Below are 221,887 nucleotides of genomic sequence, written 5' to 3' on the forward strand. Positions count from 1 at the left end.
TGCTGGCCGGGTCGTCCACCGACCTGGCGGCGGCGATCAGCGCCGACCCGGTCGGTGCGCTGGCCGCCCTGCTGCCCACCTGGTTCCTGGTGCCCTTCGCCCTGGTCGCCGTCCTGGGGCTGGTCGGCGGCGCGCTGCTGGACATCTACTCCTCCGGCCTGTCCCTGCTCGCCGCCGGCGTGCGGGTCCCCCGCCCGGTCGCCGCCTCGATCGACGGCCTGCTCATGGTGCTCGGCGCCATCTGGGTCGTCTTCCTCGCCGAGGGGGACTTCTTCGTCCAGTTCCAGGGCTTCCTGATCACCCTCGGCGTCCCGGTCGCGGCCTGGTGCGGGATCGTGCTGGCCGACCTGCTGCTGCGCCGACGCGACTACGCCGAGGCCGACCTCTACGACCCGCGGGGCCGCTACGGATCGGTGCCCCCCGTCCCGCTGGCCCTCCTCGGGCTGGGCACGGTGCTCGGCTGGGGGCTGGTCACCAACACCTACGCCACCTGGCTGACCTGGCAGGGCTACCTGCTCGGCCCGGTGGGCCTGGGTGGCAAGGACGGCGACTGGGCCTTCGCCAACCTCGGTGTCCTGGTCGCGCTGGTGATCGGGTTCGCCGGCACGCTGCTGCTGCGCCGCGGTGCCGTGCGGGACGAGGAGGCCGGGTGAGCGCCCTGCTCGCCGGCCGATGAGCCTGCCCGCGCCGCCCCCGGACCGGCTGCCCGACGGCTTCACCGTCCTCCTCGGACCCGGCGTCGAGCGACGGGAGCGCGGGACGGCGCTGCTCGGCGGCTCCCCGGCCCGGCTGCTCCGCCTCGCCCCCGCCGCGCAGGCGCTGCTGACCGGCGACCGGCTGGCGGTCACCGACGCCCGTAGCGCGGCGCTGGCGGCCCGGCTGCTCGAGGCGGGCGTCGCGGTCCCGGAGGCCGTGGCGGTGCCGCAGCCCGACGTCACGATCGTCGTCCCGGTCAAGGACCGGACCGACGGGCTGGCCCGGCTGCTGACCGCTCTGCGCGCCGACCCCGGCACGGCCGGGTGCCCGGTGGTGGTCGTGGACGACGGCTCGGCCGACCCCGCCGCGGTGGCCGCGGTGGCCGCCGGGGCGCGGCTGATCCGGCACGAGCGCCCCCGCGGCCCGGCCGCCGCCCGCAACGCCGGCCTGCGGGTGGCCGGCACCGAGGCGGTGGCCTTCGTCGACTCCGACTGCGTGCCCGAGGCCGGCTGGCTGGGCACGCTCGCCGGGCACCTGGCCGATCCACGGCTGGCCCTGGTCGCGCCGCGGATCACCGCCCTCGACCCCGCGCAGCCCGGCTGGGTGGCCCGGTACGAGGAGCTGGCCAGCGCCCTGGACATGGGCCCGGCCGCAGCGCCGGTCGCTCCCGGCACCGGCGTCTCCTACGTGCCCAGCGCGGCGCTGCTGGCCCGGCGGACGGCGCTGGGTGGCGGCTTCGACGAGACGATGCCGGTCGCCGAGGACGTCGACCTGGTCTGGCGGCTGACCGGCGCGGGCTGGCGGGTGCGCTACGAGCCGGCCGCCCGGGTCGCCCACGACCACCGGGTGGAGCTGCGTGACTGGCTCCGACGCCGGGCCTTCTACGGCACCGGCGCTGCGCTGCTCGCCCAGCGGCACGGCGCGGCGGTCGCCCCGCTGGTGATCTCCCCCTGGTCGCTGGCGGCCTGGGCGCTCCCGGTGCTCGGCGGCCGGCTGGGGCTGCTGGGCAGCGTCGGCGTGCTGGGCCGGGCGAGCGTGCTGCTCGCCCGGCGGGTGGCCGCACCCGGCCAACCGCCGCCGATCGGCTGGGCGGCCGGCCTGGTGCTGCGCGGGACGGCGTCGTCCGGTCGGGCGCTGGGCCGCACGGTGACCCGCCACCACTGGCCGCTGACCGTGGCCGCGGCGGTCGTCTCCCGCCGGGCCCGGCGGGCGGCCGGTGCGATCGCCGTCGCCGACGCGGTGGCCGGCTGGTGGCCCCGCCGCCGGGAGATCGACCTGCCCGCCTTCGCGGCCGGCCGCCGGCTGGAGGACCTGGCCTACGGGGCCGGGCTCTGGTGGGGGGTCCTGCGGGCCCGCGACGTCCGCGCGCTGCTGCCGGCCGCGCCGGCGCCGGTCGCCCCGCGGGGGTGACGTCGGGGTGACGTGCGACTGAACACTGCCTCCGGCAGGAATGCAGTTGCATCGTGCAGCCTTGTCGCCGAGGAACTGCGAACGTGGCCAGCGTCGGTCCCGCGGGAGCACAGCACCGACCAGGGGGACCCGATGACCGCCACACAGCACTCCGCACGAGCGGACCAGGCCGCGCCCGACCTGACCGTGCCCGACCGGGCCGCCGGCGCCCCGGTCGACGTCTCCGGGCTGCCCGACCCGCAGGTGGAGAAGCCGAAGACCGCCCGGCTCGCGCTGACCCTTGGCGCGTTCGTGGCCCTCGGGCCGCTGACCATCGACATGTACCTGCCGGCCCTGCCGACGATCGCCACCGAGCTGGAGACGACCTCCGCGGCCGTGCAGCTCACGCTCACCGGCACGCTGATCGGCCTCGCGCTCGGCCAGCTCGTGCTCGGCCCGCTGTCCGACCGGTTCGGCCGTCGCCGTCCGCTGCTGGCCGGCACCGCGGTGCACGTGATCGCGTCGCTGCTGGTCCTGCTCGCGCCGAACATCGCCGTCCTGGGTGCCTTGCGGGTGCTGCAGGGCATGGGCACCGCCGCCGGTGCGGTGATCGCGATCGCCGTCGTCCGCGACCTGTTCGTCGGCCGGGCGGCGGCGACCATGCTGTCCCGGCTCTTCCTGGTGCTCGGGGCCGCGCCGGTGCTGGCGCCCACCATCGGTGGTGAGGTGCTCCGCTTCACCTCATGGCGCGGGGTCTTCCTGATCCTCGCCCTCTACGGGGTGGCGCTGCTGGCCATCGGCTTCTTCCTGATCCGGGAGACCCTGCCGCCCGAGCGGCGCAGCACCGAGGGCGTCGGCGGCACGCTGCGCGGCTACCGGTCGCTGTTCGGTGACCGCACCTACGTCGGCCTGGTGCTGGTCGCCGGCCTGACGATGGCGGGTCTGTTCGCCTACGTCTCCGGCTCCTCCTTCGTCTACCAGCGCCAGTTCGGCCTGGACGAGCAGCAGTTCGGGCTGCTCTTCGGCGCCGGCGCGTTCTGGCTGATCGCCGCCACCCAGCTCAACCCGCTGCTGCTGCGCTGGTTCTCCCCCGCGCAGGTGCTGGTCGCCGGCACCATCGCCGGCGCGCTCTCCGGACTGACCCTCACGGTGCTCGCGGCCACCGAGACCGGCGGGTTGTTCGCGGTCGCGATCCCGCTGTGGGCGGTGCTGTTCGCCTGCGGGCTGGCGCTGCCCAACGCCCCGGCGCTCGCGCTGTCCCGGCACGGCGAGGCGGCGGGCACCGCAGCCGCGTTGCTCGGCGCCGTGCAGTTCGGCGTGGGGGCCGCGGTCTCCCCGCTGGTCGGCCTGCTGGGCAACGACGCGGTGGCGATGGGTGCGGTGATCGTGGGCTCGCTGTCGCTGGCGATCGTCGTCCTGGTGGTCGTCGTCCGGCCGTGGGAGCTCGAGGAGCCCGACGCCGAGGTGGCTGCCGTCGTCGCGCACTGAGCGGCGACCCCGGTCAGCCGATGACGACGGCGCCGGTCGTGCCCACCTGCACCAGCCGGGTCACCCCGGTGCTGGCGCTGGTCACCTGCTCCTCGAACCAGAAGACGTAGGGCTCGCCGGGGGTGAGCCCGTCGACGGTGACGGTCATCGGCTGGCAGCCCTCGACCTGGGCGACGGCCCGCACCACCGGCGGGGGCTGCTCCCCACCGACCAGGCGCTGGCTGACCGCCTGCACCCGGTACCCGACCACCTCGGGCCGGTTGTCCGACATCCAGTCCAGGGTCGCCGACCCAGGCCCGGGGACGACGCCGGGGACGATCCGGCGGGGCGTGGTGCCGGCGCCACCGCAGCCGTCGGGCCGCAGTTCGTACACCGGCGCTCTGCCGATCGACGCGTTCGGCATGATCGAGATCCGTCCTGGCCGCGGTGGCTGGGGCACCACCAGCCCGCCGTCGGTTGCGACGTCGGCGCGGGTGGCGGCGACGTCGGCGAGGGTGCCCACGCCCTGCGCCTCCGCGAGGACGGGCGCTGGGGCAGGGGCGGCGGGCACCTGCACCACTCGTGAGTCCGTCGCGGTCAGGTCGACCAGCACCGGGGTGAGCTGCGGGGCGAGCACGACCGCGCCGACGGTCACGGCCAGCAGCGGGACCAGCCAGCGGGTGTGGTCCCGGCGCCGCCGGACGGGGGCGCGCCGCCGGGCCACGGGGCGGCTGCCCGCGGTGCGTCGTCTCTGCTCGGCCATGACAGCTCCCTCCCGGTGCTCAGGTGAGCATCGGCACCGAGGCGCCCCGGCTCGCGCCGAACCACCCGAACGGGTCGCGGTGACGGGAATGGGTGCGCCGGGCGACGTCTTGGGCCAGCTGTGAGCGCTCCCCCCGCCGTCTCGACGACGTCGGCCCCCACCGCACCCTCCACCCGCACCGCGGTGCTGGCGATCGTCGCCCTCGCGCTCGGTGGGTTCGCCATCGGCACCACCGAGTTCGTGACCATGGGGCTGCTCCCCGACATCGCCCGCGGGGTCGACGCGAGCATCCCCGAGGCCGGGCACGTCATCTCCGCCTACGCCCTCGGCGTCGTCGTCGGCGCCCCGGTGCTCGCTGCGCTCGGCGCCCGGCTGCCCCGCCGGCGCCTGGCGATGGGGCTGATGGTGGCGTTCGTCGTCGGCAACACCCTCAGCGCGCTGGCCCCCGGCTACGGCTCCCTGGTGCTCTCCCGCTTCGTCGCCGGCCTGCCGCACGGCGCCTACTTCGGCGTCGCCTCGCTGATCGCCGCGTCCCTGGTGCCGGCCCACCTGCGTGGCCGCGCGGTCAGCTCGGTGATGCTCGGGTTGGCGGCGGCCAACGTCGCCGGGGTGCCCGCCGCAACCTGGCTGGGCCAGCAGCTGGGCTGGCGGTCGGCCTACTGGGCGGTCGTGGTCATCGGCGCGCTGACGTTGCTGGCCGTGCTCACCGTCGTCCCCTCGGTGCCCGGGCGGTCGGAGGCGACCATCCGCACGGAGCTGGGCGCCCTGCGCCGTCCCCAGGTGATCCTGACCCTGCTGGTCGCCACCGTCGGGTTCGGCGGCATGTTCGCCATGTACAGCTACATCGCGCCGATCGTCACCGACGTGGCCGGCCGGTCGGCCGGCTTCGTGCCGGTCGTGCTGCTGGCCTTCGGGGTGGGGGGCGTGCTCGGGACGGTGCTGGGCGGGCGGCTCGCCGACCGGGCGCTGTTCCGCTCGCTGGTCGGCGCCACGGTCGCCACCGGCGTGCTGCTCGGCATCATGGCCGTGGCCGCCGGCAACGCGCTGGCGCTGATCGTCACGGTGTTCACCATCGCCGCGGCCGCCTCCACGATGGTCGTGCTGCTCCAGCTGCGGCTGATGGAGGTCGCCGGTGAGGCGCAGATGCTCGGCGCTGCGCTGAACCACTCCGCGCTCAACGCCGCCAACGCCCTGGGCGCCTGGCTCGGTGGTCTGGTCATCGCCGCGGGCCTGGGCTACCGGGCGCCGAGCGTGGTCGGCGCCGGGCTCGCCGTCCTCGGGTTGGGCTTCCTGCTGGCCTCGGCCGTGCTGCGGCGCCGGGAGCTGCGCGCTCCCTGATCCAGCTGAGCCGTGGCCGACCTGCTGGCGCCATCCGGTGACAGCGGTCACGATGGGGCCACCATGAGCCTCAGCCCCGGGGATCCCGCGTCGTGCCGGCCCTGAACCCGTGGCTGGCGCTCCCCGACGGGGGGCCGAGCCCGGTGCTGGCCCGGCGGCTGCGGGCCGCGCACGAGTCGCTGGTCACCCAGGTCCCCGGCGATGCGCCGGCCGTCGGCCACGTGCGCTCGGTGGTGTGGGACTCCTGGCGACGGTCGCAGGACAGCGGCGTCGACCCCGACGGGACGGCACCGCCGGTCGACCTGCTGGACGACGACCTGCTCTCCTACCGGGCCGCCCACCCGCTGGCGGCGGTGATGCCGGTGATCCGCCGGCTGCTGGTGGCCGACGCCGAGGTCGACCGGATGATCGTGGCGGTCACCGACGCCGCCGGCCGGATGCTGTGGGTCGAGGGCGACGCGCGGCTGCGGGACCGGGCCGCCGGGATGCACTTCGTCGAGGGCGCCTCGTGGGGTGAGGACGTCGCCGGCACCAACGCCCCGGGCACGGCGCTGGCGCTGGACCACGCCGTCCAGATCTACGGCGGCGAGCACTTCCGGCGGCCGGTCCAGCCCTGGAGCTGCTCGGCGGCGCCGGTGCACGACCCGAACACCGGCGCCCTGCTCGGGGCCATCGACGTCACCGGCGGCGACCACGTGGCGAGCCCGCACGTCCTCACCCTCGTCCGGGCCACCGCGGCGGCGGCGGAGGCCGAGCTGCGGTGGCTGTCCCGGCACCACCCCGCGCCGGTCGGCCCCCGGCCCGCGGCCGTACGGCTGGAGGTGCTGGGCCGGGACCGGGCCCGGCTGACCACGTCGACGACCGTGCAGGAGCTGTCGCTGCGGCACTCGGAGCTCCTGGTGCTGCTCGCCGAGGCGGCCGCCCGGGGCGAGGGGCGGACGGCCGAGCAGCTGGCCGCGGAGTGCCACGACGGTGCCGCGGCGACGGTCACCGTGCGCGCCGAGCTCTCCCGGCTCCGCCGGCTGGTGGGCGGTGACGTGGTCGGGTCCCGGCCGTACCGGCTGCTCGGACCGGTGCGCACCGACGTCGAGGAGGTGCGCGCCCAGCTCACCCGGGGCGCCCCGGCTGCCGCGCTGGACCGGTACCGCGGCCCGCTGCTGCCGGGGTCCCGGGCTCCGGGCGTGCGCGTCGCCCGCGCCCGGCTGGCCGACGACCTGCGGGGGGCCGTGCTGGCCGCCGGCCGACCGGACCTCCTCCTCCGCTACAGCGAACGGCCCGAGGCGGCCGAGGACCTGGCGGTCTGGCAGGCCTGCCTGGCGCTCCTGCCGCCCGGGGGACGGCGGAACGCTGCCGCCGCCCAGGTCCAGCGGCTGCGGGCGGGCGTGCGCGCCGCCGCCCGCCGCTGAGCTCCGCCCCGGACTGCAACGCGGTGCAACGTTGCCGACGGGGGTGCGCAGCCCCGGAGATCCGCGTGTCGAGGGCCTGCTGCGTCGTCGTCCCAGGTCCCGGCGGGTCCGGTGCCAGGAAGTGAGTGTGGCCTAACTCACGTGTCGGTTGTCACACTGCCGACGGACCCGCGGGACGACCGCGGTGCACAGCCGAAGCAACGATGCGGAGGACACGTGACCCAGATCAACGTGCGGGTCGACGGGGCGTCCTACACGGACGACGTCGAGCCACGGACCCTGTTGGTCCACTACCTGAGGGAACAGCTCGGCAAGGTCGGCACGGTCGTCGGGTGCGACACCAGCAACTGCGGCGCCTGCACCGTGCACCTGGACGGGCAGGCGGTGAAGTCCTGCACCGTGTTCGCCGTGCAGGCCGACGGCTGCCAGGTCACCACGATCGAGGGCGTCGCGACCGGTGAGGGCGAGAGCGCGACCCTGCACCCGGTGCAGCGGGCCTTCCACGAGATGCACGGCCTCCAGTGCGGCTTCTGCACGCCGGGGATGATCATGGCCTCGATCGACCTGCTGAAGGAGAACCCCGACCCCAGCGACGAGGAGGTCCGGGAGGGCATCGAGGGCAACCTCTGCCGCTGCACCGGCTACCAGAACATCGTCCGGGCGGTACGCCAGGCCGCGGCGGAGATGTCGGGCAAGGCCGCCGACGACCCGCAGGCCGAGCCGGCCGCTGTCGACACGGCCGCTGCCGACCACGTGGCGGCCCAGGCATGACCGCCGTCGAGGACCCGACCTCCGCGGTCGACCTGCCGCCGGCGAAGGAGGTCGGCCAGGCGCGTCGCCGCAAGGAGGACGCCCGGCTGATCACCGGCAAGACCACCTGGACCGACAACATGGTGCTTCCCGGCATGCTGCACCTGGCGGTGCTGCGCAGCCCGGTGGCGCACGGTCGGATCACCCACCTGGACGTCAGCGCCGCCAAGGAGCGGCCGAACGTCGTCGCCGTCTACACCGGGCGCGACCTCGCCGAGGAGCAGGGCTCGCTGCCCTGTGCCTGGCCGGTCACCCCCGACATGGTCAACCCGGGGCACCCCTCGATCGCGGTCGAGCAGATCAACCACGTGGGCGAGGCGGTCGCGATCGTCGTGGCCCGCAGCCGCACCGCTGCCGCCGACGCTCTCGAGGCGATCGACGTCGACTACGAGCCGCTGCCGGTCGTGCTGGACATGGAGCAGGCGGTGCAGGAGGGCTCGCCCCTGGTGCACGACTCCACCACGTCGAACACCAGCTACCACTTCGTCTTCGACGCCGGGGAGGCCGGCACGGGCGGGGACACCGAGCAGGCGTTCGCCGACGCCGAGGTCACGGTCAGCCGCCGGTTCGTCCAGCAGCGGCTGATCCCGGCGTTCATGGAGCCCCGCTCGGTCGTCGTCCAGCCCTCCGGGGACAGCTACACGATGTGGTCGGCCACCCAGATCCCGCACATCCTGCGGGTGATGGCCGCGATGGTCACCGGCATCCCGGAGCACAAGCTGCGGGTGATCGCCCCCGACGTCGGTGGCGGGTTCGGCGGGAAGCTGCAGGTCAACCCGGAGGAGATCCTCTGCCTGCTCATCGCCCGGCGGCTGGGCAAGCCGGTGAAGTGGACCGAGACCCGCGGTGAGTCGCTGATGACCGCCCACCACGGCCGCGACCAGGTGCAGTTCATCGACGTCGCCGCCGACCGGGACGGCACCGTGCGCGGCCTGCGGGTGCGGCTGCTGGCCGACATGGGTGCCTACCTGCGGCTGATCACCCCCGGCGTCCCGGCCCTGGGCGCGTTCATGTTCCCGGGGATCTACAAGTTCCCGGCCTACCGGTTCGAGTGCGACGGCGTCTTCACCAACAAGGTGCCCACCGACGCCTACCGCGGCGCCGGCCGGCCCGAGGCGACGTTCGCGATCGAGCGGATCATGGACGAGCTCGCCGTCGAGCTGGACATGGACCCGCTGGAGCTGCGCCGGAAGAACTGGATCAACACCGAGGAGTTCCCGTTCACCACGGTCGCCGGCCTGGAGTACGACTCAGGTGACTACCACCAGGCGACCGAGCAGGCGCTGGAGCTGCTCGGCTACGACGAGCTGCGGGCCGAGCAGAAGCGCCGCCGCGACTCGAACGACCCGGTCCAGCTGGGCATCGGCTTCTCCACCTTCACCGAGATGTGCGGGCTGGCCCCCTCCCGGGTGCTCGGCTCGCTCGCCTTCGGCGCGGGTGGCTGGGAGCAGGCGTCGATCCGGATGCTCCCCACCGGCAAGGTCGAGGTGGTCACCGGCTCCACGCCGCACGGCCAGGGCCACGAGACGGCGTGGAGCCAGATCGTCGCCGACGAGCTGGGTGTGCCGTTCGAGGACGTCGAGGTGCTGCACGGCGACACCGCGATCTCCTCCCGCGGGCTGGACACCTACGGTTCCCGTTCGCTGGTCGTCGGGGGCACGGCGGTGGTGAAGGCCGCGGAGAAGGTGGTGGAGAAGGCCCGGGTGATCGCCGCCCACCTGCTGGAGGCCAACGCCGACGACCTGGAGTTCACCGGCGGGAAGTTCACCGTGCGGGGGACGCCGGGCGCCGGGGTCGGCATCCAGGAGGTCGCCCTGGCGATCTTCGCCGCGCACGACTACCCGGAGGGCGTCGAACCGACCATCGACGCCGAGGCCACCTTCGACCCGGAGAACTTCTCCTTCCCGCACGGCACGCACATCTGCGCGATGGAGATCGACACCGAGACCGGGTTCGCCAAGATCCGCAAGTACGCCTGCGTCGACGACGTCGGCACGATCGTCAACCCGCTCATCGTCGAGGGACAGGTGCACGGCGGCCTGGCCCAGGGCATCGCCCAGGCGATGTACGAGGAGGCGATCTACGACGCCGAGGGCAACCTGACCACCGGCAGCTTCGTCGACTACCTGGTCCCGGCCGCCTCGGACCTGCCGCACTTCGACACCGGCAACACCGTGCACGTGGCGACCAGCAACCCGCTGGGCGCCAAGGGCGTCGGGGAGGCCGGCTGCATCGCCAGCACCCCGGCGGTGGTCAACGCCGCGCTGGACGCCGTCCGGCACCTCGGCGTCACCGACATCCGGATGCCGCTCACCCCGGAACGGGTGTGGCGGGCGATCCACGCCGGCGGGGACGGCGGCGACCGCGCCGCCCAGGGCAGCAACGCCTACGGCGGTGCCCGCACGACCGAGTCCGGCATCCAGGAGGCAGCGCAGTGATCCGCCGAAGCGACTCTGGAGCGAAGCCATGATCCCCGCACCCTTCGCCTACGCCCGCCCGAGCACGATCGAGGAGGCCCTGCAGGCGATCGCCGACGGCGGTGAGGACGTCAAGGTCCTCGCCGGTGGGCAGTCGCTGATCCCGGTCATGCGGCTGCGGCTCGCCGCACCCGAGACGCTCGTCGACCTGACCCGGGTGGCCGAGCTCCGCGGCGTGCGCGAGGACGGCGACATGCTGGTCATCGGGGCGATGACCACGCACGCCGACGTCCTCACCGACCCGTTGCTGGCGCAGTACGGCCAGCTGATCGTGCAGGCCACCGAGACCGTGGCCGATCGGCAGGTGCGCCGGCGCGGCACGTTCGGCGGCGCGCTGGCGCACGCCGACCCGGCCGGGGACCTCCCGGCGGTGGCGCTCGCCCTGGACGCGGAGTTCGTGCTCGCCGGGCCGGGCGGGCGGCGCACCGTGCCCGCTGCGGAGTTCTTCGTCGACTACCTCACCACCGCCCTCGAGGAGGGGGAGCTGCTGGTCGAGATCCGGGTGCCGAAGCTCGGCGAGGGCTGGGGCGTGCGGTACGAGAAGTTCAACCGGGTGGTCCAGGCCTGGTCGATCGTCGCGGTCGCCGCTGCCGTCCGGCGGGAGGGCGGCCGGATCGCCGAGGCGCGGATCGGGCTGACCAACATGGGGCCGACCCCGCTGCGGGCGTCGGCCACCGAGGCGGCGCTGGTCGGGGTGGACGTCAGTCTGGAGACGGTGACCGCGGCGGCGGCGCAGGCCGCTGAGGGCACGAGCCCGAGCAACGACCTCAACGCCCAGGCCGACTACCGCCAGCACCTGGCCCAGGTCCTGACCCGGCGGGCGGTGGCCGCCGCAGCCGGCCTCTGACGGCGAGGCCGGACCGGTCCGTCACGCCAGTGACGTGACCGGTCCGGCGCGCCGTCGGCGTCCCACCTGCGGGGACGCCGCGGTCGTGATCGGATGTCAGGGGGCAGCGGGGGCGCGGTAACGTCGCCGTCTCGCCTCGATCACCGCACGACCCGGACGGGCTGTCGCCGACTCGTCGCCTCCCGCCCGGGCTGCCCACACCCGGAGGTCCTGCAGTGCAGCTCGAGAACGCGTTCACCGTGCCGGTGCCGATCGACGAAGCGTGGCGGGTGCTGCTGGACATCGAGCGCATCGCCCCCTGCATGCCGGGTGCCGCCCTGGACTCGGTGACCGGCGACGACTTCACCGGCCGGGTCAAGGTCAAGCTCGGTCCGATCAACCTGACCTACCAGGGCAAGGCGTCCTTCGTGGAGAAGGACGACGAGACCCATCGTGCGGTCATCGACGCCCGCGGGAAGGACCAGCGCGGCAACGGCACCGCGGCGGCCGTCATCACCGCCACGCTCGCGGCCGAGGGCGACACCACCCGCGTCGACGTCCTGACCGACCTGAACATCACCGGCCGGCCCGCCCAGTTCGGCCGCGGCGTCATGACCGACGTCGGCAACAAGCTGCTCGGCCAGTTCGCCGACAAGCTCTCCGCCCAGCTGGCCAGCGGCGACGCCGAGGGCGACGCCACCCGGGCCGCGGCCGCTGCGGGCTCGCAGGAGCCGACCGTCGCAGGGAAGGCCACCGCCGCTGCGGCCAAGGGCGCCGCGACCACCGCGGGCGTGGTGGAGGAGGCCGCGGCCAGCGTCGAGGGCGTCGCCGGCGACCCCCCGGCGGCCGGCGCGGCCAAGAAGGCCGGCGCCGCGGCGAAGAAGACCGCCGCCGCAGCGGCGGACAAGGCAGCAGCAGCGGAGGAGGCGGCGGCACCGGCGAAGCCGACCAAGAAGGCCGCTCCCGCCGCGAGCGCGCCGGCCGGGAGCGCGCCGGCCGAGGCGCCGGTGCCCGACCCGCTGGCCCCGCCGACGAAGAGCACGCCGGCCGCTGCCGCCACTGCGGCCGGCGACACGGCCCCGGCTGCCGGTGACACGGCCCCGGCCGCGGGAGACGCAGCGCCGTTCTCCGGCACCGGGACGGTGGAGGACCAGGCGCCCGACGCCGAGCCCGCCTCCACCACGGCGCCCGACGCCGCCGTCGGTACCCCCCGCAAGGCGCCGAGCAAGCCGCCGGCCGGCACCACCGCCCCGCCGAACCGCCCGGCCGGTGGGGGCCCCGCGCGCAGCACCCCGAGCTCGCCGCCGCGGCAGCTGACCCCGGCCGAGCCGGAGCCGATCGACCTGCTCGAGGTGGCCGGTGGTGCGGCGGTCATCCGGTACGCCGCCCCGGCGGCCGGGGTCACGGTCCTGGCCCTGCTCATCGCCCTGCTCGTGCGCCGCCGCCGGCGCTGACCGCACCCCGGGCGTGAGCCCGGACGGGGAGCACGCTGCGGCCGCTTGTGCTCTGCTCACTCCTGGTGAGCAGAGCACAAGCGCTCGGGGTCCTTCCTGGCTGGCCCGGCAGGCGTCAGTGGGCTGGGTCCGAGCTCACGGGGCTGTTCGGAGAGGGCACCTGGCGGGAGTGGTCCCACGGCTGCCCGGTCAGCCAGTCCGCGACGGCGGCAGCGACCAGGTCGGGGTCCTTGCTCAGCCCGTGGTCGCCCGGAACGGCCCGGACCTCCCCCGGGTGGCCGGCCAGCGCGGTGACCACCTCCGCGGGGCGCCCGAACGCGTCGGTGGCGCCCTGCACCACCAGCAGCGGGACGGCGACCTGGTGCAGCTCCGCCGCGCGGCTCTTCTCCGGCCGGCCCGGTGGGTGCAGCGGAAAGGCCAGGGCCAGCACGGCGGCGGCCCCCTGTGCCGTCGCGGTCCGGCAGGCCACCCGGGCGCCGGCGCTGCGCCCGCCCAGCACCAGTGGGCCGGTCAGCAGGCCGTCGGCGCGCAGCACGGCGAGCGCCGCCGTCCAGCCCTCGTCCAGCCGGGCCGGGGCGGGGGCGATCCGCTTCCCGGCGACCACCCACGGCTGGTCGACGCGGAGCACCCGCCAGCCGGCCGCGCCGGCGGCGGCGGTGACGGCCAGCAGGTCCGCGGAGCCGGACCCGCCGCCGGCGCCGTGGCCCAGCACCAGGGTGCCGCGGACGTCGCCTGCGGGCTCCGTGCGGTGCACCCGGGCCGGGCCGAGCGGGGTGGGGACCTCCCCGGTGGTCACACCGGCGGCAGGGCGAGCAGACCCTCGACCACCTCGACCAGCGACCCGCCCTGCACGTGCGGCGGCGCGTAGACGCCGGCGAACACCTTCTCCGACCGGCCGGAGGTGAAGCCGGTGGTGAGCCCGGCCCGCCCGGCACCCAGCACGTCCCAGGAGTGCGCCGCGACGAGCGCCATCCGCTCCGGTGCCACGTCGCAGACGCCGGCCGCCCACAGGTAGGCCTCCCGGTTCGGCTTCCACGCGCGGATCGACTCCGAGGTCAGCGTCCGTTCCACCAGCGCGGCCACCCCGCCGCGGGTCAGGCCCGCCTCGGCGACTCCGGGCGACCCGTGGCTCAGCGTCACCACCCGGACCCCGGCCGCGGTGAGCAGGCGGAGGGCGGGTTCGACGTCCGGGTGGGGGGACAGCTCCATGAAGGAGTCGGCCACCGTGGAGCAGGCGGTCGGCGGCAACCCGGTCACCTGCGCGACCGAGGTCTCGAACGCGGCCCGGAAGGGGAACCAGGTGCCGGCCGTCGTGGCGGCGAACCCGGTCAGCAGGGCGCGGGAGAAGACGGCGGGCAGCAGGTCGGCCGACTGGCCCTGCTCGGCCAGGGCCGCCCCGAGGGGGCTGATGTCGAGCAGGGTCTCGTTGACGTCGAAGGCGACGACGTCCGGCCGGGTGCGCGGGGTGCTCATGCCTGGTCCCGCTCGTCGACGGGCAGGTCGGCACCGGCCGTGGGCGGGCGCCGGAACTGCCCGGTCGCCTTCTTGTAGACGAACCAGGCCACCGCGGCGACCGCCACGACCACCACCACGTAGTCCAGGTACTGGAGGTTGGCCTGCACGAAGTCGCCCGCGGCGACGCCCAGGCCGATGAGCAGGCTGTTCCAGAGCAGGCTGCCGGCGGCGGTGAAGAGCAGGAACTGCGGCATCGGCATCTTCACGACGCCGGCCGGGACCGAGACGAAGCTGCGCACGATCGGCACCATCCGGCCGAAGAAGACGGCGGCGCGACCGTGCCGGGCGAACCACTCGAAGGACCGGTCCACGTCGGCGGTCTCGACCAGCGGCAGCCGGTCGAGGAACGCGTGCGACCGGCGGGGACCGAACAGCCGGCCCACCCAGTAGAGGACCAGCGCCCCGAGCACCGAGCCGACGGTGGCCCAGATGATGACCGGCACGAGGGACATCCGCCCGTCGTTGATCAGCACCCCGGCGGCCCCGAGCACGACCTCGCTGGGGATCGGCGGGATGACCGTCTCGATCAGGATGGTCAGGCCGACGCCCACCGCCCCGAGCCGGTCGATGAGGTCGAGCAGGAAGCCGGTGATACCGCCTTCGTCGGATGCGGCGGCGGCGAGGACGGACATGAGCCCCACGGTATCGGCGGCGCCTGTGCGCCGCCCTGCTGCCGGGGTGGACCGGCCGTAGGGTCTGCGCTCATGGCGCACCGCTTCACCGCTCGCGCCGTCGTGGTCGGGGACCGCGCCGGCACCGTCGTCCCCGATGCCGTGCTGGACGTCGAGGACGGTCTGATCAGCTGGGTCGGGCCGGCTGCCGAGGCCCCGCCGGCCGGGGACGCCGAGGTCACCGCGCTGCCCGGGGTGCTCACCCCCGGCATGGTGAACACCCACTCGCACGCGCCGATGGTGCTGTTCCGCGGCCAGGGCGAGGGGCTGCCGCTGGACCGGTGGCTGAACGAGGTGATGTGGCCGCGAGAGGCTCGGCTCACCCCCGAGGAGGTCGAGGTGGCGATGACCGCCGCGTCGGCGGAGATGCTGCGGCACGGCGTGACCACCAGCGTGGAGATGTACTTCCACCCCGACCGGATGGCCGCGGCGGTGCGGCGCACCGGCGCCCGCGGGGTCATCACCCACCCGCTGATCGGCCTCCCCGGCTTCGGCACCTTCGACGAGCAGCTCGCCCGCGCCACGGAGTCCGCCGGCACCGGTGACGAGCAGGTCGAGTGGGGCATCGGCCCGCACTCGGCCTACACCGTGCCGCTGCCGGTGCTCACCCAGGCGGCCGAGATGGCGCGCGAGCACGGCCTGCTGCTGACCACCCACGTCGCCGAGACCAGCACCGAGGGCGCGGGGCTGCTGGCCCAGCACGGCCAGAGCGTGCCGCAGCTGCTCGCCGCGCACGACGTGCTCGGTGGGCGGGTGCTGGCCGCCCACTGCGTGCACATGGACGACGGCGACCTGGAGCTGTGGCGGGAGTACGACGTCGCCGTCGCGCACTGCCCGAGCAGCAACACCAAGCTGGCCAGCGGCACCGCCCGGCTGCGGGACATGCTCGACCTCGGCATCCGGGTGGGCATGGGCACCGACGGGCCGGCGTCGAACGACAACCTCGACCTGTTCGCGGACCTCCGGCTCGCCGCGCAGCTGGCCCGGCTGCGCGAGCGGGACGCCACCGCGCTCACCGCCCCGGAGGCGTTCTGGCTGGCCACCGGCGGGGCGGCCGCAGCGATCGGCCGGGACGACCTCGGCCAGCTGACCGCCGGACGGCGCGCGGACCTGGTGCACGTGGACACCGAGGACATCGCCTTCGTGCCGGTCGGCGAGATCACCGACCTGCTGACCCACCTGGTCTGGTCGGTCGGCTCCCGGCACGTGCGCGACACCTGGGTCGCCGGCCGGCAGGTGCTGGCCGACGGGGTCTCCACCACGGTCGACGAAGCGGAACTGCGCGCCGACGTCCAGACCCGGGCGATGCGCCTGGCCGGCCGCTGAGCGGAGGGCCGTGCGCCTGGCCGGGCGCTGAGCAGGGGCCCTCACTCCTCCGCGGAGAAGCGGTAGTGCACGTCCTCGAAGGAGTCGGTCGGGAAGGCGTAGACACACCGCAGCGGGCCCGTGCCGGTGTTGCGGATGCCGTGCTCGGTGTCGCCGGGGGTGAAGACCGCCGACCCGGCGGCCACCGGGTGCTCCTGGCCGTCGAGGACGACGACGCCGCTGCCCTCGATGAGGTGGTAGACCTCCGTCGCGGTGTGCCGGTGCAGGCCGAGCCAGCCGTCGACGGGCAGTTCGGCCAGGCCGGTGTAGAGCCGGGCCGTCGGCGTCCGGTCCTGGCTGAACACCACCTGGAAGGAGACCTTCCCCCGCACCGGGTCATCCCAGGTCTCTGTCTCGATCTCCGCGCTGTCGCGGACCACGGGAGGCATGACCGCTGAGTTCCCCCGACGCGGCGTGCGTACGCAGGGACCGCCGGATCAGCCGCGCGTCTGGTCGTCGGTCCAGGCGTAGAGCTGGTCGCCGAGCACGACGGTGACCCAGCCGTCGCACAGGTGCGCCTCGTCGCCGAGGTCGGGCCATCGGCCCCCGCCGTCGAACGGCATCCCCACCTGGTCCAGCGGGGTGCAGTGCGCGGGGAGCGTCGTCCCGCTGGTCAGCGTCATGTGCACCCGGACGCTGCCGGCGTCGTCACCAGCGGCCTCCCCCGGCCGGACGACCGTCACATCGGAGCCGACGGCCCGGGTCCAGGCCGGCACGTCCTCGCGGGGTGCGACGTCGGCGGTGGCGTGGTCGGCGGTCTGGGTGTGGCCCTGCAGCTCGGCGAACGCGGCGCCGGGGCCGTCCACGCCGGACGGCATGGTGAGCGCGATCGCCGCGGCTCCCGAGCCGACCACGCCGACCAGCGCCGTCACGGCGCCGAGGACGACCTTCTTCGTGCTGACCACCGGGTGCCTCCACTCGTTCTCCGCCACCGGTCGGTGGCGGGACCAGCATCGGTCGCGACGTCGTCCTCGGGCGTCGGTCGTGCGGCTGATCTGTCCAGGTCAGCGGGTCATCCCGGGGGCTGAGCGCAGCCGGTGGACCGGTCGTGCCGCAGCTACCGTGGGTGGGCGTGCCGAAGGCGCGCGTGAGGGGAGACTGCGATGACGCTGCTCGGACGACTGCGGGACCTCGCCGCCCGCACCCGCCCGGTGCACCCGGAGACGGCGCGAGCGCTCGCCGAGCGGTGGGCGGCGCTGCCGGCGCACGTGCAGACCCCCGCGCAGAGCCTGGGCCGGCACGCGGTCGGCTGCGAGGGCACGCACGGCGTGTTCCCGAAGTGCAACCTCACCTGCACGCCCTGCTACCACTCCGCCGACGCCAACAAGGTGCGCATCGACGGGCAGCACACCGTCGACCAGGTCGAGCAGCAGATGGCCTACCTGGAGCAGCGGCGCGGCCCCTACGCCCACGCCCAGTTGATCGGCGGTGAGGTGAGCCTGCTGCCGCCGGACGACCACGCCGCGGCGCTGCTCGCGATGCGGGCGCACGGGCGGTCGCCGATGTCGATGACCCACGGTGACTTCGACCCCGAGTACCTGCGCGCGCTGGTGACCGACGGCGAGGGGCGGCTGCGGTTCGACCGGGTGAGCTTCGCGGCGCACTTCGACATGCTGATGCGGGGCCGCCGTGGCGCGGTCAAGCCCCGGTCGGAGGCCGAGCTGGATCCGTTCCGCGAGCGGTTCGTGCAGATGTTCCGCGACCTGCGCGCCGAGACGGGCCTGCGGTACTACCTGGCGCACAACATGACGGTCACCCCGGCCAACCTCGACCAGGTGGCCGAGACGGTGCGCGCGGTGCTGCCGATGGGCTTCTCGATGATGAGCTTCCAGCCGGCCGCGCACGTCGGGGACGACCGCCGGTGGAAGGAGTCCTACACCGCAGTGGACGTCGATGCGGTCTGGGCGCAGCTGGAGCAGGCGCTGGGGCACCGGGTGCCGCACGAGGGGATCGAGTTCGGCGACCCGCGGTGCAACCGGGTCGCCTTCGGCTTCCTGGTCGCCGGCCGCTGGCGCGGGCTGATCGACCCGGACGACGCCCGTGACCGCGCGGCCCGCGACCGGTTCTTCGCGCACTTCGGCGGGGTGGCCTTCAGCGGGACGCCGCCGCTGCTGCTGGTCGGCAAGGTGCTCCGGGTGCTGCGCCGGCACCCCGGCGACCTGCCGGTCGCGCTCGGTTGGGCGCGGCGCACGGTGCGCCGGGCCGGCGGCGCCCGGGCGCTGGTGCGGGCCGCCCGCACCGGTGCGCTGGGGCTGATGACCTTCGAGGTGCACAGCTTCATGGACGCCGAGCAGGTCGGCCCGGCCTGGGAGCTGATGCAGCGCGGGGAGCAGGCCACCGACCCGCAGCTGCGCGCCACCCAGGAACGGCTCGCCGCCTGCACCTACTCGATGGCCCACCCCGAGACCGGCCAGCTGGTGCCGGCCTGCGCGCAGCACTCCGTACTCGACCTGGCGGAGAACGCGCAGCTGCGGAGGCTGCTACCGCTGACGGTCGTGGGCTGAGGCGCCCTCCCGCGCGTCCGCCAGGCCGGCCGGGGGGACGACGCACCGGGCGGTGACCGGGATGCGCAGCCCGACCTCGGCGCCGACCGCGACCTCCTCGCCGGGCGACAGCTCGGCGGCCACGGCAGCCGGCTCGGTCCCGCGGCCGGCCACCTCGACGGTGACCAGCGCCCGCAGCCCGCGCCGGCGGACCTGCACCACGGTGCCGCGGGCGTCGGCGTCCGCCGCGGCGACGAGGGTGACCGCCTCCGGGCGGACGACGAGCACCCCGGGGCCCTCCGGGGCCGGGGCCGGGAGCTCGAGCTCGCCGAGTGCGGAGCGGTGCCGCCCGCCGGTGACGGTCCCGGGCACCTCGGTGCGCCCGCCGAGCAGCCGGCTGACCGCCAGGGACCGGGGCCGCGCGTACAGCTCCCGCATCGGCCCCAGCTGCTGCAGCCGGCCGGCGGCCAGCACCGCGACGGTGTCGGCCAGCGCGTCGGCCTCCGCCGGGTCGTGGGTGACCAGCAGCACCGTCGGGGCCAGCCGCAGCCGGAGGTCGGCCAGCAGCTCGTGCATCTCCTGACGCAGCCCGGTGTCCAGCGCGCTGAACGGCTCGTCCAGCAGCAGCACCCGGGGCTCGGCGGCGAGCGCCCGGGCCAGCGCCACCCGCTGCGCCTGGCCGCCGGACAGCGCCCGCGCCGGCCGGCTGCCGAACCCGCCCAGCTGGACCAGCTCGAGGTGGTGCTCGGCGCGCTCGCGCGCCTGCCGCCGGGGCAGGCCGCGCACCCGGTCGGCGAAGCCGACGTTGTCCCGCACCGACAGGTGGGGGAACAGCAGCGGGCGCTGGAAGACCATCGCCATCCCGCGTCGCTCCGGGACGACGCCGGCCAGGTCCCGGCCGTCGAGGTGCACGCTGCCCCGGGTCGGGGTGTCCAGCCCGGCGGTCAGCCGGAGCACCGTGCTCTTCCCCGAGCCGGACGGGCCGAGCACCGCCACGCACGACCCGGCCGGGACGGCGAGGGTCAGGTCGTCCAGGGCCGGCGGGGCCCCGGCGGCGTGCACGCGGGTGAGCCCGGTCAGCTGCAGGGAGCCGCTCACCGCCGGGCCCGCCGGCCGATCGAGCCGATCACGACGAGCAGCGCGACCGGCGGCAGCACCGCCGACAGCGCCAGCACCGCCACCTGGGCGTCGTTGCCGGTGGCCGAGGCGGCGGCGCCGACCAGCAGCGGCAGGGTGACCAGCCGGCCACCGCCGACGAGCAGGGTCACGACGTAGTCGCTCCACCCCACCAGGAACGCCAGGAACGCCGCGCCCGCGACCGCCGGGGCCAGCAGCGGCAGGTGCACCGAGCGCACCACCCGCCAGGCGGAGGCGCCGAGCAGCCGGGCCTCCTCGTCGTGGTGCCGGTCGTGCGCGGCGTACGCGGCCCGCATCACCACGGTCGTGTACGGGATCGCCGCCACGGTCAGCAGCAGCACCAGACCGACCTCCGCCGGCACCCGCAGCCGCAGCAGCAGCACGTCCAGCCCGAGCGCGACGGCGAAGGGCGGGAGCACCAGCGGGGAGAGCAGCACCGCGAACACCAGCCCGGGCGCGCGCAGCGCCCCCGAGGTCAGCGCCCGGCCGGCCAGCGCGCCCAGCGGGGTGGCCAGCACGGCCACCGCCGTCCCGAGCACCGCCGACCGGACGGCGGCGGCACCGGCGCCGGCGGCGCGGGCCTCGGCCAGCCCGGTCGTCCCCCAGGCCTGGGGCAGCAGGGCCGGCGCCGACCAGCGGTCGGCGGCGGCCCACAGCAGCAGCGGCACGAGCGGGAGCACCAGCCAGAAGGCGAGCGCGCCGCGCCCCAGTCGGGAGCCGAGGCGGGAGACGAGCAGCGGTGCGCTCACTGCTCGGCCGCCAGCCGGCGCAGCGACCGCAGCGAGACCAGCACGGCCACCAGCCCCAGCGCCGACGTGGTGACCGCGACCGCGGCGGCCTGGGGCCGTGCGGCGAGGTCGATGGAGGTGAACAGCCGGACGGCGAGCACCGGCAGCGGCTCCGGTGACGGGCGGCCCAGCAGGGCGGCGACCTCGTAGGAGCCCAGCGTGTAGACGAAGCTCACCGCCGCGGAGGCGCCCAGCGCCGGGGCGGCCAGCGGGAGGGTGACGTGCCGGAACCGGGCCCACCGGCCGGCGCCCAGCAGCGCGGCGGTCTCGGTGTAGGAGGCCACCCGGCTGCTCAGCACACCGGCGACCACCAGGGCGATGAACGCCGACTCCTTCCAGGCGTACTCGGCACCGACCGCGATCCACCAGCGGCCGCCCACCAGCGCCGGCCAGTCCGCGGGGGCGATGCCCAGCAGCCGGGGCAGGAACCCGGCGTCGGCCAGCAGCAGCCCCATCGCCGCCGCGCCCACCAGGTGCGGGACGGGGATGGTCAGCGAGCTGAGCGTGGCCAGCAGCCGGCTCCGCCGCGCCCCGGCGGTCACCGCCAGCGCCAGGCAGAGCCCGACCACCGTGGCCACCGCCGTCGCCCCGGCCGCGATCGCCAGCGACAGCCGGATCGAGGTGCCGAGCTCGGTGGCCCGCCAGGCGTCCAGGGACAGCTCCGGCCGGCCGACCAGCGGGGTCAGGCCCAGGCTCAGCAGGACGGCGGAGGTCAGGGCGGCACCGACGACGACCACCACCGGCACCACCGCGGGCAGCACCAGCAGGGTCGCGCGGCGGGACCCGGCGCCGGCCCGGCCGGCTGCGGTCACCCGGCCGCGACCTCGCGCCGCCACCCGTCGTCCAACGGCGTCACCCAGCCGGCCGAGAGCTCCGGGTCCGCGCCGGCGGAGAGCTCCTCGTAGCTGGGCACCACCGCGGAGTCGGGCAGCGCCTCGAACCCGGCGCGCGCGTCGTCGCCGAGCCGGTCCAGGTCCAGCACGGTGAACTGCCCCCAGACCTCAGGGCGTGCCTTGGCCAGCTGCTGCTCCGGCGAGAGCGCCAGGTCGGCCACCACCATCGCGCCGGCCTGGTCATCGGAGGTCGAGGGGATGGCCAGGAAGCTGGCGTTGCCGAGCGTGCCCTCGTCCAGGGTGAGCACCCGGGTGGTCTCGGGGAAGGTGCCGTCGGCGACCAGGTCGTCGACGGTCGCCGGGCCGTAGGTCATGGTCATGTCCACCTGGCCGTCGGCGAACAGCTGGTCGAGCTCCTGCTGGCTCTGCGGGTAGGTGTCACCCTCCCGCCACAGCGCGGGCGCCAGCTCGGCGAGCCGGTCGTAGAGCGCTGGGCTCAGCTCCTCGTAGGCCTCGTCCGAGTGCTCCAGCGGCACCTCGTCGACGCCGCCGGACACGCTGTAGAGCACCTGGCGCAGGAACGCCGAGCCGGTGAAGTCCGGCGGGGCCGGGTAGGTGAACCGGCCCGGGTTCACCTCCGCCCAGTCGAGCACCCCGGCCAGCGTCGTCGGCGGGTCGGGCACCCGGGCGGCGTCGTAGACCAGGCTGAACTGGGCCTTGTGCCAGGGCGCCTCGCAGCCGTCGACCGGGGTGCCGAAGTCGCTGGTCAGCAGCGGGTCGTCGGGGTCGGTGCCGGCGATGTTCGGCAGCATCGACGTCCAGTCGCACAACCAGGCGCCGGCCTGGCGACCGGTGGCGAAGTTGTCGCCGTTCACCCAGACCAGGTCCACCTCGCCCTCGGTGACGCCGGCCTGCCGCTCGGAGAGGACGCGGTTGACCGCGTCCCCGGTGTCGGCGATCGGCACCCGGCGCAGGGTCACCCCGAGCTCGGCCGCCGCGCGAGCAAGCACGTCGTCGACGTAGGCGTTGCCCTGCACGTCGCCGCCGTACATCCACAGGTCGACCGTCTGCCCCTCGGCCTCGGCGAGCACGTCGTCCCACGAGCGGTCCTCCGCCACCGGCGCCGCCGCGTCCGGCGCGGCACACCCGGTGAGGACGGCGACCGAGGCGCACGCCGCGACGAGCACGCCGCCGTGCCAGCGGTGGAGCACGGTCACGTGTGGCGCCTCCCTGACGTCGGTCCGCCCCTGCCGGCGGGTGGCCGCGGCCCAGGGGCTGCGCCAAGATCGTGCCCCACCCGATGGTGCCCCGCCACCGGGTCGACGTGCTGCCGAGGATCGGAGACCCGGGTGCTCGACGCTGCCGCGCGGCGGGTGCTCGACCGGCCGCTCGCCCGGGTGGCCGGTGTGCTGGACCGCCCGTGGATGAGCCCGGACCGGCTGACCGCCGCCGGGCTGGTGCTCGGCCTGGGCAGCGCCGCCGCCGCGGCGGCGACGCTGTGGTGGCCGGCGCTGGTGCTCTGGCTGTTCTCCCGGCTCGCCGACGGGCTGGACGGCCCGCTGGCCCGGCGGCGTCGCGCGGCCGGCGCGCCCGGGGACGCCGGCGCCGGCGGGTTCTTCGACATCACCGCGGACTTCCTGGTCTACGGCGCCGGCGTGCTCGGCGTCGCCCTCGGGGTGACCGCCGAGCGGGGCGACCCGTGGGAGCCGTTCGCCGCCGTCCTGCTCGCCTACTACGTCAACGGCGCTGCGTTCCTGGCCTTCTCCTCGCTCGCCGAGCGGGCCGGTCGGCAGCTGGACGACGGCCGGTCGCTGTCCTCCCTCGGCGGGCTGGCGGAGGGCACCGAGACGATCGTGGTGCACGCGCTGTGGCTGCTGCTGCCGGCGTTCGCCTGGCAACTGGCCTGGGTCTGGGCGGTGGTGGTCGGCATCAGCGCCGTCCACCGGATGTGGGCGGGTCACCGCGCGCTGCGCTGAGCCTCCCGGCGGTCGGTGAGCACGGCACGGAGCCGGACGAAGAGCCGCAGCGCGATCCGGACCACCGGGGCGCGGAGCCGGGCGCGCACGTCGGCGATGGCGGCGTTCCACGCCGCGTCGTTGTAGGTCGGGTAGGGGTGCGTGGTGCCGGCGACGTCCTGCACCCGCAGCCCCTGCCGGACGGCGAGGGTCAGCTCGCCGAGGCTCTCCCCGGCCCGGGGGCCGATCACGGTCGCTCCGCGCAGCCGCCCGCGCCGGTCGTGCACCAGCGTCGCGGAGCCGGCGGTGAGGTCCTCGGCGATGGCCCGGTCGATCTCGGTGTGCGGGAGGCGCCGGACGGTCAGCCCGGCGGCCGCTCCCTCGGCGGGGCTCATGCCGACCGAGGCCACCTCCGGGGAGGTGTAGGTGACCCGGGGGACGACGGGGTCGACCCGGCGACGCAGCCCGAGCACCGCGTTGCTCGCGGCCAGGCTGCCGCGCACGCCGGCGACGTGGGTGAACCGCGGGCCGCCGGTGACGTCGCCGGCCGCCCGGATCCGCGGGTTGCCGGTGCGCAGGGCGTCGTCGACGACCACGCTGCCGTCCTCGGCCAGCTCCACCCCGGCCGCGGCGCAGCCCAGGCCCTCGGTGCGGGCCCGGCGCCCCACGGCGACCAGCAGCCGGTCGAAGGGCACGGTGCCGCCGTCGGCCAGCTGGAGCTCACCGCCGTCCCGGTCGCCGGTGACCTCGACCGCCCGAGCGCCGTTCCGCACGTCGACGCCGTCGCGGACCAGCGCGGCGGTGACCAGCTCGGATGCCTCCTCGCTCTCCACGGCCAGCAACCGGTCGGCGGAGTTGACCACCGTGACCTGCGCGCCGAACCGGGCGAACGCCTGTCCGAGCTCGCAGCCGATCGGTCCGCCACCGAGGACCGCCAGCCGGGGAGGCAGCGTCGTCAGGCCCCACACGGTCTCGTTGGTGAGCGGGTCGACGCCGGCCAGGCCAGGGACGGGCGGGAGCGCCGGACCCGAGCCGGTGGCGATGACCGCGGCCCGGAACCTCATCTCCCGACCGTCGACGGTGGCCCGGTCGGGCCCGGTGAACACGGCATCGCCGGTCAGCACGGTCACGCCCTTGCTGCGCAGCGTCTCCGGGGAGTCGACCGGCTCGATCGTGGCGATGGCCTGTTTCACGTGGATCATGACCCGGGCGAAGTCCACCTCGACGCCGGCGACGTCCACCCCGAGCCGGGCGGCCGCGCGAGCGTCGGCCGCCGCTGTGGCCGAGGCCAGCAGCGCCTTCGACGGCACGCACCCGGTCCACAGGCAGTCACCGCCGGTGCGTTCCCGCTCGGTCAGCAGAACCCGGGCGCCCAGGGCGGCGGCGGTCGTCGCCGCCACGATCCCGGCGGTGCCACCGCCGATGACGAGCAGGTCCCACGTCCGTCCTCGGGTCACCGCGCCCACGCTAGGCGGGCACCCGGCGCGGCGCCGTCCGGTCGGGGGAGGATCGACGGCGTGGCAGACCGGGTGCACGACGTGCTGGTGGTCGGTGCGGGCCAGGCCGGCCTGGGCACGGCCTGGTGGCTGGCCCGAAAGGGCGTTCGCGATGTGGTGGTGGTCGACGCCGCCGAGGTCGGGGGCAGCTGGCTGCGCCGCTGGGAGAGCCTGCAGCTGTTCACGCCCCGCCGGTTCAGCAGCCTGCCCGGGATGGCCTTCCCGGCCGGGCCGACACCGACGCCGGACCGGGTCGAGATGGCGGACCACCTGCACCGCTACGCCCGCCGGCTCGACGTCCCGGTGCGCCCCTGGACCCCGGTCACCCGGCTGACGCCGGACCCGGTGGGCTTCCGCGCCGAGACGCGGGAGGGGCCGGTGCTGGCCCGGCAGGTGGTGCTGGCCACCGGCCCGTTCACCCGGCCGCGGGTGCCGGCCGCGGCCCAGGAGCTGGACCCGGCGGTCGCCCAGTTGCACTCCGCGGACTACTGCCGACCCGCCGACCTCCCCGCGGGGCCGGTGCTGGTCGTCGGCGGCGGCAACTCGGCGGCGCAGCTGGCCGTGGAGCTGTCGGCCACCCACGAGGTCACCGTGGTCAGCCCGCGGGAACCCCGGTTCTTGCCGGAGCGGGTGCTCGGCGTGAGCGTCTACTGGTGGCTGCTGCTGTCCGGGGTGCTCAACGCCGGCAGCGACAGCTGGGTGGCCCGGGGCATCCGCCGGCGCGGCGACGCGATCATCGGCCGGGAACTGCGCCGACTCCGGGACGACGGCGTCATCGGCTGGCGCACCGGGCGGGTGGTCGGCGCGGAGGGCGACCGGGTGCACCTGGAGGACGGGCGGACCGAGCAGGTGTCCGCCGTGCTGTGGTGCACCGGCTTCCTGCCCGAGACCGGCTGGATCGACGTCCCGGGCGCGCTGGGCGCCGACGGCCTGCCGGTCCACCGCTGCGGGGCCTCGCCGGTGGCCGGGCTGCACTGGATGGGGCTGCCGTGGCAGACCCGGGTCAACTCCTCGATCATCGACGGCGTCGACCGGGACGCCCGGCGCACCGCCCGGCGGATCAGGCGTCAGGCCCGCAGCGAGACCGTCTGACCCCGGCCGACGGTGCGGATCTCGCCCGGGGCCCGGCGGGCGGCCACCTCGGCGACGAAGTTCCCCAGCGGGTCCTTGAACAGGCCGTAGTCGTCGTAGTGCACCGGCACGGTCACCGGGGGCGTGAGCAGCTCGACCAGGTCGGCGCCCTGCCGGGCGTCCATCGTCACCGTGATGCCGGCGACCTTGGTGCCACCCAGGTGCGGGATCATCGCGTCCAGCGGACCGCAGCGCTGCAGCACCTCGCCGAGCGCCGGCCGGAACAGCGTGTCGCCGCTGACGTACCCCCGCCAGGTGACGGCGCCGTCGCGGACCAGCTCGAGCACGCTGCCCATCACCTGCGGCAGCAAGCGGGCGAGCGGTCCGGGGCCGTGGACCCCGGGGACGCTGGTGATCCGCAGGGTGTCGCCGCCCCGGCTGAGCTCGTGGGTCTGCCAGGGCCGCAGGTCGGAGGTCTGGGTGAAGCCCCGCTTCGCCAGGCAGCCGGCGGCCTCCGGGGTGGTCACCACCGGGGTCTCCTTGGGCAGCGACCGGGTGGCCACCCGGTCCCAGTGGTCGCCGTGCATGTGGCTGAGCAGGACGGCGTCCAGCGCCGGCAGCTGGGCGGGCACGAGCGCCGGGTCGGTCAGCCGCCGGCTGCGCAGCCCGTAGCCCAGGTGCGCCCACTGGCCCCGGTGCAGGAAGTTCGGGTCGGTCAGCAGGGCGAAGGGCCCGATCCGCAGCAGGGTGGTCGCGGTGCCGCCGAAGGTGAGCGTGACGTCGTCCCCAGGAGCGGTCATGCGGGGCCGGTACCCGGACCCCCCGCCGGGGATGCGCCGTTGGTCACCGGATGCGCTCTCCCGCGCCCGGAAGGTGCAGTGGGTGACCGACGGCGTCGGCCGGATCGGTAGCGGGGCTCACCAACTCCCTCCCCGGCTGGTAGACACGGGACGTGGCACAGCCCCGTTCCGTCGACGAGTCCTTCCTCGCCCTCCCGTTGTCCGCACTGGCCGATGCAGCGCTGACCCGAGCGGTCGACCTGGGGTGCGAGCACGCCGACCTGCGGGTCGAGCGGATCCGCACCCAGGCCGTCCGGCTGCGCGACGCCCGGCTGGAGGCGCTGGCCGACGGCGAGGACCTCGGCCTGGCCGTGCGGGTCGTGCACGAGGGCACCTGGGGGTTCGCCGCCGGTGTGGTGCTCACCGCCGCCGAGGCGGTCCGGCTGGCCGAGGAGGCCGTCGCGGTCGCCCAGGTGTCCGCGGCGATGAACACCGACCGGGTCGAGCTGGCGGCCGAGCCGGTGTACGCCGACGGGGAGTGGGTGTCGGCCTACGACGTCGACCCGTTCGCCGTCCCGGACGCGGAGAAGACCGCCCTGCTGGTCGAGCTCTCCGAGGGGCTGCTGGCCGCCGACGGCGTCGAGCACGTGCAGAGCAGCGTCTCGCAGGTCAAGGAGCAGAAGTTCTACGCCGACACGGCCGGCACCCGCACCCACCAGCAGCGGGTCCGGGTGAACCCGGAGTTCACCGCGCTCACCGTCGACCGCGCGACCGGCACCTTCGAGTCGATGCGCACGCTGGCCCCGCCGGTGGGGCGCGGCTGGGAGTACCTCACCGGCACCGGCTGGGACTGGCGCGGTGAGCTGGCCGAGCTCCCCGAGCTGCTGCGGGAGAAGGTCAAGGCCCCCTCGGTCGACCCGGGCCGCTACGACCTGGTCGTCGACCCGTCGAACCTGTGGCTGACCATCCACGAGTCGATCGGGCACGCCACCGAGCTGGACCGCGCCCTCGGCTACGAGGCCGCCTACGCCGGCACCTCCTTCGCGACCGTCGACAAGCTGGGCACCCTGCAGTACGGCTCGCCGCTGATGCACGTCACCGGCGACCGCACCACCGAGCACGGCCTGTCCACCGTCGGGTGGGACGACGAGGGCGTCGCCGGCCAGCAGTGGGACCTGGTCCGCGACGGCGTGCTCGTCGGCTACCAGGTCGACCGCAACATGGCCCGGCTGCGCGGGATGGGGCGTTCCAACGGCTGCGCCTTCGCCGACTCCGCCGCCCACGTGCCGGTGCAGCGGATGGCGAACGTGTCGCTGCAGCCGGCCCCCGACGGCCCCTCCACCGAGGAGATCATCGGCGGGGTCGAGCGCGGCGTCTACGTCGTCGGGGACAACAGCTGGTCGATCGACATGCAGCGGTACAACTTCCAGTTCACCGGGCAGCGGTTCTACAAGATCGAGGGCGGCCGGCTGGCCGGCCAGCTCCGGGACGTCGCCTACCAGGCGACGACGACGGACTTCTGGGGCTCGATGACGGCGGTCGGCGGACCGCAGACCCACGTGCTCGGCGGCGCCTTCAACTGCGGCAAGGCCCAGCCCGGCCAGGTCGCCCCGGTCAGCCACGGCTGCCCGACCGCGCTGTTCGAGAACACGGCCATCCTCAACACGAAGCAGGAGGGTGGGCGATGAGCTCCCAGACCCCGCAGCAGCTCGTCGAGGCCGCGCTGGCGGCGTCCACGGTGGACGGGCAGATCACCTACGTCACCGACAGCTCGGAGGCCAACCTCCGCTGGGCGAGCAACAGCCTGACCACCAACGGCGCGATGCGCTCCCGGCAGGTCGTCGTCATCTCCTTCGTCGACGGCGGCGCCGGCATGGCGACCGGCACGGTGGCCCGCACCGGCACCCCGGACGTCGCCGAGCTGGTGCGGATGAGCGAGCAGGCCGCGCGGGACGCCGGGCCGGCCGAGGACGCCATGCCGCTGATCAGCGAGGCGCCCCCGGGCGCCGGCGACTGGGACGCCGAGCCGGCCGAGACCTCGATCAACGTCTTCGCCGAGTTCGCCCCGGCGCTGGGCGAGGCCTTCGCCGCTGCGCGCAGCCGCGAGGAGCTGCTCTTCGGGTTCGCCGAGCACCAGCTGTCCACCACCTACCTGGGCACCTCCACCGGACTGCGGCTGCGGCTCGACCAGCCCACCGGGCGGGTCGAGCTGAACGGGAAGAGCACCGACTTCGGCCGGTCCGTCTGGGCGGGCGTCGGCACCCGCGACTTCACCGACGTCTCGGTGGCCGACCTCGCCGCCGAGGTGCAGCAGAAGATGGCCTGGTCGCAGCGGCGGGTCGAGCTGCCGGCCGGGCGGTACGAGACGCTGCTGCCGCCGTCCACGGTCAGCGACCTGATGATCCCCACCTACTGGGCGATGGAGGCCCGGGACGCCGACGAGGGCCGCAGCGTGTACGCCCGAGCCGGGGGCGGCAACCGGATCGGGGACCGGCTGGCGCAGCTCCCGCTGACCCTGCGCAGCGACCCGTACGCGCCGGGGCTGGAGACCGCGCCGTTCCAGGTGGTCGGCGGCTCCTCGGGGTCGGCCTCGGTCTTCGACAACGGCATGGCGACGCCGGCCGTCGACTGGATCCGCGACGGCGTGCTGACCAACCTGATCCGGCCCCGGGCCTGGGCGCTGAAGACGACGGCACCGGCGACCGCGGCGGTGGACAACCTCGTCCTGGAGGACCCGAACGCCACCGCGACCCAGGCGGAGATGATCGGCCGCACCGAGCGCGGGCTGCTGCTGACCACGCTCTGGTACATCCGGGAGGTCGACCCGCAGACACTGCTGGTCACCGGCCTCACCCGCGACGGCGTCTTCCTCGTGGAGGACGGCGAGGTGACCGGCGCGGTGAACAACTTCCGGTTCAACGAGTCGCCGGTCGACCTGCTGGGCCGGGCCACCGAGGCCAGCCGTAGCGTGCGGACCCTGCCGCGGGAGTGGAACGACTGGTTCACCCGGGCCTCGATGCCGATGCTCCGGGTCCCCGACTTCAACATGAGCTCGGTCAGCCCGGCCAGCTGACGGGCGACCCGTCCGGGCGGCCGGTGTGCCGCCCGGACGGGCTCAGTCCTCGCGGCGGTCGCGGCCGGTCTGGCCGGGGTCCGGGCTCGAGGTGGCGACCGCCGGGTCGACGGGTTCACCGGTCGGTTCGGGGCCCTGCACGGCGGCGTCCGTGGAGGTGGGTTCGGTGGCCGGGTCGGAGCCGGCGGGTTCGGTCATGCCGGCCGGGTACCCCCGCGCGGCTCGGCCGAACGGTCAGGGCGTGACGGGTCCGCGGCCGACGTCGTCCGGGTCGGGGGTCTGGAAGGCCGTCTCGGTGGGCGGCGCGGCCTCGGCGTCGTCCGAGCCCTGCTCGGGGGCAGCCGGCTCCTCTCCCTCGACGCCGAAGCCGTCAGCAGTCTGCGGCGCCCCCGCACCGGGGTCGGCGGCGGGGATCCCGTCGTCCGGGTTCGACGGGAAGGGGTCCAGCGGTGCGTTCATCGACATGGCCGGGCCCTACCCCGCTCCTCGTCGGCGGATGCACCGGCGCGTACGGCGGGCGATCGCTGGGACGGTCGGGATGCGCGTGACAGGTGGGTGCAGTGCGTCGTCCAAACCGCGTTTCATGCCCCGCTGTCACGGACCTGAAACGCAACTCGTGTCTACTTCCCCACGAACGCCGACGACTACCCCCTGCCTCCCGGCAGGACGGCGAGGGGAGCACCACATGACGTACCGCCAGAAGCCCTCGATCTTCCAGGTGGGCAAGGTCCACGACAACGGCCCGGCCGTGATCGTCTCCGGCTGGGGCCTGGGCATGTGCGCCTCGCTGTGCCGGTGCCACCGCAACCCGGAGGACGGTCAGCTCTCCCTCGCCGAGGACCAGGCCGGCGGCAGCCTCGGCCTGCGCAGCTTCAGCGACACCGGCGACTGCGACTGCTGTGAGGCATGGACGTCGACGGAGCTCTCTGCGATCCTGCGCGACATCGCTGCGGTGGAGGCCCTGGACGCCTCGGAGCCGGCCGCCGGCTGAGCTCCACCAGATCCGACCGAGCCGCCCACCGGGGAACCGGTGGGCGGCTCGTCGTCTTTGCCCGGCCTGCGGCCCGGGTAGCCCGTGGCCCATGTGGGCGAGAGCAGCGGTACGCGGAGCGGTGGCCGGGCTGGCCGGGGTGGCGGTCATGACGGCGGGGGAGAAGCTGGAACAGCAGCTGACGGGGCGGCCGAACAGCTACGTCCCCGCCCGGACGCTGACCGCGCTGGCGACCGGACGACGGCTGCCCGGGTCGGCGCGCCCGCCGGTGCGCAACCACCTCATGCACTGGGGCACCGGGGCCGCCGTCGGTGCGCTGCGCGGGGTCTGGGCTGCGGCCGGGCTGCGCGGCGTGCGCGCGTCCGCCTGGCACACCTCCGTGCGGCTGGCGGTCGACCAGACCCTGGAGAACGTCACCGGGGTGGGCGCTCCGCCGTGGACCTGGTCACGCCGTGACCAGGTCGTCGACGTCGCGCACAAGGCCGTCTACTCCTTCGCCACCGGCGCCGTCGCCGACCGCATCGTGCCGTCCGCGCGGGACGGGAGGGGCGCACGAGGCCTGTGGGACTGAGGTCCACTGTGGACCGATCGGTCCCGGCGCGCCGCGCCTCTTGACAAGAGCGCGATCTCCCTACCGTCCGTCGAGACGTGCACGGAGTCCCTCGCCCCTCCCCGGGCGGAACGTGCGCAGACGGAGGCCCAGTGAACCGATCGACCAACCGGCGGTGGACGCGCGCTGCCGCCCTCGCGCTGACCGTCGGCGCGGCCGTCGTCCTGACCCCGTCGATCGGCGCCGCCGCCCCGACCACCGCGGCCGAGGCCCGGAAGGCCGTCACCGACGCCGGGCTGGAGATCACCGCCCTGGACGAGCAGGTCCACGAGGCGGAGGCCGCCGCGGAGGAGCACCAGGCCGCCGCGGACGCCGCCGCTGCCACCGCCGCCCAGGCGCAGGCGCAGCTCGCCGCGCTGGAGCCGCAGCTGCGGGCGATCGCCCAGACCGGGTACGTCGGCACCACCCGCGGCCGGCTCGCCGCCTTCCTGACCAGCGGCTCGGCCGACGCGCTGATCCAGCAGATGAACACCCTGGACCAGCTGGCCACGCACGCGGACGCCATCGTCGCCACGGCCGCCACCGCACGGTCCGCCGCCGAGCAGGCGCACCAGGACGCCGCCGCTGCCGCAGCGGCCGCAACGGCGGCGCAGGCCGAGCTGCGGGCGCAGAAGGACCAGCTGGAGGGCGAGCTCGCCGGCTACCAGGCCGACCTCGCCCGGCTGTCGGCCGCCGACCAGGTGCGGGTGCACAACGTCATCTCCGGGCCCGAGGTCGCCGCCCCCGCCCCCGCACCGGCCCCCACCGCGGCCGCCGGGGTCGCCGTGCAGACCGCGCTCGCCCAGATCGGCGACATGTACGGCATCGGTGCCGAGGGCCCGGACTCCTTCGACTGCTCCGGCCTGACCCAGTACGCCTACGCCGCGGCCGGGATCTCGCTGCCGCACTCCAGCCGCGCGCAGTCGGGGATGGGCGTCGCCGTGTCACGCGCCGACCTGCAGCCCGGCGACCTGGTCTTCTTCTACTCGCCGATCAGCCACGTGGGCATGTACATCGGCAACGGCCAGATGGTGCACGCCAGCGTCTCCGGCCGGCCTGTCGCGGTCACCAGCGTGGACAAGGGCGGCTACGTCAGCGCCCGCCGCGTCACCGGCTGACCCCAGCTCCAGCCCCGGCCCTCAACGGTGATCAGGTGGCCTGATCACCGAGTGTCCCCCCGCACCAACGTTGGTGCGGGGGGAGTGTTTTCGATCAGGGCACCTGATCACCGCTGGGCTCAGTAGGCGCTGGGCTCAGTCGTGGATGCGGCGCCCGTCAGCGAGCAGCTGGACGCAGGCCGCGATCCGCTTGGCCCGGGTCTGCGGGGTCGCGGCGGTGTGCACCCGCCACAGCACGGCGTACCGGTTCGCCCCGTCGAGCCCGGCGAACGCCTCGGCGGCCCCCGGGACGGCGGCCAGCGCGGCGGTCAGGTCCTCGGGCACGGTGATGGTGGCCGGGCCGGCGTAGGCCCGGTCCCAGCGGCCGTCGGCCTGTGCGGCCTCGACCGCGGCCAGCCCCGCCGGGCGCATCCGGCCCTCGGCGGTCAGCCGGGCCACCGACTGCACGTTCTTCTGCGACCAGACGCTCTTGGGTCGCCGCGGCGTGTACCGGACGGTGAACCAGTCGTCGTCCACCCGGTTGGCCCGGCCGTCGATCCAGCCGTGGCACAACGCCACCTCGACCGCCTCGGCCGCGGTCAGCGACGGGATGCCCGCCGACTTCTTGGCCACCTTGAGGAACAGCCCCGGCGCCCGGTCGTGCTCGGCGGCCAGCCAGGCGTCGAAGTCGGCGGCGGTGGCGAACGCCCGCGTCTGGAACGTGCTCTCGTCGGCCACGCCGGTCATCGTCCGCAGCCGCGCCCGCGCCGTCCAGGGGGACCGGCGTGCGGTTTGTCCGGGCGGCCGGTCGGCTACCGCAGGGCGGACGGCGCTCAGCAGGGGCGCCGCGACGACGACGGGACGACCGATGGCACGGGCACCTGGTCCCACCGCCCTGTGGCTGGTGCGGCACGGCGAGAGCGTGGGCAACCTGGCCGATGCGCACGCGCACGAGACCGGGTCGGGCCGACTCGAGCTCGACGTCCGTGACCCCGACGTCCCGCTGTCGGACACCGGCGAACGCCAGGCCGACGCCCTCGGGGCGTGGCTGGCGGCGCTGCCGGCGGACGAGCGCCCCACCACGGTGCTGAGCTCGCCGTTCAGCCGCGCGGCCGAGACCGCCCGGCGGGCGGTGGCGGCCAGCGGACTGGACCTGACCATCCGCTACGACGAGCGGCTGCGAGAGCGGGACTTCGGCGTCTTCGACGGGATGACCCGGCACGGGATCCGCGAGGAGCACCCGGACGAGGCGGGGCGGCGCGAGCTGCTGGGCAAGTTCTACTACCGGCCTCCGGGCGGGGAGAGCTGGGCCGACGTCGCCCTGCGGGTCCGCAGCCTGCTGGCCACCGAGGCGCTGCGGCACGACGGCGAGCGGCTGCTCTGCGTCTCGCACCAGGCCGTGATCATGGTCTTCCGGTACGTGCTGGAGGAGCTCTCCGAGCAGCAGCTGCTGGACATCGACCGGGCCGAGCAGGTCGCCAACACCTCCGTGACCCGCTACGAGTCGGCCCACGGCGGGCAGTTCCGGCTGGCCCGGTTCAACGACGTCGACCACCTGGACGACGCCGACCCGGCGGGCGGCGCGCCCGTGACCGAGGAGACCGATGTCCCGACCCCGGCCTGACCACACCCTGGTCAGCCCCCAGGTGCTCCGCGACTGGCGGCTGCCCGAGCCGACCGGCGGCAAGGAGGCCCGCGGCTCGATCCTGGTGGTCGGGGGCAGCACCGAGACCGTGGGTGCGGTGCTGCTGGCCGCCGAGGCCGCGCTGCGGTCGGGCGCCGGCAAGCTCCAGGTCGTCGTGCCCTCGAAGGTCGCCCCGCACGTGTCGATCTCGCTCCCCGAGGCGCTGGTCCGTGGCGTGCCGTCGACCGAGGCCGGCGCCATCCGGGGCTCCTCGGCCGAGCTGCTCCTCGACCTGGCCCAGCAGGCCTCCGCAGTGCTGATCGGGCCGGGCATGGCCGACGAGCCGGAGACCCGGCGCCTGGTGGAGGAGCTGCTGCCCGAGCTGCAGGGGCCGGTCGCCCTGGACGCGCTGGGGCTGGCCGCCGTCACCGCCGACCCGGCCTGCCTGCACCACCTGGGCGGCAACGTGGTGCTCACCCCGAACCCCACGGAGCTGGCGATCGCGTTGCACGCGGGACAACAGGAGCTGGACGACGACCTGGCGGGTGCCGCGCAGCGACTGGCCGAGCAGGCCCACGCCGTCGTCGCACTGGGCGGGGCGACCAGCTGGATCGCGGTGCCCGACGGTCGGCTCTGGGCGGACGAGAGCGGCGGTGCCGGGCTCGGCGTCTCCGGCTCCGGTGACGTGCGGGCCGGGATCGTCGCCGGGCTGCTGGCCCGCGGTGCGGAGCCCGCCCAGGCCGCCGTCTGGGCCGCGCACGTGCACGGCCGGGCCGGTGAGCGGCTGGCCGCGACGGTCGGGCGGTTGGGCTTCCTGGCCCGGGAGCTGCCGCCGGAGATCCCCCGGGTGATGGCCGAGGTGGACCTCTGACCGTCGTGTGAAGCACGCTTGACACCCGACCGCAGGACTGGTCGACTGCACATGTCAAGCGAGCTTGTCACCGAGGAGTCGTCCATGGTCCGCCGTCACGTCGCCGCCGCGCTCACCGGACTGCTGATCGCCGGCGGGATCGGTGTTCTCGCAGGCGCCTTCGAACCCGACGAGTTCTGGTTGCGCGCCGTCGTCTTCGCCTCCTGCACGGTCGGACCGGCCTACGGCGTGGGCTGGCTGGTGTTCCTCGCCGGCGTGACGGGAGAGGACCCGCCGGCGCACGTCGAGGAGACGATCGAGCACCAGTGGTTGCAGCAGAGCACCTCCGCTGCCTTCCTCGACCTGGTGATCGTCGCCGGATTCGGCGCGTTCGCGCTGGCGGTCACGGACCTGGACCTGCCGGCCTCCTCGGTGCTCATGTGGCTGCTCCTCTTCGGCTTCGCCGACGTCGCTGTGCGGCTGACCGTGCTGCGCCGCCGCGCCGCCTGAGTGCGCAACGACCTGGCCGACCGGCGGCAGGCCCGCGGCTGGTCGCAGGGGCGGCTGGCGGAGGAGCTGGGCGTCTCCCGGCAGACGGTGATCTCCCTGGAGAAGGGGCGGTTCGACCCCAGCTTGCCGCTCGCCTTCCGGATCGCCGCGCTCTTCGGCTGCCGGATCGAGGACGTGTTCGACCCGGACGGCGAGTGACGCCGCGCCCCGGTGTGATCTGCTGCGCCCAGCAGCGGGAACCGCCCGCGACCTCGGTGAGGAGTGCAGCAACGTGGCTGACAGCTACATCGGAGCCCTCGACTTCGGTGCCCCGGAGATCGACGAACAGGCGTTCATCGCCCCCACGGCCGTCGTCGTCGGCAAGGTGGTCATGGGCCCGCGCGCCAGCATCTGGTACGGCGCCATCGCCCGGGCCGACTCGGAGGTCATCGAGATCGGTGCGGACTCCAACGTCCAGGACGGTTCCACCCTGCACAGCGACCCCGGGCACCCGCTGGTGATCGGCCGCGGCGTGACCGTCGGCCACAACGTCGTGCTGCACGGCGCCCGGGTCGACGACGACGTGCTGGTCGGCATGGGCAGCACCGTGCTCAACGGCGCGCACATCGGCTCCGGTTCGATCGTCGCCGCCGGCGCGGTGGTCATGCAGGGTGCGCAGATCCCGCCGAACTCCTTGGTGGCCGGGGTGCCGGCCAAGGTGCGGCGGGAGACCACCGAGGACGACCGGACGGCGATCGCGCTGAACGCGAAGAGCTACACCGACCGGCTCGACCAGCACCGCGCCGTCCGGCGGGTGCAGGGGGCGGGCTGAGCCGGTGAGCGCCGAGGAGCTGCGCCGTCAGGTCTCCTGGACCGTCGATGACACCTCAGCGGCCCTTCGGGCCGGCCGGTTCCTCGGCGGGGTCGTCCACCTGGTCTCCGCGCTGGCGACCCTGGGCGCGGACGCCGGGATCGGCGCTCGTCGACCCGGGTGGACCGTGCCGGCCGACCCGGACGACTACCTGGACCTCGGCCCGCTGACCCTGCGGCTGCCCGACTCCGGCCCGTCCGAGCCGGTGCAGGCGACCCGGACCGGGGTCTGGGCGACCCCGGCAGGGAGGCCGGCGCGACGGCTCCCGGTGGAGGCGTGGCGGGTGGTGGAGGCGGTGCCGGGCACCGGCTCGCGCTCGCCCCGCCACCCGGAGGCGGAGTGGCGACTGGTCGTGAGTGACGGGTCGGACCGGGGTTCGCTGACCGGTGCCTGGCTGGCCCTTGCGTGGATCGGGCACCTGGCCGGCTGGTCCGAGCCGGTGGCGTCGCCCGGGCACGGATGAGCGCCGGGTCGTTCGAGGAGTTCGTCGCCGCGGTGTCGGTGGCGTCCTTCCGCACGGCCCATCTGCTCACCGGTGACCGCCGGGCCGCCGAGGACCTGCAGCAGGAGGCGTTGATCGCCGTCCACCGCCGCTGGGACCGGTTCGCCGACCGGACGGAGGCGCTGGCCGCCGTCCGGCGGGAGCTGGTGGCCGCCCACCTGGGCCGGCGGTGGAGCCGGGTGGGCGAGTCGTTCGCCCACTCCCCGCTGTTCGCCGGTGCCGCCGGCGTCCCCGGCTTCGCTCCGGCGAGACCAGACCCTGTCCCGCCGGACGAGACCGCCGCCGCGCTGGCGCAGCTGGCCCCGGTGGAGCGGGTGGCCGTGGTGCTCCGGCACGGCACGCGGCTCACGGAGGAGCAGGCAGCCGACGCGCTCGGTGCCTCGGCGGACGACGTCCGGGCGCTGGTCGAGCGGGCGTCGACCTCGCTCGGCGAGGTCCTCGAGGTGGACGGCGCGCAGGCCGGGGTGCGGGTGCGGGAGCTGGCCGCGCGGACCCCCGCCGAGCCCGACGGCGTCCACACCCGGGTGCTGGACGGCGAGCGGTCGCAGCGGCGTCACCGGGCCGGGCTGATCGCCCTGGCGGGGTTCCTCGTCCTCGTCGTCCTGCTGGTGCTGGTGCTGGTCACCGGGTGACTGAGGAACCCCGCGAGAGCGTCAGTTCCGGGTCGACGCCGTCAGCGGGCAGACGAACGGGTCGCGCTCGCCGAGCCCGACGCGGTTGAGGTACTGGACGACGATCCGGTAGGAGCCCACCAGCGACGTCTCGGTGTAGCTGATCCCGTGCTCGGCGCAGTGCGCGCGCACCATCGGCTGGACCTTCTTCAGGTTCGGCCGCGGCATGCTCGGGAAGAGGTGGTGCTCGATCTGGTAGTTCAGGCCGCCCATCATGAAGTCGGTGACCCGGCCGCCCTTGATGTTGCGCGACATGAGCACCTGACGGCGCAGGAAGTCGACCTTGGCGTTCTTCGGGACGATCGGCATGCCCTTGTGGTTGGGCGCGAACGAGCCCCCGAGCAGCAGACCGAACACGGCCTGCTGGACCAGGATGAAGGCCACGGCCAGCAGCGGCGGCATGATCAGGAAGACGGCGGCGACGAACAGCCCGAGCCGGACCGCGATGATCGCGATCTCCAGCCGGCGGTGCGGCATCGTCTTCTCCCGGGCCAGCGTCGCGACGCTGTTGGCGTGCAGGGCCGCGCCCTCGAAGCACAGCAGCGGGAAGAACGCCCAGCCCTGGTGCCGGGTCCACCAGCCGCGCAGGCCGGTCATCCGCTCCTCGGCGTCGTCCGGCGTGAAGGCCAGGACCGCGGACTCGATGTCAGGGTCCTTGCCCATCTGGTTCGGGGCGTTGTGGTGCCGGTTGTGCTTCTGCATCCACCAGCCGTAGCCGATGCCGGCGAAGCCGCAGGAGAGCACCCGGGAGCTCCACTCGTTGGCCCGGTGCGAACCGAAGGCCTGCCGGTGCGCGGTGTCGTGGCCCAGGAAGCCGAACTGCGTGCACACCAGCGAGAGGACGACGGCCAGGCCCAGCTGCCACCAGGAGTCGCCCAGCGCCACGATCGCGACCCAGACCCCGGCGAAGGCGGCCACGGTCAGCGCGATCGAGACCACGTAGTACGGGCGGCGGCGGTTCAGCAGCCCGGCGTCCTTCACCTGCTGGGAGAGCGCGGCGTAGACGCTGACCTGGCGGTCGCGGGGGCGCTCGGAGCGGGGCTGCCGAGCGGGCGGAGGCGTGGAGCCCTCCAGGGTGGTTGCGGTCATCTGCTCTCTCAGGCTGGTCCCGGGCTGTTCCGGGTGCGCCGGGGTGGCCGGCGAGGACAGGAGGCCGCGCTACGTCTGGATGGAGCACCGCGTGCCGCCGACGGTAGGCGACAGAGCACACCTGTGCCACGCGGGTCCTGCGGGGTGGTACGCGGGAGGAGCCGGACACACCGGCCCAGAGGGGCCGGTGCGGTGGCCCCGGCCCCACGGGGGAGGCTGTCGGGGTGCGTGCTCTGGTGTTCGAGGAGTTCGGTGGTCCGCTGACGGTCCGGTCGGTTCCCGACCCCGCGCCCGGCCGGGACGGCGTGGTCGTCCGGGTGGGCGCCAGCGGCATCTGCCGCAGCGACTGGCACGGCTGGTCCGGCCACGACCCCGACGTCGTCCTGCCGCACGTCCCCGGCCACGAGCTGGCCGGCACGGTGGCCGCGGTCGGCGACCGGGTGCGGACGTGGTCGGTGGGCGATCGGGTGACCGTGCCGTTCGTCTGCGCGTGCGGGCACTGCGGGCCGTGCCGGGACGGCGACGGGCAGGTCTGCGTGGACCAGACCCAGCCCGGGTTCACGCACTGGGGCTCACTCGCCGAGTTCGTCGCCCTGGACGCCGCCGACGTCAACCTGGTCCCGCTGCCTGCGGACATGCCCTTCGCCACCGCGGCCGGGCTGGGCTGCCGGTTCGCCACCGCCTTCCGGGCCGTCACCGGTGTCGGCCGGGTGCGCCCCGGGGAGTGGGTGGCGGTGCACGGCTGCGGCGGTGTCGGGCTGTCCGCGGTGCAGGTGGCGGTGGCCGCGGGTGCCCGGGTGGTGGCCGTCGACGTGGCGCCCGGAGCGCTGGAGCTGGCCCGGGCCTGCGGCGCCGAGCACACGGTGGACGGCGCCGGTGACGTCCCCGCCGCGGTCGCCGAACTGACCGGTGGCGGTGCGCACGTCTCGCTGGACGCCCTCGGCGCCGCGGTGACCTGCCTGAACTCGATCCGCAGCCTGCGCCCGCGCGGCCGGCACGTGCAGGTGGGCCTGCTGCCGCCCGCGCTCGGCCGCCCGGAGATCCCGATGGACCGGGTGATCGCCGGTGAGCTGGCCCTGCTGGGCAGCCACGGCATGGCCGCGGCCGACTACCCGGCGATGCTCTCGCTGATCACGGCCGGCCGGCTGCGCCCGGAGCTGCTGGTCACCCGCCAGCTCGGCCTGGACGACGCCGGGGCGGCGCTGGTCGCCGTGGGCCGGGACCCGGGGATCGCCGTCGTCACCTCGTTCTGAGCTCAGTCGGTCGGGTCGGCCGTCGTCTCGTCCGCGGTGGTGGGGGTCGGCTCGGACTCCGTCGTCTCGTCGTCGGTCGGCTCCTCCTCGGTCGTCGCGGTGGTCGGCGACGGCGCCCGGGTCGGCGTCGGGGTCGACGCCGGTGCGCGGGTGGTGGGGCGGGACGGCGTGGTCACCGGCTCCTCGTCTTCCGTCGGCACCTCGCTGCTCGGCGCCGTCGGGGTGCTCGTCGGCGTCGGGGTCGTCGTGGTGCGGGCGTCGCTCGGCAGCAGCGAGTTGGGCACGGCGATCGTCTCCCCGCTGGGCAGGACCACCGGCGACGTTCCGCTGTCCGGCTGGGGCAGGAGGAGGTTCAGCACGAACAGCACCACGAACAGGACCCCGAGGACCACGCTCGAGGTCCGGAACCGCCCGATGTGCGCGGGCACCGAGCTCGGCCAGCCCGGTGTGCGCCGGGTGGCCGGGGCGGCGTGCGCCGGTGGCTCGGCGGTGGTCTGCGGCAGCACCTTGGTGGGCTGGTCGTCCGATGACGTGCTCATGCCGCGCCTCCGCTCCGTGCCCGGTCCTCGGCCAGTGCCTCGTCCTGGATGCTCACGCCGTCCTGCACGGTGGTGGCGCGCACCGACACGCCCTCGCGGGACAGCGCCAGCGCCACCCGGGCCCGGAGGTCGCGGCCCACGTCGAACTGCTTGCCCGGCAGCGTACGGGCGACGACCCGCAGGTTGACCTCGTCCAGGGAGAGGCTCTCCACGCCCATCACGCTGGGCTCGTCGAGCAGCAGCTTGTGCAGCCGCGGGTCGGCGAAGGCCTGCTGCCCGACCTCCCGCAGCACCTCCTGCACCCGCGTGACGTCCGCGGTCGCGGGCACCGGCACGTCGACGACGGCCCGGGCCCAGTCGCGCGAGAGGTTGGTGACCTTCACGATCTGGCCGTTGGGCACGATCACCACCTCCCCGTCCACCGAGCGCACCCGGGTGATCCGCAGGGTGACGTCCTCGACCGTGCCCTCGGCGGGCTCCATGCCGCCGACCACCTGGATGGAGACGACGTCGCCGAAGCCGTACTGCCGCTCGGTGATCAGGAAGAAGCCGGCCAGCACGTCCCCGACGACCCGCTGGGCCCCGAAGCCGAGCCCGACGCCGAGCACGGTGGCGGGGGCGACCAGACCGGTGACCGGCAGCCCCAGCCGGTCGAGGGCGAAGATGACCGCGATCGACCAGATCAGCACGATCGCCGCCCAGGTCAGCACCTGCGTCAGCGAGTGCCGGTGCTTGGCCGCCTCGGAGCGCACGAGGGCGTCGGAGTCGGTCGCGGCGGCGTCGATGCGGTCGGTGATCAGGTTGCCGGCCCAGCTGATCAGCCGGGCCAGCAGCAGGGCGCCCAGCACGATCAGGAGGGCGTCGAGGGCGGGTCCGCGGATCCAGTAGAAGAAGTCGGTGACCGGTCCGGCGGCGAGCAGGTTCATCGACGTCCAGTGTGGCCCGTCGGGCTGTGTACCGGTCGCCTGGGTGGTGTGCGGGAGCTGGGTGGGACAGCTGGGCTCGGGGGGTCAGGATTTGCATCCTGGCCCGTCTGCCCCGACCGTGGATCTCTGCAACCAGCTGTCCACGCAGCGACCATCGCGCTGGACCTGCGCACCGACCTGGAGGGGAGGGGCGCCGAGCAGGCGCCGCACCACGTGACGAAGCCATCGAACGACCCGCCCGGTCAGCCGCTGCCCGGCTCGACCAGCGCCGCCGTGACCCCAGGTCACGACGAGACCGCGGCCCCTGACGCCACGCCGTCAGAGCAGACGATCGACGACGTGCTCGACCCCGACGTCCCCAGCGAGACCCACCCGGCGATCGCCCAGCCGCCGACCCAGGAGCACGACCGCCGCCCGCGGTTGGACCGGACGGTCTTCGGGGTCGCGGCCGTCATCTCCCTGGCCTTCCTCGCCTGGGGCTTCCTCAGCCCCACCGGCCTCGGCTCGGCCAGCGGCAGCGCCCTGGGCTGGATCGAGGGGAACCTCGGCTGGTTCTTCGTGCTGCTCGCCTCCGCCGTGGTGATCTTCGTGCTGTGGATCGCCGCCAGCGCCTACGGCCGCATCCCGCTCGGCGCGGACGGCGAACGGCCGGAGTTCCGGACGATCAGCTGGATCGCGATGATGTTCAGCGCCGGGATGGGCATCGGGTTGATGTTCTTCGGCGTCGCCGAGCCGCTGTCGCACTACGTGTCGCCCCCGCCGGGCACCGTTCCCGGCGAGACCGACGAGGCCGTCACCACGGCCCTGGCCACCACGCTGTTCCACTGGACGCTGCACCCGTGGGCGCTGTACGCGCTGGTCGGGCTGGCGGTCGCCTACGGCACCTACCGCCGGGGCCGGGGCCAGCTGCTGTCCTCCGCGTTCACCTCGCTGTTCGGCCGTGGCGTGGCCGAGGGTCCGGCCGGCAAGGTGATCGACGTCCTGGCCATCTTCGCCACGCTCTTCGGCACGGCCGCCTCCCTCGGGCTCGGGGCCCTGCAGATCGGCAGTGGGCTGGAGATCCTCGGCTGGCTCGGCCCGGTCGGCAACGCGGCCACCGTCGGCATCATCGCGGTGCTGACCGCGGCGTTCGTCGCCTCCGCCTTCTCCGGCATCGCCCGCGGCATCCAGTGGCTGTCCAACATCAACGTCGTCCTGGCGTTCGTGCTGGCGCTGTTCGTCTTCGTGGTGGGCCCCACGGTCTTCATCCTCAACCTGGTGCCGACCGCGCTGGGCTCCTACCTGGCCGACCTCCCGGAGCTGGCCGCCCGCACGAACGCCTCGGGCGGGGACGCCGTCGCCGAGTGGCTGTCGGGCTGGACGGTCTTCTACTGGGCCTGGTGGATCTCCTGGACGCCGTTCGTCGGCGTCTTCCTCGCCCGGATCAGCCGGGGCCGGACGATCCGGGAGTTCATCACCGGTGTGCTCCTGGTGCCCAGCGTCGTGACGCTGTTCTGGTTCGCGGTCTTCGGCGGTGCCGGGATCGCCGCCCAGCGGTCGGGCCAGGACCTCGCCGGGCAGGCGACGCCCGAGGGTCAGCTGTTCGGGCTGCTCCAGGAGCTGCCGGTCCCCACGATCACCAGCGTGATCGTGATGCTGCTGGTCGGGATCTTCTTCGTCACCGGCGCGGACTCCGCCTCGATCGTGATGGCCTCGCTGTCCGAGCGTGGCACCCGCGAGCCGACCTCGAAGATGGTCGTCTTCTGGGGGCTGCTGACCGGTGGTGTCGCCGCGGTGATGCTGCTGGTCGGCGGGGACGAGGCGCTGCAGGGACTGCGGAACCTGACGATCATCGCCGCGCTGCCGTTCGCGGTCGTGATGATCGGGCTGGCGGTCGCGTTGACCAAGGACCTGCGGTCGGACCCGATGGTGCTGCGCCGCACGTACGCCAGCGAGGCCGTCGAGCAGGCGGTCGTCGACGGGATCACCCGGCACGGTGACGACTTCGAGCTGGTCGTCCGGCAGAGCCCGGACGGCCACACCGAGGCGCACCCCGAGCCCACCCGGCCCACCGAGCCCACTCCGCCCACCCAGCCCACTCAGCGGTGATCATGGAGCTGGCGTGGCGACCCGCCGGTGCACTCCGGCGGGTCGCCACCGCAGCTCCATGATCGTCTGCTCATCCACCGGCTGAGGGGCTGTCCACAGATCCTGTGTGTGGTGGGAGTGGTGGGCTCCTGGCTCGGACGCTGCCGGGATGGACTTCGCGCTCTATCGCACGATCGCCGCGCAGCAGGGCGTCTTCACCACCGCCCAGGCCCGGGAGAGCCACTCCGAGTGGGAGATCCGGGTGCTGGTGGCCGCGGGGCGGTGGCGGCGGTCGCCGTGGCGGGGCGTGCTGGTGGACGGCGACCTGCCCGACTCCCCGGCGCTCCACGTCCGGGCTGCGGCGCTGGCGGTCGGACCCGACCTGGTCGCCTGCCACAGCACCGCGGCCGCACTCTGGGGCTTCGACGTCCTCGGTCCGGCGGCACTGCACTTCCTCGGCCCGCCGCAGCTGGCCAACCGCAGCCGGCCGGGCATCCGGGTCCACCCCTCCAGCCTCGGCACGGACGACGCGGTCCTCGTGGACGGCGTCTGGGCGACCCCGGCGGCGCGCACGGCCTGCGACGTCGTCCGGTTGACCGCGCCGGTGCACGGGCTGGCGACCCTCGACGCAGCGCTGCGCGCCGGAGCCTGCACCCGAGAGGAGCTGCTCGCCGCCAGCGCCGCACAGGCCGGGCTCCGTGGGGTGGCGCGGCTGCGTGACCTCGTACCGCTGGCCGACTCCCGGGCCGCTTCGCCGATGGAGTCCCGGATGCGGTGGCGCTTCATCGACGGTGGGTTGCCCGCCCCGGACCTGCAGATCGAGGTGCCGGTCGACGGGATGCGCCGCTTCCTGGACACCGGGTGGCGGCAGTGGCGGGTGGGCGCCGAGTACGACGGCCTCATCGCCCACGGCAGCCGGGAGCAGCTCCGCTCCGACCGCTACCGCGCCAATCAGCTCACCGGGACCCGGTGGACCCTGCTGCACTTCACCGACCACGACGTCTACCGCCGTCCAGCCGAGATGGTCACCACCGTGGCCCGGGCCTTCGGGATGGGCCGCCGGTGACGATCATGGGGTCAGCGTGCCGACACGCCGATCGCCGAGGGCCTGTCGCCCCGCCAGCTCCATGATCGTTCCCGCCTGGGGCGGGCGGGGCGGGGCGGGGGGGAGGTGGGGGTGCTAGCGGAGGCGGCGGATCGGGACCACCATCGGGGTGCCGGTCACCGGGTCGGGGACCACCCGGGCCTCCAGCTCGAAGACGTCGGCCAGCAGCTGCTCGGTGAGCACCTCCTGCGGGGTGCCCGAGGCGACCAGGACGCCGTCCTTCATCGCGACCAGCCGCTCGGCGTACCGGGCGGCCAGGTTCAGGTCGTGCAGGACGACGACGACCGTCCGGCCCTTCTCCGCGTGCAGCCGGCTCACCAGCTCCAGCACGTCGACCTGGTGGGCGAGGTCGAGGTAGGTCGTCGGCTCGTCGAGCAGCAGCAGGTCGGTGCCCTGGGCCAGCGCCATGGAGATCCAGGCCCGCTGCCGCTGCCCCCCGGACAGCGCGTCGACCGGGGAGTCGGCGTGGTCGGCCATGTCGGTCCAGCTCAGCGCCTCGGTGACCACGGCCTCGTCGTCGGAGGACCACTGCCGCAGCCAGCTCTGGTGCGGGTGCCGCCCCCGGGCGACCAGGTCGGCGACGGTGAGCCCCTCGGGCGCCAGCGGCGTCTGCGGCAGCAGGCCCAGCACCTTGGCGACCTCGCGGGTCGGGGTGCTGGTGATCGCCCGGCCGTCGAGCAGCACGGTGCCCGAGGTGGGGCGCAGCAGCCTCCCCAGCGCCTTCAGCAGCGTGGACTTGCCGCAGCCGTTGGGGCCGATGATCGCGGTGAACGACCCGTCGAGGAGCTGGAGGTCCAGGTCGTCGACGACCACGTTGTCGCCGTAGGCCAGCCGGACGCCCTCGGCGGCCAGCCGGACGGCCGGGGGCTGGCCGAGGCCGGCGGGGGAGTCGGTGCGGGAGTCGGTCACGGTCACAGGGTCGATCGCCGCCTTCCGCGGACGAGGAGCCAGAGCAGGTACGGGGCGCCGACGATCGCGGTGATCACGCCGACGGGGAAGGACTCGGGCAGCACGGTCCGGGCGACCAGGTCGCTGCTGACCAGCAACAGTGCGCCCAGCAGGGCGGAGGTGATCAGCGGGGGGCGTGAGCCGGCGGTCAGCCGGACGGCGATCTGCGGGACGACGAGGGCGACGAACTGGATCGGCCCGGCCGCCGAGACGGCGAAGGCGGCCAGGCAGACCGCGACCACCACGACGACGCCCTGGGCCAGCGGGACGCGCACGCCGAGCGCCCGCGCCGTCTCGTCCCCGTACTGCAGGACGCCGAGCACCCGGCTGAGCGCGAGGGCTGCCGGGAGGAGCACCAGGAGCGCCACGGCCAGGGGCAGCGCCTGGTCCCAGCCACGGCCGTTCAGCGACCCGGTGATCCACACGTTGGCGGCGGCGGCGTCCCAGATGGCGCTGCGGGTGAGCAGGTAGTTGACGATCGCGTGGGCCATCGCGGACAGCGCGATGCCGATGAGCACCAGCCGGTAGCCATCGACCCCCTGCCGCCAGGCGAGCCCGAAGACCAGGAAGGCCACCACCATGCCGCCGAGCAGGGCCGCGGCGGGGACGCCGATCCCGCCCAGCACGCCGGCGGCGGTGGTGCCGGTGCCGCCCAGCACGATCACGCTCACCGCGCCGATCGCGGCCCCGCCGGTGACGCCCAGGATGTCGGGGCTGGCGAGCGGGTTGCGGGCGAAGGTCTGGATGAGCGCGCCGGACAGGCCGAGGGCCACGCCGACGAGCACGGCCACCGCGATCCGGGGCGCGCGCAGCTCCAGCACGACCAGCCGCTGGGTCTCGTCGCCCAGCCCGACCAGGGTGCCGAGCACGTCGGGCACGCCGATCGGGTAGTCGCCGCGACCGAGACTGACCGCGGCGGCCAGCACCAGGACCAGCAGGACCGCGATCGGCACCAGCACGTCGCGCACCCGGTAGGTGGTGGAGACGCGACCGAGCCGCAACGGCCGGCGGGGCCGGGAGCGGGGGGTGGTGGCCCGGACGGGCGCCGTGGCGCTCACAGCTGTACCAGCCGGCGGCGGCGGATCAGCGCGATGAAGAACGGCGCGCCGACGACGGCCAGCACGATGCCGACCTGCAGCTCACCCGGCCGGGCCAGGACCCGGCCCAGCACGTCGGCCAGCAGCAGGAGAACCACGCCGAGCAGCGTGGAGTACGGGACCAGCCAGCGGTGGTCGGGGCCGGTGATCGCCCGGGCGACGTGCGGCACCACCAGCCCGACGAAGGCGATCGGGCCGCAGGCGGCGGTGGCGGCCCCGGTGAGCAGGGTGATCGCGCCCAGCCCCACCACGCGGGCCAGCCAGATCCGCTGGCCCAGGCCCCGGGCGACGTCCTCCCCGAGGCCCAGCAGGTTCAGCGCCGGGGCGTTGACCATGGCGAGCACCAGGCCCACCACGATGAAGGGGGCGACCTGGGTGAGGACCTCGGCGTCCCGCCCGGCCAGCGCGCCCACCACCCAGAAGCGGTAGGCGTCCAGCGCGGTCGTCTCGCGGATCGTGACCGCCTGCACCAGGGCGTAGAGCAGGTAGCTGATGGCCGCCCCCGCGAGCGCGAGGCTCACCGGGCTGGGCGCCCCCCGGCCCGCGGAGCCGATCAGGAAGACCGCGACGCTGCCCAGCAGTGCGCCGGCGAAGGCGAACCAGACGTACCCGCCGGCGGTGGTGATGCCGAGCAGCCAGATCGAGAGGACGACGGCGAACGACGCACCCGCGGTGACGCCGAGGAGGCCGGGATCGCCCAGCGGGTTGCGGGTGTGGCCCTGCATCAGCGCCCCGGAGACGGCCAGTGCCGAGCCGGCCAGGACGCCCAGCAGGGTCCGGGGCACCCGCAGTTCGCGGATGATGACCGTCTCGTCCCCGGGGGTGCTCGGGTCGATCAGGGCCTGCCACACGGTGCCGAGGCCGATCGGCCTCGTCCCGACGGCGATGCTGAGCACGCAGACCGCCACGACGACGGCCAGCAGCAGCCACAGCCCCAGCACCCGCGGGGCGATGCCGCGCAGCAGTCCCTGGCGTGGCGCCGGGGGTGGCGCCTCCTGGGGTGGCCGGGTGGCCGTGCGGTGCACCACGAGCGGCTCCTGGGACGGCGGTGGGGCCGGGTCCCCCGGCCGGCAGGTGAGGCTCACCTTACTCAGCTCCCAGGATCCCGCCACGGCCCGTCCTGAGGGAGGGCGGGTCCTCCCTCAGCGGGGGGCGATGCCGGTGACGACGAGGTCGGCGAGCTCCCGGTAGGCGGCGGCGTCGTCCAGCCCGGTGGTGGCCGTGACCTCACCGCGGTGGATCGCGCTCATCACCGAGGCCACCGCGACGCCCACGAACGAGGCGTGCACCGGGCGGACGGTGCCGGCGGTGACGCCCTCGCTGACCAGCTGCTGGACGCGGGCCGCGGCGGAGGAGGTGTTGCGCTGGTAGATCTCCCGGGCCGGGGCGAAGGCGGCCAGGTCGGCGAAGAACGCGGGGGAGGCCGGCTGCAGCTGCTCGGCGACCGCGAGCAGGTAGGCGGTGATCCGCTCGCGGTGGTCGTGCGGCTCGGCGGCCCGCTGCTCCACCGCGGTCGTCGCGCGCCGGAAGAACCGCTTCACCACGGCGACGACCAGCTGTTCCTTGCTCGCGGCCAGCCCGTAGAGGGTGCTCTTGGAGCAGCGCAGCCGGCGGGCCAGCTCGTCGAGGGTGAAGGTGGCGAAGCCCTCGGCCAGGAAGACCGCGACCAGCTCGTCCAGCAGCTCCTCGCGGCGTCCCGGGGCGCGGGCGCTGCGGTTCTCCAGTGACGTCATCGACCCTCCTCACCGAGCACCGGACCGTAGCAACGAACAGCGGTTGAGTACGGGCGGCAGTACTGCGTACCGTCAAGGAGTACCGCAACCCCGGTCGGGACGGCGTCGTCCCGATCCTCCTGGAGGTGCCCCGTGCCCGTCCGTCGTCTGGTCCCCACGCAGGAGGCCGCCGACCTGCTCGACCTCACGCGGCAGCTGGCCCGCGACGAGCTCGCACCCCGGGCCGCGGCGGCGGAGGCGGCCGAGGAGTTCCCCCGCGACGTCTTCCGCACCCTGGGCCGGGCCGGGCTGCTGGGCCTCCCCTACGCCGAGGAGCTGGGCGGCGGCGGGCAGCCCTACGAGGTGTACCTGCAGGTGCTCGAGGAGATCGCCGCGGCGTGGGCCAGCGTCGGTGTCGGCGTGAGCGTGCACGGGCTGTCGTGCTTCGGGCTCGCCACCCGGGGCACGCCCGAGCAGCAGCAGTGGCTGCCGGAGATGCTCGGCGGTGAGCTGCTGGGCGCCTACTGCCTCTCCGAGCCGCACGCCGGCTCCGACCCGGCGGCGATGCGCACCCGGGCCGTGCGGGACGGCGACTCGTACGTCCTCACCGGGGAGAAGGCCTGGACCACCCACGGCGGGCACGCCGACTTCTACAAGGTCATGGCCCGCACCTCCGACGACGGCGCGCGCGGCATCTCCTGCTTCCTCGTGCCCGCCGACAGCGCGGGGCTCACCGCCGACACCGCCGAGCGCAAGATGGGGCTGACCGGCTCGACCACCGCGACCATGCGGTTCGACGGCGTGCGGATCGACGCCGACCGGCGGCTGGGCGAGGAGGGCGAGGGGCTCTCGATCGCCCTCGCCGGGCTGGACGCCGGCCGGCTCGGGATCGCCGCCGTCGCCACCGGCCTGGCCCAGGGCGCGCTGGACGACGCGGTCGCCTACGCGCAGGAGCGGGAGACGTTCGGCAAGCCGATCATCGAGCACCAGGGGCTGGGCTTCCTGCTCGCCGACATGGCCGCCGCCGTCGAGAGCGCGCGGGCGACCTACCTGTCCGCGGCCCGGCTGCGCGACGCCGGCCAGCCCTACGGCCAGCAGGCCTCGATCGCCAAGCTGGTGGCCACGGACAACGCGATGAAGGTGACCACCGACGCCGTCCAGGTGCTGGGCGGGTTCGGCTACACCCGGGACGCACCCGTAGAGCGGTACATGCGCGAGGCCAAGGTGATGCAGATCTTCGAGGGCACCAACCAGATCCAGCGCCTGGTGATCAGCCGCGCCCTGGCCCGCGGCGGCGCCCCCACCACCACCGTCGTCCCCTAGGGGCTCCGCCTCGTCGAGTGACAGTCCAGCGGGGCATCGGCCCGCCGGGAACCCCGCTCAGCTGTCACTCGCCGTCGAGCGGGCCCCAGCCGACCACCGAGATGGCCATTTTGGTGGTCGGGGGGCGGGCCTACGCTGCCGGGCATGTGTCGGAACATCCACGTCCTGCACAACCTGGAGCCCGCCACCACCTCCGACGAGGTCCGGGCGGCGGCGCTGCAGTACGTGCGCAAGGTGAGCGGGTCGACCAAGCCGTCGCAGGCGAACCAGGCGGCGTTCGACCGGGCGGTCGAGGAGATCGCGCACGCCACGGAGCACCTGCTCGCCGACCTGGTCACCACCGCGCCGCCCAAGGACCGCGAGGTGCTCGCCGCTCAGGCCCGCGCCCGCGCCGCCGTCCGCTACTCCCGCTGAGACGCGCGACCACTCCCGCTGACGTACGACGGCCCCGGCCGACCCGGGTGGGTCGGCCGGGGCGGTCGTGGACGTGCGGGCCTACGCGGGCTGCAGCGAACCGAGCACGGCCAGGACGTCGGCCGGACTCTGGGCCGCCTCGAGGCGAGCGACCTGCGCGGGGTCGACGAAGACCTCCGCGATCCGGCCGAGCAGCTTGAGGTGGTCGTCCCCCGCGCCGGCGACGCCGATCACGAACGACACCTCCTTGCCGTTCCAGTCGACGCCCGCGGGGTGCCGCACGAAGGAGATCGCGGTGCGCCGGATGGCCGGCTTGGCCTCGTTCGTGCCGTGCGGCAGCGCCAGGCGGTTGCCCATGTAGGTCGACACCGAGGTCTCCCGGTCGTGCATGGCCTGCACGTAGGAGGGGTCGACGGCGCCGGCCGCGACCAGCAGCTCGCCGGCCTCGGTGATCGCCTCGTCCCGGGTGGTGGCGGAGCCGTCCAGGACGATGCTCTCGAGGGCGAGCACGTCGGTGCCGTCGTCGTCGCCGTCCTCGGCCAGCCGGGAGAGGCCGCCGGCCGCGGCGGGGGCGGTGGCCTCGCGCCCGGGGACGGCGGCACCGTCGGGTGCGGCGGCCGCGGTGGCCTCCTCGGCCGAGGGCGCGGCGTTGGTCTGCTTCAGCATCTCGACGATCTCGTCGTAGCGCGGGCTGGACATGAAGTCCGACACCGACACGTGCACCGCCGACCCGGTCTTCTTCTCGGCCCGGTCCGTCAGGTCCTCGTGGGTGACGACGAGGTCGTAGTCGTCGGTCAGGTTGGAGATGGCCTTGTTGACCACGGTCACGTCGTCGAAGCCGGCGCCGTGCACCTTCTTGCGGAGCACCGAGGCCCCCATGGCCGACGAGCCCATGCCCGCGTCGCAGGCGAACACGATGGAGCGGATCGGGCCCTCGCTGCGGCCGGTGCGCGCACCGGTCAGGGCCGAGGAGACCGACGACTTCTTGCCCTTGTTCACCTCCATCGCCGCGGTGGCCGCGGTCAGGTCGCCGTCGTCGTCCTTGTCCAGCTTCAGCAGGAAGGCAGCGACCACGAAGGTGACACCCGCGGCGATCAGCACGGAGGCGGTGACGCCGAGCAGGCTGCTCGGCGGGGCGGTCGCCCACACGGCGATGATCGAGCCGGGGGACGCCGGCGAGCGCAGACCCGAGCCGAAGAGCACGTTGGTGGCCACGCCGGCCATGCCGCCGAGGATGACCGCGAGGATCAGCTTCGGCTTGGCCAGCACGTACGGGAAGTAGATCTCGTGGATGCCGCCGACGAACTGGATGAGGATCGCGCCGGGTGCCGAGGCCTTGGCCACGCCGCGGCCGAACAGGGCGAAGGCGAGCAGCAGGCCCAGGCCCGGGCCGGGGTTGGCCTCGAGCAGGAACAGGATGGACTGGCCGACCTCGGCCGCCTCGGTGGTGCCCAGCGGGGTGAGGATGCCCTGGTTGATCGCGTTGTTGAGGAACAGGACCTTGGCCGGCTCGATGAAGATCGAGGTCAGCGGCAGCAGACCGTTCTCCACCAGGACGTCGACGAGGTTGGAGGCCAGGTCGCTGAAGGCCTGCACGAACGGGCCGGCGACCACGAAGCCGACGATGGCCAGGAAGCCGCCCCAGATGCCGGCGGAGAAGTTGTTGATCAGCATCTCGAAGCCGGGGCGGATCTTGTGCGCCCACAGCGCGTCGAGCTTCTTCATCGACCAGCCGCCGAGCGGGCCCATCACCATGGCGCCCAGGAACATCGGCACCGTGGAGCCGGTGATGGCGCCCATGGTGGCGATGGCGCCGACGACGCCGCCACGCAGGTTGTCGTCGTACATCATCCGGCCGCCGGTGTAGCCGATGAGCAGTGGCAGGAGGTACGTGATCATCGGGCCGACGATCCCGGTGCCCTCGGCGCCGGAGCCCCAGGCGCCGAGGTCCTCGACGAAGCCGTAGCCGCCGGTGTACCCGACCGCGTCGCCGATCAGGGTGATCCAGCCGGTCTCGATGAACAGGGCGGTGATCAGCCCCCACGCGATGAACGCGCCGATGTTGGGCAGCACCATGTTCGACAGGAAGGTGCCGAACCGCTGGACGTGCAGCCGCACCCCTCCCGAGCGCGCGGCTGGCTGGGTGGTCGTGGCCATGAGGGGCCCTCCTGAGCTGGATCGGCAACCGCGATCGACAGGGGTCGTTCGGGCGTCTGACTGAGCGGTCGATCGTGTGACGGCGATCACCCGGATCTGTGTATGTCTGTGTATCAAGCCTTCAAGCCGGGGTCAAGCGCGGACAAACCCACACGATCGCAGAGAGACCCACCCAACCGGGTGTGTGGCCGCCGTCCTACAGTGATCGGCGACACCCAGTCAGTGGCCAGCCCCGCGGCGCCGGACGGCGTCACCGTCGACACAGCACTCGGAGGACGACATGAAGGCCCTGCGGTTCTACGCCCCTGAGGACGTGCGGCTCGAGGACGTCCCCGAGCCCGAGTGCGGCCCGGACGAGGTCAAGCTCAAGGTCAAGAACTGCTCGACCTGCGGCACCGACGTCAAGATCTTCCACAACGGCCACCAGAACCTCTCCCCGCCGCGCACCATCGGGCACGAGATCGCCGGCGAGGTGGTCGAGGTCGGCGCGAACGTCAACACGACCTACGGCAGCTCCTGGGCGCCGGGTGACCGGGCGCAGGTGATCGCCGCGGTGCCGTGCGGGGAGTGCCACGAGTGCCGCAAGGGCTGGATGGCGGTGTGCCAGAACCAGACCTCGGTGGGCTACCAGTACGACGGCGGGTTCGCCGAGTACATGATCGTCCCGCAGCAGGTGCTCAAGGTCGACGGCCTGAACCGGATCCCGGACAACGTCGGCTACGACGAGGCCTCGGCCGCCGAGCCGTTCGCCTGTGCCATCAACGCCCAGGAGCTCCTCGGCATCGAGGAGGGCGACACCCTCGTCGTCTTCGGCGCCGGGCCGATCGGCTGCATGCACATCCGGATCGCCCGCGGGGTGCACAAGGTCGGCACGGTCATCCTGGTCGACGTCAACGCCGAGCGGCTGGAGATGTCGGCCAAGGCCGTCCAGCCCGACGAGGTCATCAACGGCGCGGAGACCGACGTGGTCGCCCGGGTCATGGAGCTCACCGGCGGCCGGGGCGCCGACGTCATCATCACCGCGACGGCGGCGAACGTCACCCAGGAGCAGGCCATCGCGATGGCCGCCCGCAACGGCCGGATCTCCTTCTTCGGCGGTCTGCCCAAGACGAACCCGACGATCACCTGCGACTCCAACGTCGTGCACTACCGGCAGCTGCACATCCACGGCGCGAACGGGTCCGCGCCGGAGCACAACAAGCGGGCGCTGGAGTACATCTCCACCGGCCAGGTGCCGGTCAAGGACCTGATCACCGAGCACCTGCCGCTGGACCGCGTCCTCGACGCCTTCTCCATCGTGCAGAAGGGCGAGGCGATCAAGGTCACCGTCGAGCCGTGACCTGTCGGCGCGGCCTCCGCGGGGGGCCGCGCTAGACCAGGAAGCGGTAGGCGGTCGTGCCCGGCGCGAGGAGCTGGATCTTCAGCGGGCCCGCCTCGATCCGGGCCAGCAGCGGTGCCAGGCCGTCGACGCTGCCCAGCTCGATGCCGGTCAGCGCCGCCCCGGTCTCCCGGTTGTCCCGCTTGACGTACTCGAACAGCACGATGTCGTCGTCCGGACCGAGCACCTCGTCGAGGAACCGGCGCAGCGCCCCGGGCTCCTGGGGGAACTCGACCAGGAAGTAGTGCTTGAGGCCCTGGTGCACCAGTGAGCGCTCGACCACCTCGGCGTACCGGCTGACGTCGTTGTTGCCGCCCGACAGCAGGGTGACGACGGTCTGGCCGGGCTCGACGAGGACCGAGCCGCCGGTCAGCGCGGCGCTGGCCAGGGCGCCGGCGGGCTCGGCGATCACCCCGTCGACCTGGTACAGGTCGAGCATCTCGGTGCAGACCTGCCCCTCGGGCACGGTCACCAGCTCCGCGCCCGAGTCGCGCACCAGCGGGAAGGTCACGTCGCCGGCCCGGCGCACCGACGCGCCGTCGACGAACGTGTCGATCTCGGCCAGCTCCACCGGCCGGCCCGCGGCCAGCGCCGCCGCCATGTTCGCCGCACCCGCCGGCTCCACCCCCACCAGCCGGACGCCGGGGACGTGCTCGCGCAGCCAGGTGCCGCAGCCGGCCAACAGCCCGCCCCCACCGACCGGCAGGACGACGACGTCCGGCGGGGTGTCCAGCTGGCTGAGCAGCTCCATCGCCACGGTGGCCTGACCGGCGACCGTCGACAGCGCGTCGAAGGCGGGCACCAGCGTGGCCCCGGTCATCGTGGCGTGCTCGGCGGCAGCGGCGGCCGCGTCGTCGTAGGTGTCGCCGTGCACCACGAGCTCGACCATGTCCCCGCCGAGCGCGGCGATCCGCTGCCGCTTCTGCCGCGGCGTCGTCCCGGGCACGACGACCCGGCCCCGGACGCCGAGCACCCGGCAGGCGTAGGCGACGCCCTGGCCGTGGTTGCCGGCGCTGGCGGTGACCGCGCCGGCGGCCCGCCCGGCGGCGTCCAGCTGGCTGATCGTGTTGTAGGCGCCGCGCACCTTGTACGACCGACCGACCTGCAGGTCCTCGCGCTTGACCCACACGGCGGCGCCGGTCAGCTCCGACAGCCGGGCGTTGCGCTGCAGCGGCGTCCGTTCGGCGACGCCGGCCAGCCGGGCGGCGGCGGCGGTGACCTCGGCGGAGAAGGAGGTGCGGAGGGCGGTCACCGGCCCATCCTCCCCGACGCCCCGCGGGCGTCGAGTGGTCAGTGGTGGTCGCCCGCCTCCGCGTGTCGGCGCGGGTCGACGACCACGACTGCGCACTCGCGGGGAGTCCGCCGGCCGGGCGGACGACGGTGGGGTGGGCGGCGGCGGGCCTGGTGCCGCCGCTGCCGGGCCTCCTCGGCGAGCTGGCGGGCGGCCAGGACGCTGGCCGGCTCCGCGTCGTCCCAGGCCATCAGGAGCCGGCGCCGAAGGCGGCCCACAGGACGAGCGCGACGACCCCGGCCAGCTGCAGCAGCGACACGGTCATCCCGGCGAGGGCGAGTCCGCGGCCGCGGGTACCGTCCCGGCGGGTGTTGCGCAGGCCCAGGGCGCTGAAGACGATCCCCAGCGGGAAGAGGACGAAGGCGAAGACCAGGCCGAGGACAGCCATGGCATCGGTGCCCACGGCCCGGACGGGCCAGCTCTCCGGGTCGAGGTGGACGGTGGACCGCTGCGTGGCGTTCATGGCACCAGGCTGGCCGGGCCGGGCGGTCGCCGGCATCGCCCGGAGGTCCTCCGTCCGCTGCTACGAAAGTCGCAGGTCATCGACCCGGTCGTCAGCCCGTCGGGGGACGGCGCGGGGACGGATGATCTCTACGCTCACCCCTGTGGAGACGGGTCCTGGGGCGACGATCGACGAGTCCCGTGCCCGACGATGGCCCTGGGCGCGGCTGCGTGACCTGACCTTCGTGGCGCTCGGTGTGCTGGGGGTGGCCTCCCTCGTCGTCGGCGAGGGCCCGGTGGCCGACCTCGCTCCCCGGACGTGGCTGCAGGCCCTGGGGACGCTGGTGCTGGCCGTCGCCCTGTGGTGGCGCCGGCGGTACCCGGTGCACGTGGCGCTGCTGGGCTGCGTCGTCGGGGCTGCCGGGGGCTCGTGGCTGCCGGTGTGGCTGGCCCTGCTGACCGTGGCCATCCGGCGCCGCGACCGGTGGCTGGTGCTGGTGCTGTGCGCGGCGGTGACGGCGCTGGTGGTGAGCGCCGCGACCGAGGCGGGGCTCGACCCGGTGGTCCTGCTCGACCCCCTCTCGGCAGCGATCCTGGCCGCCTACGGGCTGGCCGCGGTCGTCTTCCCGGTGCTGCTGGGCGCCTACCTCGGGGCCCGCCGCGATCTCGTGCGGTCGCTGCAGGAGCGGGTCGTCCAGACCCGGGCCGAGCAGCGCCTGCGGGTCGAGCAGACCCGTCAGGCAGAACGCACCCGCATCGCCCGGGAGATGCACGACGTGCTGGCGCACCGGATGTCCCTGGTGGCGCTGCACGCCGGCGGCCTGGAGGTGAACCCGACGGCTGGTCCGGCAGAGGTCGAGCAGTCCGCCGCCCTGATCCGCACCACCGCCCGGCAGGCGCTGGAGGAGCTCCGCACCGTGCTGGGGGTGCTGCGGGCCGACACCGGCTCCGCACCCCAGGCCGACGCCGAGCTGCTGCCGCAGCCCACCCTCGCCGACGTCGACCGACTGGTCCGGGCGAGTTCGGCGGCGGGCGTCGCCGTGCACCTGCACCTCGACCTGCCCGAGGGGCAGACCCCGCCCCCGATCGTGGGCCGCACCGCGCACCGGGTCGTGCGGGAGGCGCTCACGAACGTGCACAAGCACGCCGCCGGCGGCACGGCCACCGTGCTGCTGGCCGGGGAGCCCGGCAGCGGCCTGCAGGTACGGGTGCACAACAGCGCCCCGACCACGGCGGCGGCACCCCTGGTGCCCGGGGCCGGCCTCGGGCTCCTGGGGCTGCGGGAACGGGTGGAGCTGGTGGGTGGCCGGCTCAGCACGGGGGCGCAGCCCGACGGCTTCCTGGTGCACGCCGACCTGCCCTGGCCCGACGGCGGGGACGGGGAGCTCGCGTGAGCGGGTCGGGAGCCGAGTCCGTGCGCCTGTTGCTGGTCGACGACGACGCGCTGGTGCGGGCGGGGCTGCGCGCCGTGCTCGCCAGCGCCCCGGACCTGCGTGTGGTCGGTGAGGCCGGGGACGGCGCGGAGGCGCTCGACGCCGCGCTCCGGTTCCGGCCGGACGTCGTCCTGATGGACGTGCGGATGCCGCGGATGGACGGGCTGGCCGCCACGGCCGCGCTCACCGCACGCCCCGACGCACCCCGGGTGCTGGTGCTGACCACCTTCGACCTGGACGAGCACGTCTTCGGTGCGCTGCAGGCCGGCGCCAGCGGCTTCCTGCTCAAGGACACCCCGCCGCGGGAGCTGGTGCAGGCGGTCCGGGTGGTCGCCGCGGGTGAGGCCATGCTGTCCCCGACCGCCACCCGGAGGCTGATCACCCGCTACACCGACACGGGCGCCGACGCCCGCCGGCAGGAGGCGCGGGGACGGATCGAGACCCTCACCGAGCGGGAGCGCGAGGTGCTGCTCGCCGTGGGGCGCGGCCTGTCCAACGCCGAGATCGGCCGGGAGCTGTTCCTCAGCGAGGCCACGGTGAAGTCGCACGTCTCGCGGGTCTTCACCAAGCTGGGCACGGCCAACCGGGTCCAGGTGGCCATCCTCGCCCACGTCGCCGGGCTCCTCTGACCGACGGTCGGTCAGATGCCCCAGAAGCGGCCCCGGGTCGACTCCTTCTCCGGCACCGGCTCGAAGACGTTGCCGGTGGTGGTGGCCACCGAGTCGCGGGCCATGCCGAAGGCCTTGAGCAGCGGGCCGACCAGCGCGTCGAACACCGGCGGGAAGAGCCGGAACCCGGCGATGATCACCGGGTTGGTGAAGCCGGACTGCTTGAGCCGGCGCGGGTGCGCCACCCGGGCCAGGACCGCCCGGGCGACCCGCTCCGGGGTGTAGACCGGCGGCGGCGGGTGCCCGGTGTTGCCGAGCACGGTCGCGGCCTGGCCGTAGATCGGCGTCGTCGTCCCGCCCGGGGCGACCGCGGAGACGTGCACGTCGGGCAGCTCGCGCAGCTCCTGCTGCAGGGTGCGGATCAGCCCGAGCTGGCCCCACTTGGCGGCCACGTAGGCGCCCATCGTCGGCGCGGTGATCGAGGCCAGCAGCGAGCTGACGACGACGACGTGCCCCCGCCGCTGGGCCCGCAGCGCCGGCAGCGCCGCCTGGAAGACGTGGAAGGTGCCCTGGACCGCGGTGTCGACGACCCGCTGGAAGACGGCGGGGTCCATGTCCTCGATCCGGCCGTATGCCATCACCGTGGCGGAGTGGACGACGACGTCCAGCCGGCCGAAGCTGCCGGTCGCGCGGTCGACGGCGGACTGCACGGCCGCGGCGTCCAGGACGTCGGCCGGCACGCACTCGACGGCCGCGGCACCGGCGGCCCGGCAGTCGGCGGCGGCGTCGGCGAGCGCGGTGGCGCTGCGGGACACCAGCACGAGGGAGGCGCCGCGCCGGGCGAACCCGATCGCGCTGGCCCGGCCGATGCCGCTGGAGGCGCCGGTGACGAGCACGACCTCCTTCGGTGCGCGGGCGGAGGAGACGTCGTCAGCCGTGGTCTGGGCGGTCACGGACGGGGAGTACCCGGTGCAGCGGCCGGCACGCACGTTGTGCACAACGGGAACACCGGGCAGTCGGGTGCGCCGCTAGCGTCGGCCCTCCGAGGGCGTTGCGTGCCGGCGCTCCCCGACAGAGAGGGGCACCCGTGTTCGAGAAGGTCCTGGTCGCCAACCGCGGCGAGATCGCCGTCCGCGCCTTCCGCGCCGCCTACGAGCTGGGTGCCGGGACGGTCGCCGTCTTCCCGCACGAGGACCGCAACTCCGTCCACCGGCTCAAGGCCGACGAGAGCTACGAGATCGGCGAGCCGGGCCACCCGGTGCGGGCCTACCTGGACGTCGCCGAGATCGTCCGGGCCGCCCAGCGCGCCGGTGCCGACGCGGTGTACCCCGGCTACGGGTTCCTGTCGGAGAACCCCGACCTGGCCGAGGCCTGCGCGCGCGCCGGGATCACCTTCGTCGGCCCGTCGGCGGCGGTGCTCGAGCTCACCGGGGACAAGTCCCGGGCGATCGCCGCGGCCCGCGAGGCCGGCCTGCCGGTGCTGCAGGGCACCGACCCCAGCGACGACGTCGACACCCTGCTGGCCGCGGCGGACGCGATCGAGGGCCCGGTCTTCGTCAAGGCGGTGGCCGGGGGTGGCGGGCGCGGCATGCGCCGGGTCGAGCAGCGCGACCAGCTGCGCAGCGCGATCGAGGCGGCGATGCGGGAGGCGGAGTCGGCCTTCGGGGACGCGACGGTCTTCCTCGAGCAGGCGGTGATCGACCCCCGGCACATCGAGGTGCAGATCCTGGCCGACGGGCAGGGGGACGTCATCCACCTCTACGAGCGCGACTGCTCGGTGCAGCGTCGGCACCAGAAGGTCATCGAGATCGCCCCGGCGCCGAACCTGGACCCGGCCCTGCGCGAGCGGATCTGCGCCGACGCCGTCGCCTTCGCCCGGCAGATCGGCTACAGCTGCGCGGGCACGGTGGAGTTCCTGGTGGACCGCGAGGGCCGGCACGTCTTCATCGAGATGAACCCGCGGATCCAGGTGGAGCACACGGTGACCGAGGAGGTCACCGACGTCGACCTGGTGGGCAGCCAGCTGCGGATCGCGGCGGGGGAGACGCTGGCCGACCTGGGGCTGACCCAGGAGTCGATCGTGCTCCGCGGGGCGGCGCTGCAGACCCGGATCACCACCGAGGACCCGGCCAACGGCTTCCGCCCGGACACCGGCCGGATCACCGCCTACCGCTCGCCCGGCGGCGCCGGGGTGCGGCTGGACGGCGCCGCCACCTTGGGCGCCGAGGTGGGCGCGCACTTCGACTCGATGCTGGTCAAGCTCACCTGCCGCGGCCGCACCTGGGACATCGCGGTCGCCCGGGCCCGCCGGGCGGTGGCCGAGTTCCGGATCCGCGGGGTCTCGACGAACATCCCGTTCCTGCAGGCGGTGCTGGACGACCCGGACTTCCAGGCCGGCCGGGTGACGACGTCGTTCATCGAGGAACGCCCCGAGCTGCTCACCGCCCGATCCTCGGCCGACCGCGGCACCAAGATGCTCACCTACCTGGCCGACGTCACGGTCAACGCCCCGCACGGTGAGCGCCCGCACCTGGTCGACCCGGTGGAGAAGCTCCCGCGGCTGGACCTGGCGCTGCACCCGCTGGACGGTTCCCGGGACCGGCTGCGCGAACTGGGGCCGGAGCGGTTCGCCGCCGACCTGCGTGCGCAGAAGGCGCTCGCGGTCACCGACACCACCTTCCGGGACGCGCACCAGTCGCTGCTGGCCACCCGGGTGCGCACCAAGGACCTGCTGGCCGTGGCCGGGCACGTGGCGCGGGCGACCCCGCAGCTGCTGTCGATCGAGGCCTGGGGCGGGGCGACCTACGACGTCGCGTTGCGGTTCCTGCACGAGGACCCGTGGGAGCGGCTGGCCGCGCTGCGCGAGGCGGTGCCCAACATCTGCCTGCAGATGCTGCTGCGCGGCCGCAACACCGTCGGCTACACCCCCTACCCGGAGCAGGTGACGACGGCGTTCGTCGCCGAGGCCGCGCGCACCGGGATCGACGTCTTCCGGGTGTTCGACGCGCTCAACGACGTCGGGCAGATGCGCCCGGCGATCGACGCCGTCCGGGAGACCGGGACGGCGGTCGCCGAGGTCGCCCTCTGCTACACTGCCGACCTCTCCGACCCGGCCGAGCAGCTCTACGACCTGGACTACTACCTGCGCCTGGCCGAGCAGATCGTCGAGGCCGGGGCGCACGTGCTGGCGATCAAGGACATGGCCGGGCTGCTCCGTCCGCCGGCGGCGGCCACCCTGGTCACCGCGCTGCGCGAGCGGTTCGACCTGCCGGTGCACCTGCACACCCACGACACCCCCGGCGGGCAGCTGGCCACGCTGATGGCGGCCTGGCAGGCCGGGGTCGACGCCGTGGACGGCGCCAGCGCGGCCCTGGCCGGGACGACGTCCCAGCCGGCGCTGAGCAGCATCGTCGCCGCCACCGACCACACCGAGCGGGCCACCGGCCTGGACCTGACGCGCGTCAACGACCTGGAGCCGTACTGGGAGTCGGTCCGCCGGGTCTACGCGCCCTTCGAGTCCGGGCTGCCGGCCCCGACCGGGCGGGTCTACACCCACGAGATCCCCGGCGGGCAGCTGTCCAACCTGCGCCAGCAGGCGATCGCCCTCGGGCTGGGGCAGCGGTTCGAGGAGGTCGAGGCGATGTACGCCGCGGCCGACCGGCTGCTCGGCCGGCTGGTCAAGGTCACGCCGTCGTCGAAGGTGGTCGGCGACCTGGCGCTGCAGCTGGTCGGTGCCGGGGTGGCGGTCGAGGACTTCGCCGCCGACCCCGGGAAGCACGACCTGCCCGACTCGGTGGTCGGGTTCCTCCGCGGTGAGCTGGGCGACCCGCCCGGCGGCTGGCCGGAGCCGTTCCGGTCACGCGCGCTGGAGGGGCGGCGCCCGGCCGAGCCGCCGGCGGAGCTGTCGGAGGAGGACCTGACCGGTCTGGCGAAGGAGCCGCGGTCGACGCTGAACCGGCTGCTGTTCCCCGGCCCCACCACGGAGTTCCAGGCCCACCGGGAGGCCTACGGGGACACGTCGGTGCTGCCCAGCAAGGAGTTCCTCTACGGGCTGCGGCAGGGCGTGGAGCACTCGGTCGACCTGGAGCCCGGGGTGCGGCTGCTGATCGCGATCGAGGCGATCTCGGACGCCGACGAGCGGGGGATGCGCACGGTGATGTGCACGCTCAACGGCCAGCTCCGGCCGGTGTCGGTGCGGGACCGGTCCGTCACCTCCGACGTCCAGCCCACCGAGAAGGCCGACCGCAGCGACCCGGGGCAGGTGGCCGCGCCGTTCGCCGGGGTGGTCAGCCTGTCGGTCGCCGAGGGCGACACGGTCGAGGCCGGGGCGCAGCTGGCCACCATCGAGGCGATGAAGATGGAGGCCGCGATCACCGCCCCCCGGGCCGGCACGGTCTCCCGGGTGGCGATCAGCGCCGTCCAGCAGGTCGAGGGCGGTGACCTGCTCGTCGTCCTGAGCTGAGCGACGGCCCCAGCCGCCTCCCTATCCGCTCCCCACCCAGCGCTCGCCGACGATCATGGGGTGGCGGTGGCGGCACGCCGAGCACGGCGGGGGTGTCGCCACCGCAGCTCCATGATCGTCGTGGCGGCGGCGGCGGCGGCGGCGGCGGCGGGCGAGCGGGGGGTGCGGGGTCAGCGGGCGGTCCAGCCGCCGTCCACGGTCAGGGTGTGGCCGGTGACCAGGCTGGCGGCCGGGGAGGCCAGGAAGGCCACGGCGGTGGCGACCTCCTCCGGCCGGCCGATCCGGTGCAGCGCGGCGATCCGGTCGACGACGTCGGCGCGGAACGCCGGGTCCGACAGCGCCGGCTCGGTGCCCGGCGTCTCGATGAAGGTCGGTGCCACCGCGTTGACCCGGATGCCCAGCTCACCCCACTCCACGGCCAGGCAGCGGGTCAGGTGGATGACCGCGGCCTTCGCGGTGCAGTAGGCGGACTCGCCGGGCAGCGCGACCAGCCCGGCCTGGGAGGCGACGTTGACGATCGCCCCGCCACCGGCCCGGGCCATGTGCCGGGCGGCGTGCTGGGCCAGGAAGAACGTCGAGCGGGTGTTGCGGGACCAGACGGCGTCGAAGTCCGCCTCGGTCAGCTCCAGCGCCGAGGCCATCACCCCGCCGCCGGCGTTGTTGACCAGGACGTCGACCGACCCGAGCTCGTCGACCACCCGGTCGATCGCCGCCCGGCTCCGGTCCAGGTCGGTCACGTCCATCGGGACGGCGACCACCCGGCGTCCGAGCGCGGTGATCTCCCCGGTGAGCCCGCCGTCGGAGGTGGCGTCGCGGAGGCCCAGGCCGATGTCGGCCCCGGCGGCCGCCAGCTCCAGGGCGATCGCCCGGCCGAGGCCACGCGCCGCCCCGGTGACCAGCGCGACCTGGCCCGCGAGGGCACTGCTGTCCGTCATCGTCGTCCTCTCGGTCCCTCGTCGACCGGACGGTCGTCCGGCGGGCAGCGTCGGGGCCACGGCGCGACGTCCGCCGGATCCCGCCCCGTCACATCCGCAGGGTAGGAAGACCGGGTGAGCGCACCAGTACGGACCACCGCGCGGTCGGGGTCCGGTCACCTCATCGCCCAGCTGTCGGCGCAGGCCCGGCGCATGCTGCAGACCGAGGCGGCCAGCGCCGGCCTGCTCGTCGTGGCGACCGCCCTGGCGCTCATCTGGGCGAACTCGCCGTGGGGCGACAGCTACGAGGCCTTCTGGCACACCGAGCTCTCCTTCGAGTTCGGCTCGACCGGCGTCGCCATGGACCTGCGGCACTGGGTCAACGACGGCCTGATGGTGTTCTTCTTCTTCCTCATCGGCATGGAGGTGCGCCGCGAGCTGTCGATGGGGGAGCTGACCGAGCGCAGCCGGCTCTCCGTCCCGGCCCTCGGCGCGATCGCCGGGCTGGTGGTGCCCGCGGGTCTCTACCTCGCGATCAACGCCGGTGGTCCCGGTGCGCACGGCTGGGGCATCCCGATGGCCACCGACACCGCCTTCGTCCTCGGCGCGCTGGCGCTGGTCGGCTCCCGCTGCCCCACCCAGCTGCGGGTCTTCCTGCTGTCGCTCTCCGTCGTCGACGACATCGGCGCGCTCACCGTGATCGCGGTCTTCTACTCCGACGACATCGACCTCATCGCCCTCGGCGTCGCGGTGCTGTGCGTGGTCGCCTTCGGGCTGCTCACCCGGCTGCAGGTGTGGCGCGGGCCGGCCTACTTCGCCGTCGGCGTGGTCATGTGGCTGGCGATGCACGCCTCCGGGGTCCACGCCACGATCGGCGGCGTCGTGCTGGGCCTGCTGGTCAGCGCCTACACACCCCGCCGGGACGAGGTCGAGTCCGCCGGCACGCTGGCCCGCGCCTTCCGGCAGGCCCCCGACGTCGCGCTGGCCCGCCGGGCGAAGCTGTCGGTGGAGCGCGCCATCTCGCCGAACGAGCGGATCGGCGCGCTGCTGGTGCCGTGGAGCGGGTACGTCGTCGTCCCGGTGTTCGCGCTGGCCAACGCGGGCGTGCAGTTCGACACCGAGCTGCTGGACCGGGCGCTCACCTCCCCGATCACCGTCGGCGTCTTCGTGGGCCTGGTCGTCGGCAAGTTCGTCGGCATCGGGCTGGCCTCGACCCTCGCCGTCCGCTTCGGCATGGGCTCGCTGCCGCCCGGGGTGACGCTGGCCGCCGTGTGGGGCGGGGCGGCGCTGTCCGGCCTGGGCTTCACCGTCTCGCTGTTCGTCGCCGACCTGGCCTTCGACGACCCGACGCTGCGTGAGGAGGCGATGGTCGGCGTCCTCGCCGCGGGCGTCGTCGCCGCCGCGCTGGGCGCGGTCTGGTTCTGGGCGCTGGGACGGCGCTCGCCCCAGGTGGCCCGCCCCGGCCCGCGGCAGCTGGACCCGCCGGTCGACCCGGCGGTCGACCACCTCCGCGGCCGGGTCGACGCACCGCTGACCCTGGTCGAGTACGGCGATGTCGAGTGCCCCTTCTGCGGCCGGGCGACCGGGGTGGTCGAGGAGCTGCGGCACCGGTTCGGCGACGACCTGCGGTACGTCTTCCGGCACCTCCCGCTGCCCGACGTCCACCCGCACGCCGAGCTCGCCGCCGAGGCCACCGAGGCCGCCGGCGCGCAGGGCGCCTTCTGGACGATGCACGACCGGCTGTTCGCCCACCAGGACCAGCTGGAGGCCGACCAGCTGCTCGACCACGCCGCCGCGCTCGGGCTGGACCTCGGCCGGTTCGCCGCGGAGCTGGGCAGCGGCACCCACGCGGCCCGGGTTCGCAGCGACGTCGTCGGCGCCGAGGCCAGCGGCGCGCGGGGCACCCCGACGTTCTTCGTCAACGGCGTCGGGCACGACGGCCCGACCACCACCGAGTCGCTCGCCGCCGCCCTGGTCGCCTCCGACCCGCGTGGTCCGGGCCACGGCAGCCTGCTGCCGGCGGCCGAGCTGGTCGCGCCGGCACGGTCGTCGGTCGCCTTCTCCCCGGCCGCCGAGCTGCCGGCGATCAGCGTGCTGCCCGGCGAACGCCTCGCCGAGACCCCGGACGACGGCTCCTCCCCGCGACTGTCCGAGGAGCACATCGCCGTGCTGCGGCGGGTGGGGCGCCGGCAGCGCACCGTCCGCGGGCAGGTGCTGCTGCGCTCGGGGCAGGCGGAGTTCGACTTCTTCGCCGTCATCGGCGGCACCGTGGCGGTCGTCGAGGGGCCGCTGGACGGCGGTCCGGACGGCGGCAAGCGGGTCGTGGCCGTCCACGGGCCGGGCCGTTTCCTGGGCGGGCTGAACATGCTGGCCGGGCAGCGGCCGGTGCGCTCGCTGGTGGCCGCCGAGGACGGCGAGGTGCTGGTGCTCAGCCTGGAGCAGCTGCGCGCCGTCTTCACCCGGGACCGCGGGCTGGCCGACGTCATCACCCGGTCGTTCCTGCTGCGCCGGGCGATGCTCATCGGACAGGCGAGCGGGCTGCGGGTGGTCGGCGACCGGCGGTGGCCGGCCAGCGCCGCACTGCAGGCCCAGCTGGCCGAGGACGGTGTGCCGCACACCTGGCTGGACCCGGCCGAGGACGCCGCCGCCGCCCGGCTGCTCGCCGAGATCGGCGCCGAGGACGCCGGCTCCCCGGTCGTGCTCACCCCCGACGGCCGGGTGCTGGTCGAGCCGACCCGTGAGGAGCTGGCCCGCTCAGCCGGCGCCTCGCGCGACCTGACGACCACATGAGGTCGCTCGACGAGGAGCTCACCGACCTGGCCGACCACTACCGCTGGTTCGCGCAGGTGGAGGCCGCGCCGCTCTCGCCGCGGTACGCCGCGCTCGCCGCCGCGGTCGCCGAGGACGCCGAGGTGCTGGCCTTCCTCGGCACCCTGCCGCGGCCCAAGCGGCAGGCCAACCTGCTGCTGGGTGCGCTCCAGTACGGGCCGCTGGTCAACGCCGGAGACGTGCGAGCCGTGTGGGCGGTGCTCGACCCCGGCCGTCAGCGCGCCGTGGTCGACGCGCTGAGGACGGTCACGCTGCATTCGCCGGGCCGGGGACGGCGCAACTTCGACGCCGAGTCGGTCGGGGTCACGCCGCGCTGACGTCGGCCGTACCGCGCCGGCGGCGTGGCTGAAGAAAACTCCGTCTCTGAGCTGCATCGACCGCCCCTTGCTGATCCGGCGTACTCCGATCGGCTGCTGTTGGCAATCGGTCACGTAGCGGCAAGCAGTGCCCAACTCGAAGACCTGCTGCCAGAGATGCTGGCGGACTTCGTCGGCCACCTGTGGGCCGGGGTCTTGTGGGAGAGGCAGTCGACCGAGTGGCTGTTGCGGTCGGCGTCGCGGCTCTTGTCCGAAACAGACCCGTACAACCGCGAGTACGCGGCCGGCCAGCACAAAGGCTTCTACGCACTGGTGGCCCAGGGGCGAAGGTTGAGTGGGCTTCGGAACTTTGTGGTGCATGGATGGTTCCGCCGTAACGGTGTGCTGGAAGACGACCTGATCTCGCGGCCCTGGGGCAACTGGGACTCTGAGACGCCGTTATTTTGCATGCCTTCTCGCACCGGCTCGCTCCTGCAAGAGCAGATGTTCGCCGTGACTGACGTTGAGCGACTGGCCGACGAGCTGAGCGACCTCGCGGTGCGCTGGGCGGCTCTCTGGCAGGAGATGCGCGGCGGCTGGGTCTTGCGTCGTTGGAATGTTGAGCCGGCCGAAGGAGACGCATGAGCACGACGGAGCTGGTCGTGTAGATCGTGGGCGCGTAGCAGATGCACCCCGCGCGGCTGGTGGTCGGCGAGCTGCGCCAGGGAGGAGCGCCTGGACCTGGCGGAGTCAAGCTTCGACGAGTAGGCAGCCGCGAATCGGTCGGTTGGAGCCGCCGACGCAGGGCCAGCCTCTGACATAGCTTGACCGTGTGAGCGACTACAACGACGGGATCGTCCGGCGGTTCGTGTAGTTGAGACCTCGTCGAGCTAGACGCCACGACACCACGCGTCGGCGTTGGCTGCACCCGGTCGCTTGATTGGTGCCGCCTATGTCGAGTACGCGTGTCGAGTGCCACTTTCCGGGCTGGAGAGGTCGTCGTGGCTAGGGATTGCGAATGGACCGAAAGACTTCAACCGCTTCTCTAACATCCGACATGAGGCTTGGAGTGAGCCCAGCGCGTGCCAAGGCGAGGACTCCGAAAGCGGTCAAGGCCGTGATTACGGGCAACGTGTAGGAGCCGATATCGAGCGCGGCGAGGATCGTGGCGCCGATGAAGCACGCGACGGCGACGGCTCCCACCAGGATTCGTGTCCGCCAGGACGGACCGGCTGGCATCGGTGCCGGCGTAACGGTGCGCACCAAGTGCCAATCGTTTGCCAGGACATGCGCGAAGTCCCGGGTCAACTCCTTCAGTATTAACGGGTAGTGTAGCGGGCTCAGAGTCTTGAACCGTCGTAACCGGGTGGCGATGCCTTTCGCCCAGTGCTCAAAATTCTGTGTTGCGACTGGATCACCTGGATCTAGGTGATGTGGTATGCGTTCAAACACTCTCGCTAAGGCTTCAAAACGTCGGTTCATCCTTGCCCTGCGGTCGAGCGTGGCTCCAGTCGTGCAACCCATATCAAGATCTCCCACGGCAATGCCGAGCCAAAGCAGTGCATCATGGGGGGCGGATCGCCGCATCGCACCTTTGTGCGCGCTGAAGAATGCAAGCAAGGCAAGTAGCAGAAATGGAACTAGGAGCCAAGCTGATACCAAAAGACTCTCGACGATACGCTGGGCCAGCGCAACTCCGGTCAGTCCGGCCGACCAGTGGTCATGGATTGCCAAAGTCGCGACGGTGACGCTGAAGAGAGCGCCGAGGATGATCAGTGCGTAGAACACTAAGTAACTGGGGCGGTAGATCCGGGAACTCTTAGCGTCGGCGACCGCGAGGGCTTTCAAGATGTCTTCTTCACTCCGCGTCCGAGTCGCAGCAAGGCGGGCCGCACGATCGAGGGAGCCCTGGCGCTCTCGCAGGCGCGCCTTTCGCTTGCGACTAGCCATGGCGCAGGATCTCCTCGGGTAGTTGGCTTGTCCGTCCTGCAGCCGCCTGGGGCGGCTTGAAGTCTCGCCGTAGTTGGCGCTGAGCCAACGGGCTGCGCTGAAAGCGTGCTCTCGCAGGAATCGTTCGGCGAATCCAGGCAGCGCACTGCCGTCGGTGGGGCCGCCACCTGCGGACCGGCCGTGCCTACTTGCCGCTACGCACACTGTCGCAGGAGCCGCGCATGCACGCAGGCGGCAGGATTGCTCCCGTGAACGTCGACACGCCCCTGTGGGTTCTCCTGACGCGAGCGCCTTCGGTGGTGCTGTACTCACTGGCCGGGTCACCCTGGGCACCAAGCTGCTCGATCTAAGGCATCGACACGACGCGACGAGGCGTGATCCCTACGTGGAGGCGATGGCCGCGCTTGACTCTCTTCATCGGGCCTTGGTGGATGCATGCTGGTTGTAGGAGGATCAGGGGCCTGTGCCGTCTGACGCGGAGACGCCAACACCGCCTCTGCAGGAAGCCCTGGACGCACTGAATGCAGCTCGGCTGGCTGTGCTGAAGGTCAACCTCTCCGCGCCAACAAGAGTGGCCGCGCTCATGGTCGACGTCTATGTCGGCCTGCAGGCGGACTACAGGAGGATGGAGCATGCGTTCGAAGGTCAGCAGCTGGAGGAGCGGCTAGAGGCGCCTCCGTTCCCGGCGACGCTGTGGACGACTTGCGAGTTGCCGTCCGGCGTGATCTTGGTGTTAGGCGGCTGAAGCTGAACTTCTAGTCCTTTCAGAAACCTGTGTAGTAGCTCTAGCTTTCCTTCTTGCCATGGAGGCCCGGGGGCATGCACCTGTGGCGGTGCCTGCCTCGCGTCGCGCCGTTAAGTTCGCTGGGCCGACTACCGTGCGGTAAAGGTTTAGATGGACCCGGTGCAGCACGCCGCCCTGTCGCGGTGGCACAACACTTGGCCAATTTCTTGGTGCCGTATCGATCGTGGCCCCCGGGTGGTCGCCCGGGTCAGTACACGTCCGGGAACCGGGCTCGTCGTCGGAATAGTCCTTGTGGTGCTTCTTGGAGCCCTAGGACTGGTGCTGCGGGGACTCGGCGGGCTGAAACAGTCCCCGAGAGTGAATGCCTACGGCTACTTCGTCGGGGCGGTGGCGTACGCGGCCACGACTTCAGACACTTCCAAATGGTTTGCCGGTTTTCACGCAGTCGTAGCAAGGTCGCTGCCTCGCGGTTCGAATCGGGGCGACCGTAGCAATCTGTGCACTAGATCTGGCTACTTGCTGCGGTGCGTCTGCCTGATGTCTTGCCCTTGAAGGCGTGCCCACCCGCACCGTGACGGCGGTCGGACTCAGGCCGACCAGGTGGTGTTCGGCGGGCGGCGGTGGTCGATGGTGTGCGGCACGAAGAACGACAGGTCGTCGGTGATCAGCCCGTCGGACTCGCGGATGCCCAGGCCTGCGGCCTCGCCGTCGACCACCCAGGTGCCGAGCACCGGGTGGTGCGGGCCGTCGGGGCCGGCGAAGTCCGGGAGTGCGCACAGTTGCTGCACGACCCAGCCCTCCGCGCCGTACTTCCCACCGAGTGAGGCCAGGGGCTCGCCCCCGGGGGCGAACAGCTCGACGTTGTTGCCCTCCCGGCCGAACAGCGGCTTGCGGGCGTAGCCGGTCTGCTCCAGCTCGGCCGCCCGGGGATCGTCGGCGAAGTACGCCCGGAGCAGGTGCTTGCCGATCACCGGGTCGTCGGCGTAGCGCTGCCACAGCACCGGCAGCAGCCCCTTGTTCGACCACAGCATCTTCCAGATCGGCTCGATCCAGGTCGTGCCGTCGGGGGTCCACAGGTCGGCGATGACCGAGGGGCCGTACGCGTCCTCGAGCAGCCACTCCCAGGGGTAGAGCTTGAAGAGGACGTCGATCCGGTTGCCCTTGGGGTCGTAGAACCGGGCGTCCCCGGTGTCCAGGGCGAGCTCCTCGGTGGTGAGCACCACCGTTTCGTAGCCGGCCCGCTGGACGGTGTCGGCCAGGTAGGCCACCGTCATCCAGTCCTCACCGCTGCGGTCGCCGTCGGTCCAGGCCAGGTGCACCCGGGGACGGCGGCCGTGCTCGGCCTCCCAGCGGGACAGGTTGCGCCGCCAGGCGTCCACCAGTCGGTCGTCCAGCTGGTTCCACTGGTCGCGGCCCTGGCCGGTCTCCAGGTGCCAGGCCCACTGCACGACCGCGGCCTCGACCAGCGAGGTCGGGGTGTCGGCGTTGAACTCCAGCAGCCGGACGGCGCCCTCGCCGTCCCACCACAGGTCGAAGCGGCCGTAGACGCTGGGCGGCTCGGCCTCCCAGGTGGCCTTGATGACCTCGCGGGCGTCGCGCGGGATCCGCATCCGGTCCAGCAGCCGCTCGTCGGCCAGCGCCACATCACCGGCCTCCACGCAGGCGGCGAAGAGCTGGTCGGTCACGTCGGCCAGGTGGTCGATCTGGGCGGCGGTGAAGTCGTAGAACACGTCCTCGCGCCAGTACGAGCGGGTCTCACCGCCCGGGACGGTCGTCTTGTTGTAGACCAGCCCCTGGCTCTCGATCTCGGCCTCCCAGCCGCGCCGGGCCGTGCCGTAGAGCCGTCTCATGAGCCGACGCTCCCGCTCCCGACCCGGCCCGAGCCGATCCCGCCGGAGATCCGGGTGCCGGAGGTCACCCGGCCGCTGCCGGGCAGCCCGGCCCGGGTCCGCGCGGTGGTGTCGGCGGGGTTCACCCGGGTCGCGGCACCGGTGTACTGCTGCGGGATGGTCTGCCCGACCGCGTACCGGTTGCCGCCGAAGCCACCCAGCAGGAAGAAGTAGGGCACCCCGCCGATGAAGCCGCCGTTGCGCTCGGCCTCCTCACACTGCTCCTCGTCGACGACCTGGTCCTGGTCGTCGACGCAGTAGACCCGCTCGGCCTCCTGCTCCTCGCCTCCGGTGCCGCAGGCGGACAGGAAGCCCATCGCCGCACCGGTCAGGCTGACCGTGCCGATCGCCGCCCGCACCCGGTTGCTCCTCGACGTGCTCACCGTCCGCGCTCCTCACCTGGGCGTCCACCGTGTCCCCGGACCGCACATGCTGTCGGACCCGGCGCCCTCCGGTGCACCCGACCCCTCGCATCATCCTCGGGACCGGCTGTGGGGTGCCGCAGCACCGCCGGGGTAGGGGACGGCGATGGACCTCGCAACGCACCGGACCGGCTCCGGCGACCCCCTCGTCCTCGTGCACGGGCTCGGTGGGTCCTGGCGCTCCTGGGACCCGGTGCTCCCCGGCCTGGCCGCGGCGCGCGAGGTGGTGGCGGTGGACCTGCCCGGCTTCGCCGGCGACACCCCACCACTGGCGGACCCCACCTTCGGCTCGCTCACCGACGCCGTGGCCGACTGGCTCCGGGCCGAGGGGCTGGCCGACGCCCCGCTGGTCGGCAGCTCGCTCGGGGCCCGGATGGTGCTGGAGCTGTCCCGGCGGGGGCTGGGCGGGGATGCCGTCGCCCTCGACCCGGGCGGGTTCTGGACCGACCGGGAGGCTGCGGTCTTCCTCGCGAGCCTGCGCGCCTCGATCGCGCTGGTGCGCCGGGTGCGGCCGGCGCTCCCTGCCGTGCTGGGCAACCCGGCCGGGCGGACGGCGCTGCTGGCCCAGTTCTCCGCCCGTCCGTGGGCGCTGGACCCAGACGTGGTCACCCGCGAGTTGACCGGGTACGCGCTGTCGCCCTCCTTCGACGCCGTCCTCACCGACCTCGCCCGCGGGCCCCGCCAGCAGGGCGCCCCGGCCGGGTCGCTGCCCGGCCGGCTGACCATCGGCTGGGGACGGCGGGACCGGGTGACCCTCGCCCGCCAGGCGGCGCGGGCCGTCGAGGCCTTCCCTGACGCCGAGCTGCACTGGTTCGACGGCTCCGGCCACTTCCCGATGTGGGACGTGCCGGCCGAGACCGTCGACCTGGTCCTCGCCGCCACGGCCCGGGGCTGACCAACGCCGAGTGACGAGTCCTGTACGCCTCCCGGGGGGGCGAGGCGCGCACAGGTCGCCACTCGGCGGCTCAGTGCAGCGGGATCTCCGGCTCGTCCGGGGTGCGCGGACCGGTCAGCCGCCGCTCGGCCTCGGTGATCGGGACGTCGTTGATGCTGGCCTCCCGCCGCCGCATCAGCCCGTGCGCGTCGAACTCCCAGTTCTCGTTGCCGTAGCTGCGCCACCACTGCCCGGCGGCGTCGTGCCACTCGTACTGGAACCGGACGGCGATCCGGTCGTCGGAGAACGCCCACAGCGACTTGCGCAGCACGTAGTCCTGCTCGCGCGCCCACTTGGCGGTGAGGAAGGCGACGATCTCGGCGCGGCCGGTGAGGAAGGTGTCCCGGTTCCGCCACACCGAGTCCTCGGTGTAGGCCAGGGAGACCCGCTCGGGGTCACGGCTGTTCCAGGCGTCCTCGGCCGCCTGCACCTTCGCGGCGGCGGTCTCGGCGGTGAACGGGGGCAGCGGCGGGCGGTCGGTCACCGGCCCATCCTGGACCAGCACTGCAGGTCAGAGCGAGGAGAGGTCGTCCGGGACGTCGACGGCCTGGGACCGGAGCGCGTCCAGCGGCACGACCTCCAGGGCCCGGGCGTTGGTGGCGGCCAGCACCACGCCGGCCGGCGCACCGGCCTGGAGGGCCTGGAACCAGCGGACGGCGACCACGCACCAGCGGTCGCCGGGTCGCAGGCCGGGGAAGGAGTGCTCCGGGCGCGGGGTGACCAGGTCGTTGCCCAGCTCGCGCTGCATCTGGAGGAACTCGGCGGAGACCACCGCGCACACCGTGTGGCTGCCCAGGTCGGCCGGGCCGGTGCGGCACGACCCGTCCCGGGTGAAGCCGGTCATCGGGTCGGTGCTGCACGGCTCCAGCGGGCCACCGAGCACGTTGCGGTCCTCGCCGGGGTCGGTCATGGGGTGATCATCGCGCCGCCGGAGCCCGCCTGCTGGGTGGGTGGTGTGCCCCTGAGTCGCGCCCGACCGGCCTGACCGGGAGGCTGGGGTGGTGCGAGTACTGGTCACTGGGGCGTCGGGGTTCGTCGGCAGCAGGCTGGCGCCTGCTCTGGAGGAGGCCGGGCACGAGGTCCGGGCGATGACCCGGCACCCGGACAGCTACTCCGGGGCCGGCACGGCGGTGCAGGGGGACGTCGGTGACGAGGCGTCGCTGCGCGCCGCGCTCGCCGACTGCGAGGCCGCCTACTACCTGGTCCACTCGCTGGACTCGGCGGACTTCCAGGAGAAGGACGCCAAGGCCGCCCGCTCCTTCGCCCGGGCCGCAGCCGATGCCGGGATCCGCCGGATCGTGTACCTGGGCGGGCTCGGCAACGACTCCGACGACCTCTCCGCCCACCTGCGCAGCCGTCGCCAGGTCGAGCGGCTGCTGGGCGAGACCGGCGTGCCGGTCACCGCGCTGCGGGCCGGGATCGTGGTCGGCCACGGTGGGGTCTCCTGGGAGATGACCCGGCAGCTCGTCGCCCACCTGCCGGCGATGGTCACCCCGCGCTGGGTGCACACCCGGACCCAGCCGATCGCGATCGCGGACGTCGTCCGGTACCTGGTCGGGGTGCTGGAGGCCCCGGAGGCCGAGGGCCGGGCGTTCGACGTGGGCGGCCCCGAGGTGCTGGAGTACCTGGAGATGCTCACCCGGGTCGCGGAGATCCAGGGGCGCCGGCTGCTGATCGTCCCGGTGCCGCTGCTGAGCCCGAAGCTCTCCTCCTACTGGCTGTCGCTGGTCACCGACGTCGACGTGCAGACCGGCCGGTCGCTGATCGACTCGATGACCAACGAGGTGGTGGTGAAGGACGACTCCATCCGCCGGGTCGTCCCGTTCGAGCCGATGCCCTACGACGAGGCGGTGCTGACCGCGCTGGGCGAACGCGCCCGGGCGCGCCGGGACGCCCGGGGGTCGAAGACGGCGGGACTGGCCGGATGACCCGCACCGAGCGGCGGCCGGGGCAGGCGGTGCTGTCCGACGCCCGGCTGACCCGGTTGCTGCGCCGGGCGCCGTCCTGGCTGGTGGACAAGGTGCCGCGCGACCACCGCGAGTCCGACGAGGCCTTCCGCCGTCGCCGGCGGGTGACCGCCGGGGTCTCGCTGGCCGGCGCCGGGCTGCTCGGGGTGTCGCTGTCGCAGAAGCCGGGCTCGACGTCGTTCTACGCGCTGACCCTCGGCGTGGCGGGCACCTGGGTGGCCGGCGGCCTCGCCTCCGGGCCGCTGCACCTGGGCTGGGTGCAGACCCCGAAGGCCACGTTGCGGCGTCCGCTGCTCACCCCGGTCGTGGCCGGGGCGGCGGCCTTCGCGTCCTTCTACGGCGCGGCGCTGGTCGCCAAGCGCATCCCGCCGCTGGACGCGGCGATCTCCCGGGTGCTGCGCTACGCCCAGCAGGGCTCCGCACCGCTGGTGCTCACCACGACGCTGGCCAACGGCATCGCCGAGGAGGTCTTCTTCCGCGGGGCTCTGTACGCGGCGGCCGGCGTCCACCACCCGGTGCTCAAGTCCTCCGCCGTCTACACGCTGGCCACCGTCGCGACCCGCAACCCGGCGCTGGTGATCGCCTCGGTGCCGATGGGCCTGATGTTCGCGCTGCAGCGGCGGGTCACCGGCGGCATCCAGGCGCCGGTGCTCACCCACGCCACCTGGTCGGTGCTGATGCTGCGGTTCCTGCCGCCGCTGTTCGCCGACGAGCCCTCGGTGGACGACCCGCACCCGGCTCAGGAGCTCTGACCCCGCTCAGGCCGCGCGGGCCAGCAGTTCCTTCAGGGCCCGGTCGATGAACTCGTTGTCGGCCGGATGCTGACCCAGGCCCGCGAAGTGCCCGTAGATCGTCGGGATCACCCGGACCTCACCGTTCGGGATGAACTGCGACGCCCACTCCTCGTCCTCGGGCGGGAAGTACAGGTCGGTCCTGGCCGGCATGGCCAGCAGTGGGCAGCGGATCGAGCGCAGCGCCGCCTCGGTGTCGCCGTCGAAGCCCGGGGTCTTCCCGACGTCGCCGTGCTCCCAGGTCCACAGCATCCCCAGCAGGTCGTTGGGGTCCCGGTCGTCGAGCCAGAAGCCCTCCCAGAACCCGACGAGGAAGTCCTCGAGGGAGGAGAAGCCCAGGTTGCGATACTCGCGCTGCCAGTAGAAGGCCTGCGACAGGCCCCAGCCGGCGTAGATCCGGGCGAAGGCCCGCAAGCCGGCGGTGGGGAGCGCGTCGGGCCGGTAGCGGCCGCCCGCGAACGCCGGGTCGAGGGTGAGGGCGGCGCGCAGGCTCTTCAGGAAGACCTGGTTGTGCTCGCTGGTGACCGCCGACCCGACGATCGGCGCCGCCCGCTTCACCATCTCGGGGTGGCTGACCGCCCACTGGTAGGTCTGGCCGGCGCCCATGGAGGAGCCGAGGACCAGCTCGACGGTCTCGATCCCCCACTTCTGCGTGAGCAGCCGGTGCTGCACGTCGACCTGGTCGTAGAAGGTGACCGGCGGGAAGGCAGGCCCGTCGTAGGGCGGCGGGGTGTTGCTCGGCGACGTCGACAGGCCGTTGTTCAGCTGGTTGGGCATCACGATGAAGTACTCGTCGGGGTCGCAGGCCAGGCCCGGTCCGACCGACCACTCGTTGGCGTCGTGCCAGGCGCTGTACCAGGTGGGGTGCACTATCACGTTGGACTTCTCGGCGTTCAGCGTGCCGTACGTCTTGTAGGCGAGCTGGGCTCCGCGCAGGGTCGCGCCGCCCTGCAGGACGACGTCCCCCAGGTCGAAGAGCTCGTGGTCGGTGGGCCGCGGCATCGCTGCTCCTCAGGACTCGGGGCGGGCGGTCAGAAGCTCGATCGGGGGACGCCCATGCCCGGGTCGATCCGCGTCGGTCCGGACGCCGAGGGGGTGACGTCGACGTCGAAGATCCCGGTGGGGAGGTAGACGGTGGCGCAGGAGTTGGGGATGTCGACGACCCCGGACAGCCGGCCCTCGATCGGCGCGGCGCCGAGGATCATGTACGCCTGCTCGGGCGACCAGCCGAACTTCGTCAGGTAGTCGATCGCGTGCAGGCAGGCCCGCTGGTAGGCCAGGTGCGAGTCCAGGTAGCGCTGCTCGTCGTCCAGCGTCACCGACGTCCCGGAGAAGGCCAGCCACTTCTCGTACCGGGGGTCGACGTTGCCGGGCATGAAGATGGCGTTCTCGCCGACCCCGTAGGTCTCCATGCCGCCCTTGATCAGGTCGACGTGCAGGTCGATGAAGCCGCCCATCTCGATCGCCCCGCAGAAGGTGATCTCGCCGTCGCCCTGGGAGAAGTGCAGATCGCCCAGCGACAGCTTCGCCCCGGGGACGTAGACGGGGTAGAAGACCCGGCTGCCCTTGGTCAGGTTCTTGATGTCCTGGTTGCCGCCGTTCTCCCGCGGCGGAGCGGTGCGGGCGGCCTCGCCGGCGACGCGGTCGAACTCGGCCCCGGTCAGGCCGGACAGGATGGCGTCCTGCGGCAGCGGGGGCAGCGCCAGCGGCGGGACCCGGTCGGGATCGGTGGCGATCAACGCACCCTCGCGCCGGTTCCAGCGGGCCAGCAGCTCCGCCGACGGCGCGGTGCCCATCAGGCCGGGGTGCACGATGCCGGTGAACGACACGTGCGGGACGTGCCGGGAGGTCGCGGTCTGCCCGGCGAAGTCCCAGATCACCTTGTAGGCGTCGGGGAACTGGTCGGTCAGGAAGCCGCCGCCGTTCTGCTTGGCGAAGATGCCCGTGTACCCCCAGCCCTGCCCGGCGAGCGGGCCGGAGTCCTCCTGCGGGATCGGCCCGACGTCGAGGATGTCGACGATCAGCAGGTCACCGGGCTCGGCACCCTCCACGGCGAAGGGGCCGCTGAGCACGTGCACCGTGGACAGCGGCGCGTCCCGGATGTCGTCGGCGGAGTCGTCGTTGTGGATCGCCCCGTCGAACCACTCGCGGCAGTCGACCCGGAAGGTGTCCCCGGGCCGGACGGTCACCTGGGCCGGGATGTCGGGGTGCCAGCGGTTGTGGCCGATGTGCTGCTGCTCGGTGAACGGCTTGCTGGAGTCGAGGGGGAACAGGCGCTCGGGCATGGCTGGCTCCTGGGCTCGGGTCGGGCTGCGGGCGTCTGGCCGGCGGTCCGGTGCGGGGCCGCACGCCGCCGGGGGTGGGTCGGGTTCGCCGTCGGATCGGCAGGAGAGCGACCTCAGGGCCGCGGCAGCCGACTCAGGGCCGGGTTGCGCAGCACGTCGGCCCGGCGGCCGGCGCGCGGACCGGGGGGCGGGGCGGAGACGACGTCGGGCTGGTCGCTGGTGCGCTCCGTGCGCTCGAGCAGCCCACGACGCACCGGGGAGCCGAACGAGAGGCGGGGTGCGGTGAACACCCGGGCGGCGGTCGAGCCGCAGGTGGGGCACGGGACCGTGGGTGGAGCGGCGCCCATGGCGCAGCGGGCCTCGGTCGTGCCGTGGTGGGTGCAGCGGTACAGGTAGACGGCGATGTCGGACCTCCGGGTGACCGGCGGAGGGTCACTCGGCCCTCCGGACCAGGCGCACGCTCGTCCCGCCGCGAGGAGGTGGTCAAGGCGCGACAGAGCCTGGATCGGCGCTGTGCACGTCGCCTCGCGGCGCGTCGTCACCGACCGGGTGGCGTCGTCCGGCATGTCGCGGTCGGCGCGGACCGGTCCGTCACGCTGGGTGGAGCTGTTGCCTCGGTCACGTAGGCGTGCATCGGGGCGCTGGTTACCCGACAGTAGGTCGATCCGGACTCCCCCGAACCAGGAGGCACCGACGATGACGTCGACCGCCAGCCGCCCCGCCGAGATCGACGACACCTGGCCGCCCCAGCCACCCGTCCTGCACTCCCCGTGGCACACGCCCGAGCGGGCCGCGCTGATGGAGCAGGCGCGCCGGTTCGCCATGGACGAGGTGCTGCCGGTCGCGAACGAGCTCGACCCGCAGAAGGGCGAGATCCCGCAGCACCTCCTCGAACGGCTCGGCGAGCTCGGGTGGTTCGGCATCACCGTTGCCGCGGCCGACGGTGGGCTGGGGCTCGGCGTCTTCGAGTACTGCATGGTCAGCGAGGAGCTGGCCCGGGCGTGGATGAGCGTGGCCAGCATCCTGGCCCGGTCGCAGGGCATGGGGACGGCGGTCGCCGACCCCGACCGCCGCCGAGAGCTGCTGCGGCGCAGCGCCGGTGGCTCCTGGATCGGCGCGGTGGCGCTGTCGGAGCCCGAGGCCGGCTCTGACCTGGCGAACGTGCAGACCCGCGCGGTGCGCGACGGCGACGACTGGGTGGTCACCGGGCGCAAGCGCTGGTGCGGCAACGCCAAGGCCGCCGACTTCATCCAGGTGCTGGTCCGGGTGGCCGATCCGCAGCCGGGGGAGTCCCGTTCCCGGGGGCTGCGGAACCTGCTGCTGGTCAAGGAGCGCGGCGCGTTCCCGCCCGGGCTGTCCGGCCACGCCATCGACAAGGTCGGCTACCACGGCTTCCTGACCTGGGACCTCACCTTCGACGGGGTCCGCATCCCGGCCGCGGACCTGATCGTCGCCCCCGGCGAGGGCGGCTCGGACTCCGGCGCCGGGTTCCGCGAGGCGCAGGCCTTCCTGAACACCGCCCGGGTGCACACCGCCGCCCGCGCCGTCGGCCTGGCCCGGGCCGCGGTCGAGGACTGCGTGCTCTACCTGCAGGAGCGCGCGCAGTTCGGCCACCCGATCGGTGACTTCCAGGCGCTGCGGTTCGCGCTGGCCGAGATGGCCGCGGACGTGGAGCAGGCGCGGGCGTTCTACCGCCAGGTGGCCCACCTGCTCGACGAGGGCGTGCCGTGCGAGCGGGAGGCGGCGATGGTGAAGCTGCAGGCCACCGAGATGGCGGTGCGGGTCACCAACCAGGCCATGCAGCTGCACGGTGGCAACGGCTACACCACCGAACGGCAGGTGGAGCGGCACTGGCGGGACGCCCGGCTCACCACGATCTTCGAGGGCACCAGCGAGATCCAGAAGCGGATCATCAGCAACACGATGCTCCCGCGCAGCCCGCTGGGCTGACGGGAGAGCAGCCCGCTGGGCTGACGGGAGAGCAGCCCGCTGGGCTGACGGGAGAGCAGCCCGCTGGGCTGCCTGTGAGTCCGGCCGGGTTCGGTGTCGGCCGGGGATCGACTGGGCAGGAGAGGGCCGCGCCACCGGCGTGCCACGCGGACTCGCCGGGCACGCCCATCTCCTCAGCACCGGGGGATCCAGCGCCGGTCCCCGCTCGTCCCGGGGAAGGAGACGCACGTGTCATCGCAGCACGACCAGCCACCGTCGGCGGGCCCGCCGACCGACGCCTCCGCCAGCGGACAGGCGGGGACGGCGACCGACGCCGGTGTGCCCGCTGGGGTCCGGACCGCCGGGATGTGGTGCCTCTGGACGCTGGCGATCGGCGCCGTCGTCTACTTCGCGGTGCAGCTGGCCGTCGTCCTGGGCACCGTGGTGCTCACCTTCCTGGGCGGTCTGCTGCTGACCGCGCTCCTGCGGCCGGTCGCCTCCTGGCTGGACCGGACCGGGCTGCCCCGCCTGGCGGCGACCTGGCTGGTGATGGTGCTCTTCCTCGTCCTGCTGGGCGGGGTCGGCTACTTCCTGCAGCAACGGGTCGCCCGGGAGTGGGCCAGCCTGCGCCCCACCCTGGTCAGCGGGCTGGACCGGGTGCGCACCAGCCTGGTCGAGACGCTCGGCCTGCCCCGGGAACGGGTCAACTCGATCATCGACGGGCTGATCGCCCAGCTGACCGGCGGGTTCGGGGGTGGCGCCGGCGGGCCGGGGATGGTGGTGACCGGTGCCACGACCGCGGTCACCGTGGCGGCAGGGCTGGTCCTCGCCCTGTTCACCGCGTTCTGGCTGATCTACGACGGGGCCCGGATCTGGCGGCTGTGCCTCCGGATCGTGCCGGCCGACCGCCGGGCGGCCGCCGACGACGCGGGGAACGGCGCCTGGCACACCCTGGGTGGATACCTGCGGGGCACCACGGCCGTCGCGCTCATCGACGCCGTCGGCATCGGCCTGGCGCTGCTGCTCATCGGCGTGCCGCTCGCCTTCGCCCTGGCCGTGCTGACCTTCCTCGGCGCCTACATCCCGGTCGTCGGTGCATTCGTGGCGGGGCTGGCCGCGGTGGTGGTCGCCTTTGCCGCGGGCGGGCTGACCGACGCCCTGCTCGTGCTGGGTGCAGTGGTCGTGGTCCAGCAGATCGAGGGCAACCTCCTGCAGCCGCTGATCATGCGGCGGACCGTCTTCCTGCACCCCCTGGGGATCGTCTACGCCCTCACCGTCGGCGGCCTGCTGTGGGGGATCGGTGGGGCGGTGATCGCCGTGCCGCTGGCCGCCGTGGTGTACGCGATCGCCGTCGCCCTGGCCGACCGCAAGGGCGGCGAGGAGCCAGAACCGCGTCCGCGGGGCCTCCGTCTCCGGACCGGCGGTGCCTCCCGGGCCGACGCGCCGTCCGCCGACGGCCGGCCGGCCGTCGGCAACGGGGGACCTAGCCGCCGGGACCAGGCAGCGGAGGCGTCCGAGGGCTCCTGATCGTCACGGTGGTGCCCTCCGGGCCGGGGACGACGGTGACGTCGGCGAACGCGGTCATCAACGTCGCCCCCCGCCCGCGGTCCATGCTCGGCACCCGTTCCCGCCACTGCCCGTGGTCCCGCACGGTGATCTCCACGCCGTCGACGGAGGCCTCGATGGTCACCTCGATGACCGGCTGGGTCGGGTGCTGGGCGTGCTCCACCGCGTTGGTGGCGGCCTCGCAGGCGGCCAGCAGCAGGTCGTAGACCTGGTCCTCGTCCAGCCCGGCGGCGGTCAGGACCCGGCGCAGGGCCCGGCGCAGCCCGGGGATGGCCCGGGGTACGGCGGGGAAACGCCAGTGCTCCTGGAGCACCGGTGCGGTCGTCGGGTGCCGGGGCGTGGCCGGCGGCCGGCAGACCGGCACCAGCGCACGGACCTCGGCCGGTCCGGCCGGGACGGGCGGCGTCGGCACCGGCGGAACGGGGACCGGTCCGGCGGCGGCTGCGTCGCGGGCACCCGAGCCCCGCTCGACCGCGACGCGCACCCGGGCGATCAGCTCGGCGGCCTGGAACGGCTTGGCGAGGTGGTCGTCGACCCCGGCGGCGAACCCCTCGACCGCGGCCTCCTGACCGGCCCGGGCGGTCAGCATGATCACCGGGATGGTGCGGGTGGCGGGGTCGGCGCGCAGCCGGCGCAGCAGTTCGAAGCCGTCCACGCGCGGCATCATCACGTCGGTGAGGACGACGTCGGGCCGGTGCTCGGCCGCGGCCGCCAGTGCCTCCTCACCGTTGGTGCAGGTCCGCACCCGCCAGATCGGCGCCAGCAGCCTCGTCAGGTAGCTGCGCATGTCGGCGTTGTCGTCGACGACCAGGATCGTGGCCGTCGCGTCGGAGGGCGCGTCCGGCAGCTCGTCGGGGGTCACGTCGGCGACCCAGGAGGCGGCGGTGCCGTGCGCGGTCACCGAGGGGGTGGCCGACGCGACCGCGTCGGCGGACGTGTCGGGGCTGCCGTAGGGGACGGCGACGGTGAAGGTGCTCCCGGCGCCCGGTTCGCTCTCCACCGTCACGGTGCCGCCGTGCAGGCCGACCAGCTCGCGGACCAGGGCCAGCCCGATCCCGGTGCCCTCCCGGGTGCGTGCCGAGGAGCCCCGCACCCGGTGGAAGCGGTCGAACACCAGCGGCAGCTCGGCGGCCGGGATGCCGATCCCGGTGTCGGCGACGGTGAGGACCACCTGGTCGGCCTCACCGCGCAGGGTCAGCTCGATGCGGCCGACGAAGGTGTACTTCACCGCGTTGGTGAGCAGGTTGAGGACCACCTTCTCCCACATCCGCGGGTCGACGTGCACCGGCCGGTCCAGCGGGGGGCAGTCGACCGACAGCTGCAGGCCGGCCCGCTCGGCGGCGGCCCGCAACACCCCGGCCAGCTCGGCGGTGAAGGCGGCGACGTCGGTCTCCACCCGGACGGCCTCGGCCCGGCCGGCCTCGATGCTGGCGACGTCCATCAGGTCGTTGACCAGGCGCTGCAGGCGCTGCCCGTTCCGCAACGCCAGCTCCAGCTGGTCGCGGGCTCCGCGGGGCAGTTGGTCGGAGGTGTCGGCCAGGACGTCGCTGATCGGCCCGAGCAGCAGGGTGAGCGGGGTGCGCAGCTCGTGGCTCACGTCGGAGAAGAACGCCGTCTTCGCCCGGTCGAGCTCGGCCAGCGACTCGGCCCGCTGCCGTTCGGACTCGAACGCCCGGGCGTTGCCCAGGGCGCTGGTGAACTGCCCGGCGACCAGGTCCAGGAAGGTGCGGTACTCGGGGTCCAGTGCGCGGTTCGGGCTGATCCCGGCGACCAGGACGCCGATCCGCTCCTCACCCGCGGCGCCGCCCAGCGGCAGCACGGCGGCATCGCGCACCGGGTCCTGCCAGAACCCGCCGACCAGCCCCAGCCCGCCGACCGGTCCGGGCAGCGCGGCGGCGTCGGGGACGGACGCGGGCAGCAGGTCGGCCGGGCAGCCGACCGTGCCGGCCCGCCGGAGGCCGTCGCCCTCGTCGAGGTAGACGGCGGCGAACGGCACGTCGAGCGGGTCGCTGCCCAGGGTGCGGCACAGCCCGGCGAGCACGGCCTCCTCGTCCCCGCGCTCCGCCTCGGTGCAGGACAGCTCGTGCAGGAGTCTCTGGCGCCGTTCGCCGAGCACCTCGTTGGTCACCTCGGTGCAGACGGCGTGCATCCCGGCGACGAGCCCGTCGTCGCCGAAGGCCGGCGCGTGGGAGACGGTGAAGTAGGTCTCCTCGCGGTAGCCGGCGCGCTCCAGCAGCAGGGGCAGCCGGGGCAGCCAGGACGCCTCGCGGGTGGTGATCGCGTGCTCGACCGGCCCCTGGAGCACGCCCCACCCCTCGGCCTGGGTGACCCGCAGGTCGCGCCCGAGGGCCCCGGGGTGCTTGGCGCCGATCAGGGTGGCGTAGCCGTCGTTGTACAGCTGGGTGTACTCGGGGCCCCAGGTGAGGATCATGGGGAAGCGCGAGGCCAGGATGGTGCGGACGGCGTACCGGAGGCTCGCCGGCCACCCCTCGACCGGGCCCACCGGCGTCGCGGACCAGTCGAGCCCGGCCAGCAGCCGGCCGGTCTCGCCGCCACCGGCGAAGAGGTCGGCGGCGGAGGGTGACCCCGGCGCGGCAGAGGTCGGATCGGGGGCCACGCACACCTCCAGCCGGGACACCAGCACGCCTGCGAGCCCGGGCATCGCTGTACCCGGAGGCGGTCGCCAGCGACCCACCCGCAGCGTGCAACCTACCTCCGGCAGGCGGCGCCTGCCCTGAGGCCAGCTGTGCCCCCGGACGGCCGGGCGGGTTGGATGGGGCAGAACCGCCGGGAGAGCCCTGGCGCCGACCCCGAGGAGACCCCCGTGGCAGAGCTGACCCGTCCCGACGTCGAGCCCCCCACCGGGCCTGCCCCGTCCGACCTGGTGATCGAGGACCTGGTGGTCGGTGAGGGCGCCGAGGCCACCGCCGGCAGCCTGGTGAGCGCGCACTACGTGGGCGTCACCCACGACGGCGGCGAGCAGTTCGACGCCTCCTGGGACCGTGGCGACCCGCTGGAGTTCCGGATCGGCGTCGGCATGGTCATCCAGGGCTGGGACGAGGGCATCGTCGGCATGAAGGTCGGCGGCCGCCGCCGGCTGACCATCCCGCCGCACAAGGCCTACGGCGAGCGCGGGGCCGGCGGCGTCATCAAGCCCGGCGCCACCCTGGTCTTCGTGGTGGACCTCGTCGGCGTCCGCTGACGGGAACCGACCCAGTGCGCTGAGTGCCAGGTCCGCGCGCCGGACCTGGCACTCAGCGCACACCGTCAGATCGCGAGCTGGCCGTAGAACTCGCGGGGGTCGGCGGACAGGGCGGCCTTGACGCCTCGGCTCCAGTCGTCGACCAGCACCTCCCACTCGCCGGCCTGGACGCCGTCGAGGGCGGCCCGGACGACGTCGGCCGGGTCGCTCATCGGGCCGGTGTAGCCGGCCATCATGTCGGTGTCGGCGGCTCCCAGCACGACCCCGGTGACCGCCGTGCCCTGCTCGGTGAGCTCGATCCGGACGCCGTTGGTCAGGCTCCACTCCGCGGCCTTGGCGGCGCTGTAGGCGTTGGCGCCGGCGGTGGAGAACCAGGAGAGCGCCGAGAGCACGTTGGCGATCGCGCCCCCGCCGTTGCGGGCGAGCACCGGCGCGAACGCCCGGATGACGCCCAGCGTGCCGAAGAAGTGCGTCTCCATCTCCAGCCGGACGTCGGCCAGGTCGCCGGTGACCAGGTCGGCCCGGGTCGTGAGGCCGGCGTTGTTGACCAGCAGCGTGACGTCGCCGGCGGCCGCGGCTGCGGCGGCGATCGACCCCGGGTCGGTGACGTCCAGCCGCAGCACCTCCACGCCCGGGACGTCGACGAGCTCGGGGCGGCGGGAGGTGGCGTAGACCTTGGCTGCGCCGCGCTCGAGCAGCTGCTGGGCGAAGTGGCGGCCCAGGCCGCGGTTCGCGCCGGTGACCAGGGCGACGGATCCGGTGATGTCCATGGTGGTTCTCCTTGCGTTCGGGTGGGCTGCCGAGGACGCTAAGACCTGACGTTGACGTCAGAGTCAATGGTGAGGTCGATCACTGAGGGGGTCCGGTGCTGCGCATCGGAGAGGTCGCCGCCCGCGCCGGCGTGAGCGTGCGGGCGCTGCGCTACTACGAGGAGCAGGGTCTGTTGGAGGCCGAGCGCACCCCGAGCGGGCAGCGCCGGTACCCGGAGAGCGCCGTGGGTCGGGTCCGGTTCATCCAGCAGATGTACGCCGCGGGGCTGGGCAGCGCGGACGTCCTGGAGGTGCTGCCGTGCGTGCACACCGGCGTCGCGACGCCGGAGATGCTGGACCGGCTGGTCGAGCAGCGGGACGGCATCGACCGGCAGATCGCCGAGCTGACCCAGGCCCGCGAGCGGCTGGACGAGATCATCCGGATAGGCGCGGAGCACGTGCCGGGGGCCCGGGCGGCGACCCGGTCTCCTCGGCGATGAGTTCCGGCCGTCCCGGGGGTCTTCCCGGCATGACCACCGCAGCGCACCCCGCCCAGCCGCTCGACGCCGTCTTCCGCTGCGTCATCGAGAAGGACGGCGCCTTCCCCACCTACCTGGAGCTGCCGGGCTCGGCCGAGGTGCTCGGCACCCGGCGGGCGGTGAAGGTCGCCGGCACCCTGGACGGGCACCCCTTCGCCGCCACGCTCATGCCCTCGGGGCAGGGGCCGCACTGGCTCCCGCTGCGGAAGGCGCTGTGCGCGGGGATCGGCAAGAGCGAGGCCGGGGCCCCGGTGCTGGTCCACCTGGAGGAGCGCCTCAGCTGACCGGCGGGCCGCTGTCGCCCCCGGACACCCGGTGCGGGTGCTCGTCGATCAGCGAGCCGGGCATCCTCTCCGGCCGGGTGACCACCGGAATGCCCGGCACGACCAGCGGGTTGGGCGGGGCATGCAGGTCGAGGTGTGGTCCGACGTCGTGTGCCCGTGGTGCTACATCGGCAAGCGCAAGCTGGAGACGGCGCTCTCCCGCTTCCCGCACGCCGATCAGGTCGAGGTGGTCTGGCGGTCGTTCCAGCTCGACCCGAGCGTCCCCGAGGGCCACACCGAGCCCACCCTGCCGGCGCTGGCCGCCAAGTACGGGCGCAGCGTCGAGGAGATGGCCGGTCAGATGCGCCGGGTCGAGGAGGTCGCCGCCGCCGAGGGGCTGCAGTACGACCTCGTCCAGGGCGTCAGCGGCAACACCCTGCTCGCCCACCAGCTCCTCCACCTCGCTGCCGAGCGGGGCCTGGGCGATGCGATGAAGGAGCGCCTGCTGCACGCGCACTTCACCGAGCACCGTTCGGTGTTCGACGTCGAGGGGCTCGTGCCGCTCGCCGTGGAGGTCGGCCTGGCCGAGGACGAGGTCCGGGCCGCGCTGGCCGACCGTCGGTACCTGCCCGCCGTCCACTCCGACATCGAGACCGCGCGGGCGCTCGGCGCGACCGGCGTCCCGTTCTTCGTCGTCGACCGCACCTACGGGGCCGCCGGGGCACAGCCGGCCGAGCAGCTGCTGCAGCTGCTCGAGCGCGCCTGGGCCGACACCCACCCGCTCACCACCGTCCCCGCCGCCGAGGGCTGCGAGGACGGGAGCTGCCGGACCTGATCGGCACGCCCCTCTGCTAGCCGAGCAGGCGGGGGGCGCGCTCCAGGGCCTTGCGGGCGTCGGCGGCCAGCCGGCGGACGACGTCGCTCGCCGACTCCTCGGCGGTGACCAGCCCGACCGACTCCCCGGCGTAGACCGGCGCGTGGTCGAGGTCGCCCTCCGCCCGGGCGCGGCGGACGAGGTCGGCCGCGGCGGTGTCGCCGCGCAGCTCGGTCTCCCGGCCGTGCCAGAGCTGGGTGAACTCGTTCACCAGCGCCCGCCCGGGCCAGCGCGCCGGCCAGGGCAGCCCCTGGGCGATGTCGAACGCGCTGGTCAGGACGGTGTCGTCGCCGCCCGCGGCCCGGATCCGCTCCCGGGCGGCCGGGGAGTTGGCCGCCTCGGTGCAGGACAGGAACGGGGTGCCGATCCAGGCCCCTGCGGCGCCGGCAACCAGGACGGCGGCCAGCCCCGCACCGGTGGCCACCCCGCCCGCGGCGAGCACCGGCCGGTCGGTCGCGGCCAGCACCTCCTGCAGCAGCGGCAGGGTGGCCCGCTGCCCGGTGTGCCCGCCGGCCTCGGTGCCCTGGGCCACGATGACGTCGGCCCCGGCCGCCACGGCACGGTCCAGGTCGGCCAGCGAGTTCACCGCGGTGGCCACCGCGATGCCGGCGTCGTGCAGCGGCCCCACGAACGGCTCCGGGTCGCCGAAGGAGACCGAGACCAGGGCCGGCTCGGTGGCGATCGCCGCGGCCAGCAGCTCCGGGCGCTGCTCCAGGGCCCAGACCATCAGGCCGACCCCGAAGGAGACGTCCGCCTCCGTGGGCAGCCGCGCCTGTTCGGCCAGCCACTCCACCGGGGTGTCGGACCCGACGCCGATCATGCCCAGCCCGCCGCCGAGGGAGACGGCGCGGGCCAGCTCCCCGCCGGCCACCCCGGCCATCGGGGCACCGAAGACCGGCACGTCGAGGTCGAACCAGCGGGTCAGCGGGGTCTTGATCACCCGACCATCGTCGTCCCTCGCCCCGCGGGGCGCAGCGGCGGTCAGCGGCGGGTGACGTCGGCGGTGAAGGCCTGGAGCCGCTTGCGCAGGCCGATGGCCTGCTCCTCGATCGCGAGGGCCTGCAGCTCCTCGTCGAGGTGCTGCGCCGACGGCGGGACGGCGGTCACCCGGCTCGCGCAGTCCAGGTCGGCGCAGATGTAGGTGCCCACGGTGTTGCCGTTGCGCCCCGCCTCGCCGACCCGCCGAGCGGTGAACAGCGAGACTTCGGCGGCCGACTGCACCGAGTGGCACAGCAGGCACATCGCCGACCGGCGGCTGGACATCTTCGTGTCGGCGGCCCGCAGCGCGATGCCGATCGGGTCGCCGTCCTGTTCGTGCACCAGGTACCCGCGCAGCTCGGCCTTGGCGTCCCGCCAGCCGAGCACGTCGAGCGACGCCCAGTCCAGCTCGTCCAGGTCGCGCGGCGGCGTGAGGGACGCGGCCTCGCTGCGGGAGCAGTTGACCATCGAGCGGCGGATCGCCGCCTCGGTCAGGGCGTGCACGGGGACCTCCAGCGACGTCGGGACGGGACGGCCGCAGAGGTTACGTACCGCGCCCGTCCCGACGCACCCGGATTTCCCAACCCCCCCGTCCCACCAAGATGGCCATCTTGGTGGGACCGGGGTCAGCTGGTGGCTGGGCCGCCGTGCTCGGTGCCGGAGAGGTTGCGCAGCAGCTCGTGGGCGCGCTCGGCGCGCTTCGAGTCCTGCTCCATCACCTCGCGGAAGAACGCGGCGATGTCGTCCAGGCCGGCGTTCTCGGCGTCCCGGACGTACTGGCCGTAGTCGTGCCCGGCCTTGAGGGAGTGGTACTGGACGGAGATCAGGTCGAACGTGACGTCGGCGAAGCCGGTCTCACCGGTGGCCATGGGTCCTCCTCTGGAGTGCGCCGGGGCCGTTGCTGGGCCTCTGGGTCGGACGCTCTCGCGCTACCCGGGCCTCCGGCGGGTGACACACGCCGGGTCGGACCGGTCCGTCTCAGGTCTGGTCGTTGGTCGGGGCCTCGCCCACCGCGCCGGCGAACCCGCCGGTGACGTCGCCGCCGCCGGCCTCGTCGGTCTCGGTGCGGGAGGTGGCGAGCTCGTCCTCGCCGCTCGTGACCTCGTCGTCCTCGGTGGAGGCGAGGTCCTCGCCCTCGCCGAGGGCGCCGGGGTCGGCCTGCAGGGTGCGTGGGTCGTTGAGCGGGTCGGGGACGTCGGGATCGGTGACGGTCATGCCTGGACCGTGCCCCGGTGGTGCGCCGTCCGAACGTACGTAACTGGACAGTTAATTAAGGAACCTGTTACACATCGCGGCATGGAGGCTCTCGCGGCGCTGGCCGACCCGACCCGGCGGCAGATCGTCTCCCTGCTCGCCGCCGGTGAGCGGGGTGCCGGCGAGCTGGCCGGGCAGTTCCCGGTCAGCCGTCCGGCGATCAGCCGGCACCTGCGGGTGCTCCGCGAGGCCGGGCTGGTGCAGGTCCGGGTGGAGGGGCAGCGCCGGGTCTACGCGCTGGACCCGGCACCGCTGTCGGAGCTGGACGCCTGGCTGGCCCCCTACCGGCGGCTGTGGGCGCAGCGGCTGGACGCGCTGGACACCGAGATCGCCCGCGGACGGCGGGCCCGAACGCAGGAGGACGGTCGATGACGACACCGGACGAGCGGCTGGGGCAGGTCACCGAACTGCCGGAGGGGGTGCGGCTGCAGTTCCGTCGCAGCTGGCCGGACCCGATCGACGACGTCTGGGCGGCGCTCACCGAGCCCGACCGGATGGTCCGCTGGATCGGCACCTACGAGGGGGAGCGGCGGGCCGGCGGGGCGGGCAGGTTCACCATGACGCACGAGGAGACGCCGATCGGTGAGCCGATGCGGATCGTGGAGTGCGAGGCGCCGCGCCGGCTGGTGGTCGACTGGGACACCGAGGAGGGCTGGCGGGTCGAACTGGACCTGACCGCCCAGGACGGCGAGACGGTCCTGCTCTTCACCCAGCTCTTCCCGCCGGGCACCCAGGTCACCGACTACGTGCTGGGCTGGCACTGGTACCTGGACAAGTTCGACGCCGAGGTGGGCGACCGCCCGGCGCCCGGCGACTGGGACGGTTTCCTCGCCGCCACCGGCCCGGCCTACGGGCGCGCCCCGCAGGGCTGAGCCGGTTGGCCGACCGTGGAGCCGGGTCGCGTCGCGGCTCCACGGTCGGGTGGGTGGCTCAGGCCTGGGCGGCCCGGGCGGGCTGGACGTGGACCGGGTCCGGTCCGGTCCACGGGCCCAGCCGGTGCAGCAGCCGGTCGCGGGAGGCCAGCCGCGGGCCGGCCTGGACCGGGTACGCGTCGTAGGAGCTGGTCAGGGCACGGGCGGCGTGCAGGGCGAAGTTCGGGTCGTCCTGGGCCTCCCGGGCGACGGCGACCAGGTCGGCCTGCCCGGTGGCGACGACGGCGTCTGCCTGCTGCGGGTCGACGAGCAGGCCCACGGCCATGGTCGGGATGCCGACCTGCTCCTTGATCGCGGCGGCGAAGGGCACCTGGTACCCGTAGCCGATCGGGTGCTCCCAGCCGCTGCCGATGCCCCCGCCGGAGACGTCGATCGCGTCCACCCCGAGGGCCTTCAGCTCGCGACAGAAGGCGATCGTGTCGGCCAGCGTCGTCCCGTCGCGGGTCGCGTCGACGGCGGAGACCCGCACCATCAGCGGCAGGTCGGCCGGCCAGACGGCGCGCACGGCCTCGACCACCTCGAGCGGGAACCGCATCCGGTTCTCCAGCGACCCGCCGTAGGCGTCGGTGCGGGTGTTGGTCAGCGGGGAGAGGAACTCGTTGAGCAGGTAGCCGTGCGCGGTGTGCACCTCGGCGACCTGGAACCCGGCGGTCAGCGCCCGGCGCGCGGCGGCGACGAACGCGTCGCGCACCGCGGGGAGCTCCTCCAGCGCCAGCGCGCGGGGGGCCGGCCAGCCCTCGCCCATCGGCACGCCGCTGGGGGAGACCGGCGTCCACGGGACGTCGCCGGGCCGGGCGTTCTCCGCGGTGACCGGGCCGTCGCCGTCCCAGGGGCGGAGCGTGCTGCCCTTGCCGCCGGCGTGCGCCAGCTGGATCGCCGCCACGCTGCCGTGCTCGCGCAGGAAGGCGGCGACGCGGGCCAGGCCGGGCACCTGCTCGTCGTTCCACAGGCCGACGTCGCCGGGGCTGATCCGGCCCTCGGCGGTCACGCCGGTGGCCTCGACCAGCACCAGGCCGAAGCCGCCGAGGGCGAACCGGCCCAGGTGGGCCAGGTGGTAGTCGCCGACCACCCCGTCGGAGACGCAGTACTGGCACATCGGCGCGACCGCCAGGCGGTTGGGGAGGGTGACCCCGCGCAGGGTCAGGGGCTGCAGGAGCTGAGGTGTGCTCACGACCGCCGTCAACCGCGCGGTGGCCGGGAGGCATTCCGCAGGGAGGTACGTCACACTCTTGGTAGACGTTCTAGACGTACGCCTTTCGACCGGTAGCCTGGCCCGATCCCCCCGGCCCCAGCGTTGCGGTCGGGGGTCGACACAACGCCGGTGCGACACCCACGCCGGCGGCACCCGAAGGAGGAGACGCCGTGACTGCCGTGGCCACCCCAGGTCTCGAGAACGCCCCCACCACGCATGCCCGACTCCTCGCCTGGGTGCAGGAGATGGCCGAGCTGACCACGCCGGACCGGGTGGTCTGGGTCGACGGTTCCGACGAGGAGTGGGAGCGGCTGACCGGCAGCCTCGTCGAGGCCGGGACCTTCCGCCGGCTGGACGCGAAGCCGAACTCCTTCTGGTGCGCCTCCGACCCCAGTGACGTCGCCCGGGTCGAGGACCGCACCTTCATCTGCTCGGTCGACGAGGCCGACGCCGGTCCGACCAACAACTGGATGGAACCGGCCGAGATGAAGGCCGTCATGACCGAGCTGTACCGGGGGTGCATGCGCGGCCGGACGATGTACGTCATCCCGTTCTGCATGGGGCCGGTCGAGGCCGAGAACCCGATGTTCGGCGTCGAGCTCACCGACTCCGAGTACGTCGTCGTCTCCATGCGGGTCATGGCGCGGATCGGCAGCCGGGTGCTGGAGGCCATGGGCGAGGACCGCCCGTTCGTGCCGGCGATGCACTCCCTCGGCGCCCCGCTGGAGTCCGGTCAGGCCGACGTCCCGTGGCCGTGCAGCGACACCAAGTACATCGTGCACTTCCCGGAGGAGCGGGCCATCTGGTCCTACGGCTCCGGCTACGGCGGCAACGCCCTGCTGGGCAAGAAGTGCTACTCCCTGCGCATCGCCTCGGTGATGGCCCGGGACGAGGGCTGGCTCGCCGAGCACATGCTGATCCTCAAGCTCACCAGCCCGCAGCAGAAGGTCTACTACGTCGCCGGTGCCTTCCCGTCGGCCTGCGGCAAGACGAACCTGGCGATGCTCGAGCCGACCATCCCGGGCTGGAAGGTCGAGACGGTCGGCGATGACATCGCCTGGATGCGCTTCGGCGAGGACGGCCGGCTCTACGCCGTCAACCCCGAGTTCGGGCTGTTCGGGGTCGCCCCGGGCACCGGCTGGGACACCAACCCCAACGCCATGCGCACGATCGACAACGGCAACTCCGTGTTCACCAACGTCGCGCTGACCGACGACGGCGACGTCTGGTGGGAGGGCATGACCGACGACGCCCCCGCCCACCTGACCGACTGGAAGGGCCGGGACTGGACGCCGGAGAGCGACGAGCCCTCCAGCCACCCGAACAGCCGCTTCTGCACGCCGATCACCCAGTGCCCGATCCTCGCGCCGGAGTACACCGACCCGAAGGGCGTGCCGATCTCGGCGATCCTCTTCGGCGGACGCCGCAAGACCACGATCCCGCTGGTCAGCGAGGCCCGGGACTGGAACCACGGCGTGTTCATGGGCGCCACGCTCTCCTCGGAGACGACGGCCGCGGCCACCGGCGCCGTCGGCGTCGTCCGCCGCGACCCCTTCGCCATGCTGCCGTTCATCGGCTACAACGCCGGTGACTACTTCCAGCACTGGGTCGACACCGGCAAGCAGCACGACGCCAGCAAGCTGCCGCGGATCTTCTACGTGAACTGGTTCCGCCGGGACGACGAGGGCGGCTTCCTGTGGCCGGGCTTCGGGGAGAACAGCCGCGTGCTCAAGTGGGTCGTGGAGCGCCTCGAGGGCACTGCGGCCGCCGAGGAGACCCCGGTCGGGCACGTGCCGACGCCGGACTCGCTCGACGTCTCCGGGCTGGGCATGACCCGCGACCAGGTCGAGCAGGCCCTGCGCGTGGACCGGGACGAGTGGCAGGCCGAGGTCCCGCAGATCACCGAGTGGTTCGAGAAGTTCGGCGAGAAGCTCCCCAGCACCATGTGGGACGAGCTGGAGATCCTCAAGAGCCGGCTCGCCTAGCAGGCCGCCCCTCCGGGCGCCATGGACCGGGTCGGCCGCCGCGGATGCCGACCCTCGGGACGAGGTCCCGCTCACCGACAGCGTCGTCGGGGGGCGGGACCTCGTCGCATCCGGCGACGCTCCGCTCCCGTGCCGCGGGTGACGGCGCCGCCGGGTTAGCGTGGCGAGGGCGCGCCCACCCCTTGTGACGGAGGCCAGTCCGCTCGTGCCCAACCCGTACCTGCACGTGCTGCGGACCCCGCATGCTCTGCCGATGGTGCTGGCCGCGTTCATCGGCCGGCTGCCGCTGTCGATGATCGGCCTGGGCAGCGTGCTGCTCGTCCAGTCCGAGACGGGTTCCTACGGACTGGGTGGTGCGGTTGCCGCCGTCGGTGCGGTCGCCACCGCGATCGCCGGGCCGGTGATCGGCCGGCTGGCCGACACCCACGCCCAGCGCCGGGTGCTGCTGGCCGTGCTGGCGGTCTTCGTCGTCTCGGGGGTGGGCTTCCTCTGGTCGGTCCGCGGCGGCTGGCCGCTGTGGACGGTGTTCCTCACCGCCGCCGCGGCCGGGGCGAGCATCCCGCCGGTCTCCTCGATGATCCGGGTGCGCTGGACCCACCTGCTCCGCGGCACCCCCCGGCTGCCCACCGCGCTGGCCATGGAGTCGGTGGTCGACGAGTTCGTCTTCATCGTCGGGCCGGTGCTGGTCACCTTCCTGTCCACCACCGGGCACACCACCTCCGGCGTCGTCACCGCGTTCACGCTGGCCGCCGTGGGCAGCCTGCTCTTCGCCGCACAGGGCCACACCGAGCCGCCGCCGGCCGCGCACGGGCACCGGCGCGGGGCCTCGGCGATCCGGGTCCGCGGGCTACGGGTGCTGTTCGTGGTGGGAGCCGCGGTCGGCGCCATCCTCGGCGCGCTGGAGATCGGTCTGGTCGCCTTCGCCGACGAGGTGGGGCAGCGGTCGCTGTCCGGGCTGCTCATCGCCGGGCTGGCCGCCGGCTCGATGTTCGCCGGCATCGGCTGGGGCGTCGTGCACTGGAAGGTGCGGTTGCGGCACCGGCTCGTCGCTGCCCTCGTCGTCCTGACCGTGCTCACCGTGCCGCTGGTGCTGGTCACCAGCTACTGGCTGATGCTGCCGCTGGTCGTGGTCGCCGGCATCGCCGTCTCGCCCTCGTTGATCAGCGCCTTCACCCTGGCCGAGGTGCTGGTGCCCCGATCTGCGGTCACCGAGGCGTTCACCTGGATCGGCACCGCGCTGGCCCTGGGGGTGGCGATCGGGGCGTCGGTCGCCGGGAAGATCGTGGACACCGTGGGGGCGAACGCCAGCTTCCTGGTCGCCACCGTGGCGGCGGGCCTGGCGGCGGTGGTGGTCGGCCTGGGGCAGCGGACGCTGCACGTGCCGGCCGAGCACGCCGCCTCCCCGGCGTTGGCCCACTGAAGGAGGACGCCGTCCTCCCCACCCCTCGCACGCTCGCGGTGGGACCCGGGAGGAGGCCGGGCGGGCCTGCTGCTGCGATGCTCCGCGGATGACCTCCCCCCGCCCCGCCGCCGGCGGCGGCCGCCTGCTCGGGGTCGCCCCGGAGCGGCTGGACCGCTGGCTGGACGGCGTCGCGCAGCGGCACGGCGCGTTCACCGACGTGCAGGTCGACGACGCGGGCGTGGTCACCGTGACCTGTCAGGACACCACCACGGTGCGGCTGACCGCCCCCTACGGCTGGACGCCGGGACCGGCGCCGCTGACCGCCTTCACCGCCGCGGCCAAGGTGCCGCGGCGCACCGCCGTCCTGCTGGTCCGGCGCGGCCGCTGGGCGGTCGGGGTGTTCGACGGCGCGGACCTCGTCGTCTCCAAGGTCGACACCCGCCAGGTGCAGGGCCGCACGGCCGCCGGCGGCTGGTCGCAGCAGCGCTTCGCCCGCCGGCGCGGGCACCAGACCGACGCCGTCGTCAGCCACGCCGCGGACACCGCCGCCCGGGTGCTGCTGCCGCACGCCGGCACGCTGGACGCGCTGGCGCCGGGCGGGGACAAGGGCCTGGCCGCGGAGGTCCTCACCGACCCGCGGCTGCGCCCGCTGGCCGACCTCCCGCGCCTGCCCGCGCTGGACGTCGGCGAGCCGACGAAGGTGGTGCTGCTGGCGACCCCGGCTCAGTTCCGGGCCGTGCGGGTGCACATCGTGGAGCCCACCGACCGCAGCTGAGCGGCCCTGTGGACACCTGCCCCCTCAGCAGGTGTGGTGCACCTCCTGGAGCCGGTGCACCCGGGTCGGGATGCCCACCTGCCGGGCCTTGAGCTGCAGCGCCAGGTAGAGCGAGTAGTGCCGGGACTGGTGCAGGTTGCCGCCGTGGAACCACAGCGCCTCCTGCTGGGTGGGCTTCCACATGTTGCGCTGTTCGCCCTCCCACGGGCCCGGGTCCTTGGTGGTGTCCGAGCCCAGCCCCCAGACCTTGCCCACCCGGTCGGCGACCTCCTGGCTGATCAGGTCGGCGGCCCAGCCGTTCATCGAGCCGTACCCGGTCGCGTAGACGACCAGGTCGGCCGGCAGCTGCGTGCCGTCGGCCAGCACGACCGAGTCCTCGGTCAGGTGGTCGACCTGCCCCTTGACCAGCCGGACGTCGCCGTTCGCGACGAGGTCGGCCGCGCCCACGTCGATGTAGTAGCCCGAGCCGCGGCGCAGGTACTTCATGAACAGGCCCGACCCGTCCTCGCCCCAGTCGTGGTCGAACCCGGCGGCCTCGAGCCGCTGGTAGAAGTCGGCGTCCCGCTCCCGCATCTGGTCGTACAGCGGGATCTGGAACTCGTGCATGATCCGGTAGGGCAGCGAGGCGAAGGTGAGGTCGGCCTTCTCCGTCGTCATGCCGCCGGCGACGGCCTCCTCGGAGTACAGCGCACCCAGCCCGATCTCCATCAGCGACTCCGACCGGACGATGTGGGTCGAGGAGCGCTGGACCATCGTGACGTCGGCGCCGTTCTCCCACAGCGCTCCGCAGATGTCGAAGGCGGAGTTGTTGGAGCCGATGACCACGCACCTCTTGCCGCGGTAGGCGTCCGGGCCCGGGTGGGCCGAGGAGTGGTGCTGGTCGCCGCGGAAGACGTCCTGGCCGGGCAGCACCGGGACGTTCGGCTTGCCCGACATCCCGGTCGCCAGCACCAGCTGCGTCGGGCGCAGCTCCACCGGCACGCCGTCCCGCTCGACGGTGACCCGCCACTCCTGGGTCGCCTCGTCGTAGGCGGCGCTGATCGCCCGGGTGTTCGACCAGTAGTTGAGCTCCATCACCCGGGTGTAGGACTCCAGCCAGTCGGCGATCTTGTCCTTGGGGGCGAACACCGGCCAGTTGTCGGGGAACTTGATGTAAGGCAGGTGGTCGTACCAGACGGGGTCGTGCAGGCACAGCGACTTGTAGCGGCTGCGCCACTGGTCGCCGGGCCGGGGGTGCTTGTCGATCACGATGGCGGGGACGTCGAGCTGCCGCAGTCGGGCCCCGAGGGCGATCCCGCCCTGCCCGCCACCGACCACGAGCACGTACGGCTGGGTCTGGTAGCCCAGCTCCCGGGCCTCCCGCTCGCGCCGGTCCAGCCAGGTCTCCCGGTCGCGGTGGATGCCGTGCTCGGCGCCCATCGGCCGCCGGTCGCGCACCGGCTCCTCGTGCCCGGTCAGCTCGTACAGCGTGGTCAGCAGGGTCCAGGCCCGCCCGTCCTGCAGGCGCAGGTGCCCCCGCCCACGGCCGACGGCGGTCTGGAAGGTGATCCACGCCTCGTCGACGCCGTCGGCGCCGGTGGGCGGCTCGGCGGCCGTGAAGCCCTGCGGGTCGGTGTGGTCGAGCGTGGCCTCCAGCAGGTCACGGACGCCGTCGTGCCCCTCCACCGTGGTGATGTTCCAGCTGAACGAGACCAGGTCGCGCCAGAAGCAGGTCGGCGCGAACAGCTCGACCACCCGGTCGACGTCCCGGGCGGTCAGCGCGGACTGGAAGGCTTCCAGCCAGGCGGCCACCCGGCTGCCCGGGTCGTCCGCTCCGGTGGTCGGGGTGTCGGTCGGGTCCAGGGTCTGGGTCACCGTGCGGCTCCTGCGTCCTCGGAGGAGTGGCCGCCGCGACCGGCGTCCGTGAGCAGCTGACCACCCTGCCGCCACCCGGTGAGAGAGCTCCGGAGGAGTCGCCCCGTCCCCGTCGAGCGCCGCCACCGTCTGTGTGATCCGAGACACACTCAGTGACGCCGAGAGGGGCCAAAGTCGCGATCTTGGCCCCTCATGGGGTCAGGGCTGGAGGACCAGTCGGATCGGGTCGCCCTCCTTGCGGGACAGCCGGTCGACCGCCGTCGCCGCCTCGCTGAGCGGCAGGGTGTCGCTGACCGAGCGGGCGAAGTCGATCCGGTGGTGGCGCACCAGCTGCACCAGTTCCAGCACGTGCTCGGGCATCGACCCGTAGTGGCCCAGCACCTTCTGGCCGAAGTAGCTGAACGCCGTCCCGTCCTCGATCGTCAGCGGCTGCCTGGTCAGGCCGACCAGCACCAGCGCGCCACCGACGCCGAGCGCGCGCACCGCCTGCTCGCGCACCGCGGCGACCCCGGCGAAGTCGAAGGCGAACGCCAGACCGGCCCCACCGGTCGCGGCTCGCACCTGGTCGACCAGGTCGTCGGCGGCGGGGTCCAGGGCCACGTCCGCGCCGAACTGCAGCGCCCGTTCCCGGGCGGCCGGCACCGGGTCGACGGCGATGATCGGCGCCGCCCCGGCCAGCCGGAGCAGCTGCACGCCGTGCGCGCCCAGCCCGCCGATGCCCCAGACGCCCACCGACTGGGCCGGCCGGACCCCGGCGGTGGCGGTGATCGCCCCCCACGGGGTGGAGACCGCGTCGGGCACGATGCAGGCCTGCTCCAGCGGCAGGTCGTCGGGGACGGCGACCAGCGTGTCCGCCCGCGCCACCGCGTACTGGGCCCACCCGCCGTCGTAGTCGACACCGCGGGTGTGCACGACGCCGTGCCGCTCCTCCCCCGCCTGCAGCAGCACCCGCTGGTCGGCGGCCCAACCGGTCACGCCGTCGCCCAGCGCCGCCACGGTGCCGGCCACCTCGTGGCCCAGGGTCACCGTGTCCCCGGGCAGGAACAGCGGGGTCAGCTCGCCCTCGATGAGGTGGACGTCGGACAGGCAGACGCCGGCGGCGCGCACCCGGACGAGCACCTCGCCGGGGCCCGGGGTCGGCACGGGCACCTCGGTGACGGCGAAGTCGCGGGTCCGGACGTTCAGCCGCCCGGCGAGCATGGAGTCAGGGATCGTCTCGGCCATCACCCCACCCTGCCCCCGGCCGTGCAGGCCCGCCGTCCGGGGGTAGGGGAGCGCGGTGTCTCCTTCCTCACGAGCGGCGGACGGCCGCCTGGACAGCCGCCCCGACCAGCAGCCGACCGGCCCTGCCCCCGTTCCGGGGGTCTCCCGGCTCGACCTGGGGCCGGGAGCGGAGGCGTTGCTCGCCGTCCCGGCCGGTGACCCGCAGCCGCGCCCCCTGCTGGTGTTCTTCCACGGTGCCGGCGGGACGGCGGAGCAGTCGCTGGCCGCGGTCGGCGCGGCGGCCACCGACCGGGGGGTGCTCGTGCTCGCCCCGACGTCGGCGGCCACCACCTGGGACCTGATCGCCGGCGGGCTGGGCCGGGACGTCGCCGTCCTGGACGCGGCGCTCGGCCACGTCTTCGCCACCTGCCCGGTGAGCCGGGTGGCCGTGGCCGGGTTCTCCGACGGCGGCTCGTACGCGCTGTCGCTGGGCGTGGCCAACGGCGACCTGGCCGAGGCCGTGCTGGCCTTCTCCCCGGGCTTCGTCTCCTCGCCCGGCCGGTACGGCCGGCCCCGGTTCTGGCTCAGCCACGGCAGCGCGGACCCGGTCCTGCCGGTGGACCGGTGTGGGCGGCGGGTCTCCGCCGAACTGCTCGCCGACGGCTACGACGTGACCTACGAGGAGTTCGCCGGTGGCCACGTGATCACCCCGGAGCTGGTCACCGCGGGGCTGGACTGGTGGCTCGGCGCCCCGGCCGGCTGACCGGGGCGGCCGGCTCAGCTGCGCGGCGTGTCGTCGGTGGTGAGCTCGACCTCTTCGTGCCGCAGCTGCTCGGTGACCGTCGACTGCTCGGTCTCCCACGAGGTGGTCAGCCGCACCCGCTCGGCCGGCACCCGCTCCAGGGAGACCCGGGGCTCCTCGGCGTAGAGGGTGACCCACCCGGTGCTCCGGGAGGGCTGGCGCTCTCCCGAAGAGGGGTCCTGGCCTGCCTCGCGACCGTCGTGGGCCAGCGGGAGGTGCTCGATCCGGGCGCGCTGCCGGGTGATCGTCACCGGCACCAGCACCTCCTCGCTGACCTCCTCGATGCGGAGCACGGCCCGCGTCCAGGGCTCGACCACGGTGGTGACGTCCAGCTGCTCCTCGGCGCGGGTCATCGCGCCGTCGCCGTCACCGGTCCGGGTCGGCACCGCGGCGGGGGGTGTGGCCCGGGTCCGGGCCGTGGTCGGCTCGCGGTAGTGCTCGAGCAGTGCCGACTCCTCGTCCGGGCTCAGGTGGTCCGCTCGGGTGGCCCGGGGAGCGGAGTCGACGGCGGCCGAGTCGACGGCCAGCTGCAGCCGGCCGTCGGTGAACTCGGACCCGGCGACCGGGGCGATGGTCGGCACCTCGTCGGTGTCCGGCGCCGCGTGCGTCCCCGGGGTGAGGCCCACCCACGTGGGCTGCTGGGTGGCGTCGTCGAGGTAGACCGCGGTGATCGTGCCCAGCGGCTTCCCGTCGCGGTCGTGGGCGATCGCCCCGATGACAGAGGGCGGAGTCGGGTCACTGGCCATGCCAGGTGGGTGATCCGGAAGGCGCTGGTCTACACATCGCCCGGCGGGTCGTACGAGAAGTCGGTTGAGCCGGGCACGGACCGCGCGTAGCGTCCTCCGACCGTGTCCGTGCCGTCCGCCCCGGCCCATCCCCCCGCCGCCGACCCGACCGATCTCGTCCTCACCGCCGAGCGCGACCACCTGCTCCGCGCGGCGGAGTGCCTGACCTTCATGCGCGCCGCCGCCGTCTCGGTCACCGACGCCGGCGTCGACGCCTGGGCCTCCGAACGGCTCGGTGCCGCCCGGGCCGAACGACTCCTCGCCCTCGCCGCCGACCCGGGCGTCCCGGCCTTCTTCGGCCGGACCGACGGCGCCGGCGACACCGGCCCGGAGAGCTTCCACATCGGCCGCCGCCACGTGCGCGACGCGGCCGGCGACCCGGTGGTCATCGACTGGCGTGCGCCGATGAGCCGGCCGTTCTACCAGGCCAGCGCTGCTGATCCGCAGGGTCTGCTGCGCCGCCGGCGGTTCGGGTTCGCCGGCGGGGAGCTGACCAGCTACGAGGACGAGCGGCTCGCCGACGGCGAGGACGCCGGTCAGGCCTCCCAGCTGCTGCGTCAGGAGATCGAGCGCCCGCGCAGCGGCCCGATGCGCGACATCGTGGCCACGATCCAGCCCGACCAGGACGACATCGTGCGTGCGCCGCTGGCCGAGTCGATCTGCGTGCAGGGTGCCCCGGGCACCGGCAAGACGGCGGTCGGGCTGCACCGGGCGGCCTACCTGCTCTACACACACGGCGACCAGCTGGCGCGCACGGGCGTGCTGGTGGTCGGGCCGAACCGGGCCTTCCTGCGGTACATCGAGCAGGTGCTGCCGGCGCTCGGCGAGGTGGAGGTCGACCAGGCGACGGTCGCGAGCCTCACCGCCCGGGTGACGGTCCGCGCGCAGGACGAGCCGGCGGTCGCCGTCCTCAAGGGCGACCCGCGGATGGCCGACGTGCTGCGCCGGGCGCTGTGGGGCGGCATCCGCAAGCCGGTGGACTCGGTGCAGGTGTCGCTGGCCGGCCGGAAGTACCGGATCGGGGAGGACCGGCTCAAGCGCTTCGTGGACGACCTGCGCCGGGCCGGCACCAGCGGCGTCGACGAGCAGCAGCTGGTGCACTACGCCGCCGGCCGGGAGCGGCTGGCGATGTCCCTGGCCGAGTACGCCCGGCGGCTGAAGGAGGCCGGCGGTGGGAGCCCGTCCGACGCGGAGACGCGCCGGACCGCCCGCAGCGCCGAGGTGCGGGCCTTCTGCGACGCCGTCTGGCCGGCAGTGGACGCCGCCGGGCTGGTGCACGACCTGTTCACCGACCCCGAGCGGCTGGCCCGGGCGGCCCGGGGCGTGCTGACCGAGGAGGAGCAGGCACTGCTGCACTGGCCACGCGCACCGCGGTCGGTGCGCGCCGCGCGGTGGACGCCCGCGGACGCGGTGCTGGTCGACGAGGTGGCCGGGATGCTGGACCGGACCCCGGGCTACGGGCACGTGGTGGTGGACGAGGCGCAGGACCTCTCCCCGATGGAGTGCCGTGCCGTCGCCCGCCGGCTGGGCGCAGGCTCGCTGACCGTGCTCGGCGACCTGGCCCAGGCCACCAGCCCCTGGTCGGTGGCGGACTGGTCGCAGACGCTGGCGGCGCTCGGCCGGCCAGCCACGACCGTGCGGCCGCTGACCCGGGGCTACCGGGTGCCGGGGGAGGTGCTCGACTTCGCCAACCGGCTGCTGCCCGCGATCGCCCCCGGGCTGGCCGCGGCCACCGCGGCCCGCCGGGAGCCGGGTGCGCTGCAGCTGCGGCCGGTCGGCACGCTGGCCGGACCGCTGGCCGAGGTGGTCGGTGGACTGGCGGCCACCGCCGGCTCGACCGGGGTCGTCTGCGCCGACGCCTCGGTCGCCGAGGTGGTCGCGATGCTCGCCGCGGCGGGGCTGGACGTGGCGCCGCTGGCCGACGACGGCGCCGCGCCCGCCCGGGTGTCCGTCGTCCCGGCCGGGTTGGTGAAGGGGCTGGAGTTCGACCACGTCGTGGTGGTGGAGCCGGCTGCGATCGTAGCCGCGGAGCCGCGCGGGCTGCACCGGCTCTACGTCGTCCTCACCCGGGCGGTGAGCAGCCTGGTCGTGCTGCACCACGCCGACCTCCCCGACCTCCTGGTCGAGGCGTAGGAAGCTGTGCACCCGGTCTGGACGCCGAGACCGGGTGCACAGCTTCCTGTGTCTGTGGCCGGGGTTTGTGCCTGCGCGGGGGCGGTGGTCGGCGTCCCTAGGCTTCCGGCGTGTCCGACTCCCTGCGCCGCGCCCTGCGCGCCCCCGCCGCCCCGATCGAGCTGCGTGAGATCGACCCGCGGTCGACCCCGCTGGCCCCCGGCGACAAGGAGCGCACCCGGGAGGGGACGCGGCTGGACGCCGGCCACCTCGCCGAACTGCAGCAGCGGCTGTACGCGGAGGGCAGCGGCGGCAGCCGGCGGCGGGTGCTCCTCGTGCTGCAGGGGATGGACACCAGCGGCAAGGGCGGGGTGGTCAAGCACGTCGTCGGTGCGATGGAGCCGCACGGCGTCACGGTGGCCAGCTTCGGCAAGCCGACGCCGGAGGAGCTGCGGCACTCCTTCCTCTGGCGGGTGCGCCGGGCGCTGCCCGGGCCGGGGAAGGTCGGCGTCTTCGACCGCTCGCACTACGAGGACGTGCTGATCGGCCGGGTGCGGGAGCTGGCGACCCCCGAGGTGATCGAGCGCCGCCACCGGGAGATCGTGCGGTTCGAGCGGCAGCTCGTCGCCGACGACGTCACCGTGGTCAAGGTGTTCCTGCACCTGTCGCCGTGGGAGCAGAAGCAGCGCCTGCTGGCCCGGCTCGACGACTCCAGCAAGCGCTGGAAGTTCGATCCCGCGGACGTCGACGAGCGGGCGCTGTGGCCGCAGTACCAGCAGGCGTACGCCACCGCCCTGGAGCGCACCGACACCGACACCGCACCCTGGTACGTCGTCCCGGCCGACCGGAAGTGGTACCGGAACTGGGCGGTCGGCCGGCTGCTGCTGGAGACGCTGACCGAGCTGCAGCCCCGGCTGCCGGAGCCGCCCTGGGACGTCGACGAGCAGCGCGACCGGCTGATCGAGGAGCACCCGATCAGCTGGTGAACGGCGTCCCGCGGGCGAGGCGCTCGTCCAGGGCCTGGGTGAACAGCCAGCCGCCGATCAGCACGAACTGCAGCAGGAACAGCCAGAAGCCGATGGCGATCACGCCGCCGACCACGGTGAGCCCGCCGAACGGGGCGCCGAGGTCCAGCGGCAGGGCGAGGAAGAGGACGAACCCCTGCAGGAAGCCGGACAGGCAGGCGGCGGTGAACAGCGCCCCAGCGACCACGGCGCGCCAGCCCAGCCGGCTGACCGCGACCACCCGGAAGATCCACGCCAGCGGCAGGGTGAGGGCGAACAGCACGGAGTAGTAGCCGGCGGCGAACCCGCCGACCGCCGCGGCGAACCCCGGGGTCTCGGCCAGGCGCGCCAGCACCCCCGCGACCAGGAGGAGCGGGTACAGCAGCAGCGGTGCCAGCACCAGCAGCGGCAGGGCCAGCGCCCGGCCCCGCCAGGCGGTGAACCGGTCGTGCGACGGGCTGAAGCGCAGCAGGGCCCGGCGCAGCCCCTCGCCGTAGAGCGAGATGGGCAGCAGGGTCAGCAGGGCGCCGACCACGTCGAGGCCCGTGCCGGCCTCCGCCAGCCGGTCCACCGCGCGCGGGGCTCCCAGCGCACCGGGCAGCACCTCGGTCAGCCGGCCGGTGAGGTCCCGCACGGTGTCGGCACCGGCCAGCCAGCTGGTCAGGCCGAGGGACAGCACGAGCGCCGGGACGACGGCGATCCCGGCGTAGAAGGTGAGCCCGGCGGCGATGAGCGCGGTGTCCCGCTGGCGCATCCGGGCCCGCATCGCCTGGAGCAGGCCGCGCGCCTCCCTCGCCACCTGCATCAGGTCATGTGATCAGGTCTGGGTCGGGCGCGCTCGGCGGCGCGCCCGGCGCATCGGTCAGGGAACCGAGTTGGACGAGCCCACCAGGATCATGAAGGTGAAGGCCACCACCAGGATCAGCAGGAAGGTGCCGACGATCAGCAGGCGTGCGCGGTTCTTGGGCAACCGGCCCTGCCCGGTGCGGTCGGGTCGGTCGTCGGGTCGCTCGCTCATCGGTCCTCCCGGACGTCGTGTCAGGCCGCGGGACGCGGTGGCCGGCTCCGCCAGCCCCGGGGCGTCGCCTGCGCGGACGAGCAGGCGACGGTGCCCGGTGCCTGCCCACTTCCACCGACCCTCACGCCTGCCGCGGGCGCCCACTCCGGTCAGCGACCGCCGAGCAGGTGCTGCGCCGCCGCGAAGCCGCCCAGGCCGCTGACCGCACCGCCGCGCACCGTGCCGCCCGAGGACGCGGCGACCACCCGCGGGTGCGCCGTCGCCACGCCCCAGGTGCCGACGGCGGCCGGGTCGGGGGCGACCGGCCACGAGAGGTCGCCGTGGAAGATGTGCCCGCCCGGCATCGCCAGCGACGCCTCGACGTCCAGCGGCGAGGACGCCTGCAGGCACGGTCGCCCCTCGCCGTCGGTGGCGAGGCAGTCGGTCAGTGGCTCGGTCAGGTGTCCGTCCAGCTGGGCGACCACCCGGCGCACCGCCTCGGCCCGGGTGCCGGCGGGGTCGGCCGCGTAGAGCTCGGCCGGCGTGTGCAGTCCGAAGAGCGTCAGGGTGTGCAGTCCGGTGCCGCCGACGATCGAGGGGTCGGTGAGCGAGTGGCAGTAGACCTCGAACGGGATCACCTCGGGCAGCCGCCCGGCCGCGGCCTGCGCGTACGCGGCGTCGATCTGACCGGCGGCCTCGTCGACGTGCACGGTCCCGCTGAAGACCCGGCGGGGGTCGGCGCCCGACCGCAGGCCGGGCAGCCGGCTCAGCACCATGTTGACCTTCAGCTGCGACCCCGACGGCCGCGGTGCCGGGGCGGTGCCCAGCAGCTCGTCGAGCACGGCAGGGGCCGCGCCGCTGACCAGGTGCCCGGCGTCGGCGGCGTGCGCCGTCCCGTCGGCGTCGGTCCAGTGCACGGTGACCCCGTCGCCCCGGGTCTCGACCGCGGTGACCTCGGTGCGGGTGTGCAGTGCGGCGCCCCCGGCCCGCGCCGCGTCGGCGAGCGCACCGCTGACCGCTCCCATGCCACCGACCGGCACCCGCCAGCGACCCGTGCCGTTGCCGATCAGGTGGTAGAGGAAGCACCGGCCGGCCACGCCGTCCGCGGCGTGCACGTCGGCGAACGTGCCGATCAGCCCGTCGGTGAGCGCGATGCCCCGGACGTCGTCGTCGGTGAGGTGGTCGGCCACGACGTCGGCCAGCGGCCGCTCCCGCAGGTCGTGCCACATCCCCGGGTCACGCAGGCGTGCGGTGAGCTCGGCCTCGCTGGGCAGCGGACCGGTCAGGGTGGGGGCCAGGTCCTCGGCGAGGGTGGTCAGCCGGCCGTAGAACCGCTGCCAGCCGGCGAACTCGGCGTCCGAGCCGGTGAGGGCCCGGAAGGCGGCCGCCGTCTCCGGCCCCTCGTCCCGCTCGACCAGCAGCCCGGTGGCCGCGCCGCCGCGGCGCACGGGGGTGTACGAGGCGACGGCGCGGTCGACCAGGGTGATCGGCAGCGCCAGGTCGGCGACGATCCGGTCGGGCAGCAGGCTGACCAGGTAGGAGTACGCCGAGAGCCGGACGTCGACGCCCGGGAAGACCTGCTCGCTGACCGCGGCGCCGCCGAGCACGGCCCGCCGCTCCAGCACCAGCACCGACCAGCCCGCGCGGGCCAGGTAGGCGGCGGCGACCAGCCCGTTGTGGCCGCCGCCCACCACGATCGCGTCGTACCGGGCGGCGGTGGTCGTGCCAGAGGTGCTCACGCCAGCTCCCGGGCGAAGAAGACGGCGTACGGGTCGTCGGCGTCGACGTAGTGCCCGAACGCCTCGACCGGCCGGTAGCCCGCCGACGTGTACAGCGCGACCGCCTCCGGCTGCCGGACCCCGGTCTCCAGGCGCACCGTCGTCCACCCGCGGCGGAGCGCCTCGGCCTCCAGGCCGGCGAGCAGCAGCCGGGAGATGCCGCGACCGCGCGCCGGCGGGACGACGTACATGCGCTTGACCTCGGCCTCGGTGTCCCCGAGCGACCGCAGCGCGCCGCAGCCGACCGGCGTGCCGTCGTCGTCCCGGGCGAGCAGCACGACGGCCACGTCGGCGGCCGACGGCGGCACCCCCGGCTCGCCCGCACCGTCGTAGCGGGCCCGTAGCTCGAGCTGCTGGGCGGCGGTCAGCGCGGCGACGTCCGGGTCGTCCCAGGAGGCGGTGGAGAGGGTCGGCACCGGGTCATCCTGGCGGGCCGTCGTCCACCCGCTGCAGCAGCCCCCAGACGAACTGCGCGCGCAACCCCCGGGGCAGGTGCACCTCGAAGCGGCTCGGGACGCCGGGGTCGACACCGGCCGCGTCGGGCAGACCGAGGACGTCGTCCAGCACGTGCTCCCAGACGCGCAGTGCGTCTGGGGTGGCGGCCGGGACCGGCGAGTCGGGGGCGCGCACCAGCTGCTCGTGCAGCACCGAGCCGTCGGGGCCGCACAGCACCTCCCACCGCAGGAACGGCCACAGCGGCAGCGGCCAGCGCCGGACGGTGAGGTCCACGTCACCGAACCGCCTGCCTTCCACCTGGTCGGCGGGGCCCAGTACGGCCGCCCGCAGCGCAACCCCGCGAGGCGCTCGCTCTGCGTGATGGAGAGCTCGCCAGCGACGGTGCGCGAGACGCGCCTCGGCCCGGTCGGCACCCAGTCGGGGCAACGCCTCGGCGACCAGGTCGGGTCGCGTGTCGGCCATCCGGCGGAGCAGTACGAGACAGAACTCCCGGCGGCCCAACCCCTGCACCCGGCGAGCCTGTCACCCTCGGTGAGCGTGTTGAATCACCCGGCCGGAGTTTCTGCACAAATGTGCCCCGGCCGTTTGTCACGAGCTCATAACGCACGTACGGTCACCAGCGGTCCTGACGGGCAGCGCAGTCGCCCACCCGGGTGACGACCGACAGGACCGCCGCCGAACCACACGGCTCGCCGCAACACTCGCGGGCTCGTGGACCGGGGACCCACCGCAGCACTGGGGTGAAGCTCCGCACGGCCCGTTCGCGGGCCCGAGGAGCCGGGCGACTTCCCGCCCGAACCCGTCAGCTAACTCGGTAGGCGGCAGGTGGAAGAAAGGACACACCCGCCGAACATGGCGAGTTCGCACACCTCCGTCCGTCATGGCCGCAACGGCCGACGGGCCCTGCTCACCCTGTTCATCGCGGGTGGCGTAGCCCTTGCCCCAGTGCCCGCACTGGCGGCTCCTGAAACCCCCACCACCTCGCAGGAGGCGGCCGAGCTCATCGCCGCCCGCGGTCACGACCTCGAGGTCGTGACCGAGAAGATGCACGAGGCGACCGACGTGCTGACCAGCATGAAGGCCGCCTCGGACGCCGCAGCCGCCGAGCTCGTCGCCGCTGAGGCATCCGTCGTCGAGGCCCGCGACCACGTGCGTCAGGTCGCCCGCAGCGCCTACACCGGTGAGCAGCTCTCCTCGCTGCAGGCCATGCTGACCAGCTCCTCCGCCGACGAGATGCTCGACCGGATGGGCACGCTGGACAGCATCGCCGGGCACAACAACGAGGTCCTCGGCGTCGCACAGCAGGCGAGCGTCGCTGCCGACGAGGCGAAGGCCGCGGCCGCGAAGGCCGCCGCCGACGCGGAGGCCCAGGTCGCCGAGGTCGCCGCCCAGCAGGCCGACCTCAACGAGCAGATCGCCGAGTACCAGGCCGAGTACGACCGGCTCTCCGCCGAGGAGCGGGAGCGCGCCCGGATCCTGGCCGAGCAGCACGCGGCCGCGGAAGCGGCTGCGGCCGCAGCCGAGCGCGAGGCGCAGGCGGCCGCCGCCGCCGAGCGCAGCAGCCAGGCCGCCTCGCGCGACGAGCGGACCGCTGCCCCGGCTCCCGCCCCCGCTCGCTCGTCCGCGCCCAGCGCGGTGGCCGCCCCGGCGCCGTCCGCCCCGGTCGTGGCCAGCAGCGGCGCTGCCGCCACCGCGGTGAACACCGCCATGGCCCAGCGCGGCAAGCCCTACGTGTGGGGCGCGACCGGTCCGAACTCCTACGACTGCTCGGGTCTGGTGAAGTACTCCTACGCCTCGGCCGGGGTCAACCTCCCCCGCAGCAGCAGCCAGCAGGCACAGGCGGGGCGTGCGGTCTCTCGTGGCGAGCTGCAGCCGGGCGACCTGATCGCCTTCTACTCGCCCGTGAGCCACATCGGCATCTACATCGGTGGCGGCCAGATGGTCCACGCGCCGACGTCGGGTGACGTGGTCAAGGTCGCCAGCATCGACGCCATGGGGCCCATCACCGCCATGCGTCGGGTCGCCGGCTGACGCCTGCACCACCCTGCGACACCCACCGGTGCCCCGGTCGCCTCACGGCGGCCGGGGCGCCGGTGCGTCCGGGCCCGGTGGCGACGATCACGCGGACCCGGGCACCGGCGCCCCGTCCCGCCGGGCACCATGGGGCACGGTCCAGCCACGTCCGACCCCGAGGAGCACCGTGCCCGCCGCACTGACCGACCCGAGGAGGGTCGCCCGCGCCTTCCGCGCCGTCGCCATCGCCGAGGCCGTCTCCTGGGTGCTGTTGCTGGCCGGCATGTTCGTCAAGCGGGTCCTGGACGCCTCCGAGCTGGGCGTGCAGGTGTTCGGCCCGGTCCACGGGGCGGTGTTCGTCGTCTACGTCGCCGTGACCCTCGTGGCCTGGCGGGTGCTCCGCTGGACCCCGGCCACCGGGCTGCTGGCGCTGGCCGCCTCGGTGCCGCCGCTGGTGACGATCTGGTTCGAGCGCTGGGCCCGGCGCACCGGCCGGCTGCCGGTCGACGCCGCCACGCCGGCGCGGGCCGGCTGACCGCCCGATGACCACGCCCGTCCTGCCCGCCACCGCTCGCACGCTGCTGGCCCGCACCGCTCGGGTCCAGCGCGACGGCCGGGCCCCCAGCCTGGTCGCGGGCGTCGTCCGGGACGGCGGGCTGGCCTGGTCGGCCGGTCGTGGAGACGTCGCCGAGCCGCACGCCGACGTGCAGTACCGGCTCGGCTCGATCAGCAAGACGGTGACGGCTCTGGTCGTGCTGCGGCTGCGGGACGAGGGCCGGCTGGGGCTGGACGACCCGCTCGAGGAGCACGTCCCCGGCACGCCGTTCGGTGAGCGCACCGTCGGTCAGCTGCTGTCCCACCTCGCCGGCGCCAGCTCGGAGAGCCCCGGCGGCTGGTGGGAGCGCGTCCCCGGCGGGTCGCTGGCCGAGCTCCGGCTCACCGAGGACGACGTCGTCCTGGGCACCGCACGGCGCTTCCACTACTCGAACCTGGGCTTCGGGCTGCTCGGCGAACTGGTCGCCCGGCACCGCGAGCGGCCCTGGGCCGAGGTGGTGCGGGACGAGGTGCTGCTGCCCCTGGGCATGGACCGCACCACCCCGCGGCCCACCGGCAGGGCGGCGCGCGGCGCGGCGGTGCACCCCTGGGCCGACGTCGTCCTGCCCGAGCCCGAGCACGACGCCGGGGTCATGGCCGCGGCCGGCCAGCTGTGGGCGACGCTGGCCGATCTCGGCAGGTTCGCCGCGTTCCTGCTCGGTGACACCGGCGACGTGCTGTCCCCGGCGACGCTGGAGGAGATGACCGTGCCGGCCGGGATCGACCACTCGGTGTCCGGGTGGTCGGCCTACGGGCTGGGGCTGCAGGTGCTGCGGGTCAACGGGCACACCCTGGTCGGTCACGGCGGCTCGATGCCCGGTTTCCTGGCCGGGGTCTTCGTCGACCGGTCCGAGCAGGCCGGCGCGGTGATGCTGGCCAACACGACCAGCGGGCTCGACCCGCTGGTGCCCGGGTTGCTGGCCGACCTGCGGACCGCCGAGCCCCGGGTCGTCGACGCCTGGGCGCCGTCCCCGCCGCCGGTGCCGCTGGACCTGCTCGGCGTCTGGTTCTGGGGGCCGGCCCCGCTGGTGCTGCGTGCGCAGCCCGGTGGCCTGCTGCACCTGGGGCCGCTGCCGGGCCGGCCCGGCCGGGCGAGCCGGTTCGCCCCGCGCAAGGACGGCACGTGGCTGGGGCTGGACGGCTACTACGCCGGCGAGACGCTGCGGATCGCCCCCGACCACCTGGACGTGGCGACGTTCGTGCTCACCCGCACGCCTTACGACCCCGAGGCCCCGGTGCCCGGCGGGGTCGACGAGCGCGGCTGGACGGTGCCGTAGCGCGAGGGCTCAGTGGCGGTCGAAGGCGTCCATCGTCGTCTTCACGACCACGGCGTAGGCGACGTGCGGCACGAGGTCGCTGAGCCAGGAGCTCGCCGACCAGGTGCGCGGATCGGTGATGCCGAGGACGGTCATCGGGCCGTTGGCGGCCACCAGCACCCCCGCGCTGATCAGTGCGGTGCCCACGGCCGGCTGGGACCGGAACCCGGCCGCACGGGCCAGGCCGACGACGACGCCGGTCCCGACACCGGCGGCCAGCCCGGTCAGGGGGCCGAGCCCGGAGACCCGGTTCTGCCGGGTCTCCTCGTCGCCGGGGATCTGCACGTGCGCCTTGTCGGCCAGCTTCTCCACGGTCTGCTCCGGCGTCGAGCTGCTGCCGCGCCCGCGCACCACCATGTCGAGGTAGGTGACGGCGTTGAGCGCGGTCGTCCCCGCCGCGCCGGCGGCCGCCCCGCGGAGCACCCAGCCCAGCGTGCTGATCCCGCGCCTGCCCTTGCCGATCGTCCCGAACGAGGTCCGCTTCGCCATGGTCGCGCCCCTACCCGGGGTGCGTGGCGGACGAAACGACCTCAGCGCCAGCCCAGCCGGCTGCGGGCCGCCCAGTACTCCCCCGGCTCCTCGGGCTGCACCCAGGTGGCCGGCAGGTCACCCGCCGGGACCTCCACGGTGCGCGCGGCGGCGTTGCTCTCCAGCTGCGCCACCGTCACCGCGCCGGAGAGCACCACGTCGCACCACGGCTGGGCCAGCGCCGCCGCCAGCGCGAGGGCGTCCACCCCGACTCCGCGCGCACGTGCCGCGGTGGCCAGCGGGGAGTCCGGCGCGGTGCCCCGGTCGGTCAGCCGGCCGTTGGCCACGCCCTCCTTGACGACCACCCGGGCGCCGGCGGCCGACGCCTCGGCCAGCGCCGGCCCGGCCGAGGGCTCCAGCAGGTTCCAGGTCGACTGCACGCTGGTGAACAGCGGCGCGCCGTCGACGGTCAGCTCGAGCCCGCGCCGGACGGCGTCGGCCTGGGCGGCCCCGGAGGTGGAGAACCCGAGCTCGACGCCGTCGGCGCGCAGCCGGGCCAGCCGGTGCTGCAGCGGCCGGTCGGTCCACAGCGGGCTGTCGGCGGTCAGCGAGTGCACCTGGTACAGCTGCAGCCACGGGCCCAGCAGTGCCGTCGTCTCCGCCAGCTGCCGCTCGAAGGCGGCCGTCGTGTGCTCCTTCACCTCGTGCACCTCGGCGTCCGGCCGCCAGTCGGCGGTGTAGCGGTAGCCCCACTTGCTCGCCACGAACGGGACGGCCTCGGCGGTGCGCAGCCACGAGGCGAGGAACTCCTCGGCGCGGCCGTAGGACCGCGCGGTGTCCACGTACTCGACGCCCAGGGCGGTCGCGGCGGTGAGCAGCTCGTGGGTGCGCGCCTCGAGGACGGCGGGGGAGCGGTCGGCGGGCAGGTCTGCGTCCCGGCCGAGGGTGAGGTACGCCGGCCGGCCGACGGCGGCCAGGCCGAGACCCAGCTGGGCGGGGGAGTCGTGGGGCACGGGCCCATCCCAGCACCCGGACGGCGGCCGGGGCATCCTGACCGGGTGGACGACGTCGACCGGGTGCTCGAACAGACCATCGGCGCCCTGCTGGACCAGCGCCGTCCCGGTGCCTCGATCTGCCCGTCGGAGGCGGCCCGGGCCGTCGACCCGGAGGGCTGGCGGGACCTGATGCCCGCCGCCCGGGCAGCGGCCGGACGGCTGGCCGGAGCAGGCGCGGTCGAGGTCACCCAGTCCGGCGAGGTGGTCGACGTCGGCACCGCGCGCGGGCCGGTGCGGGTCCGCCGGCCCCGCTGAAACCGCTGTCCCCGCCGGCCGGACGTGGCTGGCGTGCGGTCTCCACCGGCGTACGGGAAGGGGCAGCGTGGCGGTCGACGGACAGGCGTACCGATCGGAGCTCCGGCTCGAGTTCGACCCACCGTCCCCCGCGGCACCCCGGCCGGAGCTCGCCGACGTCGGCAAGCTGGTCCGCCGGGGCATGCGCGCGGTGGTCGGGGCCGCCCGCGCCGAGGACCGGGCGACGCTGTCCGGCCTGCTGCTGGCCCACCTCGGCCAGGCGGGCGCGGAGCTCGACGTCGTCGAGGAGGCCTGGCCGGGCTACGAGCACGTCAACGTCCAGGCCGGGCTGGACACCTGGCTGGCCGGTTCGGGGCGCGCCTGGCAGCTCGTCGGCGTCGTCGGTTTTCAGCACCGGCCGTTCGGCCTGGGCGAGCTGCTGTCGGCGGGGCCGGAGACCCAGGAGCCGTACGGGCCCCGGCCGGGGAACGCGTCCCGGGTCAACCGGGCGGCCGGCCCGGACGGGGAGTCCCGGCCGTGCGTGCGGTGCGGCGTCCACCTGGTGACCGAGGGGTCGGCCCGCACCGCCGTGCTGGTGCGCGGCCCGGAGCCGGAGTCGGGGCTGCCCAACACCACGGTGCAGGTGGTCAGCACCGACCCGGAGCTGGCCGCGCGGGCCGCGACGGAGATCCGCGCCGCCGCGATGGCGCAGAACGTGTTCCGCGGTCAGGTGCTGTCCTTCGGGTCCGACGTGTTCGGCCACGGCCAGACGCTGCTGCAGTTCCACCGCCGGCCGACCCTCGCCGCCGACCAGCTCGTGCTCGCCGCGGACACGCTCGCCGAGGTGCAGCGCCAGGTGGTCGAGGTGGCGCGGCACAAGGAGCAGCTGCTGGCCGCCGGGCAGCACCTCAAGCGCGGCGTGCTGCTGTACGGGCCGCCCGGCGTCGGCAAGACCCACACGGTGCGGTACCTGACCAGCACGCTGATCGGGACGACGGTCCTGCAGCTCACGGGCAACGCCCTGCACCTGATCGCCGAGGCCTGCTCGGTCGCCCGTGCGCTGGCGCCGGCGATGCTGGTCATCGAGGACGTCGACCTGATCGCCGAGGACCGCGGCATGCACCCCGGCCAGCACCCGCTGCTGTTCCAGTTGCTCAACGAGATGGACGGGCTGGCCGAGGACGCCGACGTCGTCTTCGTGCTGACCACCAACCGGGCCGACCTGCTCGAACCGGCGCTGGCGGCCCGGCCGGGGCGGGTGGACCAGGCAGTGGAGCTCCGGCTGCCGGACGCCGAGGCCCGCAGGGCGCTGTTCGAGCTCTACCGGGGCGGACTGGAGGTCGACACCAGCGGGCTGGACGACGTCCTGGCCCGGACCGAGGGGGTGACCGCGTCGTTCCTCAAGGAGCTGTTGCGCCGGGCGGCGTTGCTGGCGGCCCAGCGGACCGCGACCGGGCCGCTGAGCGTGTCCGCCGCCGACCTCTCCGGTGCGCTGGACGAGCTGCTCGACACCCGCAACGCGATGACCCGCACCCTGCTCGGCAGCGCCCCGGGCTGAGGCGCGCCGATCAGGCGCCGCGGCGTCGGGACCGGCGCACCAGCACGGCGGTGAGGAGGACGAGGCCGGCCAAGCCGGCGACCAGCACGCCGACCAGGGGCAGCTGTTCGGGCGGTGGGTCGGTGCCGGCCGAACCGGGCAGCGGGTCGGCCGGCACAGCTGCCGCGCCGAGGTCCCGGATCTCGGTGAGCAGGTCCGGGGTGGCCGGTGCGGTGCCGTCGCAGAGGCCGGCGGTGTACGAGTCGTCCGCCTGCTCCCCGAGCCGGTCGGCGAAGACCAGGAACGGTCCGTCACCGGACAGTTCGAGGCCACAGCTGGCGCCGGAGGCGGCCGAGACGACGCCTTGCCGGGTGTGCACCGTCCCCTTGAACACGGTGTCCACGCTGAACAGGTGCACGGCCGCGTCGGTGCTGCTGCCCCCGCCACGCACCTCGCGGGAGATGAGCTGCCCGGTGAAGACGGCGTCGGCCCGCTCGAACTGCTCGGCGGTGGTCAGTCCGACACAGCTGCAGGCCCGGGCCGGGGACGCCAGGACCCAGCCGGAGAGGACCAGTGCCACGGTGATCAGGAGCACCGGGTTGAACGTCGTCGTCCGGGACATGGCCGGGAGCATGCTCCCGCAGCGTCTCGGTCAGGTCTCGCCGACGGACCGGGCGGGCCGGCTCAGTCCACCTCGGCGACCGGCAGCGACCCGGCGGCGCGTTCCAGCAGCGGGGTCATCCGGTGGTCGACGAACCGGCGCAGGGCCAGGTTCGTGTCCGTGCGCTGGACGCCGGGGATGGCCAGCACCTGTTCGGTGATCCGCCACAGGTCGTCGGCGTCGACCGCGACCACCTGGACCAGCAGGTCGGCGACCCCGGACAGCCCGATGACCTCCAGCACCTCCGGGATCGCGGCCAGCGCCTCGCCGACGTCGGCCAGGCTGCGCTGCACCACCTGCACGGTGACGTAGGCGCCCAGCCGGTAGCCCAGCGCCTCGGGCCGCACCCGCCGTTCGAAGGGGTCCAGGGCGCCGCTGGACTCCAGCCGGCCGAGCCGCGCCTGCACGGTGTTCCGGGCCAGCCCGAGCTGCTGGGAGAGGGCGAGGACGGTGGCCCGCGGGTCCTCGGACAGGGCGAGCAGGAGCCGTGCGTCGGTGGCGTCCAGGGCAGGCACGTTGCTCAGTCTGACAGGCAACGGGGGGCGGTTGGTGGACTTTCTGCGCAACGGCGCTGGAGGTGGTTGCGCAGATCGGTCGGCGAGTGATCTTCTGCACACGCGGTCCGGCGTGCCACCATGTGTGAGTGGCGCCACATCCCCGGCGCCGCGTGGACGTCCAGCGACGGGCGCTCCGGTGACCCCGGGCTCCGCGAGACGGCGAGGAGAGTGGCGTGACCGCGTTGCAGCAGAAGACCACCGAGGTGGTCGACCCCGTACCGGGCGCCGGCGCGCCACACCTGCCGGACCAGCCGGACCTGGTCCAGCTGCTCACCCCGGAGGGCGAGCGGGTCGAGCACCCCGACTACCGCCTGGACATCTCGGACGAGGAGCTGCGCGGCCTCTACCGAGACCTCGCCCTCGTCCGTCGGTGGGACGCCGAGGCGACCGCCCTGCAGCGCCAGGGCGAGCTCGGCATCTGGGCCTCGCTGCTCGGCCAGGAAGCGGCCCAGGTCGGCGCCGGCCGGGCCCTCGCCGAGGGCGACATGGCCTTCCCCACCTACCGGGAGCACGGCGTCGCCTGGACCCGGGGCGTCGACCCGCTGCACGTGATGAGCCTGTTCCGCGGGGTCGACCAGGGCGGCTGGGACCCGGTCGCCCGCAGCTTCAACCTCTACACCGTGGTCATCGGCGCGCAGACCCTGCACGCCACCGGCTACGCCATGGGCCTGCAGCGCGACGGGGCGGAGAACGCGGCGCTGGCCTTCCTCGGCGACGGCGCGACCAGCCAGGGCGAGGTCAACGAGGCGATGATCTGGGCCTCGACGTTCGCCGCACCGGTCGTCTTCTTCTGCCAGAACAACCAGTACGCGATCAGCGCGCCGATCGAGCGGCAGTCCCGGGTCCCGCTGTTCCACCGGGCGGCCGGGTTCGGCTTCCCCGGCGTGCGGGTCGACGGCAACGACGTCCTGGCCGTGCTGGCCGTGACGCGGGCGGCGCTGGCCGCGGCCCGCGAGGGCTCCGGCCCCACCTTCATCGAGGCGTTCACCTACCGGATGGGCGCACACACCACCTCCGACGACCCGACCCGCTACCGGCTGGCCGGCGAGCTGGAGGAGTGGAAGCTGCGCGACCCGATCGCCCGGCTCAAGGCGCACCTGTCCCGCACCGGCATCGCCGGCCCCGAGTTCTTCACCGCGGTCGACGCCGAGGGTGACGAGCTCGCGGCCCGGATCCGGAAGGGCACCGTGGAGATGCCCGACCCGGCAGGCACGGAGATGTTCGACCACGTCTTCGCCGAGCAGACCCCGGAGCTGGCCCAGCAGCGCGAGGAGTTCGTGGCTTACCACGCCTCGTTCGAGGGGGAGCAGTGACCGAGACGCTGACCATCGGCAAGGCGCTCAACCTCGGCCTGCGCAAGGCCATGGAGGACGACGGCAAGGTCGTGCTCATGGGGGAGGACATCGGCAAGCTGGGCGGGGTCTTCCGGATCACCGACGGCCTGCAGAAGGACTTCGGCGAGGCCCGCGTCGTCGACACCCCGCTGGCCGAGGCCGGCATCCTCGGCACCGCGGTCGGCCTGGCGATGCGCGGCTACCGGCCGGTCTGCGAGATCCAGTTCGACGGGTTCGTCTTCCCCGCCTACAACCAGATCGTCACCCAGGTCGCCAAGATCCACGCCCGCTCCCGGGGCAAGCTGCCGATGCCGATCGTCATCCGGATCCCGTTCGGGGGCGGCATCGGCGCGGTCGAGCACCACAGCGAGAGCCCCGAGGCCTACTTCGCGCACACCGCCGGCCTGAAGGTGGTCGCGGTGAGCACCCCGGCCGACGCGTACTGGGGCATCCAGCAGGCGATCGCCGCCCCCGACCCGGTCGTCTTCCTCGAGCCCAAGCGGCGGTACTGGGAGAAGGGCGAGGTCGACACCGACGGCACCCCCGACCCGCTGTTCGGCTCCCGGGTGGTCCGCGGCGGGGACGACGTCACGGTGCTCGCCTACGGGCCGATGGTGAAGACGGCGCTGCAGGCCGCCGACGCCGCCGCCGAGGAGGGCCGCTCGCTGGAGGTCGTCGACCTGCGCACGCTCTCCCCGCTGGACCTCGACCCGGTGTACGAGTCGGTCCGCCGCACCGGCCGCTGCGTGGTCGTGCACGAGGCGCCGGTGACCCTCGGCCTGGGCGCGGAGATCGCCGCCCGGGTGACCGAGCACTGCTTCCACTCGCTGGAGGCCCCGGTGCTGCGCGTGGGCGGGTACGACACCCCGTATCCGCCGTCGAAGATGGAAGAGGACTACCTCCCCGACCTCGACCGCGTGCTCGACGCCGTCGACCGATCGATGGGCTTCTGATGGCCGAGCTGCGCCAGTTCAAGCTGCCCGACGTCGGCGAGGGGCTGACCGAGGGCGAGATCCTGTCCTGGCTGGTCGCCGTGGGCGACACGGTCACCGTCAACCAGCCGCTGTGCGAGGTCGAGACGGCGAAGGCCGCCGTCGAGCTGCCCAGCCCGTTCGCCGGCACGGTGACCGAGCTGCTGTTCGACGCCGGGACGACGGTCGACGTCGGCGCGCCGATCATCACGATCGACGTCGGTGGCGGCGCAGCCCCGGCCGCGGACGCACCGGCAGCCGAGGGCACCGGTTCCGGCCTGATCGGGGAGACCAACGCCAACGGCCGGACGGCGGTGCTGGTCGGCTACGGCCCGCGCAGCACGGAGGCGAAGCGCCGTCCCCGCCGCGGTCAGCCGGTCGAGGCCGCGGCTGCTCGGGCGACCGCACCGCAGGTCCTCCCCGAAGCCGACTACGGCTCCGGAGGCGACCGGCCGCCGTTGCTGGCCACCGCCCCGGACGCGAGGGTCAAGCCGGTCCGGCACGGTGGGCTGGAGGCCGCCCGCGCGGCCGAGGCGGCGGCGGCTCGCCGGCCCGCCGACCCCGCGGCGTCGGCGTCGTCCGACACCGCCGGCCGCGGTGCCCTGCGCCCGCTGGCCAAGCCACCGGTGCGCAAGTACGCCAAGGAGCTCGGCATCGACCTGACCACGGTCCGGGGCACCGGCGAGGGTGGGGTGATCACCCGCGCCGACGTCGACGCCGCGCTGGCGCCGCCGGCCGAGCCCCAGGTCGGCGCGACCGGTGACACCCGGATCCCGATCAAGGGCGTGCGGAAGCACACCGCCGCGGCGATGGTGGCCAGCGCGTTCACCGCGCCCCACGTCACCGAGTTCCTCACCATCGACATGACGCGCACGATGAAGCTGCGCGAGCGCCTGTCCGCGCGGCCGGAGCTGGCCGGGGTGAAGGTCAGCCCGCTGCTGTTCGTGGCCAAGGCGCTGCTGCTGGCGGCGAAGCGGCACCCGATGGTCAACAGCTCCTGGGACGAGGCCGCCCAGGAGATCGTCGTCCACGGCGCGGTGAACCTGGGCATCGCCGCCGCCACCCCGCGGGGCCTGATCGTGCCGAACATCAAGGACGCCGGCCGGCTCTCGCTGGCCGAGCTGGCCGGCGCGCTCAGCGAGCTCACCGAGACCGCCCGGGCCGGGAAGACCCAGCCCGCGGACATGACCGGCGGCACGATCACGATCACGAACGTCGGCGTCTTCGGCGTCGACACCGGCACGCCGATCCTGAACCCCGGCGAGTCGGCGATCCTCGCCTTCGGCGCGGTCCGGGAGATGCCGTGGGTGCACAAGGGCAAGGTCGTGCCCCGGCAGGTCACCCAGCTGGCGCTCTCCTTCGACCACCGCATCGTCGACGGCGAGCTGGGCTCCCGCTTCCTGGCCGACGTGGGGGCGCTGCTGCACGACCCCGGCACCGCCCTTACGTTCTGACCGTGCGCACCCAGCTCGGTCCTCTGCTGTCCTTCGCCGCCGCCTCCCGGGTCCCCGAGGGGTTCGGCTACCTCGGTGACGACGGGCGGGTGCTCGCCGACAAGCCGGTGGAGACCTGGATCAGCGCCCGGATGACGCACGTCTTCGGCCTCGGCGCGCTCGCCGGCGAGCCGGGCGCCGAGGAGCTCGCCGCCCACGGCGTGGCCGCGCTGCGCGAGGGCCCGCTGCACGACGCGGAGCACGGCGGCTGGCGCTCCGCGGTGGGGGCCGGCGCCGACGACGACGGCCGCACCGATGACAGCAAGGCCGCCTACGTGCACGCCTTCGTGGTGCTGGCCGGGTCGACCGCCACCGTGGCCGGCATCGCGGGCGGCCGGGACCTGCTGGAGGAGGCGCTGGGGGTCTGGGAGCAGCGCTTCTGGGACGACGACGAGGGCCTGGCCGCCGAGTCGTTCGACCGCACCTGGGCCACGGGTGAGGACTACCGCGGCGCGAACGCCAACATGCACGGGGTCGAGTCGACCCTCGCGGCGGCCGACGCGCTGGCCCCCACCGACCCGGGCGCGGCGGCCCGGCTGCGGACCCGTGCCCTGCGGGCGACCGAGCGGATCGTGCACGGGTGGGCCCGGGAGCGGGACTGGCGGCTGCCCGAGCACTTCACCGCGTCCTGGGAGCCGCTGCCGGAGTTCAACCGGGACCGGCCGGCCGATCCGTTCCGCCCGTACGGGGTCACCGTCGGGCACCAGTTCGAGTGGGCCCGGCTGTGCCTGCACCTGGCCGCGGCGCTGGGCGAGAACGCCCCCGGCTGGCTGCACGCCGACGCCGACGGGTTGTTCCTGGCCGCCGCCGAGCGGGGCTGGGCGGCCGACGGCCACGAGGGCTTCCCGTACACGCTCGACTGGGACGACCGGCCGGTGGTCGGCGCCCGGATGCACTGGGTGGTCACCGAGGCGATCGCCGCCGCGGCCGTGCGCCACGCCGTGCACGGCGATCCGCAGTCGCTGGCGCTGCAGCACCGGTGGGAGGAGCTGGGCGACCGGCTCTTCCTGGACCCGGCGGTGGGCAGCTGGCACCACGAGCTGACCCCCGAGGGCGCAGTGAGCAGCGGCACCTGGGCGGGCAAGCCGGATGCGTACCACCTGGCACAGATGCTCCTGCTGCCCGGACGCCCGGTGCGGGGCAGCGTCGCCGCCGCCGTCCTCGCCTCGCGCTGACCCGGACCCGGCGTCGAGATCGGGCTGAGGGCTGCCTGGACGGGCGGGAGGCAGCCCTCACCCCGTGGTGATCACCGGAGCCAGGGACTGTCTGGTCACTCCGGGTGTATCGGCCGTGCGCAACCGGGTAGGGGCTGCTGGACGGACGAGATCCCTGAGCAGAGGAGGCTCCCCATGGCGAACGTGGAGAAGTCGATCGACGTGGACGTGCCCATCCGGCAGGTCTACGACCAGTGGACGCAGTTCGAGTCCTTCCCGAAGTTCATGAACGGGGTCGAGCGGATCACCCAGCTCGACGACCGGCACACCCACTGGGTCACCAAGATCGGTGGGGTCGAGCGCGAGTTCGACGCCGAGATCACCGAGCAGCACCCCGACGAGCGGGTGGCCTGGAAGAGCACCGACGGCGAGACCAAGCACGCCGGCGTCGTCACCTTCCACAAGATCAGTGACAACACCACTCGGGTCATGGTCCAGCTGGACTGGGAGCCGCAGGGCCTGGTGGAGAAGGTGGGCGCCGCCGTCGGCGTCGACGACCGGCAGATCAGCGCCGACGTGAAGAAGTTCAAGGAGTTCATCGAGAGCCGCGGCACCGAGACCGGTGCCTGGCGCGGTGACGTCCCCCGCGAGGGCTGACACCGCGACCCGACGGCGCCCGCCTCCTCACCTCGAGGAGGCGGGCGCCGTCGCGTGGGCGGACCTCATCAGATGTGCAGTGCACGACCGGATGGGGCATGGGCTGGTTCATGACGACGACGACCCCGCTGCGCGCACTCGCGCTGACCTGCAGCCTCAAGCCCTCGCCCGCACCCTCCAGCACCGACCTGATGGCCCGCCAGGTGCTCGACGCCCTGGCCGAGCACGGCGTCGAGGGTGAGCTGCTCCGTGTGGTCGACCACGACGTGAAGCCCGGCGTCGAGGTCGACATGGGCGACGGGGACGCCTGGCCGTCGATCCGGGAGAAGATCCTGGCCGCCGACGTCCTGTTGCTGGCCACCCCGACCTGGGTCGGGCACATGAGCAGCGTGGCCCAGCGGGTGGTCGAGCGGCTGGACGCCGAGATCTCCGAGACCGACGACCAGGGGCGTCCGCTGGTGTTCGGCAAGGTCGGCGTCGTCGCCGTCGTGGGCAACGAGGACGGCGCGCACAAGATCAGTGCCGACCTGTTCCAGGCGCTGGACGACGTCGGCTTCACCGTCCCGGCCCAGGGCGCCACGTACTGGAACGGCGAGGCGATGCACGGCACCGACTACCAGGACCTCGACGAGACACCGGAGGCGGTGGCCACGACGACGGCCACCGTGGCCCGCAACGCCGCGCACCTGGCCCGGCTGCTGAAGGCCGCACCCTTCCCGCCGGCCTCCTGAGCCGACGCACCCGCGACGACGACGGCGCCCGTCCCCTCATCGGAGGGGACGGGCGCCGTCGTCGTGCGGTGCTGGGTCTACTCGGCGTCGAGGTCGCTGGCGACCATGTCGGCGATCCGGTCGAGAACCGCCTCGTCGTCGCTGTCGACGACGACCTCGGTGCCCTGCTTGGCGCCGAGCGTCATGATCATCAGCGGCGATCCGGCGTCGACCGCGTTCCCGCCGGGGGTCGCCAGCGTCACCGGCACCCCCGACTTGGAGACGGCCTCGGCGATCAGGGCCGCCGGACGGGCGTGCAGTCCGACGGCGGAGCCGACGGTCACGGTCTTGGAGGGCATCGGTGCCTGCTTTCTGAGGTCGGCGTGCTGGGGGTCAGTGTGCCGGTCCGGCGACGGCCGGGCGCGCCGGGGAGGTGCCCGCGCCGGAGTCCCCGTCCAGGTCAGCGGCGAGGTCGCTGGCCAGCGGCTCTCCCCGCTTGGTCCCGCCGACGCTCTTGGCGAGGGTGACGGCGACGCCGCCGACGACCGCGCCGACGAGGACGGCGAGGAAGAACAGCGCCCAGTTGCTCATCGCGAACCAGACGAAGAACCCGCCGTGCGGAGCCTGCAGCTCCAGGCCGAGGCCGGCGACGATCGCACCGGTGGTCGCGCCACCGAGCATCATCGACGGGATGACCCGCAGCGGGTCGACCGCGGCGAACGGGATGGCGCCCTCGGAGATGAACGAGGCGCCGAGCAGCCAGGCCGCCTTGCCGTTGTCCCGCTCGGCCGCGGTGTACAGCTTCGGCCGGAGGACGGTGCTGGACAGCGCCATCGCCAGCGGCGGCACCATGCCGGCCGCCATGACGGTGGCCATGATGACCAATTGCTGCTGGCCGCCCTCACCGGCGATGGCCGCGGTCAGCCCGGTGGTGGCGAAGACGTAGGCCGCCTTGTTGACCGGGCCGCCCAGGTCGAAGCACATCATCAGGCCGAGGATGATCCCGAGCACGATGCTCGCGGCGCCGGTCAGCCCGTTGAGGAAGTCGCCGAGCCCCTCGAGGGCGGCGGCCAGCGGCTGCCCCAGCACGACGACCATCAGCCCGCTGGAGATGAACGTGGCCAGGAGCGGGATGATCACGACCGGCTGCAGCCCGCGGGCGAAGGCCGGCAGCTTCCAGCGGCTGATCCACAGTGCGGCGAAGCCGGCGATGATGCCGCCCACCAGGCCGCCGAGGAAGCCGGCACCGACGGTGAGCGAGACCGCACCCACGACGAAGCCGGGCACGATGCCGGGCCGGTCGGCGATCGCGTAGGCGATGTACCCGGCCAGGGCGGGGACCAGGAACCCGAAGGCGGCCTGGCCGAGCACGGTGCACAGGGCGCCGAGGTAGCCCCAGAACCCGTCGTTGAGCCCCTCGAGCGGTTCGGCGGACGGCAGGTTGAGGAAGTTGTAGTTCAGCGCCCAGTTCAGCGCGTAGCTCTGCGCACCGTCGGTGTCCGGGTCGACGTTGACGATCTGGTAGCCGCCGAAGAGGAAGCCCAGTGCGATCAGCAGCCCGCCCGCGGCGACGAACGGGATCATGTAGCTGACGCCGGTGAGCAGCCAGCGCCGGATCTCCGCGCCGGTGCTGGGTCGGTCGCTGTTGCCGGTGGCGGCCGCTGCCCCGGATGCAGCGGCGCCCGGCACCCGGCGGGCGTTCGGGTCGTCGGCGGCGGCGAGCGCCTCGCGGATCATCACCTCGGGCTCGTTCATCGCCCGCTTGGTCCCGGACTGCACCAGCGGCTTGCCGGCGAAGCGCTCGCGGTCCTTGACCCCGACGTCGACGGCGAAGATGACGGCGGCGGCCTGGCTGATCACCGACGGGTCCAGCGGGGTCGAGCCCGAGGAGCCCTGGGTCTCCACGTGCAGCTCGACGCCCATCTCCTTCGCCGCGGCGGTGAGCTTGTCGGCGGCCATGTAGGTGTGCGCGATGCCGGTGGGGCAGGCGCTGACCGCGACGACGCTGCGGGTGCCCGCCGGGGCGGGCTCTGCCGCCGGGGCGGGCGCCGACGCGGCGGCCGTGGTCGCGCCGCCGGTGGTCTGCGGGGCCGGTGCCTCCGGTGGGGAGACGACGTCCTGGACCAGGCCGACGACCTCCTCGGCGCTGCCGGCCGCCCGCAGCGAGGCCACGAACTCCGGGCGGACGAGCGCCCGCGCCAGCGCGGTGAGCAGCGTCAGGTGGTCGGCGTCGCCGTGTTCGGGGGCCGCGATGAGGAAGGCGAGGTCGGCCGGGCCGTCGGGCGCGCCGAAGTCCACCTTCGGGTCCAGCCGGGCGAAGGCCAGCGACGCCTGGGTCACCGCGGCCGAGCGGCAGTGCGGGATCGCGATGCCACCGGGCAGCCCGGTGGCGGCCTTCGCCTCCCGGGCCATCGCATCGGCGTGCAGGTCGTCGGCACCGGTGGCCCGGCCGCTGGCGGCGACCAGACCGGCCAGCTGACGGACGACGGATCCCTTGTCGTGACCGAGGTCGGCGTCGAGCGCCACCAGTTCGGTCGTGATGAGTGCGGACATGGTGCGTCTCCCGGGTGTTCTCAGCGGGCGCCGGCGGCCGGGGCGGCCTCGGCGGGAGTCGGGTGACCGGGCAGTCCGGCGGTGACGGTGACCCCGGCGGGGTCGACCTGGGCGGGCGTCGGCACGGCGGAGCCGGGCAGCGCGGCGCTGGCGGCGCCGTAGGCCACCGCCGACCGCAGCCGGTCGGCCGGTGCGGCACCGGCGAGGTCGGCCAGCAGGTACCCGGCGAGGCTGCAGTCGCCGGCGCCGACCGTGCTGCGGACGGTGACCCGCGGCGGGCGGGCCGACCAGAGCCCCCCGTCGGCGGTGGAGAGCAGTGCACCGTCGGCACCGAGGGTCAGCAGCACCTCGGCCACGCCCCGCCGGTGGAGGGCGGCGACCGCGGCCAGCGCGGCCTCGGGGTCGCTGGTCACCGCCTCCTCGGGCAGGCCGGCCAGCTGGGCCAGCTCCTCGGTGTTGGGCTTGAGCAGGTCGGGGACCGAGTCCGGGCCGGCGGCCAGCAGGGCCAGCAGTGGGTCCTCGGAGGTGTCGACGGCGATCCGGGCGCCCGTGCTGCGGAGCGCGCGGACCAGGGTGGCGTACCAGTCGCGGGGCGCCCCCGGGGGCAGCGAGCCCGACAGCACGACCCAGTCGGCGGTGCGGGCGTGGTCGAGCAGGGCACGCTGCAGCGCCTCGAGCGCCGGCTCGTCCAGCCGGGCGCCGGGCTCGTTGAGCTTGGTGGTCGTCCCGTCGGGCTCGGTGAGGGTGTAGTTCGTGCGCACCGGGCTGTCGATGGGCACGCTCGCCAGGGTCAGGCCGAGCTCCCGCAGGGTCCGCACGATCAGGTCGTCGTCGGCGGCCGGGAGCACCGAGACGACCTCGGCCCCGGCCGCGGCCACGGCGCGGGAGACGTTGACGCCCTTGCCGCCGGGTTCGGTGTGGCTGGCGCCCAGCCGGGTCACCGCCCCGCGGTCCAGCGGGCCGGGCAGGTCCAGTGTCCGGTCCAGGCTCGGGTTGGCGGTCAGCGTGACCACCCGTCCAGCCGGTGCGGAATCCGTCCTCATGCGACGAGCACCTCGATCCCCTGTGACTCGAGCTCGGCGACGACGGCCGGGTCGGCCTCGTCATCGGTGACCAGGACGTCGACGTCCTCGATGGCCGCGAAACGCACGAGGTGCTCGCGGCCCAGCTTGCTGCTGTCGCCGAGCACCACGACCCGCTGCCCGGCGCGCGCCATCGCGCGCTTGACCGTGGCCTCGGCATCGTCGGGGGTGGAGAAGCCGTACCCCGCGCTGATCCCGTTGGTGCCCAGGAAGACGATGTCGGCCCGCAGGTCGGTGAGCGCGGCGACGGTGGACTCGCCGACCGCGGACTGGGTGATCCCGCGGACCCGCCCGCCGAGCACGTGCAGGGTGATGCCGGGGGAACCGGAGAGCCGGGCGGCGATCGGCACCGAGTTGGTGGCGGCGACCAGCGAGCGGTCGCCGGGCAGCAGCTCGGCCAGGGCTGCCGTCGAGCTGCCGCCGTCCAGGATGAGACTGCCGTTGGCGGGCGGGAGCAGTGCCAGCGCCGCGGTCGCGATCCGGCGCTTGGCCTCGGTGCGGGTGCCGCGTCGCACCCCGAGGGCGGGCTCCACCGCCGTCAGCGTCCCGATCGGCACGGCGCCGCCGTGCACCCGGCGGAGCATCCCGGCGCGCTCGAGGAGGGCCAGGTCGCGGCGGACCGTCTCCGTGGTCACCCCGAAGTGCTCGGCGACGGCGGTCACCGCGACCCGGCCGCGCTGGGTCACCAGGCCGGCGATCGCCTGCTGACGCTCCTCCGCGTACATGCCCACCCCCGGCTGATGATCCGTCGCCACGAACGATCGATGCCCGATCGTGTGGCTATGACGTTGCTTTCATGTTGTTCTACGTGGGTTCAGTTGACAAGTCAAGGCTCCGCGGTGACTCTGGTCACCGGATGCACCATTGTCGTTGCGTCGCCACCCCAGTCATCTACGACGGAGCTCGCCGGCGGTAGGCACCCCGCCCGGCGCGAGCAGACAGTGAGGTCCCGATGTCCACCACGCCGACCGGAACCCGGATCTCCCCGGACGCCCTGACGGGGCCGGCCGTCTTCACCGGGACGCCGGTGGTCCCCGGCGTGGCCGCCGGCCCGGTCGTGCGTCCGGTCGGGTCCGTCCAGCTGCCGCCCGCCGAGGGTCCGGTCGTCCCGGAGCAGCAGCGCGGAGCCGAGAAGGAACGGTTCACCACGGCGGCCGACGCGGTGGCCGCGCGGCTGGCCTCCCGGGCTTCGGCGGCGACCGGGGTGAGCGCCGAGGTGCTGAACACCACGGCCCAGCTCGCCCGCGACCGGGGGCTGCTGTCGGCCGTGGAGCAGCGCATCGGCGACGGCTCCTCCGCCGAGGCCGCCACGGTGGGCGCCGCAGCCCAGTTCGTCGACCTGTTCGTCAGCCTGGGCGGCGTGATGGCCGAGCGGGCCACCGACGTCCGCGACGTCCGGGACCGGATCGTCGCCGAGCTGACCGGCCAGGGGGAGCCGGGGGTCCCCGCGCCGGAGACGCCGTCGGTGCTGCTGGCCGACGACCTCGCCCCGGCCGACACCGCCGGCCTGGACCCCGCCCGGATCATCGCGCTGGCCACCCGGCTGGGCGGCGCCACGAGCCACACCGCGATCATCGCCCGCCAGCTCGGCCTGCCGTGCGTGGTGGGCGTCGGCGGGCTCTCCGACGTCCCCGAGGGGTCGTTCGTGCTCGTCGACGGCGAGCAGGGCACCGTCACCGTCGACCCCGACCCGGAGGAGGCCCGGACCCGGGTCGCCGCCGCCCAGGAGGCCGCTGCGGCGCTCGCCGGGTACCGGGGCCCGGGCACGACCCGCGACGGACACCTCGTCCAGGTGCTGGCCAACGTGCAGGACGGCGCCGGGGCGCGGGCCGCTGCGGCGGCACACGCCGAGGGGGTCGGCCTGCTCCGCACCGAGCTCGCCTTCTTCGGCCGCACCGAGGAGCCGACGGTCGAGGAGCAGGCGGAGATCTACGCAGGCGTCCTCGAGGCCTTCCCTGGCGGGAAGGTGGTGCTCCGCACGCTGGACGCCGGCTCGGACAAGCCGCTGCCGTTCGCCACGCCGCCGAACGAGGCCAACCCGGCCCTCGGCGTCCGAGGGCTGCGCACCGCCCGCCGCGACCCCGGCCTGCTCACCCACCAGCTGGACGCGGTCGCCCAGGCGGCGAGCCGCACCGGCGCCGAGCCGTGGGTGATGGCCCCGATGGTGGCCACCGTGGCCGAGGCGGCGGAGTTCGCCGCCCAGGTGCGGGAGCGGGGCATGGTGCCGGGCGTCATGGTGGAGGTGCCCTCGGTCGCCGTGCTCGCCGACCGGTTCCTGGAGCACCTGGACTTCCTGTCGATCGGCACCAACGACCTGTCGCAGTACACGCTCGCCGCCGACCGGCTCTCCGCCGACCTGGCCGACCTGACCGACCCGTGGCAGCCCGCGCTGCTCGCGCTGGTGCAGGCGACCGCGGCTGCCGGTCAGCGCACCGGGAAGCCCGTGGGTGTCTGCGGCGAGGCGGCCGCCGACCCGATGCTGGCGTGCGTGCTGGTGGGCATGGGGATCACCTCGCTGTCCTGTGCCGCCTCGTCGGTGGCCGGGGTGGGGGCACGGCTGGCGACGGTGGACCTGGCGACGTGTCAGCGGGCAGCCGAGGCCGCCCTCGCCGCGGCCGACCCGCAGTCCGCGCGCGCCGCGGTGCGTGAGGTGCTCGCCGCCGGCTGATCAGGGTCCAGCTCAGCGCCCCGTCGGTCCGCAACGGACCGGCGGGGCGCTGTCGTCTCCGGGTGAGGGCGCTCACTCAGCAGAGGTGACCGACTGCACTCCGTCGGTGCTGGACAAGTGGCGTCCGGGTGAAGGATCCATGGCCAGCACCCCCTTCGGGTGAAGATTCCATCGGAACCTTCAGCGACACGGCCTTGGATCCGTTGGAATAGATGTCGCCTTGCCTGGTTTAATACAGGCGTAACACCCACTCAGGACCCCCGGAAGAAGGCAGTGACATGAGCAGCGTGACCTCCAGCTGGCGTCAGCGTCGGCAGGCGTCGCGTACGCGGCGGGCAGTGGATGCCGCCGTCGCCCGCACCAGCAGCCCCGCGATGCGCGACGAGCTGCTGACCCTGGCCAACAGCAGCCAGTTCAACAACGTCCTGCGCTGAACACCCCCCGCTCTCGACGACGAGGGCGGACGCAGGCACGCACCGTGACCCCGGACTCCCCATGGGAGCCGGGGTCCTCTGCTGTGTGGGGCGCTCAGCGAGCCGGTCGGTGAGGCTCTTGCGGCGTCGTCGATGCTCTCGCGGGGCTGCACGGCCGCCAGGGCGTGCACGAGTGCGCAAGAGCCGCGCCGGGCCCTGGGCGGGCCCCTAGTCGCGGAGGCGGGACCGCAGGGCTGCCTGCTCGTCGGCGCCGAAGCCGTGCTGCTCCAGCCAGCCGACCGGGCCGCCCCAGCGCTCGTCGAGGACCTCCAGCACCCGGCGCATCGACTCCGCCCGCGGGGTGTGGCTGGCGACGTCGCGCCGGGTCATGTCCTCGGCGTAGGTGGGGCTGCTGGCCAGTTTGGCGACGAGTGCGTCGATGATCTCGGCGGTCTGCGCGTAGTCGGCGACGATCGCCTCCGGCGTCACCCCGGCCACCGCGAGCGCCAGAGCGCAGACCACGCCGGTCCGGTCCTTGCCCGCGGCGCAGTGCACCACCGCCGCGCCGGGGCCGCCGGCGGCCAGTGACCGGACCGCGGCCAGCACGTTGTCGGTGCCGTCGGACAGGTAGCCGAGGTAGGACCGGACGGCGGGCGGCTCGCCCTCGTCCCCGGGCGCGACCTGTCGGGGGAGCAGCGACTCCGCCCAGTCGGCCGGCAGCTGCGCCCGGATCTCCTCGTCGCTCTCCTCGGCGGCGAAGACGTCCGTGCGCATCCCCCGCTCGGGCAGCAGGGTGAAGTGCCGGTGGGTGACCGTCTCGACGTCGCGCAGCGGGCTGCGGCCCTCCAGCAGGATCTCGGCGGTGGTCCGCAGGTCGACGACCTCGGTCAGCCCCACCTCCTCGATCAGCGCGGAGACGTCGGCCTCGCTGAGGGTCTGCAGGTTGTCGCTGCGCAGCACCCGACCGAACTGCGTCGTCCCGCCGTCGGTGGTGGGCAGCCCGCCCAGGTCACGGGTGTTCGTCGTCCCGTCCAGGTGCAGCCAGCGGTCGGTGCGGGTGCCAGTCACGTCCCCGACGGTAGAGGGTCGCCGGCCCGCAGGCAGCCCGTTCCCGGTGGCCCGCCCCATGGACTGCCGCAGCCTCCCGTCCTACCGTCGCAGCATGGCCAGCAAGGACCTGCGGTGCCGGCTGGGGCTCCACGCCCACGTGTCCGCGCACCCGGTCGAGGAGCAGGTGCGCGGCCCGGCGCAGAAGGTGTGCCGCCGGTGCGGGAAACGTGCGGGGTCGCCGACCGAGGACGTCCCGCCCCCGTTCCTCGGCTGACCGCGAGAGGGCCCGTCAGTCGCCGAGCAGGGCGTCGCAGACGGCCAGCAGCCGCGCCCGCAGCATCGCGCCGCGGTCGGCGAAGGCTCGCTGGGCGGCGCCGTACTCGGCCTTGCCCTCCGGCGTCTCGACCGCCACCGGGGCGTACCCGTGGCTGGTGAGGTCGTAGGGCGAGGCGCGCATGTCCAGCTCGCGGACGTCGGTGGCCAGCGCGAAGCAGTCGGCCAGGAGCTCGCCGGGCACGGCGGGGCTGAGCTTGTAGGCCCACTTGTAGAGGTCCATCGTGGCGTGCAGGCAGCCCGGCTGCTCCAGCTGCTGCTGGGTCTCCCGGGTCGGCGTCAGGGTGTTCCGCGGGGCGCCGGCCCGGGTGAAGAACCGGAACGCGTCGATGTGGCTGCACTGCACGCGGTGCGACTCGACGACGGCGTCGGTGCCGGCCTGCCCCAGCCGCAGCGGCAGCTGCTCGTGCCGCACCTCGCCCTCGGCGGGCCGGTAGAGCATCGCCCACTCGTGCATCCCGAAGCAGCCGAACTGGCCCGGCCGGCCGGCCGTCCCGCGCAGCAGACCCTCGACCCAGCCGACCGAGGACCGCCGCTTGGCCAGGAACGCCGGCACGTCGAGCCCGACCCCGCGCACCGGCTCCCCGACGGCGTCCAGGGCGTCGACGTCGGTGTAGAACGGCCAGCCCAGCCGCTCGGCGGCGGCTGCCCCGGTCAGGACGACGCCGACCCCGGAGTGCCACCGGCGCAGCCGGCCCGGCGTCTCGGAGTAGTAGGTGAAGAGGAAGTCCAGCACCGGGTGCGCGACCCCGGAACGGCGGCGCTCCTGGTGGGGCACCAGCCAGGTGTCCATCCGCTGCTGGTGGGCCGCCGCCCTGGCCGCCCACTCCACCTCCGGCAGCACCGTCGGTGCAGGGGAGAACAGCGGGAGCACCGGCCCAGGGTAGGCGCGCGCACCACGGACCCCTGACACCTGTCACCGCCCGGCCGTGCACCGGCGGAGAGAAGTCGTGCACCCAGGCACCTGTGCCGGCCGCTGTCCGGCGGCAACGTGAGGGGTGCGTCCGACAGACCGGCCCGACGGCGGCCGGCGGCGCACGAGGAGGTCGACCGTGCACCCCAGCGCCCCACCAGTGTCCGCGCCCGTCGAGGCCGCTCCCGCGATCGAGGTACGGGACCTGCGGCGCAGCTACGGCGACTTCGAGGCGGTGCGGGGCATCTCCTTCGAGGTCCAGCCGGGCGAGGTCTTCGCCCTGCTCGGCGTCAACGGGGCCGGCAAGACCTCGGCGCTGGAGGTGCTCGAGGGGCTCGCACCGCCCGGCGGTGGCAGCGTCCGGGTGCTGGGTGCCGACCCGGTGCGCGACCGGGCCCGGGTGCGGCCGCACCTGGGCGTGCTCCTGCAGTTCAGCGGCCTGCCCGGCGACCTCACCGTCGCCGAGAGCCTGCACACCTGGGCCGGCACGCTCACCGACCCCCGGCCGGTGCCCGAGGCGCTGGCGCAGGTGCAGTTGGCCCACCGGGCCGACGTCCGGGTGCGCAGCCTCTCCGGCGGCGAGCGTCGGCGGCTGGACCTCGCGCTGGCCCTGCTCGGCCGGCCGCGGGTGGTGGTGCTGGACGAACCGACCACCGGCCTGGACCCGGAGAGCCGGCGGCAGGTCTGGGGCCTCGTCCGCGACCTGGTCGCAGACGGGGCCGCCGTGGTGCTCACCACCCACCACCTGGAGGAGGCCGAGGAGCTGGCCGACCGGGTGGCCGTGCTGCGGGCCGGGCAGATCGTGCTCTCCGGCACCAAGGAGGAGATCGCCGAGACCCAGCCGGCCACCATCCGCTTCACCCTCGACGAGGACGCGCCCGTGCTGCCCCAGGTGGCCGGGGTGCAGGTGGTCGCGCAGCGGCCCCGGGTCGAGTGGCACACCCGGGCCCTCCAGCCGGTGCTGGCCGAGCTGCTCGCCTGGGCGGCCGAGCACCACGTCGTCCTCCGGGCGCTGGAGGCCCGGGCCGCCTCACTGGAGCAGGCCTTCCTCGCCGTGGCCGCCGAGGCCCACACCCCGTCCGCGTGACCCACCCAGCCGAGAGGACCTCGACCATGAGCACCACCCTCGCCCCCGCTCCGTCCACCCCGTCGGCGCCCGCCCGGCTGCGCCGCGTCGCCGCCCTGGCCCGCGGCGAGCTGCGGTTGTTCCTGCGCAACCGGACCGCCGTGGCCAACTCGGGCCTGCTGCCACTGCTGCTGGTGGCCGCGGTCCCAGCGCTGGGCATCGACGGCGAGCTGCCCCTGGGGCCGCGGCTGCTGGTCGCCGCCGTCGGCGTGACCCTGGTCTTCGTCACCTACTACAACCTGGTGATCACGTTCGTCGCTCGACGCGAGGAGATGGTGCTGCAGCGCATGCGCACCGGGGAGCTGACCGGGCTGGAGGTGCTCGTCGGCACCGCCGTCCCCACCCTGCTGGTCACGCTCGCCCAGGTCGCGCTGGTCGCCGTCGGCGTGGTGGTGCTGGGGGAGTGGAGCGCGCCGGTCGAGTTCCTGCTCCCGGTGATCGCGCTGCTCGGCGGTGCGCTGCTGATGACCGTGCTCGCGGCGGCGAGCACCAGCTTCACCCGTTCGGCCGAGAGCGCCCAGGTCACCACCCTGCCGCTGGTCGTCGTGACCTCGGCGCTGTCCGGCCTGCTCACCCCGCTCAGCGTCTTCCCCGAGCCGGTTGCCCTGGTGGCCCGGCTGATGCCGGTCACCCCGGTGGTCGAGCTGCTGCAGCTCGGGCTGGCCGGCGTCACCTGGGACGGCGAGAGCGTGGACGCCGCGGGCGCCTGGGGGGCCGCGCCGCTGCCGCTGGCTGTGCTGGCCGGCTGGCTGGTGATCGGTACGGTGGCCGCCACCCGGGGATTCCGGTGGGCACCGCGCCGGTGAGCAGTGGGCCGGTGAACGGTGCGCGGACCGGCCGGTACGGCAGCATGACCGCCGTGCCGACCGTCTCGCGCTGGTGGAGCAGCCGGACGGCGCCCCAGCGGATCGACCTGTACACGCGGTGGTCGTTCTACGGGTGGATCGGCGGCGGGCTGCCGCTGTTCACCTTCGCCGTTCTGGGCTCGGTGGCGGAGGTGGTCTCCCGGGCCGCGGTCGTCGCCTTCCTCGTCGGCACGGCGATCACCACCGTCCTCGCAGTCGTGCTGGCCGCACGCGGACTGAAGGCACACCGGGTCGGTCGGGGAGTCTCGACGGTCCTCGTCGCGGCTGCCTTCGCGGCCGCCCTGGCCACCGGGGCCGCCGGGCTCTGGGCGAGCGCGGGAGACGGGGAGTACACCGAGGGGGCGCCGTGGGCGCTGGCGCTGCCCCTCGGCATGGTGCTCACCGCCTGCTCGACGGTCTGGGCCACCCGCCGGCTGGTACCCCCGGCCGCGGTGATCGGGGTGCTGGGCGGCGGGGTCGCCGCCTTCGTCGAGGGGGCGCCGCTGGGTCCGTCGGCCGCGCTGGGCGCCCTCCTGGGCGTCACTGTCTGTGCCGTCGTCCTGGCCTGGCGGTTCTCGGTCTGGGTGCTCGACGTGGTCCTGGAGATGGAACGCACCCGCGGCGTGCAGCTGCAGCTGGCGGTGGCCGAGGAGAGGTTGCGGTTCTCCCGCGACCTGCACGACGTCATGGGCCGCAACCTCTCCGCGATCGCGGTCAAGAGCCAGCTGGCCGGGGAGCTCGTGCGCCGGTCCCGCCCGGAGGCGGCCGACGAGGTCGCCGACATCAGCCGACTCGCCGAGGAGTCGCTGAAGGAGGTCCGGGAGGTGGTCCGTGGCTACCGCCGGACCGACCTCACCGGCGAGCTCGCCGGAGCCCGCTCCGTGCTGCGCGCGGCCGGCGTGGGCTGCACGGTGCGGGGTGAGGACGGCGCCGGCACCCTGCCCGAGCCCGTGCAGGCTGCGCTGGGCTGGGTGGTGCTGGAGGCGGTCACCAACGTGCTGCGGCACAGCGAGGCCGGTCAGTGCACGATCGCGCTGGAGCGAGGGAACGGGGAGGTGCGGTTGACCGTGAGCAACGACGGGGTGTCCGGCGAGGCGGCCACGGGGAACGGGCTCACCGGCCTCCGGGAGCGGCTGAGCGGCGCCGGTGGGACGCTGCGCGCCGGCCGGGACGGCGACCGGTTCACCGTCACCGCCACGGTGCCCACCGGCGGTGCGGCGTGATCCGGGTGCTGCTCGCCGACGACGAGAACCTGGTCCGCTCCGCCTTCGCCGCCCTGCTCGGCCTGGAGGACGACCTCGAGGTGGTCGCCCAGGCCTCCTCGGGCGCCGAGGCGCTGGCGATGGCCCGGGCGCACACGCCGGACGTCGCCGTCCTGGACCTGCAGATGCCCGACCGGGACGGGATCAGCGTGGCCGGCGAGCTCGCCACGCTGCTGCCCGGCTGCGGGTCGGTGATCGTCACCGGCCACGGACGGCCGGGGCACCTCAAGCGCGCCCTGGAGGCGGGGGTCCGCGGGTTCCTGCCGAAGACGGTCAGCGCCGCCGTGCTCAGCGACGTCGTGCGCACCGTGCACCGCGGCGGGCGCTACGTCGACCCGGAGCTGGCCGCCGAGGCGATCAGCGCCGGGGACAGCCCGTTGACGCCGCGCGAGGCCGACGTCCTGGAGCTGGCCGCCGGGGGCGCACCCGTCGAGGAGATCGCCGTCCGGGCCCACCTGTCGCCGGGGACGGTGCGCAACCACCTGTCGGCGGCCTCGGCCAAGCTCGGAGCGCCGAACCGGCACGCCGCCGTGGAGACGGCGCGCCGGCACGGCTGGATCTGAAAGGGCCCCCTTGCCCCCCACTGCTCGCAAGCTCGCAGCGGGACCCTGCAAGGGGGCCGGGGGGGCAGGGGGCGTTCCCTCAGTCGTTGCCGGGGCGGGCGACGGAGTCCTCGCGCTGGGCGGCGTCGTCGGTGAGCAGGACGGTGTCCTTCTCGCCCCCGTCCCCGCGGTCGTGCCCGGGGGTGCCGTCGACCAGGTCGCCCTCGGGGTCGGAGGTCGCCGGGGAGTCGTGGTAGCCGCTGCTGGTGGGTTCGGTCATGGGGTGCCTCTCGATCAGGGGGTCAGGACGGGTCGGCGCGCTGCGCCAGCGAGGGCTCGGTGGAGGTGCGTTCCGGCTGGAGGTCGTCGCTCTCCGCGTCCCGCGCCAGGGCGGCGTCCCGGGTCAACGGGACGCCTTCCCGGGTGCCGGTCTCGTTCGTGTCCTCGGCGCCGGTGCCCAGGTCGCTGTTGTCACCCGTCCCGGAAGCCGTGGGAACGTCCTGCTGGATGCGGCCGCTGCCGCCGGGGTCGCTCATCGCTGGTCTCCTCGCGTGGACGTCGTCCTCCGCCCATGCCCGCGATGTCCCGGCGCCATGCACCGCCGTCCTTCCTCAGAACGCGGCTTCGTCGACGTCCATGAGGGTGTTGTCGGTGTGCTCGACGATGAACCGCTCGCTGGTCAGCGCGGGCAGCACCTGGGCACAGAAGAACCGGGTGGCGGCGAGCTTGCCCTCGTAGAAGTGCCGGTCGGACTCCGACACCTCGCCGTCCAGCGCGGTCAGCGCGACCTCGGACTGGCGGACGAGCAGCCAGGCGGTGATCAGGTCGCCGGTGGCCAGCAGCAGCCGGGAGGTGTTCTGGCCGACCTCGTAGAGCTTGCGGACGTCGGTCTGCGCCGCGCTGAGCTGGCCGAACATCGCCGTCAGCATGCCCTGGACGTCGCCGAGCGCGGTCGCCAGCAGCGCCCGCTCCTCCTTGAGCCGCCCGTTGCCGGCCTCGGCCGTGATCGTCCCCTGGACCTGTTCGGCCAGCCAGGTCAGCGCGACCCCGCCGTCCCGGACGACCTTGCGGAAGAAGAAGTCCTGGCCCTGGATGGCCGTGGTCCCCTCGTAGAGGGTGTCGATCTTGGCGTCCCGGATGTACTGCTCGATCGGGTGGTCCTGCAGGTAGCCCGAGCCGCCGAGCGTCTGCAGCGACTCGGCGGTGAGCAGCTGGGTGGCCCGCTCGGAGCCGTGGCCCTTGACGATCGGCAGCAGCAGGTCGTTGACCTTGGCGGCGAGGAGGGCCTCGGGGCTGCCGGCCGTGCCGGCGGCCTCGGCCTCCATCACCTGGTCGCGGAAGGTGGCGGTGTACAGGTAGAGCGCGCGCATGCCCTCGGCGTAGGCCTTCTGCAGCATCAGCGAGCGCCGGACGTCGGGGTGGTGGGTGATGGTGACCCGCGGGGCGTCCTTGACCGTGGCGGTGAGGTCGGCTCCCTGGACGCGGTCCTTCGCGTAGGCGAGGGCGACCTGGTAGCCGGCGGAGAGAGTCGCGATCGCCTTGGTGCCGACGAACATCCGGGCGTACTCGATCACCTTGAACATCTGGGCGATGCCGTCGTGCACGTCGCCGACCAGCCAGCCCTGCGCCGGCACCGGGCCGTCACCGAAGCTCAGCTCGCAGGTGGTGGACACCTTGAGGCCCATCTTCTTCTCCACGCCGGTCACGTACACGCCGTTGCGCTCGCCGAGCGCGCCGGTGGCCAGGTCCACGTGGAACTTGGGGACGACGAAGAGCGACAGCCCCTTGGTGCCCGGCTTGGCGCCCTCGGGCCGGGCCAGCACCAGGTGGACGATGTTGTCGCTCAGGTCGTGCTCGGCGGAGGTGATGAACCGCTTCACCCCGGTGAGGTGCCAGGAGCCGTCGGGCTGCTGCACCGCCTTCGTCCGCCCGGCCCCGACGTCGGAGCCGGCCTCGGGCTCGGTGAGCACCATGGTGGCGCCCCAGAGGTGCTCGATCATCAGCTCGGCCAGCCGCTGCTGGTCCGGGGTGCCGAGGGAGTGCAGGATCGCTGCGAACGTGGGGCCGGACCCGTACATGAACGCCGCCGGGTTGGCGCCGAGCAGCATCTCGAAGGCGGCCCAGCGCAGGCTGAACGGTGCGCCGAAGCCGCCGAGCTCGTCGGGCAGGTCCAGCCGCCACCACTCGCCGGCGTTGACCGCCCGGACCGACGCCTTGAACGACTCGGGCAGCGTCACGGAGTGCGTGGCCGCGTCGAACACCGGCGGGTTCCGGTCGGCGTCGGTGAAGGAGTCGGCGAGCGGGCCCTCGGCGAGCCGCCGGACCTCGGCCAGCACCCCGCGGGCGGTCTCGGCGTCCATCTGCTCGAACGGTCCGGTGCCGAACCTGTCCTTGCTGCTCTGGAACTCGAACAGGTTGAACTCGAGGTCGCGCAGGTTCGCCGTGTAGTGGCCCATGGGGGTGCTCCCGTGCTCGCCGGTCGGACGCGAGCAGGTCGTACTCGCGGGTAACAAGAGACGGTATTACCGACCGGTAACCACAGCAAGCACCCCCGCGGCGCCTCGTCCCGCGGGGTCAGTCCGCCGGGCGGGCGTCGGGCTCGGTCTCCGGGGGCGGGTACACCGGGCCGGCCATGCCGTCGGCGCCGTCGTCCCCCGGGGTGGGGGAGACGGCACCGCCCAGGGGCGCCACATCGTGCTCGGCCTGGCCGTGCTCGTCCGGCCGGTCCTGCGGGGAGCTGGTCATGCCCCGAGTCTCGACCGCGGGACGGTCGGCGGCGAGCCGGGCGGCTCAGCCGTCCAGGGCCGGCCCGGCCTCGTGGCGGGGGTGGCCGGCGGTCCGCTCGCGCTGCTTCATCCGGGCCTCGAACACGTGCCGCGCACCGTCGCTGAGCTCGTCCCGGGCACGCTGGTCGAAGGCTCGGTAGGTGCTCCAGTAGTTCGCGTCGTAGTCCTCGACGAGCTGGAAGGTCCACCGGTCGGCGATCACGTTGCGGCCGACGAGGTCGCGCTCGAGGTCGGCGGCCAGCTCGGCGTGCCCGGCGTCGCGGAGGCCGGCGACGGCGTCCTGCAGGAGCAGGTCGGCCTTGCCGGTGAGCTGGTGGAAGCCGTACAGCAGGCCGCGGGCCTGCTCGACGGTCTCGAGGGACTCGGAGAGCTTGCCCAGGGCGGCGACGGTGGCCTCGTCGAGGTCCGGGCGCGAACGGTCGGTCACCGGTCCATCGTGCGGGTGGAGGCGCCGGTCTGCCCGTCGGCCTTGGAGCGGGGCCCTTCCTCAGGCGGCGGCGATGGCGGCGTCGATCAGCTTCTCGGCCAGCTGGCGACCGTGCGAGGCAGGACCGTCGGGGCCGAGCAGGCCGCCGGAGAGGTACATCCCGTCGATGATCAGGTGCACCTGGGCGGCGAGGTCGTCACCGCCGCCGGGGATGAGCTGGTCGGCCAGGCCCTCGAGCCGGGCGTGCAGCTCGAACTTGTAGTCGGCGGCCGCGCTGCGGGCCGGGTGCTGCGGGTCGTCGTACTCGCTGCTGACGTTGGTGAACGGGCAGCCGCGGAAGCCGACGCGGGTGACGTCGGCCTCGACGGCGTCGACCACGGAGAGGAGCGCGGCCCGCGGGTCGTCCTGGCGCTCGTCCAGCGCGGCGTCGATGTAGGCCAGCACGGTGGCGGCCTTGCGCGAGAGGTAGGCACCGACCAGGTCGTCCTTGCTCTTGAAGAGCCGGTAGACCGTCATCTTGCCCAGGCCGGTCTCGCGGACGAGCTCGTCCATCCCCACGCTGCGCGAGCTGCGCGCCGAGAAGAGGCGCTCGGCCGTGTCCAGGACGATCTCCTGCCGTTCCGCGCGGGAGCGGCGGGCCGGCAGGGCGCCGTCCTCGGGTGCGTGGAGGGGGAGGGCTGCGGCGGTCACGGTCTGATCGTGCAGCACGCCGTGACGGAGCGGTCCACGGCACGCCGAGGGGTACGGGCCCCTGACCAGCACCTCCGGGGCGGGAGGAGCACCCCGGGGCGGTGGGGGACCGTGAGGCAGTTGTGACTCTCCGCGGTGACTCTCCGCGTGGGGAGCCGGCCGGGCGTGATCAGGCGCGGCGGGTGCGCCGGGGGTTGGCCAGCATCCGGGCGACCGCCGCCTGCTGCGGGGTCTGCTCCTCGCCGGAGGTGGTGGTGTCGTCGAGCTGCTCGTCGCGGGCGTCTACGTACATGCCCTCACCCTCCCCTGCCGGGCGGGCCGGAAAACGGTCGCGGCCCAGGTCGACCCCCATCGGGTGGTGAGACCTCGCTCACCTGGTGCGGTCGGGCACCAGGTGTGGGACGTCGAGCACCGGGGCGGAGGTCTCCCGCGGCACGCGGTCCCAGGTGAGGAGCAGGGTCACCGCCCAGGTCAGGACGGCGAGGGTGGTCACGAAGAAGCTCGGCGGCAGGTTCACCATCGCCGAGAGCACCAGACCTGACCAGACGCTGCCCAGGGCGATGGCCACGGCGATCGCGGCCACCAGCCCGGGCCGGGCGGTCATCCGCAGCGCCGCCGCGGCCGGGGTCACCACCAGCGCGAACAGCAGCAGCGTGCCCACCACCTGCACGGCCATCGTGATGGTCAGCGCGAGCAGGACGACGAAGGCCACGCCCAGGGCCCGGACCGGGACCCCGCGGGCCTCGGCCACGGTCGGGTCCACCGAGGCGAAGACGAGGGGCCGGGCGATGACCGCGAGCACGCCGACGACGAGCAGGGTGAACCCGCCGAAGACCCACAGCTGATCGGTGGAGATGGCCAGCAGGTTGCCGAACAGCACGGTGGTGGTGGCGCTGGCGTTGGCCGTGGCCAGCGAGGCGAACAGCACGCCGAGGCCGGTGGCGAACGCGAGGATCGTGCCGGTGGCCACCTCCCGGTCGGCCACCCGCTTGCCGAACAGCCCGATCAACAGCCCGCCACCGACGCAGAACACCGCCAGGCCCAGCGTCACCGGGGCGCCGACCAGGATCGCGCCGGTCGCGCCGGGGAAGCCGATGTGGGCCAGTGCGTGGGCGGCGAAGGCGTTCTGCCGGGTGACGACGAACCAGCCCATCAGTCCGGCGGCCAGCGCGACCATCGAACCGCCGAGCAGGGCGTGCTGCATGAACGTGGTCTGCAGCACCTGCAGCCAGTTCTCCTGGAAGGTGACCACGGCTCAACCGCCCCTGGTGAAGAGATCGCCCTGCGCGGTGCGCACCACCCGGACCGGGGTGCCGTACAGGTGGGTGAGCAGGTCCTCGGTGACGACGGCGTCGATCGGGTCGTGGTGCGGGTGCCCGTCGAGCAGGTAGACGGCGTCGGTGAGCACGGGCAGCAGCGGGTTGAGGTCGTGCGCGACGACCATCACCGTGACCCGGCGCTCGCGGGTGAGCTCGCCGAGCAGCGTGACCACCTCGTGCTGGTTGCGCAGGTCCAGGTTGGCCAGCGGCTCGTCCAGCAGCAGCAGCTCGGCGTCGTCGACGATCGCCTGGGCGATCGCGACCCGCTGCTGCTGGCCGCCGGAGAGCTCCGACATCCGCCGGTCGGCGTAGCCGGCGGCGCCGACCCGGTCGAGCGCCTCGTCGACCCGGGCCCGCTCGGCGGCCGAGGCGCGGCGCAGCCCGAAGCGACCCCCGGTCAGGCCGAGCATGACCAGGTCGCGGGCGCGCACCGCCTCGCCCAGTGCGGCGGTGTAGTTCTGCGGCACGTAGCCGATCCGGCGGTCCCCCCGGCTGGGGGTGCGGCCGAGCACCTCGACCCGCCCGCCGGCCGGCGGCAGCATGCCGAGGACGAGCTGGAACAGCGTGGTCTTCCCGGCGCCGTTGGGGCCGATGACCCCGACCACGGCACCGGTGGGCACGGTGAGCGTGCCCTGCGACCAGACCAGCCGGCCGCCGCGGACCACCGAGACGTCGTCGAGGACGAGCGCCGGTGGCCGCGCGGCGGGCCGGTCGACCGTCGGTACGTCTGTCACTGACCCCCACCGAGTGCGTTCGACAGCTGCTGCAGCTGGTCCAGCTGCCAGGACACGAAGGACGGCTCCCCGTCCGGCGCCGACTCGGTGACCTCGACGACCGGCACCCCGGCCGTCTCCGCCGCGGCGCGCAGCTGCTCGGGGACGCTGCCCTCCGTCTGGGAGTTGTACACCAGGACGTCGACCGAGCCGTCGGTCAGCGCCGCCTCGAACGCGGCCACGTCGCCGGGCGCCGGGTCCGTCTCGTTGCTGGCGGCGTCCCGGTAGCCCTCGGGGGTCGCGTCGGTCAGGCCGATGGCCTCGGCGGTGTACTGGAACACGCTCTCGGTGGCGGCGTACGAGCGGCCGGCGGCGGAGGACTGCAGGCTCTCCAGCTCGTCCAGGTAGGGCTGCAGGTCTGCCTCCCAGGCCTCGGCCTGCTCGGCGAAGTGGTCGGCGGCGTCGGGCGACAGCTCGCTGAGCTGCTCGGTCACCGCGCCGGCGACGGTCTGGACGTACTCCGGGGAGTACCACAGGTGCGGGTTGACCCCGCCGTGGCCGTGCCCCTCCTCGGCGTGCTCGCCCTCCTCCTCGGCGTGCTCGCCCTCTTCTTCGGCGTGCTCCTCGCCCTCGATGCCGACCACCTCGGCCGCGTCGACGACGGCCGGCGCGGGGTCGAGGGTGGCGACGGCGTCGGCGGCCCAGTGGTCGTAGTCGGCGCCGTTGAGCACGACCAGCTCGGCGTCGGTGAACGCGGCGATGTCGGCGGCCGTCGCCTCGTAGTCGTGCGGGTCGACGGCCGAGGAGGCGAGCACGGTGGTGACGTTGGTGCAGTCCCCGCCCAGTTGCTCGACGATCGAGCCCCACTGGCTCACCGAGGCGACGACGTCGAGCACCTCGCCGGGGCAGCTCTCCGCGTCCGCTGCGCTGGTGGTGGTCCCCGCGCCGGCGTCGGAAGCCCCACAGGCGGCGAGGGTCAGCGTGGCGGTGGCGGCCAGGGCGGTGAGCGCCGGTCGGCGGAGCAGGGCGTGGCGGGGCACGGTGGGTCCTCACTGATGGGGCTACTGGGAATGGTCGTCACAATCAGTATCACCCCAGCCGTGCCCTGCGTCGATGTCGGTCCCCCCACAGCGGACCCCGCCCCGGCCCCGGGCGGGATCAGGCCCCGGTCACCCGGTTCTCCGGGTCCACGCCCGCCGCCGGGTCACCGCCCTCGGCCGGCTGCTCGGGGTGCGGCGTGCGGCCGGTCTCCTGCGGCTCCTCCATGGGGTCGCCCTCGGCCGGCTCGGCGGGGTGGGGGGTGCGTCCGGTGTTCTCGGTCATGGCCGTCCCGTGCCCCCGCCCGCCGGGGCGCAATCATCAGCCGACGGGCGTCGCCGCGGGGGTCTGGGACAGCAGCGCCTGGACCTCGTCGTCGTCCGGCAGGGCACCGCGCGCGCCGGCGCCGGTCGTCGACAGCGCCGCTGCGGTGACGGCGTAGCGGACGGCATCGGCCAGCGTCTCGCCGCGGTCCAGGGCGCTGCTCAGCGCACCGCAGAAGCAGTCGCCGGCACCGGTGGTGTCCACCGGCTCGACCGGCGGGGGCCCCTGCACGTGCGCCGGGCCCTCCGCCGGCACCACCAGTGCGCCCCGTGCTCCCAGGGTGACCACCACCGACCGCACGCCCAGCTCGCGGGCCAGCTCGGCCAGCTCGCCGGGGGAGAGCTCGCCGGACGGCGCACCGGTCAGCCGGCGCAGCTCGTGCTCGTTGGGCACCAGGACGTCGACCCGGGCCAGCAGGTCGGCCGGCAGCGGCTGCGGCGGTGCGGGGTTGAGGACGACGGTGCCCCGGGTGGCCGCGGCGGCCGCCTGCACCGTGTCCAGCGGGGTCTCCAGCTGGAGCAGCAGCACGCCGGCGCGGTGCACCGACTCCACGTCGACGTCCGCGGGGGTCAGCTCGGCGTTGGCGCCGGGCACCACCACGATCAGGTTCTCCCCGCCGGCGGCCTCGACCGGGATCACCGCCGACCCGGTGGGCACGCCTTCGGTGCGGTGCACCCGCCCCACGTTGACCCGTGCATCGGCGAGCGCGGCGAGCTGCCGGCCGGCCGCCGGGTCGGTGCCGACCCGGCCGACCATGTGCACCCCGGTGCCCAGCCGGCCGGCGGCGGCGGCCTGGTTGGCGCCCTTGCCGCCCGGCAGGACCGCGACCGAGGAGCCGATGACGGTCTCCCCGCGGCCGGGCAGCCGGTCGACGGTCACCACGACGTCCTCGTTGAGGCTCCCCACCACGGTCACGGACACGGCACGCTCCCGGTGGTCACCACGGCACCAGCGTAGAGAGGCTGCTCAGTCGGCCGCCGCCGTCCGCCGCTGTCGCAGCGGCAACCCGTACCAGGTGGTCAGCCCGATGAGGACGATCGCCGCGCACACCGTGATCGCCGGCCACCGCCCGAGCACCACGTCCAGCACCAGCAGCACCGCGCTGGTGATGCCGGTGAGGAGCAGGGTCAGCCCGACCACCAGCGACCGGTCGGCGAATCGGACGATCGCCGCCTTCTGCCGCCGCCGGAACAGCATCCGGTGGAAGGAGACGGGGGCGATGAGGACCACCGTGGCCGTGGCGGTGCTGATCATCGTGACCGCGTAGACCGTCGTCCCGAAGGTGCCCAGGTCGGCGAAGCGGGACTGGAACGGCAGGGTCAGCAGGAAGGCGAACAGCACCTGGACGGCGGTGATCGCCACCCGGATCTCCTGCAGCACCTCGTTGACGTTGCGGTCCAGCACCTCGTCGGGTGTCTCACCGCGGGCCAGGGCGGTCCGTTCGGCCTCGCTCCGTTTCTCCGCCACCCGCCTGCGGTACCGCAGGCGCAGCCGATCGACACCCGGGGAGACGCTCATGCCCGACCGCCAGGCCGAGGACGCCGACAGCACCCGCCGTGAGTTCGGCGAGGCGGTGAACATGACCGCCGGGGAGCTGGAGGGGTGGCTGGAGAGCGAGGAGTCGCAGTCGGTGGGGCAGAAGAGCGGCGGGGCCGGGGAGTCCACCGGGCACGAGTCCGGCCGGCGGATCGTGCAGCTGCTGCGCACGAAGAAGGCCGACCTCACCGAGGACGACCTGGCCCACATGCGCAAGGTGCACGGCTACGTGCAGCGGCACCTGGCCCAGGAGCCCGCCAAGGAGGACGTCGAGACGTCGAGGTGGCGGTGGTCGTTGATGAACTGGGGTCACGACCCGCTCAAGGGCAAGTAGCGTCGCCGGCGTGCAGCGCAACGACCCGGCGCAGTACGACCAGCTGGCCGACCAGTGGTGGGACCCGCACGGCGGCTTCGCGATGCTCCAGTGGATCGCCGCGTCGCGGGCCGGCCACGTGCCCCCGGCGTCGGCACCCGGGGCCGTCCTCGTCGACCTGGCCTGCGGTGGTGGCCTGATGGCCCCGCACGTGCAGCGGCTGGGGTACCGGCACGTCGGCGTCGACATCGGGCTGGCCGGGCTGGAGGTCGCCCGCCGACACGCGGTCTCCGTCGTCCGGGGGTCGGTGCTGGAGGTGCCGCTGGCCGACGGGTGCGCCGACGTCGTCACCGCCGGGGAGATCCTCGAGCACGTCGCGGACCCCGGGCAGGTGCTCGCCGAGAGCGCCCGGCTGCTCAAGCCAGGTGGTCTGCTGGTCATCGACTCGATCGCGGACTCCCGGCTCGCCCCGCTGGTGGCGGTCCGGATCGCCGAGCGGCTGCCCGGTGGGCCGCCGCCGGGCATCCACGACCCGGCGCTGTTCGTCGACCGGCGGGCGCTGCTGGCCACCGCGGACCGGCTGGGGCTGGACCTCCGGTTGGTCGGCCTGCGCCCCTCGGTGCGGGACCTGGTCGCCTGGCGGCGGGGACGCCGGGACAGCGTGCGGATGCGCACCATGCCCTGGACCGGCGTCCTCTTCGCCGGCTCGGCGACCAAGCGCCCGGAGCCCGTCGCCGAGCAGCGGACGCCGGGGTCCGCACGTACGGTCAGGGCATGACCGTCAGCGGCCCCGTGTCCCCGAACGCGCCGGGAACGGCCTGGTGACCGCCGCAGTCGTCACCGGTTCGGGTCGCGCCCTGCCGCCCAGCTACCAGCAGGGCGAGGTGTGGGACGGGTACTTCTCCGCGAAGTACGCCGGGCTGCGGGCCGCCGAGCGGGTGTTCCGCGGCGCCGGCGTCCGCAGCCGGCACGCCGTGGTCAACCCCGTCGACGAGGACGTGTCGCAGTGGGGCACCGGGGCGCGGATGGAGCGCTACGTCACCGAGGGGCTCCCGCTGGGCAAGCAGGCAGTCGCGACCGCGCTGGACGCCGCCGGGCTGGCGCCCGGGGACGTCGGGCAGTTCGCCGTCGCCACCTGCACCGGGTACGCCACCCCGGGTCTGGACATCCGGCTGGCCAGCGACCTGGGCATGCCCCTCGGGTTACAGCGGCTGCTCGTGGGCCACATGGGCTGTTACGCGGCCCTGCCCGGGCTGGCTGCCGTGAGCGACTTCGTCACGGCACGTTCCCGGCCGGCCGTGCTGTTGTGCCTCGAGCTGACCAGCCTGCACGTGCAACCGGCCGTCGCCGACCTGGAGCAGGTCGTCACCCACGCGCTGTTCAGCGACGCCGCGGCCGCGATCGTCGTCGAGCCCGCCGCGCGGCGGGGCCGGCGGGTGGCCGGGATGGTCGCCCGCACCGACCACGCCACCGCCGACCACATGACCTGGGACGTCACCGACCTCGGCTTCCGGATGGGGCTGTCGCCCCGGGTGCCCGACGTGCTCGCCCGGCACGTCGGCGGGGTGGTCGAGGAGCTTCTGACCGAGGCGGGCCTGCGCGTCGAGGACGTCGCGGGGTGGGCGGTCCACCCAGGGGGGCCGCGGATCCTGGACGTCGTCCGGGACGAGCTGGGGCTCACCGAGGAGCAGATGGCGCCGTCACGACGGGTGCTCGCCGAGCACGGCAACTGCTCGTCGGCGACGGTGCTGCTGGTGCTCGACGAGCTCGCCGACGTCGACGGCCCGGTGGTCGCGATGGCCTTCGGTCCGGGCCTGACCCTCTACGCCACCCTGCTGCTCCCGGCCTGACCCGAACTCCCCGGCCGTCTACCTGGGCTGGCCGGCCGTCACCTGGGCTGGCCGCAGCCTGGGTCAACCTGCTCGAGCTGACGTTGAGCCGCGCCACGACGCGGCTCAACGTCAGCTCACCCGGCTCAACCCGCGGTGCAGCGGGCCGCCGGCGGCCGGCTGGCGACGCCGAGCCGGCCCTCAGCCGCCCAGGTGAGCTTGCTTGGGCGCCAGGCCGCGCAGCGCCTCGGCGGCGACCCGGTCGCGGTCGGCACCGCCGGCGGCGACCACCGCCGCCCCGACCAGGCCCTCGACCAGCGGGGCCGCGCTGAGCACCACCCGCGCCCGGACGTCGTCGTCCAGCAGCTCCAGCGCCGTCTCGGCCGACATCACCGCGCTGCCCAGGTCCATCAGCACGACCACGCCGTCCCCGGTGTCGGCGGCGGCGATGGCCGTGGAGACGGCGACCGCGTCGGTGCCCAGCCCGCCGTCGTCGGTGCCGGCGGCCACCTCGATGGCCAGGGTCGAGTTCGGCAGCATCTGCCGGGCCAGCTCGACCGCCGCGTCGGCCAGCGGTCGGCTGTGCGAGACGACGACGATGCCCACGGCGGCCACGGTCAGCTCCTCCCCAGCGTCGCCGCGGCGGCCTCGACCAGCAGCACCGCCGACTCGGCCCCCGGGTCGACGTGGTCCGCGCTCCGCTCGCCCAGGTAGCTGGCCCGGCCCTTGCGGGCGACCAGCGGCGTCACCGAGTCGCGCCCCCGTGCCGCGGCGTCCGCGGCCGCGCGCAGCGCCGTGTCCAGCTCCTGCCCGGCGCCGATCGCCTCGGTGAGGGCGTCGGCCGCGGGCAGCAGCGCGTCCACCATCGTCTTGTCCTGCAGCTCGGCCTTGCCGCGGGCGACGACGCCCTCGACGCCGGCCCGGAACGCGGCGGCGAAGGCGGCCGGTGAGCCGTCGTCCAGCGCGCCGGACATCCGCAGGAAGAGCGTCCCGTAGAGGGGGCCGCTGGTGCCGCCCACCTTGCTGATCATGGTCATCGCGACCGTCTTCAACAGCGCCGCACCGTCGGCCGGCGGGCTGGCGTCGAGGGCGGCGACGGCCGCGGTCATCCCGCGGTGCATGTTCGTGCCGTGGTCGGCGTCGCCGATGGCGGAGTCCAGCTCGGTCAGCTCGTCGCGGTGCTCGGTGACGGCGCGGGCGTACTCGCGCACCCAGGCGCCGAGGGCGTCGGTCTCCACCGTGGCCATGCTCAGACCCCCCACCGCAGCGCCGGCGTGCGCACCGGGGCGTCCCAGAGCCGGATCAGCTCGTCGTCGAGCTTGAGCAAGGTGATCGAGCAGCCGGCCATCTCCAGGCTGGTCATGTAGGAGCCGACCAGCGAGCGGGCCACGGTGACACCGGCCTTGGCCAGCGCCGCCTGCACCTCGGCGTACACGACGTAGAGCTCGAGCAGCGGCGTGCCGCCCATCCCGTTGACGAAGGCGAGCACCCCGTCTCCTCCGGTGAAGTCCAGGTCGGCCAGCACCGGCTCCAGCAGCATCTCGGCGACCTCGCGCGCCGGGGCGACCGGTACCCGGCGGCGACCCGGCTCGCCGTGGATGCCCACGCCCAGCTCCATCTCCCCCGCGGGCAGGTCGAAGGTGGGCTTGCCGGCGGACGGCACGGTGCAGGAGGTGAGCGCCATGCCCATGCTGCGGCCCTGCCCGTTGACCCGGCGGGCCACCTCGGCGACCTCGGCCAGCGGGCGGCCCTGCTCGGCGGCGGCACCGGCCAGCTTCTCCACCAGCACGGTGACGCCCACGCCGCGCCGGCCGGCGGTGTAGAGGCTGTCCTGGACGGCGACGTCGTCGTCGGTGACGACGGAGACCACCTCGGTGCCGGACTCGGCGGCCACCAGCTCGGCGGCCATCTCGAAGTTCATCACGTCGCCGGTGTAGTTCTTCACGATGTGCAGCACGCCGGCGCCTGCGTCGACCCCCTGGGTCGCCGCGACCATCTGGTCCGGGACGGGGGAGGTGAACACCTCACCGGCGCAGGCGGCGTCGAGCATGCCGAGCCCGACGAACCCACCGTGCAGGGGCTCGTGCCCGGAGCCGCCTCCGGAGACCAGGCCGACCTTGCCCGCCACCGGCGCATCGCCGCGGAAGACGACCCGGTGTTCGCTGTCGATCCGCAGCTCCGGGTGTGCTGCGGCCATGCCGCGCAGGGCGTCGTCGACGACGTCTGCCGGGTCGTTGATGAGCTTCTTCATCGCGGGCTCCTGATCATGGGGGACCAGCGAACCGTAGGAGTGGTGCAGCTCTCAGGGCAAACCCCTCCCGGTCCGCATGGTCGCACCGGCCCGGCGGGGGCTGTGCACCGATTCGTGATCTGGAGCACACTCGGGCTCACATGCTCTCCGCCGCATGCACGACGACGAGTCGGGCGCGGGAGGGCGGCACGACCCAGGACCCGCTCAACCCCCCAGGACAGAGGAGCTCCCAGATGGCTGGCAACAGAGGCGTTGCGTACATCGAGCCCGGCAAGGTCGAGGTGCACGAGACCGACTACCCGAAGCTGGAACTGCAGGACGGACCGGGGGTGAACCCGGCCAACGTGGGCCGCAAGCTGAACCACGGGGTGATCCTGAAGGTGGTCACCACCAACATCTGCGGCAGCGACCAGCACATGGTGCGCGGCCGGACGACGGCGCCACCGAACCTGGTGCTCGGCCACGAGATCCTCGGCGAGGTCGTCGAGAAGGGGTCCGACGTCGAGTTCATCGAGGTGGGCGACCTCTGCTCGGTGCCGTTCAACATCGCCTGCGGGCGCTGTCGCAACTGCAAGGAGGGCAAGACCGGGATCTGCCTGAACGTGAACCCGGCCCGTCCCGGAGCGGCCTACGGGTACGTGGACATGGGCGGCTGGGTCGGCGGGCAGGCCGAGTACGTGACGGTGCCCTACGCCGACTGGAACCTGCTGAAGTTCCCGGACAAGGACCAGGCCATGGAGAAGATCCTGGACTTGACCATGCTGTCGGACATCTTCCCGACCGGGTTCCACGGGGCGGTCACCGCCGGGGTGAAGCCCGGCTCGACCGTGTACATCGCCGGGGCCGGCCCGGTGGGGCTGGCGGCGGCCGCCGGTGCGCAGCTGCTGGGTGCCTCGGTGGTGATCGTCGCCGACCTCGTCGAGCAGCGGCTGGCCCAGGCGCGCAGCTTCGGCTGCGAGACCGTCGACGTGTCCAAGGGCTCGCCGCAGGACCAGATCGAGCAGATCCTCGGCGAGCCGCAGGTGGACGCCGCCGTCGACGCGGTGGGCTTCGAGGCCCGCGGCCACGGTGAGGGAGCGGGCAAGGAGGCGCCGGCGACGGTGCTGAACTCGCTGATGGAGGTGACCGCGGCCGGCGGTGCCATCGGCATCCCGGGGCTCTACGTCACCGGCGACCCCGGGGGCATCGACGAGGCCGCCAAGGTCGGCTCGCTGTCGCTGAGCCTGGGCACCGGCTGGGCGAAGTCGCTCTCCTTCACCACCGGTCAGTGCCCGGTGATGCGCTACAACCTGGGGCTGATGAAGGCGATCCTCAACGACAAGGTGCAGATCGCGAAGGCGGTCAACGCCACGACCATCTCGCTGGACGAGGCGCCGCAGGGGTACCAGGACTTCGACTCCGGTGCGGCGAAGAAGTACGTGATCGACCCGCACGGGATGGTCGGCAAGAAGGCCGCCTAGGACGACGCGGGCCCGGGGCGGGTGCCCCGGGCCCGCGTGTCACCACAGGTCACCCCGGCGCCAGTCGCAGACCAGCCGGTCGGTGGGGTCCAGCGGTGCCGGGGTGGCCGGGGTGGGCAGCACGAACACCGGTTCACCCGGGGTGGCGACCACGCCTTCGGGGGTCAGTGCCGCCAGGTCGCCGGACCACGGGAGCCACCCGCGCGCGCCGTACAGCCGGGCGCCGTCCTCGCTGGCGGCCAGCGCGCCGAGCTCGAAGCCGCCCCGGACGAACCGTTCCGCCTCGGTCATCACGGCCGCGCCGACGCCGCGGCGGCGCAGGGTGGCCGCGGTGGCGACGGCCTCGACGTAGCCGGTCCGCAGCGTCCGGCCGGCAGTGATGAGCTGGCGGACGACGACGGCGGCATGCCCGGCCAGCTCGCCGTCCACGGTGGCCAGCACGTGCACGCCGCCGAGGGCGTGGGACCAGTCGTCGTCGCTGAACCCGCCGGTGAACGCCGTGTCGAGGAAGCCTCGCAGCCGGTCGAGCTCGGCCGCGGAGAGGTCGGCGGTGGGGGCGCTGCGGACGGTGACCGTCGTGCGGGTGTGGCTCACCGGACCAGCTTCGCGGAGGCGTCGCCGTGCCGCCCGGGAGGGGCGCTGGAGGAGGAGAGCGGGTGACGAGAATCGAACTCGCACTGTCAGCTTGGGAAGCTGATGTTCTACCATTGAACTACACCCGCGGCAGGTCAGTGACCTGTCGGAGAGCTTAGCAAGACAGTCGCCCCCGACCGGTACCCGGTCGGGGGCGACGGCGTCTCAGCTGCGCAGAGCACCCCCCCTCGGCAGTTCGTGCTCCAGCCCGGCGGCCAGGACGAGCCGCCCAAGGTGAGGGGCGCCCGGCATCAGCCCCGCATCGCCCCGAGGAAGCCGGTCATCTCCGAACGCAGCTTCTCCGCCATCCGGGACAGCCCGGTGGTGTCGGTCCCGGCCGGCCCCAGCGACGCGGAGCCGTCGACCGCCGCGGCGATCCCGTCCACCAGCCCGTTCATCTCCGTCACGGTGTTCCCGACGTTGCTCATCACGGTCGCGACGTCGTCGCAGGCCGCGCGCACCGACTCCACCTGGGTGGTGACCCGCTCGGTGGCCCGGGCGGTCTGGTCGGCGAGGTCCTTGACCTCCGAGGCGACGACGGCGAAGCCCTTGCCCGCCTCGCCGGCGCGGGCAGCCTCGATCGTGGCGTTGAGCGCGAGCAGTCGGGTCTGGTCGGCCACCGTCTCGATCAGGGCGATGACCTGCTGGATCTCGGTCGAGGAGCGGTCGAGGGAGGTGATCGAGTCCCGGGCGCGGTCGACCTCGGTGCTCGCCGCGGTCGCCGCACCGGTGAGGCCGGCAGCCGAGGCGCTGAGCTCGGTCGCGGCGGTCGCCACGCCCTCGCTCATCGCCAGGACGACCGACTCGAACTCGTCGGCCAGCCGCAGCTGGTGGTCGCGGGCCTCGACCACACGGCCGGCGCTGGACCGCATGGCCTCCCGGGCGGCGTTGATGTCCGAGGCGCTCTGCCGGTAGGCGCCGGGCAGTCCGGTGAGCAGCACCTGCCGGTGGAACCGGCCCTCGGCGGCCGAGGTCAGCGCGGCGCTGGACTCCCGGATGAAGGCGTCGGAGACGTCGAGCGCCCGGTTGACGCTGTGCTGCAGCGCGACGAGCTCGGCGACGTCGTCCGAACCCGGCACCGGACGGCTGCGCGCCTCCAGGTCGCCGCGGGCCGCTGCATCGCAGGCCTCGGTCAGCTGCTGGACGAAGGCCCGGTAGACGGCCAGCTCGGCGGCGTCGTCCCGAGACCCGCCGCGGGGGGTGCGTCGTGCCATCTCAGTCGCCCTTCTCACTGATGACCGACCAGATGAAGTCCTCGTAGCTGGGCGCCCGTTCGGCGATCAGCCGATGCAGCAGCTCGCTCGACGCAGCGACCGCGGCCCGCGCGGTCGGGTGCCGTCGCTCCTCGGCGAGCAGCTGGTCGTAGAGCGGCTTGACCGCGGCGATCCCGGCCCGGGAGGGGCAGCGCCGGTTGGAGTGGTAGCCCACGACGGAGCCGTCGGGCGCGTAGGACGGCGTGACGTGCGCGAGCACCCAGTAGTGGGCGCCGTCGGCGGCCAGGTTGTCGATGTAGGCGAACAGCTCCTGCCGCCGGGCCAGGGTCTCCCACAGCAGGGCGAACACCGCGCGCGGCATGCCCGGGTGCCGGATCAGGTTGTGCGGCTGCCCGATGACCTCGTCGAGGGAGTACGCGCCGACCCGCAGGAACACGTCGTTGGCGTAGGTGATCACCCCGCGGGCGTCCGTCTTGGAGACGATCAGCTCGTCGGGGGAGAACGTGCGTTCCACCCCGGTCGGCCGCACTGCACGGCTTCCCGTGCGAGGACTGTCCGGTGTTGCTGTCGTCAGGACCACGGGCCCCTGCTTCCGTCCACTGCCGTTCCGGCACTCGGTTGTCTCCCGGCTACATCGGCGGGGCCCCGGCGCTGTTGACCCGGGTCGGCCGAGACGGGACCAAGGTCCCGAACCGGCCGGTCCCTAGACTCCGCGCCATGCTGCTGTCCGACCGCGACATCCGAGCGGCCCTGGCGACCGGCCGGCTCGGGATCGAGCCCTACGAGCCGGCGATGGTGCAGCCCTCGAGCATCGACGTCCGGCTCGACCGGTTCTTCCGGGTCTTCAACAACGCCCGGTACACCCACATCGACCCGGCGGAGCAGCAGGACGACCTGACCACCCTGGTCGAGCCGACCGGCGACGACGCCTTCGTGCTGCACCCGGGCGAGTTCGTGCTCGGGTCGACGCTGGAGGTCGTCCGCATCCCCGACGACCTGGCCGCCCGGCTGGAGGGCAAGTCCTCCCTGGGCCGGCTCGGGCTGCTCACCCACTCGACGGCGGGGTTCGTCGACCCCGGGTTCTCCGGGCACATCACGCTGGAGCTGTCCAACGTGGCGAACCTGCCGATCACGCTGTGGCCGGGGATGAAGATCGGCCAGCTGTGCCTGTTCCAGCTGAGCTCGGCCGCCGAGCACCCCTACGGCTCGGCGGTCTACGGCTCGCGCTACCAGGACCAGCGCGGCCCGACGCCGTCCCGGTCCTTCCGCAACTTCAACCGGGCCGAGACCCGCCGCCCCGACCCGGCCTGACCCGTCTCCCGGGTGGCGGGTGTCCGACCCCTCGGTGAACGGTGGCGCGAGGCCGGATGACGGGCCGCCTTCCGGGGTAGGGCTGGCCCATGGACCCCCGGGACACCGCTGTTCTCCTGCCTCAACCGTCGGGCAACCACGTCGTGGACGGCTCCTTCGACTGCGCCGAGGAGTCGGCGCACTACGCGTTCTCGGTCCAGCTCCTGCTGACCCAGTACGCGACCCTCGTGCCCTGGCAGGCCGAGGGCGTGGCGGAGCTCGGCAGCGGTGACGCGCGGGCCATCGCGCACGTCGTGCGGGCGGTGCCCGGGTTGCAGGTGCACGGCACCGACATCAGCGCGACGTCGGTCGAGCGGGCCCGGCAGACGATCGGCGGCCTCGGCGTCAGCGACCGCTACACCGTCGAGCACGGTGACTTCTTCGCCTGGGCCGACTCCCCGGCCGGGCGGGACGTCTCCACGGTGATCGCCAACCCGCCCTACATCCCCGCGCCGGACGCCGACATCCTGATGCCCGAGCTCTGGGGCGGCTGGTATGGCAACGACATGGTCCTCCGGCTGCTCAAGGCCGGTTTCGAGCACCTGCTGGTCGCGCTGCCCAGCTACTCCGATCCCGCCGCCACCCTGTCGACGGCGCGCGACCTCGGGTACCAGGTGGCCAACTTCCTGGCGATGGGCCTGGAGTTCGGGGCCTACAGCGGGGAGTCGAAGGTCCGCGAGCACATCGCCGCGCTGACCGCGGAGGGGCACGGCTGGGCGGGCGAGGACTCCTACGTCGTCGCCGTCGCGCTGCTGACCCGGTCACCGGAGCTGCGCCGGGACCGGTCGACCGAACTGCTGCGCGCCCTGCAGCTGCCGGTCTGAGCCCGGTCCGTCAGCGCTCGGTCCGCGGGAGGAGGACCGGTGGTTCGGCACCGGCGACCTCGGTCTCCGGGAAGTCGCCGGGGAGAGCGACCGGGCCGACGAGCCCGGGCACCTCGTCGTCGACGTACCGCGGTCGGCAGATGCTCCAGCCGGTGACCAGCAGCAGCCCGACCCCGGCGTAGACCAGCACGAACATGCCGGTGTACCCGCCGGTGACGCCCCGCAGCAGGCCGACCATCAGCGGGCCCACCCCGGCCAGCGCGTACCCCCAGCCCTGGGCGACGGTGGACAGAGCGCTCACCGACTCCGGGGTGCGGCCGCGCAGCCCGAAGAGGGCCAGGATCATCGCGAACGTGCCCATGCCCAGCCCCAGCAGGCAGACCCACAGCCAGGTCAGCGTGAGCGGGGCCAGCAGCAGGCCGGTCCAGCCGGCCAGGTAGCAGGCGACGAAGGCCAGCAGCATCGGCCGCTGCCACCGGGGCCGCACCGTGCCGAGCGGGACGACGGCGTTGAGCGGGATGACGATCAGCGCGTTCAGCCCGACCAGGAACCCGGCGGCCTCCGCGGACATGCCCTCGTCGCGGAGGTACTGCGCCGTCCAGCCGACGATGACGTAGGCCTGCATCGCCTGCAGCCCGAAGAAGGCGGCCATCGTCCAGGCCAGCCGACTGCGCCGGAGCTTCCGCAGCCGCACCGCGGTGTGCCCGCCCCGGGAGGCGCCGGGCCGGACCGGGACGGCGAGCCAGGGCAGCGCCGCGAGCAGGGCGAACACCGCCCAGATGCCCAGTCCCCAGCGCCAGCCGTCGGCGCCGGCGGCCGCGGCGATCGGCGCCGTGGAGACGGCGGCGACCGCCCCGCCGATCGCCAGCGCGGTGCTGTAGGCGCCCACCAGCAGACCGGTGCGGTCCGGGAACCACCGTTTGACCAGGCCGGGCAGCAGCACGTTGCCCAGCGCGCCGCCGACCATCGTGGCCACCGTGCCGAGCAGGAACACCCACACGTTGGGCACCGACACCCGCAGCAGCAGCCCGATCGCCATGACCAGCAGGGCCGCGGCCAGCACGTGCCCGTCCCGGAACCGGGCGGCCAGGGGCGGGCCGGCAAAGCCGATCAGCGTGAAGCAGAGCAGCGGCATGCTGGTGATCAGTCCGGCGAGGCCGGAGGAGATGCCCAGGCCGCGCTCGATCTCCTGCAGCACCGGGCCGACGCTGTTGACCGCGGTCCGCAGGTTGAACCCGGTCAGCACGATCGCCGTCCCGACCAGGACCAGCCCCTGCCGGGACGAGGTGCGCGGCGGCAGCGAGGCGGCGGCGCGGGTCACGTCCGGTCATCTTCCTCCCCGAGCCGCCGCAGCCCGGGAGCCGGGTCGGGGCCGGGGCGCGTCGGGTCAGCGGGTGTCGGTCACCGTGACCGGGACCTCGGCCACCTGCTCGGTCGTGCCGTCGTCGGCGACCCGCAGCATCACCAGGTCGTGGACGCCGTCACCGGCCGGGGCGGCCAGCTGCAGGACCGGACTCAGGCACTGGGGCAGCCGGAACGCCGGTCCGGCCGCGGTCTGGGTGTAGCTGACGGTGCTGCCGGCGTCGCCGCGGACCGGCTCGCCGTCCAGGGTCATCACGTAGTCGACGTCCTCGGCCCCGGTCACCCGGAACTGCAGCGGCTGGCCCGCGGCCACGACACTGCTGGCCACGGCGATCCGTGGGTCGTCGCAGTCGGCGGTGAGGGTCACGTCCTCAGCCCCCCGGCCGCCGGCGACGGCGAGCACCGTCATCGCCACGATCGCGACGGCCAGCCAGGTCCAGTGCCGGCTGCGCCGGATCGTCGGGCGGTCGTCGGCCAGCGCGCGCTCGTCGTTGACGTCGCGGGCGTAGTGCATCCGGGTGCTGCGGGAGGCCGCGGCGCGCTCGGCCTCGCCCCGATGACGGCCGCCGCCGTACGGAGAGCTCATGCCGCCCAGTGTCCCTCCGGCTCGTCTCCCTGCACCGACGACTTTCCCCCCGCACCAGCGTTCGTGCGGGGGGACGGTCGCTGATCAGGTCACCTGATCACTGCTCGGCGCCGGGGTGCGCTAGCTGTGCTGGGTGGCGGCGGAGCCGGTGCCGGCCGGGTCGTCGGGCTCGGTGCCCACGCCGGGGCCGGACTCCGTGCCCGGTGCGCCCGCGGGGGCCATCGAGCGGAGCAGGATCTGGCTGACGTCCAGGACCTCGACGTGCGACTTCGCCTCGCCGGCCTGCTGCTTGCTGGTCACCGCGTCGCTCAGCATGGTGATGCAGAACGGGCACGCGGTGGAGATGACGTCCGGGTCCAGCTCGAGCGCCTCCTCGGTGCGCTCGACGTTGATCCGCTTGCCGATCTTCTCCTCCATCCACATCCGCGCGCCGCCGGCGCCGCAGCAGAAGCCGCGGTCCTTGCAGCGGTGCATCTCCTGGGTGGTCAGGCCCTGCACGGAGTCGAGGATCTCCCGCGGGGGCGTGTAGACCTTGTTGTGCCGGCCGAGGAAGCACGGGTCGTGGTACGTGACCTTGCGGTCGATCGGGGTGACCGGGGTCAGCCGCCCCTCCTCGACCAGCTGGCCGAGCAGCTGGGTGTGGTGGACGACGTCGTAGTCGCCGCCCAGCTGCGGGTACTCGCGGTTGATCGAGTTGAAGCAGTGCGGGCAGGTGGCGACGATCTTCCGCCGTCCGGCCGGGCGCTCCTCGAAGACGGCGTTCAGCGTCTCCACGTTCTCCTGCGCCAGCTGCTGGAACAGGAACTCGTTGCCCATCCGGCGGGCCGGGTCACCCGAGCAGGTCTCCCCGTTGCCCAGGACGGCGAACTCCACGTCGGCGATGTGCAGCAGCTCGGCGACGGCCTTGGTGACCTTCTTGGCGCGGTCGTCGATGGCGCCGGCGCAGCCGACCCAGAACAGGTACTCGACGTCGTCGTCGATGGCGCCCTCGACCTGCCGGACCTCGAAGTCCAGCTCCTTCATCCACTCCTCGCGGATGTTGCCGCCCACGCCCCACGGGTTCCCGCGGTTCTCCAGGTTGCGCATCATCACGCCGGCCTCGGAGGGGAAGCTCGACTCGATCAGCACCTGGTAGCGGCGCATGTCCATGATGTGGTCGACGTGCTCGATGTCGACCGGGCACTGCTCGACGCAGGCACCGCAGTTGGTGCAGCTCCACAGCACGTCGGGGTCGATGACCCCGCCCTCCTCGAGGGTGCCGACCAGCGGGCGGTGCGCCTGGGCGTCGTTGGTGCCCTCGATCCGGGCGTAGCCCGACGCCCAGACCTGCTCGTCGCTGGGCTCCAGGGTGGTGAAGTCGGCGAAGTTCGGGGCCTCGTCGGAGGCCTTGGTCGCGCCGGTCAGGTACGGGGCCTTGGCGTACAGGTGGTCCCGCAGGTCCATGATCACCATCTTGGGCGACAGCGGCTTGCCGGTGTTCCAGGCCGGGCACTGGCTCTGGCACCGCCCGCACTCGGTGCAGGTGGTGAAGTCCAGCATCCCCTTCCAGGTGAAGTCCTCGATCTTGCCCCGACCGAAGACGTCGTCCTCGCCGGGGTCCTCGAAGTCGATCGGCTTGCCGCCCGAGGTCATCGCCGGCAGCGGGCCGAGGGCCTGGGAGCCGTCGTCCTCACGCTTGAAGTAGATGTTGAAGAACGCGCTGAACCGGTGCCAGGCGACGCCCATGTTGAGCACTCGGGAGATGGTGATCAGCCAGCCCAGGCTCACCACGATCTTGACGAACGCGACGACCGACAGCAGGTCGGGGCTGGCCGGGGCGACGTTCGCCAGCAGCCCGGAGACCGGGTGCGACCAGGCCGGCGCGTCGGTCAGGTCGGCGGAGACCTTGATCGCGCGGATCAGCAGGATGCAGATGCCGATGGTCAGGACGACGGCCTCGACGAAGTAGCCGCGCCCCTCGTTGGACCCGGCGAACCGGCTGGCCCGGCCCTGCCGGCGCGGGTGGTCGAGCTGCCGCCGGACGATCAGGTACAGGATGCCGAGCACCGTGGCCGCGCCGATCAGGTCGACGAACAGGTTCCACAGCGCCCACTCGCCGATCAGCGGGAGGTGCCACTCGGGGTCGAAGACCTCCCCGAACGCCTCGACGAGGGTGAGGAAGAGGCCGTAGAACCCGATGAAGACGAACCAGTGGGCCGCGCCGATGGCCGACCACTTGAGCATCCGGGTGTGCCCCAGCGACTCGACCGCCAGCGTCTTCAGCCGCGGACCGACCGGGCCGGAGCGGGTCGGGTCGGGCTGGCCGCTGCGGAAGATCCGCAGCATCGCGCGGACGGCCTTGGTGGCGTAGACCACCGAGACGATCAGCAGGATCACGGCCAGCGTGCCGAGGACGATCTGCAACGGGCCCATGAGCTCCCTCTCGTGCGTGCGCGGGCGTCGTCGCCCACCCGGCACGGACACTAACCGGGCGGCCACAGGCTACTCGCGGGTAACCCCCAGACCCCGCGCCCGTACCGCCGCCGGCCTCACCTCCCGGGGCCCGGCCTCACGTTGTGCGGTGAGGACGGCGCCCGACGAGTGCGGTCGGCCGTGCACGGTCAACCGACGCGCGGTCAACCGACGCGCGGTCGGCCGATGGCCCGGGGAACGGCGGTGAAGCGGCGATCGACCGGACCGGCGACGCCGAGCATGCCGCGCAGTCGCCGGTCGAGTGCGTCCCATCCGCGGTCGACGTCCTCGTCGGCGATCCGCACCACCCGGACGTCCAGGGAGCGCAGCGCGTCCTCCCGCCGCTTCTCCTCCCACAGCACCTGCCCGGGCGTGCGACCACGCCAGGGGTCGGTGTACTTCAGCTTCCCGTCGAACTCCAGGGCGATCGCCGCGTCGTCGTACCAGCCGTCGACCACGGCGAGGAGCCGGCCGTCTGACCAGATCTCGACCTGCGGCTGGAACACCGGCAGGCCCGCGCCGACGCCCCGCAATCGGCCGCGTGTCTCCAGCGGTGACTCGGCTCGGCCGTCGGCGAGGGCGACGGCCCGGACCGCGCGGGGGCACCAGGCCAGTGGCGGGCGAGGGCGAGGGCGTCCCGGAGCTCCGCCGACGTCGTCTGTCCGGCGAGCAGCCCGGCGTCCATCGCGATGACCGCGTCCTCCAGCGGCCACTCGCGGCTGCAGTCGACCAGGGTGCGGGCCGGGGAGGTCAGTGGGACCGGTCCGCGGTGCGCCCGGTGCTCCGGCGGCACGGGGGCGCAGGCCATCCGGTAGTCGGCCGTGCGGCGCCACTGGTGTGGATCGGTGAGCCGGACGGTGCCGGGCTCGCGCCGGGGGACCGGCCAGTCCCACACCCGCGCCGCAGAGGCGTGGCTGACGACGGCGGTGGGGCGGGCCAGCGACGTCAGCACGGCCAGGCACTCGACGGCGTGCCGGACGCCGTCCCGCTCGGTCACCGCCAGGTCCTCGGCCGTGGTGTAGACCCCCTGGCGCAGTCGTACCCACCGCCCCGAGGAGCGGAGGGCGCGGATCTCGTCGGGGCCGTAGCCGGCGGAGCGCGCCTCTGCGACGGAGAAGACGCCCATCCGACCGTTCGCCGCATGCCTCAGTGCCGGGTGCACCGAGGCAGTCTCGGCGATCACCGACGTTGGGGGTCGGCCAAGCCGGGTACCTGTGGACGACGGCCCGCCTGCCCGCTCGCCGTCCTCACCTCCCGGGGGCGAGCCGCACCTCCTGCGGTGAGGACGGCGCCCTGTACGTGGGGGGCGCGTCACGCGCAGCGCCCCGGGAACACAGTCGCCACCCATGCCGTTAGGCTGGGCAGGAAAGTTGAGCGGCTCAGGCGCAAGGACGGCGCCGGCCCTCGGCTCCCAGACCAGCACCACCCCGTCAGCAACGCTAGGAGAGGCCTTCCATGGCACGAGCAGTCGGAATCGACCTCGGCACCACGAACTCCGTCGTCGCGGTCCTCGAGGGCGGCGAGCCCACCGTCATCGCCAACTCCGAGGGTGCGCGCACCACCCCCTCGGTCGTCGCGTTCGCCAAGAACGGCGAGGTCCTGGTCGGCCAGTCGGCCAAGAACCAGGCGGTCACCAACGTCGACCGCACGATCCGCAGCGTCAAGCGCGAGGTCGGCACCACCTGGAAGACCGGCGACATCGACGGCAAGCAGTACACCCCGCAGGAGATCAGCGCCCGGGTGCTGCAGAAGCTCAAGCGCGACGCCGAGACCTACCTCGGCGAGCCAGTGACCGAGGCCGTCATCACCGTCCCTGCCTACTTCGAGGACGCCCAGCGCCAGGCCACCAAGGAGGCGGGCGAGATCGCCGGCCTGAACGTGCTGCGCATCGTCAACGAGCCCACCGCCGCGGCCCTGGCCTACGGCCTGGACAAGGGCGAGACCGAGCAGACCATCCTGGTCTTCGACCTCGGTGGCGGCACCTTCGACGTCAGCCTGCTGGAGATCGGCGACGGCGTCATCGAGGTCAAGTCCACCGCGGGTGACAACAAGCTCGGTGGCGACGACTGGGACGAGCGGGTCGTCAAGCACCTCGTGCAGACCTTCAACGCCCAGTCCGGCATCGACCTGGCCAAGGACAAGCTGGCCATGCAGCGCCTGCGCGAGGCCGCCGAGAAGGCGAAGATCGAGCTGTCCGGTGCGCAGTCGACGAACGTGAACCTGCCCTACATCACCGCCGGTGCCGACGGCCCGATGCACCTGGACGTCACGATCACCCGCGCCGAGTTCCAGCGGCTGACCCAGGACCTGCTCGACCGCGCCAAGGCGCCGTTCAACCAGGCGATCCGCGACGCCGGCGTCAAGGTCGGCGACATCGACCACGTCGTCCTCGTCGGTGGCTCGACCCGGATGCCCGCCGTCAGTGAGCTGGTCCGCGAGCTGACCGGCGGCAAGGAGCCCAACAAGGGCGTCAACCCCGACGAGGTCGTCGCCGTGGGTGCCGCGCTGCAGGCCGGTGTGCTCCGCGGCGAGGTCAAGGACGTCCTGCTCCTCGACGTCACCCCGCTCTCCCTGGGCATCGAGACCAAGGGCGGGATCATGACCAAGCTCATCGAGCGCAACACCACGATCCCGACCAAGCGCTCGGAGATCTTCACGACGGCCGACGACAACCAGCCGAGCGTGCAGATCCAGGTCTTCCAGGGCGAGCGCGAGATGGCGTCCTACAACAAGAAGCTCGGCATGTTCGAGCTGACCGGTCTGCCGCCGGCGCCCCGCGGCGTCCCGCAGATCGAGGTCGCCTTCGACATCGACGCCAACGGCATCGTCCACGTCCACGCCAAGGACCTCGGCACGGGCAAGGAGCAGTCGATGACCATCACCGGCGGCTCGGCCCTCCCGAAGGACGACATCGCCCGGATGATGGCCGACGCCGAGGCGCACGCCGAGGAGGACAAGACGCGCCGAGACGAGGCCGAGACCCGCAACCTCGCCGAGTCGCTGCAGTACCAGACCGAGAAGTTCCTGGCCGAGAACGGCGACAAGATCCCGGCCGAGAAGAAGGAGGAGCTCGGCGAGGCGCTGACCGAGCTCCGCTCCTCCCTCGGTGGGTCGGACATCGCCGCGATCAAGACCGCGCAGGAGAAGGTCGCCCGGATCTCCCAGGAGGTCGGTGGGGCGCTCTACGCCCAGGCGCAGGCCGACGGTGCCGCCGGCGGTGCGGCAGGTGACGCCGGTTTCGACGGCGCCACCGACGCGACCGGGGCGACCTCGTCCGGTCCCGCCGGGGACGACGACGTCGTCGACGCCGAGATCGTGGACGACGAGTCCGACAAGCGCTGACCTCACCGTCGACGCGCAGCTGCACCGGCCCGGGTGACCGGGCCGGTGCACCTGGCGGGAGACGATGAGCCAGCAGGACGAGCAGGCGCCGCGGGTCGTCATCCGTGACGAGCGGCGCATCGACCCGACCAGCGGCACGGTCCGGGCACCGGCCGGTGACGAGCCGGCCGGTGCCACGCCGGAGCAGGGAGAGCAGATGAGCGAGCACGACAACGACACGAGCGGTTCCGGGAACGGAGCAGGCCCGGTCGTCGAACCACCGCTGACCGGTGGGATCGAGAGCGGGGCCGACGACGCCGCGCGGCAGCTGGCCGAGCGGACCGAGGACCTGCAGCGGGTCACCGCCGAGTACGCGAACTACCGGCGCCGGGTCGAGCGTGACCGGGTCCTCGTCGTCGACCAGGCAGCCGAGCGGTTCGCCGGCCAGCTGTTCCCGATCGTGGACGACATCGAGCGCGCCCGGGACCACGGCGACCTCAACGGAGCCTTCAAGGTCGTCGCCGACCGGGTGCTCGGGTTGCTCGACGGCCTCGGGGTCACCTCGTTCGGCAAGCCGGGCGACCCGTTCGACCCCGCGCTGCACGAGGCGGTGCTGCACGACACCTCCACGGAGGTGACCGAGCCGACCGCCACCACGGTGCTCCGGCCGGGCTTCCGGCGCGGGGACCGGGTGCTGCGCACCGCGATGGTCGGCGTGACCGAGCCGGAGGCCCCGGCCACCCCCGCTGCGGCAGCGGGTGCACCGGAGGTCGTGGACGCCGAGGTGGTCGACACCGCGGCGGACGCCGAGCAGCCGGGCTCCGGCCCGGCCGCCGGCTGAGCCCGACCCCCCGGCCGGTCCGGCCTCCGCACTCCGGAGGCCGGACCGGCCCGTCACCCGCCCAGCAGAGAGGAGGCGCCCGATGAGCAGCACCCGGGACTTCATCGAGAAGGACTACTACGCGGCCCTGGGCGTCGCCAAGGACGCCGACGCCGCGGCCATCAAGAAGGCCTACCGGCAGCTGGCCCGTGAGCTGCACCCCGACAAGAACCCGGGCAACAGCCAGGCCGAGACCCGCTTCAAGGAGGTCTCGGAGGCCTACGACGTCCTGTCCGACCCGAAGCGGCGGGCGGAGTACGACGACGCCCGCCGGCTGTTCGGTGCCGGCGGCTTCCGGCCGGGCGCCGGCGCGCCCGGCGGGTTCTCCGGTGGCTTCCCCGGCGGGGGCGGTGCCGGCGGCGGCCAGCCGTTCGACCTCGGCGATCTCTTCGGCGGCGCGTCCGGCGCACCGGGCGCCGGGGGGCGCGCCGGTGGGCTGGGCGACCTGTTCGGCGGGCTCTTCACCGGGGGCGGGGCGAACCCGGGCGGTGCCGCGCGTGGCCGCAGCCAGGCTGCCTCCGGCCCGGCGCGGGGTCAGGACGTGGAGACGGAGGCCACCCTCGCCTTCGACGAGGCCGTGCTCGGCGTGACCGTGCCGCTGCGGATGCAGAGCCCGGGCACCTGCCCGACCTGCGCCGGCAGCGGCGCCCGCCCGGGCACCAGCCCGCACACCTGCCCGGTCTGCAACGGCGCGGGCGTGACCAGCCGCAGCCAGGGCGCGTTCGCCTTCTCCGAGCCGTGCAAGGAGTGTCGCGGCACCGGGTCGGTGGTCGAGGACCCGTGCCCGGAGTGCAAGGGCGGCGGGGTCACCACCCAGACCCGCACCATCACCGTGCGCATCCCGGCCGGGGTCAAGGACGGGCAGCGCATCCGGCTGCCCGGCAAGGGAGCCCCCGGGCGTCGCGGTGGCCCGGCCGGCGACCTGTTCGTCGTCGTCCACGTCAGCGGCTCGGAGCTGTTCGGGCGCAGCGGCAACGACCTCACCCTGACCGTGCCGGTGTCCTTCGCCGAGGCGGCGCTGGGCACCACGCTCACCGTGCCCACCCTCGATGGCTCGGTGTCGCTGAAGATCCCGGCCGGCACGTCGAGCGGCCGCACCTTCCGGGTCCGCGGCCGGGGCGTGCCGGGCAAGTCCGTGACCGGCGACCTGCTGGTCACCGTGGAGGTCGCCGTCCCCAGTCGGTTGACCCCGGGTGCCCGGGAGGCGATCGAGAAGCTCGCCGCGGAGCTGCCCGACGACCCCCGACCGGAGGTCACGGCCGCGCTCCGGAACGGAGCGACGCGATGACGCTCCCCGACCCCGGGCGCGCCTTCGCCGAGGACGCCCCGGTCTTCGTCATCTCCGTCGCCGCCGAGCTGGCCGGCATGCACGCCCAGACGCTGCGCCAGTACGACCGGCTCGGCCTGGTCAGCCCCGGGCGCACGGCCGGCGGGGGCCGCCGGTACAGCCCTCGGGACGTGGCGCTGCTGCGCGAGGTGCAGCGGCTGAGCCAGGAGGACGGCGTCAACCTGGCCGGGATCAAGCGGATCATCGAGCTGGAGTCCCGGGTCGAGGCCCTCCAGGCCCGGGTCACCGAGCTGCTCGACGAGCTGGAGCTCTCCGAGGCCCACCGGATCGCGGCGGAGGCCGCGGTGTCGGCCGCCTACCGCCGCGACCTGGTGCCCCGCACGGCCAGCTCGGCACTGGTGGTGTGGCGGCCGGCGGGCCGGCAGTGACCGGCACCGGGAACGCCGGGTCCGCGCCGGACGTGGATACCGGTGTGACCGTCGACAGCGCAGCCCGCGCCATCCCGGAGGAGTCCGACGTGGAGCGCACCGCGCAGGACCCGCACGCCGCCTACGTCGCGCTCGAACGCGAGGTGGCCCTCCTGCTGCGCCGGGCGCGCGCGATCTCCGGTCGGCTGGGCGGCCAGCTGCACCAGGACCTGGACGGCGCCGCGTACGGCCTGCTCGTGCTGCTGGACGACGCCGGTCCGCTGCGGGCCAGTGACGTGGTCTCGCGGCTGGGGCTGGACAAGAGCACGGTCAGCCGCCAGGTGGCCTCGCTCGTCGACCTCGGCCTGGTCGACCGGGTCGCGGACCCCGACGACGGCCGCGCCCAGGTGCTGTCGACGTCCGAGGAGGGGCACCGGCGACTCAGCCGCCTCCGTGACGCCCGACGGGCGCGCTGGGAGGCCGACCTCGCCGACTGGGAGACCTCCGACGTCGCCACCCTGGCCCAGCTGCTGGGGCGGCTGAACCGGCTCGGCGAGGCCCACGAGGCCGAGGTCACCGGCCAGACCGAGTGACCGCCGAACGGCCCGCCCCTGCAGGGGCGGGCCGTTCGGTCAGTCCCCGTCCCGAGCCTGCGTGGGGTGAGGGGGACGGTCAGGCCTCGTTCCGAGGGTCGCCCCGAGCTTGCGAAGGGTGAGGAGAGCGGGGTCCTCCTAGTGCTGGGGCCCGAGGGTGGTGACCGGGAGGCCCCGGATCGAGGCGTCGATGACCTCGATGGTGTGCGCCAGGCCGATCCGCGTGCCCTGCCGCTCCAGCGAGGACGAGACCTGCATCAGGCACCCGGGGTTCGCGGTCACCAGCAGCTCGGCCCCGGTGCCGGCGATGTTGCGCGCCTTCCGGTCGCCGAGCTCGCGGGCGGGCTCGGGGTTGAGCACGTTCCAGATGCCGGCCGAGCCGCAGCAGACCTCGGCCTCGGCGATCTCCCGCAGCTGCAGGCCGGGGATCTCCCGCAGCAGGCTGCGCGGCTGGCTGCGGATGCCTTGGGCGTGCCCGAGGTGGCAGGCGTCGTGGTAGGCCACGGTCACTTCCAGCGGGTGCCGCGGGGCGACGCTGCCGAGCTCGGCGAGGAACTCCGAGACGTCCCGGACCTTGCCGGAGAAGGCCTTCGCCCGCTCGGCGTAGTCCGGGTCGTCGGCGAGGACGTCGGCGTACTCCTTCATGCTCGAGCCACAGCCGGCCGCGTTGACCACGACCGCGTCGACGCCGGCGGTCTCGAAGGCGTCGATCGTGGCCCGGGCGAAGGACTCCGCCTCCTCCTGCCGGCCGTTGTGCACCGACAGCGCCCCGCAGCAGCCCTGCCGGCGGGGGATGATCACGTCACAGCCCTCGGCGGCGAGCACCCGGGCGGTCGCGGCGTTCACGCCGGGGAAGAACTCGCCCTGCACGCAGCCGGTGAGCATGCCGACCACGGCCCGCCGGGCGCCGGTGGCCGGCACCCGCTCGGGCAGCTTCTCCCGCTTCTCCAGCACCGGCGCCAGGCCCTCCATGGCCGCCAGCTTCGGCGCGAGCCGGTCCAGCAGCCCGCTCTTGCGCACCACGCTCGGCAGCCCGCTCGCCTGGTAGGCCCGCAGCGGCCCGCGCAGCGCCCGCAGCCGCTTCTTGTACGGGAACAGCGCGAAGATCGCCGCACGCATCGCCCGGTCGCCCGGGCTGCGGGTGTGGTGCCGCTCCACCTGGACGCGGGTGGCCTCGATGAGCTTGTCGTACTGGACGCCGGAGGGGCAGGCGGTCACGCAGGCCATGCAGCCCAGGCAGGCGTCGAAGTGCTGCACCATCGTGTCGCTGAGCGGCGCCCCCTGCAGCCCGGCCTTCATCAGGTCGATCCGGCCACGCGGGGAGTCCATCTCCTCGCCCCACAGCGTGTACGTGGGGCAGGTGGGCAGGCAGAACCCGCAGTGCACGCAGTCGCTGATCAGCTCCGCCGAGGGCGGGTGGTCCTCGTCGAAGGCCGACCGCACGGTCGGGGTGCCCACGGGCACCGGGCCGGCGCTGAGGGCGTCGGCCTTGCGCGGGTCGCTCTGCGGCTCGTCGGAACGGGCGCGGGTGGACTCGACCATCAGATGCCTCCGACGAACCGGCCGGGCGCCAGGCGGCGCTCGGGGTCGAACTGTTCCTTCACGCGGCGCATCAGGTCGATCGCCGGCACCGGGCCCCACGTGTCGACCGCCGCCTTGACCGCCGGGGGGCCGTCGACGACGACCAGCGCGCCGCCGTGCTCGGTGCAGACCGACCGGGTGCGGGCGACCACGTCGGCCACCGCCTCCACCGACGCGTCGGCTCCGAGGGCGGCGTAGAGCACGCCGGCCCCGCCGGAGCCGCGGACCGTGAGGGCTGCCCCGGCGTCCTCCGCGGCCCGGCGGACGGCGGTGAGGACCGGCGCCAGGCCGGACAGCGCGCAGGTGAGCTTCAGGCCGGTCGACCCGGGCTCGTCGGTCCACGGCAGCACGCCCCAGCCGGGCGGTGCGGCTTCGGCGGCGTCCGTGCCGGCGCCCAGCAGCCGGCGGGTGGTGGTGGTCCGGGCCTCGACGCCGGCCGGGGTGCCCTCCAGCAGGACCCCGACCGTGCCGGCGCCGTCGACGCGCCACTCCACCTCCACGGCGGCCGGCACGACCTGCGCGTGCACCACCGACTGGACCAGCCGCGAGGCGTCCTCGGGGGTGCCGAACGGCACGGAGACGAAGCGTCGGGCGGCCGGCACCGGGTGCAGCCGGAAGACGGCCTGGGTGACGACGACCAGGGTGCCGAACGAGCCGATGACCAGCTTGCCCAGGTCGTAGCCGGCCACGTTCTTCACGACCCGGCCACCGGCCTTGGCGACCACGCCGTCGGCGCGGACCACGGTGACGCCGATCAGCAGGTCGCGGGCCGTGCCGACGGCGACCCGGCCGGGGCCGCTGGCGTTGGTCGCGAGCATGCCGCCGACGGTGCCGCCGGCGACCGGCTCGTCCAGCGCGAGCCGCTGGCCGGCCGAGCCGACGGTCTGCTGGACGTCGGAGAGCAGCGCGCCGGCCTGGGTGTCGACGATCAGGTCACCGGCGGCGTGGTCGAGCACCTGGTCCATCCGGCTCAGGTCCAGCACCACGTCGGCGGACTCCGGCGGCCGGCCCCAGCTGAGCTTGGTGCCCCGGCCGCGGGGGACGACGGTGAGCCCGGCGGCCGCGGCGGCGCGCAGCACGGCGGCGGTCTCCTCCGTGGACTCGGGCCGGGCGACGAGGCCGGCGGGCACCCCGTCGACGGCGTCGGCCGGGGTGGCGTCGGTGACGTCGGAGCAGGCGTCGGAGAGGCGGGTGCGGGCGGTGTCGAGGTCGATCGTGGTCATCAGAACGCGTCCGCCAGTCCGGCCTCGACCAGCGGGTGTGCCCTCTTCCGCTTGCCGGGCACCTCGCCGCACAGCCGCGGGGTGGGGAAGATCTTGCCGGGGTTGGAGATGTTGTCCGGGTCGAAGGCGCACCGGACGAGCTGCATGGTGTCCAGGTCGTCGTCGGTGAACATCTTCGGCATGTAGGCGGCCTTGTCCACGCCCACCCCGTGCTCGCCGGTGATCGCCCCGCCGTGGGTGATGCAGAGGTCCAGGATGGCACCGCTGACCTTCTCCGCGGCCTCGCTCGCGCCGTCCTTCTCCCCGTCGAAGAGCACCAGCGGGTGCAGGTTGCCGTCGCCGGCGTGGAAGACGTTGGCCACCCGGACCCCGGAGGACGACGACAGCTCGGCGATCGCCCGGAGCACCTCCGGGAGCGCGGTCCGCGGGATGACGCCGTCCTGGACGATGTAGTCGGGGCTGATCCGGCCGACCGCGGCGAAGGCGGACTTGCGGCCCCGCCAGATCAGCGCGCGCTCCATGGCATCGGTGGCCAGCCGCAGCTCGAAGGAGCCGTTCTCCTGGCAGAACCGCTCGACCAGGGCGTACTCGTGCTCGACCTCGGCCGCAGCGCCGTCGAGCTCGATGACCAGCACCGCGCCGGCGCCGTCCGGGTAGTTGCAGTGCACGGCCGCCTCGGCGGCCTCGATGGCCAGGGCGTCCATCATCTCGATCGCGGCAGGGAGGACGCCCGCGCTGATGATCGCCGAGGTGGCGGCACCGGCGTCGTCGGTGGTGTGGAACCCGACGAGCAGGGTGCGGACCTCCTCGGGCAACCGGACCAGCCGGACGGTGGCGGTGGTGGCGATGCCGAGGGTGCCCTCGGAGCCGACGACGGTGCCGAGCAGGTCGTAGCCGGGGGAGTCCGGCGCCAGCCCACCGAGGGAGACGACGTCGCCCTGCGGGGTGATCAGCTCGGTGCCGAGCACGTGGTTGCTGGTGAACCCGTACTTCAGGCAGTGCGCGCCGCCGGAGTTCTCGGCCAGGTTGCCGCCGATGGAGCAGATCTGCTGGCTGCTGGGGTCGGGAGCGTAGTAGTAGCCCTCGGGGGTGGCCGCCCGGGTGACGTCGAGGTTGATGACGCCGGGCTCCACGATCGCGCGCTGGTCGGCGCGGCGGATCTCGCGGATCGTGCGCATCCGGGAGGTGACCAGCAGGACGCCGTCGGCCCGGGGGAGCGCACCGCCGGAGAGCCCGGTGCCGGAGCCGCGGGCGACGAACGGGACGCCGTGCTCGGAGCAGGCCCGCACCACCGCAGCGAGCTGCTCGGTGGTCTCCGGGAGCACGACCAGCGCTGGGGTGACCCGGTAGTGGGCCAGGCCGTCGCACTCGTAGGTGCGCAGCTGGGTGGGGTCGGCGATCACGCCCGTCTCGGGCATGAGGGCCCGGGCCACCCGGCCCACGGCCGCGATGCCCGCGGCGTTGTCCCCGGTCTCACCGGTGGAGGAGGTCGCCTCAGGTGGGGTGTCGCCGAGGACCGGGCCGGCCGTCGTCTCGGTGCCGTGCGTGCCGCTCATGAGGTTCCGCCTTCGTCGCCGGACCTGCAGGTTCGTTCAGGGGTGGTGCGGTCCCCGCTGACCACCAGGATGGCCATCTTGGTGGTCAGCGGGGGTGTGACCTGGGAGGGGCAAAGATCGCGATCTTGGCCCCTCCCGTCGGAGATCAGGGCATGCGCTCGTAGGCCGGGACGGTGAGGAAGTCGTTGTACTCGTCGCTCAGGGCCATCTCGGTGAAGAGCGCACGGGCATCGTCCCACCGGCCGGAGGCGTACGCATCTCCCTTGGCCTCGGCGATGGCGGCCATCTCCTCCTCGATCACCCGCTGCACCAGTTCCTTGGTGACCTGCTGGCCGTCGCTGAGCCGGACGCCGTTGTGCAGCCACTGCCAGACCTGGCTGCGGCTGATCTCGGCGGTGGCGGCGTCCTCCATCAGGCCGTTGATGCCGGCGGCACCGGAACCGCGCAGCCAGGACTCCACGTACTGGATGCCGACGCTGACGTTGGCCCGCAGCCCGCCCTCGGTGGCCTCACCGGGGGTGGACTTGACGTCGAGCAGGTCGGCCGCGGTGACGTGCACGTCCTCGCGCAGCTTGTCCAGCTGGTTGGGCCGGTCGCCGAGCACCTTGTCGAAGGCGTCCATCGCCGTCTGCACCATGCCGGGGTGGGCCACCCAGGAGCCGTCGAAGCCGTCGTTGGCCTCGCGGGTCTTGTCCTCGGTGATCTTGTTGTAGGCGAACTCGTTCTTCGCCGGGTCCTTGCTCGGGATGAACGCGGACATGCCGCCCATCGCGTGGGCGCCGCGCTTGTGGCAGGTGCGCACCAGCAGCTCGGTGTAGGCCCGCATGAACGGCACGGTCATGCCCACCGAGTTGCGGTCCGGGAGGGTGAAGTCGTCGCCACGGGTGCGGAAGGTCTTGATGACGCTGAACATGTAGTCCCAGCGGCCGGCGTTGAGGCCGGAGGAGTGCTCGCGCAGCTCGTAGAGGATCTCCTCCATCTCGAAGGCCGCGGGGTAGGTCTCGATCAGGCAGGTGGCCCGGATGGTGCCGCGCGGGATGCCCAGGTGGTCCTGCCCGAGGACGAAGGCGTCGTTCCACAGCCGCGCCTCGAGGTGGCTCTCCATCTTCGGCAGGTAGAAGTACGGCCCCTGGCCGCGGTCGATCTGCTTCTGCCCGCAGGCGGACAGGTAGAGCGCGAAGTCGACCAGGCTGCCCGAGGTCTGCTCACCGTCGACGGTGATGTGCTTCTCCGGCAGGTGCCAGCCGCGCGGGCGCACGATGATCGTCGGCAGCTCGTCGTCCGGCTTGAGCTCGTAGGACTTGCCCTGCGGGCTGGTGAAGTCGATGGTGCGGTCGATCGAGTCCATCAGGTTGAGCGGGCCGTTGACGACGTTCTCCCAGAGCGGGGAGTTGGCGTCCTCCTGGTCGGCCAGCCAGCACTTGGCGCCGGAGTTGAGCGCGTTGATCGTCATCTTCCGGTCGGTCGGCCCGGTCATCTCCACCCGGCGGTCGACCAGGCCGGGAGCCGGCTCGGCCACCCGCCAGGAGTCGTCCTCGCGGATGGCGGCCGTCTCGGGCAGGAAGTCCAGCGTGCCGCCGTCCGCGAGCGCCTGGACCCGCTCCGTGCGCGCCCGCAGCCGCTCCAGCCGGCGGCCGTTGAGCTCGCGGTGCAGGAGCGCGATGAGCCCCAGGGCCTGAGGCGTCAGGACCTCGTCGAACCGCGGGCCCATCGGGCCGGTGATCTCCACGCCGTCGACCGTGCTCATTGCTCTCCCCTGGGTTCGGTGCCGTCCGGCGACCGTGCCGAGGCGTTCCCCGGGCCGGCGGGACAGGCCGTGCATGTGGTGTCACCTTCCGAGAAGCGGAAGGTTCCATCTGTGATGCGGAAAACGTATCCTCGGTCACCAACGGGGTCAAGACGATCTCGGGTGCTCCGGCGCCCGGCGGCCGTCCGGCTCTGGGCGCTCGGGGGACGAGGACGGTGGTGGACCTCGGGCGCACGGGACGACGGAGGAGTGGCATGGCCGAGACCAGCGGCACGATCGGCGGTTCCGACGGGGGTGTGCAGTCCCTGGAGCGGGCGTTCCTCCTCTTGGAGCTGATGGCCGAGGACGGCGGCGAGGTGGCGCTGTCCCGGCTCGCGGTGGACAGCGGCCTGCCCCTGTCCACCATCCACCGCCTGGTCCGCACCCTGGTCGCCCGCGGGTACGTGCGCCAGCTCCCCTCCCGGCGCTACGTGCTGGGTCCCCGGCTGATCCACCTGGGCGAGAGCTCCTCGCGGACCCTGGGCACCTGGGCCCGGCCGCACCTGAACGACCTGGTCGACTCCACCGGGGAGACGGCGAACCTGGCGATGCTCGACGGCGACCGGGTGGTCTACGTCGCCCAGGTGCCCTCCAAGCACTCGATGCGGATGTTCACCGAGGTCGGCCGCCGGGTGCACCTGCACTGCACCGGGGTGGGCAAGGCGCTGCTCTCCCAGCTGCCCCCCGGGACCGCCCGCGACCTCCTGGAGCGGGGCGGGATGCCGCGCCGCACCGCCAAGACCATCACCGACCCCGACGAGCTGCTCGCGCTGCTGCCGCAGATCGCCGAGCAGGGCTACGTGCTGGACGACGGCGAGCAGGAGATCGGGGTGCGCTGCATCGCCGTGCCGGTACCCGGCGGTCCGGCGCAGACCGCGATCTCGGTCTCCGGCCCGGAGGGGCGGGTGCCGATGGACAGCGTGCCGCAGATCGTGGCGCTGCTGCAGCAGGCCGCGGCCGGGCTCGCCGCCGAGCTGCGCGACGACAGTGCCCGCGCGCTCAGCGGCCGGTCCAGCTGACCTGTCCACGGTCGACGAAGGCCCGCACGCCGGCCCGGAAGTCCGCACTGCCGAACACCTCCCGCACCAGGTCGTCACCGTCCGGCAGGCCTGCCCGGCGCAGCCGGGCCACCGCCTGACCGGCGGCCTTCATGCTCAGTGGCGCGTGCCCGAGCAGCGTCTCGACGAGCGCGGCCAGCGCCGGGTCGAGCTCCCCGTCGGGCACCACCTCGCCGACGAAGCCGGCCGCGGCCGCGTCGGCGGCGGACAGCAGCTTCGCGCGCAGCAGCATGTCCAGCGTGCGGCCCGGGCCCAGGTGGTGCACCAGCAGCGAGTAGGTGTTCATCGACAGGCAGTTGCCCAGCGTGCGGGCGATCGGGACGCCGAACCGGGACGACGCCGTCGCCACCCTCAGGTCGCAGGCGGCGGCCAGGGCGAGCCCGCCGCCGACACAGGACCCCTCGACCGCGGCGACGGTCGGCACGGTGACGTCCTCGAGCCGGTTGACCACCCGCTCGATCCGGGCCTCGTAGGCGATCCCGTCGTCCCCGCTGGTGGACTCCCCCTCACCGAACGTCAGGAACTGGGCGATGTCGGTGCCGGCGACGAAGGCCCGGCCGCCGGCGCCACGCAGCACCAGCACCCGTACCGACTCCTCCGCATCGGCCCGGGCGCAGGCCTCCTCGAGCCCCTCGTACATCGCGAAGGTCATCGCGTTGCGGGCCTCGGGGCGGTTGAACAGCACGGTGAGCACCGCGCCGTCCTGGGTGACCTCGAGCTCGCTCATGTGTCGTCCTCTCGACTGGATGGGATGACGGCGTCGACGACCTCGGCCGGGACGCCGTACCGGGTGAGCACCGCTCGGGTGTCGGCGCCCAGCGGGGGGCCGGCGACGCCGCGGACGGCGGGGGTGCGGGAGAACCGCATCGGCGAGCCGATCTGCCGCACCGGCCCGAGGGTCGGGTGCGGGGCGTCCCAGAAGAAGCCCCGCGCGTTCAGGTGCTCGTCGGTGAACACCTCGCCGTAGTCGTTGATCGGGGCGCAGGGCACCCCGGCGGCCCCCAGGGCAGTGAGCAGGTCGGCGGTGGTGCGGGTCCGGGTGCGGCTCTCCACGACGTCCAGCAGCTCGCCGCGGCGGGCGTGCCGGCGGCTGGCGTCGGCGTAGCCGGGGTCGGCGAGCTCGTCGGCCATGTCCAGCGTGGCGCACAGCCCGGCCCAGGTGTTCGGGGTGTTCGCGCCGATGGTCACCCAGCCGTCGGCGGTCTGGAACGCCTGGTACGGCGCCTGGCTCTGGTGCGCCGAGCCCAGCGGCCCGCCCACCTCACCGGTGGCGAACCACTTGCCGGCCTCCCACACCGCGAGGCTGACCCCGGCCTCGAACAGCGAGACGTCGATGGACTGGCCGACGCCGGTGCGGTCCCGCTCGCGCAGCGCCGCGGTGACCGCGAGCGCCAGGTAGAGGCCGCAGACCAGGTCGCAGACCGGGACGCCGACCTTGACCGGCTCGCCACCCGGGGTGCCGGTGATGCTCATGATCCCGCTGCGCGCCTGGGCCATGATGTCGAGCCCGGGCAGCGGGGCGAGCGGCCCGTCCTGGCCCCAGCCGGACCCGGAGGCGTGCACCACCCGCGGGTTGACCGCCCAGATCGCGGCCGCGTCCAGCCCCAGCCGGGCCATCGCGCCGGGGCGCAGGTTCTCGATGACGACGTCCGCGACGGCGACCAGCTCGAGGAACGCCTGCTTGCCGGCGGCGGACTTCAGGTCCAGCGCGACGGACTCCTTGTTCCGGTTCAGCCGCAGGTAGGGCGAGCTCTCACCGTCCACGAACGGCCCGCTGGCCCGGACCGGGTCACCCGACCGGGGGTCCTCCACCTTGACCACCCGGGCGCCCAGGTCGGCGAGCTGCATCGCGGCGTACGGCGCCGCCATGAAGACGCCGACCTCGAGCACGGTGATGCCGGTCAGGGGCGGCTGGTCGGGCGGTGCGGGTGTGCTCACGTCTGCCTCCGCGGGTGGTGGTCTCGTCGTGGTCTGGATGTCCGGGTCCGGACGTGACCGCGCCCCGGCGGCTGGGTGCCGACCGGGGCGCGGGTGGTGCGGGGTGCTGCTCAGCGCCAGCAGGTCACAGCCAGCCGGGCACGATCAGGACCAGCCAGGTGATCGGCGGGATGAGCGCGACCATCGAGAAGCCCCAGACGGTCAGGTTCTTGAACGTCCGCTCCCGCTCGGCCTCGGTGGCGTTGGCGACGACGAGTGCCCCGCTGGTGGAGAACGGGCTGGAGTCGACGATCGAGGAGGACATCGCCAGTGCGGTGATCAGGCCGATCGCCCCGATCGCGTTGTCGCCCTGGAGGAAGGGCACGGCCAGCGGGATCAGCGCACCGAGGATGCCGGTGGTGGAGGCGAAGGCCGAGACGACGGCGCCGATGTAGCAGATCAGCAGCGCGGCGATCAACGGGAGGCCGAGCTGGGCGACGTTGTCCCCGAGCCAGCCGGGAACGTCCTGGTCCTGCATCAGCCCGACGAAGGTGACGATGCCGCAGATCAGCAGCACGGTCGGCCAGGCGATCTGGCCGACGGCGCCCTTGGCGCCGCGGGGGGCGATGACCGACAGGATGACGCCGACGGTGATCGCCATCAGGCCGATGTCCAGGTCGAGGGGGAGCAGCGACCCGACGACCAGGACGACGAGCCCGACCAGCGTCAGCGCGCGGTCCCGGTCGAGCGTGGTGACCGGGTCGGGCGCGTTGTCGACGGCCAGCGCGGTGGTCTGCAGCGCCTTCTGGTCGGCGCGGTCCTCGACGTGGGAGTGCTGGTGGCCCGGCTCGCCGTGCCGCGCCTCGGTGACCCGGCCGCCGGAGACCGCCGCACCGGCGGTGCCGGTGCTGCCGACCGCCACGCCGCGGGCAGGGCCGCCGGGGATGTCCTCGCCGGTGTCCTCGGTGGCGTCCCCGGCGACGGAGGCCGCCACGAAGTCGTCGTCGCGCTTGTCGGTCAGGTCGACCCGCCCGCCGCCGAGCAGCTTGCGGCCGCCGAAGAGGAAGAAGACGGCGATGGAGAGCAGGATGTTGATGACGATCGAGGCGCCCCAGAGGAACAGCGGGCTGCCCTCCAGCCCGTTCTCTTCGACCACGGTGTTCGTGATCACACCGAAGATCGACAGCGGCGAGAACCCGCCGGCGGTGGCGCCGTTGATGATGAACAGGCCCATCAGCACCGGGTTGATCTGGTAGCGCCGCGCGAAGGACATGCCGACCGGGGCGATGATCGCCACCACCGCCGGCACGACGCCGCCGATGGCGGTGAGCACGCCGGTGACGGCGAACATCGCCCACGGGATGGCCGCGAGCCGGCCGCCGGACGCGGTGACCGCTGCGTGCACCAGCCAGTCGACGGTGCCGTTGTTCTTGGCGATGGCGAACAGGTACGTCACCCCGACCAGGACGACGAACAACGACCCGGGGAAGAAGCCGAAGACCGCGTCGTCGTACGTCGGGTCGCCGCCGGTGCCGTAGATGAAGTAGCCGGCGATGAACGCCGCCACCAGGGCCAACGCACCCATGTGCACGGGCAGCACCGTGGCGATCAGGAAGACCACCAGCAAGATCGAGATCAAGACGAGCTGTACGGACACCGGCGTCCCCAGGGTTGGTCGAGGCGGGTGTGTCACCCGCCGGTCAAGCGCTTCCGCGATGCGGAACCGCCTTTTCGCTAGCGGGGATTAGAAGGTCTGCTGCCCGTCAGTGTCAAGGGTCACAGGACGTCCGAGATGTCTCTACGTCAATCCGCCTGCCGGTAGTAGCCTCCCGCATGGTGGACTTCCGGCGACGAGCCGGCGGTCCGGACGAGACACTCATGGAGGCACGGGCATGTCAGTGACGACGACGACCGGCGGGCGCCACTTCCTGCAGATCCCGGGGCCGACCAACGTGCCCGACCGGGTGCTGCGGGCGATGTCCGCCCCGACCATCGACCACCGCGGCCCGGAGTTCGCCGCTCTCGGCCTGGAGGTCCTCGAGGCCGTCAAGCCGGTCTTCGGCACCACCCAGCCGGTCGTCATCTACCCCGCCTCGGGCACCGGGGCCTGGGAGGCGGCGCTCACCAACACGCTCTCGCCCGGGGACAAGGTGCTGGCCTTCGAGACCGGCCACTTCGCCACCCTCTGGCAGGACATGGCGACCCGGCTGGGCCTGGAGGTCGAGTTCGTGCCGGGCGACTGGCGGCACGGCGCCGACCCGGCCGCGGCCCAGGAGCGGCTCGCCGCCGACACCGGGCACGAGATCAAGGCCGTCATGGTGGTCCACAACGAGACCTCCACCGGCGTGACCAGCCGGATCCCGGAGGTACGGAAGGCCATCGACGCCGCCGAGCACCCCGCCCTGCTGCTGGTCGACACCATCTCCTCGCTGGGCAGCATCGACTACCGGCACGACGAGTGGGGCGTCGACGTCACCGTCGCCGGGTCGCAGAAGGGGCTCATGCTGCCGCCGGGGCTGAGCTTCAACGCGGTCAGCGACAAGGCGCTGCAGGCGTCGAAGACCGCCGGCCTGCCCCGGTCGTTCTGGGACTGGCAGCCGATCCTGGCTGCCAACGAGCGCGGCTTCTTCCCGTACACGCCGGCCACCAACCTGCTGTACGCGCTCAAGGTCGCGCTGGAGATGCTGGACGACGAGGGTCTGGCCAACGTCTACGCCCGGCACACCCGGCACGCCGAGGCCACCCGGGCCGCCGTCCGGGGCTGGGGCCTGGAGGTGCTGGCGCTCGACGAGCGCGAGTACTCCGGCTCGCTGACCGCGATCTACATGCCGGACGGCGGCGCCGACGCCGTCCGGGCGACGATCCTGCGGGAGTACGACATGTCACTGGGCGCCGGGCTGGGCAAGCTGGCCGACAAGGTGTTCCGGATCGGGCACCTGGGCCACTTCAACGACCTGACCCTGGTGGGCACGTTGGGTGGCGTGCAGATGGGCCTGGTCCGCAGCGGCGTGGACATCGACCCGAACGGCATCCAGGCCGCCCTCGAGCGCCTGCAGCAGGCATGACAGCGGCCCCGGAGCGCCCCCGTGTGGGGGTGGCGGACCTCGAGCAGGAGCTGACCCGGGCGCTGGACGGCGAGGTCGCCTTCGACGACTACACCCGGCACATCTTCAGCCAGGACGCCTCGATGTACACGATGACGCCGGTCGGGGTCGCCTACCCGGCGCACACCGCCGACGTGGTCGCCGCCGTGCGGCTGGCCCGCGAGGCCGGCATCCCGGTGCTCGCCCGCGGGGCGGGCACCAGCCTGGCCGGGCAGACCGTCGGCCCGGGGCTGGTGCTGGACCTCTCCCGGCACATGCACCGGATCACCGAGCTCGACCCGGAGGGCCGCAGCGCCCGGGTGGAGCCCGGCGTCGTGCAGGACGACCTCAACCGGGCCGCCGCCGCGGCCGGACTGATGTTCGGGCCGGACACCTCGACGTCCAACCGCGCCACCATCGGCGGGATGATCGGCAACAACTCCGCCGGCAGCGGCTCGGTGCGCTTCGGCATGACCATCGACCACGTCCAGGAGGTCGACGTCGTCCTGGCCGACGGCTCGACGGCCACCTTCGGGGTCGTGGACGAGGCCGAGCGGGCCCGCCGCGCCCAAGGGGACACGCTGGAGGCGGAGATCTACCGCCGGCTGCCCGAGCTGGTCGCGGCGAACGCGGAGGCGATCGCCACCGGGTTCCCGTCGTTCTGGCGGCGGGCCGGTGGCTACCGGCTGGACCGGCTGGCCGAGGGGCAGCCCTTCGACCTGGCCAAGTTCCTGGTCGGCTCCGAGGGCACGCTGGCGATCATCACCTCCGCCCGGGTCGGGCTGGTGCCCAAGCCGTCCAAGCAGGTCTTCGCAGTGGGCCACTTCGAGACCGTGCAGGCGGCGATCAACGCCACCGAGGACGCTCTCTCGGTCGACCCGGCGCAGGTGGAGCTGCTGGACCGCACGATCCTGGACCTCTCCCGGCAGAAGATCGAGTACGCCGGGCTGGGCAAGATCCTGCAGGGCGACCCGGAGGCGCTGCTGTTCGTCTCCTTCACCGGGGACGACGAGGCGCAGCTGGTCGAGTCGATGGACGCGCTCATCGAGCTGTGGGAGCGCAACGGCCACGGCTACCACACCCTGCGGGCGGTCACCCCGGCCCAGCAGGGCGCCCTGCTCAAGGTCCGCAAGTCCGCCCTGGGCCTGCTGATGGCCAACTCGGTGGGCGCTCGCCGGCCGCTGGCGTTCGTCGAGGACACCGCCGTCGACCCCAAGCACCTGGCCGCGTACACCGCCCGCTTCCGCGACGTGCTGGACCGGCACGGGCTCGAGGCGGGGTTCTACGGCCACTGCTCGGTGGGCTGTCTGCACATCCGCCCGTTCGTCGACCTCTCCCAGCCGGGGCAGGTCGAGGTGATGCGCTCGGTCGCCGTCGAGGTCAAGGACCTCGTGCGCGAGTACGGCGGGGTGAACTCCAGCGAGCACGGTGACGGGCTGGCACGCAGCGAGTTCAACCGCGAGCTCTTCGGCGACGACCTCTACGAGGCCATGCGCCAGGTCAAGGGGATCTTCGACCCGCAGGGCACGCTGAACCCCGGCAAGATCGTCGACTCCCCGGCGATGACCGAGCACCTGCGGGACGAGAACCCGCCGCAGCCCGGCCCGCTGCGCACCCGCCTGCAGTTCGACGTCGTCGGTGGGATGTTCGGCGCCGCCGACCGCTGCATGAACATCGGCCTGTGCCGCAAGTCCACGACCGGGGCGATGTGCCCGTCCTACATCGCCACCCGGATGGAGGAGCACTCCACCCGTGGCCGCGCCGGCGCGCTGGTCAAGGCGCTCAGCGAGGGCGACCCGCACACCGCGCTGGCGGACGAGCGGCTGCACGAGGTGCTCGACCTGTGCCTGATGTGCAAGGCCTGCAAGAGCGAGTGCCCGCTGGGCGTCGACGTCTCGGCGATGAAGAGCGAGGCGCTGGCGGCCAAGCACGACGTGCACGGCACCCCGCTGCGGTCGCGGGCGTTCGGTGCGATCCGGACGCTCAACCGACTGGGCTCGGCGACCGCACCGCTGTCGAACCTGCCGCTGAAGATCAAGCCGCTGCGGGCGCTGATGGACTCCCGCCTCGGCATCGCCCGTCAGCGGGACCTGCCGGTCTTCCACCGGACGACGCTGATGCGCTGGTTCAAGCGGCACGAGGCACCGGCGGCGCTGACCCAGCAGCCGGTCACGATGCTGGCCGACTCGTTCACCAGCTACACCGAGCCGGGCATCGGTCAGGCCGTGGTGCGGCTGCTGGAGGCGGCGGGCCACCCGGTGCGGCTGGAGAGCAAGGGCTGCTGCGGCCGCGCGAGCATCTCCAAGGGCCTGCTGGACGACGCCCGGGGCAAGGCGCAGAAGCTGGCGGCGAACCTCTGCGAGGGCTCGGAGCCCGGTTCGCCGATCGTGGGCTGCGAGCCATCCTGCATCCTCACGCTCCGCGCCGAGCACGTGGAGCTGCTGCCCGACGACCCGAACGTCCGGGACGTCGCGGCGCGGGTGCAGCTGCCAGAGGAGCTGCTGGTCGAGGCGATCGACTCCGGCCGGCTGCGGCTGCGCGAGGACAGCTGGCTGGCTGGCCGGACCGTGGTCTTCCACGGCCACTGCCACCAGAAGGCCGAGGCCGGGACGGCGGCCACCGTGGCGCTGCTGTCGCGGATCCCCGGGGTCACGGTGCAGGAGCTGGACGCCGGCTGCTGCGGCATGGCCGGGTCGTTCGGCTTCGAGTCCGAGCACTACGACATCTCCCTGCAGGTGGGGGAGGACCGGCTGTTCCCCGCCGTCCGGGCCGCCGCGCCCGACGCGGTCATCGCCGCGACCGGGGTCTCCTGCCGTCAGCAGATCTTCCACGGCACCCAGCGCACCGCCTGGCACCCGGCGGAGCTGGTCCTGGAGGCGCTCTCCCTCTGACGGTGGGCAGCGTGGATCAGGTGCCCTGATCCAACGCTGTCCCCCCGCACCAACGCTGCTGTGGGGGGACAGCCGGTGATCAGGGGACCTGATCACCGCTGAGAGTGATGTGCGGACCGCGAGAGGCGGCGACGGGACTCCCGTCGCCGCCTCTCGGCGTCGTGGGCCGCCCAGGTCACTGCGCCAGCATGTTGCATACAGCAACCAACAAGCGCAGAATCGTTGCTGTCTACACGTACCGGGTGTCCACCCGGCGGCGGATCAGCAGAGGACGCGACGTGCAGCTCACCCCGGAGACATCCGAACGGCTCACCGCAGGCGTGGCTCGGCTGGTGCGCACCGTCAAGCACCTCGGTCCCCGCGCCGCGGCCGACCTCTACGGCGACCTCCCGTCCTTCGGCTGGGCGCTGCTCGTGCCGCTGGAGCAGGACGGCGCCCAGCGGTGCAGCGCCCTGGCCGAGCGGGCCGGCGTCGACGTCTCGGTGGCCAGCCGGCAGGTCGCCGTCCTGGAGCGCTCCGGCCTCGTCGAACGACGCCCCGACCCGCTCGACGGTCGGGCCAGCCTGATCGACCTCAGCACCGCCGGGGTGGCCGCCCTGGCGCACACCCGCCGGCTCCGCGGCCGGTGGGCGGTCGAGGCGCTGGCCGACTGGACCGAGGGCGAGGCGCGGGAGTTCAGCGGCCTGCTGGAGAAGCTGGCCGACGGCCTCGACCGCGCGGGTGGCCGTCCCGCCCGGGCCGGCGTCCTCGCCGCTCCCGCCCGCGCCCCCGCAGCGCCCGCCCCTGAGACGCCCGCATCCGCACCGCCCGCACCTGCACCGCCCGTATCTGCAACGCCTGGAGAGAACCGCCGATGAGCAGCCCCGCACCCACCCGGTCCGCCGCCGGGGCGACCGTCGACCCGGCCGCCGGTCCGGCGGCGGTCGCCCCCGTCGAGCAGCAGGGGCGGATGACCCACCGGCAGATCCTCAGTGCGCTGTCTGGGATGTTGCTGGCGATGTTCGTGGCGTTCCTGTCCTCGACCGTCGTCTCCAACGCGCTGCCGACGATCATCACCGACCTGCGCGGCACGCAGAGCCAGTACACCTGGGTGGTCACCGCCACCCTGCTGGCCTCGACCGCCTCCACGCCGATCTGGGGCAAGCTCGCCGACCTGTTCAGCAAGAAGCTGCTGATCCAGATCTCGATCGTGGTCTTCATCGTCGGCTCGATGCTGGCCGGGCTCTCGGGGTCGCTGCCGACGCTGATCGGCTGGCGGGTGCTGCAAGGCCTGGGGCTGGGCGGTCTGCAGGCGCTGGTGCAGATCGCGATGGCCGCGATGATCAGCCCGCGGGAGCGGGGGCGGTACTCCGGCCTGCTCGGCTCGGTGATGGCGGTCGCCACCGTCGGCGGCCCGCTGATCGGTGGCCTGCTGGTCGACACCAGCTGGCTGGGCTGGCGGTGGTGCTTCTTCGTCGGCGTCCCGTTCGCGGTCGTGGCCCTGGTGCTGCTGCAGCGCACCCTGCACCTGCCGGTGACCAAGCGGGACGTGTCGATCGACTACCTGGGTGCGGCGTTCCTGACCGCCGGTGTGTCGGCGCTGCTGATCTGGGTGACCCTGGCCGGGGACAGCTTCGCCTGGGCCTCCCCGGAGACCGCCCTGTTCGTGGCGGGCGGCGTGCTCGCCATCGTGGCGTTCGTCGTCACCGAGCTGCGCGCGAAGGAGCCGATCGTCCCGCTCCGGCTGTTCCGGGACCGGACGACGACCCTGGCGATCATCGCCAGCGTCGCCATCGGTGTCGCGATGTTCGGCTCCACGGTCTTCCTCGGCCAGTACCTGCAGATCTCCCGTGGCTACTCGCCGACCGCGGCCGGCCTGCTCACCATCCCGATGGTCGGTGGTCTCCTCGTCTCCTCGACCGTCTCCGGGATCCTGATCACCCGCACCGGGTTCTGGAAGCGCTACCTGGTCGCCGGCTCGTTGCTGGTGGCGCTCGGGTTCGGCCTGCTGGCCACGGTCGACCACGCCACGGACATGGTGGTGCTCGGGGTCTTCCTCACCGTGCTCGGCGTCGGGATCGGCATGACCATGCAGAACCTGGTGCTGGCCGTGCAGAACACCGTGGCGGCCACCGACCTGGGGGCGGCGAGCTCGGCGGTGGCGTTCTTCCGCAGCCTCGGCGGCACGATCGGGGTCTCGGTGCTCGGCGCGGTGCTCTCCAGCCGGGTGGGCACGCTCATCCGCTCGGGGCTGGCCGAGGTCCCGGGGGCACCGGCCGCGGCCGGGTCCCAGGACATCGGGCTGGCCAGCCTGGCCGACGCCCCGGCGCCGATCCAGGCGCTGATCCGGGTCTCCTACGGCGACGCGACCGGGCGGGTCTTCCTCATCGCGGCGGCGCTGTCGATCATCACGATCGTGGCCGTCCTGTTCATCCGGGAGGTCGCGCTGCGCACCGAGACCGGTGACGAGCGGCTGCAGGGCGAGCGCGACACGACCGCCGACGTCGACGCGCAGCTGGCCGGCCGGCGCGGCTGACCGCCGGGACGTGCAGAGGCCCGTCTCCCCCACCGGGGGAGACGGGCCTCACGCGGTGCAGGCCCCCTGCGAGGTGGCGCAGGGGGCCTCGCCTCTCAGGAGAGGCTGGCGTCCAGGGTGATGTCCACGGCGGCCAGCGCCTTGCTCACCGGGCAGCCGGCCTTGGCGGCCTGGGCCGCCTTGTCGAAGCCGGCGGCGTCGAGCCCGTCGACCTCGCCGCGCACGGTCAGCGCGATCCCGGTGATCGTCGGGGCGCCGTCCTGCTGGCCGAGGGTCACGTCCGCGCTCACCTCGAGGGACTGCGTCGTGCCACCGGCCTTGCCGATCTCGCTGGACAGCGCCATGGCGTAGCAGGACGAGTGGGCCGCGGCGATGAGCTCCTCGGGGCTGGTGGTGCCCCCGGCCTCGTCAGCGGCCCGCTTGGGGAAGCTGACGTCGAACGTGCCGACCTTCGAGCTGGAGAGCTCGACCTGGCCGGAGCCCTCCTGCAGGGAGCCGTTCCAGGCAGTGCGTGCGGTACGGGTGGGCATCGGACCTCCTCCTCGTCGGTGACGGCCGCGACGCAGGGCTGCGCCGCGGCCGGACACCGCTTCTGACGGGGTCAACCGTTCCCGGCCGGCGGTGTTCCCGCCACCGGACCAGCCCCTCCCCGTCCGGCCCCGCTGCAGGGTCCCGCCGCGAGCTCGCGAGTGGTGGGGGGGCAGCGGGCCCTTGGTCAGACGGGGGCGATCGCGCGGGTCTCGGCCACCCGCTCGGTGATCAGCCGCAGCTGGGCCTTCAACTCGTCGAACTGGCTCTGGTTCAGGGCCAGGGCGTCGATCATCTCCGCGGAGATCGAGCAGGCCGGGCCCTGCAGCGCCCGGCCGGCGTCGGTCAGCCGGACGGAGACCGACCGCTCGTCGTCGGCCCGGCGGTGCCGGGTCACCAGGCCCGCAGCGGTGAGCCGCTTGAGCAGGGGGGACAGGGTGCCGGAGTCGAGTGCCAGGCGGGTGCCCAGCTGCCCGACGCTCTGCCCGTCCTCCTCCCACAGCAGCATGAGGACGAGGTACTGGGGATAGGTGACCCCGAGCTCGTCCAGCATGGGGCGGTACCGGGCGGTGACCGCACGTGAGGCCGCGTAGAGCGCGAAACAGAGCTGATCGTCGAGAGCGACGCTCGGCGACGGGGTGTCTGTCATGGGGCAAGAGTAGGGCGCCATCCGGCTGTAGGCAGCCATGTGGCCCCATCTCGCTGCGTTTTCTGCCAGGGTCGGGAGCTGCACGGGGTGCTCCGTGCCGCCCTGGACGCCGCCAGGTTGAGTGGAACAGACTCAAGTCCTGCTCCGTTCCACCACACGAACCGTCCGTGTCGCAGGAGAGGACAGACCCACCCGCCATGCAGAGCAAGCTCACCACCCGTTCGCAGGAGGCCTTCGCCGCCGCTCAGCGGCTGGCGGTCGACCGGGGCCAGGCGGCCCTCGAGCCCCTGCACCTGCTGGTCGCCCTGCTCGAGCAGACCGACGGCATCGCCGGGCCGCTCCTGCAGGCCACCGGTGCCGACCCGGCCGACGTCCGGGCCAAGGCCGATGCCGCGGTGCGCCGGATGCCGAGCGCCAGCGGCTCCACGGTGGCCGCCCCCGCGCCGTCCCGGGAGCTGCTCCGGGCGATCAACGCCGCCGGCGAGCAGGCCAGTGCGCTCGGCGACGAGTACGTCTCCACCGAGCACCTGCTGGTCGGCCTGGCCACCACCGAGGGCGAGGCAGGCGCCGTCCTGACCGGTGCCGGTGCCACGCGTGACGCCCTGGTGGCGGCGTTCCGCACGGTCCGGGGCAACCGCAAGGTCACCAGCCCCGATCCGGAGAGCACGTTCCAGGCGCTGGAGAAGTACGCCGTGGACCTGACCGCCCGGGCCCGGGAGGGTCGGATGGACCCGGTCATCGGCCGGGACACGGAGATCCGCCGGGTGGTGCAGGTGCTCTCCCGGCGCACCAAGAACAACCCGGTCCTGATCGGTGAGCCCGGCGTCGGGAAGACCGCGATCGTCGAGGGCCTGGCCCAGCGGATCGTCGCCGGCGACGTCCCGGAGAGCCTCAAGGGCAAGCGGCTGATGGCGCTGGACCTCAGCGCCATGGTGGCCGGGGCGAAGTACCGCGGTGAGTTCGAGGAGCGGCTCAAGGCCGTCCTCCAGGAGATCACCGAGGCCGAGGGGCAGGTCGTCACCTTCATCGACGAGCTGCACACCATCGTCGGCGCCGGCGCCAGCGGTGACTCCGCGATGGACGCCGGCAACATGATCAAGCCGATGCTCGCCCGTGGTGAGCTGCGGATGGTCGGCGCGACGACGCTCGACGAGTTCCGCGAGCACATCGAGAAAGACCCGGCGCTGGAGCGGAGGTTCCAGCAGGTCTACGTCGGGGAGCCGTCGGTCGAGGACACCATCGGGATCCTGCGTGGCCTCAAGGAGCGCTACGAGGTGCACCACGGGGTGCGGATCACCGACGGGGCCATCGTGGCGGCCGCGACCCTGTCCGACCGCTACGTCACCGCCCGCTTCCTCCCGGACAAGGCGATCGACCTCGTCGACGAGGCCGCCAGCCGGCTCCGGATGGAGATCGACAGCCGGCCGGTCGAGGTCGACGAGGTCGAGCGGGTCGTGCGCCGGCTGGAGATCGAGGAGATGGCGCTGGCCAAGGAGGACGACCCGGCGTCCCTCCAGCGGCTGGAGACGCTGCGCTCGGAGCTCGCCGACCGTCGGGAGGCGCTGGGCGAGCTGACCGCCCGCTGGCAGCAGGACAAGACGGCGATCGACCGGATCCAGCACACCAAGGAGGAGCTGGAGGGGGTGCGGCTGGAGGCCGAACGTGCCGAGCGGGACGGCGACCTGGCCCGGGTCGCCGAGCTGCGTTACGGCCGCATGCCCGCGCTGGAGCGGGCGCTGTCCGAGGCCGAGGCATCGGTGGCGGCCAGCGACTCGATGCTGAAGGAGGAGGTCGGCGCCGACGACATCGCCGAGGTCGTGCAGGCCTGGACCGGGATCCCGGCCGGCCGGCTGCTGGAGGGCGAGACGCAGAAACTGCTCCGGATGGAGGAGGAGCTCACCCACCGGGTCGTCGGCCAGCCCGAGGCCGTACGGGCCGTCTCCGACGCCGTCCGCCGGGCACGGTCCGGCGTCGCCGACCCGGACCGGCCGACCGGTTCCTTCCTGTTCCTCGGGCCCACCGGCGTCGGCAAGACGGAGCTGGCCAAGGCGCTGGCGGAGTTCCTGTTCGACGACGAGCGGGCGATGGTCCGCATCGACATGAGCGAGTACTCCGAGAAGCACTCGGTGTCCCGGCTGGTGGGCTCCCCGCCCGGGTACGTCGGCTACGAGGCCGGCGGTCAGCTCACCGAGGCGGTGCGGCGCCGCCCGTACACGATCGTGTTGCTCGACGAGGTGGAGAAGGCCCACCCCGACGTCTTCGACGTGCTGCTGCAGGTCCTCGACGACGGCCGGCTCACCGACGGGCAGGGCCGCACGGTCGACTTCCGCAGCACGATCCTCGTCCTGACGTCGAACCTCGGGTCGCAGGTGATCGCCGACCAGTCGATCCCCGACGCGCAGAAGCGGCAGGCCGTGCAGGACGTGGTGCGGTCGCACTTCAAGCCGGAGTTCCTCAACCGGCTGGACGACGTGGTCACGTTCCGCGCGCTCGGCTCCGAAGAGCTGGTCGGGATCGTCGACATCCAGGTCGAGGTGCTCGCCCGCCGGCTGGCCGCCCGCCGGCTCTCCCTGCGGGTGACCGACGCCGCCCGGGAGTGGCTGGCGCTGAACGGCTTCGACCCGGTCTACGGTGCCCGGCCGCTGCGCCGGCTGGTGCAGTCGGCGATCGGTGACCAGCTCGCCCGGGCCCTGCTCGCCGGAGAGGTCCGCGACGGCGACGAGGTCGTCGTCGACTGGGCGGCGGACGTGGCCGACGGAGACGCCGGGCTCACCGTCACCCGGGGGCCGGTGCCCGGGGAGCCGGCCACCGAGCCCGGTCCGACGACGGAACCGGCCCCGCGGGCGCTCGGTCCCGGCACCGGCGAGTGAGGCACCGTGCCCGCCGTCGGCGACGGCGGGCACGGTCCGCTCCGGGTCAGCTCGTGGCGTCCTGGAGGCACTGCTCGTAGGCGGCCTGGTCACCGGTCTGGCTGAAGTCGTCGATGCAGGTCTCGGCGGTGGTCACGAAGAACACCGCCGCGGCCAGGATGATCGCCCCGAGCACCAGGCCGATGGCCCCGGTCACGATCCCGCCGATCGGCATGCCCCGGTTGTCGGCCCGCCGGGCCTTGACCCGGCGCAGCGCGACGATGCCCAGGATGATCGCCAGCAGCCCCAGCACGATGCCGGGGACGCCGAGGAAGAAGGCCCCCGGCAGGGACAGGATGCCCAGGACCAGGGAGGCGATCCCGAGTCCGTTGGACTTCTGGGGTGCGCCGTACCCGCCCTGCTGCTGCCCGTACGGGTCCGGCTGGCCGTACTGGATCGGCTGCCCGTACGCGGCCGCCTGACCGTAGGCGGCGGGCTCGCCGTAGGAGGCGGGGCCGGGCTGGCCGTAGCCGTGGGCACCGCCTTGCTCCGGGCGGTCATCGCCGGGACGGGAGGGGTCGGGCGGCGGTGCTGGGGGCGTCGTCACCCCCCGCAGCGTATGGCGTCGGCCAGGAGGTGGCACCCGCAGCCGCCCGCCGGCGGTGCCCGGGAGGCCTGCCCCGAGCGGGGGACGGCGGGGCCTCGTCGGGGCGGATCCGGTGACGGTGACGTGCGGATGCGCCATGATCATCGGGTCCACCCGCCGAGGTCACCCGAGGAGCCGTCATGACGTCAGGACCGCAGGACCCGCAGCACGGCGGGCCCGGGCAGCAGCCGCAGGGCGAGCCGCCCCAGTACGGGCAGGGTCCCCAGCACGGGCAGGGTGGGCCGCAGTACGGCGGGCAGTCCCCGTGGGGGCAGAGCGGCCCGGGTCAGCCCGGCCCGCACGCCTACCCCGCCGCACCCGGGGCCCAGTACGGCGGCGCCCCTCCTGCCCCGACGGAGCGCCCGACCACGGTCAAGGCCGGGATCGGTGCGTTCCTGGCGAACACGGTCCTCGGGCTGATCAGCTCGATCCTCACCTTCACCAGCCTCGACTCGCAGATCGACGACCTGATCGCCGACCAGGCGCTCACCCGCGACGAGGCCTCGACGGCGCTCACCATCGGCGCGGTCATCGGCCTCCTGCTGACGGCGGCCTACCTGGTGGTGCTGTTCTTCGCCTGGAAGGGCCACAACTGGGCGCGCATCGTGCTCTGGGTGCTGGGCGGCCTGAGCGTGCTGTTCGGCCTGCTGGGCGCATCAGCCCTCGGCTTCCTCGGCATGCTGGGCCTGTTGCTCACCATCGCCGGGATCGTGCTGCTGGCGCTCAAGCCCTCCAGCGACTGGTACAAGGCGGAGACCCAGCGGCGCAACCGGTTCTGAGGCCGGTCAGCTGCGGCTGCGTGGGCCGGACGAGGCCCACGCGGTCGTCGTCCGGGCCAGCAGGCTGGTCCCGGCGGCCGCGCAGAGCACCAACACCAGCAGCGACGAGGCCGCCACGCCACCGGTCAGGAAGGTCGCGCCGAGGGTCAGCAGCCCCAGCGGCACGCTGACGGCCAGCCCGGTCCACCGGGCCCACGCCCGCCCGCGGGCGAGGAAGACCGCGGAGACGGCGGCGAGCACCCCGAACACCACGGCCTGGACCAGGTTCAGCAGCACGGCCCGCTCGGCGTCCGAGCGCGGCGCACCCGGCTGCGCCTCGGCGAGGGTGTCGATCACGGTCTCCCGGACGGCGAAGGTCAGCAGCGCGTTCAGCAGGAGCAGCAGGGCCAGGGCGGCGAGCACCCCGATCGAGACCTTGACCGAGGCGGGGGTCTCCGGGCGGGCCGGAGCGGGGGGCGTGGGGCTGCTGCTCACCGCGTCAGGGTGGCACGCCGGGGCGGGACCCCGGTCGCCTGCCGCGCCGGATGCGATGCTGGCGGCGGCCGGCGCACCACACCACCGTGGTCGATCGGTGACCGACACCAGGAGGACAGCCGCAGTGATGGCCCCCCGGCAGACCCGAGCCGCCGTCCCGTCCCGGATCGGCGGGCTCCTCGCCGTCCCCGTCCTCCTGGTCGGGATCGCCGGCTGCAGCGGGTCCGACGACGAACCGACCGCACGCGCCACCCCCAGCGCCACGGCCACCGAGACGAGCGCGGCACCGACGTCGGAGGCGGTCGCAGCGCCCACCGGACCGATCGGACCCGGGTGCGATCTGGCCTTCCCCGCCGCGGCCGACGGGACGCCGGCGGACCTGTCAGCCCAGCCGGTGAGCGCGGCGGTGGGCGCCAACCCGCAGCTGAGCACCCTCACCGCGGCCGTGGGCGCGGCCAACCTGGTCGACGTGCTCAACACCCGGGAGGAGGTCACCGTGCTGGCGCCGACGAACGCCGCCTTCGACGCGCTGGGCCCCGACGCGGTGCCCGCGCTGCTCGGGGACGTCCCGCGGCTGACCTCGCTGCTGACCCACCACGTGCTGCCCGGTCGGCTGGCGCCGGCCGACCTCGTCGGCGAGCACGTCACGCTCAACGGCGACCCGATCACCGTGGCCGGGCCGCCCGAGGCGCCGACCGTCGCCGCGGAGGGCACCCTCGCCGGCGCCGCCCCGGCGACCGTGGTCTGCGGCGACGTCCCGACGGCGAACGCCACCGTCTACGTCATCGACCAGGTGCTCGCCCCGGCCGGCTGACCCGTGCGCAGGGCCTTCCCGGTCGCGGGCACCCGTCCGCCGGGCTCAGTAGGGTTCCCGCCATGAACGCCCCCGCTCCGGCGCACCCCGACCGTGACCGGCTGCTCGAGCTCGTCGTCGACCTCGCCGTGGTGCACGGGAAGGTGACGCTCTCCTCCGGCCAGGAGGCCGACTGGTACATCGACCTGCGCCGGGTGACGCTGCACCACGAGGCCGCCCCGCTGGTGGGTCGGGTGATGCGCCAGCTCACCGGCGACCTGCGCTACGACGTGGTCGGCGGGCTGACCCTGGGCGCCGACCCGGTCGCCACCGCGATGCTGCACGCCGCCGCGGGCGGCGAGGGGTTCCTGGACGCCTGCGTGGTGCGCAAGGCGACCAAGACGCACGGGATGCAGCGGCGGATCGAGGGGCCCGACGTCGCCGGCCGCACCGTGCTGGTCGTCGAGGACGTCTCCACCACCGGGAGCAGCCCGCTCGCCGCCGTGGAGGCGCTGCAGGAGGCCGGCGCAGAGGTGCTGGGCGTGGCCGTGATCGTCGACCGCGGCGCCCGCGCGGCCGTCGAGGCGGCCGGCCTGGAGTACCGCGCGGCGTTCGAGCTCGCCGACCTCGGCCTGTCCTGACGGGAGGCCCTGCTCCGGGAGGGCGCCGCAGCCCCACCGGGGCCGTACGGTGACCGGGTGACCGCCCTCACGACGACGTGGGTCCGCGAGCTCCAGGACGCCCTGGGCCCGGACAGCGTGCTCACCGATCCCGACGTCACCGCCGCCTACGCACGCGACCAGGCGATGCTCGCCGAGGCCGGGCTGCCGGCCGCGGTGGCGCTGCCGCGCAGCACCGAGGAGGTGTCGGCGGTGCTGCGGCTGGCCAGCCGGCACGGGGTCCCCGTGGTGCCGCGGGGCGCGGGCTCGGGGCTGGTCGGTGCGGCCAACGCGGTCGACGGGTGCATCACCCTCGCGCTGACCCGGATGGACGCCGTCCTGGAGGTCGCGCCGGCCGACCGGCTCGCCGTCGTCCAGGCCGGCGTGGTGAACAAGACGCTGCGCGACGCCGTCCGGGAGCACGGGCTGTTCTACCCACCGGACCCGGCCAGCTACGACTGGTGCACCCTCGGCGGCAACCTGGCGATGAACTCCGGCGGGCTGTGCTGCGTGAAGTACGGGGTCACCACCGACTACGTGCTCGGCCTGGAGGTCGTGCTCGCCGACGGCCGGGTGCTGCGCACCGGGCGGCGCACGGTGAAGGGCGTCGCCGGCTACGACCTGGCCCGGCTGTTCGTCGGTTCCGAGGGCACCCTGGGCGTGATCACCGAGGCGACGCTGGCGCTGCGCCCCGCCCCGCAGCCGCCGGTCACCCTGGTCGCCAGCTTCGGTACGAGCGCGCAGACCGGCCAGGTCGTCGAGCGGGTGGTCACCAGCGGCCTGGTGCCGAGCATGCTCGAGGTGATGGACCGCACCTGCATCCGCGCGGTCGACGACCTGATGAAGGCCGACCTGGACCGCGACGCGGCGGCGCTGCTGCTGGCCCAGTCCGACAGCGGCGGCGACGTGGCCCTCGCCGAGATCGCCGCACTCACCCGGCTGTGCGAGGAGGCCGGCGCGGACTTCGTGCACTCCACGGACGACCCGGCCGAGGGCGACCTGCTGATGACCGCCCGGCGGATGGCGCTGCCGGCGCTGGAGCGGCTGGGCAGCAGCCTGCTGCTCGACGACGTCGCCGTCCCGCGGTCGCGGGTGGCCACCTTCATCGACGGCTGCGACGCCATCGCCGCCACCGCCGGGCTGGTGATCGGGGTCGTCGGGCACGCCGGTGACGGCAACATGCACCCGACCGTCGTCTTCGACGGCGCCGACCCCGACCAGTGCACCCGGGCCTACGCCGCCTTCGACGCCATCCTGGAGCTGGGGCTGTCCCTCGGCGGCACCATCACCGGCGAGCACGGCGTCGGCACGATCAAGGCGGACTGGCTGGAGCGGGAGATCGGACCGGTGTCCCTCTCCGTGCACCAGGCGATCAAGCACGCGCTCGACCCGGCGGGGCTCCTGAACCCCGGGAAGATGTTCCGCCGGGCCGCCGCCGGCGACCTGGCCGCCGTCTCGGGGCTCATCGGCGCCTGAGGCGTCCGGCGGTGGGAGGCTGCAGGGCATGACCGAGCGACTGGTGGTGGTCGGCGGCGACGCGGCCGGGATGTCGGCGGCCGCCCAGGCCCGGCGCCTGCGCACGGCGGCCGAGCTGGAGATCGTCGTCCTGGAGCAGAGCGACGTCGTCTCCTACTCCGCCTGCGGCATCCCCTACTGGGTCGCCGGGCAGGTGGGCGACCGGGACGACCTCATCGCCCGGACGCCGGCCGAGTTCGCTGCCCGGGACATCACCGTGCACATCGGCACGCGGGCCGAGGCGATCGACCTGGACGCCGGTGAGGTGCACGCCCGCGGGGGCGAGCGGTTCGGCTACGACCGGCTGGTCGTCGCCACCGGCGGGCGGCCCAGCCGGCCCCCGATCCCCGGCCTGGACGCCCCCGGGGTGTTCGGCGTGCACCGGCTGGACGACGGCGCGGCCATCCGGGCGGCGATCGACCGGCTGCCCGCCGACGGCCCGCGGCGCGGGCTGGTGCTCGGCGGCGGCTACATCGGGCTGGAGATGGCCGAGGCCCTGCAGGACCGGGGCCTGGAGGTCACCGTCGTCCTGGCCGACCCGCTGCCGATGGCGCTGTTGGACACCGACATGGGCGAGCGGGTCTGTGCCGCCCTCGAGGCGATGGGCATGACGGTGCACGCCGACCAGGCGGTCCGGGAGGTGGTCCTCGACGCCGACGGCCGGGCCTGCGGGGTGCGCACCGACGTCGGCAGCTACCCCGCCGACCTCATCGTCCTCGGGCTGGGCATGGGCCCGGAGGCGCGGCTGGCCGCCGAGGCCGGGCTGGCGATCGGGCCGACCGGGGCGGTCGAGGTCGACCGGAGCCAGCGCTGCCGGGACCACCCGGAGGTGTTCGCCGCCGGCGACTGCGCGCAGACGTTCCACCGGGTCACCGGCGAGGTCGCGCACGTGGCGCTGGGCACGCACGCCAACAAGCAGGGCCGGGTCGCCGGCTCGGTGATCGGTGGCCGGCCGGCCCGCTTCGCCGGGGTGCTCGGCACGGCGGTGACCAAGGTGGGGGAGCTGGAGATCGGGCGGACCGGGCTGTGCACCACCCAGGCCGAGGAAGCCGGGTTCGCGTACCGCACCGACGTCATCGAGGCGACCACCCGGGCCGGCTACTTCCCGGGCGCGGAGGAGATCGCGGTCAAGCTGGTCACCGAGGCCGGTTCCGGGCAGCTGCTCGGTGCCCAGGTGGTCGGCGGGCCGGGGTCGGGGAAGCGGATCGACGTGCTGGCCACGGCGATCTGGGCGGGGATGACCGCCGAGGAGCTGGCCGGCAGCGACCTCTCCTACGCCCCGCCGTTCTCACCGACCTACGACCCGGTGGTGGTCGCCGCCCGCGCCGTCAGCCGCATCGAGCAGGGCTGACCGGGGGCCGGGCACGCCCCCGGAGACCGCCCGGCGCGATACTGACGGCCAGCAGAGCCGGTCCCGACGTCAGGAGAGCACCGCATGCCCATCGCGACCCCCGAGGTCTACGCCGACATGATCAGCCGGGCGAAGGAGGGCGGGTTCGCCTATCCGGCGATCAACTGCACCTCGTCCGAGACGATCAACGCCGCGCTGCGCGGTTTCGCCGACGCCGGCAGTGACGGGATCATCCAGTTCTCCACCGGGGGCGCCGAGTTCGGCTCGGGCACCCGGGTCAAGGACATGGTGACCGGTGCGGTGGCGCTGGCGGAGTTCGCGCACGTGGTCGCCGAGAAGTACCCGGTCAACGTCGCGCTGCACACCGACCACTGCCCCAAGGACAAGCTGGACAGCTACGTCCGACCGCTGATCGCCGTCTCCCAGGACCGGGTCGACGCCGGCCAGGAGCCGCTGTTCCAGTCGCACATGTGGGACGGCTCGGCCATCGAGCTGACCGAGAACCTGGAGATCGGCCAGGAGCTCATCGAGAAGTGCGCGGCGGCCAAGATCGTGCTCGAGGTGGAGATCGGCGTCGTCGGGGGCGAGGAGGACGGCGTCGCCCACGAGATCAACGAGAAGCTCTACACCGCTGACGGCGACTTCGTCCGCACCGCCGAGGCCCTCGGGCTCGGGGAGAAGGGCGTCTACCTGCTGGCGGCGACCTTCGGGAACGTGCACGGCGTCTACAAGCCGGGCAACGTCAAGCTCCGCCCCGACGTGCTGCAGCGCGGCCAGGCGGTCGTCGCCGAGCAGTTCGGTCTGGGGGAGGGCGCCAAGCCGTTCAACCTGGTGTTCCACGGCGGTTCCGGGTCCGCGCTCGAGGAGATCCGCGAGGCGCTGTCCTACGGCGTGGTGAAGATGAACGTCGACACCGACACCCAGTACGCGCTGACCCGCGCGATCGCCGGGCACATGTTCAGCAACTACGACGGCGTCCTCAAGGTCGACGGCGAGGTGGGGGTCAAGAAGACCTACGACCCGCGCACCTACATGAAGCTGGCCGAGGCGAGCATGGCCGACCGGGTCGTGGAGGCCTGCGAGCACCTGCTCTCCGCCGGCCAGTCGCAGGCGGGCTGAGCCATGACCCACGCACACCACAACCTGCTCGGCGAGCCGGCGCCCACCCTGCTGCCGGGCATCCCGGCGGCCGACGACGCGCTGGCCGCCGGCGCCGACCCGGCCGAGGTCGCGGCCGGGCACCCCACCTCCAGCGCCGCCTGGGCCGCCCTGGCCGAGAACGCACTGGAGGCCGGCCGGACCATCGAGGCCTACGCCTACGCCCGCACCGGCTACCACCGCGGGCTGGACGCGCTGCGCCGCAACGGCTGGAAGGGCTACGGCCCCGTGCCGTGGTCGCACGAGCCGAACCGCGGTTTCCTGCGCTGCGTCACCGTGCTGGCCACCGCGGCCGGCCGGATCGGCGAGGTCGACGAGCAGGAGCGCTGCACCCAGCTGCTGCGCGACTGCGACCCCACGCTGGCCCCCTGACGCAGCACCCAGCTGCCGACTGAGCAGTTCGGGTCGCTCCCCGCGGCGTGTCCGCGCGGGTCGGCGACCACAACCGCTCAGTCGGCGCTGGAGCGGGGCGACGACCCAGGTCGGGATCCGGATCTTGATCGTCCTGATGCCGAGACCTGGCGGTCTCGATAGCGTCATGATCCGGTCGGCGCCACCGGGCGCCGCCTCGAGAAGAGAGGCAGACCATGGCCACGTTGCTCTGGATCCTCGCCGTCGTCCTGGTCGTCGCCGGGGTCGTCGCGATCGTCCGCAAGCAGATCATCTGGGGGATCGTGCTGATCGTCCTGGGGCTGTTGGTCGGCCCGGGAGGCGTCAGCGTCTTCACCTGAGCTGCCCCGGTGGGGCCGAGAGCCCGCTCGGCCCCACCGGGGGAGTCAGGGACCACAGGACGCTGCGGGCGACCAGGTCGTCCTGGCCGCCCGGCGCTCTGTCGCCGGCTGCCCCGGGCCGCTCAGCGGTCGTGCTCGGCGGCCCGCAGCGAGTCGCTGAGCCGGGAGAGCTCGTCCCCGCCGGCGACCAGCCGGGTGAGGTCGTGCACGTCGACGTCCTCGCGGGTCAGGTCACCGGCCACCCGGCCCCCGCCGAGCAGCAGGAAGCGGTCGCCGACCAGGTGGGCGTGCTGCGGGCTGTGGGTCACGAACAGCACGGCGAGCCCCGCGTCGCGGGCGGCCACCACCGACTGCAGCACCAGTGCCCGCTGGGCCACCGTCATCGGCGCGGTCGGCTCGTCGATGACCAGCACCCGGGCGCCGAAGTGCAGGGCCCGGGCGATCGCCAGGCTCTGCCGCTCCCCGGCCTGCAGCGCGCTCGCGGCCTGGCCGGGGTCGAGCCCCGGGACGCCCACCCTGGCCATCGCCCGGGTGGTGATCTCCTCAGCCCGTCCGACGTCCAGCCGCCGGAACGGCCACACCCCGCGGGTCGGTTCGGCGCCCAGGAAGAAGTTCCGCCAGACCGACATCAGGGGTGCGATCGCCAGGTCCTGCCAGACCGTGGCGATCCCGCAGGCGCGGGCGCGCTGCGGCGACCGGAAGCGCTCCGGCCGGCCGTCGACCAGCAGCTCGCCCTCGGCCGGCTGCTGCAGGCCGGAGAGGACGGCGACCAGCGTCGACTTGCCCGAGCCGTTCTCCCCGAGCACGCAGACCACCTCACCGGCCCGCAGGGCCAGCGACACCCGGGACAGCGCCGGCACGCTGCCGAAGCGCACCGTCACCCCCCGCAGCTCCAGCACCGGCCGCGGGGAGCCGTGCGCGGACAGGTGGGCGGCCGTGCTCATGATCGGGGCACCGTGCGCAGCCGCCGGCGGACGACACCGTTGACCAGCAACGCGACCAGCAGCAGCAGGCCGAGGAAGGCCTGGAACCAGCGCGGGTCCCAGTCGGCCAGCGAGATGCCCTCCCGGGCCACGGCGTAGAGCAGCGCCCCCAGCGCTGCGCCCACGGTCGAGCCGTACCCGCCGGTGAGCAGGCAGCCGCCGATCACCGCGACCACGATGAACTCGATCTCGGTGCCCAGCGCAGGGTCGACCTGCACGCCACCGAGCCGGACCAGGGCCAGCGTGCCGATCAGCCAGCCGGCGGCGGCGGTGCCGAGGAACAGCAGGACCGTGGTCCGCGCCACCGGGACGCCGAGCTCCTGGGCCGCCCGGCTGGCGCCGCCGCTGGCGAAGACGGCGTTGCCGAAGCGGGTGCGCCACAGCAGCCAGGTGGTCAGGAGGGTCGCCAGCGCCCACCACAGCAGCGAGATGCGGAACCGTCCGTCACCCAGCTGTGCGGTGGCCCCGAACACCGCCAGCGCCGACTCCCAGCCCGGTGCGTTCGCCAGGCCGGTGACCCGCGAGGAGCCCGCGATCGCGGCGGCCCCGGCGAGCGAGGCGCCCTGCAGCACGAGGAACGTCGCCAGCGTCACCAGGAAGCTGGGCAGCCCGGTGGTGACCACGAGCAGCCCGTTGGCCGCCCCGACCAGCAGGGCGGCGAGCAGGGACGCCAGCAGGGCCGGCCAGATGCCCAGACCGAGCTGGGTCACCAGCAGGGCGGTGACCAGGCTGCTGCCCACCGCGACGACCCCGATCGACAGGTCGAACTGGCCGGCGACCAGCAGCAGCGCGACCGCGACGCCCCCGATCCCCAGCGGGGCCGCGATGTCCAGCACGGTGGCCAGGCCGCCGGAACTGATCAGTTCCGGTGCCTGCAGCCCGAAGAAGACGGCGAGCACCAGCACCCCGAACAGCGCACCCACGCCGGGGCGGGCGAGCAGCCGGTCCAGCACCCGGCGACCGGCCGAGCGGGGGGCGGCGGGCGCCGCCGGGCCGAAGCCGGGCAGTCGCTCGCTGGTCGGCGGCGCGGCCGAGAAGGGGTGGAGGGGTGGCACGGCGACGCGAGACCTCCTCGAGGGGGGCGGAGACCCCAGTGTCCACGATCGCCGGCGGCCGGACCGTCGCCCGTCAGGGGCGCAGGCGCCAGCGCACCCGGTCGTCGGCGTACCAGGTCCACTTCGTGACCTGGCGGTCGAAGGGCACACCGTCCCGGCTGACCTGGGCCGGGTCCGACGCCATCTGCAGGGCCCGACCGTGCGCCCGGCGCACCGGGCGCAGCGGCAGGGTCACCACCGCCACGCCGATCCGGTCCACCGCCGTCCAGTCCGGTCGCACGTCGATCCGGGTGATCGAACCGTCGGCGACCCGGGTCTCGTCGCAGTACGCGCGGGCGCCGAACCGGCGGGCCAGCGCCCGGCGGGGCGCACCGTGCGCGGTCACCAGGCCGGTGTGCAGCAGCACCCCGCCGTGGTCGTCGCGGACCAGTGGCAGCTCGCGCTCGGACCCGGTGCCGACGCCCAGCGAGCGGGCCAGCCCGGTGGACGCCGGGTCATCGGCGGGCTGCCAGCTCACCGGCACCGCGGGCAGCCGCTCGGTCTTCCACAACCGGGTCAGCACGGCGGAGAGCGCCGGCACCGGACCCAGCACGTGCACCGCGTCGGCGCCGTCCACCACCGAGGCGACGTGCCGGCGCGACGGCGGTTGGACCGCCGCCAGGCCGCGCAGGTCGAGCTGAGTCGCGGGCATGCCGATACCCTGCCACCTGGCCAGCCGGGAACCGCCGGTGTCTTGGGCAGACGCGACGAACGAGGAGAACCCCCCGATGCCGGCAGTCGTGCTGATCGGCGCCCAGTGGGGCGACGAGGGCAAGGGCAAGGCGACCGACCTGCTGGGCGGCCGCGTCCCGTACGTCGTCCGCTACCAGGGCGGCAACAACGCCGGGCACACCGTGATCACGCCCGATGGCGAGAAGTACGCGCTGCACCTGATCCCCAGTGGGATCCTCACCCCGGGCTGCACGCCGGTCATCGGCAACGGCGTGGTCATCGACCCCGAGGTGCTCATCGGTGAGCTCGCCGGCCTGGAGGAGCGCGGGGTGGACACCTCGCGCCTGGTGATCTCCTCCGACGCGCACCTGATCATGCCGCACCACCGCGCCCTGGACCGGGTCACCGAGCGCTTCCTCGGCCAGCGCAAGATCGGCACCACCGGCCGGGGCATCGGCCCCGCCTACGGCGACAAGGTCGCCCGCAACGGCATCCGGGTGCAGGACCTGCTCGACCTGTCGATCCTGCGGCAGAAGCTCGAGGGCACGCTGCAGGAGAAGAACCAGATCCTGGTCAAGGTCTACAACCGCAAGGCCATCGACGTCGACGAGGTGGTCGAGGAGTACTCGGCGTACGCCGAGCAGCTGAAGCACCGGATCGTCGACACCCGGCTGCTGCTGGGCAAGGCGCTGGACGCCGGGGAGTGGGTGCTGCTGGAGGGCTCGCAGGGCACCCTGCTGGACGTCGACCACGGCACCTATCCGTTCGTGACGTCGTCCAACCCGACCGCCGGCGGTGCGGCCGTCGGCGCCGGCGTCGGCCCCACCCGGATCGAGCGGGTCATCGGCATCCTCAAGGCGTACACGACCCGGGTCGGCTCCGGACCGTTCCCGACCGAGCTGCACGACCAGTGGGGTGAGTACCTGCGCAAGCACGGCGGCGAGGTCGGCGTGACCACCGGCCGGGACCGGCGCTGCGGCTGGTTCGACGCCGTCGTCGCCCGCTACGCCAGCCGGGTCAACGGCATCACCGACTACTTCCTCACCAAGCTCGACGTCCTCTCCGGGCTGGAGACGGTGCCGATCTGCGTCGCCTACGACGTCGACGGCGTGCGGCACGACGAGATGCCGATGACGCAGACCGACTTCCACCACGCGAAGCCGATCTACGAGGAGATGCCCGGCTGGTTCGAGGACATCACCGCCTGCCGCCGCTTCGAGGACCTGCCGGCCAACGCGCAGGCCTACGTGCGCCGGCTCGAGGAGCTCTCCGGCGCCCGGGTCAGCGTCATCGGCGTGGGCCCCGGGCGGGACGAGAACGTGGTCCTGCACGACTTGCTCTGACTGGACCGCGACCCTCCGGGCCGCAACGCGGCCAGGAGCCGTACCCAGCTGCGACGAGCCGTTTCGTGGGATGAGGTCGGGGAGCCTCCGGCCCCCGCGACCTCATCCCACAGTCGCCTCTCGGCGACGGTGCTCATGGCGACCCTCCGGGCCGCACCGCGGCCAGGAGCCGTTCCCCCGCCTCGCTGAGCGGCTTCGTGGGATGACGGCAGGAGGCCTCCGGCCCCCGTGCCGTCCTCCCACAGTCGCCTCGCGGCGACGCCGGGGTCGCGTTTCGGGTCGGCTGCCCCGAGCGTCCCCGGGCTGCCCGGCGTGCTCGTGGGCTGGGGTCAGGCGGGTTCGGGGACGCTGCCGGGGTCGCCGCCGGGGTCGTCGGGTGTCGACTCGATCGGCGGGGGCGGCAGCGTCTCCGGGGTGTCCGGCAGGAGTTCGCCCGCGTCGTCCGGCACGGGCTGGTCCGGGTCGAGGGGGGAGTCCGGCTCCGGGATCGACGTCATGCCGCGAGTCAACCAGCGCATGATCGCCGCCGCCATCGACCGGGTCCGGTCCGCCCGGCCGGCGAGGCCGGTCAGACCCGGGGACGCACCGGGGCCATGGCGGCGGCGGAGAGCTCGGCGCGCGCCCGGTGGGCGGTCTCCGGGGCGTCGGTGATCACGCTGTCGACGCCGAGCGCGAAGAGCAGTCGGGCCTCGGTCTGGGCGTCGCCCAGCCCCCGGGGGTCGCCACCGCGGCGCAGGTGGCTGGGGAGGAAGACGTTCTCCGGCCGCAGCGTCCACGGCTCGACGGTGAGCCCCGCGCGGTGCGCCTGGGTGATCAGGTCCGAGACGCCGACCAGGCCGCCGTCGGCGCCGTGCAGCAGGATCCGCCCCTTGTGCGGGGCGATCCCGTCCGCGTAGGTCGAGACCTCGCGCAGGCCGGCGGGGGTGACCAGGGCGTCCTGCATGCCCTCCTCCTCGATCAGCTGCACCAGCCGGGGGCCGTTGCTGCCGAGATCGGCCCGCAGCTCGCGCAGCGCCTGCTGCTCGAAGGCCATGACGACGACGGAGCCGTCGACCCGGGCGGCGTCCAGCCGGCGCAGTTCCGCGGCGACCAGCTCGGTGATCGGCAGCCCCTGCGCGGCGAACCAGGACGGGCACTTCAGCTCCGCCTGCACCCGCACCTGGTGGCCGGGGGTGGACCGGCGGCGGGCCACCTCGACCACCTCGGCCAGGGTGAGGACGCCGAACCGGCCGTCGTAGGCGGTGTTCATCGGTCGCATCCCGGGCAGCCGCTCGACCGCGCGCAGGGTGCGCAGCTCGGCCAGCGTGAAGTCCTCGCTGAACCAGCCGGTCAGCTCCTCGCCGTCCACCTCCTGGGTGCGCCGGCGGTCGGCGAACTCCGGGTGTCGGGCCACGTCGGTCGACCGGGACAGCTCGTTCTCGTGGCGGGCCACGAGGACGCCGTCGCGGGTCACCACGACGTCGGGCTCGATCAGGTCGGCACCGAGGTCGATCGCCAGCTCGTAGCTGGCCACGGTGTGCTCGGGCCGGTAGCTGGGTGCACCGCGGTGTCCGATGATGCGCGGTGAGCGCTCTCGGCGGGGCGAGTGAACGGCCTTCAGGCCGGTCTCCTGCATGTCTCCAGGGAAACCCAGTTCCCTGTCCGGGGGCTGAACGCGCGCCGACTTCATGGGGACAAATCGGGGGACAGGCCGCTCACCTGGAGACGAGCATGACCCCTGTGAGTGATCTCTCAGTCGGCGGACACCAGGACGTGCCGGTCCCTGCGGCCGGTGACGACGGCGAGGCCGCCCGGGTCTCCCGCGTCGACCGGGGCCTGCTCACCGTGCTCACCGCCGGGGGCGAGCGCCGGGTGAGCTGTGCCGGTGGGCTGCGCGCCGAGACCGCGCCGGCGGTCGGGGACTGGGTCACGCTGCGCGGGGAGCAGGTGCTGCGGGTGCTGCCGCGGCGCACCGCGTTCGTGCGCACGGCCGCCGGCCGCGGCTCGGCACCGCAGGTGGTGGCGGCGAACGTGGACGTCGTCTTCGTGGTCGACGCCCTGGGGGCGGCGGCGCGGCTGCGCCGGATCGAGCGGTACCTCGCCGTGGCCTGGGCCAGCGGGGCGACGCCGGTCGTCGTCCTCACCAAGGCCGACCTGTGCTCCGACGTGCCGGCGGCGGTCGCCGAGGTGGCCGAGGACGCCGTCGGCGTCGACGTCCTCCCGGTCAGCGCCGTGACCGGGAGCGGCCTCGCCGCCGTGCGGGACCGGGTCCCGGCCGGGTGCACCGCGGCGATGGTCGGCCCCTCCGGCGTGGGCAAGTCCAGCCTGGTCAACGCCCTGGTCGGCCGGTCGGTGGCCGCGGTCGCCGGGATCCGCGGCGACGGGCGCGGGCGGCACACGACCACGGCTCGGGAGCTGCACCTGCTCCCCGGCGGCGGCCTGCTGGTCGACACCCCCGGCATGCGCGAGCTGGCGCTGGCCGACGGCGAGGGGCTGGCGGCGACCTACGCCGACGTGGCCGACTGGGCGACCGGGTGCCGCTTCCGCGACTGTGCGCACCGCACCGAGCCCGGCTGCGCGGTGGCGGCGGCGATCGACCGCGGCGAGCTGGACCCGGCGCGGTTCCTCGCCTGGCGCAAGCTCCAGGCCGAGGCGCACCGGCAGGAGCTGCGCGCCGACGCCCGCGCCCGCGCGGCCGAGTCCGCCCGGCTGCGCGCGCTCCACCGCCAGCGGCGCACCCGCCCCGGCCACTGACCGCCCGGGCAGGAACGGGCATGTCCGCTCCAGGCGGCGGAGGTGGGTAGGTTCGCCCGGTGCGCGTCCTCGTGATCGGCTCCGGTGCCCGGGAGCACGCCCTGTGCGTGGCTCTGCAGTCCGACCCCGCCGTCACGGCGCTCGCCTGCGCGCCGGGGAACGCCGGCACCGTCACCCTCGCCCAGGCGTTCCCGCTCGACGCCGCCGACCCGGCCGCGGTCGGCGCCCTCGCCGTCGAGTGGCAGGCCGACCTGGTCGTGGTCGGTCCGGAGGTGCCCCTGGTCGCCGGCGCCGCCGACGCGGTGCGCGAGGCGGGCATCGCCTGTTTCGGGCCCTCGGCCCAGGCCGCCCAGATCGAGGGGTCCAAGGCGTTCGCCAAGCACGTGATGACCGCCGCCGGGGTGCCGACGGCGCAGTTCTGGGCCGTCGGCGGCGCAGCCGAGCTGGAGACCGCGCTGGACGAGGCGGGCGCCCCCTACGTCGTCAAGGACGACGGACTGGCGGCCGGCAAGGGCGTGCTGGTCACCACCGACCGCACGGCCGCCGTCGCGCACGGACAGGCCGTGCTGGGCGCCGGGCACTCGGTGATCATCGAGGAGTTCCTCGACGGCCCGGAGGTGTCGCTGTTCGCGCTGTCGGACGGGACGACGGTGGTGCCGCTGCTGCCCGCCCAGGACCACAAGCGCCGGGACGACGGCGACGCCGGCCCGAACACCGGCGGCATGGGCGCCTACGCCCCGCTGCCCTGGGCACCCGCGGACCTGGTCGAGGAGGTTCGCGCCACCGTCCTGCAGCCCACGATCGACGAGATGGCCCGCCGCGGGGAGCGGTTCAGCGGCCTGCTCTACGCCGGGCTCGCGCTGACCTCGCGCGGCGTGCGGGTGGTGGAGTTCAACGCCCGGTTCGGCGACCCGGAGACCCAGGTCGTGCTGCCGCTGCTGGAGACCCCACTGGCCGGGCTGCTGTACGCCGCGGCCACCGGCACGCTGGCCGAGCAGCCCCCGCTGCGCTGGCGGGACGGGGCGGCGGTCACCGTCGTCGTCGCCGCCTCGGGCTACCCCGCGCGGCCGCGCGTCGGCGACCCGATCACCGGCGCCGACGGCGAGGGCGTGCTGCACGCCGGGACGGCGCTGGGTGCCGACGGCCTGGTGCACTCGGCCGGTGGTCGGGTGCTCTCGGTCACCGCGGTCGGCGACGACCTCGCCGCGGCGCGGCAGGCCGTTTACGAGCGGCTGGCCGCGGTCCGGCTGGCCGACGCGCACTGGCGCACCGACATCGCCCTGGCCGCCGTCGAGGGCCGCATCACCGTCTGAGCGACCGGCCGGCCGCCCTCCGCGCGTGCGGGTCGACCCGGGCCGGCCGGGGTTGAGCCGCGTGCTGCCGCGGCCCCACGTCATCCCGGGCGGGTCGACCCGGCTCAGCAGGGGTCGAGCCGCGCCGGCCCGCAGGCGTCAGCGGGCGGTGACCGGTCGGCGAGCCCGGCGGGTGTCCGGTTGCGGGGGTCGCGGACCCTCGTGCCGCCGGGACAGGTAGGTGCCGGCCACGTTGCCGCAGGCGATGACCGGGACGGCGATCAGCGCGCCGAAGACCCCGCCGATCAGCAGCCCGGCGGCGATGCCGAGGACGACGGCCAGCGGGTGCACCGAGACCGCGCGGCCCAACAGCAGCGGCTGCAGCACGTGGCTCTCCAGCTGCATGATCAGCACGATGATCCCCAGGGCGATCAGCGCCCGGACCGGCCCGACGGCGACCAGGGTGACCAGCACCGACACCGTGCCGGCGAGGAACGACCCGATGATCGGGATGAAGGCGCCGAGGAACACCAGCGCGGCGAGCGGCACGACCAGCGGCGTCCCGAGGAAGACCAGGCCGATGCCGATGAAGACGGCGTCGAAGGCGGCGACCCCGACGGTGGCCCGCACGTAGGAGATCAGCGTGCGCCACGACCGCCGGGCCGCCTCGTCCAGGTAGGCCTGCGAGTTCACCGGCGTCAGCCCGACCACCCACAGCCAGATCTGCCGGCCGTCGAGCAGGAAGAAGAAGAGGGTGAACAGGGTCAGCAGTGCGCCGGTGAGCACCTCGCCCACGGTCGCCGCCGTGGTGAGCGCGCCGGAGGTGAGGGCGTCCTGGTTGTCCGCGATGGACTGGCTCGCGCTCTCGAGCGCGTCGGTGATCTGGCCGTCGGTGACCGGGAAGGTGCGGGTGATGAAGTCCTGCACCTGGGTGAGCCCCTCGTCGACCTGGGACACGAGGTCGGCGTAGCCGGCGGCGAACTCCTCGACCACGAGGGTCACGATCCCCGCGACCACGCCCACGCCGACGACGAGCATCGTCAGCGCGGCCAGCGAGGTCGGCCATCCGCTGCGCCGCAGGGAGGCCACGCCCGGCTGGAGCAGCGCGGCGAGCAGCAGCGCCACGATGACCGGCACGATGACGACGGCGACGTAGCCGGCCGCGCGCAGCAGCAGGTACAGCGCCGCGACCACGGCCACCGTCCGCCACGACCAGGCCGCAGCGATCCGCAGCCCGTTGGGGACGTCCCGCTCGGCGGCCCGGAGCCGGCCCTCCGGGGCCAGCAGGCTGCCCCGGGCACGGTCCCGGCCGGGCGCCGGCGGGGCACCACCGGGTGCCGGGGGGCCGCTGACCCCGCCGGGGACGTCGACGTCCGGGGCGTCGGGGTGCGGGCTGCCGGGGGCGAGCGGTGCAGCGTCGTGGCGGGGTGCGCTGGTGGCGTGATGGCCGTCGCCGGGGTGACCGTCGCCCTGGTGCGGTTCCTCCACGTGGTCCACGACGGCGCGGCTGCCGTCCTGGAGGACGAGCACGGTGCCGTCGGGCCAGGCGTGCGGGTCGTGCTCGGCGGCGGCCCGGATCCGCTCCCGCGCCCGGTCGACGACGCGTCTGGCCCGCTGAAACATCCTTCTCCTCCGAGCTGATGGGGGCCCGCCCGCAGCGGTGCGAGAGGATGGGCCCCGTGGTGCGCCGAGCTGAGCAGACCGAAGCGGTACTCGCATGATCGACAGGTACACCCTGCCCGAGATGGGCCGGGTCTGGAGTGACCAGCACAAGTACGAGCTGTGGTGCCGGGTCGAGACGCTGGTGCTGGAGGCGCACGCGGCCGCCGGGCGGGTGCCCGCCGACGTCGTCGAGCCGGTGCGCAACGCGCCGCCGCCCACCCCCGAGCGGGTGGCGGAGATCGAGGAGACGACGCAGCACGACGTCATCGCCTTCCTCACCGCCTGGGCCGACAACACCGAGCCGCGCTCGGCCGCGGCCTACGTGCACCACGGCATGACCTCCTCGGACCTGCTGGACACCGCGCTCGCCGTCCAGCTCACCGACGCCACCGACGTGCTGCTGGCCAAGGCCGACCGGCTGGTGGCCGCGCTGCGTGACCACGGCCTGGCCCACCGGGCCACCATCAAGGTCGGCCGCACCCACGGGGTGCACGCCGAGCCCGACGTCTGGGGCCACCGGGTCGCCGACCTCGCCTTCGCCGCCGCCCGGTCCCGCGACCGGCTCCGCCGGGCCCGCGAGGCCGTCGGCGTGGTGGCGATCTCCGGCGCCGTCGGCACCTACTCCCTCATCGACCCCTCGGTCGAGGTGACGGTGGCCCAGGCGCTGGACCTGCGGGCCGCCGACGCCTCCACCCAGGTCGTGCTGCGCGACGGGATCAGCGAGTGGGTCTCCGCGCTGGGGATCATCGCCACGGTGTGCGAGGCGATCGCCCTGGAGGTCCGGCACGGCCAGCGCACCGAGGTGCGGGAGCTCTCCGAGGCGTTCGGCGCGGGGCAGAAGGGCTCCAGCGCCATGCCCCACAAGAAGAACCCGATCCGCTCCGAACGGATCGCCGGGCTGGCCCGGGTCGTGCGCGCGGCGATCGTGCCGGTGATGGAGGGCATCCCGCTCTGGCACGAGCGGGACATCTCGCACTCCTCCACCGAGCGGGTCTTCCTGCCCGACGCGGCGATCACCACCGACTACCTGCTGGACCTGACCGCCGGGCTGGTGGAGAACCTGGTCGTCGACGCCGACCGGATGCGCGCCAACCTGGAGTCCACCGGCGGGCTCATCTACACCTCGTCGGTGCTGCTGGAGCTGGTCGAGGGCGGGATGGGCCGCGAGCAGGCCTATGCGCTGGTCCAGTCGGCGGCGATGCGCACCTGGCAGGACGGGACGCCGTTCCGGCAGACGCTCCGCGAACGGGCCGCGGCCGACGACGTCGCCCTCGACGAGGCCCGGCTCGACGAGATCTGCCGGCCCGAGCAGTACGTCGCGAACCTCGGCCCGCTGTTCGACCGGCTGGCCGCGCTGTCGTGAGCCTGCCCTTCGAGCTCGTCGCCCGGGGCAAGGTCCGCGAGGTCCACGCCGTCGGCGACGACCGGCTGCTGCTGGTCGCCAGCGACCGGGTCTCCGCCTACGACCACGTGCTCCCCACGCCGATCCCGGACAAGGGCCGGGTGCTCACCGCGCTGTCGGTGTGGTGGTTCGAGCAGCTGGCGCCGGTGCTGGCCGAGCACGGCGCGGAGCACCACCTGCTGGCCTCCGGCGACGAACTGCTCGCCGTCGGCGTGCCGGAGGAGCTGACCGGCCGGTCGATGCTGGTCCGCCGGCTGGAGATGCTGCCGGTGGAGTGCGTGGCCCGCGGCTACCTGTCCGGGTCGGGCACGCATCTGTACCAGCGCACCGGCGCGATCGTCGACGTCCCGCTGCCGGCCGGTCTGGTCGAGGGCTCGCGGCTTCCCGAGCCGGTCTTCACCCCCTCGACCAAGGCCGAGGTCGGCGAGCACGACGAGGCGATCGGGTTCGCCCAGGTCGTCGAGGCCGTCGGCGCCGACCGGGCCGAGGCGCTGCGGTCGCTCACCCTGGCGCTGTACCGCCGGGGGGCGGAGATCGCCGAGCAGGCCGGGCTCGTGCTGGCCGACACCAAGTTCGAGTTCGGGACGGCGGGGGACACCCTGGTGCTCGGCGACGAGGTGCTGACGCCGGACTCCTCGCGGTTCTGGCCGGCCATGACCTGGTCGCCGGGCGCGCCGCAGCCCTCCTTCGACAAGCAGTACGTCCGGGACTGGCTGACCACCTCCGGCTGGGACCGGGTGTCCCCGCCGCCGGAGCTGCCCGAGGACGTCGTCGCCGCCACCCGCGACCGCTACGTCAAGGCCTACGAGCAGCTCACCGGCCTGCCCTGGAGCTGAGCCACCCGGCCACCACAATGGCCATTGTGGTGGCCGGGTGGCTCAGTAGAGCGCGGCGATGCCGCGGGCGCGGGCGTTGCGCAGCGCGGTGAAGACGTGCGAGCGGATCAGGTCGGCGGCCCGCTCGGGCAGGTCGACGAAGCGCAGCGACCACTCGTGCAGGTTGTCCTGGCGGGGCCGGCGACGGACCATCGCCACCTCGGTGACGAGCTCGTCGGAGTACAGGTCGAGCGTGAGGAGCAGGGGCTGGCTCATCGTCGGGAACGGGATGCTGACGCCCAGGTCGCCGTGCGGCCGGAAGACGGCGAGCAGGCCGCCCTCGCTCAGGTCGACGGTGCTCCCGACCAGGGTCGCGCGCTCCCAGGCGAGGGTCACCGACAGCCCGATGGGGGCGCGGACGGCGTCCCGGCGCTGGATCCTGCTGGCCGGGCCGGTGACCTCGACCTTCCAGAGGCCGTCGGCGGCGACCGCCACCGCGTCGGCCGGTACGGACCGGAGCCCGTCGTCGGCCTGCCAGGACAGTTCCAGCATGTCGCGCTCGACGAAGGGGGCGATCTCCCCGAGGGCGTTGCGGGGTGGACTGAGGAAGAGGTACGACTCGCTCTCCCGGCGGACCCGGGCGGTGAGCGCCTCGTCCCGTCCGAGCAGCAGGACGCTCAGCGCCGTCGTGGCGGCCGGGTGGTCCACATCGGGCACTCCAGCGACCACCTGTGCTCCTCCGTGTCCCTCACCGATCGCCCCAGCGGCCATCGCATCCGGTCCATCGTGGGTCACTCGGACCGGTTGTCCAGCGCAACGGTGCAGGTCCGTGACCCGTCCGGATGAGCCGGGACGGGCCAGGGCCGGCTGGGCCACGGCGGTTCCCCGCAGCGGGCCGGCCGACCGGCGTGGTGTCGGCCCCCGTCGCGGAGCCGGTACCCTCGGCGGCGTGTCCCAGGTGGTCGTCGACGTCGTCCTGAAGCCAGAGATCTCCGACCCCCAGGGGCAGGCCGTGCTCGGCGCCCTCGGGCGCCTCGGCCACACCGGGGTGCGCAGTGTCCGCCAGGGCAAGCACTTCGTGCTCGAGGTCGACGGCGAACCCGACGAGGCCGAGCTCCGGCAGATCGCCGAGACGCTGCTGGCCAACCCCGTCATCGAGGACGTCGAGCTGCACCTCCCCGCTCGCACCACCGACTGAGAGAGACCCAGTGCGCATCGGTGTCATCACCTTCCCGGGTTCCCTGGACGACGTCGACGCCGCACGCGCCGTGCGGCTCGCCGGCGCCGAGCCCGTGTCCCTCTGGCACGGCGACCACGACCTGAAGGACGTCGACGCCGTCGTCCTGCCCGGCGGGTTCTCCTACGGCGACTACCTGCGTGCCGGGGCGATCGCCGCCCGCTCGCCGCTGATGGCCGACGTCGTGGCCGCGGCGCACGGCGGCCTGCCGGTGCTGGGCATCTGCAACGGCTTCCAGGTGCTCTGCGAGGCCGGGCTGCTCCCCGGGGCGCTGACCCGCAACAGCCACCTGCACTTCCGCAACCGTGACCAGGGGCTGCTCGTCGAGCGCGCCGACACCGCCTGGACGACGTCGTTCGAGCAGGGGCAGCGGATCGTCGTCCCGGTGAAGAACGGCGAGGGCCGCTACGTGGCCGCCGACGCCGACCTGGACCGGCTGGAGGGCGAGGGGCGGGTGGTCGTGCGCTACGTGGACGGCAACCCCAACGGCAGCTCCCGCGACATCGCCGGGGTCACCAGCGCCGACGGACGGGTGGTCGGGCTCATGCCGCACCCGGAGCACGCGGTCGAGGCGCTCACCGGGCCCTCGGTCGACGGCCTCGGCTTCTTCACCTCCGTGCTCACCGCGATGGTCGCCGCGTGAGCGCCACCGAGGGCCTGTCCGAGCTGGACACCGCGCCGGGCCGGACGAACCGGCTGGACACCGTCGAGCTGGCCGCCCAGCACCCCGACGACGAGCAGCCCTACGCCGAGCTCGGCCTGAAGGAGGACGAGTACGCCCGGATCCGGGAGATCCTCGGCCGCCGGCCGACCACCGCCGAGCTGGCGATGTACTCGGTGATGTGGAGCGAGCACTGCTCGTACAAGTCCTCCAAGGTGCACCTGAGCCGCTTCGGTGACCTGCCGAAGAGCGACGCGCTGCTGGTCGGCATGGGGGAGAACGCCGGCGTCGTTGACGTCGGCGAGGGCTGGGCGGTCACCTTCAAGGTCGAGTCGCACAACCACCCCAGCTACGTCGAGCCCTACCAGGGCGCGGCCACCGGGGTCGGCGGCATCGTCCGGGACATCCTGACCATGGGCGCCCGCCCGATCGCCGTCATGGACTCGCTGCGCTTCGGCGCCGCCGACGCCCCGGACACCGCCCGGGTGCTGCCCGGCGTGGTCGCCGGGGTGGGCGGCTACGGCAACTGCCTGGGCCTGCCGAACATCGGCGGCGAGCTGCTCTTCGACGAGACCTACGCCGGCAACCCGCTGGTCAACGCCCTGTGCGTGGGCGTGCTGCGGCACGAGGAGCTCCAGCTGGCCAAGGCCGAGGGCACCGGCAACAAGGTGGTCCTCTTCGGGGCACGTACCGGCGGCGACGGCATCGGCGGCGTCTCGGTCCTGGCCAGCGAGACCTTCGACGCCGAGGGCCCGGCCAAGCGCCCCGCCGTCCAGGTCGGCGACCCGTTCACCGAGAAGCTGCTGATCGAGGCCTGCCTGGAGATCTTCGCCGCCGGCCTGGTCACCGGCATCCAAGACCTGGGTGGCGCCGGCATCTCCTGCGCCACCAGCGAGCTGGCCGCGGCCGGCTCCGGTGGCATGGCGATCGACCTGGACGCCGTCCCGCTGCGCGACTCCACGCTCACCCCCGCCGAGATCCTGATGAGTGAGTCCCAGGAGCGGATGTGCGCCATCGTCGAGCCCGGCAAGGTCGCCGACTTCCTAGCCGTCTGCGCCAAGTGGGACGTGCTGGCCACCGTCATCGGTGAGGTCACCGACGGCGAGCGGCTGACCATCGACTGGCACGGCGAGCGGATCGTCGACGTCCCGCCGCGCACGGTGGCCCTTGAGGGCCCGCGCTACGAGCGCCCGATGGCCCGCCCGGCCGACCTGGACGCGCTGCAGGCCGACGCCCCGCCGTCGTCCTCGGCCGACCTGCGGGCCGACTGGCTGGCCGTCGTCTCCAGCCCGGACGGCGCGGACAAGAGCTGGGTCACCGAGCAGTACGACCGCTACGTGCGGGGCAACACCGTGCTCGCCCAGCCCGAGGACGCCGGCGTGCTGCGGATCGACGAGTCCAGCAACCTGGGCATCGCCCTGTCCCTGGACGGCAACGCCCGCTACGCCCGGCTGGACCCCTACGTCGGCGCCCAGCTGAACCTGGCCGAGGCCTACCGCAACGTCGCCGTCTCCGGCGCGAAGCCGCTGGCGGTCACCAACTGCCTGAACTTCGGCTCCCCGGAGAACCCCGAGGTGATGTGGCAGTTCGCCGAGGCCGTCCGCGGCCTGGCCGACGGCTGCCGCGAGCTCGGCCTGCCGGTCACCGGCGGCAACGTGAGCCTCTACAACCAGACCGGCGACGTCGCGATCAACCCGACCCCGGTGATCGGGGTGCTGGGCGTGCACGCCGACGTCACCCGTCGGGTGCCCACCGGCTGGCGGGCGGACGGGGAGTCCGTGCTGCTGCTGGGGGAGACCCGGCCGGAGTTCGGTGGGTCGGCCTGGGCCGCGGTCGTCCACGGCCACCTGGGCGGGCTGCCGCCCCGGCTGGACCTGGCCGCCGAGCGCGCCCTGGGTGAGCTGCTGGTCTCCCTGTCGGCCGACGGGCTGGTCAGCTCCGCGCACGACCTGGCCGACGGCGGGCTGGCGCAGGCGCTGACCGAGTCGGCGCTGCGGTACGGCACCGGCGCCCGGCTGAGCGTGCCCGGCGACCCGACGGCATCCCTGTTCGGTGAGTCGGTGGCCCGCGTCGTCCTCACCACCGCCGACCCGGCCGCGGTGCGGGCCGCGGCCGACGCGGCAGGGGTGCCGGTCACCGAGCTCGGGACGACAGGCGGTGACGCCCTGGTGCTGGAGGGGTTGCTGGAGCTGCCCCTGGACGAACTCCGGGCGGCGTGGACGGCGACCCTGCCGGCGCTGTTCGGCAACCCGGAGGCCACAGTCGGGTCGATCCCGGCGGGCACCGTCCCGACGAGCTGACAGGTCCGCTCCTGATGGCCGGCGTCGCGCCGATCTCCGCCGAGGACCTGCGGACGGCGCTCGCCCCCACGGTCGGCTGGCTCGCCGGGGAGGCCGAGCAGCCGCCCCGGGCGGTCCTGGGGGCGGCCGTGAAGACCTCGGCCCGCTGGCTCGCCCAGCACGTGCCCGGGCGCTCGGTCGAGCTGCGGGTGCCGCCGTTCGTGGCGGTGCAGTGCGTGCCGGGGCCCCGGCACACCCGCGGCACCCCGCCCAACGTGGTCGAGACCGACGCCGCGACCTGGCTCCGGCTGGCGACCGGCGCGCTCTCCTGGGCCGATGCGGTCGGGGAGGGCAAGGTCAGCGCCAGCGGCAACCGTGCCGACCTCTCCGAGCACCTCCCGCTGCGCGCCGTCCGACCCGCCGGGCCGTCCTCCTCGTCGAGTTGACGAACGGCTGACGCCTGCCCGCCCCGCCGGTGGGCGCCACCGTTCGCCGATGATCGACTGCGGGTGGGGGGCGAACAGCACAGCGCCCCTCCTGCCGGTGGCAGGAGGGGCGCTGTGCCGTGTGGTGCGGGTGGCTCAGCCGCCGAACAGCGCGCTGGCCGCCTTCACCGTGTTGTACAGCCCATAGGCCAGGGGCACACCGACCAGTGCCCAGGCGAAGGCGACGAGGCCGGTCGGGGTGTTCGTCGTGGCCTGCTGGTCGCCGGCGTGGCGTGGGGTGCTCATCGCGTCAGGTTCCGATCTCCGGTGGTGGATGCGGCGGTGGGGACGTCGGTGTTCTTCGGCTCGAACCACTTCTCGGCGACCGGCTTGATCATCAGGTTGGCGACGAAGCCGACGGCCAGCAGGCCGACCATGATGAACAGGGCCGGCCGGTAGTCACCGGCGGTCAGCTCGCCCGGCGTGCCGCGCGCGTCGAGGACGCCGTTGATGATCAGCGGGCCGGCGATGCCCGCGGCGGCCCAGGCGGTCAGCAGCCGACCGTGGATGGCGCCGACCTGGTAGGTCCCGAACAGGTCCCGCAGGTAGGCCGGGACGGTCGCGAAGCCACCACCGTAGAAGCTGATGATGATCGCGGCCAGGATGACGAAGATCCAGGTGGCGGTGCTGCCGACGGTGGCCAGCAGGACGTACAGCACCAGGCCGACGCCGAGGTACACCATGTAGATCGGCTTGCGACCGATGTAGTCCGAGGTGGAGGACCACACGAACCGACCGGCCATGTTGAACAGCGAGAGCAGCCCGACGAAGCCGGCGGCCGTTGCGGCGAGGACCGTGGAGGTCTCCCCGTTCCGGAAGAAGTCCTGGATCATCGGCGCGGCCTGCTCGAGGATGCCGATGCCGGCGGTGACGTTGCAGAACAGCACCGTCCAGAGCAGCCAGAACTGCGGGGTCTTGATGGCGTTGTTGGCGGAGACGTTCTCCGTCGTCACCAGCGACTTGGCCTTGACCTGCGACGGGTCGAAGCCGTCGGGGCGCCAGTCGGGCGCGGGGACCCGGACGATGAAGGCACCGAACATCATGAAGACCAGGTAGACGATGCCCAGCGTGACGAACAGCTGGGCGACGGCCGAACCCGAGGGCGTGGTGCCGATCGTGCCGTCGTAGGTCGGGTCGTACCAGTTCATCAGCTGGCGCGACAGCGGCGAGGCGATGAGCGCGCCGCCACCGAAGCCCATGATCGCCATGCCGGTGGCCAGGCCGGGCCGGTCGGGGAACCACTTGATCAGCGTGGAGACCGGGGAGATGTAGCCGATGCCGAGCCCGATGCCGCCGAGGACGCCGTAGCCGAAGTAGACCAGCCACAGCTGCTCGGTGGAGATGCCCAGCGCCCCGACCAGGAAGCCGGCGGACCAGAAGCACGCGGCGGTGAACATGGCCGCGCGCGGCCCGTTCCTGTCCACCCAGGTGCCGAAGACCGCGGCCGAGAGGCCGAGCATGACGATCGCGATCGAGAAGATGATGCCGATCGCGGTCAGGCTGGACTCGAAGTGCGAGACGAGCGCGGCCTTGTAGACGCTGGTCGCGTAGGCCTGGCCGATGCACAGGTGCACGGCGAGGGCGGCTGGCGGGATGAGCCAGCGGTTGAAGCCCGGGCGAGCGATGATGCGCTCCCGGGCCAGGAAGCTGGGTACTGCCACGGAACGACCTCCGAGGTACGGGAACGGCGCGCCCGGCGGACGCAACCCGATCGCGGCCCGTTCACAGGTGTGACACAGGTCGCGGCCGTAGGGCACCGTACGACGCTGTGACGATTCCGGCTGCACGGCGGACCCCGGCCGGGTGAGGCTGAGACCAATTCGTTGCACGCACAACCGTCGTTTCCACGGTGTGGGAGCGGGGCGCCGGCCGGCCGCCTCGTTCCCTAGGCTGGTCCCATGCCGTACGAGGTCAAGGGCGTCGTCGCCCTGAGCAAGGGTGCTCCGGTCACCATCGAGACGATCATCGTCCCCGACCCGGGTCCGGGTGAGGCGGTGGTCGACGTCCAGGCGTGCGGGGTCTGCCACACCGACCTGCACTACCGGGAGGGCGGGATCAACGACGAGTTCCCGTTCCTGCTGGGTCACGAGGCGGCCGGGCTGGTCTCCGCGGTCGGCGAGGGCGTCACGAACGTGGCCGTCGGTGACTACGTGGTGCTGAACTGGCGTGCGGTGTGCGGGGAGTGCCGGGCGTGCACCAAGGGCAAGCCCTGGTACTGCTTCAACACCCACAACGCCGCGCAGAAGATGACACTGGCCGACGGCACCGAACTCTCCCCGGCGCTGGGGATCGGCGCGTTCGCCGAGAAGACGCTGGTCCACTCCGGCCAGTGCACGAAGGTCGACCCGGCGGCGAAGCCGACCGCGGCCGGGCTGCTGGGCTGCGGCGTGATGGCCGGCGTCGGTGCCGCGATCAACACCGGCGGCGTGGGGCGCGGCGACTCCGTCGCCGTCTTCGGCTGCGGTGGCGTCGGTGACGCCGCGATCGCCGGCTCGCGGCTCGCCGGCGCGGGCACGATCATCGCCGTCGACATCGATGACAAGAAGCTCGAGTGGGCCAAGGGCATGGGCGCCACGCACACGGTCAACTCCTCCGAGACCGACGCCGTCGAGGCGATCAAGGCCCTCACCGGCGGCTTCGGGGTCGACGTCGCGATCGACGCCGTCGGTCACCCGGCGGTCTACGAGCAGGCGTTCAACGCCCGGGACCTGGCCGGCACCGTCGTCCTGGTCGGCGTGCCGAACCCGACCATGACGATCGAGCTGCCGCTGATCGAGGTCTTCGGCCGCGGCGGCGCGCTCAAGTCCTCCTGGTACGGCGACTGCCTGCCCAGCCGCGACTTCCCGATGCTCATCGACCTGTACCTGCAGGGCCGGTTCGACCTGGACGCCTTCGTGAGCGAGACGATCGGCCTCGAGGACGTCGAGGCCGCCTTCGACAAGATGCACGCCGGTGACGTGCTGCGCTCCGTGGTCGTCTTCGAGGGGGCCGAGAAGTGAGCGTCCGGATCGAGCAGGCCGTCGTCAGCGGGGTCTTCAGCCTCGACGGGCAGGACTTCGACGTCGACAACAACGTCTGGCTGGTCGGGGACGACGACGAGGTGGTCGTCATCGACGCCCCGCACGACGCCGCCCCGATCATCGAGGCGATCGCCGGGCGCCGGGTGACCGCGATCGTGCTCACCCACGGGCACAACGACCACATCACCGCGGCGGTGGCCCTGCGCGAGGCCACCGGGGCACCGATCTGGCTGAACCCGGCCGACCGGATGCTCTGGGACGTCGTCCACCCGGACACCGCACCCGATCGCGACCTGGTCGAGCGGACCCAGTTCACCGTGGGGGGCGTGCAGTTGCACGCGCTGCACACGCCCGGGCACTCCCCGGGCAGCACCTGCCTGCACGCCCCCGACCTGGCCACCGTCTTCACCGGCGACACGCTGTTCTGCGGTGGTCCCGGGGCCACCGGCCGGTCGTTCAGCGACAAGCCGACGATCCTGCGGTCGATCACCGACCGGCTGATGACGCTGCACGGTGACACCGTGGTGAAGACCGGTCACGGCGACGACACCACGATCGACGCCGAGCTGCGCAACATCGCCTGATGGAGGAGTACGTCCCCCTCGCCCCGCGCAGGCTCGGGGCGGGGCGGATCGGTCGTTCCGGCCGCTGAGCTGCCCCTTTCGGACGGCATCGTCCTCCCCCGAGTGAGCGGTCCCACCCGGGGGAGGGCGGCGCAGCCGGTACGCTCGCACCTGTGCCTCGCGGTGACGGACGGCTGACGCACGACCTCGACCCCCATGACCCTGGTCCCCAGGACGCCTGTGGCGTCTTCGGGGTCTGGGCTCCCGGGGAAGAGGTCGCGAAGCTGACCTATTTCGGCCTGTACGCCCTCCAGCACCGCGGTCAGGAGGCGGCCGGCATCGCGGTGTCCGACGGCTCCTCCGTCGTGGTCTACAAGGACCTCGGCCTGGTCAGCCAGGTGTTCGACGAACCGACGCTGGGCAGCCTCCGCGGCCACATCGCCGTCGGTCACGCCCGGTACTCCACCACCGGGGCCTCCACCTGGGAGAACGCCCAGCCGACGTTCCGCACCACCGGGGCGGGCACCGGGCTGGCGCTGTGCCACAACGGCAACCTGGTGAACACCGCCGAGCTCGCGAGCGCCGCGGCCGACGAGGGCGTGGCCGGGGCGTTCGTCGCGACCAACGACTCCGACCTGGTCACCTCGCTGATCGCGGCCAAGCCCGACATGTCGGTCGAGGCGGCGGCGATGGAGGTGCTCCCGCGCCTGCGGGGGGCGTTCAGCTTCACCTTCATGGACGAGGACACCCTCTACGCCGCGCGTGACCCGCAGGGCGTGCGGCCGCTGGTCCTCGGCCGGCTGGAGCGGGGCTGGGTGGTCGCCAGCGAGACGGCGGCACTGGACATCTGCGGCGCCTCGTTCGTCCGTGAGGTCGAGCCCGGTGAGCTGATCGCCATCGACGAGGACGGTCTGCGCAGCCAGCACTTCGCCGTCGCCGATCCGAAGGGCTGCGTCTTCGAGTACGTCTACCTCGCCCGGCCGGACACCACCATCTCCGGCCGCGGCGTGCACGCCGCCCGCGTCGAGATCGGCCGCCGGCTGGCCAAGGAGCACCCGGTGGAGGCCGATCTGGTCATCCCGGTGCCCGAGTCCGGCACGCCGGCCGCGGTCGGGTACGCCGAGGCCTCCGGGATCCCCTACGGCCTGGGCCTGGTCAAGAACTCCTACGTCGGGCGCACGTTCATCCAGCCCAGCCAGACGATCCGGCAGCTGGGCATCCGGCTGAAGCTCAACCCGCTGCGCGACGTCATCCGGGGCAAGCGCCTGGTCGTCGTCGACGACTCGATCGTGCGCGGCAACACCCAGCGGGCGCTGATCCGGATGCTCCGCGAGGCCGGCGCCCTCGAGGTGCACGTGCGGATCGCCTCCCCGCCGGTGAAGTGGCCGTGCTTCTACGGCATCGACTTCGCCAGCCGGGCCGAGCTGGTCGCCAACGGGCTGGACGTCGACGGGGTCCGGGCCTCGATCAACGCCGACTCGCTGGGCTACGTCTCCGAGCAGGGGCTGATCGCGGCCACCGAGCAGCCGGCCAACCGGCTGTGCACGGCCTGCTTCACCGGCGAGTACCCGATCGCCCTGGGCCAGCCGGAGGTGCTGGGCAAGCACCTCCTCGAGGGCATCGGCCGCCGGGCACTGACCGACGAGGCCACTGCGGTCACCGGCTGGACCGGCCAGCAGGCCGGCAGCCCGATGCTCCCCGGCGGGGCCGACGACGCGCTGAGCCGGCCGTGACGACCCACGAGGGCGAGCTGACCTACGCCGCCTCCGGCGTGGACATCGACGCCGGCGAGCGGGCCGTCACCCTGATGCGGGCGGCGGTGGAGAAGACCAACCGCCCGGAGGTCGTCGGTGGGCTGGGCGGGTTCGCCGGGCTGTTCGCTCTGGACACCGCCAAGTACCGCAAGCCGCTGCTGGCGTCCTCGACCGACGGCGTGGGCACCAAGATCGCGCTGGCCCGGGCGCTGGACCGGCACGACACCGTCGGGATCGACCTGGTCGCCATGGTCGTCGACGACCTGGTCGCCTGCGGGGCCGAGCCGCTGTTCCTGCAGGACTACGTCGCCTGCGGTCGCGTCGTGCCGGAGCGGATCGCCGCCATCGTCACCGGGATCGCGGAGGGCTGCACGCAGGCCGGTGCCGCGCTGGTGGGCGGGGAGACCGCCGAGCACGGCGACCTCATGGGCGCGGACGACTACGACCTGGCCGCCACCGCGGTCGGGGTCGTGGAGGCCGACGCCGTCCTCGGGCCGGAGCGGGTGCGCTCCGGTGACGTCATCGTCGCCATGGCCTCCTCCGGGCTGCACTCCAACGGCTACTCACTGGTGCGCCGGGTCGTCGACCGGGCCGGGCTGGACCTGACCGGCACCCCGGCCGGCCTGGGCCGTCCGCTCGGGGACGAACTGCTCGAGCCCACCCGCATCTACGCCCGCGACTGCCTGGCGCTGGTCGATCAGCTGGGGGTGGAGACGGTGCACGCCTTCGCCCACATCACCGGGGGCGGGCTGGCCGGCAACACCGTCCGCGTCGTCCCGGCCGGCCTGGAAGCGGTGCTGGACCGGAGCAGCTGGGCGCTGCCCGCGGTGGTGCGGCTGCTGGAGGAGCACGGCGTCCCCCGCACGGAGTCCGAGCGGGCGTTCAACTGCGGGGTCGGCATGGTGGCCGCGGTCGCCCCCGAGCACGCGGACCGGGCGGTCGAGCAGCTCCTCGCCCGCGGCGTCCCGGCCTGGGTGGCCGGCACGGTCGGGGCACACGACGGAGAGGCCTCGGCCCGGCTGGTCGGCTCCTACCGCTGAGCCGGCCGGCCGGTCTCCGTGGAGTCGGCCTGCCCAGGACGCACGACAGCACCGCCCCTCCCGGAGGAGGGGCGGTGCTGCCGTGTCTCAGGGGCTGGGTCGCGGGCTCAGCGGGTCAACGACTGGCAGCCCAGTCGTCGTCCTCGTCTTCCTGCGACCAGCTCCCGACGTGCGTGTCGTCCTCGTCGTCGTCCTTCGGCCCCCGGGAGGGGAACGACGACGGCTGTCCAGCCAGTTCTCGCTGGAGGGCAGTGAGGTCGGTGTTGGGTGAGCTGTACTTGAGCTCACGGGCCACGCGTGTCTGCTTGGCCTTCGCTCGGCCGCGCCCCATGGCTCGACCCCCTCGTGACGGAGTGCGGGTCGTCTCCAGCACTGGGCTGGACGGCCCGTGTGGCGACCCCGACTGAGTGACTGTGTCCTTGGCCGAGCTTACGACACGGATCGGTCACGAGCACACAGCGCACCCCGCAGGACCCTCATCCGGAGGTGGATGTGACCGGGGTCTCACCCGGAACGGCTCTGGGGAGGGGTCAGCGGGGCAGCCGGATGGTCGCCAGCCGCCCGACCGAGGTCATCCGCTCCTCGGCGAGCCGGTCGGCGGCCACGGCCGGGGAGACGTCCTCGGCATCGGCGGCGGCGAACACCCGCAGGGCCACGTCGAAGATCGAGGTGGCCTTGGACTCGGCGCGGGCGAAGGAGAACCCGTGCCGTTCGTCCTCGACCTGGATCACGCCGCCGGCGTTCACCAGGTAGTCGGGGGCGTAGAGGACTCCCCGGGAGCGGAGCAGCTCGGCGGTGCCCTCGTGGGCCAGTTGGTTGTTGGCGCCGCCACAGACGATCTGGGCGGGCAGGACGGCCACGGTCTCGTCGTCCAGGGCACCACCGAGGGCGCAGGGGGCGTAGACGTCGTGCGGCGTGCGCACCAGGGCCGCGGTGTCGGCGACGGCAGAGACCTGCGGGTGCCGCGCCCGGACCCGCGCGACCGCAGCCGGGTCGACGTCGGTGACGACGACGGACGCGCCGTCGGTGACCAGCCGGTCGACCAGCCAGCTGCCGACCTTGCCCACGCCGGCCACGGCGACGGTGCGCCCGGCCAGGGTCGGGGCGCCCCAGCGGTGCTGGGCCGCGGCCCGCATGCCCTGGAAGACACCGAAGGCGGTGAGCACCGAGGAGTCGCCGCAGCCGCCGAAGGCCTCGGACCGGCCGTGCGCGAAGCGGGTCTCCCGGGCGACGACGTCCAGGTCGGCGTTGTAGGTGCCGACGTCGCAGGCGGTGAGGTAGCGCCCGCCCAGGCTCTCCACGAAGCGGCCGTAGGCGCGCAGCAGGGCCTCGGTCTTGTCGGTGCGCGGGTCGCCGATGATCACCGCCTTGCCACCGCCGAGGTCGAGGCCGGCCAGGCTGTTCTTGTAGGCCATCGCCTTCGACAGCGCCAGCGCGTCGGCCACCGCGGCCTCCTCGGAGGCGTAGGGGAAGAACCGGGTGCCGCCGAGCGCCGGGCCGAGCGCGGTGGAGTACACCGCGATCACCGCGCGCAGCCCCGACCCGGGGTCGGAGCAGAAGACGACCTGTTCGTGCCCGGAGCCCATCACGTCCACGACCGGCAGCCTAGGCAGCCGCGGGCCGCTGCGCCCGTGTCCGCCCGCCGCCGGGCGGGGTACCGGGTGGCGAGCGACGGCAACGACGGGGTCTCGGTGTGGAGGTCCGTGCCGTGTCCGGTCGGCAGGGCGGGCATGATCAGGGGCTGACGACAGGCACCGGTCGATCCCGGTGCCGCACACTCCTCCGGGTGGGCCGAGTCGAGGCCCGATCGGTGGAGGACATCAGCGGGGCATCGCTGCGCCGCCACACAGGAGGACACGCACACGATGGCTCGACCCAAGCGGCTGCTCGCACTCGCCCTGGCGGCACCCCTGTTGATGAGCGCCTGCTCCACGGAGAACTCCGGCGGGGGCGACGAGAGCGGGGACGGCGGCGGTGCGACCGCCTCCGGTGACCTCGACTTCGCCGTCGTCACCCACGGGTCGGCCGGTGACGCCTTCTGGGACGTGGTCCAGAACGGCGCTGAGGCGGCCGGCGAGGACCTGGGTGTGGGGGTCGACTACCAGAGCGACGGTGACCCGCAGCGCCAGTCCCAGCTGATCGAGGCCGCGGTGAACCAGGACGTCGACGGGATCGTCGTCTCGCTGGCGAACCCGGACGCGCTCGAGGACTCGATCGGCGCGGCGGTGGACGCCGGCATCCCGGTCGTCACGATCAACTCGGGGGGAGACCGGTCGGCCGAGTTCGGTGCCATCGGGCACGTCGGTCAGGACGAGACGATCGCCGGCATCGGGGCCGGGCAGCGACTGGCCGCCGACGGCGCGCAGAACGTGCTCTGCGTGGTGCACGAGGCGGGCAACATCGGCCTCGAGCAGCGCTGCGACGGTGCCTCGCAGGGGCTGGGCACCGACGTCCGGCTGCTCCAGGTGGACATCAACGACCTGCAGGCGGCCCAGTCGACGATCACCTCGCAGCTGCAGAGCGACCCCTCGATCGACGCGGTGCTCACGCTGAACTCCGCCGTGGCCTCGGTGGCCGCCTCCGCCGCCGACGACGCCGGGTCCGACGCCGAGATCGCCACCTTCGACCTCAACGGCGACGTCATCGCAGCCATCCAGGACGGCACGATCTCCTTCGCCGTCGACCAGCAGCAGTACGAGCAGGGCTACCTGCCGCTCGTGATGCTCAAGCTGTACGCGGAGAACCGCAACACCGTCGGTGGCGGCCAGCCGGTGCTGACCGGCCCGGCGATCGTCGACGCCGAGAACGTCGACGAGATCGCGGACCTGGCCTCGGCAGGGACCCGCTGAGCGCGACCCGGGAGGCGCCCGTCGACGGGCCGACGCGCGCCGACGAACGCGTCGCCCGGGTCAGCCCGTGGCGGCGGCTGCTGGTCAAGCCCGAGCTCGGGTCGCTGATCGGTGCCGTCGTCATCCTGGGGTTCTTCTCCGCCCAGTCCGACGTCTTCCGGTCGCTGGCCGGGGTGGCCAACTGGCTGGACGTCGCCTCGATCCTGGGGATCATGGCGGTCGCCGTCGCCCTGCTGATGATCGGCGGGCACTTCGACCTCTCCGCCGGGGTGATGACCGGCACCACCGCGCTGACCGTGGGCGTCGTGGCGGTGGAGTTCCAGCAGAACATCTGGGTGGCGATCGCCGCGGCGCTGGTGCTGGCGCTGGGGATCGGCGCCTTCAACGGCTGGCTGGTCACCCGCACCGGCCTGCCCAGCTTCATCATCACGCTGGGCACCTTCCTGATGCTGCAGGGGCTCAACCTGGGGCTCACCAAGGCGTTCACCGGCACGGTCCAGGTGCGGGGGCTGGCCGATGCGTCCGGCTACCACTCGGCCGAGCTGGTGCTGGCGTCCACGGTCGAGGTCTTCGGGCAGCCGTTCCGGATCGCCGTCCTCTGGTGGCTGCTGGTCACCGCGCTGGCCGCCTGGGTGCTGGTGCGCACCCGGTTCGGCAACTGGGTCTTCGCCACCGGCGGTGACGAGGTCGCCAGCCGCAACGTCGGGGTCCCGGCGCGGCGGACGACGATCGTGCTGTTCATGACCACCGCGACCGCCGCGTGGCTGGTCGGCTCGATCACCGCCGTGCGGCTCACCTCCGTGCAGGCCAACACCGGCACCGGCCAGGAGCTGATCTACATCGTCGCGGCCGTGATCGGCGGCTGCCTGCTCACCGGCGGGTACGGCTCGGCCATCGGCGCGGCGCTCGGCGCGCTGATCTTCGGCATGACCCAGCAGGGGATCGTCTACCTGAACTGGGACGCCGACTGGTTCTACTTCTTCCTCGGGGCCATGTTGCTGCTCGCGGTGCTGACCAACCGGCTGGTCCGGCGCTACGCCGAGGCGGCTCCGCGATGAGCGCCGCAGCCGACCGACCGGCCGCGCCCGGGGACACCCCGCTGCTGGAGCTGCGCGACATCGGCAAGGACTTCGGTTCGGTCATCGCGCTCGACGGCATCTCCTCCAGCGTGCGCGCCGGGCAGGTCACCTGCGTGCTGGGGGACAACGGCGCGGGCAAGTCGACGCTGATCAAGGTGCTCTCCGGGGTGCACCGGCCCACCCGGGGACAGCTGTTCCTGGACGGTGGAGCGGTCGACTTCGACGCGCCGCGCGAGGCGCTGGACGCCGGCATCGCCACCGTCTACCAGGACCTGGCGATGATCCCGCTGATGTCGATCTGGCGGAACTTCTTCCTCGGCTCGGAGCCGACGACCGGCTGGGGCCCGTTCCGGCGGTTCGACCGGGCGACGGCCAAGGACGTCACCCGCCGTGAGCTGGCGGCGATGGGCATCGACATCCGTGACCCCGACCAGCCGGTCGGCACGCTCTCCGGTGGCGAGCGGCAGTCGGTGGCGATCGCCCGTGCGGTCCACTTCGGGGCCCGGGTGCTGATCCTGGACGAGCCGACGTCTGCGCTGGGCGTCAAGCAGGCCGCCGTGGTGCTGCGCTACATCGCCCAGGCCCGCGACCAGGGGCTCGGCGTCGTCTTCATCACCCACAACCCGCACCACGCGCACCCGGTGGGCGACCGCTTCCTGCTGCTCAACCGCGGCCGGAGCATGGGCGACTTCGCCAAGGCGGACGTGACCCGGGAGCAGTTGACCGACATGATGGCCGGGGGGGACGAGCTCAGCCGGCTCGCCGAGGAGCTGGGGCGACCGGGCGCGCCCTGACCTGTCGGGTCGACATGGGCACAGGGGGACCGGGTGCGGCGATGACCGAGCTCTTTGAGACGGACGCGCGGTAGCTGCGCGTGTTGCATCTGTGACTGGTGGTGCGACTGGGACGCTCGCTGCGTCCACCCGTCCATCCCTCTTCCCCAGGGAGCGACCATGACGCAGCACGTACGGCGCCCGGCCACGGCGGCCGGCTGCCGGGTCCGCGCCGGACGCCGCCGGCCGTCCCGACTGCTGGCCGGTGCGCTCACCGCGGCCGTCGCGGCCGTGCTGGTCGGAGCCGGGGGTGGCATCGCGCGGGCCGAGCCGGTCAACCCGAGTGACGAACAGCTGGCCGGTGCCCAGTCGGCGCAGGACGCGGCCGCGGCCGAGGTCGGCCGGATCGCCGCGCAGGTGGCCGCCGCCGAGGCACAGCTGGAGCAGGTCCAGGTGCTGGCCGAGGCCGCCGGCACCGTCTACCTGGCGGCGGAGGAGGCCCGGGTGCAGGCCGAGGCCGCGGCCGCACGGACGGCGCAGGACCTGCAGGCCGCGGCCGACGCCGTCGCCGCCGCCCAGGCACGGATCGCCGAGTTCTCGCGGGACACGTACAAGAACGGCGGCGAGCTCACCAGCGAGATGGCGCTGCTGGACGTCGGCGGGCCGGCCGAGCTGGTGCAGAAGGCCGCGATGCTGTCCTACGTCGGCGACCACCAGGTCGACGTCCTGGGGGTGATGGAGGCGGCCCGGGTGGCGCAGGCCCAGGCCGACGCGGCCGCGCGGGCGGCCCGGGACGAGAAGGTGGCGGCCGAGGCGGCGGCCGAGGCGGCCCGGGTGGAGGCCGAGCGGCAGCTGGCCAACCAGCAGTCGGTGTACACCCAGGTGACCGCGGACAAGGCGGCGCTGGACCAGCAGCTGCAGGACGCCCAGGTTCAGCTGCTCACCCTGCAGGGAGCCCGCAACGCCTTCGAGGTGTGGCAGCAGCAGAAGGCGGCCGAGGAGGCCGCGGCCCGGCTGGCCGAGGAGCAGGCCCGCGCCCAGGCGCTCGCCGACGACCGGCAGGCACTCCTGGCGGACGCCGACACCGCCGGGTCCGGCTACGCCCGGCCGACCGTCGGCATCACCAGCAGCTGCTTCGGCTCACGCTGGGGGGTCACCCACTTCGGCGTCGACATCGGCGCGCCGATCGGCACGCCGGTGCACGCCGCCTCGGCCGGGGTGGTCCAGCGGGCTGGGCCGGCGACCGGCTTCGGGCTGGCGGTCTACCTCCGCGGGGACGACGGTGCGATCACCGTGTACGGGCACGTGAACCGGATCTTCGTCCGCGCCGGGGAGCGGGTCGCGGCCGGTGAGCAGATCGCCGAGGTGGGCAACCGGGGCCAGTCGACCGGGCCGCACCTGCACTTCGAGGTCCACCCCGGCGGGGCGATGCACAGCGGCCAGGTCGACCCGGTGCCGTGGCTGCGGGACCGCGGCATCACGATCCGGGGCTGCGGCTGAGCCCTGGACGACGACCGGTGCAGCGCACTGCGGCCCGGCACCCTGGGGAGGGGGCCGGGCCGCGGTGCGTCGGGGGTCAGGCGTTGTCGCAGTTCTCCGTGATCCAGGCGTCCAGCCGGGTCTGGGACTCGGTCGCCTGCGCCTCGATCTCGGCGAGCGCCTGCTCCGCGCTGGCCTGGCCCTCCGGGGTGGTCAGGTCGATGTCGCCGAGGGTGTCCCGGATGCCGACGAACGTGTCGATCAGGACGTCCCAGTCGGCGCTGATCTCGGCCGGGGCGTCCAGCTCCTCCAGCTGGGCGATGGTCTGGTCGAGCAGCTCCTCCTGGGTCAGCTCGGCTGCCTCGGGGGCGGTGAGCACGGCCTCGGCCTCGGTGCAGAACGCCTGCACCTCCTCGTCGGAG

222 protein-coding genes, 1 tRNA gene and 1 riboswitch (2 of these 224 running past the window's edge) are annotated in these 221,887 nt (G+C 73.9%); of the genes, 115 read left to right on the forward strand and 108 right to left on the reverse strand.

The window, feature by feature from the left end; all coding sequences use genetic code 11:
* The 3 genes from O2W20_RS02225 to O2W20_RS02235 form a co-directional block, all read left to right on the forward strand.
* Positions 1-653, forward strand: partial view of a purine-cytosine permease family protein gene (locus O2W20_RS02225; protein WP_269170119.1) — the final stretch only. Its footprint begins 826 nt before the window's first position; only the last 653 of its 1,479 coding nucleotides appear in the window; its start codon lies off the left edge, out of view; its stop codon occupies positions 651-653.
* Positions 654-672: 19 nt separating this feature from the next.
* Positions 673-2,106 (forward strand): mycofactocin biosynthesis glycosyltransferase MftF, encoded by a 1,434-nt coding sequence (gene mftF / locus O2W20_RS02230; protein ID WP_269170120.1) that lies wholly within the window; start codon positions 673-675, stop codon positions 2,104-2,106.
* Between the two features lie 132 nt (positions 2,107-2,238).
* The gene (locus tag O2W20_RS02235; RefSeq protein WP_269170121.1) at positions 2,239-3,573 is read left to right on the forward strand and encodes a multidrug effflux MFS transporter; all 1,335 of its coding nucleotides are present in this window, start codon (positions 2,239-2,241) and stop codon (positions 3,571-3,573) included.
* Positions 3,574-3,586: 13 nt separating this feature from the next.
* On the opposite strand, the gene O2W20_RS02240 is transcribed toward O2W20_RS02235, so the two are convergent.
* Positions 3,587-4,315, reverse strand: a complete 729-nt coding sequence (locus tag O2W20_RS02240; RefSeq protein ID WP_269170122.1) for a hypothetical protein — start codon at positions 4,313-4,315, stop codon at positions 3,587-3,589.
* Positions 4,316-4,435: 120 nt separating this feature from the next.
* Between O2W20_RS02240 and O2W20_RS02245 the strand changes: the two genes are divergently transcribed.
* From O2W20_RS02245 to O2W20_RS02270, 6 genes are all read left to right on the forward strand, one after another.
* Positions 4,436-5,653, forward strand: a complete 1,218-nt coding sequence (locus O2W20_RS02245) for an MFS transporter (RefSeq protein WP_269170123.1) — start codon at positions 4,436-4,438, stop codon at positions 5,651-5,653.
* Between the two features lie 92 nt (positions 5,654-5,745).
* Positions 5,746-7,059 (forward strand): GAF domain-containing protein, encoded by a 1,314-nt coding sequence (locus O2W20_RS02250; protein ID WP_269170124.1) that lies wholly within the window; start codon positions 5,746-5,748, stop codon positions 7,057-7,059.
* A gap of 216 nt (positions 7,060-7,275) precedes the next feature.
* Positions 7,276-7,830: a (2Fe-2S)-binding protein gene (locus O2W20_RS02255; RefSeq protein ID WP_269170125.1), complete on the forward strand. Its 555-nt coding sequence runs from the start codon at positions 7,276-7,278 to the stop codon at positions 7,828-7,830.
* Positions 7,827-10,307 (forward strand): xanthine dehydrogenase family protein molybdopterin-binding subunit, encoded by a 2,481-nt coding sequence (locus tag O2W20_RS02260; protein ID WP_269170126.1) that lies wholly within the window; start codon positions 7,827-7,829, stop codon positions 10,305-10,307. The genes O2W20_RS02255 and O2W20_RS02260 overlap by 4 nt, the downstream gene beginning before the upstream one ends.
* A gap of 28 nt (positions 10,308-10,335) precedes the next feature.
* The gene (locus O2W20_RS02265) at positions 10,336-11,193 is read left to right on the forward strand and encodes an FAD binding domain-containing protein (protein ID WP_269170127.1); all 858 of its coding nucleotides are present in this window, start codon (positions 10,336-10,338) and stop codon (positions 11,191-11,193) included.
* 215 nt (positions 11,194-11,408) lie between these two features.
* On the forward strand, positions 11,409-12,626 hold the full coding sequence (locus tag O2W20_RS02270; protein ID WP_269170128.1) for an SRPBCC family protein: 1,218 nt from the start codon (positions 11,409-11,411) through the stop codon (positions 12,624-12,626).
* A gap of 115 nt (positions 12,627-12,741) precedes the next feature.
* Here O2W20_RS02270 and O2W20_RS02275 read toward each other — a convergent pair whose 3' ends face one another.
* From O2W20_RS02275 to O2W20_RS02285, 3 genes are read right to left on the reverse strand one after another with little or no spacing between them, the layout of a single operon-like run.
* A complete protein-coding gene (locus tag O2W20_RS02275; RefSeq protein ID WP_269170129.1) occupies positions 12,742-13,422 on the reverse strand; it encodes an alpha/beta hydrolase family protein in 681 nt (226 codons plus the stop codon).
* Entirely contained in the window at positions 13,419-14,099 is a 681-nt protein-coding gene (locus O2W20_RS02280; protein ID WP_269170130.1) for an HAD family hydrolase, read from the reverse strand. The genes O2W20_RS02275 and O2W20_RS02280 overlap by 4 nt, the downstream gene beginning before the upstream one ends.
* Positions 14,096-14,773: a DedA family protein gene (locus O2W20_RS02285; protein ID WP_269170131.1), complete on the reverse strand. Its 678-nt coding sequence runs from the start codon at positions 14,771-14,773 to the stop codon at positions 14,096-14,098. Before O2W20_RS02285 ends, O2W20_RS02280 begins: the two co-directional genes overlap by 4 nt.
* 72 nt (positions 14,774-14,845) lie before the next feature.
* On the opposite strand from O2W20_RS02285, the gene O2W20_RS02290 reads away from it, so the two are divergent.
* Positions 14,846-16,138 (forward strand): amidohydrolase family protein, encoded by a 1,293-nt coding sequence (locus O2W20_RS02290; protein ID WP_269170132.1) that lies wholly within the window; start codon positions 14,846-14,848, stop codon positions 16,136-16,138.
* Positions 16,139-16,179: 41 nt separating this feature from the next.
* Here the strand turns inward: O2W20_RS02290 and O2W20_RS02295 are convergent, their stop codons facing one another.
* Both O2W20_RS02295 and O2W20_RS02300 read right to left on the reverse strand, forming a co-directional pair.
* Positions 16,180-16,566, reverse strand: a complete 387-nt coding sequence (locus O2W20_RS02295; protein WP_269170133.1) for a cupin domain-containing protein — start codon at positions 16,564-16,566, stop codon at positions 16,180-16,182.
* A gap of 48 nt (positions 16,567-16,614) precedes the next feature.
* Positions 16,615-17,082 carry a hypothetical protein gene (locus tag O2W20_RS02300; RefSeq protein ID WP_269170134.1) on the reverse strand — a complete coding sequence of 156 codons (468 nt, stop codon included), beginning with the start codon at positions 17,080-17,082 and terminating at the stop codon, positions 16,615-16,617.
* A 198-nt stretch (positions 17,083-17,280) separates the two neighbouring features.
* Here O2W20_RS02300 and O2W20_RS02305 point away from each other — a divergent pair, with 198 nt between their 5' ends.
* Positions 17,281-18,681 carry a radical SAM protein gene (locus O2W20_RS02305; RefSeq protein WP_269170135.1) on the forward strand — a complete coding sequence of 467 codons (1,401 nt, stop codon included), beginning with the start codon at positions 17,281-17,283 and terminating at the stop codon, positions 18,679-18,681.
* On the opposite strand, the gene O2W20_RS02310 is transcribed toward O2W20_RS02305, so the two are convergent.
* Genes O2W20_RS02310 through O2W20_RS02325 form a run of 4 tightly spaced genes read right to left on the reverse strand, consistent with a single transcriptional unit; the run spans position 18,658 to position 22,635 of the window.
* Entirely contained in the window at positions 18,658-19,758 is a 1,101-nt protein-coding gene (locus O2W20_RS02310; protein WP_269170136.1) for an ABC transporter ATP-binding protein, read from the reverse strand. The two genes, O2W20_RS02305 and O2W20_RS02310, sit on opposite strands and share 24 nt — an antisense overlap.
* Positions 19,755-20,546, reverse strand: coding sequence for an ABC transporter permease (locus tag O2W20_RS02315; RefSeq protein WP_269185485.1), 792 nt, complete (start codon positions 20,544-20,546; stop codon positions 19,755-19,757). Before O2W20_RS02315 ends, O2W20_RS02310 begins: the two co-directional genes overlap by 4 nt.
* Complete coding sequence (locus O2W20_RS02320) at positions 20,543-21,397, reverse strand: ABC transporter permease subunit (RefSeq protein ID WP_269170138.1); 855 nt, start codon at positions 21,395-21,397, stop codon at positions 20,543-20,545. The genes O2W20_RS02315 and O2W20_RS02320 overlap by 4 nt, the downstream gene beginning before the upstream one ends.
* Entirely contained in the window at positions 21,394-22,635 is a 1,242-nt protein-coding gene (locus tag O2W20_RS02325) for an ABC transporter substrate-binding protein (RefSeq protein WP_269170139.1), read from the reverse strand. Before O2W20_RS02325 ends, O2W20_RS02320 begins: the two co-directional genes overlap by 4 nt.
* A 132-nt stretch (positions 22,636-22,767) precedes the next feature.
* Between O2W20_RS02325 and O2W20_RS02330 the strand changes: the two genes are divergently transcribed.
* A complete protein-coding gene (locus O2W20_RS02330) occupies positions 22,768-23,394 on the forward strand; it encodes a CDP-alcohol phosphatidyltransferase family protein (protein WP_269170140.1) in 627 nt (208 codons plus the stop codon).
* Here the strand turns inward: O2W20_RS02330 and O2W20_RS02335 are convergent.
* Entirely contained in the window at positions 23,376-24,830 is a 1,455-nt protein-coding gene (locus O2W20_RS02335; protein WP_269170141.1) for a dihydrolipoyl dehydrogenase family protein, read from the reverse strand. The two genes, O2W20_RS02330 and O2W20_RS02335, sit on opposite strands and share 19 nt — an antisense overlap.
* Positions 24,831-24,890: 60 nt before the next feature.
* Between O2W20_RS02335 and O2W20_RS02340 the strand changes: the two genes are divergently transcribed.
* Positions 24,891-25,961, forward strand: a complete 1,071-nt coding sequence (locus O2W20_RS02340) for a flavin-containing monooxygenase (RefSeq protein ID WP_269170142.1) — start codon at positions 24,891-24,893, stop codon at positions 25,959-25,961.
* On the opposite strand, the gene O2W20_RS02345 is transcribed toward O2W20_RS02340, so the two are convergent.
* On the reverse strand, positions 25,937-26,740 hold the full coding sequence (locus O2W20_RS02345) for an MBL fold metallo-hydrolase (RefSeq protein WP_269170143.1): 804 nt from the start codon (positions 26,738-26,740) through the stop codon (positions 25,937-25,939). The genes O2W20_RS02340 and O2W20_RS02345 overlap by 25 nt on opposite strands.
* Before the next feature lie 152 nt (positions 26,741-26,892).
* Between O2W20_RS02345 and O2W20_RS02350 the strand changes: the two genes are divergently transcribed.
* On the forward strand, positions 26,893-28,407 hold the full coding sequence (locus tag O2W20_RS02350; protein WP_269170144.1) for a TldD/PmbA family protein: 1,515 nt from the start codon (positions 26,893-26,895) through the stop codon (positions 28,405-28,407).
* On the forward strand, positions 28,404-29,792 hold the full coding sequence (locus tag O2W20_RS02355; protein ID WP_269170145.1) for a metallopeptidase TldD-related protein: 1,389 nt from the start codon (positions 28,404-28,406) through the stop codon (positions 29,790-29,792). The genes O2W20_RS02350 and O2W20_RS02355 overlap by 4 nt, the downstream gene beginning before the upstream one ends.
* A gap of 42 nt (positions 29,793-29,834) precedes the next feature.
* Here O2W20_RS02355 and O2W20_RS02360 read toward each other — a convergent pair whose 3' ends face one another.
* Together O2W20_RS02360 and O2W20_RS02365 are read right to left on the reverse strand one after the other, a co-directional pair.
* Positions 29,835-29,990 (reverse strand): hypothetical protein, encoded by a 156-nt coding sequence (locus O2W20_RS02360; protein ID WP_269170146.1) that lies wholly within the window; start codon positions 29,988-29,990, stop codon positions 29,835-29,837.
* A gap of 36 nt (positions 29,991-30,026) precedes the next feature.
* Complete coding sequence (locus tag O2W20_RS02365; RefSeq protein ID WP_269170147.1) at positions 30,027-30,257, reverse strand: hypothetical protein; 231 nt, start codon at positions 30,255-30,257, stop codon at positions 30,027-30,029.
* Positions 30,258-30,477: 220 nt separating this feature from the next.
* On the opposite strand from O2W20_RS02365, the gene O2W20_RS02370 reads away from it, so the two are divergent.
* The 3 genes from O2W20_RS02370 (at position 30,478) to O2W20_RS02380 (ending at position 32,490) form a co-directional block, all read left to right on the forward strand.
* Positions 30,478-30,783, forward strand: a complete 306-nt coding sequence (locus O2W20_RS02370) for a hypothetical protein (protein ID WP_269170148.1) — start codon at positions 30,478-30,480, stop codon at positions 30,781-30,783.
* 91 nt (positions 30,784-30,874) lie between these two features.
* Positions 30,875-31,354, forward strand: a complete 480-nt coding sequence (locus tag O2W20_RS02375) for a hypothetical protein (RefSeq protein WP_269170149.1) — start codon at positions 30,875-30,877, stop codon at positions 31,352-31,354.
* 131 nt (positions 31,355-31,485) lie between these two features.
* Positions 31,486-32,490 (forward strand): C40 family peptidase, encoded by a 1,005-nt coding sequence (locus O2W20_RS02380; RefSeq protein WP_269170150.1) that lies wholly within the window; start codon positions 31,486-31,488, stop codon positions 32,488-32,490.
* 135 nt (positions 32,491-32,625) lie between these two features.
* Here the strand turns inward: O2W20_RS02380 and O2W20_RS02385 are convergent, their stop codons facing one another.
* Positions 32,626-33,207 (reverse strand): YdeI/OmpD-associated family protein, encoded by a 582-nt coding sequence (locus O2W20_RS02385; protein WP_269170151.1) that lies wholly within the window; start codon positions 33,205-33,207, stop codon positions 32,626-32,628.
* Between the two features lie 130 nt (positions 33,208-33,337).
* On the opposite strand from O2W20_RS02385, the gene O2W20_RS02390 reads away from it, so the two are divergent.
* The 7 genes from O2W20_RS02390 to O2W20_RS02420 all read left to right on the forward strand — a co-directional run bounded on the left by O2W20_RS02390 (position 33,338) and on the right by O2W20_RS02420 (position 37,437).
* Positions 33,338-34,093, forward strand: coding sequence for a histidine phosphatase family protein (locus O2W20_RS02390; RefSeq protein ID WP_269170152.1), 756 nt, complete (start codon positions 33,338-33,340; stop codon positions 34,091-34,093).
* A complete protein-coding gene (locus O2W20_RS02395; RefSeq protein WP_269170153.1) occupies positions 34,074-34,964 on the forward strand; it encodes an NAD(P)H-hydrate dehydratase in 891 nt (296 codons plus the stop codon). Before O2W20_RS02390 ends, O2W20_RS02395 begins: the two co-directional genes overlap by 20 nt.
* An 84-nt stretch (positions 34,965-35,048) precedes the next feature.
* The gene (locus O2W20_RS02400; RefSeq protein ID WP_269170154.1) at positions 35,049-35,453 is read left to right on the forward strand and encodes a hypothetical protein; all 405 of its coding nucleotides are present in this window, start codon (positions 35,049-35,051) and stop codon (positions 35,451-35,453) included.
* Positions 35,454-35,651 carry a helix-turn-helix transcriptional regulator gene (locus tag O2W20_RS02405; protein WP_269170155.1) on the forward strand — a complete coding sequence of 66 codons (198 nt, stop codon included), beginning with the start codon at positions 35,454-35,456 and terminating at the stop codon, positions 35,649-35,651.
* A 73-nt stretch (positions 35,652-35,724) separates the two neighbouring features.
* A complete protein-coding gene (locus O2W20_RS02410) occupies positions 35,725-36,264 on the forward strand; it encodes a gamma carbonic anhydrase family protein (protein WP_269170156.1) in 540 nt (179 codons plus the stop codon).
* A gap of 4 nt (positions 36,265-36,268) precedes the next feature.
* The gene (locus tag O2W20_RS02415; RefSeq protein WP_269170157.1) at positions 36,269-36,766 is read left to right on the forward strand and encodes a hypothetical protein; all 498 of its coding nucleotides are present in this window, start codon (positions 36,269-36,271) and stop codon (positions 36,764-36,766) included.
* Positions 36,763-37,437 (forward strand): sigma factor, encoded by a 675-nt coding sequence (locus tag O2W20_RS02420; protein ID WP_269170158.1) that lies wholly within the window; start codon positions 36,763-36,765, stop codon positions 37,435-37,437. The genes O2W20_RS02415 and O2W20_RS02420 overlap by 4 nt, the downstream gene beginning before the upstream one ends.
* 21 nt (positions 37,438-37,458) lie before the next feature.
* On the opposite strand, the gene O2W20_RS02425 is transcribed toward O2W20_RS02420, so the two are convergent.
* Positions 37,459-38,565, reverse strand: coding sequence for a fatty acid desaturase family protein (locus O2W20_RS02425; protein ID WP_269170159.1), 1,107 nt, complete (start codon positions 38,563-38,565; stop codon positions 37,459-37,461).
* A gap of 224 nt (positions 38,566-38,789) precedes the next feature.
* Between O2W20_RS02425 and O2W20_RS02430 the strand changes: the two genes are divergently transcribed.
* Positions 38,790-39,818, forward strand: coding sequence for a zinc-dependent alcohol dehydrogenase family protein (locus O2W20_RS02430; protein WP_269170160.1), 1,029 nt, complete (start codon positions 38,790-38,792; stop codon positions 39,816-39,818).
* 2 nt (positions 39,819-39,820) lie between these two features.
* Here O2W20_RS02430 and O2W20_RS02435 read toward each other — a convergent pair whose 3' ends face one another.
* Together O2W20_RS02435 and O2W20_RS02440 are read right to left on the reverse strand one after the other, a co-directional pair.
* Positions 39,821-40,357, reverse strand: a complete 537-nt coding sequence (locus tag O2W20_RS02435; RefSeq protein WP_269170161.1) for a hypothetical protein — start codon at positions 40,355-40,357, stop codon at positions 39,821-39,823.
* On the reverse strand, positions 40,354-41,283 hold the full coding sequence (locus O2W20_RS02440; protein WP_269170162.1) for a mechanosensitive ion channel family protein: 930 nt from the start codon (positions 41,281-41,283) through the stop codon (positions 40,354-40,356). The genes O2W20_RS02435 and O2W20_RS02440 overlap by 4 nt, the downstream gene beginning before the upstream one ends.
* Before the next feature lie 213 nt (positions 41,284-41,496).
* Here O2W20_RS02440 and O2W20_RS02445 point away from each other — a divergent pair, with 213 nt between their 5' ends.
* Entirely contained in the window at positions 41,497-43,371 is a 1,875-nt protein-coding gene (locus tag O2W20_RS02445) for a BCCT family transporter (RefSeq protein ID WP_269170163.1), read from the forward strand.
* Between the two features lie 148 nt (positions 43,372-43,519).
* Entirely contained in the window at positions 43,520-44,416 is an 897-nt protein-coding gene (locus O2W20_RS02450; protein ID WP_269170164.1) for a hypothetical protein, read from the forward strand.
* 114 nt (positions 44,417-44,530) lie between these two features.
* Here O2W20_RS02450 and O2W20_RS02455 read toward each other — a convergent pair whose 3' ends face one another.
* From O2W20_RS02455 to O2W20_RS02470, 4 genes are all read right to left on the reverse strand, one after another.
* The gene (locus O2W20_RS02455; protein ID WP_269170165.1) at positions 44,531-45,364 is read right to left on the reverse strand and encodes an ABC transporter ATP-binding protein; all 834 of its coding nucleotides are present in this window, start codon (positions 45,362-45,364) and stop codon (positions 44,531-44,533) included.
* 2 nt (positions 45,365-45,366) lie between these two features.
* On the reverse strand, positions 45,367-46,461 hold the full coding sequence (locus O2W20_RS02460; RefSeq protein WP_269170166.1) for a FecCD family ABC transporter permease: 1,095 nt from the start codon (positions 46,459-46,461) through the stop codon (positions 45,367-45,369).
* Positions 46,458-47,528 carry a FecCD family ABC transporter permease gene (locus tag O2W20_RS02465; protein WP_269170167.1) on the reverse strand — a complete coding sequence of 357 codons (1,071 nt, stop codon included), beginning with the start codon at positions 47,526-47,528 and terminating at the stop codon, positions 46,458-46,460. The genes O2W20_RS02460 and O2W20_RS02465 overlap by 4 nt, the downstream gene beginning before the upstream one ends.
* A gap of 114 nt (positions 47,529-47,642) precedes the next feature.
* The gene (locus tag O2W20_RS02470) at positions 47,643-48,233 is read right to left on the reverse strand and encodes a TetR/AcrR family transcriptional regulator (RefSeq protein WP_269170168.1); all 591 of its coding nucleotides are present in this window, start codon (positions 48,231-48,233) and stop codon (positions 47,643-47,645) included.
* Between the two features lie 132 nt (positions 48,234-48,365).
* On the opposite strand from O2W20_RS02470, the gene O2W20_RS02475 reads away from it, so the two are divergent.
* Both O2W20_RS02475 and O2W20_RS02480 read left to right on the forward strand, forming a co-directional pair.
* Positions 48,366-49,535, forward strand: coding sequence for an acyl-CoA dehydrogenase family protein (locus tag O2W20_RS02475; RefSeq protein WP_269170169.1), 1,170 nt, complete (start codon positions 48,366-48,368; stop codon positions 49,533-49,535).
* 144 nt (positions 49,536-49,679) lie between these two features.
* Positions 49,680-49,949 (forward strand): DUF2277 domain-containing protein, encoded by a 270-nt coding sequence (locus O2W20_RS02480; protein ID WP_269170170.1) that lies wholly within the window; start codon positions 49,680-49,682, stop codon positions 49,947-49,949.
* 81 nt (positions 49,950-50,030) lie between these two features.
* On the opposite strand, the gene O2W20_RS02485 is transcribed toward O2W20_RS02480, so the two are convergent.
* The gene (locus O2W20_RS02485) at positions 50,031-52,106 is read right to left on the reverse strand and encodes a PTS mannitol transporter subunit IICBA (protein WP_269170171.1); all 2,076 of its coding nucleotides are present in this window, start codon (positions 52,104-52,106) and stop codon (positions 50,031-50,033) included.
* Positions 52,107-52,386: 280 nt separating this feature from the next.
* Between O2W20_RS02485 and O2W20_RS02490 the strand changes: the two genes are divergently transcribed.
* Complete coding sequence (locus tag O2W20_RS02490; protein WP_269170172.1) at positions 52,387-53,445, forward strand: zinc-dependent dehydrogenase; 1,059 nt, start codon at positions 52,387-52,389, stop codon at positions 53,443-53,445.
* Positions 53,446-53,476: 31 nt separating this feature from the next.
* On the opposite strand, the gene ilvA is transcribed toward O2W20_RS02490, so the two are convergent.
* Both ilvA and O2W20_RS02500 read right to left on the reverse strand, forming a co-directional pair.
* On the reverse strand, positions 53,477-54,736 hold the full coding sequence (gene ilvA, locus O2W20_RS02495) for a threonine ammonia-lyase IlvA (RefSeq protein WP_269170173.1): 1,260 nt from the start codon (positions 54,734-54,736) through the stop codon (positions 53,477-53,479).
* Between the two features lie 229 nt (positions 54,737-54,965).
* The gene (locus O2W20_RS02500; RefSeq protein ID WP_269170174.1) at positions 54,966-55,238 is read right to left on the reverse strand and encodes a DUF4190 domain-containing protein; all 273 of its coding nucleotides are present in this window, start codon (positions 55,236-55,238) and stop codon (positions 54,966-54,968) included.
* Between the two features lie 142 nt (positions 55,239-55,380).
* On the opposite strand from O2W20_RS02500, the gene O2W20_RS02505 reads away from it, so the two are divergent.
* Positions 55,381-56,610, forward strand: coding sequence for a sensor histidine kinase (locus O2W20_RS02505; RefSeq protein WP_269170175.1), 1,230 nt, complete (start codon positions 55,381-55,383; stop codon positions 56,608-56,610).
* A complete protein-coding gene (locus O2W20_RS02510; protein WP_269170176.1) occupies positions 56,607-57,278 on the forward strand; it encodes a response regulator in 672 nt (223 codons plus the stop codon). The genes O2W20_RS02505 and O2W20_RS02510 overlap by 4 nt, the downstream gene beginning before the upstream one ends.
* Positions 57,279-57,289: 11 nt before the next feature.
* Here the strand turns inward: O2W20_RS02510 and O2W20_RS02515 are convergent, their stop codons facing one another.
* Positions 57,290-58,210 carry an SDR family NAD(P)-dependent oxidoreductase gene (locus O2W20_RS02515; RefSeq protein WP_269170177.1) on the reverse strand — a complete coding sequence of 307 codons (921 nt, stop codon included), beginning with the start codon at positions 58,208-58,210 and terminating at the stop codon, positions 57,290-57,292.
* A 134-nt stretch (positions 58,211-58,344) separates the two neighbouring features.
* Here O2W20_RS02515 and O2W20_RS02520 point away from each other — a divergent pair, with 134 nt between their 5' ends.
* On the forward strand, positions 58,345-61,719 hold the full coding sequence (locus tag O2W20_RS02520; RefSeq protein ID WP_269170178.1) for a pyruvate carboxylase: 3,375 nt from the start codon (positions 58,345-58,347) through the stop codon (positions 61,717-61,719).
* 170 nt (positions 61,720-61,889) lie between these two features.
* Here the strand turns inward: O2W20_RS02520 and O2W20_RS02525 are convergent, their stop codons facing one another.
* Positions 61,890-62,654, reverse strand: coding sequence for an SDR family NAD(P)-dependent oxidoreductase (locus O2W20_RS02525; RefSeq protein WP_269170179.1), 765 nt, complete (start codon positions 62,652-62,654; stop codon positions 61,890-61,892).
* A 114-nt stretch (positions 62,655-62,768) separates the two neighbouring features.
* Between O2W20_RS02525 and nhaA the strand changes: the two genes are divergently transcribed.
* The 3 genes from nhaA to O2W20_RS02540 are packed head-to-tail and all read left to right on the forward strand — an operon-like array spanning position 62,769 to position 66,403.
* Positions 62,769-65,423, forward strand: a complete 2,655-nt coding sequence (gene nhaA, locus O2W20_RS02530) for a Na+/H+ antiporter NhaA (protein ID WP_269170180.1) — start codon at positions 62,769-62,771, stop codon at positions 65,421-65,423.
* Positions 65,420-65,779 (forward strand): DUF2332 family protein, encoded by a 360-nt coding sequence (locus tag O2W20_RS02535; RefSeq protein WP_269170181.1) that lies wholly within the window; start codon positions 65,420-65,422, stop codon positions 65,777-65,779. The genes nhaA and O2W20_RS02535 overlap by 4 nt, the downstream gene beginning before the upstream one ends.
* Positions 65,780-65,803: 24 nt before the next feature.
* Positions 65,804-66,403, forward strand: a complete 600-nt coding sequence (locus tag O2W20_RS02540) for a hypothetical protein (RefSeq protein ID WP_269170182.1) — start codon at positions 65,804-65,806, stop codon at positions 66,401-66,403.
* Positions 66,404-66,763: 360 nt separating this feature from the next.
* Here the strand turns inward: O2W20_RS02540 and O2W20_RS02545 are convergent, their stop codons facing one another.
* A complete protein-coding gene (locus tag O2W20_RS02545) occupies positions 66,764-67,708 on the reverse strand; it encodes a hypothetical protein (RefSeq protein WP_269170183.1) in 945 nt (314 codons plus the stop codon).
* 463 nt (positions 67,709-68,171) lie between these two features.
* Here O2W20_RS02545 and O2W20_RS02550 point away from each other — a divergent pair, with 463 nt between their 5' ends.
* Positions 68,172-68,453, forward strand: a complete 282-nt coding sequence (locus tag O2W20_RS02550; RefSeq protein WP_269170184.1) for a hypothetical protein — start codon at positions 68,172-68,174, stop codon at positions 68,451-68,453.
* A gap of 587 nt (positions 68,454-69,040) precedes the next feature.
* On the opposite strand, the gene O2W20_RS02555 is transcribed toward O2W20_RS02550, so the two are convergent.
* Together O2W20_RS02555 and O2W20_RS02560 are read right to left on the reverse strand one after the other, a co-directional pair.
* A complete protein-coding gene (locus O2W20_RS02555) occupies positions 69,041-70,303 on the reverse strand; it encodes a glutathionylspermidine synthase family protein (protein ID WP_269170185.1) in 1,263 nt (420 codons plus the stop codon).
* Positions 70,300-70,725 carry a hypothetical protein gene (locus O2W20_RS02560; protein WP_269170186.1) on the reverse strand — a complete coding sequence of 142 codons (426 nt, stop codon included), beginning with the start codon at positions 70,723-70,725 and terminating at the stop codon, positions 70,300-70,302. Before O2W20_RS02560 ends, O2W20_RS02555 begins: the two co-directional genes overlap by 4 nt.
* Positions 70,726-70,870: 145 nt before the next feature.
* On the opposite strand from O2W20_RS02560, the gene O2W20_RS02565 reads away from it, so the two are divergent.
* A complete protein-coding gene (locus tag O2W20_RS02565) occupies positions 70,871-71,659 on the forward strand; it encodes an alpha/beta fold hydrolase (RefSeq protein ID WP_269170187.1) in 789 nt (262 codons plus the stop codon).
* A gap of 70 nt (positions 71,660-71,729) precedes the next feature.
* On the opposite strand, the gene O2W20_RS02570 is transcribed toward O2W20_RS02565, so the two are convergent.
* A complete protein-coding gene (locus O2W20_RS02570; protein WP_269170188.1) occupies positions 71,730-72,182 on the reverse strand; it encodes a nuclear transport factor 2 family protein in 453 nt (150 codons plus the stop codon).
* A 27-nt stretch (positions 72,183-72,209) separates the two neighbouring features.
* Positions 72,210-72,608, reverse strand: coding sequence for a DUF2237 family protein (locus O2W20_RS02575; protein ID WP_269170189.1), 399 nt, complete (start codon positions 72,606-72,608; stop codon positions 72,210-72,212).
* Positions 72,609-72,699: 91 nt separating this feature from the next.
* Between O2W20_RS02575 and O2W20_RS02580 the strand changes: the two genes are divergently transcribed.
* Positions 72,700-73,626, forward strand: coding sequence for an NAD(P)H-binding protein (locus O2W20_RS02580; protein ID WP_269170190.1), 927 nt, complete (start codon positions 72,700-72,702; stop codon positions 73,624-73,626).
* Positions 73,623-74,417, forward strand: coding sequence for a CPBP family intramembrane glutamic endopeptidase (locus O2W20_RS02585; RefSeq protein WP_269170191.1), 795 nt, complete (start codon positions 73,623-73,625; stop codon positions 74,415-74,417). The genes O2W20_RS02580 and O2W20_RS02585 overlap by 4 nt, the downstream gene beginning before the upstream one ends.
* Before the next feature lie 6 nt (positions 74,418-74,423).
* On the opposite strand, the gene O2W20_RS02590 is transcribed toward O2W20_RS02585, so the two are convergent.
* The 3 genes from O2W20_RS02590 to O2W20_RS02600 form a co-directional block, all read right to left on the reverse strand.
* Positions 74,424-75,458: an alpha/beta fold hydrolase gene (locus tag O2W20_RS02590; RefSeq protein ID WP_269170192.1), complete on the reverse strand. Its 1,035-nt coding sequence runs from the start codon at positions 75,456-75,458 to the stop codon at positions 74,424-74,426.
* Positions 75,459-75,487: 29 nt separating this feature from the next.
* Entirely contained in the window at positions 75,488-76,741 is a 1,254-nt protein-coding gene (gene fmdA / locus O2W20_RS02595) for a formamidase (protein ID WP_269170193.1), read from the reverse strand.
* Between the two features lie 113 nt (positions 76,742-76,854).
* On the reverse strand, positions 76,855-77,031 hold the full coding sequence (locus O2W20_RS02600) for a hypothetical protein (RefSeq protein WP_269170194.1): 177 nt from the start codon (positions 77,029-77,031) through the stop codon (positions 76,855-76,857).
* A gap of 406 nt (positions 77,032-77,437) precedes the next feature.
* Here O2W20_RS02600 and O2W20_RS02605 point away from each other — a divergent pair, with 406 nt between their 5' ends.
* Positions 77,438-78,691 carry an acyl-CoA dehydrogenase family protein gene (locus O2W20_RS02605; RefSeq protein ID WP_269170195.1) on the forward strand — a complete coding sequence of 418 codons (1,254 nt, stop codon included), beginning with the start codon at positions 77,438-77,440 and terminating at the stop codon, positions 78,689-78,691.
* A gap of 228 nt (positions 78,692-78,919) precedes the next feature.
* Positions 78,920-80,197, forward strand: a complete 1,278-nt coding sequence (locus O2W20_RS02610; protein ID WP_269170196.1) for an AI-2E family transporter — start codon at positions 78,920-78,922, stop codon at positions 80,195-80,197.
* Here O2W20_RS02610 and O2W20_RS02615 read toward each other — a convergent pair.
* The gene (locus tag O2W20_RS02615) at positions 80,154-82,898 is read right to left on the reverse strand and encodes an ATP-binding protein (protein WP_269170197.1); all 2,745 of its coding nucleotides are present in this window, start codon (positions 82,896-82,898) and stop codon (positions 80,154-80,156) included. The genes O2W20_RS02610 and O2W20_RS02615 overlap by 44 nt on opposite strands.
* 162 nt (positions 82,899-83,060) lie before the next feature.
* Between O2W20_RS02615 and O2W20_RS02620 the strand changes: the two genes are divergently transcribed.
* The gene (locus O2W20_RS02620; protein WP_269157952.1) at positions 83,061-83,438 is read left to right on the forward strand and encodes an FKBP-type peptidyl-prolyl cis-trans isomerase; all 378 of its coding nucleotides are present in this window, start codon (positions 83,061-83,063) and stop codon (positions 83,436-83,438) included.
* Positions 83,439-83,503: 65 nt separating this feature from the next.
* Here the strand turns inward: O2W20_RS02620 and O2W20_RS02625 are convergent, their stop codons facing one another.
* On the reverse strand, positions 83,504-84,208 hold the full coding sequence (locus O2W20_RS02625) for an SDR family oxidoreductase (RefSeq protein WP_269170198.1): 705 nt from the start codon (positions 84,206-84,208) through the stop codon (positions 83,504-83,506).
* Between the two features lie 95 nt (positions 84,209-84,303).
* Between O2W20_RS02625 and O2W20_RS02630 the strand changes: the two genes are divergently transcribed.
* From O2W20_RS02630 to O2W20_RS02640, 3 genes are all read left to right on the forward strand, one after another.
* Positions 84,304-84,687: a MerR family transcriptional regulator gene (locus tag O2W20_RS02630; RefSeq protein WP_269170199.1), complete on the forward strand. Its 384-nt coding sequence runs from the start codon at positions 84,304-84,306 to the stop codon at positions 84,685-84,687.
* A 29-nt stretch (positions 84,688-84,716) separates the two neighbouring features.
* A complete protein-coding gene (locus O2W20_RS02635; protein ID WP_269170200.1) occupies positions 84,717-85,010 on the forward strand; it encodes a DUF1905 domain-containing protein in 294 nt (97 codons plus the stop codon).
* 121 nt (positions 85,011-85,131) lie between these two features.
* On the forward strand, positions 85,132-85,824 hold the full coding sequence (locus tag O2W20_RS02640) for a DsbA family oxidoreductase (protein ID WP_269170201.1): 693 nt from the start codon (positions 85,132-85,134) through the stop codon (positions 85,822-85,824).
* Positions 85,825-85,840: 16 nt separating this feature from the next.
* Here the strand turns inward: O2W20_RS02640 and O2W20_RS02645 are convergent, their stop codons facing one another.
* The 4 genes from O2W20_RS02645 to O2W20_RS02660 all read right to left on the reverse strand — a co-directional run bounded on the left by O2W20_RS02645 (position 85,841) and on the right by O2W20_RS02660 (position 88,056).
* Positions 85,841-86,803 carry an NAD(P)H-dependent flavin oxidoreductase gene (locus O2W20_RS02645; protein ID WP_269170202.1) on the reverse strand — a complete coding sequence of 321 codons (963 nt, stop codon included), beginning with the start codon at positions 86,801-86,803 and terminating at the stop codon, positions 85,841-85,843.
* A gap of 41 nt (positions 86,804-86,844) precedes the next feature.
* Positions 86,845-87,345, reverse strand: coding sequence for an FBP domain-containing protein (locus tag O2W20_RS02650; protein WP_269170203.1), 501 nt, complete (start codon positions 87,343-87,345; stop codon positions 86,845-86,847).
* A 122-nt stretch (positions 87,346-87,467) separates the two neighbouring features.
* Complete coding sequence (locus O2W20_RS02655; protein ID WP_269170204.1) at positions 87,468-87,710, reverse strand: acyl carrier protein; 243 nt, start codon at positions 87,708-87,710, stop codon at positions 87,468-87,470.
* 109 nt (positions 87,711-87,819) lie between these two features.
* Positions 87,820-88,056, reverse strand: a complete 237-nt coding sequence (locus O2W20_RS02660) for a hypothetical protein (protein ID WP_269170205.1) — start codon at positions 88,054-88,056, stop codon at positions 87,820-87,822.
* A gap of 81 nt (positions 88,057-88,137) precedes the next feature.
* On the opposite strand from O2W20_RS02660, the gene O2W20_RS02665 reads away from it, so the two are divergent.
* Both O2W20_RS02665 and O2W20_RS02670 read left to right on the forward strand, forming a co-directional pair.
* A complete protein-coding gene (locus O2W20_RS02665) occupies positions 88,138-88,467 on the forward strand; it encodes an ArsR/SmtB family transcription factor (protein WP_269170206.1) in 330 nt (109 codons plus the stop codon).
* Entirely contained in the window at positions 88,464-88,967 is a 504-nt protein-coding gene (locus O2W20_RS02670; RefSeq protein WP_269170207.1) for an SRPBCC family protein, read from the forward strand. Before O2W20_RS02665 ends, O2W20_RS02670 begins: the two co-directional genes overlap by 4 nt.
* A gap of 58 nt (positions 88,968-89,025) precedes the next feature.
* Here O2W20_RS02670 and O2W20_RS02675 read toward each other — a convergent pair whose 3' ends face one another.
* Positions 89,026-90,198: an NADH:flavin oxidoreductase/NADH oxidase gene (locus O2W20_RS02675; protein WP_269170208.1), complete on the reverse strand. Its 1,173-nt coding sequence runs from the start codon at positions 90,196-90,198 to the stop codon at positions 89,026-89,028.
* A gap of 191 nt (positions 90,199-90,389) precedes the next feature.
* Between O2W20_RS02675 and O2W20_RS02680 the strand changes: the two genes are divergently transcribed.
* From O2W20_RS02680 to O2W20_RS02690, 3 genes are all read left to right on the forward strand, one after another.
* Positions 90,390-92,204: a phosphoenolpyruvate carboxykinase (GTP) gene (locus O2W20_RS02680; protein ID WP_269170209.1), complete on the forward strand. Its 1,815-nt coding sequence runs from the start codon at positions 90,390-90,392 to the stop codon at positions 92,202-92,204.
* Positions 92,205-92,409: 205 nt separating this feature from the next.
* Positions 92,410-93,624 carry an MFS transporter gene (locus tag O2W20_RS02685; protein WP_269170210.1) on the forward strand — a complete coding sequence of 405 codons (1,215 nt, stop codon included), beginning with the start codon at positions 92,410-92,412 and terminating at the stop codon, positions 93,622-93,624.
* Between the two features lie 88 nt (positions 93,625-93,712).
* Positions 93,713-94,381, forward strand: coding sequence for an acVLRF1 family peptidyl-tRNA hydrolase (locus tag O2W20_RS02690; protein WP_269170211.1), 669 nt, complete (start codon positions 93,713-93,715; stop codon positions 94,379-94,381).
* Between the two features lie 24 nt (positions 94,382-94,405).
* On the opposite strand, the gene O2W20_RS02695 is transcribed toward O2W20_RS02690, so the two are convergent.
* Both O2W20_RS02695 and O2W20_RS02700 read right to left on the reverse strand, forming a co-directional pair.
* Entirely contained in the window at positions 94,406-96,235 is a 1,830-nt protein-coding gene (locus O2W20_RS02695; RefSeq protein WP_269170212.1) for an NAD(P)/FAD-dependent oxidoreductase, read from the reverse strand.
* Between the two features lie 198 nt (positions 96,236-96,433).
* The gene (locus tag O2W20_RS02700) at positions 96,434-97,459 is read right to left on the reverse strand and encodes a zinc-binding dehydrogenase (protein ID WP_269170213.1); all 1,026 of its coding nucleotides are present in this window, start codon (positions 97,457-97,459) and stop codon (positions 96,434-96,436) included.
* A 55-nt stretch (positions 97,460-97,514) separates the two neighbouring features.
* Between O2W20_RS02700 and O2W20_RS02705 the strand changes: the two genes are divergently transcribed.
* A complete protein-coding gene (locus O2W20_RS02705) occupies positions 97,515-98,201 on the forward strand; it encodes an alpha/beta hydrolase (protein WP_269170214.1) in 687 nt (228 codons plus the stop codon).
* A gap of 14 nt (positions 98,202-98,215) precedes the next feature.
* On the opposite strand, the gene O2W20_RS02710 is transcribed toward O2W20_RS02705, so the two are convergent.
* A complete protein-coding gene (locus O2W20_RS02710) occupies positions 98,216-98,986 on the reverse strand; it encodes a PRC and DUF2382 domain-containing protein (RefSeq protein ID WP_269170215.1) in 771 nt (256 codons plus the stop codon).
* Between the two features lie 102 nt (positions 98,987-99,088).
* On the opposite strand from O2W20_RS02710, the gene O2W20_RS02715 reads away from it, so the two are divergent.
* Positions 99,089-101,158 (forward strand): HelD family protein, encoded by a 2,070-nt coding sequence (locus O2W20_RS02715; RefSeq protein ID WP_269170216.1) that lies wholly within the window; start codon positions 99,089-99,091, stop codon positions 101,156-101,158.
* Between the two features lie 110 nt (positions 101,159-101,268).
* Positions 101,269-102,123, forward strand: coding sequence for a PPK2 family polyphosphate kinase (locus O2W20_RS02720; RefSeq protein ID WP_269170217.1), 855 nt, complete (start codon positions 101,269-101,271; stop codon positions 102,121-102,123).
* Here O2W20_RS02720 and O2W20_RS02725 read toward each other — a convergent pair.
* From O2W20_RS02725 to O2W20_RS02745, 5 genes are all read right to left on the reverse strand, one after another.
* Entirely contained in the window at positions 102,113-102,946 is an 834-nt protein-coding gene (locus O2W20_RS02725) for a YhjD/YihY/BrkB family envelope integrity protein (RefSeq protein ID WP_269170218.1), read from the reverse strand. The genes O2W20_RS02720 and O2W20_RS02725 overlap by 11 nt on opposite strands.
* Before the next feature lie 57 nt (positions 102,947-103,003).
* Positions 103,004-103,159, reverse strand: coding sequence for a hypothetical protein (locus O2W20_RS02730; RefSeq protein WP_269157973.1), 156 nt, complete (start codon positions 103,157-103,159; stop codon positions 103,004-103,006).
* A 149-nt stretch (positions 103,160-103,308) separates the two neighbouring features.
* Positions 103,309-104,877: a phytoene desaturase family protein gene (locus O2W20_RS02735; protein ID WP_269170219.1), complete on the reverse strand. Its 1,569-nt coding sequence runs from the start codon at positions 104,875-104,877 to the stop codon at positions 103,309-103,311.
* Positions 104,874-105,332 carry a GNAT family N-acetyltransferase gene (locus O2W20_RS02740; RefSeq protein WP_269170220.1) on the reverse strand — a complete coding sequence of 153 codons (459 nt, stop codon included), beginning with the start codon at positions 105,330-105,332 and terminating at the stop codon, positions 104,874-104,876. The genes O2W20_RS02735 and O2W20_RS02740 overlap by 4 nt, the downstream gene beginning before the upstream one ends.
* Positions 105,333-105,336: 4 nt before the next feature.
* The gene (locus O2W20_RS02745) at positions 105,337-105,645 is read right to left on the reverse strand and encodes a hypothetical protein (RefSeq protein ID WP_269170221.1); all 309 of its coding nucleotides are present in this window, start codon (positions 105,643-105,645) and stop codon (positions 105,337-105,339) included.
* Between the two features lie 407 nt (positions 105,646-106,052).
* Positions 106,053-106,208: riboswitch (cyclic di-AMP (ydaO/yuaA leader) on the forward strand.
* A gap of 109 nt (positions 106,209-106,317) precedes the next feature.
* Between O2W20_RS02745 and O2W20_RS02750 the strand changes: the two genes are divergently transcribed.
* From O2W20_RS02750 to O2W20_RS02760, 3 genes are all read left to right on the forward strand, one after another.
* The gene (locus O2W20_RS02750) at positions 106,318-107,403 is read left to right on the forward strand and encodes a C40 family peptidase (RefSeq protein WP_269170222.1); all 1,086 of its coding nucleotides are present in this window, start codon (positions 106,318-106,320) and stop codon (positions 107,401-107,403) included.
* 169 nt (positions 107,404-107,572) lie between these two features.
* Complete coding sequence (locus O2W20_RS02755) at positions 107,573-107,920, forward strand: DUF3817 domain-containing protein (protein ID WP_269170223.1); 348 nt, start codon at positions 107,573-107,575, stop codon at positions 107,918-107,920.
* Between the two features lie 7 nt (positions 107,921-107,927).
* On the forward strand, positions 107,928-109,256 hold the full coding sequence (locus O2W20_RS02760) for a serine hydrolase domain-containing protein (protein ID WP_269170224.1): 1,329 nt from the start codon (positions 107,928-107,930) through the stop codon (positions 109,254-109,256).
* Positions 109,257-109,265: 9 nt separating this feature from the next.
* On the opposite strand, the gene O2W20_RS02765 is transcribed toward O2W20_RS02760, so the two are convergent.
* Both O2W20_RS02765 and O2W20_RS02770 read right to left on the reverse strand, forming a co-directional pair.
* Complete coding sequence (locus O2W20_RS02765) at positions 109,266-109,784, reverse strand: hypothetical protein (protein WP_269170225.1); 519 nt, start codon at positions 109,782-109,784, stop codon at positions 109,266-109,268.
* 41 nt (positions 109,785-109,825) lie between these two features.
* Positions 109,826-110,776 carry an aldo/keto reductase gene (locus tag O2W20_RS02770; RefSeq protein ID WP_269170226.1) on the reverse strand — a complete coding sequence of 317 codons (951 nt, stop codon included), beginning with the start codon at positions 110,774-110,776 and terminating at the stop codon, positions 109,826-109,828.
* 45 nt (positions 110,777-110,821) lie between these two features.
* On the opposite strand from O2W20_RS02770, the gene O2W20_RS02775 reads away from it, so the two are divergent.
* Positions 110,822-111,073 (forward strand): DUF3253 domain-containing protein, encoded by a 252-nt coding sequence (locus O2W20_RS02775; RefSeq protein ID WP_269170227.1) that lies wholly within the window; start codon positions 110,822-110,824, stop codon positions 111,071-111,073.
* Between the two features lie 67 nt (positions 111,074-111,140).
* Positions 111,141-112,610: an AAA family ATPase gene (locus tag O2W20_RS02780; RefSeq protein WP_269170228.1), complete on the forward strand. Its 1,470-nt coding sequence runs from the start codon at positions 111,141-111,143 to the stop codon at positions 112,608-112,610.
* 10 nt (positions 112,611-112,620) lie between these two features.
* Here the strand turns inward: O2W20_RS02780 and O2W20_RS02785 are convergent, their stop codons facing one another.
* Positions 112,621-113,211 (reverse strand): hypothetical protein, encoded by a 591-nt coding sequence (locus tag O2W20_RS02785; RefSeq protein ID WP_269170229.1) that lies wholly within the window; start codon positions 113,209-113,211, stop codon positions 112,621-112,623.
* A gap of 62 nt (positions 113,212-113,273) precedes the next feature.
* Positions 113,274-113,765 carry an Lrp/AsnC family transcriptional regulator gene (locus O2W20_RS02790; protein ID WP_269170230.1) on the reverse strand — a complete coding sequence of 164 codons (492 nt, stop codon included), beginning with the start codon at positions 113,763-113,765 and terminating at the stop codon, positions 113,274-113,276.
* A gap of 215 nt (positions 113,766-113,980) precedes the next feature.
* On the opposite strand from O2W20_RS02790, the gene pdhA reads away from it, so the two are divergent.
* From pdhA to O2W20_RS02820, 6 genes are all read left to right on the forward strand, one after another.
* A complete protein-coding gene (pdhA, locus tag O2W20_RS02795; protein WP_269170231.1) occupies positions 113,981-115,120 on the forward strand; it encodes a pyruvate dehydrogenase (acetyl-transferring) E1 component subunit alpha in 1,140 nt (379 codons plus the stop codon).
* On the forward strand, positions 115,117-116,094 hold the full coding sequence (locus O2W20_RS02800; RefSeq protein ID WP_269170232.1) for an alpha-ketoacid dehydrogenase subunit beta: 978 nt from the start codon (positions 115,117-115,119) through the stop codon (positions 116,092-116,094). Before pdhA ends, O2W20_RS02800 begins: the two co-directional genes overlap by 4 nt.
* A complete protein-coding gene (locus O2W20_RS02805) occupies positions 116,094-117,566 on the forward strand; it encodes a dihydrolipoamide acetyltransferase family protein (protein WP_269170233.1) in 1,473 nt (490 codons plus the stop codon). The genes O2W20_RS02800 and O2W20_RS02805 overlap by 1 nt, the downstream gene beginning before the upstream one ends.
* Positions 117,567-117,568: 2 nt before the next feature.
* A complete protein-coding gene (locus O2W20_RS02810) occupies positions 117,569-118,780 on the forward strand; it encodes an AGE family epimerase/isomerase (RefSeq protein ID WP_269170234.1) in 1,212 nt (403 codons plus the stop codon).
* 174 nt (positions 118,781-118,954) lie between these two features.
* Positions 118,955-119,416 carry an SRPBCC family protein gene (locus O2W20_RS02815; RefSeq protein WP_269170235.1) on the forward strand — a complete coding sequence of 154 codons (462 nt, stop codon included), beginning with the start codon at positions 118,955-118,957 and terminating at the stop codon, positions 119,414-119,416.
* A gap of 98 nt (positions 119,417-119,514) precedes the next feature.
* Positions 119,515-120,147, forward strand: a complete 633-nt coding sequence (locus O2W20_RS02820; protein ID WP_269170236.1) for a flavodoxin family protein — start codon at positions 119,515-119,517, stop codon at positions 120,145-120,147.
* Positions 120,148-120,224: 77 nt separating this feature from the next.
* On the opposite strand, the gene O2W20_RS02825 is transcribed toward O2W20_RS02820, so the two are convergent.
* From O2W20_RS02825 to O2W20_RS02840, 4 genes are read right to left on the reverse strand one after another with little or no spacing between them, the layout of a single operon-like run.
* Positions 120,225-120,485: an HPr family phosphocarrier protein gene (locus tag O2W20_RS02825; RefSeq protein WP_269170237.1), complete on the reverse strand. Its 261-nt coding sequence runs from the start codon at positions 120,483-120,485 to the stop codon at positions 120,225-120,227.
* 34 nt (positions 120,486-120,519) lie between these two features.
* Positions 120,520-122,679, reverse strand: coding sequence for a PTS fructose transporter subunit IIABC (locus O2W20_RS02830; protein WP_269170238.1), 2,160 nt, complete (start codon positions 122,677-122,679; stop codon positions 120,520-120,522).
* 20 nt (positions 122,680-122,699) lie between these two features.
* Positions 122,700-123,722 carry a 1-phosphofructokinase family hexose kinase gene (locus O2W20_RS02835; RefSeq protein WP_269170239.1) on the reverse strand — a complete coding sequence of 341 codons (1,023 nt, stop codon included), beginning with the start codon at positions 123,720-123,722 and terminating at the stop codon, positions 122,700-122,702.
* Positions 123,719-124,516 carry a DeoR/GlpR family DNA-binding transcription regulator gene (locus O2W20_RS02840; RefSeq protein ID WP_269170240.1) on the reverse strand — a complete coding sequence of 266 codons (798 nt, stop codon included), beginning with the start codon at positions 124,514-124,516 and terminating at the stop codon, positions 123,719-123,721. Before O2W20_RS02840 ends, O2W20_RS02835 begins: the two co-directional genes overlap by 4 nt.
* Before the next feature lie 197 nt (positions 124,517-124,713).
* Here O2W20_RS02840 and O2W20_RS02845 point away from each other — a divergent pair, with 197 nt between their 5' ends.
* Both O2W20_RS02845 and O2W20_RS02850 read left to right on the forward strand, forming a co-directional pair.
* Complete coding sequence (locus O2W20_RS02845) at positions 124,714-126,429, forward strand: phosphoenolpyruvate--protein phosphotransferase (protein WP_269170241.1); 1,716 nt, start codon at positions 124,714-124,716, stop codon at positions 126,427-126,429.
* A gap of 278 nt (positions 126,430-126,707) precedes the next feature.
* Positions 126,708-126,863: a hypothetical protein gene (locus tag O2W20_RS02850; protein WP_156119173.1), complete on the forward strand. Its 156-nt coding sequence runs from the start codon at positions 126,708-126,710 to the stop codon at positions 126,861-126,863.
* Between the two features lie 207 nt (positions 126,864-127,070).
* On the opposite strand, the gene O2W20_RS02855 is transcribed toward O2W20_RS02850, so the two are convergent.
* Positions 127,071-127,910: a tyrosine-protein phosphatase gene (locus tag O2W20_RS02855; RefSeq protein WP_269170242.1), complete on the reverse strand. Its 840-nt coding sequence runs from the start codon at positions 127,908-127,910 to the stop codon at positions 127,071-127,073.
* A gap of 94 nt (positions 127,911-128,004) precedes the next feature.
* Here O2W20_RS02855 and O2W20_RS02860 point away from each other — a divergent pair, with 94 nt between their 5' ends.
* Positions 128,005-128,166: a hypothetical protein gene (locus tag O2W20_RS02860; RefSeq protein ID WP_269170243.1), complete on the forward strand. Its 162-nt coding sequence runs from the start codon at positions 128,005-128,007 to the stop codon at positions 128,164-128,166.
* A 15-nt stretch (positions 128,167-128,181) separates the two neighbouring features.
* Here O2W20_RS02860 and O2W20_RS02865 read toward each other — a convergent pair whose 3' ends face one another.
* Complete coding sequence (locus O2W20_RS02865) at positions 128,182-129,099, reverse strand: 3-methyladenine DNA glycosylase (protein WP_269170244.1); 918 nt, start codon at positions 129,097-129,099, stop codon at positions 128,182-128,184.
* A gap of 178 nt (positions 129,100-129,277) precedes the next feature.
* Between O2W20_RS02865 and O2W20_RS02870 the strand changes: the two genes are divergently transcribed.
* From O2W20_RS02870 to O2W20_RS02885, 4 genes are read left to right on the forward strand one after another with little or no spacing between them, the layout of a single operon-like run.
* Positions 129,278-130,225 carry an ABC transporter ATP-binding protein gene (locus O2W20_RS02870; protein ID WP_269170245.1) on the forward strand — a complete coding sequence of 316 codons (948 nt, stop codon included), beginning with the start codon at positions 129,278-129,280 and terminating at the stop codon, positions 130,223-130,225.
* Positions 130,226-130,251: 26 nt separating this feature from the next.
* Positions 130,252-131,070, forward strand: coding sequence for an ABC transporter permease (locus O2W20_RS02875; RefSeq protein WP_269170246.1), 819 nt, complete (start codon positions 130,252-130,254; stop codon positions 131,068-131,070).
* Between the two features lie 11 nt (positions 131,071-131,081).
* Complete coding sequence (locus O2W20_RS02880) at positions 131,082-132,332, forward strand: sensor histidine kinase (protein WP_269170247.1); 1,251 nt, start codon at positions 131,082-131,084, stop codon at positions 132,330-132,332.
* A complete protein-coding gene (locus tag O2W20_RS02885; RefSeq protein WP_269170248.1) occupies positions 132,329-132,934 on the forward strand; it encodes a response regulator transcription factor in 606 nt (201 codons plus the stop codon). The genes O2W20_RS02880 and O2W20_RS02885 overlap by 4 nt, the downstream gene beginning before the upstream one ends.
* Positions 132,935-133,013: 79 nt before the next feature.
* Here O2W20_RS02885 and O2W20_RS02890 read toward each other — a convergent pair whose 3' ends face one another.
* The 13 genes from O2W20_RS02890 to O2W20_RS02950 form a co-directional block, all read right to left on the reverse strand.
* Positions 133,014-133,193 carry a hypothetical protein gene (locus tag O2W20_RS02890; protein WP_222194542.1) on the reverse strand — a complete coding sequence of 60 codons (180 nt, stop codon included), beginning with the start codon at positions 133,191-133,193 and terminating at the stop codon, positions 133,014-133,016.
* A gap of 22 nt (positions 133,194-133,215) precedes the next feature.
* The gene (locus O2W20_RS02895) at positions 133,216-133,449 is read right to left on the reverse strand and encodes a hypothetical protein (RefSeq protein ID WP_269170249.1); all 234 of its coding nucleotides are present in this window, start codon (positions 133,447-133,449) and stop codon (positions 133,216-133,218) included.
* Between the two features lie 75 nt (positions 133,450-133,524).
* Positions 133,525-135,369: an acyl-CoA dehydrogenase gene (locus O2W20_RS02900; RefSeq protein ID WP_269170250.1), complete on the reverse strand. Its 1,845-nt coding sequence runs from the start codon at positions 135,367-135,369 to the stop codon at positions 133,525-133,527.
* A 118-nt stretch (positions 135,370-135,487) separates the two neighbouring features.
* Complete coding sequence (locus O2W20_RS02905; protein WP_269170251.1) at positions 135,488-135,658, reverse strand: hypothetical protein; 171 nt, start codon at positions 135,656-135,658, stop codon at positions 135,488-135,490.
* Between the two features lie 45 nt (positions 135,659-135,703).
* Positions 135,704-136,126 (reverse strand): hypothetical protein, encoded by a 423-nt coding sequence (locus O2W20_RS02910; protein ID WP_269170252.1) that lies wholly within the window; start codon positions 136,124-136,126, stop codon positions 135,704-135,706.
* Between the two features lie 60 nt (positions 136,127-136,186).
* On the reverse strand, positions 136,187-136,816 hold the full coding sequence (locus O2W20_RS02915; protein ID WP_269170253.1) for a TetR/AcrR family transcriptional regulator: 630 nt from the start codon (positions 136,814-136,816) through the stop codon (positions 136,187-136,189).
* 169 nt (positions 136,817-136,985) lie between these two features.
* A complete protein-coding gene (locus O2W20_RS02920) occupies positions 136,986-137,108 on the reverse strand; it encodes a hypothetical protein (RefSeq protein WP_269170254.1) in 123 nt (40 codons plus the stop codon).
* A gap of 78 nt (positions 137,109-137,186) precedes the next feature.
* Positions 137,187-138,068: a metal ABC transporter permease gene (locus O2W20_RS02925; protein WP_269170255.1), complete on the reverse strand. Its 882-nt coding sequence runs from the start codon at positions 138,066-138,068 to the stop codon at positions 137,187-137,189.
* A gap of 3 nt (positions 138,069-138,071) precedes the next feature.
* Positions 138,072-138,869, reverse strand: coding sequence for a metal ABC transporter ATP-binding protein (locus O2W20_RS02930; protein WP_269170256.1), 798 nt, complete (start codon positions 138,867-138,869; stop codon positions 138,072-138,074).
* Positions 138,866-139,888, reverse strand: a complete 1,023-nt coding sequence (locus O2W20_RS02935; protein ID WP_269170257.1) for a metal ABC transporter solute-binding protein, Zn/Mn family — start codon at positions 139,886-139,888, stop codon at positions 138,866-138,868. Before O2W20_RS02935 ends, O2W20_RS02930 begins: the two co-directional genes overlap by 4 nt.
* Positions 139,889-140,006: 118 nt before the next feature.
* Positions 140,007-140,171 carry a hypothetical protein gene (locus O2W20_RS02940; RefSeq protein ID WP_269170258.1) on the reverse strand — a complete coding sequence of 55 codons (165 nt, stop codon included), beginning with the start codon at positions 140,169-140,171 and terminating at the stop codon, positions 140,007-140,009.
* 36 nt (positions 140,172-140,207) lie between these two features.
* Complete coding sequence (locus tag O2W20_RS02945) at positions 140,208-141,131, reverse strand: ribokinase (protein ID WP_269170259.1); 924 nt, start codon at positions 141,129-141,131, stop codon at positions 140,208-140,210.
* A 45-nt stretch (positions 141,132-141,176) separates the two neighbouring features.
* Positions 141,177-141,728, reverse strand: coding sequence for a DUF6328 family protein (locus O2W20_RS02950; RefSeq protein WP_269170260.1), 552 nt, complete (start codon positions 141,726-141,728; stop codon positions 141,177-141,179).
* On the opposite strand from O2W20_RS02950, the gene O2W20_RS02955 reads away from it, so the two are divergent.
* From O2W20_RS02955 to O2W20_RS02965, 3 genes are read left to right on the forward strand one after another with little or no spacing between them, the layout of a single operon-like run.
* Positions 141,727-142,080 carry a DUF3140 domain-containing protein gene (locus O2W20_RS02955; protein ID WP_269170261.1) on the forward strand — a complete coding sequence of 118 codons (354 nt, stop codon included), beginning with the start codon at positions 141,727-141,729 and terminating at the stop codon, positions 142,078-142,080. The two genes, O2W20_RS02950 and O2W20_RS02955, sit on opposite strands and share 2 nt — an antisense overlap.
* A gap of 10 nt (positions 142,081-142,090) precedes the next feature.
* Positions 142,091-142,837, forward strand: a complete 747-nt coding sequence (locus O2W20_RS02960; RefSeq protein WP_269170262.1) for a methyltransferase domain-containing protein — start codon at positions 142,091-142,093, stop codon at positions 142,835-142,837.
* A gap of 43 nt (positions 142,838-142,880) precedes the next feature.
* Positions 142,881-143,909 (forward strand): type III polyketide synthase, encoded by a 1,029-nt coding sequence (locus tag O2W20_RS02965; RefSeq protein WP_269170263.1) that lies wholly within the window; start codon positions 142,881-142,883, stop codon positions 143,907-143,909.
* A gap of 180 nt (positions 143,910-144,089) precedes the next feature.
* Here the strand turns inward: O2W20_RS02965 and dhaM are convergent, their stop codons facing one another.
* Genes dhaM through dhaK form a run of 3 tightly spaced genes read right to left on the reverse strand, consistent with a single transcriptional unit; the run spans position 144,090 to position 146,139 of the window.
* Complete coding sequence (gene dhaM, locus O2W20_RS02970) at positions 144,090-144,503, reverse strand: dihydroxyacetone kinase phosphoryl donor subunit DhaM (RefSeq protein ID WP_269170264.1); 414 nt, start codon at positions 144,501-144,503, stop codon at positions 144,090-144,092.
* A gap of 2 nt (positions 144,504-144,505) precedes the next feature.
* Positions 144,506-145,135: a dihydroxyacetone kinase subunit DhaL gene (gene dhaL / locus O2W20_RS02975; RefSeq protein ID WP_269170265.1), complete on the reverse strand. Its 630-nt coding sequence runs from the start codon at positions 145,133-145,135 to the stop codon at positions 144,506-144,508.
* A gap of 2 nt (positions 145,136-145,137) precedes the next feature.
* The gene (gene dhaK / locus O2W20_RS02980) at positions 145,138-146,139 is read right to left on the reverse strand and encodes a dihydroxyacetone kinase subunit DhaK (RefSeq protein WP_269170266.1); all 1,002 of its coding nucleotides are present in this window, start codon (positions 146,137-146,139) and stop codon (positions 145,138-145,140) included.
* Positions 146,140-146,372: 233 nt separating this feature from the next.
* On the opposite strand from dhaK, the gene fdhA reads away from it, so the two are divergent.
* Positions 146,373-147,599: a formaldehyde dehydrogenase, glutathione-independent gene (gene fdhA / locus O2W20_RS02985; RefSeq protein ID WP_269170267.1), complete on the forward strand. Its 1,227-nt coding sequence runs from the start codon at positions 146,373-146,375 to the stop codon at positions 147,597-147,599.
* A 39-nt stretch (positions 147,600-147,638) separates the two neighbouring features.
* Here fdhA and O2W20_RS02990 read toward each other — a convergent pair whose 3' ends face one another.
* From O2W20_RS02990 to O2W20_RS03005, 4 genes are all read right to left on the reverse strand, one after another.
* Positions 147,639-148,193, reverse strand: a complete 555-nt coding sequence (locus O2W20_RS02990; RefSeq protein WP_269170268.1) for a GNAT family N-acetyltransferase — start codon at positions 148,191-148,193, stop codon at positions 147,639-147,641.
* A 57-nt stretch (positions 148,194-148,250) separates the two neighbouring features.
* A tRNA-Gly gene (locus O2W20_RS02995) sits at positions 148,251-148,321 on the reverse strand.
* 162 nt (positions 148,322-148,483) lie between these two features.
* On the reverse strand, positions 148,484-149,446 hold the full coding sequence (locus O2W20_RS03000) for a methyl-accepting chemotaxis protein (RefSeq protein WP_269170269.1): 963 nt from the start codon (positions 149,444-149,446) through the stop codon (positions 148,484-148,486).
* 1 nt (position 149,447) lies between these two features.
* Complete coding sequence (locus O2W20_RS03005; RefSeq protein ID WP_269170270.1) at positions 149,448-149,960, reverse strand: PAS domain-containing protein; 513 nt, start codon at positions 149,958-149,960, stop codon at positions 149,448-149,450.
* 203 nt (positions 149,961-150,163) lie between these two features.
* Here O2W20_RS03005 and dcd point away from each other — a divergent pair, with 203 nt between their 5' ends.
* Positions 150,164-150,757: a dCTP deaminase gene (gene dcd / locus O2W20_RS03010; RefSeq protein ID WP_269170271.1), complete on the forward strand. Its 594-nt coding sequence runs from the start codon at positions 150,164-150,166 to the stop codon at positions 150,755-150,757.
* A gap of 89 nt (positions 150,758-150,846) precedes the next feature.
* A complete protein-coding gene (locus O2W20_RS03015) occupies positions 150,847-151,620 on the forward strand; it encodes a methyltransferase domain-containing protein (protein WP_269170272.1) in 774 nt (257 codons plus the stop codon).
* A gap of 10 nt (positions 151,621-151,630) precedes the next feature.
* On the opposite strand, the gene O2W20_RS03020 is transcribed toward O2W20_RS03015, so the two are convergent.
* The 5 genes from O2W20_RS03020 to O2W20_RS03040 all read right to left on the reverse strand — a co-directional run bounded on the left by O2W20_RS03020 (position 151,631) and on the right by O2W20_RS03040 (position 157,367).
* Complete coding sequence (locus tag O2W20_RS03020) at positions 151,631-152,941, reverse strand: MFS transporter (RefSeq protein ID WP_269170273.1); 1,311 nt, start codon at positions 152,939-152,941, stop codon at positions 151,631-151,633.
* Between the two features lie 66 nt (positions 152,942-153,007).
* Positions 153,008-153,568: a hypothetical protein gene (locus tag O2W20_RS03025; RefSeq protein WP_269170274.1), complete on the reverse strand. Its 561-nt coding sequence runs from the start codon at positions 153,566-153,568 to the stop codon at positions 153,008-153,010.
* A gap of 120 nt (positions 153,569-153,688) precedes the next feature.
* Positions 153,689-155,980 carry a (Fe-S)-binding protein gene (locus O2W20_RS03030; protein ID WP_269170275.1) on the reverse strand — a complete coding sequence of 764 codons (2,292 nt, stop codon included), beginning with the start codon at positions 155,978-155,980 and terminating at the stop codon, positions 153,689-153,691.
* A 203-nt stretch (positions 155,981-156,183) separates the two neighbouring features.
* Complete coding sequence (locus O2W20_RS03035) at positions 156,184-156,525, reverse strand: hypothetical protein (protein ID WP_269171015.1); 342 nt, start codon at positions 156,523-156,525, stop codon at positions 156,184-156,186.
* Positions 156,420-157,367: a type IV toxin-antitoxin system AbiEi family antitoxin domain-containing protein gene (locus O2W20_RS03040; RefSeq protein WP_331254097.1), complete on the reverse strand. Its 948-nt coding sequence runs from the start codon at positions 157,365-157,367 to the stop codon at positions 156,420-156,422. Before O2W20_RS03040 ends, O2W20_RS03035 begins: the two co-directional genes overlap by 106 nt.
* A 107-nt stretch (positions 157,368-157,474) precedes the next feature.
* Here O2W20_RS03040 and dnaK point away from each other — a divergent pair, with 107 nt between their 5' ends.
* From dnaK to O2W20_RS03065, 5 genes are all read left to right on the forward strand, one after another.
* Positions 157,475-159,361 carry a molecular chaperone DnaK gene (gene dnaK / locus O2W20_RS03045; RefSeq protein ID WP_269170277.1) on the forward strand — a complete coding sequence of 629 codons (1,887 nt, stop codon included), beginning with the start codon at positions 157,475-157,477 and terminating at the stop codon, positions 159,359-159,361.
* A gap of 64 nt (positions 159,362-159,425) precedes the next feature.
* Positions 159,426-160,181, forward strand: a complete 756-nt coding sequence (grpE, locus tag O2W20_RS03050) for a nucleotide exchange factor GrpE (RefSeq protein WP_269170278.1) — start codon at positions 159,426-159,428, stop codon at positions 160,179-160,181.
* 82 nt (positions 160,182-160,263) lie between these two features.
* Positions 160,264-161,508, forward strand: coding sequence for a molecular chaperone DnaJ (dnaJ, locus tag O2W20_RS03055; RefSeq protein WP_269170279.1), 1,245 nt, complete (start codon positions 160,264-160,266; stop codon positions 161,506-161,508).
* Positions 161,505-161,936 carry a heat shock protein transcriptional repressor HspR gene (locus O2W20_RS03060; RefSeq protein ID WP_269170280.1) on the forward strand — a complete coding sequence of 144 codons (432 nt, stop codon included), beginning with the start codon at positions 161,505-161,507 and terminating at the stop codon, positions 161,934-161,936. Before dnaJ ends, O2W20_RS03060 begins: the two co-directional genes overlap by 4 nt.
* Before the next feature lie 44 nt (positions 161,937-161,980).
* Positions 161,981-162,508, forward strand: coding sequence for a MarR family winged helix-turn-helix transcriptional regulator (locus O2W20_RS03065; protein ID WP_269170281.1), 528 nt, complete (start codon positions 161,981-161,983; stop codon positions 162,506-162,508).
* 138 nt (positions 162,509-162,646) lie between these two features.
* Here the strand turns inward: O2W20_RS03065 and O2W20_RS03070 are convergent, their stop codons facing one another.
* The 4 genes from O2W20_RS03070 to aceB all read right to left on the reverse strand — a co-directional run bounded on the left by O2W20_RS03070 (position 162,647) and on the right by aceB (position 168,615).
* On the reverse strand, positions 162,647-164,050 hold the full coding sequence (locus O2W20_RS03070) for a (Fe-S)-binding protein (protein WP_269170282.1): 1,404 nt from the start codon (positions 164,048-164,050) through the stop codon (positions 162,647-162,649).
* Complete coding sequence (locus O2W20_RS03075) at positions 164,050-165,312, reverse strand: FAD-binding oxidoreductase (RefSeq protein WP_269170283.1); 1,263 nt, start codon at positions 165,310-165,312, stop codon at positions 164,050-164,052. The genes O2W20_RS03070 and O2W20_RS03075 overlap by 1 nt, the downstream gene beginning before the upstream one ends.
* Positions 165,312-166,868 carry an FAD-linked oxidase C-terminal domain-containing protein gene (locus O2W20_RS03080; protein WP_269170284.1) on the reverse strand — a complete coding sequence of 519 codons (1,557 nt, stop codon included), beginning with the start codon at positions 166,866-166,868 and terminating at the stop codon, positions 165,312-165,314. Before O2W20_RS03080 ends, O2W20_RS03075 begins: the two co-directional genes overlap by 1 nt.
* A 145-nt stretch (positions 166,869-167,013) precedes the next feature.
* Positions 167,014-168,615, reverse strand: a complete 1,602-nt coding sequence (gene aceB, locus O2W20_RS03085) for a malate synthase A (RefSeq protein ID WP_269170285.1) — start codon at positions 168,613-168,615, stop codon at positions 167,014-167,016.
* 254 nt (positions 168,616-168,869) lie between these two features.
* On the opposite strand from aceB, the gene O2W20_RS03090 reads away from it, so the two are divergent.
* The gene (locus tag O2W20_RS03090; protein WP_269170286.1) at positions 168,870-169,673 is read left to right on the forward strand and encodes an IclR family transcriptional regulator; all 804 of its coding nucleotides are present in this window, start codon (positions 168,870-168,872) and stop codon (positions 169,671-169,673) included.
* Here the strand turns inward: O2W20_RS03090 and O2W20_RS03095 are convergent.
* The 3 genes from O2W20_RS03095 to O2W20_RS03105 form a co-directional block, all read right to left on the reverse strand.
* Positions 169,654-170,439, reverse strand: a complete 786-nt coding sequence (locus O2W20_RS03095) for an enoyl-CoA hydratase/isomerase family protein (protein ID WP_269170287.1) — start codon at positions 170,437-170,439, stop codon at positions 169,654-169,656. The two genes, O2W20_RS03090 and O2W20_RS03095, sit on opposite strands and share 20 nt — an antisense overlap.
* On the reverse strand, positions 170,436-171,650 hold the full coding sequence (locus tag O2W20_RS03100; RefSeq protein ID WP_269170288.1) for a CaiB/BaiF CoA transferase family protein: 1,215 nt from the start codon (positions 171,648-171,650) through the stop codon (positions 170,436-170,438). The genes O2W20_RS03095 and O2W20_RS03100 overlap by 4 nt, the downstream gene beginning before the upstream one ends.
* Before the next feature lie 124 nt (positions 171,651-171,774).
* Positions 171,775-173,286: an SLC13 family permease gene (locus O2W20_RS03105; RefSeq protein ID WP_269170289.1), complete on the reverse strand. Its 1,512-nt coding sequence runs from the start codon at positions 173,284-173,286 to the stop codon at positions 171,775-171,777.
* Positions 173,287-173,521: 235 nt separating this feature from the next.
* Between O2W20_RS03105 and O2W20_RS03110 the strand changes: the two genes are divergently transcribed.
* The 4 genes from O2W20_RS03110 (at position 173,522) to O2W20_RS03125 (ending at position 180,118) form a co-directional block, all read left to right on the forward strand.
* Positions 173,522-174,694, forward strand: coding sequence for a pyridoxal-phosphate-dependent aminotransferase family protein (locus tag O2W20_RS03110; protein ID WP_269170290.1), 1,173 nt, complete (start codon positions 173,522-173,524; stop codon positions 174,692-174,694).
* Complete coding sequence (locus O2W20_RS03115) at positions 174,691-177,603, forward strand: FAD-binding and (Fe-S)-binding domain-containing protein (RefSeq protein ID WP_269185486.1); 2,913 nt, start codon at positions 174,691-174,693, stop codon at positions 177,601-177,603. The genes O2W20_RS03110 and O2W20_RS03115 overlap by 4 nt, the downstream gene beginning before the upstream one ends.
* Before the next feature lie 188 nt (positions 177,604-177,791).
* Positions 177,792-178,460, forward strand: a complete 669-nt coding sequence (locus O2W20_RS03120; protein WP_269170292.1) for a MarR family winged helix-turn-helix transcriptional regulator — start codon at positions 177,792-177,794, stop codon at positions 178,458-178,460.
* Positions 178,457-180,118: an MFS transporter gene (locus tag O2W20_RS03125; protein ID WP_269170293.1), complete on the forward strand. Its 1,662-nt coding sequence runs from the start codon at positions 178,457-178,459 to the stop codon at positions 180,116-180,118. Before O2W20_RS03120 ends, O2W20_RS03125 begins: the two co-directional genes overlap by 4 nt.
* 95 nt (positions 180,119-180,213) lie before the next feature.
* On the opposite strand, the gene O2W20_RS03130 is transcribed toward O2W20_RS03125, so the two are convergent.
* Complete coding sequence (locus O2W20_RS03130) at positions 180,214-180,648, reverse strand: OsmC family protein (protein ID WP_269170294.1); 435 nt, start codon at positions 180,646-180,648, stop codon at positions 180,214-180,216.
* A gap of 185 nt (positions 180,649-180,833) precedes the next feature.
* The gene (locus tag O2W20_RS03135) at positions 180,834-181,295 is read right to left on the reverse strand and encodes a MarR family winged helix-turn-helix transcriptional regulator (RefSeq protein ID WP_269170295.1); all 462 of its coding nucleotides are present in this window, start codon (positions 181,293-181,295) and stop codon (positions 180,834-180,836) included.
* 197 nt (positions 181,296-181,492) lie between these two features.
* Between O2W20_RS03135 and clpB the strand changes: the two genes are divergently transcribed.
* Entirely contained in the window at positions 181,493-184,165 is a 2,673-nt protein-coding gene (gene clpB, locus O2W20_RS03140) for an ATP-dependent chaperone ClpB (RefSeq protein ID WP_269170296.1), read from the forward strand.
* Between the two features lie 46 nt (positions 184,166-184,211).
* Here clpB and O2W20_RS03145 read toward each other — a convergent pair whose 3' ends face one another.
* Entirely contained in the window at positions 184,212-184,751 is a 540-nt protein-coding gene (locus O2W20_RS03145) for a DUF4190 domain-containing protein (protein ID WP_269170297.1), read from the reverse strand.
* 179 nt (positions 184,752-184,930) lie between these two features.
* Between O2W20_RS03145 and O2W20_RS03150 the strand changes: the two genes are divergently transcribed.
* Entirely contained in the window at positions 184,931-185,569 is a 639-nt protein-coding gene (locus tag O2W20_RS03150; RefSeq protein WP_269170298.1) for a hypothetical protein, read from the forward strand.
* A 6-nt stretch (positions 185,570-185,575) separates the two neighbouring features.
* Here O2W20_RS03150 and O2W20_RS03155 read toward each other — a convergent pair whose 3' ends face one another.
* Complete coding sequence (locus O2W20_RS03155; RefSeq protein ID WP_269170299.1) at positions 185,576-186,043, reverse strand: hypothetical protein; 468 nt, start codon at positions 186,041-186,043, stop codon at positions 185,576-185,578.
* 127 nt (positions 186,044-186,170) lie between these two features.
* Between O2W20_RS03155 and O2W20_RS03160 the strand changes: the two genes are divergently transcribed.
* The 7 genes from O2W20_RS03160 to O2W20_RS03190 all read left to right on the forward strand — a co-directional run bounded on the left by O2W20_RS03160 (position 186,171) and on the right by O2W20_RS03190 (position 192,250).
* Positions 186,171-186,857: a fasciclin domain-containing protein gene (locus O2W20_RS03160; protein ID WP_269170300.1), complete on the forward strand. Its 687-nt coding sequence runs from the start codon at positions 186,171-186,173 to the stop codon at positions 186,855-186,857.
* A 62-nt stretch (positions 186,858-186,919) separates the two neighbouring features.
* Complete coding sequence (gene pyrE, locus O2W20_RS03165; protein ID WP_269170301.1) at positions 186,920-187,477, forward strand: orotate phosphoribosyltransferase; 558 nt, start codon at positions 186,920-186,922, stop codon at positions 187,475-187,477.
* Positions 187,478-187,534: 57 nt separating this feature from the next.
* Positions 187,535-188,971 carry an FAD-binding oxidoreductase gene (locus O2W20_RS03170; RefSeq protein ID WP_269170302.1) on the forward strand — a complete coding sequence of 479 codons (1,437 nt, stop codon included), beginning with the start codon at positions 187,535-187,537 and terminating at the stop codon, positions 188,969-188,971.
* A gap of 28 nt (positions 188,972-188,999) precedes the next feature.
* The gene (locus O2W20_RS03175) at positions 189,000-190,361 is read left to right on the forward strand and encodes an FAD-dependent oxidoreductase (protein ID WP_269170303.1); all 1,362 of its coding nucleotides are present in this window, start codon (positions 189,000-189,002) and stop codon (positions 190,359-190,361) included.
* 84 nt (positions 190,362-190,445) lie between these two features.
* Positions 190,446-191,480, forward strand: a complete 1,035-nt coding sequence (gene fbaA, locus O2W20_RS03180) for a class II fructose-bisphosphate aldolase (RefSeq protein ID WP_269170304.1) — start codon at positions 190,446-190,448, stop codon at positions 191,478-191,480.
* A gap of 3 nt (positions 191,481-191,483) precedes the next feature.
* Positions 191,484-191,891 carry a DUF3151 domain-containing protein gene (locus tag O2W20_RS03185; RefSeq protein ID WP_269170305.1) on the forward strand — a complete coding sequence of 136 codons (408 nt, stop codon included), beginning with the start codon at positions 191,484-191,486 and terminating at the stop codon, positions 191,889-191,891.
* A gap of 215 nt (positions 191,892-192,106) precedes the next feature.
* Positions 192,107-192,250 (forward strand): GPGG-motif small membrane protein, encoded by a 144-nt coding sequence (locus O2W20_RS03190; RefSeq protein ID WP_269170306.1) that lies wholly within the window; start codon positions 192,107-192,109, stop codon positions 192,248-192,250.
* A gap of 122 nt (positions 192,251-192,372) precedes the next feature.
* Here the strand turns inward: O2W20_RS03190 and O2W20_RS03195 are convergent, their stop codons facing one another.
* The 3 genes from O2W20_RS03195 to O2W20_RS03205 form a co-directional block, all read right to left on the reverse strand.
* On the reverse strand, positions 192,373-193,194 hold the full coding sequence (locus O2W20_RS03195; RefSeq protein WP_269170307.1) for an ATP-binding cassette domain-containing protein: 822 nt from the start codon (positions 193,192-193,194) through the stop codon (positions 192,373-192,375).
* Entirely contained in the window at positions 193,191-194,288 is a 1,098-nt protein-coding gene (locus O2W20_RS03200) for an ABC transporter permease (RefSeq protein WP_269170308.1), read from the reverse strand. Before O2W20_RS03200 ends, O2W20_RS03195 begins: the two co-directional genes overlap by 4 nt.
* Positions 194,289-194,361: 73 nt before the next feature.
* Positions 194,362-194,979 carry a hypothetical protein gene (locus O2W20_RS03205; RefSeq protein WP_269170309.1) on the reverse strand — a complete coding sequence of 206 codons (618 nt, stop codon included), beginning with the start codon at positions 194,977-194,979 and terminating at the stop codon, positions 194,362-194,364.
* Between the two features lie 76 nt (positions 194,980-195,055).
* On the opposite strand from O2W20_RS03205, the gene O2W20_RS03210 reads away from it, so the two are divergent.
* Positions 195,056-196,342 (forward strand): adenylosuccinate synthase, encoded by a 1,287-nt coding sequence (locus O2W20_RS03210; RefSeq protein WP_269170310.1) that lies wholly within the window; start codon positions 195,056-195,058, stop codon positions 196,340-196,342.
* 329 nt (positions 196,343-196,671) lie between these two features.
* On the opposite strand, the gene O2W20_RS03215 is transcribed toward O2W20_RS03210, so the two are convergent.
* Together O2W20_RS03215 and O2W20_RS03220 are read right to left on the reverse strand one after the other, a co-directional pair.
* The gene (locus O2W20_RS03215; protein WP_269170311.1) at positions 196,672-196,839 is read right to left on the reverse strand and encodes a hypothetical protein; all 168 of its coding nucleotides are present in this window, start codon (positions 196,837-196,839) and stop codon (positions 196,672-196,674) included.
* A gap of 71 nt (positions 196,840-196,910) precedes the next feature.
* Positions 196,911-197,957 (reverse strand): glycerophosphodiester phosphodiesterase family protein, encoded by a 1,047-nt coding sequence (locus tag O2W20_RS03220; RefSeq protein ID WP_269170312.1) that lies wholly within the window; start codon positions 197,955-197,957, stop codon positions 196,911-196,913.
* A gap of 95 nt (positions 197,958-198,052) precedes the next feature.
* On the opposite strand from O2W20_RS03220, the gene rsgA reads away from it, so the two are divergent.
* The gene (gene rsgA / locus O2W20_RS03225; RefSeq protein WP_442928929.1) at positions 198,053-199,075 is read left to right on the forward strand and encodes a ribosome small subunit-dependent GTPase A; all 1,023 of its coding nucleotides are present in this window, start codon (positions 198,053-198,055) and stop codon (positions 199,073-199,075) included.
* Positions 199,076-199,134: 59 nt separating this feature from the next.
* Positions 199,135-200,388, forward strand: a complete 1,254-nt coding sequence (gene purD / locus O2W20_RS03230) for a phosphoribosylamine--glycine ligase (RefSeq protein WP_269170314.1) — start codon at positions 199,135-199,137, stop codon at positions 200,386-200,388.
* A 138-nt stretch (positions 200,389-200,526) separates the two neighbouring features.
* Here purD and O2W20_RS03235 read toward each other — a convergent pair whose 3' ends face one another.
* The gene (locus O2W20_RS03235) at positions 200,527-201,990 is read right to left on the reverse strand and encodes an AI-2E family transporter (RefSeq protein WP_269170315.1); all 1,464 of its coding nucleotides are present in this window, start codon (positions 201,988-201,990) and stop codon (positions 200,527-200,529) included.
* A gap of 94 nt (positions 201,991-202,084) precedes the next feature.
* Here O2W20_RS03235 and purB point away from each other — a divergent pair, with 94 nt between their 5' ends.
* Both purB and O2W20_RS03245 read left to right on the forward strand, forming a co-directional pair.
* Complete coding sequence (gene purB / locus O2W20_RS03240; RefSeq protein ID WP_269170316.1) at positions 202,085-203,392, forward strand: adenylosuccinate lyase; 1,308 nt, start codon at positions 202,085-202,087, stop codon at positions 203,390-203,392.
* A complete protein-coding gene (locus O2W20_RS03245; RefSeq protein ID WP_269170317.1) occupies positions 203,389-204,267 on the forward strand; it encodes a phosphoribosylaminoimidazolesuccinocarboxamide synthase in 879 nt (292 codons plus the stop codon). The genes purB and O2W20_RS03245 overlap by 4 nt, the downstream gene beginning before the upstream one ends.
* Positions 204,268-204,309: 42 nt before the next feature.
* Here O2W20_RS03245 and O2W20_RS03250 read toward each other — a convergent pair whose 3' ends face one another.
* Complete coding sequence (locus O2W20_RS03250; RefSeq protein ID WP_269170318.1) at positions 204,310-204,975, reverse strand: PilZ domain-containing protein; 666 nt, start codon at positions 204,973-204,975, stop codon at positions 204,310-204,312.
* 220 nt (positions 204,976-205,195) lie between these two features.
* Between O2W20_RS03250 and purS the strand changes: the two genes are divergently transcribed.
* Genes purS through O2W20_RS03270 form a run of 4 tightly spaced genes read left to right on the forward strand, consistent with a single transcriptional unit; the run spans position 205,196 to position 208,869 of the window.
* Positions 205,196-205,444, forward strand: a complete 249-nt coding sequence (gene purS / locus O2W20_RS03255; protein WP_036336369.1) for a phosphoribosylformylglycinamidine synthase subunit PurS — start codon at positions 205,196-205,198, stop codon at positions 205,442-205,444.
* Positions 205,445-205,454: 10 nt separating this feature from the next.
* Positions 205,455-206,126: a phosphoribosylformylglycinamidine synthase subunit PurQ gene (purQ, locus tag O2W20_RS03260; RefSeq protein ID WP_269170319.1), complete on the forward strand. Its 672-nt coding sequence runs from the start codon at positions 205,455-205,457 to the stop codon at positions 206,124-206,126.
* The gene (gene purL, locus O2W20_RS03265; RefSeq protein ID WP_269170320.1) at positions 206,123-208,444 is read left to right on the forward strand and encodes a phosphoribosylformylglycinamidine synthase subunit PurL; all 2,322 of its coding nucleotides are present in this window, start codon (positions 206,123-206,125) and stop codon (positions 208,442-208,444) included. The genes purQ and purL overlap by 4 nt, the downstream gene beginning before the upstream one ends.
* Before the next feature lie 14 nt (positions 208,445-208,458).
* On the forward strand, positions 208,459-208,869 hold the full coding sequence (locus O2W20_RS03270; RefSeq protein WP_269170321.1) for a sterol carrier family protein: 411 nt from the start codon (positions 208,459-208,461) through the stop codon (positions 208,867-208,869).
* 135 nt (positions 208,870-209,004) lie between these two features.
* Here the strand turns inward: O2W20_RS03270 and O2W20_RS03275 are convergent, their stop codons facing one another.
* Together O2W20_RS03275 and O2W20_RS03280 are read right to left on the reverse strand one after the other, a co-directional pair.
* Positions 209,005-209,154 carry an MFS transporter small subunit gene (locus O2W20_RS03275; RefSeq protein WP_269170322.1) on the reverse strand — a complete coding sequence of 50 codons (150 nt, stop codon included), beginning with the start codon at positions 209,152-209,154 and terminating at the stop codon, positions 209,005-209,007.
* On the reverse strand, positions 209,151-210,569 hold the full coding sequence (locus O2W20_RS03280; protein WP_269170323.1) for an OFA family MFS transporter: 1,419 nt from the start codon (positions 210,567-210,569) through the stop codon (positions 209,151-209,153). The genes O2W20_RS03275 and O2W20_RS03280 overlap by 4 nt, the downstream gene beginning before the upstream one ends.
* Before the next feature lie 237 nt (positions 210,570-210,806).
* Between O2W20_RS03280 and O2W20_RS03285 the strand changes: the two genes are divergently transcribed.
* The 4 genes from O2W20_RS03285 to purM all read left to right on the forward strand — a co-directional run bounded on the left by O2W20_RS03285 (position 210,807) and on the right by purM (position 215,285).
* Complete coding sequence (locus O2W20_RS03285; protein WP_269170324.1) at positions 210,807-211,907, forward strand: S-(hydroxymethyl)mycothiol dehydrogenase; 1,101 nt, start codon at positions 210,807-210,809, stop codon at positions 211,905-211,907.
* Positions 211,904-212,512, forward strand: coding sequence for an MBL fold metallo-hydrolase (locus O2W20_RS03290; protein ID WP_269170325.1), 609 nt, complete (start codon positions 211,904-211,906; stop codon positions 212,510-212,512). Before O2W20_RS03285 ends, O2W20_RS03290 begins: the two co-directional genes overlap by 4 nt.
* 152 nt (positions 212,513-212,664) lie before the next feature.
* Positions 212,665-214,224 carry an amidophosphoribosyltransferase gene (gene purF / locus O2W20_RS03295; protein ID WP_269170326.1) on the forward strand — a complete coding sequence of 520 codons (1,560 nt, stop codon included), beginning with the start codon at positions 212,665-212,667 and terminating at the stop codon, positions 214,222-214,224.
* Positions 214,221-215,285: a phosphoribosylformylglycinamidine cyclo-ligase gene (purM, locus tag O2W20_RS03300; protein WP_269170327.1), complete on the forward strand. Its 1,065-nt coding sequence runs from the start codon at positions 214,221-214,223 to the stop codon at positions 215,283-215,285. Before purF ends, purM begins: the two co-directional genes overlap by 4 nt.
* 115 nt (positions 215,286-215,400) lie before the next feature.
* Here purM and O2W20_RS03305 read toward each other — a convergent pair whose 3' ends face one another.
* Both O2W20_RS03305 and O2W20_RS03310 read right to left on the reverse strand, forming a co-directional pair.
* Positions 215,401-215,616: a DUF3073 domain-containing protein gene (locus O2W20_RS03305; protein ID WP_269170328.1), complete on the reverse strand. Its 216-nt coding sequence runs from the start codon at positions 215,614-215,616 to the stop codon at positions 215,401-215,403.
* 199 nt (positions 215,617-215,815) lie between these two features.
* The gene (locus O2W20_RS03310; RefSeq protein ID WP_269171000.1) at positions 215,816-216,871 is read right to left on the reverse strand and encodes a Glu/Leu/Phe/Val family dehydrogenase; all 1,056 of its coding nucleotides are present in this window, start codon (positions 216,869-216,871) and stop codon (positions 215,816-215,818) included.
* A 279-nt stretch (positions 216,872-217,150) separates the two neighbouring features.
* Between O2W20_RS03310 and O2W20_RS03315 the strand changes: the two genes are divergently transcribed.
* From O2W20_RS03315 to O2W20_RS03330, 4 genes are all read left to right on the forward strand, one after another.
* Positions 217,151-218,134: a sugar ABC transporter substrate-binding protein gene (locus tag O2W20_RS03315; protein ID WP_269170329.1), complete on the forward strand. Its 984-nt coding sequence runs from the start codon at positions 217,151-217,153 to the stop codon at positions 218,132-218,134.
* 173 nt (positions 218,135-218,307) lie between these two features.
* Entirely contained in the window at positions 218,308-219,192 is an 885-nt protein-coding gene (locus tag O2W20_RS03320) for an ABC transporter permease (protein WP_269170330.1), read from the forward strand.
* Positions 219,189-220,007 carry an ATP-binding cassette domain-containing protein gene (locus O2W20_RS03325; RefSeq protein ID WP_269170331.1) on the forward strand — a complete coding sequence of 273 codons (819 nt, stop codon included), beginning with the start codon at positions 219,189-219,191 and terminating at the stop codon, positions 220,005-220,007. Before O2W20_RS03320 ends, O2W20_RS03325 begins: the two co-directional genes overlap by 4 nt.
* 159 nt (positions 220,008-220,166) lie before the next feature.
* Positions 220,167-221,486: a M23 family metallopeptidase gene (locus O2W20_RS03330; protein ID WP_269170332.1), complete on the forward strand. Its 1,320-nt coding sequence runs from the start codon at positions 220,167-220,169 to the stop codon at positions 221,484-221,486.
* 76 nt (positions 221,487-221,562) lie between these two features.
* Here the strand turns inward: O2W20_RS03330 and O2W20_RS03335 are convergent, their stop codons facing one another.
* Positions 221,563-221,887, reverse strand: the 3' portion of a protein-coding gene (locus O2W20_RS03335) for a hypothetical protein (protein WP_269170333.1). It continues 146 nt past the right edge of the window; only the last 325 of its 471 coding nucleotides appear in the window; its start codon lies beyond the right edge, outside the window; the stop codon is at positions 221,563-221,565.

Source organism: Modestobacter sp. VKM Ac-2982 (assembly GCF_026967935.1).
Taxonomy (GTDB): Bacteria; Actinomycetota; Actinomycetes; order Mycobacteriales; family Geodermatophilaceae; genus Modestobacter.

Bases quoted from the DNA above. Each gene is read 5' to 3' on its own strand.
- mftF (WP_269170120.1), top strand. From the start codon at position 673: ATGAGCCTGCCCGCGCCGCCCCCGGACCGGCTGCCCGACGGCTTCACC.
- O2W20_RS02235 (WP_269170121.1), top strand. From the start codon at position 2,239: ATGACCGCCACACAGCACTCCGCACGAGCGGACCAGGCCGCGCCCGAC.
- O2W20_RS02240 (WP_269170122.1), bottom strand. From the start codon at position 4,315: ATGGCCGAGCAGAGACGACGCACCGCGGGCAGCCGCCCCGTGGCCCGG.
- O2W20_RS02260 (WP_269170126.1), top strand. From the start codon at position 7,827: ATGACCGCCGTCGAGGACCCGACCTCCGCGGTCGACCTGCCGCCGGCG.
- O2W20_RS02265 (WP_269170127.1), top strand. From the start codon at position 10,336: ATGATCCCCGCACCCTTCGCCTACGCCCGCCCGAGCACGATCGAGGAG.
- O2W20_RS02280 (WP_269170130.1), bottom strand. From the start codon at position 14,099: ATGAGCACCCCGCGCACCCGGCCGGACGTCGTCGCCTTCGACGTCAAC.
- O2W20_RS02285 (WP_269170131.1), bottom strand. From the start codon at position 14,773: ATGTCCGTCCTCGCCGCCGCCGCATCCGACGAAGGCGGTATCACCGGC.
- O2W20_RS02290 (WP_269170132.1), top strand. From the start codon at position 14,846: ATGGCGCACCGCTTCACCGCTCGCGCCGTCGTGGTCGGGGACCGCGCC.
- O2W20_RS02295 (WP_269170133.1), bottom strand. From the start codon at position 16,566: ATGCCTCCCGTGGTCCGCGACAGCGCGGAGATCGAGACAGAGACCTGG.
- O2W20_RS02305 (WP_269170135.1), top strand. From the start codon at position 17,281: ATGACGCTGCTCGGACGACTGCGGGACCTCGCCGCCCGCACCCGCCCG.
- O2W20_RS02345 (WP_269170143.1), bottom strand. From the start codon at position 26,740: ATGACCGCTCCTGGGGACGACGTCACGCTCACCTTCGGCGGCACCGCG.
- O2W20_RS02355 (WP_269170145.1), top strand. From the start codon at position 28,404: ATGAGCTCCCAGACCCCGCAGCAGCTCGTCGAGGCCGCGCTGGCGGCG.
- O2W20_RS02360 (WP_269170146.1), bottom strand. From the start codon at position 29,990: ATGACCGAACCCGCCGGCTCCGACCCGGCCACCGAACCCACCTCCACG.
- O2W20_RS02365 (WP_269170147.1), bottom strand. From the start codon at position 30,257: ATGTCGATGAACGCACCGCTGGACCCCTTCCCGTCGAACCCGGACGAC.
- O2W20_RS02370 (WP_269170148.1), top strand. From the start codon at position 30,478: ATGACGTACCGCCAGAAGCCCTCGATCTTCCAGGTGGGCAAGGTCCAC.
- O2W20_RS02375 (WP_269170149.1), top strand. From the start codon at position 30,875: ATGTGGGCGAGAGCAGCGGTACGCGGAGCGGTGGCCGGGCTGGCCGGG.
- O2W20_RS02390 (WP_269170152.1), top strand. From the start codon at position 33,338: ATGGCACGGGCACCTGGTCCCACCGCCCTGTGGCTGGTGCGGCACGGC.
- O2W20_RS02395 (WP_269170153.1), top strand. From the start codon at position 34,074: ATGTCCCGACCCCGGCCTGACCACACCCTGGTCAGCCCCCAGGTGCTC.
- O2W20_RS02400 (WP_269170154.1), top strand. From the start codon at position 35,049: ATGGTCCGCCGTCACGTCGCCGCCGCGCTCACCGGACTGCTGATCGCC.
- O2W20_RS02420 (WP_269170158.1), top strand. From the start codon at position 36,763: ATGAGCGCCGGGTCGTTCGAGGAGTTCGTCGCCGCGGTGTCGGTGGCG.
- O2W20_RS02425 (WP_269170159.1), bottom strand. From the start codon at position 38,565: ATGACCGCAACCACCCTGGAGGGCTCCACGCCTCCGCCCGCTCGGCAG.
- O2W20_RS02435 (WP_269170161.1), bottom strand. From the start codon at position 40,357: ATGAGCACGTCATCGGACGACCAGCCCACCAAGGTGCTGCCGCAGACC.
- O2W20_RS02440 (WP_269170162.1), bottom strand. From the start codon at position 41,283: ATGAACCTGCTCGCCGCCGGACCGGTCACCGACTTCTTCTACTGGATC.
- O2W20_RS02450 (WP_269170164.1), top strand. From the start codon at position 43,520: ATGGACTTCGCGCTCTATCGCACGATCGCCGCGCAGCAGGGCGTCTTC.
- O2W20_RS02470 (WP_269170168.1), bottom strand. From the start codon at position 48,233: ATGACGTCACTGGAGAACCGCAGCGCCCGCGCCCCGGGACGCCGCGAG.
- O2W20_RS02480 (WP_269170170.1), top strand. From the start codon at position 49,680: ATGTGTCGGAACATCCACGTCCTGCACAACCTGGAGCCCGCCACCACC.
- O2W20_RS02485 (WP_269170171.1), bottom strand. From the start codon at position 52,106: ATGGCCACGACCACCCAGCCAGCCGCGCGCTCGGGAGGGGTGCGGCTG.
- O2W20_RS02490 (WP_269170172.1), top strand. From the start codon at position 52,387: ATGAAGGCCCTGCGGTTCTACGCCCCTGAGGACGTGCGGCTCGAGGAC.
- O2W20_RS02500 (WP_269170174.1), bottom strand. From the start codon at position 55,238: ATGAACGCCACGCAGCGGTCCACCGTCCACCTCGACCCGGAGAGCTGG.
- O2W20_RS02525 (WP_269170179.1), bottom strand. From the start codon at position 62,654: ATGACGGACAGCAGTGCCCTCGCGGGCCAGGTCGCGCTGGTCACCGGG.
- O2W20_RS02535 (WP_269170181.1), top strand. From the start codon at position 65,420: ATGAGGTCGCTCGACGAGGAGCTCACCGACCTGGCCGACCACTACCGC.
- O2W20_RS02545 (WP_269170183.1), bottom strand. From the start codon at position 67,708: ATGGCTAGTCGCAAGCGAAAGGCGCGCCTGCGAGAGCGCCAGGGCTCC.
- O2W20_RS02555 (WP_269170185.1), bottom strand. From the start codon at position 70,303: ATGAGACGGCTCTACGGCACGGCCCGGCGCGGCTGGGAGGCCGAGATC.
- O2W20_RS02565 (WP_269170187.1), top strand. From the start codon at position 70,871: ATGGACCTCGCAACGCACCGGACCGGCTCCGGCGACCCCCTCGTCCTC.
- O2W20_RS02575 (WP_269170189.1), bottom strand. From the start codon at position 72,608: ATGACCGACCCCGGCGAGGACCGCAACGTGCTCGGTGGCCCGCTGGAG.
- O2W20_RS02585 (WP_269170191.1), top strand. From the start codon at position 73,623: ATGACCCGCACCGAGCGGCGGCCGGGGCAGGCGGTGCTGTCCGACGCC.
- O2W20_RS02590 (WP_269170192.1), bottom strand. From the start codon at position 75,458: ATGCCGCGGCCCACCGACCACGAGCTCTTCGACCTGGGGGACGTCGTC.
- fmdA (WP_269170193.1), bottom strand. From the start codon at position 76,741: ATGCCCGAGCGCCTGTTCCCCCTCGACTCCAGCAAGCCGTTCACCGAG.
- O2W20_RS02605 (WP_269170195.1), top strand. From the start codon at position 77,438: ATGACGTCGACCGCCAGCCGCCCCGCCGAGATCGACGACACCTGGCCG.
- O2W20_RS02615 (WP_269170197.1), bottom strand. From the start codon at position 82,898: ATGCCCGGGCTCGCAGGCGTGCTGGTGTCCCGGCTGGAGGTGTGCGTG.
- O2W20_RS02625 (WP_269170198.1), bottom strand. From the start codon at position 84,208: ATGGACATCACCGGATCCGTCGCCCTGGTCACCGGCGCGAACCGCGGC.
- O2W20_RS02635 (WP_269170200.1), top strand. From the start codon at position 84,717: ATGACCACCGCAGCGCACCCCGCCCAGCCGCTCGACGCCGTCTTCCGC.
- O2W20_RS02640 (WP_269170201.1), top strand. From the start codon at position 85,132: ATGCAGGTCGAGGTGTGGTCCGACGTCGTGTGCCCGTGGTGCTACATC.
- O2W20_RS02655 (WP_269170204.1), bottom strand. From the start codon at position 87,710: ATGGCCACCGGTGAGACCGGCTTCGCCGACGTCACGTTCGACCTGATC.
- O2W20_RS02660 (WP_269170205.1), bottom strand. From the start codon at position 88,056: ATGACCGTCACCGATCCCGACGTCCCCGACCCGCTCAACGACCCACGC.
- O2W20_RS02665 (WP_269170206.1), top strand. From the start codon at position 88,138: ATGGAGGCTCTCGCGGCGCTGGCCGACCCGACCCGGCGGCAGATCGTC.
- O2W20_RS02670 (WP_269170207.1), top strand. From the start codon at position 88,464: ATGACGACACCGGACGAGCGGCTGGGGCAGGTCACCGAACTGCCGGAG.
- O2W20_RS02690 (WP_269170211.1), top strand. From the start codon at position 93,713: ATGACCTCCCCCCGCCCCGCCGCCGGCGGCGGCCGCCTGCTCGGGGTC.
- O2W20_RS02700 (WP_269170213.1), bottom strand. From the start codon at position 97,459: ATGGCCGAGACGATCCCTGACTCCATGCTCGCCGGGCGGCTGAACGTC.
- O2W20_RS02710 (WP_269170215.1), bottom strand. From the start codon at position 98,986: ATGGCCAGTGACCCGACTCCGCCCTCTGTCATCGGGGCGATCGCCCAC.
- O2W20_RS02725 (WP_269170218.1), bottom strand. From the start codon at position 102,946: ATGCAGGTGGCGAGGGAGGCGCGCGGCCTGCTCCAGGCGATGCGGGCC.
- O2W20_RS02730 (WP_269157973.1), bottom strand. From the start codon at position 103,159: ATGAGCGAGCGACCCGACGACCGACCCGACCGCACCGGGCAGGGCCGG.
- O2W20_RS02760 (WP_269170224.1), top strand. From the start codon at position 107,928: ATGACCACGCCCGTCCTGCCCGCCACCGCTCGCACGCTGCTGGCCCGC.
- O2W20_RS02765 (WP_269170225.1), bottom strand. From the start codon at position 109,784: ATGGCGAAGCGGACCTCGTTCGGGACGATCGGCAAGGGCAGGCGCGGG.
- O2W20_RS02785 (WP_269170229.1), bottom strand. From the start codon at position 113,211: ATGTCCCGGACGACGACGTTCAACCCGGTGCTCCTGATCACCGTGGCA.
- O2W20_RS02805 (WP_269170233.1), top strand. From the start codon at position 116,094: ATGGCCGAGCTGCGCCAGTTCAAGCTGCCCGACGTCGGCGAGGGGCTG.
- O2W20_RS02815 (WP_269170235.1), top strand. From the start codon at position 118,955: ATGGCGAACGTGGAGAAGTCGATCGACGTGGACGTGCCCATCCGGCAG.
- O2W20_RS02820 (WP_269170236.1), top strand. From the start codon at position 119,515: ATGGGCTGGTTCATGACGACGACGACCCCGCTGCGCGCACTCGCGCTG.
- O2W20_RS02825 (WP_269170237.1), bottom strand. From the start codon at position 120,485: ATGCCCTCCAAGACCGTGACCGTCGGCTCCGCCGTCGGACTGCACGCC.
- O2W20_RS02830 (WP_269170238.1), bottom strand. From the start codon at position 122,679: ATGTCCGCACTCATCACGACCGAACTGGTGGCGCTCGACGCCGACCTC.
- O2W20_RS02835 (WP_269170239.1), bottom strand. From the start codon at position 123,722: ATGAGGACGGATTCCGCACCGGCTGGACGGGTGGTCACGCTGACCGCC.
- O2W20_RS02845 (WP_269170241.1), top strand. From the start codon at position 124,714: ATGTCCACCACGCCGACCGGAACCCGGATCTCCCCGGACGCCCTGACG.
- O2W20_RS02850 (WP_156119173.1), top strand. From the start codon at position 126,708: ATGAGCAGCGTGACCTCCAGCTGGCGTCAGCGTCGGCAGGCGTCGCGT.
- O2W20_RS02860 (WP_269170243.1), top strand. From the start codon at position 128,005: ATGGCCAGCAAGGACCTGCGGTGCCGGCTGGGGCTCCACGCCCACGTG.
- O2W20_RS02875 (WP_269170246.1), top strand. From the start codon at position 130,252: ATGAGCACCACCCTCGCCCCCGCTCCGTCCACCCCGTCGGCGCCCGCC.
- O2W20_RS02890 (WP_222194542.1), bottom strand. From the start codon at position 133,193: ATGACCGAACCCACCAGCAGCGGCTACCACGACTCCCCGGCGACCTCC.
- O2W20_RS02895 (WP_269170249.1), bottom strand. From the start codon at position 133,449: ATGAGCGACCCCGGCGGCAGCGGCCGCATCCAGCAGGACGTTCCCACG.
- O2W20_RS02900 (WP_269170250.1), bottom strand. From the start codon at position 135,369: ATGGGCCACTACACGGCGAACCTGCGCGACCTCGAGTTCAACCTGTTC.
- O2W20_RS02905 (WP_269170251.1), bottom strand. From the start codon at position 135,658: ATGACCAGCTCCCCGCAGGACCGGCCGGACGAGCACGGCCAGGCCGAG.
- O2W20_RS02920 (WP_269170254.1), bottom strand. From the start codon at position 137,108: ATGTACGTAGACGCCCGCGACGAGCAGCTCGACGACACCACCACCTCC.
- O2W20_RS02940 (WP_269170258.1), bottom strand. From the start codon at position 140,171: ATGACCGAGAACACCGGACGCACCCCCCACCCCGCCGAGCCGGCCGAG.
- O2W20_RS02955 (WP_269170261.1), top strand. From the start codon at position 141,727: ATGCCCGACCGCCAGGCCGAGGACGCCGACAGCACCCGCCGTGAGTTC.
- O2W20_RS02950 (WP_269170260.1), bottom strand. From the start codon at position 141,728: ATGAGCGTCTCCCCGGGTGTCGATCGGCTGCGCCTGCGGTACCGCAGG.
- dhaL (WP_269170265.1), bottom strand. From the start codon at position 145,135: ATGGCCACGGTGGAGACCGACGCCCTCGGCGCCTGGGTGCGCGAGTAC.
- dhaK (WP_269170266.1), bottom strand. From the start codon at position 146,139: ATGAAGAAGCTCATCAACGACCCGGCAGACGTCGTCGACGACGCCCTG.
- fdhA (WP_269170267.1), top strand. From the start codon at position 146,373: ATGGCTGGCAACAGAGGCGTTGCGTACATCGAGCCCGGCAAGGTCGAG.
- O2W20_RS03000 (WP_269170269.1), bottom strand. From the start codon at position 149,446: ATGGCACGACGCACCCCCCGCGGCGGGTCTCGGGACGACGCCGCCGAG.
- dcd (WP_269170271.1), top strand. From the start codon at position 150,164: ATGCTGCTGTCCGACCGCGACATCCGAGCGGCCCTGGCGACCGGCCGG.
- O2W20_RS03015 (WP_269170272.1), top strand. From the start codon at position 150,847: ATGGACCCCCGGGACACCGCTGTTCTCCTGCCTCAACCGTCGGGCAAC.
- O2W20_RS03025 (WP_269170274.1), bottom strand. From the start codon at position 153,568: ATGAGCTCTCCGTACGGCGGCGGCCGTCATCGGGGCGAGGCCGAGCGC.
- O2W20_RS03030 (WP_269170275.1), bottom strand. From the start codon at position 155,980: ATGGGCCCGTTGCAGATCGTCCTCGGCACGCTGGCCGTGATCCTGCTG.
- O2W20_RS03040 (WP_331254097.1), bottom strand. From the start codon at position 157,367: ATGGGTGGCGACTGTGTTCCCGGGGCGCTGCGCGTGACGCGCCCCCCA.
- dnaK (WP_269170277.1), top strand. From the start codon at position 157,475: ATGGCACGAGCAGTCGGAATCGACCTCGGCACCACGAACTCCGTCGTC.
- grpE (WP_269170278.1), top strand. From the start codon at position 159,426: ATGAGCCAGCAGGACGAGCAGGCGCCGCGGGTCGTCATCCGTGACGAG.
- dnaJ (WP_269170279.1), top strand. From the start codon at position 160,264: ATGAGCAGCACCCGGGACTTCATCGAGAAGGACTACTACGCGGCCCTG.
- O2W20_RS03060 (WP_269170280.1), top strand. From the start codon at position 161,505: ATGACGCTCCCCGACCCCGGGCGCGCCTTCGCCGAGGACGCCCCGGTC.
- O2W20_RS03070 (WP_269170282.1), bottom strand. From the start codon at position 164,050: ATGGTCGAGTCCACCCGCGCCCGTTCCGACGAGCCGCAGAGCGACCCG.
- O2W20_RS03075 (WP_269170283.1), bottom strand. From the start codon at position 165,312: ATGACCACGATCGACCTCGACACCGCCCGCACCCGCCTCTCCGACGCC.
- O2W20_RS03080 (WP_269170284.1), bottom strand. From the start codon at position 166,868: ATGAGCGGCACGCACGGCACCGAGACGACGGCCGGCCCGGTCCTCGGC.
- aceB (WP_269170285.1), bottom strand. From the start codon at position 168,615: ATGAGCACGGTCGACGGCGTGGAGATCACCGGCCCGATGGGCCCGCGG.
- O2W20_RS03090 (WP_269170286.1), top strand. From the start codon at position 168,870: ATGGCCGAGACCAGCGGCACGATCGGCGGTTCCGACGGGGGTGTGCAG.
- O2W20_RS03095 (WP_269170287.1), bottom strand. From the start codon at position 170,439: ATGAGCGAGCTCGAGGTCACCCAGGACGGCGCGGTGCTCACCGTGCTG.
- O2W20_RS03110 (WP_269170290.1), top strand. From the start codon at position 173,522: ATGTCAGTGACGACGACGACCGGCGGGCGCCACTTCCTGCAGATCCCG.
- O2W20_RS03115 (WP_269185486.1), top strand. From the start codon at position 174,691: ATGACAGCGGCCCCGGAGCGCCCCCGTGTGGGGGTGGCGGACCTCGAG.
- O2W20_RS03120 (WP_269170292.1), top strand. From the start codon at position 177,792: ATGTTGCATACAGCAACCAACAAGCGCAGAATCGTTGCTGTCTACACG.
- O2W20_RS03125 (WP_269170293.1), top strand. From the start codon at position 178,457: ATGAGCAGCCCCGCACCCACCCGGTCCGCCGCCGGGGCGACCGTCGAC.
- O2W20_RS03130 (WP_269170294.1), bottom strand. From the start codon at position 180,648: ATGCCCACCCGTACCGCACGCACTGCCTGGAACGGCTCCCTGCAGGAG.
- O2W20_RS03135 (WP_269170295.1), bottom strand. From the start codon at position 181,295: ATGACAGACACCCCGTCGCCGAGCGTCGCTCTCGACGATCAGCTCTGT.
- clpB (WP_269170296.1), top strand. From the start codon at position 181,493: ATGCAGAGCAAGCTCACCACCCGTTCGCAGGAGGCCTTCGCCGCCGCT.
- O2W20_RS03150 (WP_269170298.1), top strand. From the start codon at position 184,931: ATGACGTCAGGACCGCAGGACCCGCAGCACGGCGGGCCCGGGCAGCAG.
- O2W20_RS03160 (WP_269170300.1), top strand. From the start codon at position 186,171: ATGGCCCCCCGGCAGACCCGAGCCGCCGTCCCGTCCCGGATCGGCGGG.
- pyrE (WP_269170301.1), top strand. From the start codon at position 186,920: ATGAACGCCCCCGCTCCGGCGCACCCCGACCGTGACCGGCTGCTCGAG.
- O2W20_RS03175 (WP_269170303.1), top strand. From the start codon at position 189,000: ATGACCGAGCGACTGGTGGTGGTCGGCGGCGACGCGGCCGGGATGTCG.
- fbaA (WP_269170304.1), top strand. From the start codon at position 190,446: ATGCCCATCGCGACCCCCGAGGTCTACGCCGACATGATCAGCCGGGCG.
- O2W20_RS03185 (WP_269170305.1), top strand. From the start codon at position 191,484: ATGACCCACGCACACCACAACCTGCTCGGCGAGCCGGCGCCCACCCTG.
- O2W20_RS03190 (WP_269170306.1), top strand. From the start codon at position 192,107: ATGGCCACGTTGCTCTGGATCCTCGCCGTCGTCCTGGTCGTCGCCGGG.
- O2W20_RS03195 (WP_269170307.1), bottom strand. From the start codon at position 193,194: ATGAGCACGGCCGCCCACCTGTCCGCGCACGGCTCCCCGCGGCCGGTG.
- O2W20_RS03205 (WP_269170309.1), bottom strand. From the start codon at position 194,979: ATGCCCGCGACTCAGCTCGACCTGCGCGGCCTGGCGGCGGTCCAACCG.
- O2W20_RS03210 (WP_269170310.1), top strand. From the start codon at position 195,056: ATGCCGGCAGTCGTGCTGATCGGCGCCCAGTGGGGCGACGAGGGCAAG.
- O2W20_RS03215 (WP_269170311.1), bottom strand. From the start codon at position 196,839: ATGACGTCGATCCCGGAGCCGGACTCCCCCCTCGACCCGGACCAGCCC.
- O2W20_RS03220 (WP_269170312.1), bottom strand. From the start codon at position 197,957: ATGCAGGAGACCGGCCTGAAGGCCGTTCACTCGCCCCGCCGAGAGCGC.
- rsgA (WP_442928929.1), top strand. From the start codon at position 198,053: ATGACCCCTGTGAGTGATCTCTCAGTCGGCGGACACCAGGACGTGCCG.
- O2W20_RS03235 (WP_269170315.1), bottom strand. From the start codon at position 201,990: ATGTTTCAGCGGGCCAGACGCGTCGTCGACCGGGCGCGGGAGCGGATC.
- purB (WP_269170316.1), top strand. From the start codon at position 202,085: ATGATCGACAGGTACACCCTGCCCGAGATGGGCCGGGTCTGGAGTGAC.
- O2W20_RS03270 (WP_269170321.1), top strand. From the start codon at position 208,459: ATGGCCGGCGTCGCGCCGATCTCCGCCGAGGACCTGCGGACGGCGCTC.
- O2W20_RS03275 (WP_269170322.1), bottom strand. From the start codon at position 209,154: ATGAGCACCCCACGCCACGCCGGCGACCAGCAGGCCACGACGAACACC.
- O2W20_RS03285 (WP_269170324.1), top strand. From the start codon at position 210,807: ATGCCGTACGAGGTCAAGGGCGTCGTCGCCCTGAGCAAGGGTGCTCCG.
- O2W20_RS03305 (WP_269170328.1), bottom strand. From the start codon at position 215,616: ATGGGGCGCGGCCGAGCGAAGGCCAAGCAGACACGCGTGGCCCGTGAG.
- O2W20_RS03310 (WP_269171000.1), bottom strand. From the start codon at position 216,871: ATGGGCTCCGGGCACGAACAGGTCGTCTTCTGCTCCGACCCCGGGTCG.
- O2W20_RS03315 (WP_269170329.1), top strand. From the start codon at position 217,151: ATGGCTCGACCCAAGCGGCTGCTCGCACTCGCCCTGGCGGCACCCCTG.
- O2W20_RS03325 (WP_269170331.1), top strand. From the start codon at position 219,189: ATGAGCGCCGCAGCCGACCGACCGGCCGCGCCCGGGGACACCCCGCTG.
- O2W20_RS03330 (WP_269170332.1), top strand. From the start codon at position 220,167: ATGACGCAGCACGTACGGCGCCCGGCCACGGCGGCCGGCTGCCGGGTC.